The organism is Candidatus Poriferisodalis sp. (assembly GCF_965208895.1).
In the GTDB taxonomy this organism is placed as follows: domain Bacteria; phylum Actinomycetota; class Acidimicrobiia; order Acidimicrobiales; family Poriferisodalaceae; genus Poriferisodalis.
This window is the reverse complement of sequence record NZ_OZ242363.1, coordinates 1,600,827-1,831,512: the sequence shown is the minus strand read 5'-3', so window position 1 is coordinate 1,831,512 and position 230,686 is coordinate 1,600,827. Positions and strand designations below refer to the sequence as shown.

The following is a 230,686-nucleotide window of genomic DNA, read 5'->3' as shown; positions in this document are numbered from 1 at the left end:
GGTGCTGGACGCAGTCGGCGCCGGTGCCGATGCGAACCGCACGGTGATGCACGCTGTGCAGAACCTCGCCCTCGACGGGGCCGAGCTGCTTGATGCGACGCAGCTGGCGTCGCTGGTCCAGATGGAGGCAGCGGGGCAGCTCACGGCGACACAGGCCAAGACCGTGCTCGGCGTCATGTGCGAGCGAGCACACGACGGCAATGCCGACCCCGGCGCCATCGCCGCCGAGCTCGGTTTCGAGGCCATGGATTCCAGCGAGCTGGAGACGCTGGTGGACCAGGCCATCGCCGACAACCCTGAGGCGTGGCGGAAGTTCTGCGCCGGTGAAGCCAAGGTGTCGGGTGTGTTCGTGGGAGCAGTGATGAAGGCCACCCGCGGCCAAGCCGACGGCAAGGCCGTCAACCAGCTGCTCGCCCAACGCCGCGACGGAAGAGTCCGATGAATCCGACCGATCTCAGCGAGGTGCTCGGCGGCGGTGAGAACTCTTTCGTTGAGTTCAAGCGCGATGGCATCCACCCGGCCCAGCTGGCTGCTGAGATTGCCGCGCTGCTGAACCACGAAGGCGGTCGCGTCCTGCTCGGCGTCGAAGACGACGGCACCGTCTCGGGATTGACGCGCGAGCCTCGCAGAGTAGAGGAGTGGGTGATGCAAGCCGCCCGCGACCTGCTTGAGCCTGCTGTGATCCCGTCGTGGCAGACGGTGCGGGCACCAGAGGGTGTCGTCGGCATTGTCAGCCTTCCGGCGAATGCCCCGGACAAGCCGTATCGGGCACGGCAGGGATCGCATTGGGTCACCAAGATTCGGGTGGGCTCGACGACTCGCGATGCAACACGGGAAGAAGAGGAGCGACTGTTTCAGCAGTCGGGAAGCCTTCTCTACGGTCTCAAACCGGTGCTGGGAACAGGTGCGGAGCATCTTGACCAACGGAGGCTGCTGGACTACTTCACGCGCATCTGCGGTGACGACGAATTGCCTCCGCGAGACTCCAATGAGTTCTCGGTACTGCTGCGCAATGTGGAGTTCATCGTCGAAGTCTCCGGCCAGAGCTACGCCACGGTGGACGGCATGCTGCTGTTCGGAACCGACGTCGGGCGATACGTGCCGCAATCGGGCATTCGCGCCATCTGTTACCCCGGAACCGAACCGGACTATGCAGCGCGGGCCGACGAGACCATCCGCGGCCCACTGGTGCCGTGGGCTGGCGCAGACGGAACGGTTTACGAGGGCGGACTGGTGGATCGGGCTGTCGATTTCGTCCGCCGACTCACCTCGGTGACTGCCCGACTGGAAGGCGCCCGCCGCGTGGACAGGTGGGACTATCCTGAATCGGCAGTTCGCGAACTCCTTGTGAACTCACTCGTCCATCGCGATTACAGCATCGCGGGCACTGACATCATGCTGGCGATCTTCGAGGATCGCTTGGAGGTGACGAGTCCCGGTCGCCTGCCCAACTCGGTGTCTGTCGAGTCGATGAAGTCAGGAGCTCGCTATGCGCGCAATCAGATGCTCGTGAATGTGATGCGCGACTACGGATACGTCGACGCGCGCGGCATGGGCATCCACCGCAAGGTCCTTCCCGCGATGCGTGCTCATAATGGCACCGAGCCTGAATTCGTCGAAGAGGAGTACCGTCTGATCGCCCGCCTGTGGAAGTAGCCTCGCCGTGGACGCGTGCACGGTATCGCTTTGCTCCAGTGGGTCGTCCCGCGAATCCGCAGCCGATGCATTTTCGGGCAAGATGCGTGAAGCCCGAGATGGCAGGCGGCAGGCGCCAAACACGGCAGTCGTGAACCTCACTCGTGCCCGGCGCGAGGTCTCGCGTATGGCAAGAAGCGACGGTCGTAGTAGACGCACGCCATCTCGTCAAGGACGCGCGCTCTGATGACGGCGGTCTTGCCGGAATCGCCCGCAGTGTTCGATTCAGCGAAGTCGATGGCACTGAGGTTGCCGAGGCGCGCCTCCCAGATCCATACGACGCTGCCTCGCTGGCCGCGGACATACTCCCCTCGGCGGCCGCCGAGCACGTAGCGGAAAATGAGGTGCTGGCCCGGCTTTGGCAGATGACCCTTGGGCATGTTTGTTTCAAGCGCGACCTTGATCTCCAGGTCTGACCCTCGATCTGACTCGGATACGAGATCGGGATACTTGTGCGGATCATTGCTTCGGTATCCCCCCTCCGACGCATCCGCGAGGGCTGAGCGCAGGAGATTGCCGATCATGGCGGAGAGGCTTGCGAGCTCGATGATCTCTGCGAGCGGTTGGGTGCCGGCGTTGATCAACTGCTCGTCGATCAGATCCAACCTTCGGTAGGTGTTCGTGATCGCCCCCACAATCCATGCCTCGTCGAGTCCGGACGCAGTGCTGACACTGTCGGCATTGCGCGTTGCATCCGGCGGGGGCGTTCGTGCTGGAAGGCGAACGGGCAGGTCTCCACCGGCCGCGTTCGTTTCGGCCATGTTGACGAGTTCAGTCAGTGACAATCCCAGCGCCCTGGCGAGCCGATACGCCGACTCGACACTCACATGGCGCTCACCGCGCTCGACGAGACCGAGGTGGGTGCGGTGCTTTCCAGCCTCGTCTGCAAGTTCGGCCAGCGACCAGCCTCGCTGATCGCGCAGGCTGCTCACCACGGTGCCGACTGCGCGCGCAACGGCGCGGGCAGTCTCGGCCTCCTCGTCGTCAGCACTGGGTGTCACAATGGTCGAGCCTAAGTCCACCCACACCGGATTCGGCGAGACTATAGTCTCGCCGACCCGCGACGACTCGGTGGCAAGGTAGGCGCAATGGCCCCGCTCAAGATCATGGATCTGTTCTCTGGCACCGGAGGTTTCTCGAAGGGCTTCGAGGACACGGGAGCCTTCGAGGTCGTGTATGGCATTGACGTGCTCCCCGAGGCCATCGAAACCTTCCGCTTGAATCATCCTCGAGCCGTGACGTTCATTGACGACATCCGGCAGGTGCGACTCGGTGTCGTTGCTGAGCGGACTGGCCTAGCGCGAGGTGAGGTTGATGTCATCGTCGGAGGCCCACCGTGCCAAGGCTTCTCGTCGATCAGGCCATTTCGCTCGATGACCGAGGACGACCCTCGCAACAGCTTGTTTGAAGAGTTCGCAGCGTATGTCAACTATTTTCGACCGGCTGTATTTGTCATGGAGAATGTTGTAGGCCTCGCTACCTATAAGAATGGTACGACCATAGAGCAGATTGAGAAATGCTTCTCCGATCTTGGCTACGATGTGGACTGGAGAGTGCTTAACGCAGCACATTTCGGAGTACCTCAGAAGCGCGAACGTCTCATCTTAATTGGGGCTCAGGAAGGCGTGACTCTCAAATTCCCGCAGCCCACTCACGCAGGCATTTTTCGGACCATTGGATTACGCGAACGGCATCGAATACTGGCGCCTGCCGAGAACGGCGGCATAGTGTCGCTCTTCGAAGATCACATCGCAGATCTTCCGCGGGCCGTGACGGTGATGGAGGCAATTGGTGACCTTCCTCGCTTGTCAGCGGGCGAGCAAGTCGATACGTATTCTTGCCAGCCTCTAACTATGTATCAGGAGCAGCGACGATTGCGCTCTACACAGCTCGAATGGCATGTGGCTACTGCTCACTCCAGCCGGATGCTAGAGATCATCAAACATTCTGGCTCCAATATCAGTTCTGTGCCGGAATACCTGATCACTTCTGGATTCTCGTCATGTTATTCACGGCTCGAACCGCATGAGCCCGCTGTCACAATTACTGTGAATTTTGTTCATCCTGCATCAAATAAGTGCATTCATCCATATCAGGATCGTGCATTAACGATTCGTGAAGGCGCGAGGCTTCAGTCATTTGACGACGACTTCAAGTTCGCAGGCAACAGAACCAAGATCGCAAAACAGATCGGCAACGCGGTTCCGCCGCTGCTCGGGCGGGCAATTGCGGAGTCTGTGCAGCAGATGTTCGGCGTAGACGCCGGATACGCCGCGGGTCGTGAAGATGCGGCTTGACGGAGTCGCAAGGGACTATTGTTTGAACTCTAGGTAGTCCGATACACGCGTGTTCAGCCCTCGCCCGTGCGGAGCCATGCGTCGCCTCGGAAGCGGATCCACTGCGGTGCGACGCGAAAACACATGAACGCGATGAGGGCCGCCCAGAGCCATCCGATTCCGAAGTCCAGCAGGCGCACCGTCCCGCCGACGATTGCGAAGCCCGTTGCAGCGCCGATCATCGCCCGTGCCAGAAAGCCCAGGTCGCCGGCGCCGATGAAGATGCCGTCGAAGGCGAACGCGGCGGCATTGACCGGTTGCATGGCAGCCACGAACAGCAGGATGAATCCGCCGAGGGAGACCACGTCGGGGTCAGTGCTGAAGATCGATGCCAGCGGCCCGCGCAGCACAACGAGCACCAGACCGAACACGACGCTGAGCTGAAGGCTCATGCCGATCATCCGGACGCTGGCTGCGCGAGCCACCTCGGGCCGGCCGGCGCCCAGTTCCTTGGCCACCATGGCCTGGCCCGCGATGGCGACCGCATCGAGCGCCAGGGCCAGCAGCGCCCAGATCTCGGCGCCGATCTGGTGCGATGCCACCTCGGTGGTCCCGATGCGCGAGGCAAACACGGCCGCCAGCACGAACGAGCCCCGCAGCGCACTGGTGCGAGCGAACATCTGCAGCCCGACACGGGCATAACGGCGGGCTGCAGCCGCAACGAGCCGCAACGAGGCGCCGACAGCCCGCGTGCGGCGGCGTACGGCGAAGGCGAAGGCGATTGCCGCTGCCCATTGGGCGATGACGGTCGACCATGCCGAGCCGGCGATGCCCATGTCGAGCTCGAACACCAGCACCAGCTCGATGAGGAGATTTGCGATAGCGGACGCCACCGCCACGATGAGGGGTGTGATCGTGTCCTGCGCGCCCCGCAGGTAGCCGGTAGCGGCCATTGCCGCCAACAGTGCAGTGAAGCCGATGAGGCTGATCCGTAAGTAGGTGAGCGCCAGATCGGCGACTTCGGGAGTCGGGTCGAACAGGCCCACGAGCCATCCCGAGCCGGCCCACATGCCCAGGCTGACGGCGATGCCCAAACCGACCGAAAGCCACATGCCGGCGATGCCTTGTTCGGCGGCTCTCTGCGGCGAGCCGGCGCCGACCAGCCGCCCCACCAAGCCCGTCGTGCCGTACGCCAGGAAGATCAACGCTGCGTGGGCGCTCAGCAGGATGGCCGACGCGATCGCAAGCCCCGCCAGTTCGGGCGTTCCCAGCCTGCCCACGATCGCCGTGTCGGTGACGACATACAGCGGCTCGGCTATCAGCGCGCCGAACGCCGGAACAGCCAGCAGCAGAATCTCCCGGTCATAGGCCGTGCGCCGGAACACTGCTACGAGGCCGAGCCTGCTGGCGAAGCTGTAGTCCAGCCGGCCGGTGAGCACGGCGAAGCCGAGTTGCGAGCACAGCGCGTCGAGCCGCCTGCATACACCGCTGCCTCGGCCGGCCAAGTGGACCATGAGCGGGAATCGCCGCGCGTCGACGCCAAACGAATCGCCGGTCGGCGCACCGGTGACGACCCTGCGGTGCTCAAGAATGCGAACGGCGCCGTGTTGGGCATCAGCCGGTCAGGCGCCACACGCCGGTTTCCATGTCGATGACATAGAGCTCCCCCTCAGCATCCGCCGCAAACCCGACGGGCCGTGGCGTGCTCACGCCCAGATGCCAGACGTCGTCGGGCTCGGTGCCAGGTGAAACTGCTGCCGCGTAGATGTCGCCCCCGCAGAGATCGGCGAATACGTACCGGCCCTCCAGCCATTCCAATTCGCTGCCCCGGTAGACGTGGCCTCCGATCACTGCGCACAGGCCCCGTCCGTGCCGGTACTCGAGATCGGGTGGCCGGTGGTCGGCGAGCTCGTCGCCGACGAATCTCCGGCTTCCCTCGTAGGAGTTCCAACCCAGGTTGGCGCCGCCCTCGTCGAGGGCGAGCGCATTGACCTCTTCGATGCACTGCTGTCCCACGTCGGAGACCCACAACGTGCCGGTCGGCTCGTCGAACGACATGCGAAACGGGTTGCGTGCGCCGTACACCCAGATGTGAGGGTCGCTGCGGGGTCCAAGGTCGGGGTTGCCCGGTGCTGGAGCGAGCCGCCAGTCGCCGGGATCGTCGCTGTCGGCGGTGTCGACGGCGAACCGCAGCACGGCGCCCAACGGCGTCGTGAGATCCTGGCCGTGACGGCGGGGATCGCCGAGGCCCCCGCCGTCGCCGAACGACACGTAGAGCAGCCCGCTCTCGTCGAACAGCAGATCGCCGCCGTTGTGCTGCGCATTGGTCTGGGACACCTCCAGCACATCGGCGTAGCCGCCTTCCAGCGCTGTGCGATCAGCGGTCGGTGTGAGCACCGTGAGAACGCTGGAACCGTGCCGGTCGGTGCGGTTGATCCACAGACGTCCGTTGGGTCCCAGCGTCATGCCCACCAGGCCCTGATCGTGCTCGGCGGCTGTGTTCGAGGAGAAGTCGGCAACCGGCTCGGTGCTGACGGCGGCACCGAAGCTGCTGCCCACTTGGTCAGCCGTGTTGGGCGCAAATCGCCAGATCCGACCCCTCCTGTCGCCCACGAAGCCGCCGCCTGGTGTGCCGTCGTCGTCCGGGTCGCCGGCGCCCGATTCGCCAGCATCTGGCCCGTCGGCGCTGGAATCGCTGCCGCCCACCGAAGCGATGTCGAAGACCATCACCGTCGCTTCGGCGAGATCGATGTAGGGCACGAGCGTGACGGCACGTCCGGGCGCCGCCTCGCTGAGCGGCACGGCACCGAGCTCAGGAAGACCGGCAGGGCAGGGAGTGTTCGACGCCACGTACTGCGGGGTCTGCGTGAGCGGGAGGGTCGTGGCAGGCGCCGAGGCCACTGGGCCGGTGCCATCGTCAGGGCTTCCGACTGCGGGAGCGGCGTCGTTGCCAGTCGCCATATCCGAGCACCCGGCCGCCATTGCGCCAGCGGCCATCGCCACCGTGCAGGCCGCAATGCTGAACCACCGTCCGCCCTGCACCCGGCCAATGTACGCCTGCTCGGCGGCATGGCCGTCCGCGCGGGACAACGCGCGGACAGATGGGCCTTGTCGTCGAGTCGCCTGCTGCCTCCCGCTGCTGTGCCCGCTTCGATTCACGACGGGCTCACAGGCCGTTCGGATCACGGCATCGCCCGTCGGCTCAGCTTCTCGTGCCGTGTGCGCGCTCATGTCGAGTTGTGGCTGCGGGGACGGCACGACAGAATGAACCGATGCGCGCGCCAGCAGACACGCTTGGCTGCCCGGCCGAGGCCGTGAGCGGCAACGAGGTTGTAGGGGTACTCACCTAGGCGAGCCCGTCTTGACGCGCTCGCCCTGCCTCCCGCTCGGGAGGCACAGTCATTTATGGGCACAGTCAATTCACGAACCGACCATTCCAAGTAGCAGGGCAGGAGAAACTTCATGGAGCTCACCGGCGCTCAGGCGTTGATGCGAAGCCTGGAGATGAGTGGCGTCGAGGTCATGTTCGGCCTGCCCGGCGGGGCGATTCTGCCCGTGTACGACCCGGTGCTGGACTCGTCGATCCGCCATGTCCTCGTTCGTCATGAACAGGGCGCCGGCCACATGGCGCAGGGATACGCGCATGTCACCGGCAAACCCGGGGTTGCCATGGTCACGAGCGGACCAGCAGCCACGAACATCGTGACGCCGCTCTGCGACGCCTTCATGGACTCGATCCCGATGGTCGTGGTGACCGGTCAGGTGGCCATGTCGGCGATCGGCTCGGATGCGTTCCAGGAGTGCGACACCACGGGCATCACCATGGCGGTCACCAAGCACAACTACCTGGTCACCGAGGCCGCTGACATCCCGCGCATCGTGGCCGAGGCGTTTCACATCGCAACAACTGGGCGACCTGGCCCCGTGCTGATCGACCTGCCCAAGGACGTCAGCAACGAGATGATGACCTGGTATTGGCCCGACGGCGTGGAGCTGCCCGGATACCGGCCCCGCAGCGGGGTCGATCCAGCCGCTATCGCCGAGGCGGCGGAACTGATCCGGGCAGCCCGGCGGCCGGTGATCTACGCGGGAGGCGGTCTGCTGAAGGCCCGTGCCGCGGAAGCGCTGCGGGAACTCGCAGAGATGTGCGACATCCATGTGGTCACCACGCTGATGGCCCGCGGCGTGTTCCCCGACCGTCACCGCCTGTGTCTCGGCATGCCCGGCATGCACGGCAACTACTCGGCGGTGACGGCCATGCAGCAGGCGGATCTGCTCATCAATCTCGGGGCGCGCTTTGACGACAGGGTCACTGGCAATCCGGCGCACTTCGCCCCCGAGGCCAAGGTCATCCATGTCGACATCGATCCCGCCGAGCACGGCAAGGTGCGTGTGCCCGAAGTGGCTATCGTCGGCGATGCCCGTTTGGCCGTCGAGGCGCTGATCGCTGCGCTGCGACCCGCGGACGGCGGCGATGCCACCGACGCAATGGCCGATCGATCGGCGTGGAAGTCGACGATCTCGGGCTGGCAGGAGCAGTACCCGCTGCAATACGACCAACCGTCGAGCGGCCATCCGCTGAAGCCGCAGTACGTGGTGGAGCAGCTGCGTGACCACACTCCCGACGACACGATCGTGGTGGCCGGCGTGGGGCAGCACCAGATGTGGGCGAGCCAGTTCTGGAAGTTCGACTACCCCTACACCTGGGTCAACTCAGGCGGCCTCGGCACGATGGGTTTCGCAGTGCCCGCCGCCATCGGCGCCAAGGTGGGCCAGCCCGACCGAACCGTGTGGGCCGTGGACGGCGACGGCTGTTTCCAGATGACGGCGCAGGAGCTCATCTCCGCAAGCGCCGAGAACATCCCGGTGAAGGTGGCCATCTTGAACAACGCCTACCTGGGCATGGTGCGCCAGTGGCAGGAGCTCTTCTACGCAGAGCGCTACAGCGAGGTGTACCTCAGCGCTGATCATCCCGACTACGTGGGCTGGGCCGAGGCCATGGGCTGTACGGGCATCCGGGTGGAGTCGGCCGAGGAAGTCGCGCCCGCGATCACGAAGGCGAACTCGATCAATGACCGGCCCGTGGTGATCGACTTCCGGGTCGACACCGAGGAGAAGGTGTACCCGATGGTGCCCGCCGGCGGATCGAACGACGACATCATCCTGGGCCCAGAGGGCGACGCCGACGCCGCATTGAAGGGTACGGCGCCGTCATGAGCAGCCCGCAGAGCAGCAGCGCCGGCGCGAGCGGCGCACAAGGCGACCGGCCCGTCGTGAGCGGCGCGCAGAGCAGCAGCGCGGGCGCGGGCCAACCGCGGGAACCCGATCTCCACATCTTCGCGGCCATCGTGGAGAACAAGTTCGGCGTGCTGGCGCGCATCGCCGGGCTGTTCAGCCGCCGAGGCTTCAACATCTTCTCACTCGCGGTCGCGCCCACCGACGACCCCGCCTACAGCCGCATCACCATTGTCGTCGACGTCCACAACACCGACGTCACCCAGATCGCGAAGCAGCTCGACAAGCTCATCAACGTGATCCACATCAGCGAGCTGCACCCGTCCGACTCGATGGAACGCGAGCTGATGCTCGCCCGCGTCGGGGCGGTCGATCTCGCTGCGGTTGTCGATGTCATCTCCGAGTACGGCGGTGAGGTGCTCGATCACACCGACGACGAGGCGATCGTCAGCGTCAGCGCCCATCCGGACCGGCTCGACCGGTGCGAGCGCCAGTTGCGCCCGTTCGGCCTGCATGTGCTCCAGCGCACCGGCCGCATAGCGCTTCGGGCACTCGATGCCGACGAGCCTGCTGTTGGCATCACGAGCTAGTGCCGTGCCAGGGAACCTTCGATGTGCGACGCTGCGCCGGAGTTCCCAGTGCGCTCGACCGAGCTGGTGGTGCAACCACGCAAACGTTTGCTGACACGGCACTAGTCACGAGCGCGACGCTCCGAGCGTCACGCCCAGAGTCAAGCCCATCAAGTTCCGGCAAACTCCGGCGATCTGAACAACTTTGAGGAGCGAAATCGATGCCCGCCACCATCTACTACGACCAAGACGCCGACATCGGCCAACTCGCCGACCGCACCGTGGCGGTGATGGGCTACGGCTCCCAGGGTCACGCCCATGCCCTGAACCTGCGAGACAGCGGCGTGGATGTCGTCGTTGGGCTGCGTGAGGGCTCATCGTCTCGCGCCAAGGCCGAGGCTGAGGGCTTGCGGGTCAACGACGTGGCAGGCGCGGCCGCCGAAGCCGACATCATCATGATGGCGCTGCCCGACACCGACCAGGCCGCCATTTACGACGCGTCGATTGCACCGAACCTGCAGCCCGGCAACGCCATTGCGTTCTCGCACGGCTTCAACATCCACTTCGGCCAGATCAGCCCACCCGCCGACGTGGACGTATGGATGATCGCCCCCAAGGGTCCCGGCCACAACGTCCGGCGAACCTACGTCGAGGGCGGCGGCGTGCCGGCGCTCGTGGCGATTCACCAGGACGCCAGCGGGAACGCGCTCGCGGACGCGCTGGCCTACGCGAAGGGCATCGGCGGCACTCGGGGCGGCGTGCTGACGACCACCTTCGCCGAGGAGACCGAGACCGACCTGTTCGGCGAGCAGGTGGTGCTCTGCGGCGGCTTGACCGAGTTGATCCGGGCCGGTTACGAGACCCTGGTGGAAGCCGGCTACCAACCCGAGTCGGCGTACTTCGAGACGCTGCATGAGGTGAAGCTGATCGTCGACTTCATCTACGAGGCCGGCATCTCGGGCATGCGCTACTCGATCTCGACCACCGCCGAGTACGGCGACATGACCCGCGGCTCTCGGATCATCACCGACGAGACCCGCGCTGAGATGAAGCGCATCCTGGCCGAGATCCAGGACGGCAGCTTCGCTCGCGAATGGATCGATGAGAACCGCAACGGGCTGCCGAACTACCGGCGCATGGTCGAAGAAGGCCGCCAGCACCCCATCGAGCAGGTTGGCGCGGAGCTGCGGGCGATGATGCCGTGGATCACCGCTGGCCGCCAGGACGTCACAGCGGCATCCGGCGGCGCCGTTTCCTGAGAGAACGGCGGGAACTGCCGCCACGTGCACGTTCCGTCGGTTGAAGCCGAACGATCCAGATGGAGCAGATCGCCGTTCGATCGCGGCTCCAGGGGTGCCCGAGTCGGCCCGACACGGTGGCAGAATCGGGGCGTGGTCGAAGTCGTCGTGACTCCGGTGCGGGTGCCTGCTGCGGGTGACCTGCTCGTGGCGACGCCGCGCCTCGTGGATCCGAATTTCGACCGCACGGTCGTCTTCGTGATCGAGCATCAGCAGGCAGGCACGTTGGGGGTCGTCATCAACCGCGATTCCGACATTCCGTGCACTTCGGCGGTGCCGCGCTGGGCGTCACGTTTCACGAACGAGTCTGCAGTCGGGCTCGGCGGGCCGGTTGAGCCGCAGGGCCTGCTGGCGCTCGGGGCGACCGCCGGCCGGTCGGCAGGCGCACGGCAGTCACCTGAAGGCTCCCGCGCCGAGTCGACCGAAGCTGGCGGCGTCTGGCGCACCGTGAACGGCGAGGTCGGGCTGGTCGATCTCACCGCCGATCCGTCCGAACTCGATGCCGCTGTCGTCGCCGTCAGGATCTATGGCGGCCACGCCGGATGGGGACCGGGCCAGTTGCGAGGCGAACTGCAAGCCGGATGCTGGTGGGTGTTCGACTCGACGCCCGGCGACCTGACTGGCGACGCCGACACGCTCTGGTACGACGTCCTGGAGCGCCAGTCTCCGCCGGCACGACTGCTTGCCCGCTACCCGGACGATCCCGCTCTGAACTAGCGCGTGGGGCCTGCGAGCCACGGGCATCATGGCCGTGGGCGGCCAACGCGTGCTCCAGTCTGTCGGTTTACCGCTGGGGTGCGCCGCTCGACATGGTCCAATCGGCGGCGCGCTAGGTTCGACGACGGAACGGTTGGACACGATCACAGCGGAGGCCTCCCATGAGCGAAAGCGGTGAGCCCGCGTCATACGACGGAAGCAGGCGGACCGGCTGGGCCGAACTGGGGTCCGGCGAGACAGTCGAGCTGGCCCGGCCGATTCGCCGTCTCGGCGCTCGAATACTCGACAGCCTCATCGAGGTGGTTCTCTACGTGGTGCTGTTCATCGCGTTGGCGGGTGGCGATGTGGGCGACGGTTCGGGTATCGGCACCCTCGGATTTACTCTCATTGGGTTGGTCGTCGGCATCAGCTACGAGGTCCCCCAGATTGCCGTGTGGGGCCAGACCATCGGCAAGCGCATGACGGGCATCAAGGTGATCAATGCCGTGCACGGCGGGACGCCGGGTGGGGGCAAGGCAATCGGCCGCTGGGCGATCCCCGGTGTGGTCGGCGTCATCCCGATTGTCGGCTGGCTCCTGTCGCTGCTGTGCTACGTGAGCTTGACGTGGGACCGCGTGTATCAAGGCTGGCACGACAAGGTCGCGGGCACGCTGGTCATCAAGACCTGAACCGAGCCTGAGCTCATGGCAGCGAAACCTCTCGGGGTCAGCCGGTGAGCGATGTCCACGGGCCGTCGGGGCTGAGCGAGCAACCCCAAACCGGCTGGGCACTGCTCGCCTCGGGCCAAACCGTTCAGTTAGCTCAGCCAGTGGAGCGCCTCGGCGCTCGCATTCTCGATTTCTTGATTGTCGCGATCCCGCCGACTGCCATCTGGGCCATTGTCCGAGGTCGTGATGCCTTTGTCCCCAATGGAGGCGAGACCCTCACGAATCTCGGAGGGATCTTGTTGACCGAGTTCGGAGCACTGCTGTCGGGGGTGCTCATGGCCTTCATCTACGAAGTCGCGCCGACAGCGAGATGGGGTCAGACATTGGGCAAACGAATCGTGGGGATCAAGGTGGTGAATGCCTCGACCGGCACAGCGCCCGGTTTGAGCAAGTCGCTCGGCCGTTGGGCCGTGCTGACGCTGCCGGTCTCTATTCCCTATGTCCAGATCCCCGGCGTGGTTTTCTACCTGCTGTGCGTTCTGACGATCGGTCATGAACCGTGCTACCGGGGCTGGCACGACAAGGCCGCGCGGACCTTGGTCGTCGCGTCATATCGCGACAACAGGCGCAGCGGGCGGCCTCGACCCGCTCCCGCTCCACCGAGGTACGGGCTGCGGCGTTAGTGCCGCGCGCCTGGGCTGCTGGCAGCGGCTTCAGAGCCGCTCGACGATGTAGTCGATGCAGGCGGTGAGGGCCTCGGCGTCGGCCGGGTCGATCGCCGGGAATGCGGCGATGCGCAGCTGGTTGCGGCCCAGCTTGCGGTAGCCCTCGGTGTCGACGATGTCGTTGGCCCGCAGTGCCGCCGCAATGTCGTCGGCGCTGACGCCCTCGAAGTCGACGGTGCACACGACGGGGGAGCGCATCGCGGCATCGGTCACGAAGGGCGAGGCGAACTCTCGCGCCGCCGCCCAGCCGTACACGATGCCGCTGGAAGCTGCCGACCGGGATGCGGCCCAGCCGAGCCCGCCGCCGTCGAGCATCCATTCGGCGGTCTCGAGGGTCAGCAGGATCGTCGCGAGTGCCGGGGTGTTGTAGGTCTGATCCTGGCGGGAATTGCGGGCTGCGATCGCCAAGTCGAGCGTGGCCGGCTTGTACCGGCCCCCCGCATCGATGCGTTCGATGCGCTCAATGGTGGCCGGGGAGCACGCAGCGATGAACAGTCCGCCGTCGGCGGCGAAAGCCTTTTGGGGTGCGAAGTAGTAACAGTCGACATCGGCGGGATCCCACGGCATCGCTCCGGCGGCCGACGTGGCGTCGACCATGACGAGGCTCGGGGCGTCGCCCTGCCGGGACGGGCTCAGCTGCGGCTGCACCAGCGGCATGCACACGCCGGTCGACGTCTCGTTGTGCGTCAGCGCGTACACGTCGATGTCGGCTGGATCGGCGGGCTCAGGCACGGGGTGCGTGCCATACGGCGCCGTGATCACCATCGGGTCGCGCAAGTGCGGTGCGGCAGCGGTCACGGCGGAGAACTTCTCCGAAAACTCGCCGAATGTCAGGTGCTGGGCGCGGCGCTCGACGAGCGAGAAGGCCGCAGCATCCCAGAAGCCGGTGCTGCCGCCATTGCCCAGCACCACCTCCCAGCCGTCGCCGAGTCCGAACAGCTCGGCCATCGCCGCCCGCAGCCGGCCCACCACTGAGCGCACGCCGGTGCGGCGATGCGACGTGCCCAGGTAGTCGACCGCACGAGCTTGGAGCGCCTTGACGGCCTCGGGTCGAACCTTGGACGGACCTGAGCCGAAGCGCCCGTCGGCGGGTCGCAGTTCAGCGGGAATCGAAATCGATGCGGGAGTGCTAGCCATTGGCTGCCACTATTGCGCCCGGCTCCGCCGCCGACAACCACATTTTGAGCATTCGCACTCATTATGAAAGTGCATTCCCGACGGGTGCAGGTCTGACTCGAGTCTTCGCACTCACGCCGCGCTACACACCGCCAGCGGCTGCAGCAACCAGCCGGCGTTCACTGCAATACGTGAAGCGATGCCTGATGCCTCGGCGAAGGCCGAGCCGCCCTGGATCGGCCCGCGCCGGCTGAGCGAGTCTCGGCGGCTGCCCTTGGCCGGCATCCTGGACTCCAGCACCGTGCCCACCGGCTTTTGAGACTGCCGCCTAGTCTGGGGTGATGGCCGTTCGCGGCGACACGCTCGTTGTCCCGACGATTGGGCAGGCGCGTGCTGCTGCTGATGCGCTCGCCGAAGAGGGCGTTTCGGCAGTGCTGCTGTACGGGTCGGTGGCTGCGGGCACAGCACGCGAGGGCAGCGACATCGATGTAGTGGCTGTGTTCGACGACATCGACTACGCCGAGCGGTATCCGCGCCGGTGGAGGCTCGAAGCCAAGTGCGCTGCTGCTGCGGGGGTGCCGGTGGATGTGCATGTCACCGACTGGCCCGAGTGGCGTCGCCGCACTGCCGAGGTGAGTTCGTCGTTCGAGGCGAGCGTCGCTGCGCGCCAGCAGCTGCTTTTCGAACGCGAGCCGCGGCCCGACGCGGTGCGATGGGGCAAGGAGATCGGCATGCCCGACAGCAACCTGGGCGAAGCCGTCGAACGGCTCGCCGACATGTGCCAGTCGCTCGCGGAGATGACTGCGGCGTGCCGTCTGCGCGACGGCGAGACGCCGACTCACGAAGGCGATGAACAGGTCGTCGCGTTGGCTCGGGCGATGCGATTGCGCAGTCTGTGCGCCGCTGCGTCGATGACGATAGAGAACGCGCTCAAGGCATGGTGGGCGGCCAGCGGTATCGCTTCGGAGCGGACTCACAGCGTCGCGAGGCTGGTCGAGCGGGCAGGGGCACTGCCGGGTGCTCTCGTGGACGCGCTCGCTCCGCTGGAGGCGAACACGATGCGGCCGAGCCGGGAAGCGTACGACGATGTGTCGAGCTGGCGCATAGGCGGCGCCTACCCGTCGGCTTTGCCGCAGGCCACATCCGACAAGACCGAGCATCTCGTCAGGCTGCTTGCCCCCGCCGCAGTCACTGCCGCTGATGTCACGCTGCGGCGTCTGCTCGACGAAGGCGCCGACACTGCCGACGAACGGGTCGCCGTGTGCGCCGCGCAGGTGCGCATCGCACGGGCGGCGCTCGCTGCCCGCGACCCGGTGACCGGGCGCCCGCTGGACGGCGTCTCGCCGTCGCCTGCGGTGGGGAGACGCAGTACGGCCCACTGAGGCCGGCTGTCACCGGCGGTGTATGGGCGGACTATTGATGCGTGGTCGGTGAGGCCGGCCACGAAGCACAGCCATTGCCGCCTCGCTGCGCGAAATCGGCTTGGCCGCAGCGCAGCAAAGCGCCTACCTTCCCATGCACGGTCATCTGGCACCGTGCCCGTCGGCGGGCAGGCCAATTGAGGGGGGTTATACGGGATAGTGCCAAACCGCTGGGCTAGCCGTCATCAGGCCATGTCCCATCAGGCGGCGGTTTGTAGCTGAGAATGCGCCCCACGGCTTCGTCGAGGTCATAGTCGTGCACACCTTCAAGCCGGACCGGTTCCTCTAACGCAGCTTGAGTCGGCTCATAGGAGCCATCCCAGATACGCGGATCGGCGCCCATCATGTTCCTCGCAGTGTCTTGTTCAGCGCTGTGCGCCACGCGTCGAAGTCATACCAGCCGCAGCCATCACAGCCTGACGGGTCGTCTTGCACCGCAGGTGCCCACTTGCCGTTACCGGCATAGAAGAACCGGATGCCGAACGGCTCGCCACGGTTGCCGGTCTTGTAGCAACGCTCACAGGCCCGCGATTTGAGCAGGTTGTGGCTGACGCTGCCGTTCGATTTCTTGAGCAGTTGGAATCGGTCGCGGATGTCTTGGTCGCTCATGTTGGCGAAGTCGGTCTGTGCCTGCTGCTCCGCGGTGTTCCACCGCATCATGGGCAGCTTGTGATCGACAGTGAGCTGGCCTGTGGGCCGGTCGGTGAGTTCCACGATGTCGCGGGAACCCAGCAGCGTGACAGCGCGGCGAACGAAACTGGCAGGCATCGACGCGCTTGGGATCGCAGGCGTGAAGTTGCCCTGCCAGCGGTCCTGACGGGTGGTTTGTCCACAGTTCGTGCACAGGTGGTCGCCGCTCTCGATATCCAAGCCGGGTCGTGAGCCGGTGCCGCGTTGCAAGCCCTGAATGCCAGCACCGCCCGCTAGTTGCGTGCTGGCGACGTGCCCGTACTCGCATTGGCGACAGTGCCACCGATGGTCACGCAGCACACAGAACACCATCCACACTTTCGTGGACGTGTCGAATGTCGCCTCGTACTCGGCAAGGGTGGTCACAGAAGCGACATCTTGCCAAGCTCGGCGTCGACACGCTCAGCGGCGAGCGCGAACAGCATCGGGTCGAGTTCGTAGCCGATGCCGCGACGGCCGTGCTGACGTGCAGCGATGACGGTTGTGGCTGATCCGGCGAACGGGTCGAACACCAGACCGTTCGGCTCGCTGAACAGGTCCACGAACTCGGCTACCAGCGGGAGCGGTTTCTGTGTGGGGTGGATGCGCTGCTGCGGTGACGGCGACTTGTGAACGAACACGTTGTGCACCATCTCGCCGTTGAACGGCGTGCTGGGCCGCTTGCCGACCACGACAGCCTCCCACGCGTTGACGGGCTTGTACTTGTGGTTGAACGGCACCGGGTTGGTCTTCTGCCACACCATCGGCCCGACCGCTACCAGTCCGTGCTCGGTGAAGATGTCGCAGTAGGTGCCGATCTGTGCTTGCGCGCAGAACGTGACCGCCCATCCTGCGACCTTGGGCAGCACTACCGATGTCCACGCGTGGGGGTCGATTGCTTCGTCCCAGTCACCGAAGTGGCCCTTGGGCATGATGAAGTCAGAGCCGTCATTGCGGAGACGACGCGGTACCTGGGTTTCGCAGGTGTACCGCTTCGAGATGCCATAGGGCGGGTCAGTGAGCAGCAGGTCAATGCTGCGGTCCGGCATGGCTGCGGCTGCCTCGATGCCGTCACCGCAGTGGAACGCGTACCAGTCGCCGATTACAGCATCTCGGGGCGTCTCAGGCGTGGCATGGTCGGGCAGACGTGCGAGCACGTTGGCGGGCACGGGCGCTTCGATGATCGACGCGTCATGGGCTACCAGCAGTGAGCCGAGATGCACCGCAGGCACGCCGTTGCGCTTCGTGGTGAGCTTCACCGACCACGCGTCAGCCTGCGGTTCGTACACGGGTGCGTCGTGGCTGAGCAGCATTCGGTGTTCCGGGAAGCTGCCGCCGATCCATTCATTCACCGCGGCTCGCAGTGCGAGCTTGCGTTCTGTCGTGGCGTTCATGGTGCGCTCCGCATGAGATCGAGTGCGTGCGCCATAGGCGCAACGGTAGTGGACATAGCTACAGAACTCCGAGATCGGCGGGATTATGTCGGCCCTACCACGGCTCGGAACGGTCAGCCTCGGCAACGGCGCCAACCACATCGGCGGTCAGATCGGCGTAGGTCAGCCGCTTCCCGTCCATGCCTGCGGCGACGGTCGCCATCTGCTGTTCGGTGCCGGTCTTGACGCTGAATCGCTTGCGGCAATCCTTCCCGCGGCAGCGGTACGGCATCGTCTTGTGCGCCGCTCCCGTCTGCACGTCATCGTGCCCACAACGCGGGCAGGTGATGTCGCCACCCCACCGCTTCGCGGCGAACCATGCCTCAGCGGTCTTGTCGTCAGGGAACATCTCGAACAGCGCGGTGAGAGTGAGTCCCTTGCGGTAGTGCTTGCCGGGAGCGTTCTTCGCCATGTCCCCATGATGGCAAGAGGGTGTGACACCGAAATCGGCTTGGCCGCAGCGCAGCGAAGCGCCTACCTTCCCGTGCACGGTCATCTGGCACCGTGCCCGTCGGCGGGCAGGCCAATCGAGGGAGGCGCCTTGACTACCATCGCAACCATGACCGGCGACACCGACGACGCTGCCGAGCCGGACGCCGACGAGACCGCAGCACCCGCTGCGCGCCCGGGCCGAACGCAGACCGCGCCAGCGCACGCCGACGCTGCGTCTGGGGCGCAGCAGCGCTCCGCCTTGGCGCCCGTGCTCGCAACCGTCATCGGAGCGCTCATCATCGGCGTGTTCAGCATCGCCGCTGTCGGTTTCAACGTCCTGCGCAGCGACATCGCGAACGTCCGCACCGATCTCGACCGAAAGATCACCGACGAAATCGCCGGTGTGCGCACCGACGTCGACCTGCTTCGCGACCAGATGGAAGCAGGTTTCGCCCAAGTCGACGAGCGCTTCGCCCAAGTCGACGAGCGCTTCGCCCAAGTCGACGAGCGATTCGCCCAAGTCGACGAGCGATTCGATCAGATCGACGAGCGCTTCGCCCAGGTCGACCAGCGCTTCGCTCAGATCGACGAGCGGCTCGCTCAGGTCGACGAGCGTTTCGCTCAGATCGACGGACGAATCGTCCAGGTCGACGAGCGCTTGGTGCGGATCGACACCGTTTTGCTTGACCACACCGACCGGCTCGCCCGCATCGAAGCAGTCCACAACGACCACGCTCACACGCACCCTCAGCTCTGATCCGATAGGCAAAGCCGTGGCCCGAGCCTGGGCTGTGAGCGACAGCGAACAAGGGCTTGGGAACGACAGGTGCGACAACGGAAGGGCTCACCCGTCGGCGCTGCGACGAGCGAGGCGAGGTCTTCCCGGTCGCGATCCTGTTCGGCGGTGTGCTGCTGACGGTGCTGATGGCGCCGCACATGACGCTGTTCTCGATGGCGCGCGCCGCGACCAGCGCAGCGGCCCACCTCGGGCTGATCACAGCTCAGGGCGAGCTGCCGGGGCCTCCAGCCAGGGGGTTACGGTCCGGTCCTGCGCTCGGCGATGACTCCACCTTTTATTGGGCGGTTGCGCGGCGCGGTGATGCGTCTGCCCGTGCGGGGCCTCAAAGCCTACGGGTGCGTGTGGTTTGCGTAGATCGCCTCGATGCGAGCCAGCCGGTCGGTGTGGTCAAGCAGCACCAAGCCGACCTCCGCGAACCGGGCATCCATCTGGGCGCCCAAGGCATTGATCTTGGTGTCGAACTTGGTGTCCAGAGCATTGATCTTGGTGTCGATCTTGGTGTCCAGGGCATTGATCTTGGTGTCGATCTTGGTGTCCAGGGCATCCATCTGGGCGCCCAAGGCATTGATCTCGGTGTCGATCTTGGTGTCCAGGGCATCGATCTTGGTGTCCAGGGCATTGATCTTGGTGTCGATCTTGGTGTCGAGAGACTTGATGTCGTTGCGCAATGTGGCAAAGCCCAGCGCTGCGAACACGAACACCCCCGCAACCAGCGCCCCCACCACCGTGGACAGCACCGGCACCAACAGCGAACGCTGCCGCAACCCGACACCGCGACCTGCCGACCCGAAACGGGCATCCGCCCCGCCAGACCCGACGGGTCCCTGCGACACCTCCGCGTCGGCGTCACCTGACACAGTGCCGATGGTAGCCACAGCGCCTCCTGATGCTGGACCGCACCCACGTCCGGCCCGCCATCCGGCAACATAGGCACACCCCGACGCACCCTCCAAACCAATTTCGCCGCCTTGCGTGGCGCCGGCCCGGACGAGGCGTCCTCAGGCCAAACCGTCCGCCGTCACCGCCGAACAGGCCGTCTGCGCCGCGGATCGGCCCGGCGTCACCATGGCGCCTGGCTCGGTTCGCTCACGGGCTGCCCACTGGGCGGCGGGTGACGACTTGGGCGCCGTGAACCATGACGCCGACCGGCTCGCTGGTGGTGTAACCGGCGGCGCGCCCCGAAGGTTCTGTGGCAGCGGTCGCGGACGTTTTGCCGACCGGATCATAAGGGTGGCATGTGTATCGGAAGTCCCTCAAGGTCAGACAGTTTCGTCCCCAAGGGTCCGGAGGGGTGCTCTCGGTGGCGTCAAGCAGTCCCTTGAAATCACTCCTGAGCCCCGCCGCTGGAGCGAGAACTGTCTCACGTATGAGTTGTATCTGGTCACGTATGAATTTCTTCTGCTCGTCTGTCATGCCGGGGGCTATATCGGGTGGTTTATAGTCGAGCATCCATTCCAAGTTTTTAATCAAGCAGTCTCGATCTCGGCTACGTTCCAGCTCACTGCTAGGACTGCACATATCGTCCAGATCTAGTCCGTCCGTGTCCTTATCCGAACCATCGTAGGCAAGGAGTCTGTCCAATGACGCTCGCTCGTCTGGTTCGAGCAATCGCAACCGTTCCCCGCCGTTCGGATTCTTAACGAATTGTTCGAATTCATGGATACGGAGCCGCCAGACGCCTGCGGCCTGCACTGAGTAAAATCCGGATCGTCTCGGCGTCCAGCGGCATCTCAGGGCACTCGAAGCTTGGGATCTTGGCACAGTGCCCTCGCACGGTATCTCTTCGATCCGTACCCAATTGCGTCGACTGCGTTCTGCAGTTACCTCAGCTTCGCTGGACGCATCCATGTCAATGTAGACATAGCCCCGTGCTTCGGAAGCCCTTCGCCTGTCGGGCTCTAGCATATTTGCCCACCACGCAAGGGAATCTCCGCCGAAGAGTCGCTCGATCTCGGCAGCATCGATGTCTGGCCAGAGTTCAGTGATGAGAAGACCGAACTCGGGTATGTCGCCATCGTCGTACCACGAAACATTCTCGACATTCCTGCGTTTGTCGCCGGCGCGTTGACCGTTAGTCGGATCACGCAAGCTGCACTCGACTCGGTTGCTGTAGGCGTCATTGATGCTATGAGATGGTTCGCTGATGTCAGACACCTCGCGGGTGAACAACAACGGCTCGCTGCCGGTGACGGGATCGTATCGGACTAAGAACTTGCGCTTTTCAGGTTTCAATGTGGAAAATTCGCCGCTTCCGTGATTGTCAATTTTATTGCCTCCCGGTATGTTCCGGTCGACAAATCTGATTGTCTGCGTTCTCAGCGGGATATCGTCGATAGTCATGATGAGCGGCGTGCCGATGACGGCCAAACCAGACATGTGTTCCGATCTCCAGTCGACGCGACCTACCGTAGGGCTGCTGCAGAGAAGCTGCTTGCATTCGTCGTGCAGGGTGTGATATCTGAACGTGGGATCGGTTGGATCATTGCTCGGGTACTTGGAATAGTCAGGTCGGCGCCCATTCTTCATGTCTTTTTCCATCTGTTTGCGCCAATGATTGCATAGGCTGTGGTCGGTGTAGCTCATCCGGGCAAATCTCGCAAATATCGCCGAATCATCCACGAAGTAATACCTGCGGTTGGCTTCCGCTCCGCGATTCTTTGGGTCGAGGTCCCAAGCGAAGAGTTGGAAGTCGACGGCTTCGACTCTGACATCGCCGGCTGTCGCTTTGCCGATCGCGCTCGGTACCGGTGTCGGTGCGAGACCGTGCGGGTTGCAGACCGGCGCGTCGCTGAACGGCAGGAAGACGCAGGGTCTGCAATCGTTCTCCCGCAGCCGTCGCAAGGTCCGCTCGACGGCGAGTTGGTCGAGCGGCGACTGTCCGCGAGCGGTCTCGTAGGCGGCCTGCAAGTCGCTGCAGATCATCCGGTGGGCCACGCCGTCGCAGCCGCCGATGTCGCTCGAACGCATGATGCACACTGCTGTGCGCTGCGGGTCGCAGTCGGGATCTGACGGATTGCTGCGTTCGCACTTGAGGTGCACGTGCATGACCCCATAGGTACACCAGTGAGCGTTCGCCGCCGCGAAGAAGGTGTCGAGCGGCGGCTCGGCGGTGGGGTGCGCCATGTGGTGGCGTTGGTCGAACTCCTCGCACGCGGTCGCGGCCGGGTTTGCCACGAAATCCGCGCCGACGTAATCCTCGCAGTCGATGACGGCCACCGGCGAATTCTGGTCGCAGGCCGGGTGGCCTGACGACGTGTTGACTGTCGATCTGCCACCGCACCGGTTGAATTGGTTCAACGCGACCGGATGCGTCGTCGGGCAGTCCCATGTGCGGCGCATGTAGCCCCGGCACGCATCGCGGCTGACTCTGTACAGCCCCGGCCCCTGCCACCGGGACTGATCACGGGGGGACTCTGTCCTGCAGTCCGGCGGAAACAGGAGCGTGCAGGTCGGCTCCCCGTCTATCACCTCGTAGTGGTTCACGAACCCCGAAATGCCTGTATCGCTGGGGTTCTTCACGAAGCGTTCGGTGGGGTTGCCGTCCTGAGCCGGACTGCCGTCGTTGTTGACCGGTTTGGCGTCGTCGTCGACCCGATAGCCGTCTGCATTTACCCGAAGGCACGCCGTGACCCAGTCAGGTGCGTTGTTGTTTGTGGCCCCCGCATTGCATAGGTCCCTTCCGTCCTCGAGCAGTTCCATGAAACCATCGCCCACGGGGTTCCACGGACACGGCGGGTGGGTCTTCACCCAGCACAGCGGCGACTGCTTATTGAGCTCATCGGGCGTCAGACCGCCGTACATTCCCTTGTCGTACAGCGTCCACTTCGGTCTGTACTGCCCCGGCCCCGGCCCCGGCCGCTGGTCGTCCTGCGAGATCTCGCAGGGCTGCGCATTGCCGTCGACGACTGCCGGGCCGGGCTGCTGTGCCTGCGCAGGCGCCGCGCCGAGACGATGCAGCGGCTCGGGCAGCAGACCGGACTCCCAAGGCGACAGCACCAGCGTCACTGCGATCAGCGCACCGATCAGCCTTCTGGCCATGGCGCTCCCCCTCGTTCGCTGCTGGGCGGCGTGTTCGCGTCTCACAGCCGACGCTACCTCGCAGTCTGCGGGGCACGCCGCGGTGTCGGTACCGGTTGCAGCCCTCGCTGCGCGCGCCGCCTCATGGAGCGCCCCAGTCCGCAGGGCATTCGCCGACGTCAGGCTCGTCTCGGGCACCGCACAGCTGCTCGAGCGTGACCGCTGTGCTCATGGGCTGCCACACCTGGCCCTCCGCGAGCCACTCGTGGACCTGCCGGTCCCACTCGGCCGCCCATGCTGCCATGCTCGAGCAGTCGGCAGCGGGCCGCTCGCTGGTGCGGGCCACCCGGTAGGAAATGTCGATCACGGCATCCTCGATGCCCCGAGCCGGCACGAGCTCATAGGCCCGCAGCACAGCGGGCAGCGCACCGGACGGCTCAGGGTCGCCGGGATCTGCCTCGGTCGTCGCCGGGTCACCGCTGGGGGGCTGAGCCGGGATGCACGCCGCAGCCAGCCCCGCCGAGGGTCCGAGGGCGATCACCAGAACCGTCGTGGGGATGCTCGTGACGCAGTCGACACTCGCAGCGGCCGATGCGCCTGTGCCACGGCCCTCCCGGCGATCCTCAGGCGCACATGGCGCCTCGAGCAAGTCGAGCACGACCGGCAGGTCTGCGCCGCTGGTGTCTGCGCCGGGGGCGGGCGCACGGTCGATCAGCGGCGCGATGTCGGCGAGTGCCTCACGGCGGGCGGGGTCGACTGAGGCGACCGCGACGCACAGCTGCGCCAGGGCACTGGGCGCGGCCATGGCGCGCGACAGCAGGTGCTCATATCGCATGACTGCCAGCGCAGCCATGGCGGCGGGGTCTCCGTAGGCGCCGATGTCGATGTCGTGTGCCGGCTCGGCGATGGCGTCGAGCTCCCACGAGCTGCCGCACACCGCTGGCGGGAACGCGCCGTCGAGATCCGGCGTCCAGCGCGGCAGGTGGCGTGCCCGCGCTGCGCCTTGGGGTGTGCGCGGATCGGCGGCGGCGTCGAGCCAGGCAGCGCCTGAGGCCCGTGGCGCCTCCACGACCAGCGGCCGTTGGGCCTCCTGCGTGCCGGCCGCCGCGAGCGAATCGCCTGGCACCTGTGCGGCGGCGCCGTTGTGCGAACCGTCAAGGCCCGCAGCGGTGCTGGTGCAGGCAGCCGTCAAGCACAGCATCACCGCGCCCGCCGCGAGCGCAGTCACCCGGCGCCTCGCAGTCATCACGGCCCGCCTGCGCTCACCAGCGGGCACTCGGGCAGATGCCGCAGCGCTGTGGGCTGCCCGTCGGGGCCGGTAAGCACCGCCTCGGCCGCGCCACGCGCGGTGATGGGCTGCCGCTCGCGGAACACTCCCAGCGGCGAGCGGTTCGAATACCAAGTCGAGACGGCCACCTCCACCCGATTGCCGACGCAGTGCAGGTTGCCGAGGCGACTGATGGTCGCGCCGTACGGCGACAGCCTGCTGCTGAGCACGAAGTCGGCCACATCTCGGCTGTCGCTGAGCGTGCCTCCGGCCGCAATGGTGGCCGCAGCCGCACGCGCTGCCTCGTTGGCGGCGTGGACGGCGTGCTGGCGCGCCGTCATCAGCCGCGGGGCGTCATAGGCGATGCTGCCGAACAGCAGCAGCGCCGCCGCGATCACCGCGATGAAGATCGCGAAGTCGCCGCGCTCGTCGCCGCCCCTCATGGCGCACTTGAGGGTGTGCAGGCGCCGACCGGCGTTGGCCTTAGGTGCAGTGCGTCGGCGCCGGGCGCTTGCAGTGCTCATTGGACCGGGATGAGCCGGGAGCGGTACGGATCGACGATGGCTTGGCCGACGGCGTGCCGCTGCACGCCTGCGGGGCCGGCGAACATGCGGCCCCAAGCGCCCGCCGACAGCGTGCACGTCACATGCACCTGCACGGTGCCCGCCGGCGGCACACGAAGCCGTTCGACCTTGGGTTCGCCTTTGTCGGAAGCGTCTTTCGGGATGGGAGTTGGCAGCATCCGGCTGCCGCTGACATCGAAGAAGTCGATCTCGGACTCTTCGGCGGCGTCGTTGACGCACTGCAAGAAGTCGGCAGACAGGCTGCGCCGGGCTGTGTCCCGGGCGTCGTCGACCAGCTCGCAGCACAGCGATGCGGAGCGCGCTGCCCGGTCGGCGGCTGCTTGGAGGGAATGCTCGGTGCGGCTGGCGGAGATGACGGCGTTCAATGCCACAATCACCACGATCAGCATCGGGTAGATCACCGCCACGCCGATGGCGGTGCCAGAGCCCGTCTGGTCCATGCGGCGACGCCGGGTGCCTGCGGCGGCCAGCCGGCTCAGCATCGCGCCGCCGAGGGGCCGCCGTGGAGCGTCTGGTCGAGCGGGCCGCAGGCAACTCCGCGGACTTCCATGAAGCCGAACACCGGGGAGCGGACCGCTCCATAGGTGACCACCCGCACCACGCCGAGGTCTTCGTTCACAAACACGTCGGGCTGGCGTGCATGGGACACCATGGCGTCGTTGGCCGCCATGGCCTCCCATGCGGCGAGTATGCCTGCGCACTCCCGGAAGTTCCCCGGCGCCACCCGATCGCCCGACACCGGGTCGGTCCACGGCGCACAGTCCGACGGAGGGTCGGCGAGATCGGGCCAAACGCCCGGCTGGGTGCCCTGCGCGGCGGCCAGGCCCAGTTCGGCCGCTGAGCTGGCCGCAGTGCGGGCCAGCGAGAACAGCGTCATGTGCAGCGCGAGCAGCACGGTCAGCAGCACGCCGCCGAACAGGATCGCCACCGGGAACACCTCGCCCCGCTCGTCGCAGCGCCGAGCCACCCTGCTCGGTGGGGCCAGCGGGCCGCCGTAGCGGAGGGACACCTCGCCCGGTTCGTCACAACGCGCAGCCACCCTGCCTTCGCGCCGACGCAGCGGCTGTGTGGCGGGCATCGCTGGCCGCATCCGAGGGCGGCTCACGGTCGCCGTGTGACGGCGTAGCTGGGGCCCCGACGGGCTAGGCGCGCTGGTCTCCAAAGCGGACCACCGCCTCCATCGAGCCGAACCGGCGCAACGCCTCAGACTCGACAGCGCGCTCCGCCGGATCGCCCATCAGCACCACGTCAGGGTTCACCCGCAACATCCGCGCGACATCCGCCGGCTCTTGCATGCCCGATGAGTGCTGCGCGAGGTACCTGCGTGCGCCGTTGTCGAGGTCGACAACGGAACGGCAGGACTCGGCTTCGCGCTCGGAGCGGTCCGACTTGCGATTCTGCACGGAAAGCATCTTGGGTGCCACTGTAGTGCTCACGGACTCTGTGGACGGTCGGGATTCTGCCGAAGCGCCCAGGCGAGCAGCATCGCCCGCTGCGTCATCGGAAGCAGACGATCCGGTCACAGTCTGTGAGCCCCAGTTCCAGCCGCGCAGCCAATCCGTGGCCGCTGCGGCGACAGCGAACAGCACCGCGACCTCTGCCCCCAGCGCGAGAGCGATTATCCACTCACGGCGTCCCAATTCCTTGCGTTCGGCCTCGCGTGCCTCGAGTTCGGCTTCTCGCAGTTCGACGAGGCGGTCGACGTGGCCGTCCACGCGCGCCGCGTCGGCCTGGGCGGCCAGATCTGCTGCGGGCACAGCGCTCAGGCGCGACATCACGTATTCCGCGACCGGCGCGTTAGCCTGCTCACGTATCCAATCATAAGCACGGACTCGAACAGCCTCAGACACCGCTGCTCCCACTTCGGCTCGCACGCCGAGATCGCCACTCCTTGAATCGCAGCCGCCACTTTCCCTTGCGGGCATTCGCGAGTCGCTCCATGGCGAAATACTCCATACCAGGCGTGCGCAGCCGAGCGGGCAGCGCCTCTTCGATGAGATCGAGAAGCTCTGATTCGTCTCGGATACGCAATTTTCGGATGAGCTCTTCGCAGTCGTTCTCGTCCGACGGGCGACCTGCGGTGAGCTTTGCGGCGAGGAGGTAGCGCGGGCCTGCGGCGTATACACTGAGACTGCGGCCCTCGAAGATGAGACGTTCGTCCATTGTAACGTTAACTCTCACGACTTTCGCGTCGTCGTTGAGCCAGCGGCTGCCCAGCCCCTCATGTCGTTGGCTGACCTGCTCGGCGGCAGCTCGCACTTCGGCAGTCATGCCTTCGGACATGACATCGACATCGTTGGTGAAGCGCTGCTTGTACATGGTCGACATGGCGGCGCCACCACCGATGTAGAGGCGCACCGGTTCTGCGAGATCTTGCTGCCCGAGCAGGTCGTCCAATTCATCCAAGTAGCCGAGCATCTGTTCGACTCCGAAGAGATGCTCCTCGTCAGGGTCAGCGGAATCCATGCACCCGGTGGTCGTCGAGGTCGACTGGAGCAAACCACACGTTGTGGACAGCGCACGCAGCAGGCGCAATCTCGCGAATGTGCGCGTCCCACCTCGAGTCGGTCAGCTTGCGATCATTCAGGCACACCGCTCGACTGGCGCGATGCGCCCCGACCCACGTCGGGACCGGGACCTCGTCGCGGTCGCATAGTGCTCGCACCACAGCGGCGATTCGCGCAAGATCGAACCGGCGGCGGGTCAGCCGATGAAACCAACGATGCGGCCGCGGCTCAACAGAGATCATCGCTGCCCGCTGATCAGTGGCCGCTATCGCCCAGTTCTTGGCGAGCTGGCGCAGGCCAACAATGCGGCCGCGACCGTCGTCAGCGGCCATCAGCCTTGGCAGATCACAGGCGCGAATCAACCCCGCCGAGCACGACGCACCCGTTGGCATCTCCGCCTCTGTTATCGGCAAGGTGATGGCGGTCACATATTCCATCGTAACTGGGAGCTACCTGGATGATGGTCGCCACAGCACGACCTGCAATCCGGCAAACGCGATGCCGTGACGAATCGGAGCATCTCCGAATCGATGCAGTACCACAGACGGCCTGCGGACATGACCTCGTATTGCCATTGCTCAAGATCCACTCCGCGGATCTGTCTTGTCGCGAGTTCCTTCCTGAGCCGCGCCTGCCTATGGCTGTGGTGTCTGGGTTCGCTCGTGATTCGGTTCCAAGCTTCCCTCGTGTTCGCGGGCGCGGCACGGCAGAGATCCTCCCAACCGTCTCCAGCTTCGGAAACCGCGACCTTGAGATCCCAATCGCCGGCACCCGGTGGCGGCGCGACCCGCTCGCCTCGCTTGGCCACCGAGGATCAGGCCAAAGGCGCCGAAACGGATTCCCCGAGCGGATCGCCGATGGGTTCGCTGAGCTTGAGGCGAAGATCGGGATCAGCAAACACGAACGCACTCGCCTGCCAATCCCACATCACAAAGGCCAAACGCTCTCGCCGCTCTGAGCCGTTGCATTGTCTGAGTACTTCGGCCAAGTCGTCGAACATCAGGTCGAGTTCGTCATCTCGAAGAACGGCGAGCCAATGGAATCCGTCCATCGTGTCGACAAATCTCTTCATCTGGGCATGCAAAGGAGGCACATGCACGTCGAGATCGGAGTCGTGCACTGTTCGCCCTCCTCAAATCGTTGACGCCGCTTCGCGTCGCTGTACTCGCCTGAGAGAATAGCCCGAGCGTGCGCCGAACGGAGGCAGAAGCTCGACGACACCGGACCGTGCTCTCGAGCCTGGGCTCACCACAAGCACACGTGTCTTGTGCCGGGCGGCGAGTTGGGCAAGCCGGTGGGACCTTCCGCGCGGATGCTGGCGGACTGGCTGCCGGCGTCCGCGTGCGCTATGAGCCTGCCGCCCCGCGGCGTCGTACATCTCCTCGAATCGGCTGGCAAGCTCGGCAGTGGGATCTGCAGGCAATCCGATCTCCTTGTCCCAGTCGATCCCGGCGTGGTGTCCGGCGTCGCCGCGTGCCACCGACCCGAACAGCAGCACCCGGCCCGCGCCGGCGCGCACCAGCTCGTCAGCCGCACGACGCGCGGCAGCAAGGTCCGGAGCGGCCATGAGCCGAGAATACCTGCGCCCCGAGAGGCTGGACAATGTGCGCCGGTGGCCAGTCAAGAACGGGTCGCGGGAGCATCGAGCCGCCAGCGCAAGAACGATCTGTCCCACGAACACAAATATGCCGAGTGTCACTGTTGGTGTCGCCGGGGCTCCCAGCCAGGGGGTTACGGTCCGGTCCTGCGCTCGGCGCAGCCTCAGCCTCAGGTGTCGTGCTCGGTCTCGGGGCTGCCTGAGCGGCCCGCGGGGCGGATCTCGGCGATCAGATCGCCGGGTTCGAGCAAGGCGCCAGGCGCTGCTGCGATCGCGACGACGGTGCCGGTCACCGGCGCCGAGATCGAAGACTCCATCTTCATGGCCTCGATCACCGCGATCACCTCGCCGGTGCTCACCAGATCGCCCTCGGCTACAGACACATTGACCGAGCCCCGGAACGGCGCTGCGACGTGGCCGGGAACGCTCGAGTCGGCTCGAGCATGAGTTGGGCTGTCGGCGGCCACCGTGCGATCCAGCGTGTCGATATCCCGGGGTTGACCGTTCACACGGAAGCTGACCATGCGAATGCCCTCGTCGTTGGGTTCGCTGATGGACCGCAGCCCGAGCAGCAGCCGCACACCTGGGCCGAGCGCGACCGCAGTGTCGTCGGCGTGAGGATCCAGCCCGTACCAGAACAGCAGCGACGGCAGCACCGAGAGGTCGCCGTAGCGTTCGGAGTTCTCAGCCTGCGCTGCCGACGGCGTGGGGAAGAGCAACCGGTTCAGCGTGCCCGCACGATCGCCGGCCAATCCGGCGATGTCGTCGTCGCTGAGATCGGAGGTCTTCGGTTCCCAGTCACGGCCTTCGGTGGCTCTGGAGCGGAACGGCTCGACCCAGCCGCCGGGCGGTGTGCCGAGCTCGCCGTGCAGGAACCCGATGACGCTGTCGGGCAGGTCGGCCGCGGCGGGATCGGCCGCCAACTCGTCGGGGGTGACGCCCGAGGCCACCATGTGCAGTGCCAGATCGCCGACAACCTTCGATGACGGCGTGACCTTGATCGGACGTCCCAGCAGTTCGTTGCACGCTGCGTAGAGCCGTTCCACTTCCTCGAACCGGTGACCGATGCCGAGCGCCTTTGCCTGCGCTCGCAGGTTGGACAGCTGCCCGCCGGGAATCTCGTGGCGGTACACGGTGCCCGTCGGCGATGGCAGGCCGGCTTCGAACGGCGCGTACACCCGGCGAACTGCTTCCCAGTAGGGCTCCATGTCGCCGATGGCATCGAGGCTGAGGCCGGTCGCACGCTCAGTGTTGTCGGTCATCGCCACGATCGACGCAATCGACGGCTGGGAGGTCATGCCCGACAGCGGCGGCGCAGCGCCGTCGATGGCATCGACCCCGGATTCGATTGCTGCGAGGTACGTCGCGAGCTGACCGCCTCCCGTGTCGTGCGTGTGCAGGTGCACCGGCTGGGGAAATCGGTCGCGCAGCGCGCTCACCAGCGTCGTCGCAGCCGGCGGGCGCAGCAGCCCCGCCATGTCCTTGATGCACAGGATGTGCGCCCCCGCACCGTCGAGCTGTTCGGCCACCTCCAAGTAGTAGTCGAGCGTGTACAGGTCCTCCTCCGGGCTTGTCAGATTGCCCGAATAGCAGATCGTGCCTTCGGCGACCGCTCCCGCGTCGATCACGGCTTCGATCGCGGGTTGCATCTGGTCGATGGAGTTGAACGCATCGAACACCCGGAAAATGTCCATGCCGCACGCAGCTGCTTCAGCCACGAACTCATGGGCCACCGTGTCGGGGTACGGCGAGTAGCCCACCGTGTTGCGACCTCGCAGCAGCATCTGTGTGCAGATGTTGGGCACCGCGGCGCGGATCCGCCTCAGCCGCTCCCACGGGTCCTCATGCAGGAACCGCAGTGCCACGTCGAACGTGGCGCCGCCCCAGCACTCGATGCTGAGCAGCTGGGCCATGTCGTGGGCCATCTGGCGGGCGCCGGCGACCAGGTCGATGGTGCGCAGGCGGGTGGCCAGGATGGACTGGTGGGCATCGCGCAGCGTGGTGTCGGTAACTGCCACGGCGTCGGCCGCTCGCAGATCGGCTGCAAAGCCCGCCGGTCCGAGTTCGTCGAGGCGCTGGCGGGACCCCGCCGGCGGTGTGCGCGGCGTGACCCCCAGCTTGGTGGCGGGATCGACGTCGGTAGGTGCGGGACCGTGAGGCTGGTGGACGGTCACGTCGGCCAGGTAGCGCAGCAGCCGGGTGGCGCGGTCGGCACCGACCGAGGCCGCGGTCAACTCCGGTCGATCGTCGATGAATGTGGTCGTCACCGGGCCGGCCCGGAATTGCGAGTCGGCCAGGATCGCTTGGAGGTACGGCTGGTTCGTCGAGACGCCTCGCACCCGGTATTCGGCCAGCGTGCGCTGCATGCGACGGACCACGGTGTCGAAATCGGGGCCCCGGCAGGTGATCTTCTCGATCATCGAGTCGAAGTGCGGCGTGATCTCGACGCCCTGGTACACGCATCCGTCGAGGCGCACCCCGGCGCCGCTGGCGGGACGGTAGGCGACGATGCGGCCGGTGTCCGGCCGGAAATCGTTGGCCGGGTTCTCGGCGGTGACGCGGCACTGCATGGCGACGCCGCGCAGGCTGATGCGCTCTTGGCTGAGGCCGAGATCGGCGAGGGTGGCGCCCGAGGCGATGCGCAATTGCGACTCCACGAGATCGATGTCGGTGACCTCCTCGGTCACCGTGTGCTCGACCTGGATGCGCGGGTTCATCTCGATGAAGACGTGACGGCGCGCGACCTCGGCCCTGCTGTCTTCGCGTGATGCCCGTTCGCTGTGTCGAGTGCCGACTGTTGTGCCATGCGCTGCGGTTTCCACCAAGAACTCCACCGTGCCTGCGTTCTCGTAGCCGATCCCTTGTGCGAAGCGCACTGCATCGGCCAGCAGGCGCTGCCGCGTGACCGGGTCCAGATCACGCGCAGGCGCCATCTCGACCACCTTCTGAAAGCGCCGCTGCACCGAGCAGTCCCGCTCGAAGAGATGCACCACATGGCCGCCGGCATCGGCGAGGACCTGTGCTTCGATGTGGCGCACATCAGACATGGCTTCTTCCAAGAACACCGTGCCGTCGCCGAAGGCGCTGTGGGCCTCTCGGCGCGCGGCTTCGACCGCTTCGGACAGGTCATCGGGGCGCTCCACTCGACGCATGCCCCGGCCGCCGCCGCCCGACGCCGCCTTCACGAACAGCGGAAAGCCGATCTCGGCTGCGGCAGCCACGATGTCGGCCTGCGCAGCGCCATCGTCTACGGGTGCCGACTGCGTCAGCACCGGCAAGCCAGCCTCTTCGGCTGCCCGGCGTGCCCGCATCTTGTTGCCGGTCAGTCGCAAGACCTCTGCGCTCGGCCCTACGAAGGTGACGCCCGCCGCGGCGCACGCATCGGCAAGAGCGGGGCTCTCGGACAGGAATCCGTAGCCGGGATAGATCGCGTCGGCACCGACCTCGACCGCTGTGGCCACGATGGCCTCGTGGTCCAGGTAGGCCCGAACCGGCCGACCTTCTTCGCCGATGACGTATGCCTCGTCGGCCTTGATTCGGTGCAAGGCCCCGCTGCGTTCCTCCTCGACAGGCAGAATCGCAACGGTCCGGATGCCGAGCTGGGTCGCCGCCCGGAACGCGCGAATCGCGATCTCGCCCCGGTTGGCCACCAAGAGCTTCTTCATGACAACCTCCCGCGTTCAGACATCATGTTCGCGCCTGATTCCAGTCCCCATTCACGTAGATGCAGCAGCAGCAGCGCATGAGTCCGACTCGCCTGATTCAGAACGATCTGCGGCGCTCATAAGAGGAAGCGCCAATAGATGAATCTTTCGGTTGTCGCACCTGTTGTTTCCCGCTCTTGTTCGCTGTCGCTCACGGGCCGCTCGGGCCACGGCTTCGCCTATCGGCTCAGCCTCCAAGGGATTCGGTCATGAGCGCCGCAGATCGCCAAGAACTCGTCGGCACCGCAGCCGATAGCAGCTAGTTCGGCATCGCGCTTGTGCCTGTGCGGTGATGTCACGCCTGGAGAGGTCGGTCGCCCTCGCCTTGTTCGGAGAAGCTCGTGATGGACACGTCGCCGTCGGGGAACTCGGCGACGATGCGCAGCCGGCCGCCGACGGCCTCGATGTAGGAACGGAGACTCGAGACGTAGATGTCGGCGCGACGCTCCAGCTTCGCCACAGCAGGCTGCTGGACATCCAGTACCTCGGCCACGTCCTGCTGCGTCAGCGAACGGGCCCGACGAAGCTCGTGCAAGGGCATCTCGGCGGCCAGCTCTCGGCTGAGCTTCTCGATGCGGTCGCGCCGTTCGCGCGAGAAGTGCTCGGTGAGCTCCCGGAATGGTCTGTGCCCCGTCATTCGATCAGCCCTTCCTGGCGTAGCTCGTGCAGGTGTGCGTCGTAGAGACGATCCGCCAACGGCACCAAGGTCTCGTAGAACCGGCCGTCGCCGGACTTGTCGCCTCCGAGCAGGAGGATCGACATGCGTCGCGGATCAAAGGCGTAGAAGATCCGTATCGGCCGACCAGCGCTCTGCACCCTGAGTTCGCGCATCGCCCCATGACGTGAGCTGCGCACATCCGACGAGTAGGGGAAGGGCAGCTGAGGGCCGTGGGCCTCGAGCAGTTTGACCCTGGCGGCAACCGCATCCTGAACAGTCTCTGCGAGCGTGTTCCACCAAGTTTCGAACTCATCCGTGAACTCGACCTCCCAAGGCACCGGAGCAACGTATGACTATCTTGGCATATAACGCAAATGGAATACAACAGCGTCGCGGTGCGATTGCCAACCTCGGAGTGCGCCATTGCGCGAGCGTGTTCGACAGGGCGCCTGACGGCACAGCACTGCCGGAGAGGCGACCGTTGAACACCACCACGACCGGATACACAAGAAATATGACAGTCCCATCGGTGGATTCAGGCTTAGCCGCACCGTCAAGGATCCCCGAGTTCCCAGCGCATCCGCACCCGCATCGAGGCCAACCCGACTCTGAGGGTCTCGTCGGTTCTCGAAGTGCCGCCGCTCAGGGACCGAGGGCGCTGATCGGTGCCACTTGCACGCCGTCGCTGCGACGGTAGGCGGCGCCTACAGAGGTCACGACCAACAGCGCGGCCAAGTCCTTTACGCGCCGCGGTGCCACTTTGTCTCGCAGACGCAGGAGAGAACGCGCTGCCGCATCGACAGCGCGCTGTGAGGCGCTGAGCTTGACTTCGACTGCGACCCAGGCACCATCGGGACGTTCGATTACTGCATCGGCTTCAAGGCCGACGTTGTCGCGGTAGTGGTACACCTCACAGCGCTGAGCCCCGCTGTAGACGCGTAGGTCGCGTACCACCAACGACTCGAACAGCAAGCCGAACGTCGCGGGATCGCCCAGCAGCCGCCGGGGACTGGCGCCCAGAGCCGACACTGCCAGGGACGGATCTACGAAGTGCAGTTTGGGAGCATTGCGCAGTGTGGCCCGGGAGCGCAATTCCACAGACCAAGCCGGCTGTGGCTCCACAACGAAGATGCGCTGCAGGGCGTCGAGATATGCCGAAGCAGTGCCGCGAGTCATGGGGGCCTCCCTGCCTGTGTCGGCGGCCAAGCGTGTGATCTTCGCTTCGCCGGCCACGCTGCGGGCGATCGAACGCATGAGGCGCATCAAGGCTTCGGGCTGATGGCGGACGCCGATCGCCTCGAATACCTCCACGCGGACTGCCTCGTTGATGTAGTCACCGAGCGTTCGAGCCGCGTCGTCGCCGGTCGCTCCGAGATTGGCAGGCCACCCTCCCATGCAGAGCCACGAAGCCACGGCGGTGAGGTCCGCATCGGCACGCGGCATCGCCGCTGCGGTCTCGCCGGCGAACAGCGCGCCTACAGAGACCTCGCCCGACGAGTGCCCCGCTTCGTACAGCGACATCGGACGCATGCGCACGCGACCGATTCGGCCCATGCCCGAGTGGCGCGTGATGTCGTCGGTCGGCAGCGCCGAGCCGGTGAGGATGAACTGGCCCGCCCCAACGCGGTCGTCGCATTCCCGCCGCACGCGGTTCCACAGCGCGGGCGCGTGCTGCCATTCGTCGAGCAACCGCGGCACCCGCCCCGCGAGCACCGCGTCGGGGGCATTCTCGGCGAGCAGCAGCGTGGCCGGATCATCCAAGCGGGCTTCGCTGCGGGCGAACCGGCGGGCAGTCCACGTCTTGCCGCACGCTCGGGCGCCATCGATCAGCACAGCGCCTACCCGACTCAAAGCACGGCCGACTTCGGCCTCCACCACGCGGGTCCGGTAACCCGGCATCGTGAGCCGGTCCGGCTCATCTCCAATCGCATCGGCAGCGCCACGGCCCGGGACGATGTCATCGGAACTGCCCATCTGGCCTGCCTCTGCGTGGGAACGAACGGCTTCTAGGAGACCTCAGCCGACGCTAACAAACAGTTTAGAGATATTTTGTAGCGCGTTCTAGAGGTATTCTATGCAGCAATTTGGAGACTATCTGTGACGCGATAGGGAAGACTCCCGAGATGGCGAGTTACAAGCGGGGTACGCCGTAGCAGCACCTCCGCAGATCGCCGCCCACGAAGCGCGGCGCATCAGTGCGAGTATCGATGTCAGGCAGCGGCGAAATTGCAAAACCTGAAGCCATATTGTTGCAATCTCCGAAATAATCTCATTGCGATTTCCGAAACCAGAGAGCGTGATGGCACTCGTGGAGTACATCGCGCGAGTCGGGGACGGCATGCTCGCAAGCAGGCTGGCGACTGCACCGACGGCGCGTCGCGGCTCAGGCTGGCCGGATCACACCGGTATGGCCGCAGTCATGCCCCCCGCGCCCGTAGCGTGCTGTCCCTGACTGCGAGGCTGCTGGCCCGCCGTCGGCGGGATCGACGATCAGGGAGAAGTGCTGTTCGTGACTGCGTGGCTGTTGGACCCCGACGTGCTGCATCTCAATCACGGCTCGTTCGGCGCAACTCCTGCTGTCGTGCTGGACGCTCAGCAACGCATCCGCGAGCGCATCGAGGCCAATCCGACTCGGTTCTTCCTCGAAGGCGAGTACCAGGAGCGCCTGGACTGCTCGCGACAGGCGGTGGCGCAGTTCGTCGGTGCTGATCCAGCGGGACTCGTGTTCGTCACGAACGCCACTACGGGCGTGAACTCGGTGCTCCGCTCCCTGGAGCCGAGCTTGATGCCCGGCGACGAGATTCTCGTGACCGATCACGAGTACAACGCATGTGCCAACGCTGCGGCCGTCACCGCTTCCCGGGCGGGTGCCGTGGTCACCACGGCGGCAGTGCCGTTCCCGCTCGAGAATCGCAGCGAGGTGGTCGATGCTGTGCTCGGCGCTGTCACCGACCGCACGCGCATTCTGCTGATCGACGCGGTCACCTCGGCGACGGGCCTCGTCATGCCAGTGGACGAGCTGGTGGCCCAGCTGGAACCCGACGTGCGGGTGCTCGTGGACGCAGCGCACGCACCCGGCATGGTCGATTTCGACGTGACGGAACTCGGCGCCTCCTACGTCACGGCCAACTGCCACAAGTGGATGTGTTCGGCCAAGGGCGCCGCGTTCTTGTGGGTGCGATCCGACCGGCGCGACGACATGCACCACGCAGTCGTCAGCCATGGTTACAACGGCGGCTGGCCGTCGCAAGGCGGTCACCTGCACGCGCAGTTCGACTGGACCGGCACCCACGACCCGACCGCCTGGTTGACCGTGGCCGATGCGCTCGCAGCAGTCGAGGCCATGCACCCTGACGGCTGGCCGGGAGTGAAGGCTGCGATCCGCGGGCTGTGTCTCGGGGGCCGCGACGTGCTCATCGAGGCGCTCGGCATCGACCCGCCGGCGCCGGCCGACATGATCGGCGCAATTGCGAGCGTGCCGCTGCCGCCTGCCGACCATTCGGGCTCGGCGATCTTCGACCCGCTGATGGCGGCGCTGCGGGAGCGGCACGGCATCGAGCTGCCGGTGTTCACCTGGCCTGCGCCGCCCGACCGAGTCCTGCGAATCTCGGCTCACCTCTACAACCGGCCCGAGGACTACGTCCGCCTCGTCGAAGCGGTCGCAGCCGAACTTCGTTGACAGCTTCTGCGGTCTCGCTCTAGGTTGCTGTTGAGCGCTCACGAGTGCGACGGCCCGCACGCCGCGTCTGAAGTGTTGAAGGATGCGGACCGTCGCACCGAGCGCCAACCTAGATTTGGGCAGCAATCCCGCCAAGCGGATTTTCGGCGGGAACAGGTTGCCCACGCACATAGGTCGTGGTCGCCAAGGAGGCATTCATGTCAGACGAAATCGCAGCGACACCCGGCGCCAAGATGATCTTTCTCATCAAGCGCCGAGCCGACGCCACCCGCGACGAGCTGGTGGCCAATTGGTACAAGAACCACATGCCCGCCGTGATCGCCGGACAGGCGCAGGCGGGCGCAGAGGGCAGAGTCCACGCGACGAAGTACATCGCGACGCTGTTCGACCAGCGGCCCGGCCGGGACGTGCCGTGGGACGGCATGGCGCAACTCTGGTTCGACCGGGCAATCCCGAATCCGCCCGAGCCCCACGGCACCGTGCCTGCCGACACGTTCCAGCAAAAGGCCGAGCCGTACGTGGGGTGGGCGACCACCGAATATGTGGTGATCGACGGCGAGCTGCCCCTCGCGCCGAACACGCTGAACGAACCGTTTCCGGCGACACGATCGGGATTCTTCAAGGTGTCGTTCCTGGTTCCCGGCCGCGACGGCGTGGATTATGACGCCGCATTCCGGCACTGGCTGGACGCACATGCGCCCAACGTGCGGAATGTCATGAATGAGATCGGCGGTCTGCGCTACGTAGTGAACCACAGTCAAGATCCCGCAAACGAGGCCTACATCGGCATGGCCGAGCTGTACTTCAGCGGTCCCGAGGGCTGGGACGACTACAGGGCCACGATCACCGAGGACGGCTTCAGCGAGTACGTCGACTTTTCCCGCCTGGTGAACATGTGGGCCACGACACAGATGGTCGGCATCGCGGGTTAGGAGGCTGAGCCGGCAGGCGAAGCCGTGGCCCGAGCGGCCCGTGAGCGGCAGCGAACAGGAGCGGGAAACAACAAGTGCGTCGACGGGAAGCCTCACCCATCCGCGCGTCCTCTTACACTTCTGCGGCCGCCTTCATCGCTGCGAGCGTGGCGCGGATGCCCGCCCGAGCGTTGCCGGCCCGGTAATCGAGTTCCTTCTGACCGAACTCGACCATGCGCGGCGACAGCTTGCGCAGCGTCCAGGTTTCCGTCAACGTGGTGCCGTCGCCGTTGGGCGCGAGCTGGTAGCGCCACAGGACGATGTTGTATTCCAGGCCGCCCGTCACGAAGGCGAAGTCTTCGTTCTCGACGCGTCGGATGATCTCGACCGGGGCCTTCCACTCCTCGCCGTCGAGCCGGTTGACGCCGACGAACATGTCGCCGACCTGCCCGGTGCCGGGCACGCCGTCAGGACCCTTGCGCCAGTACCCGCCGGTGTTCTCGTTGCTCCACTCGCCGTAGCGATCCAGCGCCGTCACCATCTCCCACACCTTGTGCGGTGGGGCGTCGATATCGACTGACTCGCTGTGGGACATCACCGGGTCGTCAACGTGCCCGGGCAGTTGCTCGCTCATGGGCCGCAGCCTTGCAGATGCCGTCACTTGTTGGCGGGGTACAGCTCTCGCCAGTCGATCTGGTCGTCTTTGGGCAGCACGACGTTGAGCGGGGCCATGTCGACCAGCAGCCGATCCGCCGCCTCGTCGCCGATCGCAGCCCAGTGCGCGCCGTCGAGCCGATCCGTCATCGCCTCGATCTCGGCTCGCCCGGCGAAGCCTGCATTGGTGGCCCGCCCCTCGGCATCGATCCAGCCCCGTTGCCGGAGCCGCTCGGATGCGGCCGCGGCTTCAGTTTCTGACCAGCCGGCTTCTTCGTGAATCCACTCGCGGGGCGCTTCGTCGACGGCGACCTGGGAGACCACCGATTCGCAGCCGTCCAGGCCAACCGCTGCCAGAGCGATCAAGTGGCATCCGCTGCGGTATTCCCGCAGCAGCGTGCAGCCATGCCACAGCGCCAGGTGAGGCTCGTCGGGCCAGTCCAGCGATGCCCAGCCGGCGAACAGCGTGCGGCCGACGGGGTCGGCGGCATCGCATGCAGCCCGCACGACCTCGGCGCAGCGGCGAATAGCGTCGCTGCCGCCGAAGTCGCCGAGTTCTCGCAGCAGTGCCCGGTCCATGCCCTGGTAGCGCGCTGCCAGCACTTTCTCCGGAGTCGAGTACGTCCAGGCATCCGGGATCGCCCGCCGAACCCGCGCAGGTGCGTAATAGAAGAACAGCGACTCCACGACGCGCGCTGGCACGGGTCCCAAGGGCGCTGACCGGGTTGCGAAGTAGTTCATCCAGAAGCCGCGCAGTCCCGCCGAGGTGCCCGTTTCGCGCACTTCGGGCGCCCAGTAGCAGAGCTGGTGGTAGCGCTCCACGCACTCCCACATCAGCCGCGCCCGCTGCTTGGTCGTGTCAGCCATCGCCCGACGTTCTACCCCGCAAGCACTCCCGCGGCACGCAACGACACCCAACCGCTACACGTGGTGTCCGCGCGAAGCGAGCGCAAGCCGCCAAGTCTGACGACGAGTCCCCTTGGGCGAGGCTTCGAATAATCGCTTCCAACGTACGAAACCAAGCCACTACCGTGGACCATGAGGATCTGAGGTAGCAGGAGGCGCGATGTCAGGTGGCAAATCACGTCCAACGAAGGCCGCACGAGACGGCAGGCGATCGCAAGTCGATCGGGGTTCCAAGAAGGTGCCGATGGCAAAGATGCCGGCGCCTTCAAAGAGGCCGCCGCCCCCGCCACCACGGTCCCGGCGCGGGTGAGAGTTGGCTGCCAGCGTTCTCGCCGTTGCACTCCTCGGTCTCATCGCATCGCCCGGACTTGTCTATCGCGAGGCTCGCCAGCGACGGTATCCAAGTAGTGAGCGTCGAGGTGGCGTCGAGAACTCCTTGACGCTGCTCGTTGGAGTTGCCGCGACCCTTGTATCGCTCTGGCTATTCGCAGCCATCCGGGGGCTGGCCCCGAATCACACACCGGATGTCGGCAGGCTGTTGCGCGAGCCGGCTGACTACATCAGGGATCAGTTCAGGAGCGCTGGTTGATGAGGTGGGTGGCGGCGTTGTCGAAGTGGGCGAACATGGCCTGAGCGATGTCGGGGTCGAGCGGTGATCCATCGGGCAGCGTTGCCGCCGCGAGCGAGGCGACCATGTGGCGCATCCAGGCATCGCGTTGTGCTGGGCCGATCGCGAACGGCATGTGCCGCATGCGCAGGCGCGGATGGCCGCGCTCGGCGCTGTAATCGGCGGGACCGCCCCAGTACTGGGCCAGGAAGCCGGCCAGACGCTGCCGGGAAGGCGTCAGGTCGCCGGGGTACATCGGTCGCAGCAGCGGGTCCGATTCGACTGCGTCATAGAACCGGTCCACCAGATCGTCAAAGAACCGCCGCCCTCCGACCGCGGCGTACACCGTCGGCGGCTGTTGCACCGCATCGGCGAGGTTGCCTCCCAGCGTCAGTCCTCCCGCACCCCACGCCGAGCCTTCGCTGCCCGGCGGGTTCTCGCTCGGCTCTCTCGTGTCGGCGCCTGTCACGACGCTCAGGCTAAGAGGCGAAACCGTGGCCCGAGCGGCCCGTGAGCGCAGCGAACAAGAGCGGGAAACAAGGGGTTCATCCCCGAGAGGCTCACCTACCCGAGCGGCTCGTCAGTGCGGCACCGGGCATCCAGCAGGGCCGGGCGCGTACAGTCTGTGGCGCCGGTCTGCGGACCGGACCGTGGCAGTCTGGCTGTTCCGAGCCCGGCTGCAGGCAAGGGAGACACGATGGCTGTGACAGAACGCTCCGGGCCGCAAACGAACGGTCGCCAGGGCAATGGGCGCAAGTCGGACGGGCGGCGGGCGCACCGGTCGTACTTGAGCTACATCGACAAGTCGCGCGAGTACTACGGGGCGCACGGCTACCCGCAGCCGTACCAGTGGGCGTACAACCACGAGGTGGCGTTCACCCCTCTGTCCAAGCCGCTGTCGGAATGCACAGTCGGTCTGGTCACGACGTCGTTCTTCCGCGCCGGCAGCGAGCCGGCTGGAGTGCCTGCCGCGCGTCCCAAGCGGCCCTATGCGGCCCGCTGTGACGACGCGCTCGAGGGCCTGTACAACAACGATCTCTTCTGGGACAAGGACAACACCCACACCGAAGACCTCGACACCTACCTGCCCATCAACCGGCTGCGTGAGTTTGCCGCTGAGGGCCGGATCGGTGCGGTGTCGGAACGCTTCTACGGCATTCCCACCGACTACAGCCACCGTCGCACTCAGCGCAACGACTCGCCGAGCATCGAAGAGTGGATGCGCGAAGACGGCGTCGACGTGGCGTTCCTGATTCCACTCTGACCTGTCTGCCACCAGACCGTGGGTCTGGTCGCGCGACACCTCGAGGAAGCCGGCATCCCGACCGTGGTCGCCGGCAGCGCCCGCGACATCGTGGAGGAATGCGGCGTGGCGCGCTTCGTGTTCACCGACTTCCCGCTCGGCAACCCCACCGGCAAGCCCGGCGATGCGGCGATGCAACGCGACATCGTGGGTACTGGGCTCGACCTGCTCGAGCGCGCCTGGCTGCCGCGCACGACGGTGCAGACGCCCTACGTGTGGGAAGCCGACAACAATGACGGCTGGCGCGATCACTTCATGCGCGTCGATGACTCGAACCGGGCGGCGCTGGCTGCCGCGGGCGAAGCCCGGCGCCGAGATCAGGCCGCAGCCAAGACCGACGGCCGCGCTCGGACCACCTAGCCAGCCTCGGCACCGGCGGCTGAGCCAGCCGGCGATGCTGCGCGTGGTGACTCAGCGAACGAAAGGCAGGCGATGAAACAGCAACCATCCGGTGGGCACGGTCGACCCCTGTTCGACCCGGCCGATGCCGACGCCCCCGACTTCGTGCCCTCTGAGCCGGCCGGCGCCGATGTGTACTCCCATCCGTCCGAGCACGGCGAGCGCATCACCGACACGCTCATCCCTGACCTGATGATCGAAGCGTCGGGGGGCGTCAAGGTCGCCGCCGATGTCTACGGCGACGACGGCCCGCTGGTCCTGCTGCAGCACGGCGGCGGCCAAACCCGTCACGCATGGAAGGGAGCGGGCCAGGCCCTCGCCGACGGCGGCTACCGGGCCGTGTGCCTTGACGCCCGGGGCCATGGCGACTCGGACTGGGCGCCCGACGGCGACTACACGACCGAGGCGTCGGTGGCCGACTTGGTGGCGATTGTGGAGCACTTCGGTGAACGGCCAGTGCTGGTCGGTGCCTCGATGGGCGGGGGAACCTCGCTGACTGCGGTCGGCGAGGGTGCCGTGGACGCACTCGCGCTCGTGCTTGTGGACACCGCGCCGCAGATCGAGGCGGCCGGTGTGCGCAAGATTCGCGATTTCATGGCCCAAGGCGCCGACGGGTTCGCATCGCTCGAAGAGGTTGCCGAGGCGATCGCGAACTACCAGCCGCACCGGCCCCGGCCGCGCAATCTCGACGGACTGGCAAAGAACGTTCGCCTCTGGCCCGACGGCCGCTACCGCTGGCACTGGGACCCTGCGTTCATGCACCGTCCGCGCAGCTTCGCCGAGCGCATCCCGCGCCAGCAGGCCGCCGCGGAGAACCTCACGCTGCCGACGCTGCTGGTTCGAGGCGGTCTGAGCGATGTGCTCTCGCAAGAGGGCGCCCAGTCATTTCTCGAGGCGGTACCCCATGCGCATTACGCCAATGTGGGCGGTGCCGCGCACATGGTGGCCGGCGATCGCAACGACATCTTCGTCGAGTCGACGCTCAAGTTCTTGGCCGAATTCGTGCCAGGCGCGCAGGCGCGGGTCTGAACGCGGCCTTCGCGCCGTACCCTTGCGGTCTTCGGTCGGACAAGCCGGTCTTTGAGAGGCATAACATGCGCGGAACAGTGAAGTTCTTCAACAACGAGAAGGGCTTCGGCTTTATCTCCCGTGAAGGCGCCGATGACGTCTTCGTCCACTTCTCCAACATCGTCGGTGAGAACTACCGGACGCTGGAAGCAGGGCAGGAGGTCGAGTTCGACATCGGACCCGGCCGCAAGGGCGACGAAGCGCAGAACGTCAAGCCCGTCTGAGCCCCGGCGGCGTCTCACGCCGTCTGCGTCTTCAACACATCTGGGGCTGATCGGCTGCAGAGTGCTCTGTGAGCATTGAGCAGCGCGCGCCGGTACCCTTCCCGGCGTCGGGCCGACATGTTCGGCCGACGGGTTCGCAGGCTGGTCTTGGTTCTTCCTGTCGACGTGGACCAAACCCTGTTACCTCCGACCTCTTCCTCCCCTGTTGAGGCGCAACCGAACCCTCAGAAGCCCGCGCGTCACGCGCGAGGAGACACATGCCCCCCACCTTTGCCCAGCTGGGCGCGCCCGACTTCATCGTCAGCGCGCTCGCTCAACGAGGCATCAGCCAGCCATTCGCCATCCAGGCGGCAACCGTGGCCGATGCCTTGGACGGACGCGACGTCTGCGGCCGCGCCCCCACCGGATCCGGCAAGACGCTGGCTTTCGGGATTCCGCTCGTGGCCGGCGTCGGCAATGCCGAGCCGCACAAGCCGCGGGTACTCGTGCTTGCGCCGACCCGCGAACTCGCCGATCAGATCAAGACAGAGCTGCGAACGTTTGCAGGCAAGCGCCGCGTCGGCGTCGCCTACGGCGGCGTGGGCTACGGCGCTCAGATCGGGTCGTTGCGCCGCGGGGTCGACATTCTCGTGGCGTGCCCTGGTCGCCTTGAGGATTTGATCTCCCAGGGTGAGGCCGACCTGTCCGCTGTCGACAAGGTCGTGATCGACGAAGCCGACCGCATGGCCGACATGGGATTCATCCCGGCCGTCAGGCGCCTGCTCGACCAGACCGCAGCCGAGCGCCAGACCATGCTGTTCTCCGCAACGCTCGACGGAGACGTGGCAACACTGACGCGCGATTATCAGCGCGATCCCGTGCGCCACGAGGTCGGCGACGAGACTCCCGATATCAGGGCTGCCGACCACGTGTTCTGGAGCGTGGCCAAGACTGATCGAACCGAAATCTGCGCCGAAGCGGTCGATGCTGCAGGTTCGACGGTCGTGTTCTGCCGGACCCGGCACGGCTGCGACCGCGTGGCCAAGCAGCTGAAGAGCCGGGGCATCGCAGCGGCAGCGCTTCACGGCGGGCGCAGCCAACCCCAGCGCACGAGAGCGCTGGCCGAGTTCGCCGCCGGCGAGGTGCAGGCGCTGGTCGCGACTGACGTTGCTGCGCGAGGCATTCATGTCGAAGGCGTCGGCGCCGTCGTCCACTACGACATCGCTGCCGACCATAAGACCTACCTTCACCGGTCAGGCCGCACTGCCCGTGCCGGCCAAGGCGGGGTGGTGGTCTCGCTTGTTCAGCCCGAGCAGGTCAAAGAGCTCAGGTCCATGCAACGCAAGATGGGATTGGAACAGCCCATCACCGACGCCGACGTCGCTGCGATCCGGCAGCCCTCACGCCCGCAGACGCGACGTCGCACGCTCGAGCGTCCGCCAGCGAAGCGCGCGGCCGACGAACGCCCTGCGGCAACGCCCCAGGCGGCCAAGCACCGATCGCGGCACCGTCGAAGCAACAACAATCGATCGAGGTCCAAGGGCCGCCAACGCTCGTCACATCGCTGAGCGCGATCAGTCGTCTGGGTCGTCCTGTGGCTGGTTCAGCGTTTCCAAGCTGGACGGAGCGAGGTTCGAGGCGAACTTGGACATGTTGTCGGTCAGTGCGCTGATGAGTTGTTCCACGAACTGCGGCGACATGTTGACCCGCTGCACGACGACGCCCCGACGCGGTGATTGCTTGCCGCTGAAGTCCAGCCTGATGAAGTCGAGCGTGAACTCATAGGGCGAGTGGCGCACCACGGCGAAGTTGGACCACACACCGGCTTCGAGCTCTGGCGGCAAGCGGATCTGCAGCTTCGTGCCGTCAGGCAGGGCTTCGTGGGCATGGCCGTCTGTCACCCGTCGAAACCTACTGGGCGTAGGCGCTCGCGGGCGCTTCGGCGAGCACAGGCCCGTGCCGTCAGCGCTCCTCGCGGCGGTACGGAAGTGTGAGCGCCGCAGGGGCGGGACTGGGTCGGTGCCGCGCCCGGAAGCTGATCGCGATGAGCACCACGACGGTCAGCAGGAACGGCAGGATGCCGAGCAGCGCCGGAGAGATCCTGTTGACCTCGAATCCGAAGATGGAGAGATCGAAGGTCTGCACCCTGGGCTGCAGAGCCAGCGTGAAGCCGAACAGCAATGAGCCGGCGGCCAGGCGTCCAGGCCGCCACGCCCCGAAGATGACCAGTGCTACGGCGATCCAGCCGCGGCCGGCGATGAGGCCTTCGGTCCAGCCAGCGGCCATATAGAGCGACAGGAATGCGCCGGCGGCTCCGGCGAGGGCGCCCCCGACCAGCACAGCCCCCGAGCGCAGGAGCGTCACCGAATGGCCCACTGAGTCCGTCGTGGAGGCAGATTCCCCTACTGCGCGCAGCGCGAGGCCGAGCCTGGTTCTGTTCAGCACAAACCAGGCCGCGATGCCCAGGAAGCCTGCGAGGTACACCACCGGCGGCTGGTTGAACAAGATCGGGCCGACCCAGCGGATGTCGGCAAGGCCTGCGATGCCGAGATCGGTGAACACGGCATCGGCACGCTCGCGCACCGCATCCTGCCCGATGAAGGCGGCGAATCCGAGGCCTCCGATGGTGATGGCGAGGCCGGACACCACTTGGCCGGCGCCCATCACCACGCTCACCACGGCATGGACGCCTGCGACCGCCATGCCAACCAGCGCAGCGAACGCGAAGCCGATCCAGGGCCGTCCGGTGGCGAGTGCCATCATGAACCCGCTGACGGCGCCCATCGCCATCATTCCCTCGACACCGAGGTTCAGCACACCGGAGCGTTCGGCAATGAGCTCGCCCAGCCCGGCGAGGTACACGAGCGTGGCGAACTGCACGGTCGCCACGAGCAACCCGACGATGGCTTCCTCAGACATCGGATGCTTCCGGCGCCGACGAGCCGCTCGAGGAAGGGGCTCTGCCCGGTGCCGGCACAGCAGGCGGTGAGGTCGGCTCGGATTCGTGGCCGACGGGCCGCACCCATCGGATGCGGTAGTTGAGCAGAACGGCGGCCACCAGTGCGCCGATGAGGATCATGGCTTGCAGGATGGTGGCGATGGAGCTGGTGACACCGAGCGTCTGGATGGCCTGGCCGCCTCGCAGCACCGCTCCGAACACGAACGCCACTACTGCAACGCCGGCCGGCCGCATCAGCGCGAGCGCCGCAACGATGATGCCGGCGAATCCGTAGCCGCTGGACAGTCCCGGTTCGAGACGGGTGGCCGTGCCGCTCAGCTCGATCGCCCCTGCCAGACCGGCCAGTGCGCCCGATATCAGCAGCGCGGCCAGGACCTTGCGCTGCAGCGAGATGCCGACGTAGCGCGCGGTGGCTGGTGATGAACCCGCCAGGCGCAGCTCGTAGCCCCATGCGGTGCGCCCGACTGCCATCCAGAATGCCGCGAGCAGTGCTGCGGCGAGCAGCACCCCGATGTGGACATGGCCGAAGAGGCCCGGCAGCGAGGCTTGGTCCGGCAACGGCGCGATCTGGGGGAAGCCGAGCGACTCGGGATCTTTCCAAGGTCCCACCTTGAGCCATTCCACGATCCGGATCGCAACTTCGACCAGCATCAGCGTGGTGATGATCTCGCTCACGCCGAGGTAAGCACGGGCCAGTGCGGGTCCGACGATCAGCACGACTCCGCCCACTGCACCCGCGATGAGCATCGCCACGATGAGCATCGGCCCAGCGAGGTCTCCCGCCACCATGGCGAGGCCTGCCGCTGCTGTGGCGCCGGCCATCATCTGGCCTTCGGCGCCGATGTTCCACAGCCCCATCGAGCCGGCCACCGCCACTGCCAGCCCGGCGATTGCCAGTGGGGTGGCGCGCAGCAACGTTCGCGAGATGGCGTCGAAGCCGCCGAGCGAGGAATCAGCCATGCGTCCATAGACAGCGAACGTGTCGTTGCCCGAGGCCCACAACAAGAGCGCCCCCGCAATCAGGGCCAGCGCGATGCCCACGACGAAGGCGATGGCCTGCGCGCCGGGGGCAACTCTGGTGCGCCGCTGCAGCACCGGACGCACGACTCCACGGTGCCAACGGGCCCTGCCGCGGGCCACGGTGTGCAGCGGGGCGTGGGTCGGATCGGTCATGTGCTGCCGCCTCCGGCCATCGCAGTGCCTACCTCGGCTCGGGTCGTGGTCCTCGGGTCGAGACGCGCCGCGATGCGCCCTCCGTACATCACGACCAACCGGTCAGACAGCGCGAGCAGCTCGTCAAGGTCCTCCGAGATGAGCAGCACGCTTACGCCAGCGCTGCGCTGCGCGACGATCTGTTCCTGGATGGCGGCGATGCCGGCCACGTCAAGACCGCGAGTGGGCTGGGCTGCCACGAGCACCTTCGGCTCGCCGGTCAGTTCACGACCTAGCAGCAGGCGCTGGAGGTTGCCGCCCGACAGAGCGCTCACGTCCTCGTGCAGGCGTCCCACCCGGACGCCGAATCGCTCGACGAGGTTCTCGCAGAACTCTTCGCAGCGCCGCAGGTCCAGCATGACCCCACGACGCAAGGCCGGGTAGGCACGCACCACGGAGTTGTCGACGACGGACATATGGGGCGCCAGGCCAACGCCGAGGCGATCCTCGGGCACGTAGGCCAGCCCCCCGCGCGAGCGGGTTCGCGGCGACTCGTCGGCAACGTCGGCGCCCAGCAGCCGTACCGCCCCCGAGGTGACGGGACGCAGCCCGGCGATGGTCTCGGCCAGCTCCTTCTGGCCGTTGCCCGAGACCCCCGCCACTCCCACGATCTCGCCTGCGTGCAGGTCGAGGTCGACCGAGTGCAACGCCGGCAGGCCCCGGTCGCTCAGCGCACAAACGCCTTCCAGGGCGAGCACGAGGTCACCGCGGGTCCGTGCTGCGGGTCGCTGCACGTGCACTGCCGCCTCGCCGACCATCATCTCGGCCAAATCCGATCGCTCGACGCCGGCGAGACTGGTCGGCTGTGCGACGGTGACGCCGCCGCGCAGCACGGTGGCCTCGTCGCAGACTGCCAGCACTTCGTCGAGCTTGTGGCTGATGTAGATGACAGAGCGCCCCTGCTCGGCCATCGCACGTAAGGCGAGTCCCAGGTCGGCTGCCTCGGCGGGTGTCAGCACAGCCGTGGGCTCGTCCAGCACCAGTACATCGGCGTCGCGCCACAGGGCCTTGAGAATCTCGACACGCTGGCGCTCGCCCACGGAGAGCTGCCACACAGGTCGGGTCGGGTCGGTGTCGAGGGAGAACGAGGCTGCCAGGTGGGCCACCCGCTCGACGATCTGGCCCATGTCGAGGTAGCGAGGCGCCGAGCCCAGCACCACGTTCTCCGCAACGGTGAGCGTCGGCACCAGTCGGAATTCTTGGTGCACCATGCCGATGCCTGCGGCGATGGCGTCGGCCGGGGAATGGAACTGGCGCTGTGAGCCGTGCACCCAGATCTCGCCGGCGTCAGGCAGGTAGGCGCCGCAGAGCACATTGACGAGCGACGTCTTGCCGGCGCCATTCTCGCCCAGCAGGGCATGAATGGTGCCTGCCCGGACGGTGAGATTCGCGCCGTCGCAGGCAACGACCCCGGGGAACTCCTTGCGGATGCCGCGCAGATCGACGACGACGCGACCGCCGTCGTCAACGGGGGACACCTCAGCGTCCCCCGTTGACGACGGCGGCTTCAGCGCTCTTCGATCAGTCCGATCAGGGGCTGGCGTCACCCACGACGCCTTCGACGAACCAGTCCATGCCCAGCATTGGCCCGTCCTCCATGGTCTCGCCGGCAGCGACACGCTCAGTGCCGTCCTGGTCATTGATCGGGCCGGTGAACACGTCCCAAGTGCCGGTGCGGATCAGATCGGCGAATTCGCCAATGCGGTCGGTGACATCGCCGGGCACATCCGCGGACAGCTCAGCGAGCTGGACGATGCCGTCTTCCATGCCGCCCCAGTACGCCCCCGGCGAATAGGTGCCCGATGCGACAGCCTCGATCGTCGCTGCGTAGCGCGGGCCCCAGTGCCAGATCGGGGCGGTGACGAAGGCCTCCGGCGCGAAGTCGCGCATGTCGGAGTTGTAGGCGACCCAGCGCGCCCCTGCGTCCTGCGCGGCGACTCCTGCCTGCGGCGAGTCCTGATGCATGGCGATGACATCGGCGCCGGCTTCGAGCAGCGCGCTGGCGGTGTCGCCCTCGATCGCCGGATCGAACCAGGTGAAGGTCCAGTTGACATGGACCTCAGCGCTGGGGTTGACCTCGCGCGCGCCCAAGGTGAACGCATTGATGCCGCGGATCACCTCGGGAATCGGGAACGCGGCGACGTAGCCGATCTGACCGGTCTCGGTCATGGCGCCTGCTGCCATGCCCGACAGGTAACGAGGCTGGTAGATACGGCCGAAGAAGTTGCCGAAGTTGGTGTCGTTCATCTTGTAGCCCGAGGCGTGCTCGAACACGACATCGGGATACTCGTCGGCCAGCTCCAGCATCGGGTCCATGTAGCCGAACGATGTGCCGAAGATGATGTCCGCGCCTTCGTTCTCGATGAAATCGACGGCGACTTCCTTGAAGGCTTCAGAGTTCTCGGGCACGCTCTCCACGAACAGCGTCCTCGCCCCCGTCTGCGCCTCGGCAAAGATTCGGCCTTGGTCGTGGGCCCAGTTCCAGCCGGCATCGCCGACGGGTCCGACGAGCACGAATGCAGCCGTGATGTCCGCGGTGGACATCACGTCCATCTCGTCGTCCTCGACGGCAGGCTCGGGCTCGGCCGCCTCAGTGGTTGCCGCGGGCACCTCCGTCGTCGCAGCGGCATCGGTGTCGTCGTCACCGCCGCAGGCAGCAGCGAGCAGTGCCACGCCGAGGAGCGCTGCTGTGATTCGTGTCAGAGTTCTTGAGCGCATGTTCTCCCTCTCCGCTCACGCCCGCGACACATGCTTGCGAGCGGACGAGCTGAGCCTAATCCTGCTCGTCTGAGGCCGCAGCCACCGCCTGCCGATGCCAGAGCTTGTGACATCTGGGGTTTAGGGTCGCGGCATCGACGTGAGTCCGAGTTGGTCAATCCAGCAAAGGCTGTCAGCGTTTGGGCAGGAGACGTTCAAGAATGAACCGAGCAGCGCGAACGCGGGAGGTGACAGTCAACGATCGGCTTGCGACCGCGCTCGACCGAATGCATCCAAAGTGGACAGCCGAGGCTGAATCGACGAGAGTGCTCGCCGATGCCGCAGCTGCCGCACCCGACATTGTGGTGCGGATGTCAGGCGGCATGCCCGTCATTGTCGAGACCGAGTACGCGCCCGCGCGTGAGGTAGAGCTGGACGCCTCCCAGCGTCTCGGAATGGAATTGGCCGCGACCGGCGATCCCATCGAACAGGCCGTCGCCGTTCGTCTGCCGCCGAGTCTCGCGAGCGTGCCGCAGGCCGAACTCAGTGAGGCACTCGATGCTGCACCGCTGGAGTACTGCATTCTCTCGCTGACCGAAGGCGGAGACCCGAGCCGCTTTCCCGGAAATGGCTGGATCAGCGGGGATATCGGGGCGCTCGCGCGGTTGATCGAGTGCATTGCCGTCTCCGAGCGCCAAATGGCTCTCGCGCTGCGTGCGTTCGAGGCTGGCGTGTCCCATGCGGCGGGCTTGGTTCAGTCGGAGATCACTGGCGAACGCTCGGCTGCGCTGAGGGCCGTCTGCAGCGCCCTGCATCAGGAGAACACAGAGCAAACCCTTCGCATGGCGATGACGATTGTCACCAATGCTCTGACCTTTCATAATGCCATCGCACCGATGCACGAGGGAGTTCCGAGCATCGAACAATTGCGTAACGGCGGAGCGCTCCTGCCCGCCGACCTTCACGCCGCGTGGCGGGCGATCTTGAAGATCAACTATTGGCCGATATTTGAGATCGCCAACCGGGTATTGCTGCCGCTTCCGGCGGATGTGGGCCGTCGCGTGCTCGAGCGGCTCGCAGGCGTCGCCGACGAACTGGTCGGTCTTGGCATCGCCACCACGCAGGACATGACAGGACAGATATTCGGGCGCCTGATCGCCGACCGCAAGTTCTTGGCCACGTTCTACACGCGGCCGTCGTCTGCCTCACTTCTCGCAGAATTGGCCGTCAGTCGACTCGCGTGTGATTTCGGCGACCAGGAAGAGGTCCGGGCACTGCGGATCGCCGATCTGGCGTGCGGCACCGGGGCATTGCTTTCTGCGGCTTATGGCCACGTCGCCTCGCGCTGCAGACAAGCAGGCATCAATGATGCCATATTGCACCCGGCTTGCATGGAACGTGTGTTTGTTGGGGCCGACATCATGCCTGCTGCTGTGCACGTGACAGCGTCGATGCTGTCCGCAGTGCATCCTTCTGTGCCGTTCGGGGACACGAACATCCACCTCATGCCCTACGGCTTGACGACAGCCGCCGGACCAGAGGCGAACAACCTGACGGTGACCTCGATTGGCTCATTGGAGTTGATTGACGACGTCGAAGCCACCTCGCTGTTCGGCACCGGCCGCTCGGTTGCTGCTGGCACCGGGGAGCGGCCAACAGACGACAGCGAGCATCGTTTTGTTCTCGCCCATGGCGCCGCCGACATCGTCATCATGAATCCGCCCTACGTGCGCACCGTCGGTCAGGAAGGCGAACGAGTCGGCGTTCCGCGGCCGGCGTTTGCCGGCTTCGGCAATTCCGAGGCTGAGCAGACGGCGATGAGCGAGCGGCTCACGAATATCGCCTTGTACCGAGGCCGGGGCAAGTCTGCAGGTCACGGCCACGCCGGCCTTGCCAGCTACTTTCTCGATCTCGCCCACGTCAAGGTCAGGCCGGGCGGGACGATTGCGTTCGTCTTGCCGGCGACATTCTGCACCACGAGCGCATGGCGGAAGGCGCGGGCGCTCCTGAGGGACAGCTACGAGAGCATTCTGGTGGTCTCGCTGGCGGCGCATGGATCGACTGACAGGGCATTCTCCGACGACACGGCGATGGCCGAGGTCTTGGTGATTGCTACACGCCGATTGCTCCCTCGCCTGAGCCCGTCCGAGACCCGGTCCAATGGCGAACAGGACGAAGCGCCGGCACGAGTTGATTCGGTGTGCTGGGTGGCACTGCTGGACAGGCCGGACAATCACGCTCAGGCAGTGGAATTGGCTCGGAACATCGAAGCCGCCCGCCAGGCCGATGCCGCTTACGGAGACCTGCACATCGGGGATGATCGCATCGGAGTTTGGTTCCGAGGCGAGATGTCCGACGGCGGATACGGTCAAGTCAGCGCCTTTGACGTCGCTCTGAGTGCGGCAGCGTTGGCCCAGGGTGCTCTGCGGCTGGCTCGCGTCCCCGAGCGGCAGATTCCGATTGTGCGTCTTGGCGCGCTCGGGCAGGTCGGCCCGGGCAACGCGGCGATTGGGGTCCGGCCCCGTTCAGTGGCGGCCTTGGAGCGAGGCACGGGCGCATATGGAGCACCATTTCGTATACGCATGGCTCAATTCCAAGGCGACTCTTGGAGAGGGGCTTCGTATCCGGTGCTGTGGGCTCACTCGACGGCTTCCGGCAGGGAGAGCCGATTGGAAGTGCTGCCAGACAGCCTCGGTGAACTGGCACCTGATGCGAGCGACGAAGACGCGCGGCGCGTTTGGGACCAAGCGGCATCGCGCTTGCATATGAACCTGGAGTTTCAGCTCAACAGCCAGCGGCTGGGTGCATGCTGGTCTCCGCGGTGCATCGGTGGCCGTGCATGGCCGAGCTTCCATGCCGAGTCCTCGATCTGGAATGTGCCCTTGCTTCTCTGGTGCAACACCACGTTGGGGTTGCTCGCACGGTGGTGGGTTTCTTCTCGCCAACAGAACGGGCGTGCCAACCTGTCGATCGGTCGCGTGGGTGAGATACCTGTCCTCGATGTGCGCCAGCTCGATGCATCTCAGATGGCTGAATGCGAGGAGATATTCAGCCGCTTCCGCCTGAGGGAGTTTCTTCCGGCGAACGAGGCTTACCGTGACGTCGTCCGTGGGGATCTGGACCGCGCTGTGCTCTTCGAAGTCTTGGGCGTACCGGACTCCTACCTTGAGCCATTCGACACGCTTCGTTACCAATGGTGCTGTGAGCCAACGGTGCACGGGGGCCAGGACACCCGACCAGTCGTCTGATCAGCTGTGTCAAGCGGCCGATGCCTGGGGACTGTTGATGTGATGCTTGGGCACGCGGGGCGGAAGGGCTCTTGCCGCTGCGCGTGCGGATCAGAACGGGTTGAGTTCCAGGCCGAGAAGGTGGCGGCCGAGTTGGTGGGTCACCCGGTCTTGGTGCACGTTGATGTGCACCGGCATCGCCCGGAAGTCTCGGTAACGCCGGTCGAAGGCGCCGCCTTCTCGCAGCGCAGTGCCGCCTTGGGTGCGATGCAGCAGCGACATGGCCTCGTCGAGCTGCTCGACTGCCATCGTTGTCACCGCCATCTGCCGGAGGTAGTCGGCTTCGTCGGGCACGATCCCGGCGGCGATACGACGGTCCACCTCGCTGCACGCAGCTTCGGTGGCGGCGGCCGCAGCGGCCAGCAGCGATGCCGCCCGGCCGAAGTTGACCTGCACCGTGGGCCGTTCGACCATCTTGCCGCCGATGATCACGCGCCGGCCGCCGGCGGCGTCAGCCGCCTCGGCGAGCGCCCGGCGGACGAGGCCCACCGCCATGAACGAGAGCCACAAGTCTGAAATGCCCACCCAGTCCTCGCGGTAGCGGTGATCCACCACCGGCACGGTGCGCAGCGACTCAGCACGGTTGGCCCCGAACCACGCCACGCAGTTGCTGAGCTTGACGGGCACGTCGGTGTAGTGGACGTCGTCGGTGGCCGATGCCCGCAGCCCGGCGCCGTCCCACGACGGGTCGATCTTCACGCCCTCGGTCGTGGTCGGCAGGATGGTGAAGCGGATGTCCAAGCTTGATTTCGCCGCTCCATGCGGCGCAGGACGGCGGACCGGCTTGCCGTCGTCGCCGGTGATGGCGAAGGCAACCCCGCAGTAGTCGGCGTAGCGGGCACCGGTGCCCCATCGGCCAGTGCCGTTCAGGATTGCCTGATCGCCTTCGATGCGGCCGTACACCGAGCTGCGAGCACCGCCGGGGAACGACACCCATTGGCCGTTGGTCACGATGTGGGTCAGGAAATCCTGCTGGTCGGGGCCCACCGATCCGACGAACAGGTGGAAGACGCACAGGTGGTTCCACAGGCACCACGCCAGGCTGGGGCAGCGGGCCGCGACGGCTTCGAGCTCGCGGCCCATGTGGAGCATCGTCTCCTCGACGCCTCCGATGTTGCGGGTCGCTGACATGCGCATGAAGTCGGTGCCACGGATGGCCTCGATGACCTCGGATGAGACCGACCGGGTCCGGTCTGCCGTGGGGGCCTGTGCCTCGATCGCGTCCAGGAAGGGCGCAATCCGCAAGCCCTCGGTTGGCGCCGGGGAAAAGTGCTCGACCAATGCAGCGCCGGATGGGCCGGCGTCATGAGATACAGCGCCGGACGCAGCGGTATCGCCAGACGTCAGGCTCGGCTCGCCGGCTTCGGGTGCTCCTGCCATCGGGCCACAGTAGGCCGCGGCGGGCCCGGTCGCCGAGAGACTTAGGCGCAGTGTCCGTTCGATGACGGCGGCACATCCAGCATGGGGTTGCGGTCGAAGAAGCCGTCGGGCACCAGTCCGAAGCTGACGTACTCGGTGGGCATCACCGGGAAGTCCTCGGGGCGTGCATCGTGGGTGATTCCGAACGTGTGCCACACCGTGATGTCGGTGCCGACCACTGGCCGGTCGCCCGCCGTATAGCGCTCCAGCCCGTCGCCGGCGTTGCGTTGCGTCGGGAACCGTCCGGCGCCGTAGCGCTCGTCGGGTCGTGTGGGCGACACCCACAGGTTGTGACGGGCGAACGTGGCGCGCTCGGAGTGCGGGCTGTCGTGGGCAGCGAACATGGTCGCGGTGGGCGGCGGCAGCAGCCGGAATGCCGTCGGCCGCCCCAGCCGGTTGATGTGGTTCGCGCTCTCGATCCGCCAGTACCGGCTTGACGCAGAATTGGTGTTTCGGCGCGCAGCCGATTCGCTCTCGAGCACCGTCTCGCGGGCGGCGAACGCGGTGCCATGCGGGTTGTCGGGGCCTGGCGGCAGCGCTTCGGTGTTCACCTCGACCACGGAATTGGCGCTTCCGTCGACGGCCATGTCCAGCCGCACGCAGAAGATGTGCTGGTGGATCGGGGCCGACACGTGGGGTGCCACCTGGCGGGCGAACGTCATGTCGTCGCCTTCGCGGTGCGATCGCGTGGTGAGGATGCCGGTGAGCTTCACCTCGTAGCGGATTGTGCCGTCGAGGTAGAAGTACCAGAAGAATCCGTATTCGTAGTTCCCGACGGTGTGAATGGCGCTCACCACCAGACGGCGAGAGCGGCGCACCTCGGTGGTGTCGGCGTTCCAGTCGAAGTGCTTCCAGCCGATGCCGAAGTCCTCCTCGTGGATGCAGATGGCGTTCGGCGTGGTGACCACGGAGCCGTCGTCGAACACCTGGGTCGAGTCGAGGTAGACGATCTCGCCGAGACAGTCGCAGCCGAGCTGCAGCGAGTTGTTCATCAGGCCCAGGCCGAACTCACCTGAGTCGAGCGCGTGCTTGAACGTCTGCGACGGCCGGGTGTCGCCGTAGGGCACCACCATCTCGGCCAGCGACGCCCGGTCGATGATCGGCCGCACCCGCCCGCCGTCGTCATAGGCGATCCGGTGCAGCACCAAACCTTCGGTGTCGTCCATGACGACCCGCATCGACCATTTCTGCCAGCGCAGCTCGTTGTCGTCGAGCGTGAAGCTGGTGCCTTCGGGCTGGGTGATCTCGATGGGAGCCAAGTCGGTTCGCATCGGGCCGAAATCCTCGGTGACGGAGTCGACGTCGTAGTTGCCTCGCTCCGACGCCAGCGGCCACTGTTCGAAGTCCTCGATGTGCAGCACTTCGAGCGTGTCGACATCGATGTGCACCATGAGCCCGTCGAGCGGGTAGGCGTAGCCGTTGTCGGTGGGGTTCGGACGCCAGAAGGCGATGCAGCGCTGCACGCGCCGGCCGGCCTCGAATTCGAAGCCGTAATCGCCGGTCGGCCAGGGGTCGATCTGCACCTGTGACGGATCGGAAATCCCCCGATTGGCAACGGCCTCAGCGAACCCCGGGTCCTTGCGGCAGGCATCCATCACCGCGAACAACTCGACTTGGCCCACCCTCGGCACTGCGTCGGGGTGATGCACCCATGAGTCCACCTCGCCGCGGGTGACTGACACCACCGCGGTATGCACCTCGCCGTGCTCGCGTACGACGATCTCGAAGCGACGGTCGGTGTCGGCGCCGGGCAGCCATGCAGCGACCTCGTCCTTGGGCGGCTCCCAGATGCAGAATCCGTGGAAGCGCGCTTCGTCGCCAATGCGCCCGCTGCGGCGCAGGACCTCGATGGCGGCATGGGCTTCCGCCTCGGTCATCATCGACAGCGGATGACGCGACGGCATGGCAGCCCCGTCGCTGGGCCGTTCGAGCAGGGTCTCGGTCATGGGTTCACGCTAGGGGGAGACTGCGAACGTCCGGGTCCTTCAGGGCGTTCGCCGCTGGGCTGCCGCCGGGCGCGGCATTTCTGGGCGTGGCATGAGGCCGGTGCGATATCTGCGTGGTTTCGCCGCTGGGAGCGGCATTTCTGCACACAGAATGAGGCCATACCCAATCCGGTGCAGACTTGCCGGTGGGAACAGCATTTCTGCGCACACAATGGGGCCTGAAGCTGACGCACCGACGACAGGAGTCCGCGCGCTGTGACAGATGGGGAGTTGCGTCGGCGAGTCGAGGGGCATCTCGAGTTCGTATATCCCGCGGTGGCCGTCGAGCCACTGGCGGACGAGGTGCTGGCGGAAATCGGACTCGGGCCAGACGATGAAGCGCCCCCGCCAGCGTCGCATTGGGATCAGCACGACGTTGCGGTGATCACCTACGCAGACTCGATTACCGAGGCCGGGAAGGTGCCGCTGCACACGTTGCATGAGTTGCTCGACGATCTGACCGGCGACGTCGTGACCGTTGTGCACGTCCTGCCGTTTTATCCGGCGAGCTCAGACGGTGGCTTTGCCGTCACCGATCACCGGGCGGTCGATCCGCGGCTTGGCACCTGGGATGACATCGCCGACCTCGCCGAGAGCTACACGGTGATGGCCGATCTCGTCGTGAACCATGTCAGTGCCGACCATCCGTGGATGGAGCAGTTCTGCAGCGGCGAGATGCTCGGCAGCCGCTTCCTGCTCAGCGCGGAGCCCTCCGACGACCTGTCGAGCGTGGCGCGGCCGCGCACGACCCCGCTGCTGCGCGAGGTCGAGACACCCGATGGCCCGCGGTTGCTGTGGTGCACCTTCAGCCACGACCAGATCGACCTGAACTTCGGCGAGCCCGACGTCCTGCTGGACCTGCTGCGCACGGTCAGGTGCCTCGTCGATGCCGGCGTGCGCTGGTTCCGTCTCGATGCGATCGCTTATCTCTGGAAGGAACTCGGCACGTCGTGCCTGAACCTGCCCCAGACCCACGAGATCGTCAAGCTGCTGCGGACGCTGCTGGATGCACGTTGCCCCGGCTCGGTCATCATCACCGAGACCAACGTTCCCCACGACCAGAACGTGGCCTACTGGGGCGACGGCGACGAAGCCCACCTCGTCTACAACTTCAGCCTGCCGCCGCTCGTCGCCCACACGATGATCTCGGGCTCGGCGGTTGCGATGCAGCAGTGGCTCGCCGGGCTGGACCCGCCACCGACGGGAACGTCCTACTTCAACTTCGTCGCCAGCCATGACGGCATCGGACTCCGTCCGGTGGAAGGCCTGCTGAGCAGTGCCGAGCTCTTCCGGCTCATCGCAGCAGGACACAGCGCGGGCGGCACGCATTCGGAGTTCGACACGCCTGAAGGGCCCAAGGCGTACGAGCTGAATGTCTCGCTGTGGGATCTGTTCGCTGGCGACTCCGACACACTCGGCGTCGCCCAGTTCCTCGCCGCGCACACGATCATGCTGAGCCTCGCCGGCATCCCTGCGTTCTATGTCCATGCGCTGCTGGGCACGCCCAGCTACTGGGCGCCCATCAGCGAGCCCCCGCGCATCGTCACCGAGCACGGGCTGCCGCCGGTCGAGCGGAACAGGCGCACGATCAACCGGCGCAAGCTGACACTCGACGAGGCAGTCGATCTGCTCGGCGCCCAGGAGGGCATCCGCCGCAGGGTGCTGGTGGAGTTGGTGCGCAGGATGCTGGTGCGGCGCGGCCAGCCGGCGTTTCATCCCGACAGCGCGCAGACGTCGCTGGACTTGGGGTCGCGGGCGTTCGGCGTGATCCGCGGCGGACCCGACTGGGACCAGACGATCGCGTCAATCACCAACGTCACCCACGGCCAGCTCACCATCGACATCGAGGTGCTGTCGGAGCTGTGCCCGCCGGGCAGCGCTGGGGCTCGCTTCGCCGCCGAAGGCTGCGTTGATTTGCTTGACGACCGAGTCCACGGCCCCGGTGCGCGCCCATCGCTGGCTGCGGGTCAAACGATGTGGCTGTGCCTGGAGTCCGAGCGCCGGGAACCAGCGCTGGCCTCAAGGCGCCCGAGGCGCAGTCCGCAGAGATAAGCGAACAGCCAGATCATCAGCCCGGCGAAAAAGAGCACCGGCACCAAGAGCAATTCCGTCGGCAGCCACTCGGCGATGTGGCCCGTCAACACGATGGTCGCTGCGACCCTCCCGTGCCCTGCCGGGCTGAGGGCGTTCGCGCTTTCATCTGAGCGGGCGCGGCGCCAGCGGCGCTCCCACCAGATCACGACCGGGGTGAGCGCCGCACAGAGCGCCAAGTCGAGCCACAACGGCTCGGCAAACGCTGTTGCCGTCAAGAACGCGAGCGCCAACGCCCACCATGCGAAGCCCGTGCGCTCGTTCCAAGCGAAACGCTTGGACGCGGTGTCGGGTGCTTCGTCTGACTTGGTCTCTGGTTGCTCTGGCGAACGGCGGCCGAAGCGCTTGCCGCTCTCGTAGGCAATGCCGGCGGCGGCGATGCCGCCAATGGCAACTGCTGCCTGCAGCCATCCCCACAGTGGCCAAGTGAGCCAATCGACAATCCGAACCCACACGAACGCGAACGCACCCAGTGCCAAGATCTCGCCAATGCGCTGCTTCCACGAGGTGCGCGCCATCACTATTCCTAACTATAGGACGGTTCCGTCACGATAAATCACTGCGTCGCGCAGGGCGTTGTCGAGTTCGACTGCGTCGTGAAGCAGGTCGAGCACATTGGGCACCGCGCTCTGCACCCTGGACCAATTCGGGAGGACTTGTGCGCAGAAAAGGAACAGTACGCAAAAGCAAACTAACCCGCATGTTCACACTGCATCAGTTACTCTTTCGTTGGTCATTGGCCGTGTTCGTCGCGGAACGTGTGGCCGGTCCGTTGGCGGTCAATACGCGCGTAGGAGGGTTGCTTGGCTCATGGCTCGACCGTTGAACCCGTTCTCGCCGTCATTTGGGGTCAGCCCCCCGCTGCTCGCTGGGCGCCGTGCAGCGCTGAGCGGCTTTGAGACAGTGTTCGGGAACGTGCGCAGCCCCAACTATGCGACGCTCGTATGGGGCCTGCGAGGCACCGGCAAGACAGTGCTGCTCAATGCATTCGAAGACCGTGCCGCGGCCCAAGGATGGCTGACTGTCTCGAGCGCTGGAGCGATGCCGTCTGGCCTCATCGAAGACATCGCTCGCAAGACGACCAGACTTCTCCACAACTTCGAGACAGAGCACGGTCGTCGACCGGGACGCGTCGTGAGCGGTTTCTCGTTCGGTGCCCTGAGTGTGCAGACCGAGGCGGCGTCCGAGGCTGATGGCCCTGGCGCAGCGCTGCGTGACTTCGAATCGGTGTTGGCTGGCCTGGGCGACCTCCTCGCTGAGCGAGGTACGGGGCTGCTCATCACCATCGACGAGCTCCACGCAGCCGAGGTGTCCGAAATCCGGCAATTCGGCGGCATCTTCCAACTTGTCTCCCGCCGTCCCGAGCGTCCGATTGCATTCGCGGGTGCCGCGCTGCCCGAACTGGAGGACCGGTTGATGACCGGTGCAGCCGCCACTTTCCTCCAGCGCTGCAATCGGCACGAGATCGGCAATCTCGCCATTTCCGATGCTGAAGTCGCATTGCGTTCACCAATCGAGACGGCTGGTGCACAGATCGGGGACGAAGCGCTTCAGCTTGCGGCCGAGGTTTCCGGCGGCCAGCCATACTTGATTCAGCTCATCGGCGCAGATATGTGGGATGAGTGCGCAGACCCGGTCGCGGGCATTGCGGCCGATGACGTCGAGCGCGCCTTGGCCGGTTCTGTCCGCAAGTTCGGTGACCATGTCTATGCGCCCCTGTGGCGTCGCCTTTCCGACCTTGACAAGCGATTTCTCATCGCAATGCTCGAAGATCCCGGCTCCGCTTCGATCGCCGACATCGGAAGGCGGTGGCGGCACGACAACCGCAGCTTGAGCCGGTACCGCCAGCGCCTGCTCTCTGCTGGGCTGGTCACCTCAGTCGGTCGCGGCCGCATTGCCTTCGTCCATGCGGCGGTTCGCAGTTATGTCGCCCGGCAAGCGATTGCCGAAGGGTGGATCGAGACTGAGGAATCGGGCTGAGACGGTCGAGGGGGTGCTAGGCGTTATCCAGCTCGACTGCGTCGTAGAGCTGCTCGAGCACATCGGGCACCGCACTCTGCATCAGTTTGGGGGTACAGCCGCAGGACCGCCTCTACCGCGGTAGGCGACACCGATTCTGACTGCACCGTCGAAAGTGCTTGCGGTCGCTGTTCGCTGGTAACTGAGCGGAAGCACTTGCGAACGCTTGTGTATGGAGGTATATTACTGGTAATGGCATTTACCAGAAGCTATATTGGCGCTTGAGAATCTAGGTAAGTGGCATGTCGACGAGTGAGTTGACGCTTGGTGCGTTTGTGATCGGAAAGGGTCCGCAGACCGGATCGCTTTCGGCCGTCGGCGTGGCGGCTGCGGAGCATGCATTGAGCCGTGAGACGCGTCGGGCATATGGACGGGCGCTGCGCCAAGTCACTGAGCGACTTGCTGGGCGGCCGTTGGACGACCACGGCCTGAGTGCAGTGTTGGCCGAGCTAGCGGCGGATGGCGCTGGGCGCGCCAAGCTGAGCCAGATCGCCGCCGCAGTGCGCTTTGGCGCCCGCCTGGCAGGGCGATCTGATCCGGTTGGACCATCGTGTGACCTTGTGCTGCGAGCGCACCGGCGCTCCACACCACCAGCGCGTCAAGTGGCAGCCGTGGATTGGGAACACGCAGACGCTGCAGCCAGCCAAGCAGCATCCGCAGGCGATGCGACCGGGTTACGCAATGCTGCGATTGTTGCCGTGATGAGCGACGCCCTGTTGCGTGTCAGCGAGGCAGCGTCGCTTCAAGTCGGCGATGTTGAGCGTCGGCACGACGGTGCTGCAACGCTCGCTGTGCTCCGCAGCAAGTCGGATCAGGATGGTGACGGGGCCAGCCTGTATCTCGGCGCGCCGACGATCCGCCGCATCGATGACTGGTTGCAGGCCGCTGATGCGCAAGGGATCACTATTGTCAGCGGCCCGCTGTTCCGACGAGTCCTGCGTGGGCAACATGTCTCGGAAGAGTCGTTGTCGCCTCGCAGTATTCGCGAGATCGTTCGCGGAGCGGCTGCTGCGGTCGGTATCGAAGGCGCGTCAGGACACAGTCTTCGCATCGGCAGCGCGATTTCGCTCGTGCGCGCCGGCGCGTCATTAGTCGAAACGCAACAGGCAGGACGCTGGACCAGTCCCTTGATGCCAGCGCAGTACGCGCGAAACGAGATCGTGGCTCGCGGTGCTGTCTCGCGACTGCGCTACGCCACTGCTTGAAACGGGGTTCCCACGACAAATTCGTCGCCTGCGGGGCGCGCGTGGCGAAGCCCCGACGTTCCAGTCAGGTGCCGGGGTTTCGTCCGTCCGCTGGGGCCAGGCAGCGATCTGCTGGCAGAGGCTTGCTGCTTCGGCCGAGGCGACGATGACTTTGACGCGGGCTTCGAGCGCGAGATCGTGATATGCGTGATGCTCCGCCAGAGCTACCGCGCCAGCATCGCCCGCGTCGAGCGTGGCTTCGTGTTTGGCGGCCTCAGCGAGCGCACTACCCCACACATCCTTGGCAAGGACTGCCAGACTTCGTACCCGGCGAGCGTGCCAAGGTAGGCCGCCTCCCATAACCGCACCAGGTACGCCGCCGAAGGGAATATCGGCTGGCTCGGTTCCGAGGCGTGGTTCGCCCACCTGTGCGCAGTTGCGCCCATACCCGCATCCTGCGGGCGCACCGAACGTCACCGGCTCAACTTTGCGGGCAACCGGGTGCTGTACATGATCATCCCCGTCCGGCTCAGCTACTGCGAACGAACCCGCAGCTACCTGGATCGCCGCGTCGCCAAAGACAAGACCAATGAGGAGAAGCCATCCGCTGCCTCAAGCGCTCCGTTGCCCGAGAAATTCCACCGCAACCTCAGAGCCGACCTCGCCACCTCTACAAACCGCACTTGACATCTATTGGAATGTTCCGGTGAGGTTCAGTATCGCGGTCTGTTGCAGGTAACACGAATAGCCCGCCCGGCGGCACGCTGCGCCGGGCGGGCTATTCTGCTAGCAGTGTCCGAGTCGCCATGTCGCCGCAATGAAGCAGCTTCCGAGCCCGATTCCGAGAAGCCGGCTGGTTTCGTTCCGATCGGGGCCGGTGCCGTTGTTCTATGGGCAGTCTGGCGCGGTGTGCGGGCTTGCTTCAGAAAGCGCAATCGCCGAACTGCATAGCGACCAACAAGCCATCTAGCAAGCTACATCCTGCGAAATGGTGGTAGGGGCTCCCTCGATATTGGACGTGCGGCAGTATTGCCTCTCAAACCAGTTCAGGGTTCGCTGCACCCAATTCGGGGATGCTGGCGGTGGCGGCGAGTCAGGATGTTGGACCGTGGTACAGGAACTGACCATCTGCTTTCGCAGCTCGTAGACAGGAACTTGCCGCGTGCTTTCAATGTATCGCGGAAAGCCAAGCGGCCCGACAACAGTACGAATGTATGACTCGGTACGGGTGCCAACTTGCACCGGGACGTACTCGGGCTGCGTGGTGCAACTCAATTCATGGTGTGCTGCGGCTGGCGAAGATGTCACGGCTAATGCGCCGAGTGTCATCGCCAGACAGCACACAAGCGCTGTCAGCTTACGTTTCATGGTGGTCCCCTCCTTGCGGGTGACGGGTTGCCGTTGCTGGCATCGCCGTGGCTCAGCCGCGGAAGGACGCGCCAAGCACTGTCTGTGCCGTCGGCGGTCTCACTCGGATAGCTGCCGGTAGATGCCATTAGCGGCCGATGGCACATGCGTCGCAGGTGCTGTTCGCCGAATGCGCTCAGTTGGCGCGATTGCGTCGCGCCGACGTAGCTCTCTCAGCCGGTGCGCGTGCTACTGGTGCGTTGGCAAAATGCTCAGGGCTGACAAGAACCTGTTTCCGCAGGTCAGCAGTTCGCTACCTGCCCGAACAAGACCGCGACACACCACTGGCGGGTGGAATCCGAGCTCGCGAATCTTGTGTCAGGTCTCGACTGCGTCGCGCTAGGCGTTGTCGAGCTCAACTGCGTCGTGGAGCTGGTCGAGCACATCGGGCACCGCGCTTTGCACTCGGGACCAGTTCGGGATGAACGGCGTGCCCATGGGGTCGTTGAGGAACTCGTCGCCAGCTTCCATGATCGCCGAGGCGAACAGCTCTACAGCGGTCTCCTCTGCGTGCAGGTCGAAGCCGAACCCGTTGAATACGGCGTCGTTGCGGTAGTGGCTGACGAGGTCGAGTGCGTTGCGGTAGTAGACGGCCTTCACGGTGCGGAACGTCTCCGAGCCCAGCACGGTGCCGTCGATGGCCAGCTTGCGGTAGATCGCCTTGGCGATGTCGCGGGCCATCTTGTGCAGGCCCCCGTCGGGGTCACCGAGCGATAGGTCTTGGTGCTTGTGGTCGTAGCGCCCGCACAGGTCCACTTGGCAGATCCGCCGCCCCTGGTAGATGCGGTAGACCTCCGACAGCACGCCGATCTCGAGCCCCCAGTCGCTGGGGATGCGGATGCTGCGCGTCATGTCGAGCTTCATCGCGAACTCGCCTGCCAGCGGGTAGCGAAACGAGCCCAAGTAGCGCAGGTACTCGTGCTCGCCGATGGTGGCCCGCAGGGCCCGCAGCAGCGGCGTCACCAGCAGGCGCACGACCCGCCCGTTCAGTCGCCCCGATGGACCCTCGCCGGCCCGGAAGTAGTAGCCCTTCGAGAACGAGTAGCCGAAGGTGGGGTGCAGGATCGGGTAGAGCAACCGGGCGAGCAGGCCCCGGTCGTAGGTCACGATGTCGGCGTCGTGCAGGGCCACGTTCTCACAGCGTCCTGAGGCCAGGAAGTAGCCGAGGCAGTACCAGACGTTGCGTCCCTTGCCCGGCTCGGTGGGTGCCAGCACCCGCTCAGCAAGCACCTCGTCGACCTTGCGCAGGCGCGGGCCGTCGTTCCACAGCAGGCGGGTGCGCTGGGGCAAGCGGGAGAAGAACTGCCTGGCATCAGCGAACTGGGATTCGTCGGCGCGGTCGATGCCCACGATGATCTCGTCGATGTAGGCGACCTTGGCGATCTCGTCGACGATGTTGCCGAGCGCGGGGCCCGCCAGCTCGCTGTACAGCGCCGGGATGATCAGCGCAATCGGCCGGCGGCGTGAGTAGTCGTACAGCTCGCCTTCGAGGCTCTCGACGGATCGGTCGGCAAGGCGATGAAGCGTCGCGATCGATTCGTGCTGCTGGAAATCGGCCACGTCGACCCGCTCCGCCTGCTCGCCCTGTGTGCTGGCTGTGCGTGAACCTACTGCGATCGGGTTCGCTGGCACTCTTGGGGGCGCGCCGATCGGCGAGCATTCGCGTTGGCGCACCAGCTGTTTCCCGCTCTTGCTCGCTGTCGCTCACGGGCCGCTCGGGCCACAGCTCTGCCTATCGACTCAGCCTCTTTGGGGGCGCGCGGTAGGGTGCGCCATGGCCCAGTCACCGCCCCCCGCAAAGGGCCGATTTCCCTCTCCGGACAGCAAGTTCACGACGGACGGGTTGACTTTCGACGACGTGCTGCTGGTGCCCGACGCGTCCGACGTGCTGCCCGATGCGGTCAACACCTCGACGCGGTTCACGCGGGGCATCACCCTCGCCGTTCCCTTGGTGAGTGCAGCCATGGACACGGTCACCGAAGCGCGGCTCGCCATCGCGATGGCTCGCCACGGCGGCATCGGCGTGATCCACCGCAACCTGTCGGTTGCCGATCAGGCCGCTGAGGTCGACAGGGTGAAGCGCTCCGAGTCGGGGATGATCAACGAGCCCTTCACGCTGGGCCCCGACAACCTGGCCTCAGAAGCTGAAGATCTCATGGCTCGCTTCAAGATCAGCGGTGTGCCCATCACCGATCCCGCAGGTCGGCTAGTCGGGATCCTCACCAACCGCGACCTGCGCTTCGAGACCGACTGGAGCCGGCCCATCCACGAGGTGATGACCTCGGAGAGGCTGGTCACCGCGCAGGCGCCGATCACGCTCGACGAGGCGCAGGTCATCTTGGCGCGACACCGCATCGAGAAGCTGCCGATCACCGATGACGAATTCCGGCTGGTGGGCCTCATCACGGTGAAAGACATCCAGAAGCGCATCCAGTTCCCGAACGCCTCCAAGGACACCCAGGGTCGGTTGCTGGTCGCCGCTGCCGTCGGCACCGGACCCGACACCATCGAGCGTGCCGCCGCACTGGTGGAGCGCGACGTAGATGCCCTCGTCGTCGACACCGCACACGGTCACAGCCGCGACGTCATCGAGACCGTCGCAAAGATCAAGGCCAATCATTCCGCCGAGGTGGTGGCAGGCAACGTGGCCACCGCGGATGCGGCTCGTGTACTCATCGAGGCTGGCGCCGATGCGATCAAGGTCGGGATCGGCCCCGGCTCGATCTGCACGACCCGCGTGGTGGCCGGCGTCGGGGTGCCGCAGATCTCGGCGGTGTTCGACTGCGCGGCCGAGGCTGCCGCGGCTGGCGTGCCGGTGATCGCAGACGGCGGCATGCAGTTCTCCGGCGATTTGGCCAAGGCGATCGCAGCCGGGGCGCACAGCGCCATGGTGGGCAGCCTGCTGGCGGGCACCGACGAGTCGCCCGGCGAGGTGGTGCTGTATCAGGGCGAGCGCTTCAAGGAATACCGGGGCATGGGCTCAGTGGGTGCCATGAAGGGCCGCAGCTACTCCAAGGACCGCTACTTCCAAGACGGGCGCGAGGTCGAAGAGTTGGTGCCCGAAGGGATTGAGGGACGCGTGGCCTACAAGGGCCCGCTGGCCGGAGTGCTGCATCAGCTGGTCGGCGGGCTGCGCCAGGCGATGGGCTACTGCGGCGCTTCGAGCATTGACGACATGCGGCTGCGCACCAGATTCGTACGTGTAACCGCGGCGGCCCTGCGCGAGAGCCACCCCCACGACATCATGATCACCAAGGAGGCGCCCAATTATCGGGCGCCGACCTGATGAGCACAGTGGCGCCTAACTATCGGGCGCCCAACTATCGGGCGCCGACCTAACTCGCTGCTAACTGCTCGAGCCGTTCCCATTCGTCGATGAGGCTGCTGTCTGTGTCGCGCACGAGCTCGCCGAGCCAGCGGGTCAGTTCCACGATGTCGTCGGTGCGCCGGTGCTCGGGCACGTTGCGAGCGAGTGCTTTGTAGGCATCGCTGAGGTAGCGCAGCAGCACACCCTCGGAGCCCTTGATGCCGTAGTGGTTGACGTACTCGCGGAACGTCATCGCCCGCTCATGCAGGTCACGCGCCACCGATTTTGGGCGGACATTCTCGTTGCGCAGCCAGGGGTGGTGCGTCGACCAGGCGTTGAAGCTGTCATACAGCCAGTCGCGCAGCGGCTTGGGCCATTCGACTTCTTCGAGGCGCTCCATGCGCTCGTCGTATTCGACACCCTCGGCCTTCATCTCGGCCAGCAGGTCGGTGCGCAGCAGGTCCCGCTGGCGCTCCAGCACCACGGTGGGATTCTCCAGCGTGGCTTCCAGCACGCTCAGCACGTCGAGTGGGTACGTGGGCTCCTCAGCGTCGAGAAACTCGATGGCGTCGAGCGCGAACGGCGACAGCGGCCGGGTCAGATCGAACTCGAGTTGCAGGTCGACGTTGACCCGCACGAGCCGGTCGAGCTCATCGGGCTCGTCGAGTCGTTCCACGACCTGGGTCTCGGCCAGCGAGCGGTAGATGGATATGGCCCGCCGGATGTGGGTGCGGTTGGCCGCACGGGTCTCGTGATTGTCCGTCAGCAGTCTGCGCAGGGCGGAGCAGCCGTCGCCGGGGCGGTCAAGCACGTTCATCAGCATTGAGTGCGAAACGTCGAACTGAGAGCGAAGCGGTTCTGGCTGGCCGGCCGCGAGCCGCTCGAAGGTGTCGGCGTTCCAGGGCGCGTAGCCGCGCTTGGGCGGCGAGGGCCGGCGCACCTTGCGCAGCTTCGCGGCGTCGTCGCCGAACTTCTCCCGGGCCTTCTCCAACGCCATCGCATATTCGATTTCGTGCTCGGGGGCCTGGCACCACACGAAGCCGTCGCTGTCGAAGCCGCGGCGTCCCGCCCGGCCGGCGATCTGCTGGAAGTCGCGTACCGACAGCACTCGAGTGTCGCGGCCGTCGTACTTGCAGAGCTGGGTGAACACCACCGTGCGGATGGGTACGTTCACTCCGACGCCGAGCGTGTCGGTGCCGCAGATCAGCTTGAGCAGGCCTGCTCCTGCCAGCCGTTCGACGAGCATCCGGTACTTGGGCAGCATCCCGGCGTGGTGCACGCCGATGCCGGCCTTCACGAACCGTTGGATGTCACGGCCAAACGGCGAGTCGAACCGGAAGTCGACGACTTCGGCTGCTACTTGCGCCTTCTCCTCTTTGGAGAGGACGTTCAGGCTGGTGAACGCCTGCGCACGCTCGGTTGCGGCCTTCTGGGTGAAGTGGACGATGTAGGCGGGCACCCGCCGCAGCTCCAAGAGTTCTTCGAGCGACTGGTGCAGGGTGGTCTCGCGGTAGGTGAAGGTGAGCGGCACGGGTCGTTCGGCGCCGCTCACCGTTGCGACCTCACGGCCGGAGCGGCGGCGCAGGTCCTCGGCGAAGCGCTGAGTGGGTCCGAGGGTTGCACTCATCAGGACTATCTGGGTGCGAGTCAGCTCCAGCAGCGGCACCTGCCAGGCCCAGCCCCGGTCACGGTCGGCATAGAAGTGGAACTCGTCGACGACGACGCTGTCGACTGGGGCGTCGGCACCGTTGCGCAGCGCCAGGTTTGCCAGGATCTCCTGCGTGCAGCAGACGATCGGAGCTTCGGGGTTGACGGCACCGTCGCCGGTGACCATGCCGACGTTGGCCGCGCCCAGCTCTTCGCAGAGCGCAAAGAACTTCTCCGATACGAGCGCCTTGACCGGTGCCGTGTAGTAGCTGCGCTGGCCACGGGCCACCGCCTCGAAATGCGCAGCGAGGCCGACGAGCGACTTCCCCGAGCCAGTGGGCGTGGTGATGATGACATGGCTGCCCCCGAAGATTTCGAGGACGGCGTCTTCCTGGGCCTCATACAGCTCAAGACCGATCTCGGCGGTGTAGGCCAGGAACCCGTCGAGCAGCGAGTCGGCGTCGGGCTCGCGGGGCAGGAACGGCGCCAACCGTCCCGCCGCCGATGCCTCGCCTGCCATCGCTACCGGAGGCTATGTGCGGGGTCGAGACATCGGCGTTCTCGAGCAATGCAAACCGATGTCAGGCGCTGCGGCCTGGCCAGGCTTCGGGGTTGAGCATGTTGGGCGGCTGACTGCCGTTGAGCGCAGTCATGACCTCGGCCACGGCGTGGGTGAAGATGCGGGTGCGGCCGGCGACTGTGGCTGAGGCCACGTGGGGAGTGACGACGACGTCGGGGCGGCCCAGCAGCGGATGATCTGCTGGCAGCGGCTCGGGTTCGGTCACGTCCAGTGCGGCGCCGCGTACTTTGTCTGCGTCGAGCGCCGCCACCAGTGCGTCCTGATCGACGAGGCCGCCGCGCGAGGTGTTGACCAGATAAACGCCGTCGCGCATCGCGGTGAGCAGTTCGGCGTTCACGAGATGGTGCGTGGCGTCGCTGAGCGGCGCGTGCACCGACACGACATGCGCGCCGGCCACCGCGTCGCTGGGCGTCGCCGCTCGCCGTGCACCCAGTTCGGCAAAGCGCTCGTCGTCGGCGTACGGGTCATAGGCCACGAGGTCCATGCCGACCGCCGACATCACCCGGGCCACGTAGCTGCCGATGCGTCCGAGCCCCACCAATGCGAGCGTCGAGCCGTCCAATTCCAAATGCCCGTGGCGTGCCCAGTAGTCGCCTTCGCCGGCTTCGAGACGGCGGGCCGATTCCTTCAATCCCTTGGTGATGGCGAAGATCAGCGCGACTGCGTGCTCGGCGGTGGAGATCGTCGGGCCGTCGGGCGTGTTGCACGCGGCGATGCCGTAGGCAGTGGCGTCGTCGAGATCCAGATTGTCGAATCCGATCCCCGCCCGTGCGATCACGCGGAGGTTTGGGGCCTGCTCGTAGACGGTGCGGTCATAGCGGATCGCAGCGCCGACGATCGCGCCCTCGGCTCGATCGATGCCCTCCAGCGGATCCTCACCGCGCACGTCGAGGATCTGCGCTCGACCTTCGAGCAGCTCGCGCTGCAGCCGCCCGGCAGGCCGGTCGAACCACACGACCGGCAGACCGCCTGAGCCGTCGGCAGCGCTGGAACCTGATCTCGTGCTCTCCGTCATGCAGTCAGTATTGCGCCGCGATCACGCGAGATCGGTGCCTCCGGGGCCAGTCGCGCAGACTGGCGTCGTCACGTCTCGGCCTCAGTGAGCCCGGCGACAACGGCGAGTCGTCGGGAAAACCAGCAGAATCAGTGCCGTTTTGCCGATCAGACGAATTGGCGATCAGTCTTCCTGGCTGCCAGCACCTCGCCGATCTGCTCCTCGGCTACTGCGAGTTCGAATTGTGTTTGCAGATTCATCCAGAACTGGGGCTCCACGCCGAACCAGCGTCCGAACCGAAGCGCAGTGTCGCCGGTGATCTTCCGTTTGCCGGCGATGATCTGGGACACCCGATTCGGCGGCACGTCGATCTGTCGCGCGAACTCCGTCGGCGTGATCTCCAGTTCCTCCAGTTCGCCCGCCAGCACTTCCCCTGGATGCACAACCCGTCGCAACATATCTGGCCTCCTTAGCTTTAGTGATAGTCCACAGCTTTAGTGATAGTCCACGATTTCGACATCGGTCGGCCCCTGTCCGTCCACCCAGACAAAGCAGACCCGCCACTGATGATTGATCCGGATCGAGTGCTGGCCCGCTCTGTCACCCCTCAGGGTCTCAAGGTGGTTGCTCGGCAGCGCGCTCAGCGTGTTCATTGACTCGGCCGCGTTCAGGATCGACAGCCTCTTCGCGGCCTGCTTCTCGAATCCTTGAAACGCTGGAACAAACATGCCGTTGGCAAACCTCTCAGTCCTCTTGCCCTTGTAGCCGCTGATTGCCCTTGTAGCCGCTGATTGCCCTTGTAGCCGCTGATTGCCCTTGTAGCCGCTGATCACCTTGCCCCACCGTACCGGCATTGACGCTGTACGTCAAGCATACATACTGTGACGCGCCAAGTCAGCTCCCGACGATCGTGCAGCGGGCGGCGTCCTCGTCGCAGAGGCGCAACTCGGAGTGGGCAAAGCGCATCGCAGCCCACGTCTTGCCGCACCAGCGCACGCCCTCGATCAGCACCGCTCCGCGTCGGCTCAGCGCGTCCTCGATCTCGGACCCTCAGACCATGCCATTTGCACAAGATTCCCGAGTGTCACCACTGCGGGCGCAACGCTCATCGTGAAAGCTGCGACCCGCGTCAGGCCCGGCGGCCCCTGTCGGTAGGCCACTACCGTTGATGCCGGACATCACGGTGACTGGCGGGAAGAGGCACGGGTTCATGCAGGTCGACGAGGCGGTGATTCACGACACGGAGCGGTACGCCGCCGAGGGCTACCCGTGGGCCGAGTGGGATCTGCTGCGCGACGAGGCACCGGTGTACTGGTACGTGCGCGACAACATCGTCCCGTTCTGGGCGATCACCCGTTATGAGGACGTGAAGTGGGTGTCGGGCCAGAACAAGACGTTCATCAACGGAGGCGGCCGCCTGCGCTTGGCCGCCGCCGACCGCGACCTGCGTTTCTGGACGAAGTACCGCCAGCGGGCCATCGAGATCGGCTGGGACCCCGACGAGCCGCCGGATTTCATCTTCAAGGACCGTCCCGATCACTGGGACCTGCGCCGGCTGGTGGTGCCGGAGTTCACGCCGAAGGCGATGCGCTCTCGGTCCGAGTCCTTGGAACTGCATGCCCAGCGCTTCGCGGACGAGTTCATCGCGAAGGTCACCGAGACTGGCACGGCCGACGTCGTGGAGGACCTGGCGGTGAAGCTGCCGCTCGCGGCGATCTGCGAGATGGTGGGGGTCTCAGCGGACGACTGGTCCCAGGTACACGCCTGGACGTCGGTGTTGTTCGACGACCCGGATCTGGAGAGGTTCTGCCGTCCTGGGGAACCGCGCGACGAGATGCGGGCGCGCATGATCCGCGAGTTCGACACGTGGATCGGCGAGCTGATCGCGCGACGTCGGCGTGACGGAACCGACGGCCGAGATCTCGTGAGCATCCTGCTGCGGTCGGAGATCGAATCGGGGCCGCTGACGCCCCAGCAGCTCGTCGGCTACCTGAGGCTGATGATCGCCGCCGGCAATGAGACCACTCGCAATGCCGCGAGCGGTGGGGTGATCGCGCTGCTGGAGCACGGGGACCAGCTCAACCTGCTGAACGAACGCATCGACGACCCGGACACCGTCGAGACCGCCGTCGAGGAGATCCTGCGCTGGACCTCGCCGGTGATCCAATTCGCCCGCACTTGCACCAAAGACACCGAGCTTCAGGGCCACACCATCAAGGCTGGCGAACACGTGGGGGTGTGGTACCCGTCGGCCAACCGGGACGAACGCCAATTCCCCGAGCCCTATCGCTTCGACGTTCAACGCGAGCCCAACGACCACCTCGCCTTCGGCCACGGCGCCCACTTCTGCCTGGGCGTTCATCTGGCCCGGTGGGAGCTGCGGGCGTTCTTCCGCGTGGTTGCGCCCCTGCTGGACGGCCTGCAGCTCGACGGTGCCCAGTCGCGCATCGGTCACCTGCACGTCGGCCCCATCAAGCACCAGATGGTCGTCCCTCGCCAGCCCGCACCGGCCGCTCGGGCTGCCTTGGACCGCATGGTCGAGATTGCGCAAGAGGCCGGCATGTACGAACGGACGGCAACGCCTATCGACTCAGCCTCTGGCTTCCAAGAGTTATGACATCTGCGTTCTGAAACATCGCATGCATAACTGCTGATAGTTGTAACATAAAGCACCAGAAAGTTCTCACATCCGCTAGTCTGGTGCGATGCCTGCCGCGGCAGACGGGCTCGTCCCGACCGAGTATCGACCCCGAGTCGTCGACGCGCAGGTGTCGGCCGCACTCGAGGCGGCCCCGATCGTCGTCATCGAGGGAGTCAAGGGGTGCGGCAAGACATGGACCGGCCTGCGGCATGCGCGCAGCCGGGTGATGCTCACCGAGGACACCGCTGCACGACAGGGCGCGGAGATCATTCCGCGGCGCGCACTCGAAGGCGACCGCCCCAGGCTCATCGATGAGTGGCAGACGGTGCCCACGCTGTGGAACACCGCTCGCCATGTCGTCGATGAAGGACGCGACGTCGGCTGTTTCATCCTGACGGGCTCCGCGCAGCCGCCCGACGACGTCACCCGGCACTCCGGGGCTGGCAGGGTTCGTCGAGTTCGAATGCGGCCCATGTCACTGGTCGAAAGCGGCGAGTCGAGTGGGGGCGTGTCTCTCGGAGCGCTGCTCGACGGCGAGGCGCCCAGCGCCGCCGCATCTCCGCTGTCGGTCAGTGATCTGGTCGAGACCCTGTGCCGCGGCGGTTGGCCTCGTCATCTGGATCGTTCGGTGATTGCGGCGCAGGAACTGCTCGAGAGTTACATCGACGAGATGGCGCGTGTCGATCTGCCGACGACGGCAGGCGTCCGCCACGATCCCACCCGCGTCCATCGCCTGCTCGCGTCACTGGGCCGTCACACAGCATCGACTGCTTCGCTGGCAACGCTTTCGCGTGATGTCGCCGGGGAACCGCCGCTCAGCTGGCAGGCGACTGCCAACTACATCGATGCACTCGGGCGTGTCTTCATGGTCGAAGACCTGCCGGTGTGGCCGACGCGCCTGCGCACGCGGGCGAAGCTGCAGCAGGCGCCGAAGCGTCACTTCGTGGATCCCTCGCTGGCCGCAGCGGTGCTGGGTGCGACACCCCACAGGCTGCTTGATGATCCTGAGACGCTGGGCCTGCTCTTCGAATCGCTGGTGATTCGCGACCTGCGTGTCTACGCGGCCGCCAATCGGGCCGAGGTATTCCACTGGCGCACCAGCTACGGGGACGAGTTCGATGCAGTGGTGGAGCGTCGCGACGGCGCGTGGATCCCAGTGGAGATCAAGCTGAGCGCCGCGCGCGTCGACGAAGCGGCCGAATCGCTGACGAGAGCCTGCGAGTCCATCGACGCCGGCTCTCGAGGTGCGCCGGTCAACAAGCTGGTGATCACGGCAACCGGTTACAGCTATCGGCGCCCTGACGGAGTCTGTGTGGTCCCTGTCACCGCGCTGGCCCCGTGAACTGGCTGTGCCTCACATATTGCCGATGACACTCGTTGGTCAGCGAGCACGTTCATGTGCTGCCGAACGAGCCGATTGTCATCATTCTCGACGAATTCCAGTATCTGGCTGTCGGCGAGGACGGTCTGCGCCAGACACAGCAGTACCGACGCGACCCGATTAGATCGAGTGACCGGCCCCAAAGATGCGATGCCGAGACCGCGCAGTAGCGTCGGCGGCCATGACGACGACTGATGTGGTGGTGACCGGGCTGCGATTCGGGGAAGGCCCTCGCTGGCGCGGCGACCGGCTGTGGTACTCCGACTTCTACCGGCATGGCATCTTCACGGTCACGCCAGACGGCCACGAAGAGCTGATCCACACAGTGCCTACACAGCCGTCGGGCTTGGGCTGGCTGCCGAACGGCGACTTGCTGTTCGTCTCGATGCTGGACCGGCAGCTGCGACGCCTCGATGCTGACGGCAACGAGTCGCTGCACGCCGATCTGTCCCACATTGCGGGCGGCCCGTGCAATGACATGGTCGTGGCTGCTGACGGCACCGCGTACGTCGGCAACTTCGGCTTCGACGACCAGGCGGGGGAGACCTTCGCCCAGGCGACGCTGGCCATAGTGTCGCCCGATGGGCAGGCGCGGCCGGGGCCAGATGGCTTCGACTTCCCGAACGGCACGGTCATCGATCCCAGCGGGCGCCACATGGTCATCGCGGAGAGCTACGGCCGCCGGATGACTGCCTTCGACATCGACTCCGACGGCTCGCTGAGCGGTCGGCGGACTTTCGCAGAGCTGGGCGAGCGAGTGCCCGACGGCATCTGCTTGGACGAAGCCGGCGGAATCTGGGTGGCAGACCCGCTCAACGCGAGCTGCTTCCGTGTCGTCGATGGCGGCGAGGTCACCGACGTCATCAATCTGGAGATGAACTGCTTCGCCTGCATGCTGGGCGACGCCGATCGCCGAACGCTCTACATGGTCACCGCCCCGACATCGCGCCCGCCCGCTAACGCTCCCGCCCGCGGCCGCATCGAGACCGTTCGAGTCGGGATTCCCGGTGCCGGACTTCCCTAGGCGGGTGGTCGCAAAGTCACATTTGCAGGGCGTTCCGGGTGCAAACTCGCAGGTCAGGTGTTTGTTGCGAGTGTTTTGTCCGCGCGTTGCTGTTCGGTCTCCGTAGTGGACGTTGGTACGCTTGCGGAGACGAGTCATGTGGACGCATTCTGCGCCCTAGCCGGCATGGAGGTAGCTGTGTCGTTCCGGAGTCTCTTTACCCCCCCCCCCACGCACACAAATGAGCGCCGCATCCCGATGGTCGCAGCGGGCGCATCGCAGGCGGGCGCGTGACAAGCGGCGGCTGCGCCGAATCGCGGCGCGGCCCCTGTTGGGGGTCGTCGCCGCGCTGCTGACAGCGGCGTCGACGGCAGTCGCTGTTCAGCCGGTTGCGGCGCAGACGACTCGCACGGTCACGCTGTCCTTCGACGGCGCCGGCCCCCCGGCCGGCTACACCTACCCCACCATTGCCGAAGGCGCAGGCCCGTCCGGCGCACGGTTCTTTCGCCTCACCCTGGACAGCGCGGCGCCGGCCGGCGGCATCGACGTCGGGTCCCCGGGCACTGCCCAGAACGGGAACTCGCAGGTTGAAAGCACGCTGATAGGCGAGGGTCAAACCAGTATCGCGTTTGGAGTATTTCCGAACAACGACAACGTGGACAGACCCAACTACGCCTACGTGCAGACCTATCCCAACAGCCCCAATACCCCGGGCGTCACGTTTACCGTCGTCCCCGCAGACCGCACGGCCCTGCTGACCGTGGTCGATAACGACCCGACGATGGTCACCCTGACGCGCGTTGACACCGGCGAGGACACGCTGTACGAAGGCGACAGCGATACGGCGCAGTTCGAGGTGAGCCTGAGCCGCCCGCTGGTGGGCGCCGGGGACCACGGGCCCGCCGAGACCATCGCCGTGCCGCTGCGAATTCTCCAAGCCGGGGCCGCCGTCACCACGTCGGATTGGTCCATCACGCTGGACGAAGACTCGCCCAATACCGGGGTATCCCTGGGTTCGAGGGTGGCCGATAGTGGGGGGGAATTCGCGCACCAGGTCGTCACCTTCAGCGACGCGGGCGCGCAGACTGCCGTCCTGAAGGTGGTCGCCGAAGATGACTCCAGTCAGGAACAAGACGAGGCGATCACCATTAGTCTGGCGTCAAACGCCGAGTTCGATGGGTCGGCGCACGGGTCCGCCACCAACGTGGGCGGCGGCGCCGACCCGCGTGAGACCGGCTCACCCTCACAGACTGACCGTTTCAGTTTGACGATTCGCGACGGCAGCCGCCCACGCCCGATGCTCTTTCGCACCTGCCCCGACGGAGAAACCTGCTCGCCCAGCAGCGACGCCGGCTGGGTGGAGTCGGACCGCCCGATAGTCGAGTTGACGGAGGGCGGCAGCCAGGTCACGTACCAGTACAAGCTGACCGGACACGGGCGCCGGTATGTGGACGCGAGCGTGGATGTGTGGGTGAACGGGTCGGCGCCGGCGGGGTATTACGCGGGCAGCATCCGTTCGGGTCTCGATGATCATGATCGGCTGCGTTGTCATCCCACGGCGGATCATCGGACGCGGCACACGGTGGGCGCCCGCGGTTTCTGGATGGAGGGCTACCAGACGCCGACGGGAAGCGAGTACCCCAACGGCAATGGTGTGCTGGAGTGGCGTGCGGCGCCGTGGTATGACCTGATGGGCGGCTGCGGGTATTACCGCAATGCGGTGTCGTGGGCGGAGCGTGACGACTGGCATACGGTGGAGTTCTCCGCTGGTCATGACAGTGATGCGTTCGACGAGTCGTTCCGGCTGTCCCATGTGGTGACCGCGAACGCCGATCCGGTGATCCGGGGCCAGGGGCCGCTGAAGAGCCTGTCGGCCGCTCAGTTGCGGGCGTTGGCTTTTGTGCCGTACGAGACGGGCCATGTGCAGGTGCATATCGTCGATGACGACGTGTGGGAGCAGGAGCTGGAGTTCTCCGGCGACGGCGGCGCGACGTGGGTGGCGGGCCGCGACGGCGGTCTGGAGCAGGCGCTGCCGGCGACGTTGGGGGCGGGGAGCTCTCACGAAGTGCAGATCCGTCTGCGCTATCCCGGCGCCGCGCGCGGCACTGCCTCGGATTATGTGAATGTGCGGGTGGTGGGCTGCGACATGTCCCAGAGCGAGCGGACCGGGGAGACGGTGGTGATCGGCGGGGTGATTCGTCACATCACTGAGTTCGTGCCCCAGAAGGTGACGATCACCCCGAATTTCCGGGGTGCGGACCGGGAGGGGTGCCGCACGACGTTCGACTGGGGGACCGGCCTGTTGGCGTCGGCGCCGCCTTCGGGGACGGTGACGTTGACGGTGCACGCCGCGGCCGACGCTGCGGGGACCGTGTCGGCGTTGCAGCTGTACAACTATCTGTTCTACGACCGCACCGACACAGATCTGCCTGACGCGGGGGCGACCCGCGACATCGTCAGCCAGATCTATGACCAGACCCGCCGGTTCCGGATCGTCCCGGCGGGCCCCGTCGACGACGACGCGCCGGTCAGCGACTCCGACGACGCGCCGGTCAGCGACTCCGACGATGCGCCGGTCGGTGATTCGAATGACGCTCGGCTTGACGAGGCGGCCCTGATCGCGGAGGTGAATGCGCATATTGCGGATTTCAAGAGCCGGAATCATGCGAACGGTGTTCGTGATTGGAATCTGATCTTGGATCGGCTCGAGGGCCGGACGGGAATGAGCGACGCGGATATTGCTGTGTGGCTGGAGAGGTCGCGTCAGCATGGCTGGCAGGACGGCGTGACGACGTTGCCGAAGGTGCAGGCGATGTTGGCGGCGCCGCAGCCGGTCGTTGTGCCGGAGGTGAATATCACCGGTTCTGTCGGCGGTACGGAGGGTTCTGACGTGTCGTTCACGGTGAGCGCGGTTCCGCCGCCGGCTGCCGATCTGGCGGTGAGTGTGACAGTGTCGGCTTTGGGCGACTTCGGCGTGCCGACGGGTTCCCATACGGTGACGATCCCGGCGGGGCAGTCGTCCAAGACGCTGACGCTGTCGTCGTCTGGCGACTCGGTTGATGAGCCTGACGGTTCGGTGACGCTGACGCTGAACAGCGACAGCGGCGGGGGTTACACGGTGGGTTCGTTGTCGTCGCAGTCGGTGCAGGTGCTCGACGATGACGATCCGCAGCTGGTGGCCGCGCCGGTGGTGAGCGTGAGCGCCGGGGCCGGTGTCACGGAGGGCGGTGCTGCGTTGTTCACGGTGAGCGCTGATGTGGCGCCGGCTGCGGATCTTCCTGTGAGCGTGACGGTTGGGGCGTCGGGTGATTACGGGGTGGTGACGGGTTCGCGGACGGTGACGATCGCGGCGGGTACGACCAGCAAGACCCTGTCGGTGGCCACATCCGACGACTCGGTCGATGAGGCTGACGGTTCGGTGTCGGTGACGGTGGCCGACGGCGCCGATTACGACGTGGGCACTGCCACCGCGACGGTCAGCGTTGCGGACGATGACGATCCGCCGACGCCGGTGGTGAGCGTGAGCGCTGGGGCCGGTGTCAGCGAGGGCGGTGCTGCTTCGTTCACGTTGACGGCGAGCCCGGTGCCGGCGAGTCCGGTCTCGGTGAGCGTGTCGGTGTCGGCAAGCGGTGATTTCGGGGCGGTGACGGGTTCGCGGACGGTGAGCATCCCCACCGGCGGTTCAGTGTCGTTCGACGTCGCGACGTCCGATGATTCGGTCGATGAGGCTGACGGTTCGGTGTCGGTGACGGTGGCCGACGGCACGGATTACGACGTGGGCACTGCCACGGCGACGGTCGCCGTTGCGGACGACGACGATCCGCCGCCGGTGCAGGACGTGCCCGACACCGACGGCATAGCGGACACCGATCAGGCGCCCGACACCGATCAGGCGCCGGCGTGTGTGGGCAAGCCGACGGTGTCCGTGGCCGACGTGACCGCTCAGCGGGGCGACGACCTCGAGTTCGTCATCAGCATCGACTGCGCCCACACCGGCGATGTCGAGGTGACCTACAGCATTGCGCATGGCTTCGTCTACGCCGACGGAGGCTCAGTGACGATCAGCAGCGGCGACACCACCGCGACGGTGCGGGTCCCGACTGTTGGCGCCAGCGATGTGGGCCTGTACTTGGTCTGGGTCACCGAGGTCACGAACCCATATGGAATCTGGGCGTACGGCACCATCACCGACTGACCACCAAGGGCGCCTGTATAGGGGCTCGACCAAAGAAGTTGAGAAGCTGCTCGCGCAGTCACGGCTAGGCCGACGGCGTCGGCACGCTGCCCAAAGTGCAGGCAGCCCTCGCCGCCCAGGCAGCCTCATAAGCCCACCAGCCCGCCGGCGGCCGGACTCAGGCTCCTAGTGCTTCGACTCGGTGGCGCCGAGGCGGCGGAGGTGGCCTGCTCGGATCTCGGCGGTCTGCCCTTGTACCAGCAGGAACAGCGCCTCACGGGCGAGGCGTTGCGCGTGATGGGCGACGGTGATGGCCCGCCCGCCGACCGCCGAGACCAGCGCACTGGTTGCCCGGATCCCGACGTAGCCGACCTGTGCGCGGCACTCAGCCATTTCATCCACGTCGGCGGCATGCAAGGCCTCGCGTGCTGCGTCGACTTCCGCGTCGAGGGGGGATGGGCCGAGCAGGGTGAGCGCTCGCGAGGCCACACCCAGCATCAGCGCGCCGTTCGTGCGCAGTCCAAGGCGATAGAGAGCGAGCCACTCGCCGTAGCCGATTACCTCGACGACATGGTCATCGCCGACGGCATGACTGTCGAAGTGCATCTCGACGGTGACCGATGAATCCACAGCGGCGAGTCGCAGCCGGCGTGAGGTCAGGGTTCGCGCTTCATTCGCGGGAATCAGCATCCACACCAGCCGGTCGGCGTCGTGGGCGGCAACCAGCACTGCGTCAATGTGGCCCCACCCAGTGACAAACGGCGCTACTCCCCGCAGCAGCCATCCGTCACCGGCACGCTCTGCGAACAGGCACGGTTCGGGACGCAGCACATGCGCGAATGCCACACCGCTGCGCCGCTCGCCGGTTGCCAGTGCTCGGGCCCAGCGTTCGTGCAGCACCGATCCGGGGGGAGTCCGGGCGGCATTCGCCGAGCCTCCGCCGTGCTGTGCCCAGGTGAACGCGGTCGTGAGACAGCCCCCGGCAAGAGCTTCGAGGATCGGAAGGCGTTCAAGCTCGTCGAGTCCGCAGCCACCGACATCATGAGGCGTCCACAGTCCGTAGAAGCCGGCATCTCGCAACAGGTCCAGGTTGTGCTCGGGGACGCTGCCCGCAGCGTCGACATCGAGCGCGCGCTCGAACAGCACGCCGTCGGCGAGCACTCGAGCTGCCGCCAGCAAGTCCTCGGCCCCACGCCTAATCACTGCACCCACGCGGCGATCCCATTCGGTCGCCGCCAATCTTGAGTGGAATAGCTGTGATGTCCTCACCGTCTTCGAAGATGGCAAAGACGCCGAGCCGGGCACCGAGCCCTGAGACGTAGGTGCGGAGGGTTGACAGCCGCGGGTCGTCGCTGTGTTCCAGTTGGGAGACGGCGGGCTGGCTGATGCCCAATTCGGCCGCGATGTCGGCCTGTGAGCGCTCCAGTTTGCGCCGCAGCGCATCGAGGCCGATTTCAGCCAGCGTGTCGTCGCGCAGTGCATGCAGGCGGTCAGCGGCACCAGGCCGTGCCAGCACGCGATCGTGCAGTTGTCGATAGTTCTTGGTGCTCGGCATCGGACGAGATCCTTTCTGTGGTGACCTGTCAGGCACCTTCGTCGAGCAGTCCTTCTTCGCGCAGCTCTGTCATATGAGTGTCGTACAGATCGTCTGCTTCGGGAACCGCCGTCGCGTACCACCGGGACCAGTGCCCGGACTTGTCGCCACCGAGGAGCAGAATCGCGTGACGTCGCGGATCGAAGGCGAACAACACGCGCAATGCGCCCCCGCGTGAGACGCGGAGTTCTTTCATGTTGGGATGTCTCGAAGTCGAGACGGCACCGACGACGGGACGCATGAGGGCAGGACCGCGGTCAGCGAGCAGCATGACCCGCTCGTCCAAGGCTTCTTGCTGGTGTTGGGAGAGCTGATGCCACCACTTCTCGAACTGGTCGGTGAACTCGACGTCCCACATCGGGCTGCAACATAAGTATTATCTTATGATAACGCAAGAGATTTTCGAGCCGCCAGCTCGCTCGTCATCGTGCAGCCTGAGTTCCGATCCGCTCGGGGGAGAGGGGTTTGGCTCGTGCTGGGCGTGTGCTCCCGCCGGCCTACGAGGAAGGTCGAATGGCGGGCTGGCACCACATGAGCGCGTTGCGGCGCATGATGGCCACGAGCGTGTCGTCCTGGTTGTAGGCGCGGTGCTCGAACAGCACGATGCCCTGGTCGGGCTTGCTCTTCGATGGCCGGGACGACACCACCTCGCTCTCGACCCGCAGCGTGTCGCCGTGAAAGACGGGTGCGGGGAAGTCCATGCGCTCGAAGCCCAAGTTGGCGACCGTGGTGCCGTGGGTTGTCTCGTGGACCGAGATGCCCACGACGACGGCCGCGGTGAACATCGAGTTCACGAGTGGCTTGCCGAACTGCGTCTCGGTGCGGGCGTACTCGAAGTCGAGATGCAGCGCCGCGGGGTTCATCGTCATGGTGGTGAACATGACGTTGTCGGCCTCGGTGATGGTGCGGCGCAACCGATGGTGAATCACCAGGCCCGGCGTCAGCTCCTCGAACCACAGTCCGCCGTGCGGGCGGGGCGCTTCGCTCATCAGGCAGGTCATCCTGCGACTGTCGGAGTGTCAGTTCCGGCACCGCCGAGTGCGTCGGTGGCCCAAGGCACCTCGCAGACTTGGTCGAGATCGATCTCGGCGTGGACCACCGGGTTCTGGTGGGGGCCGGCACACCACGACGGCATCACCATCGTGTAGAGGCCCTTGCCACCCGCTTGGAACACCACGATCCGGCTCGGGTCTTTAAGAATCGGCACCACCTCGTCGGGCGACGAGTCGTTCGCGATATGGAACGCGGAACCCATGCGGGCGAGCGTGGCTGTCGAATTGACGGCTCGAGCTGCAAGTTCGGCTTGGATGTCCTCACGGCTCAACCCGGCCCGAGCCAGCACGGTGGTGTGGTCCGGATTCATGATCACCACGAGCGAGCCGTGGCGCAGGTGAGCGTTGTTGCTGCCTGGGTTTGCCATCACCGCCGCGATCACGTTCAGCAGTCGGTTGGCCGATTCGGGATCGTCCGCGTCGCCGGTGAAGATCGTCGAGTGCGGAGCCTCGGCGCCCGTCACGATCACCGCGCTCCGCTCGGGCTCGTAGCCGAACGAGGTGTGCAGCGGCGGGAACGGGCTGTTCTCGGTGTCTTCGGCGATGCAGTAGGTGAATTTGCCCGGGTGTCCGTGCAGTGCCATGTCGGACACGCCTGGTCGGGCGCCGCCGATGTTCATCATCGCCAGGCGCAACGCTCGTCCGATCGAGGCATTTGCCCGGTGGCCGGGGCCTAGCGCTCCGAATCCTGAGGCAACCTCGCCGCACTGGTGCCGAGCGGGCCCGCACACCACGACGAGCGGCGCGGTGCAGTGGGTGGTGCTCTGCATCTCGGTCAGGTCGAACTCGGGCTGGCAGACGGCCCGGACGGCGGCGAGCACCACGGGAAGGTGATCGGGCAGGCAGCCGGCCATCACCGCAGCGGTTGCCACCTTCTCGACGCTGGCCACACCGTGCGCGGGTCCCATCACGCCGAGCTCGACATCACCGTCGAACCCGCTCGCGAGCACCATCATGGCGACCCGCTCAGGGGTTGGGATGACAACGGGCAAGCCGTCGGTGAGCCCGAGCGCGTGCAGTTGCTCGAGCGCGTCGGCCTCGCTGCGGGCCTCCAGGAGTGTCACGAGCAGATCAGTTGGTGCTGGCGCCGCTCAGGATCGCCACGATCTGCGGCGCGATGTCGGCGGCTACGCGAGCCATGTTGTCCTCGCCGCTGCCGGCCACGGGGTGGGGCAGCTTGATGCGGGGAACAGTGGGCATGCCGGTGGCGGCGGCCACGAAGTCGCCCTGGGGCCAGAACGCATCGGTGACGAGTGCAATGGACGGAATGCCCTGACGGGCGGTGGTGATGCTGTCACGCACGGTGCCAGATGTGCAGCTGCCTCAATGGCCGTACGCGGCGATGACCGCTCCGCACTCGGATCGAATGTCGTCAAGCATCCCTTCGCCGACGACTGAGGAGGCATCTCCCTTGTCGTAGCGGTTGAACGACGCCGATGGCAGTCGCTCAGCCAGGGCCTTCTCGACGTGGTCGAGGAAGCGGACGCTGTCGGGGAAGCCATTGGCGACCAGGCCGATCGTGATCGGCTGATCCAACCGTGTGCTCAGGCCATACGGCTCAGGTGCAGTCTTGGCCTCGCCTCGCGGATCGTGGAAGGTGAGGGTGCTCATGGGTCCAGTCTGACACCCGCGCCGCCGGCGCGCGTGCTCAGTCTCAGTGATCGTGACCGGCTGGGCGGGCGGCGTACTGCTCGGCCCGGGTTGTGAGGGTCTGCGGAGCCAGCAGACCGCCCTCGGTGACGGCTTGCTCCAGTGCGGTGAGCCAGCATCGGTAGTAGTCCCGTGGCTCGGTTGCGGCACTGCGTTCAGCGGTTGTCTCGGCCGCGGCGATCGCCTCGATGAGGTGCTCGCGGAACCCGTCCCAAGTGAAGTGGCCCCCGTCGACGAGGTCGGCGGCCAGTCCGAACGCACGTGCCTGCCACGGCTCGCAGAAGACCAGTTCGCCGTTGTCGCGAGGCGGAGCAGCCTTGGTGCTTTCCAGCAGGTCGAGACTCATCAGCGGAGCCTCACTGTCCCCCAGGATCAGCAGCCCGAGCCACGCCGATCATCGAATCCCGAGTGACGAGCTCTGCCAGCCGTTCGGCCGTCCAGCCCTCGGTGCCCGCGGGCCGCTCGGGCATCACCAGGAACCGCGTTTCCGAACTCGAATCCCAGATGCGCACCTCGGTGTCTGGCTCGAGTTCCAAGCCCATCTCGGCCAGAACGGTCCGGGGCTCGCGCACCACGCGGGCCCGATACTCGGGGCTCTTGTACCAATTCGGCGGCAGCCCCAGAAGTGCCCACGGGTAGCACGAGCACAGGGTGCAGACGACCACATTGTGGATGCTCGGCGTGTTGGCCTTGACTTCGATGTGCTCGATCTCGGCACCTCGGATGTCCATGTCGGCAACGACGGCGTCGGCATCGTCCAGCAGTCGCTGCCGCAGATCCGAGTCGGCCCACGCCTGGGCCACCAGCCGTGCACCGATCATCGGGCCGATGTCGTGGGAGAACCGCCGGATCGTCGCATCGATCCGTTCGGGATCGGCGAGACCTTTTTCAATCAGCAGGTCTTCGAGGGCTTCGACACGGACGTCCGGCGATGTCGGATCGTGATGGCTGTGGTGATGATCGGAATCGTGTCCGTGGGAGTGGTCGTCGTGCATAGCAAACCGTGCAGATAGTGGCACCTTCCGGTGGCGAACCTATTGCTTCCCGCTCGTGTTCGCTGCGCTCACGGGCCGCTCGGGCCACGGCTTCGCCGGCCGGCTCAGCCTCTGCGTTCCTCCGTCGGCGGGGCCTCAGCTGTCAGCTTCCGCTGCAGTCAGGTAGCACTCGTACAGGTCGACGTGGACCGTCGCATTCGCCTCGGCGTCGTCGCCCCACAGCGTTTGGGCGTCGTAGCCGACGCAATACACGTGTTGTGGACGCTCGCCCCTGTTGTGTGCGGTGCTGTCGGGCAGCACCTCGGCTGGATGCAGCTTCACCACGGTGCCCGGCTTGCCCATGACGTATCCCGGCAGCCGTGTGTGGCCGGGTTGGGTTGGTGCCGGGGCAACCACGCGGTCGCCGACGTCGAACCGAGGCGGCTCAGCGATGTCGCGCCGGACCGTTCGGCGTTGGGGAGCCGGCGCGGGGCGATCGGGGGGCAGCAGGGCCGGCACGCGATCGGCGACGGGGGAGACCCGCCGTGACGGTGTCTCTTTTGAGACGGGCGTAGGGACAAGGTCGGTCCGCCCGGCTGCCAGCAGAGCCGCGTCCCGGCGCTGGGCCACGCGGAGGGCCAAGGCGCTGCGACTGACGACGTCGTACTCGTCGAGCAGCACTTCGAACCCAGCCAGCCAACGTCCGAAGTAGCCGTTCTTGAAGTAGTCGTCCGGGTGCAGGCGCTCGAGCGCATACCTGAACTCGCCCGGCCGCCGTGCAGTGGCTGACGTGACTGCGCCGAGCAGGCCGAAGACGCGACGTTCCCAGTCGGCGTGGAACGGCGGCTCTTCCGGTTCGTGCGGCACCGGCCCGTAACCAGGGGCACCGCCGAGGTCGTGTACGCCGCGCTCGTGAGGACTGGGCTGCATCGAGCCCAGCATTGCATCTGCGGCCGTACCTGCCACCGTGACGATGAGCAACGTGAGTCGCCGGAGCCTGCAGGCGAAGCCGTGGCCCGAGCGGCCCGTGAGCGGAGCGAACAAGTGCCGGGAACATGTAGCTCGACAACGGGCCGGTGCGCCGGTTGTCGTGGCCCCGTAGCTTGCGGGAGTGCCCGAGTTCGTACTGGCTGTGGACCTTGACGGGGTGTGCGCGCAGCACACCGAGGCATTCCGCCGGGTGGTGGCGCGCGAGCGGAACGTGAGTGAGGACACTCTGCCCCTCGTGCGCAGCTGGAGTTTCGCCGAGTGGGGCCTCGACGATGGCGACTTCGAGGAGTTGCACCGCATTGCGGTGCTGGACTACCGCATGTTCCGCGACATCGATCCGATGCCGGGTTGCTCGGAGGCGCTGTGGCGACTGTCCGATGCCGGTGTGTGGATCCGGCTGGTGACGCACCGGCTCTACACGAGCTGGGGCCACCGGGTGACGGTCAGCGACACCGTGGAGTGGCTCGACCGCTATCGCATTCCCTACCGGGACATCTGCTTTCTGGCCGACAAGTCGGTGGTGAACGCTGACGCGCACATTGAGGATGCGCCGCACAACATCACGGCCATTCGAGCGGCCGGCGGTCACGTGATCGTGTACGACCAGCCCTACAACAATCACCTCGCTGCTCCCCGCGCTCACGACTGGGCCGAGGTGGAGGAGATGATCGTGCAGATGATGGCCGAATCAGGCAGCGCGGTGCCGCGCCCACTGCCGGGCATCGACGCGGGTTCGGACCGGCTGGAGCGGCGCACCCGGGACAGCGCATGAGCGGCCAGGAGGCTGCGCCGAATGGCTCAGCCGTGGCCCGAGCGGCCCGTGAGCGCAGCGAACAAGAGCGGGAAGCAATGGGTGCCGCAGCGGAAAGGTCCGCCGATTCGCGCGACCAAGACGGGCCGCCTGCGCCGATTGACGCGGCGACGGTCGTCGTGCTGCGCGACGCCGAGCCGGCAACAGTGCCCGGGCACGGCTTCGACCCCGCCGAGAGCGACTCCGGGGCGCATATCGAGGTGCTCATGCTGCGCCGCAACTCGCGGGGGTTCTTCGGCGGCATGTGGGTGTTTCCCGGCGGCCGGGTGGATCCTCCTGACCGTAACGTGCCCGGCGACCTGGTCGGTCCGTGCGACCCCAGGACGGCGGCCGGTTCTTCCGGTCCGCACACCAGCGACGCTCGCGGGTACCGCACGGCGGCTGTGCGCGAGGCCGAAGAGGAAGCCGGCATCGACCTATCCGGTGCTGAGTTGGCCCACTTCGCGCATTGGCTGCCGCCGCCGATCCGCCCGAAGCGCTTCTCGACGCATTTCTTCGTCTGCGAGGCACCCGCTGATCTCGATGCCGTGCGCGTCGACGGCAGCGAGATTCTCGACCACGCCTGGGTGTCGCCCGCCTCGGCGCTGGAACGGCGGGCAGCCGGAGAGATCGAATTCGTCACGCCCACATTTGTGACGCTGACCTGGCTGTCGGGCTTTGGCCGTACTGCCGATGTGCTCGCCTCGGTGAACGGGCACACCTGCTTCCACACCGAGATCATCCCGTCGCCGGAGACCGATCCCGGCCACATCGCCGTCTACGTCGGCGACGCAGCCTTCCCTGACGGCGATCTGGACGCACCCGGTCCGCGCCGTCGTTGCGTCATGGTTCGCTCTGGCTGGCGCTGGGAAGAGCACGATGGCACCGATGCCGCGACAGGCTGAAGGCGAGGTCAGTCGTATGGGATCAGGCGACGGGCCCGCCCGATGAGTCGTTCGATCTGCTGTTGCTGAGACGGGCCGTCGGGCCCGCCGCCGGGTCGAGCGGCGCGGAAGTCAACTGGCGCCTGTGTCGGGTCTGCGCCGAGGGAGATCATGGTCAGGATGCCGACCACGGCTGTTCGCGCCATACCTGCACCGCAGTGCACGAGGACGTTGGAACCCTTGTAGAGCGCATCATTGACGTAGGCGACGGTGCCCATGAGCGCGCCGTCGAAGATGGTGCCCCCGTCGGGCGTGGGGAGCCACAGGGCGCGTGCGTCGAAGTCGCTGTTGAATCGCACCTCGTCGAGATCGAACTGGCCGAATTCTTCGGCATGCGAGGAGAGCGTTGCGCGCAAGTCGTCCTGGTTGAGCTGTGATTCCAGCCACGGAGGCATGTGGGTGAGCAACCACGGGATGTACTCGGGATAGCGCAACCTGATCTCGTGCGGCGTGAGCAGGCACACCAGCGACGTCGCCTCCACACGGTCGAGTGCGGCTTGGGGGTCGGGCCCTACCGCGGAGAAGTTCGTGACGAACAGGCGGCCTCGTGCCGGCGGGGCAGGCAGCGGGATCTCGTCGATGCGATGCATCACGACTGATCCGTATCGTCCTTGCGGAACCGCGCGAAGCGGCGCTTCGGCTCCTCGGGTGGTTCCGGCAGCGGCGGCCAGCCCTGCGGCAGCTCCTGCTGCCCGCTGCGACGCACCTCGTCGAGCTCGTCGCGGTTGTAGGGCTCCGAGCGGGGATCGAGCGCCCGGTAGCGCGCTTCGGCACTCGCGAAGTTCTCAGCGGTGATCAGGTCGTCGATCAGGGTGCACGGTTCCCAGTCGGCGCGAGGCCCGAGATACACGTAGCCGTCGGCCACGTCGCGCAGTCGCAGAGCGGTGTCGACACCGTCGAGGGAGCCATGCACCGCCGTCATCGCAACACTGCCGAGCGTCGAGGCCACCACATCCAGACCGAATCGGATGTCGGTGCTGCCACGTCCCTCCGGCGAGCGTGAGATCAGCTCCTCGACGCGTTCTGTGGCCGCGGTGTCGGCCACCGCGCCGTGAATCACGACCCGTCGGCAGCCGTCGCTCATCCAGCGCCACAGCAGGTTGCCCGCAGAGGTCGTCGGCGAGCCGTCGACCCACTCGACAAGATCTGTCGTGGTGGCGGCGACGTTCATGTACACGAGCGCCCGCTGTCCCCGGCGCAGTACTTGCGCAGTAAGCACGCTCGCTGCGTGAAACGCGGACATGTCCCGGTAGTGCCCGCCGAGCGACCAGTTCCGCAGCCCGAGTTCGGCGGCTGAGCGACCGTCGAGCAGGTCGGGATCCTCCACGTAGGTGGGCAGGCCGAGTGCGATCACGCGGATGGGCCGGCGGTCGTCGTCCCGGCGGCGTTCAGCGTCGTTGTGCTTCCAGACTGCGTGCAGCACATCGGCATATTCCTGGTAGCCGAATCCGATCCCGAGCAGATCGACGAACAGATCGGCGCACGCCCGGCTGTCCCAGTCGGGCGCTTCGACCAGCGCATCGAGCTCGGCTTGCCGGCGCGAGTTGGTGAACTCCCAGGCGAGGTTCTCCACGCCGTTGTCGGCGAGCTCGGAGAGGCTGCCTGCCAAGAAGCGCAGATGCTGGCGCACCCCGACCTGATCGCCCAGCAACACGATCTGGTGACGACCGCAGATGTCGCCGAGGTATTCCTCAGGCGAGTGAAGCGCGGATGGGGACCGCTCGTCGTCGGTGGTTTCGGGCGGCACCGCCTATGAGTCTGCCCGCTGGCGACGTCGAATCTGACGTCAAGACGACCGACAGTCGACTCAGAGCACTTGTGTCCAGGCCAGTTCTGCCGCTGCAGCCGACTCAGAGACCGCCGCCGCGAAGTCGCTAGGGGTGGACTTGCGATCCCGCAGATCCGGATCGAGGGCATACCGCCGAGCGTGCTCCACGTGGACCGCGGGCACTGGTTCGGGCAGCGGGGTCGGCGCTCGGCGTCGGTAGTCCGGTTCGAGGTAGATCCATCCGCTGGCGAGATTGCCGAGCGGCCGACGGTCCAGGCTCGTCTTGCATCCAAGTCGCGCCGCCGGGCCCCTGTCCACATCGAAGGCAAGCGGCACCGCCAAGTCGGGGTGCATCGCAAACGTCGCATCGAGCGCGCCGTCGGCCACGAGCGCGTAGTCGCACATCTCGCCGTCGGCGGGCAGCGGCTCGTGGATCAGCACGGTGACGGCTCGGTCGGCCACCACTTCGTACACGCGGTTCGCTGCGCCGACCACGTAGCCGCCGACGACCTCGGCGTCGATGGCATCCCACACCCGGTGCGGCACCCGCCGCGCTCGGGTCATCGCGTGCGCTGTGCGGGTCAGCACGAGCGCTCGGTGTCCTGGCTCGACGACCTCCGCGAGCAGCACGTTGCACATGTGGGCCGACACCGGGCCGCGGCTTCGCAGATGCGGCCACGCATACGACGTCCGCAGGTCTGCGGTGTCGGTGACGGCATCGAGATCCAAGTCGTAGTCGAGCCCCAGCACGCGCATGGGCGGCCCGCCGCCGGCGAAGCGGCGGTTTACCTCCCAGACCGCGCTCAGCACATCGAGGTACTCGCGGTAGGCGAAGTTGTGGCGGATGCCCCAGCGGAGCAATGACTCGCGTGCAAGCTGCTCGTCGAAGGTCGTGCCGGTGACCACCGCATCGAGCCGTGCCTGGTCATCGACGCACGCGTACTCCATCGCGACGATGCCCACGCCGGACCGGTACGCCGCCGCGACGAGATCCTGCAGGAACAGCCCCGCGCGACGTGTGGGTGTGTGGTGGCCGACGAAGACGACTTGGTGACGCTCAAACAGCTCGCAGACGTAGGTCAGCGGGTCGGTGCCGTGTGTTGCGAGCCATTCGGCAAGCTCATCGATGAGCGCCGGCTGGATCGGCGGAAGCTCGCGACGATGCCGGTACAGAGCAATCCGCTCGAGCAGCGCACGATCGTCTCGACGCCCCTCCACCTGCTTCGACAGTACCGTGTCGGGCCGTGGGAATGCGCATCTACGACACAGCGCAGAAAGCGGTCATCGAGCTCGAGCTCGGCGACCACGTCGGCATGTACGTGTGCGGCATCACGCCCTATGACGCCACCCACCTCGGCCATGCCGCCACCTACCTGGCCTATGACCTGATGATCCGCCGTCTCGAAGACATGGGCCACTCCGTCACGCTGGTGCGCAACTACACCGACGTGGACGACAGCATCCTGCCCAAGGCGGCCGAGCTCGGCGAGCACTATCTGGCCCTGGCCGAGCGGGAGATCGAGCGCTTCGAAGCGGACATGATCGCCCTGCAGGCACGGCCGGCGGCGCACGAGCCGCGGGCCACCGGGTCCATCGACGCCATGATCGCCATGATCGCCAAGCTGCTTGACGCCGGCCACGCGTACGTCTCGGCTGATCGGGTGTTCTTCGATGTCGCCACCTTCCCGCAATTCGGGAAGCTGTCGGGCTACAGCGCCGACCGTATGACCGAGCTCGCGGCTGAGCGCGGCGGCACTCCCGACGACCCCCGCCAGCGCAACCCGCTCGATTTCGTGCTGTGGCAGGCCAGCGCAGACGGCGAGCCCTCATGGCCGTCGCCGTTCGGCCCGGGGCGTCCTGGCTGGCACATCGAGTGCTCAGCGATGGGTTACGCAGCGCTGGGCCCCACGATCGATATCCACGGTGGCGGCGGCGACCTGGTGTTTCCCCACCACGAGTGCGAGATTGCCCAGAGCGAGGCAATTCATGGCGCTCCGCTGGCCCGCTACTGGGTACACGCGGGGCTCGTGTCTTACCAAGGGCACAAGATGTCGAAATCGCTCGGCAACCTCGTCTTCATCTCGGATCTGCGTGCCCGCGTCGACCCCCGAGCCATCAGGCTCGCGCTGATGGCGCACCACTACCGCACCGAGTGGGAATGGTTCGACTCGGAGGGCCTCACGGCCCAGCGCGACCTCGACACGTTGGTGGGAGCTGTGGCGGGTGCCCCGCCAGCCGCCGGATCGAGCGGAGGGTCATCGGGCTTGCTCGCTGAGGTGCAGGCTGTGCTGGATGACGACCTCAACGCCCCGATGGCCCGCGCCGCACTGCTCGACGCCGCCGCGGCCGTCGATCGCGGGGCCGCAGGCATCGCTTTGCGAGGCGAGTTGGCAGCCGGGGCGGCCCTGTGCGGCATCGACCTGTCCCGGCCGCCAGCGACCGCAGCGCCGTGACGCGGTGCGCCCGGAGACCGGTGCAGAGGCTGAGCCGGCAGGCGAAGCCGTGGCCCGAGCGGCCCGTGAGCCCACATTCGATGAGGGTTGGGAACAAGAGCGGGAAGCAATCCGCTCAACCGTCCGAGAATGCGCCAGTTGGCGCTCGTTCGTAGGGCAGTAGCCGTGGCGACGCTGGCTGTGGTCAACCAGAAGGGCGGCGTCGGCAAGACGACGGTCGCACTTGGCATCGCCGAAGCTGCGTGCGCCGCAGGGCTGAGCGTCCTCGTCGTGGACCTGGATCCCCAGTCGAATGCATCCGCCGGTCTCGGCGTGTGGAATGGCTCGCCGAACGTCGACGACGCGCTCGCCGACCCGACGCCCGGTGCAGTGCTCGCGACGGTCACCGACGCCCGCTGGCCCCCCGACGGGCCGTGCCCGCAGTTGGCGCCTGGCAGCTATGCGCTGGCCAGCCGGGAGCCTCAGATGGCCGCCGACTTGGTGGGCGCGCAGGATCGCCTGCGTATCGCCCTCGCGGGTGTGAACCACGATCTTGTGCTGATCGACTGCCCCCCGTCGCTGGGACTGCTGTGCATCAACGGGCTGTTCGCCGCAGACCGCGCGCTCGTGGTGACCGAGCCGGCCGCCTGGGCAGCCGACGGAGTCGACCTCATGCGGGCCACCATCAAGCGAGTCTCGCAGCGCCAGGGCACTCCCACGATTGCCGGCATCGTGCCGAACCGCGTGGCGCGCACACGCGACAACGCCTATTGGGCCCAGCAGCTCGCTGAGCGCTTCGGCGCCGACATGCTGGCGCCCATCCCGCAGCGGGCCGCCATCGCTGAGGCTTCCGGGCAGTCTTTGCCGCTGCGGGCTCTCGGCCGCCGGGCTGGCGCATCAGAAGCGGCGCAGGCCTTCGACGAGCTCTGGACCGACCTCGAGCGCCGCCTGGGCTGAGAGGCTGAGCCGGCAGGCGAAGCCGTGGCCCGAGCGGCCCGTGAGCGCAGCGAACAAGAGCGGAAGGCAATCGGCCGTACGAGGACAGCCTGTCGGCCTTCAATGCTGAAGGTGGCGGTACGCTCGAATTGCTCGCCGCTGCGGGGTTTCACCATGGCCAACTACGACCCGAACCGACCACGGCCGAGCGTCGAACCGACGGTCGCGCTCCCGGGTGACCTGCGGTCGGCCGAGGCTGCGGACGTACCGCCTGTCGCACCCGCCGACACCGATGCCGACCCGGCGCCTGCGCCCGCGTCGCACCTCCTGCCGCGCCATGCCGAACCGGTCGACCGCCGCCTGCTTGCCGCATTCGGAGGCGCTGTCGCCGCCGGATGGCTGGTTGCGGCAGTCGTGGCGTGGTGGCTGTGGCGGCGCTGGCGCCGTTGCCGCTAAACCATCCACGCTTGCGATGTTGCGATGGGCCACGATGTGAATGTGGAACCCCGCGCCGGCAGCGTCATTGCCGACGATGCTCCAGTGGTGGAGGCTCCGAGGAGCTTGAGTCCTTCGGGGGCGTCGACCTTCCGGCAGTGCGCGAGGCGCTGGAAGTTCCGCTACGTCGACAAGCGGCCAGATCCCCCGGGAGAGCCCGCGTTGCGCGGCACGTTTGTGCATCACGTGCTGGAGGAGCTGCTCGCGGTCGCACCCTCGCAGCGAACGCTCGAGCGCGCGCGCGCAATCTGCCGAGACCTGTGGCCGCAGCTCGCTGCAAATTCCGATTTCGCGGCGCTGGAATTGCCCGAAGACCAAGAACGGGCCTTTCGTTGGAATGCGTGGACGGACATCGAGGGCTACTTCGCGTTGGTGGATCCCGTCGAGGTCGACGTGGTGGATCGTGAGCGCGATGTCCATACCTCGCTGGAAGGAGTGCCGTTCCGGGGCATCGTGGATCTTGTCGACCGGGTGCCCGACGGCCTGCGCGTCACCGACTACAAGACGGGCCGCCCGCCCCCGCAGCGCTTCGTCGACAGCCGCCTGTCGCAGGTCTGGTTATATGCAGCTGCGCTTGAGTCTGTGGGAGATGACGTCAGCGAGGTGCGGCTGTTGTACCTAGGCGAGACGGGTGCCGGCCGCGGGGAGCGCCGGCCCACCGAGATCGCCCGCCCGTTCGACCCCGAAGCGGTCTCGGCGGCGGTCGACCAGCACAGCAGCACATGGGATCGCATCACCGAGGCCACAGCGACGGGCCGATTCGAACCCACCCCGGGCCCGCTGTGCAGCTGGTGCCCCTATCGCGACGACTGTCCCGAAGGCCAGCTCGAGCACCAGCGGAGGAACGGCATCGCTGCGTGAGCGATGCCGCATCAGATTCCGCATCGCTGCGTGAGCGGTGCCGCGTCGAACATGGCATCGCTGCGTGAGCGAAGCGATGCGTGCACCGGCCATGCTGTAGGCCGATCTGGCGAACCGGGGAGCATCGAGATGGACTACGAGCAGATCACTGTCAGCGACCACGACGACGTGCGGGTGCTGACGCTGAACCGGCCCGAGAAGCTGAACGCGTGGACGCCGCGCATGCAATCGGAGCTGACTCACGCTGTGAAAGGCGGCAACGACGATCCGTCGGTCGGCGCATTCGTCATCACCGGTGCGGGTCGCGGCTTCTGCGCCGGCGCAGACATCGCGGAGGTCTTTGCGGCCCGGATCGATGCCGCCGACGAAGCGGGCGGCAGCGTGGGCGAGGCGGCCGCTGGTGATGATGCCGCCGCAGACGACTGGGTCGAGCTCGTGCGCAGCTCCAAGCCCATGGTGGCGGCCATCAACGGTGCCTCGATCGGCGTCGGCCTCACGATGATCTTGTCCATGGACTTCCTGGTAGCCCACAGCGAAGCGAAGCTGTCGTGCCGCTTCGTCAAGATGGGCGTGACGCCGGAGCTGGCGTCGTCGCACATCCTCATTCAGCGATGCGGCTGGGGAGCGGCCTCAGACCTTGCACTGTCCGGCCGCATCGTCCTCGGGGCTGAGGCAGCCGAGATGGGCCTCGTCGATGAAGTCACCGACGGGGACGTATTCGAAGCAGCACTGGCACGTGCGCGCAGCTATGCGGAGAATCCGCCGACCATGTTGCAGTTGACCAAGCAGCTCCTGTCCGACAATGGATCCGACACCGACCTGCGGGCCGTGCAGCGTCGTGAGATGGAAGCGCTGAATGTGGCTCGCGCATCGGACGATCACCGTGAGGCGGTCGCTGCGTTCTTGGAAAAGCGCCCGCCGCAGTTCCGGTAAGAGGCTGAGCCGCTAGGCGAAGCCGTGGCCCGAGCGGCCCGTGAGCGACAGCGATGCCTGAGCTTCCCGAAGTCGAAGTCGTCCGGCGACAGTTGGAACCGCCGTTGGTCGGGCGGCGGATCACCGATGCCTGGGCTCATCCGTCGCGCAAGTTCGCATCTGGCGTCGATGCGGTGGGCAGCGAAGTCGAGGCGTTGCGGCGGCGCGGCAAGTACCTGATAGCCGAGCTGGACTGCGGCCGCGACCTGATCACCCATCTCGGCATGACCGGGCGGCTGTGCTTTGCCGACACGCCCACTGCAGCACGCGATGATCTGCCGTCGCCTCGCCCCGCCGATGGATCGGCGGCAGCGGTTATGGCCCCGAGAGCAGTCAGCGCTGCCGACCCGTACGTGCGTGCTTGGTGGCAACTTGACGACGACGAAGTGCTCTGCCTGCATGACGTGCGCCGGTTCGGCCGGATTGCGGTCTGCGACCGGGGCGACTACCGCGACCTGCCCACGCTGGCGGCGATCGGTCCTGAGCCGTTGGACGAGGGCTTCGATGCAGCAGCGTTCTGGCGAGCGAGCCAGCGGTCGAGCCAGCGCATCAAGACGCAGCTGCTGAACCAGCGCCTCGTCGCCGGCATCGGGAACATCTACGCCGACGAAGCGTTATTCCTGGCGTGCATCAACCCGTCAGCTCGCGCGATCTCGAAGCCGCGAGCGGAGCTGCTGTTGGCAGCGCTGCGCGATGTGCTGGTCGCAAGCATCGAACGCGGCGGCAGCACGCTGCGCGACTACTACAGCCTCACCGGCGCCGGCGACAATCAGAAGTACTTCGTCTGCTACGGCCGGGCGGGCGAACCGTGCGTGCGCTGCGGCACCGAATTGCGCCGCCGGGTGCTGGATCAACGCTCCAGCACGTGGTGCCCTGCCTGTCAAAGGCGTTAGCGCGGCAGCGGCCTCGCCGCGGCGGGGCATACTTGCAGCACATCCAACGATGCACGCGGGGGTTCGGGTGGACAACGAACTGTGGCGATGGGTCTGGGTTGCGGTGGCGATGGTCATGGGCATCGGTGAGATCTTCACCGCCGGTTTCTTCCTGCTGCCGTTCGCCTTGGGTGCGGCTCTGGCTGCAGCCGCGGCGTGGCTGGATCTCCATGGTGCGGTCCAATGGCTGCTCTTCTTCGGCGGCACCGCTGTTTCCATGCTGATTTTGCGCCGCTTCATGGGCCGCCAGGACCGGCCAGACGATCTTCCGGTCGGAGCGAACCGCTACGTCGGCATGGATGGTCGGGTCATCGAAGACATCGACCTCGTCGAGAACACGGGACGCGTCCGGGTCGAGTCGGACGAGTGGCGCGCCGTTGCCGATTCCGGACCGATCGAAGAGGGATCCCTGGTACGGGTCACCGCATTGCGTGGCACCAAGCTGCTCGTCGAACTTGCCGAGCCGCCGCCCCCGGACTACGTGCGTCATAGTGACCCAGTGGCCGCACCCGCAGCGGAAACAAGCTTGGAAGACACCGCAGAAGCTGCCACGAGCGAATCTGGCTCTGACAGCGGCGACCAGAACGAACACTCAGACACTCCAAGGAGCGATTGATGGACAGCATCGACCCGGGAGTAATCCTCCTGGCAATTGTCGCACTGGCGATCTTCGTGGTCGCTGCGAAGGGCTTGCGCATCGTTCGGCCTTTCGAACAGGGCCTCGTCGAGAACTTGGGCAAGTACCGGATGACCGTCGAGCCCGGTCTGCGATTTGTGATCCCGTTCATCCAGCGGATCCTCAAGGTGGACATGCGCGAGCAGGTGGTGGATGTGCCGCCTCAAGAGGTCATCACCAAGGACAACGTGGCGGTCACCGTCGACGCCGTCATCTACTACGAGCCCACCGACCCGGTGAAGCTGAAGTATGCGGTGGGCAACTTCATCATCGCCGTGACGAAGCTCGCCCAGACCAACCTCCGCAACGTGATCGGTGATTTGCAGCTCGACGATGCGCTGGTGTCGCGCGAGGTCATCAACTCCAAGCTGAGGCAGATCCTCGACGATGCCACCGACAAGTGGGGTACCCGCGTGGTGCGCGTGGAAATCCAGCGCATCGAGCCGCCCGCCGATGTGACCACCGCGATGCACCGTCAGATGAAGGCAGAGCGCGACCGGCGTGCGGCGGTCACCGAGGCCGAGGGCGAGAAGCGCGCAGCGATCCTGCAGTCGGAGGGTGTGAAGCAGTCCCAGATCCTGCGGGCCGAGGGCGAGGCTGAGGCGATCAAGCGAGTGGCCGATGCCGACAAGTACCAGAAGCTCACGGTCGCCGAAGGCGAGGGTCAGGCCATCGAGCGGGTCTTCATGGCGATCCACAACGGCGATCCCACCGATGACCTGATCGCCATCAAGTACCTCGAAGCGCTGCAAGGAATCGCGGACGGTCAGGCCACCAAGATCTTCCTGCCGCTCGACACCAGCGGTGTGCTCGGTGCCGTCGCAGCCATGGGCGAGATGTTCCGCGAGACAAACAGCCCGGCCGCCAGTTCCAGCGGCGCCCAATCCGGCGAGTAGCGCTCGCCGCGGGTTCTCGGACAGCTCAGCGGGTCAGTCGGAGCGGAGCGCTTCGGTGGGCGACACCTTGGCCGCCCGGATTGCCGGGTACAAGCCTGCGATTGCTCCGATCAGCACAGCAGCAGCGATCCCGCCGATCAGCGCAATGGGCGGGATGATCACACGCCAACCCTGCGCCGTCGCGTAGACGTACGTCACGGCCACGCCCAGCAGGACGCCGACGGTGCCACCCAGCGAAGCGAGCGTCAGGGCCTCGATGAGGAACTGCCGACGGATGTGTGCCCGGGTCGCTCCGATGGCGCGACGCAGTCCGATCTCACTGCGCCGTTCGATGACACCGATCACCATGACGTTGGCCACGCCGATCCCGCCGACGAGCAACGCCACTGCCCCCAAGCCCAGGAACAACCCGGTGAATGAACTCTCCGCGGCCGATCTGGCCTCCAGCAGGTCCGACGGCCGGCTGATCTCCGCCTCCTCCGGGTTCTCGGGATCAACGGTCGCGGCGAGCACGTCACGGGTCTCGTCGATGTAGCTCTCGTCGACGCGTACATACACGGTGGACGGGACAAGTTCGATGCCGTAGTAGCCCTCGGCTGCTCGGTCTCCGATCAACACTGCTCGGTCCAGATCCGCGGCCAAGGCGAACGGCTCCAAGAGTCCGAGGACTTCGACCCATTGCCCGCCGATGTAGAGCTCGACGGGGTTGTCGAGATTGCGAATACCCAGGCGCTCCGCAGCAACCGAGCCGACCACTGCGGCCGGATACGACCTGGTTGCCTCGGTGATGAATGAGCCGTCGGAGACGGTGCCGTTGAGAGTCTCGAGCAATCCCGGGTCGGTTGCGAACACGCTGATGCCGCCGGTTTGGTCCACAGGTACGAATTCATTGCGGTAAACGCCGACGTCAACGGCATAGGTTGCTGCCGTCGCCTCGACCGTGGCGACGCGGCCGATGGTCGCAACGGCGGTTTCGGGCAGGGCAGAGTCACCGGCGCCAAATCCTGTGCCGGCCTCAATCGTCAGCAGATTGGTGCCGAGCGCCCCGATCTGGTCGAGCAGCGCAGACTTGGACGAGTCTGAGAGGCCCAGAACGCTCACCAGCGAGGCGATCCCGATGGCGATGCCGAGTGCCGACAGGATCGAACGGAGCTTGCGAGAGGCCAGCGAACCGAGGCCGACCCGGGCGACTTCGGAGAGCCGGAGCCGGCTGGGTGCCAACAAGTCAGTCACGATGCTGCCTTCACGCAGCACCTGTCCGAACATCCTGCTCGAGCCGCCCATCCAGAATCTGCAGCTGACGGGGCAGGGCAGCAGCGATCTGTTCGTTGTGAGTGACGACCACGATGGTTCGGCCCTCGGCGTGGAGCGACCCGAAGAGGTCCATGATCCCCGCAGACGAAGCGGAGTCGAGATTGCCGGTGGGCTCGTCGGCCAGGATGAACGCAGGCTCGTGCACGAGAGCTCGTGCGATGGCAACTCGCTGGGTTTCGCCGCCCGACAATGCGTTGGGCCGGTGTTGCATGCGGGCGCCGAGCCCGACTCGTTCCAGCACCGACTGGGCTGCCTCGCGTCGTTGCGGGCGAGAGGCGCCGGTGTACAGCAAGCCGTTGGCGACGTTGTCAAGGATCGGCACTCCGGCGAGAAGGAAGAAGCGCTGGAAAATGAACCCGACACGCCGCCCGCGGATCGCCGCGAGGTGATCGTCACCGAGGGAGGAGGTGTCGATTCCCTCGATCAGCACTGAGCCGCTCGTGGGTTGGTCGAGCGTGCCCATGACATGGAGCATCGTGGACTTGCCGCTGCCCGACTGTCCGACCACCGCCACCATCTCGCCTCGGTCGATCCGCACCGATACCCGATCCAATGCAGTCACCGGCGGTGAGCCCGGATAACGCTTGGAGACGTTGCGCAGTTCGATCGCAGGCGCGGCTGGGTCGGGCGAAGCGACCGGCAACTGCCGCCGGCGGCGGAGCGAGGATCGACTTGCGCGCGGCGCAAATCGCGAGCTGCCGGTGCCGGCTCTGCTTGAGTCTCGTTGGGTCACCTCGGCACCACGACACGCATGCCGGCCGCCAGCTCCGCACTGATGACCTCGACATCGCCGTCGACGAAGAGACCGGTTTCGACCGCCACCAGACGTGTGGACCCGTCGGCGTCGAGGATTTCCACGGCGCTGCCCCCTTCGACAAGAGCCAGCAGCGCAGTGGCGGGAACGACCAGGGCGTCCTTGATCAGCGTCTCGGTGATCTCGACGGTCACGGTTGCGCCGATCCAGGTCGGCGAGGCCGGCTCGGAAAGCAGGATCGTCACTTCGACGACGTTCTCGCCTGTGGCTTCGTCGAGCACGGGCGACGGGTTGATGGCGGCGACGGTGCCCGCAACATCTGTGTCATCGGGCAGCTCCACGTTGACCGCGATGCCAACGGAGATCAGGTCGCGATCGCCGAGCGGCAGGTCGGCTGAGACTCGCTGCGTCGTGGACAGCTCGCCATTCACGGGTGTCTCCACCACGGTGAGCGAGGCCAGCGACCTGCCGACCTCGAGTTCCTGGCCTGTTTCGACGCCTTGCTCCCACGGGCCCATCTGCGACGGTCCCGCGATAAAGAGCACGTCAGCGGTGCTCACCACGCCGTCGACGTGCTGCCCGGTTTCGTCTTGCCAGCGTCGCACGGCTGCGGCGGTGTGGCCGTCGAAGACGCCGTCGACCTCGAACCCCTCGGAGTCTCCGAACCCCAAGTCGGCCAAGTTCTCTTCAAGTTGGCGTATGTCGTCCCCATCGGAGCCCATCGTCATGTTGCGATAGGCGGGGGAGTCGCCGTACATGGCGTACAGCGGTCGAGAGACTTCGCCATGGGCGACCATGTCGGCTTGGGCGCTGACGAGTGCTGCTTCGGCGCTGGCCAAGGACGCTTCGAGCGCGGCGAGTTCCTCGGTTGACGGCGCAGCGAGCAGGTCGGCGAGGGCTTGCTCGGCTGCAAGTACGGCTGCGTGAGCGGAATCAGTCTCAGCTTGCGTGGGCCCGGCGCGCAGGTCGGCAAGATCTTCCGTAGCGGTATGGAGGCCGGCACGCGCCTGCGAGTACTGAACCTCAGTCGGATTCTCGAGCAGATCCAGCCGTTCTCGCGCGGCAAGTACCTTCGCTTCAGCGTCGTCGATCTCGGCCTGGGTCGGGCCTGCCAGCAGGTCGGCTTGTGCCTCCTCGGCAGTTCGCACCTTGGCTTCGGCGTCGTCGATCTCGGCCTGGGTCGGGCCTGCCAGCAGGTCGGCGAGGTGTTCTTCGGCAGTGTGCAGCTCCGCGCGTGCCAACTCAATCTCGACGCTGTTGTCCGACTTCTGGAGCTCGTCTCTGAGACTCGCCCAGGCGGCTAGCCGCGTTGCCTCCGCTGTCTCGATTTCGGCGTCGGTTGCGCCCGCCTTCAGATCGGTCAGCGCTTGGGTGGCCGTTTGTCTTGCCGCCTCAGCGGATTCGATTTCGGCGTCGGTTGCGCCCGCCTTGAGATCGGCCAGTCCGGCTTCAGCGGTGGCAATGTCGGCACGGGCTGCCGCGAGGTCACCGGCCGTGGGGTTGTCCAGTGCATCCAGTGCTTCCGACGCAGCCGCCACTTCGGCCTGCGCGCTGCTGATCTCGGCTGTGCTCGGTGGCTCGATCAGCCGATCTCGTGCTTCGATGGCCTCGGCCACGGCGGCACGCGCTGAAGCAACGTCGGCCTCGCTGGGTCCCGACATCGCGTCGTTCAGTTTGTCGGTGGCGACGGCCAGCGCATCGCGAGCCGAGGCGACGTCAGCGAGGACTCGTGCTGTATCTGCCTCCGAAGGCTCATGAAGGACGAGATAGAGCCGTTCACCCTGATGCACAACAGTCCCTTCACCAGCAAGATGCATGAGGACCCCGCTGTTATGGGCTGCGAGCGTGACCGTTCCCTCGTAATCAAGGGTTCCGGAGATCTCCAGATACTCGGTGAGGTCGCGCTGGGTGACGAGCGCTGAGCTGACGCTGGATTGGCCGTCGGCATCGGCGCCGCCGTCGGTGTCGTTGCCGATCACCATCATCGCAGCGACGCCAGCCGCGACCACCAGAACGGCCAATGCCGCGGCGATAAGAAGTCGGCGCCTGCGCTGCACGGTCACTGTCCACCGCCACGGCCCGGACGAACGGGCAGTTGCTCGCCGCAGATCTCGAGCGCGGCGCTCACGTCCGAATCGTCAAAGTCAAGCCCACCGAATGGCCTGCCGCCACCCCCTCCTGGAGTGAACGCATTCGGGTCTGGGTCCCCGACATCGACGCCGTTGTCGCGCATGCACTGGGCGAACTCGAGCAAGCGGTCCATGAGCTCGACCCTGGCCTCGTCGAAGTTCCGCCCGCCCGGACCCAGCGCGAGACCCTCGATGAGGTCGCTGCAAGCGGCCCGAGCTGCCGGTAGGTCCGGATCACGTCCGATGGCCTCAACACCCTGGCCGTCTTGCCCGCCGCCGGCGCCTCCAGGACGGCGGCCGAACACGATCGTGCCGTCGGCCTCCACGACCGGGTCGGGGAAGTCGACGCCGTTGTCGCGCATGCACTGGGCGAACTCGAGCAGACGTTCTTCGTCGCTGAGGCCGGCATTCGAACTTGTGTCTGAACTCGCGCCGGCGCTCGAGCCTCTGATCGCCGCATCGGTGGCGCTGGTCGTCTCGGTAGCCGCCATTGCCCTCGCAGGCCCGTCGGCGCCCGCAGCGGTCAGAGAGTCGTGGGAGGTCGTGGTCGTCACGGACTCGAGCGTGGCGAGTCCGCTGGATTCATCCCCGGCGCAAGAAGCAGCAGCCAGAGCGATGATTGTCGCGACCGCGAGCGGGGCGGTCCAAGAAAGCTTGCGCATGCGGAAGATCCTCCAGGTCGGGCGCACTGCAACGTAGAGATTGGAAATGAGAGCCGGGTGAAGAGCGGAACGGCGGCGCGAGACGCCAGCGCGTAGGGTGCGCGGCCATGGCGTTGGGGCTGCCGTCGGTGCAGGTGGGTTCGTGGACCGATGACATCGCCGAGACCGGTGTGACCGTCGTGCTCCCACCCCCAGGCACCTTGGGGGCCATCGCGGTGCGCGGCGGGGCCCCGGGAACCCGCGAGGCGGCCGCGCTCAGCTCGACGGGCGCAGGAGTCGAATGTCATGGCGTGGTGCTGTGCGGCAACAGCGTGTTCGGTCTCGCGGCGGCCGATGGTGTCGTTCGCTGGTGTGCCGAGCAGGGCCGTGGTCTCAACATCCGCGACAACGTCGTGCCGGTCGTCGGCGCGGCCGTCGTGTACGACATCGCGTCCCCGCACAGCGAACGTCCGACCGCGGCGGCCGGCTGGGCTGCCTGTGATGCTGCCGGTACCGACGAGCCCGCCACCGGGCGAACCGGCGTCGGGCGCGGCTGCACGATCGGCAAGGTCGCCGGCCGAGATTTCTCGGTGCCCGGCGGGCTGGGCGCGGCAGTCGAGCGTTCGGGCGAGGTCGTCGTCGGTGCTGTGGTAGCAGTCAACGCCCTGGGCGATGTCATCGACACTGACGGCACCGTGCTGGCCGGGTGCACGGCGCCATCTGGATCGCAGCGGTACCCCTATGACGCGATCGATGCGATACCCGGATTCACCGGGCGGGGCACCGAGGAGCCGGAGTCACCCGAGCGTGGCAATACCACCATCGGCTGTTTGGTCACCAATGCTCGTCTGACCAAGCCGGAGGCCTGCCGGGCGGCCGACCTCGCGCACACGGGCATCGCCCGGGCAATCGAGCCGCCGCACACGAATTTTGACGGCGATGCCCTGTTCCTGCTTGCCACCGGCGAAGTCGACACCCAAGCCGACCTGGTCGCAACGCTTGGCGCCCGGGCCGTGGCGGCGGCGATCCGCTCCGCCGTGAGGCGCTGACCAGCTCCGGTCATTCGTCTGGTCAAAATTATGGTCATAAGCGGCTAGCTTGAGTCGGTGGCTGCCGAACCGCTCTCAACTCGAACTGTGTCGGCTGCTGAGTTCAAGACACACTGCCTGCGGTTGATGGACGAGGTGCGGGATACCGGCATCCAGATCGTTGTCACCAAGCACGGTCGGCCTGTGTCGCGTCTCGTGCCCGTGGAACGCCCTCAGACAGGTGTCCTCGGCGCGTTTCCGGAATTCTCAGGCTTCTGGGACGACCCGGCTGAGACGGTCATCGACCCAGCAGCCGTGGCAGCGCTCACCGGTGCGGATGATCTCGATTTCGACTAGTGGACTGACTGAATGCTGCTGCTGGACACCCATGTCGTGGTGTGGCTGATCGCGGGGGAGTTACATCGCCTGCCGCGGCCTGCCGCTGAAGGACTCCTGTCAGCGCTGAACCAAGGACGTGTGGCCGTCTCGGCTGCCAGCTTCTGGGAATTGGCGCTCAAGCTCCGTAAGCGGCCGGAGAGGCTGCCCTCGCTGCCGCGAGTCGGCGCGGTGCGGACAACGCTGCTCGATCAGGGGATAGCGGAGGTGCCGGTGACCGGTTCGCTGTGGATCGACGCGGTGACCTTGGCGGAGCACGGCTTTCACGACGATCCCGCTGATCAGCTCATCGTCGCATCGGCCATCGCGACGGACCGCGAACTCGTCACGAGCGACCAGGCGATCGTGACATGGGCTCGCACCACAGAGATGCTCAGCGTGTACGCGGGCTTTGACGGCATGCACTGAGGCACAGCCGTGTCGGCTGCGGTCCGGCGATCGCTGTGCGAGCTGGCACCGCGGCGGTCGTACGAGCGATCCGATCGGAAGTCGTCACCTGACTTGGCCGCGAATGTGGCAATCTGGTTGCACCAGAGAAAGGGGGTGGTCCACACAATGCCGAAACGCAAGAGGACTCTGGAGGTGGCCGGGCGCTGAGGCGACCCGCTTCCGAGAAGGGGACGTCTCCATCAGGTGGCGACTCCAACCCGGACCACCGAACCCCACAGGATCCGCGTGCTGGTCCTCACGCGGCCGCAGCCCCGCCGAACAGCGGCGGCGCGAACATGATCTTCGGGTAAGCGCAGGCCCCGGCCAACCGGCCGGGGCCTGTTCGCGTCTGCCCGGCGGCATTGCCGTAGTCGAAGCGAGCCAAACGAGCGCTGGTGATCGACGGCCTCCAGACTTTTGCTCATACCACGAGTCTGAACGTCAATAGCGAGCGACTCATCAGCCGTAACCTCTTGCGTTGCGGCAAGAGCGTGCTCAGATGGTCCGACCGACAGTAGTATGGCGGTTGGTATGGCAACTCAGAAGATCACCGTCACGCTGGGCACGGAGCAGGTCGCATCGGTCAAGGCGCTCGTGGAGGCTGGGGACGCACCGAGTGTCTCGGCCTTCGTGCAAGGTGCAGTCGGTGCCGCACTCGATGACGCTGACGCTTGGGGAAGGGTTCTTGCCGAGGCACTGGAGCAGTCGGGTGGACCATTGACTCCTGCGGAGCGGGAATGGGCCGATGAAGTGCTGGGCGCTCATGGTTCTCATGCTGAGAACGTCGCATAGTGCCGGGGGCGGTGTTCGACGCTGGCGGCCTGATCGCTTTGGAGAAAGGCGACCGTGGCGTTGTCGCGCTGTTGGCCCGCGCTCATGAAACTGACGCCAGCATCACGATTCCTTCGACTGCCTTGGCGCAGACCATCCGACGACCACAGCGCCAGGTAAGGCTGACGAGGCTGTTGCGAGCGCCGAACACGACGGTCGTCTCGCTGGACAGGTCTGACGCCACGAGCGTCGGTCGTCTGCTTGCCGCCAGCGGTACGACTGACATTGCCGATGCTCATGTTGTGCTGTGCGCCCGTCGGGCACACCAGCGAGTCGTGACCTCCGACCCTGACGACCTTCGACGGCTCGACCCGGAACTCGAGATCGTCCGAGTCTGAGACAATCCAAGCAGGCGTCGTGCAGCGGGACGACGTTGCTGTCCGAGGCGTTGCGTCGCCGGGTCGCAGCCCCGCCAAATGGTGGAGGCGCGTACACGTTCTTCGGGCAGGTGCGGATCTCAGCTAACCGGCCGGGGCTGGTTGCGTTCACGCTCTCGTGCCGTGCCTGCATGGGCTAGCTTGCCTCCCTGCGACCACAACCGATCAGCACCCGCGGGTGCGCTGACCGCCATGGGCGGGAGCCCCATGGTTCCCTCCAGCGGTCAGCGCGGTTGTGGTCGCACACCACCTAGCTCTCGCTCGGAGGGAACCGCCATGCCCGATCAGGTGCCGCGTCCAGCTGCGTCGCCCCACGCCCAGCAGCCGAGTATTGCACGGCGCTTAGTTACGTTTGATCGCCCGTTTGTTACCGGGTTCTGGTTCACGCTCGGCGCGATGCTCGCGGCGTTCGTGGTTGCAGTCGCGGCATGGATCGTGGTCGCGTTGCTATTCGCTGGACTGCTGGCAGGACTCAGCAGTGGGTTCTGAGCCGCAGAAGTGCGTGGCATGACCTGGATTTCCCCGACGAAGCGCAACGAACCCGCCCGAGGCTGATGGCTGCCGATAGGCCCTCCAGCAGGCAAGACCGGCCGCCGCCACGCCGCCCCACCGACCCCCGCGGCCCCGGGCCGTCGAGGGCGAAGGCCGCCCGGCGGATTCCCATCGCTGCGGCAGGGTCGCGCCCGCCGACAGGCTGGCTGGCCGGCGCCGCCGCGACACTCGGCTTCACCGCTGTGTGCTTCTGGATCGGGAGCGCGACAGTGTTCGCGATCGGCAGTACCGGGCGCGAGATCGACTTCAATGCGCTCGGGTACTTCGCGGGCTGCTTTGTGAGCATCTTGATGCTCTACCGCTTTCTGGTCGCTGACAACGAAGCCCGCAACACCGATCGCTACTCGGACTGGCAGGTCTTCGGCGCCCGGCGAGTCATCGGCTGGATGACCTTTGCTGGGTGGGTGCTCGGAGCATCGCACCTGTGGTTCTGGGTGCTGGACCTGACCCGGCCATGAACGTGCGGCTGCGGCGGTTCGGGTGGCTTCGGGCCGCGCTCGCGTCGGTGCTGCTGTGGGGACTTCTCGCTGCTGTGCCCCCCGCCACGCCGGCAGCAGCGCAGGCCGACGCTGCTGGCGCGTACACGCCGTGCGCGTCGGACCAGGACATCGACGTGCTGGTGATGATGGACGCTTCGGGGTCGTTGAACGCCCCCGCCACCGGTCTGGACAAAGACGGGCGGCAGCGCACAGAAGCGCTCGAGCGGTTCCGGGCGGAGCTGGCATCCCTGCTGGCGGAGTTGCCAGCATCGTCGCCTGTCTCGGTCAACTTGGCGCTGTGGCGCTTCGAGAGCGACGTACGGCAGATCGCCGATTTCGCACCTGCCTCGGCGGGTCATCCCTCCGACGGCCAGATCAGGCAATCGCTCGGCGAGCTGCGCGGCGGCCAGCTCTCCTACCGCACGAACCACACCGACTATCTGCGGGCGCTGCGCGCGGCAGGGCAGGCATTCCGCGAACGAGGGCGTCCAGGCGCCTGTCGCCTGCTGTTGTTCTTCAGCGACGGCCTGCACGACCCCACCGGGCGATTGACGCCCGCGCAGATCGAGGAGCTGCGAGCGCAGGTGTGCGGCCAGATCAAGCCCAGCTTCGAGAGCGCCGGCATCGACACGTACGCGATCCTGCTGGGCTTCGGCTCCGCCGTCGACGACAAGCCGCTCGAGCCTGAGATGCGGACCGCCACCATGCAGGCGCTGCGGGCGCTGACCGGCGACTCGGGATCGAGGCTCGTGCGCGGCCTGCCCTACGCCGATGGCATCGACTGCGAACGCTGGAGCGACGAGCCGAGTGATCGCGACGGATCGGTGGTGGAGATCGCAGGCTTGGACAACTTGGCGCTGCAGCTGCTCGAGGTGGTCGATGTCGCGGCGAGCGGGCTCGTGGAATGGACCAACTGCGGCATCGACGCAGGCACCGGCACGCGGTCTGCGCCGATGCCGGCCGGCCGCTACATCGACCAGATCGTGGCCTACCCGCGCGACGGCCAAGTGACCGGCTACGACATCGAGACAGCAGACGGACGCGTGTTGACTCATAGCTCGGACGGCAGCGGGCCGCTGCGGCTCGGCGCCGACGACTTCGGCGGGCTCGAGGCGGGCTGGACGATCGAGTTCGCCACGACGGGCGACGACGGCCTGGGGGTGGCCTGCTTCGTCAAGCGCGTCGCCCCAGACGACCTCCAGTCCACCGGCTCGGTCACGACCGGCCTCGGCGACGCGGTGTCGTCGGTGGAGCGCAGCGCACAGGGCGCGGACTCCGCGCCGCTCCGGCTGACCGTGGCCGGCGCTGCCCCCGCAGGCCTCTGCGCGGATGCGTCGTCGGTCGAGTGGAACGATCCGCGGCTGCGCGACTGGTACTGCCGCGACGGCCAAGTGGTGTTCGAATTGAACCCGCTCGACTGCCAGGAATCCGTCGACCTGGCGCCGCTGGTGGGCTCGTTCAGGCCCTCCCACGCCGAGGCCGTGTACGGCGCCGATGCCTTCGAGGTCGAGGCACGAGTGGTCATCGACGGTCCCGCTGCCGTGCTGCATGACTGCTTCGGAGGACCGGCACTGGAGTGCGCATCGGAGTCGGACGGTGTTGTCGTCGCCGTCGTCACACCCGATACCGACGAACTGCCCCGCGAGCGTCTGCGAGCCGACGCGGACTGTCTTTTGCACCCGCCCGAGCGTGGCCATGTCGATCTGGTGGCGTCGTGGCAGCCCGACAGCGGGCGCGCCGATCTGGCAGGCGAACTGTCATGGCTGTTCGATGACGAGAACCACACCGGAGGCGCCAGCGGCGAGGTGCTCGGCGACGGCACCACGCTGCGCTTGGACGCCGACGATGCCATCGGCGCAGTGCCGCTGCGCTTCGCGACGGCCGACGAGCTGCGCAACGGCGACTGGCGGATCGCCGGGCACATCGGCTTGACGCCCCAGTGGGAACCCGAAGACCCCGACGGACGCATTGCCGCAGAGGCAGCGCAGTGGACTCGCCAGATGGCTCGCAGTGTGGAACTGGACCGCAGCTACAGCGCGCGGAGCGACTCCGCGGCGGCACGATGGCTGACGTTGCTGCTTGTTGCGGCGAGCCTCCTGCTGAGCTACCTGCTGCTGTGCCTGGCGCTCGCCTGCTCCATGACGTTGCCTGACGCGACTCGATTCTGGATCCACCGTGCCGATCTCGATGTCGTCGCAGACGGCCGAGGTCGCCTGCGATTTGCCGACGGGTCTGCGGGGCATCTCGCAGCAGCGCGAGCAGCGTCGGTGCGCGGCACGAAGTCTCGCGGGGGCCGAGGAAAGCGCACGCTTCGATGGCAGACCGACGACCTCGGGGTCCGCCTGAAGCGCCCGTTCTGGCTGTGGCTGCCCGGGCTGATCCGCGGTCCGTGGAGCGAAGTGCAGTCCAGCTCCACCGGCATGCTTGCTGCCCGGCCGCGTCCCCGGCGGACACGTCGCGCCAAGTCGTCGATGGCGGGCAAGCTGCACCTCGCCGATGCCCGGTTCCGGTCTCTCGAGGCGGTGTCGGCGCCGATCGGCGAATCGGAGGGCCGCCACAGCGCCACGGTCTGGGTCGCCCGGCCCAAGACTGGCCGGGATGCGCCGCTGGAGCAGACCGAGATGCGGGACCTCGGCGCGCTGCTCAACCAGGCTGCCGCACAGGCCCGCGAGGGCGGCACGCGCTCGCCGGGCCGAGAAAACGGAGGCGACGGCTCGGCTTCGGCACGCGACGCCGACGCCAGCCCGCAGCCGCCGCCCGAGAACCGCGGCGACCCCCTTGGCGGCGTCGGCAGCGACCATGGCCGTCCACCGCCGCGAGGCCGCGGCGACCGGCCGCCGCCCCGCGGACGGTGACCGCTCGCAGCGCGGAGGCGGCACACGGCCCGGCGGCGGCACAGGCACGGGCGCAACCGGTCGAAGGGCCGGCACGACTCAGGAGCAGTTGACAGGTGTACAGCAAGTTTCTCTTTGTGGGGCTCGGCGGCTCCGGCGGCAAGACGCTGCGGTTTCTCAAGCGGGAGATCAAGCACTGGATGCGATCGCGCGGCATCGACGGCCGCGTGCCTGCGGCGTGGCAGTTCCTGCACATCGACACGCCGGTCAACCCCGACGGCGACGAGATCAACCACATGGTCGGCCGTCTCGAAGCCGATGAGTATCTGGGCCTGATCGCGCCCGGCACCGAGCTGGGCGACGTGCAGAACGTCCTCGACGCTGACGGCGCCTTGCATTCGGAGATGCGCACCTGGCGAGTTGAGCCGGCGGCGGCCGATGTGCCCGTGCAGCAGGGCGCCGGGCAGATGCGCGCCATCGGCCAGACGGTGGCCATGGCATACGCCAAGCGGATTCGCGACCAGCTCGACCACCGTGTCAGCCGGATGAAGGCCGGCACCAGCGCAGCGGAGCTCGGAGAGATGTACGCGAAGGTGACCGGTCGGCGTCCCGGCTCGAGCTCGAGTTCCTATGTCGTCGTCGTCAGTTCGCTCGCGGGCGGGACAGGGGCGGGCCTGCTCAACCTCGTCTGCGACATCCTGCGTGCGCTGGACACTCCCGCAGGCGACAACGTCTTCGCCGTGCTGTACACGCCGGAGGTCTTCCGCAGCATCGGGAGCGCAGCCACCGCGGGCGTTCACCCGAACAGCTTGGCGGCCGTGAGCGAGCTGCTGAACGGCTACTGGTGGCAAGCCAGCGAGGACAACGCCATAGGCGTCGCCTCGCCGCGCGAGAGCGCTGTGCTCCGCCGCGCGGGCCTGCCGAATCCGCAGGCACGCAACGGGCCCAAGTACCCGTTCCTCGTCGGCCGGGTCGGGGCCGGAGGCGTCGATCACGGCTCGCCAGACCGGCTGTTCGAAATGGCCGCACGCGCATTGGCGTCCTGGGTGATCCCGGCTGACGAGGACGCCGGATTTCTTGCGTACACCGTCGGGAACTGGCCGACGCTCGCGAAAGACGGCCGTCGCCAGGCGGGAGTCTTGGTCGACGAGGGCGAGCCGCAGGAACAAGGCCTGCCGCCGATGTCCGCACTGGGATTCGCCCGGCTGTCAGTCGGCACGCAGCATCTCAAGGAGTACGCACGTCAGCGGATCGTCAAGGACGTGCTGCGCCATGTCGCCCGCTATCACATCGATTCAGACGAAGCGCGCAGCGCCAGGCAGGAACGAGAGACCGACGATCCCGACGCGATCGCACGATTCGTCGCCGAGCATCACAAGCGGGCATTCCTGCACACGACCTGCCTTGCACAGGCCGGCCCTGACGACAACCAGATCCTCGACGACCTGAGGCCCGATACGCATGACGCCCTCGTTGAGGAGTTCGAGTCCGCAGCGCGCCTGCTGGCCGGAATCGACGACGAACAGCAGCGCAGCGTCGGCGACTGGCGGAGATCGATCATCGAGGGGATCCAGCGTGCGCAGCAGGAATTCGAGAGCGCGTACCGGGAGAGGCTCGAAGCGTCGGTCCAGTCGTGGATTGCCGAGGTGGGCAGGCGGATCGTAGACGCCTCAGCGGAATCGGTGGCTGAACGAGGTCTGTGGGTGACCGCAGAGATCTTGGCTCAGGCCGAGACATATCTGCGCCATGAGGTGTTCGAAGATCTGATGAGCCACAACGTCCCGCGGTGGCGTGAGTGGTCCACCGACATCGACTACGCCGTCGACGATCAGCTCGGCGCATCCGGCGGCAGGATCCGCAGCGATGATCGCCGCCTGGAGGACGCCGTGTCCGAAGGCGTCAACTATGGGCAGTACGCCGGCGACGCCCTGGTAGCTGAGCGGGCGGCGCGACTGTGCAGCGAGGTCGCCGGCGGCATCATGAGCCCGCTGCGCTCGGCACTGCTGGCAGCTCAGCGGCTCGCTGAAGCCGAGCTGTCCAAGACCGAGTCCTGGGTCGAGTGGAGCGACGAACCGCCTCCGGCATCGGTCCGCCCGCCGGCGGGCGACTTCCCGCTGATCGACCCCGATCGCTACCCGCAGGTCTTCGCGAAGCTCGTGGCCCGCGATGTGGGAGCGAGACGCCGCGAGCTCGAGCAGCGGGAGGAACTGCGGCGCCAGATCGTGACCGGGAGGTACGGCGCCGCCGCATCGGGCGGCGAGCAGGCGTGCATCGGCATCCTGCGGGAATGGTGGCCGTCGGGGGAGACGTCCGCCGGGGGCTCGCACACGCCGGCGGACCTGCGCGTCGAGGTAGCGACCGGCCTCGACGAGCTGAGCCGCCGCACCCTCGGATGGCTGGAGCGACCAGGATCAGCTTGGGACAAGCACCTCAGCCTGACCATCCGCGGCTTCGTCGGCAGCGGCGATCCGCACGACCCCGACGCTCCCGACCCCGCAGAGCTGCTTGCCAACCAAGCCCGCCTCGATGCCCAGCTCGCAGCGGCAATCGCGGCCGCGGCGCCGTTCATCAGTCTCGATGGGCCGCTCATGGGCACCGTGCACGACAGCACAGCCGACGAGAGCCCGACGCTGATGATCAGCCCGATTCCGCTCGAATCGCACGCGACCGAGGATCGGGTGCGGTCGCGGCTCAGCGAGATGGGACTCCCCGACGACCGCATTTCGCAGATCCTCAATAACGACGCGTCGATAGCCGAGGTGGACATCACCGGCCTGCTCGCTGCACCGGTGTCCCCCTTGGTCGTCGAGTCGCTGATGCGCCCAATCTCGGAGCGCTGGAATGCTGCGAGCACCCCGGCCCTGCGGCGCAAGTTCTGGGAATGGCGCCGCGCCCAGCCGCTCGATGCCTTCGTGCCGGTCCCCCAGGCCCTGCTACGCGCCATGGTGCGCGGCTGGTACACCGCGCAGATGCTGGGCCGTGTGGATCGCACCGACGGCAGTTTCGCGATCGTCTGCACCCACAAGAAGGCCGTCGTTTCGTTCCCGGACCCGCTGCTCTCGACGCCTCGGGCCGACGGTCCCCGCGATCACCTCGCGCAGGTGCTTGAAGCCCTGCCGCTGGCCTACGTCGAGGTCAGCCGCGTCGGGGCCCTGGACCCGCTGGATGCGTACATCGAGCTGCGAGAGTTGGGCCGCTCGGCCCTTGGCGGCGACCTGTTCACCTACGAATCGGTCAATCCGGCGCTTTCGGGCTGGATCGAGCAACGCTCCGATGCCGCCGGGACCTCCCCGCAGCGGCGTCCGCTGCTCGACGAGTACACCTCGGGGCATGACTGCTCCACGCCGATCGGCCGCGCGGCGCACGTCGCCGAATTCTGCCGGGAGACGATGGGCCGCTACCAGCGGGAGTTCGAGGAACACAATGCGGAGTGTGGGCGCTATCCCGAACTGCTGACGCGGTGCCCGCTGTGGACAGGGCTCTGGGAGCGCCATATGCGCCCGGCGCTGCATGAGATCGGCGAGGCCGCGCTGCAGCTGTCGCGCCCGGGCACCGACGAGGGGGCAATGATGTGAGCCCGGCCGGTGTCGCGCACGGTTCCGCTCACGGCGGCAAACGCCATCTCGTCTTCGTGCACCACGCCGATGATGCAGGCATCTGCGCCGCACTCGAGCATTGGGAGCGTCTGAACGACGCTGTTCAGCTGGCCAATGTGATCAGCGTCGCCTGCCGGTCGCCGCGCGGCGACGCCGAGGGGGACGAGCACCACGACATGCCCGCTGCTGCACCGTTCCCGCAGTCTCTGCGCCATGCCCGCTTCCTCGACGCAGGCACATGGACCGACGTGGCGCTGATGTACACGCTTCACGGGGCCGACGAGATCTCTCGCATCGACATTCTCAGCGCCTGCACGCCGGCGCTCGCGAGCAGCCGCCAACGAGAACTCGCCGAAGCCGACCGGCAGCTGCGTCTCGACCTGCAGCGGATCGCCGCTCCCCATACCAGCGTCGCGCTGCACCGGGTCTGGCTTCCCGGCTTCAGCGAGGCGTATGAGGGCCTCGCTCCGTGCGCCGAGTACGCACAAGGGGAAGCCGACCACCTGTTCGTAGTGATGCCGGAGAACCGCCAGCACGAGCGTGCTGTCGCGTTGCTCATGAGAGCCCACGATTCTGGAGATGCGTATTCGTGGCATGTCGCCGTCGAGCTGGCTTCGCTCGGGGGTCTGTGGTCGACGATGAGGGGCGCGCCGGTGGAGCTGACGGCGCGGGTGCACAGCGGAATGACCGCTCCCGTGGTCCGCCTCGTGCGCTCGACATGCCGCGCTGCCCGCATACACACGCCCTCGCCGGAGCACACCTTTGAGGGAGGCGCGATGCTGCCGCTCACCAGCGGCTACCTTCCGGCGGCTGACCAGATGCGTGTCGTCGCCGATGCCGCCCAGCGCATGTTCCCTGCCGAGTTCCGTTGCCTGCGTGAGCCGGCGCCGGCTGGGCCCGATGCGGCCGAGGCGGATGGCTCGAGCGATGACGCCGATGACCTCCACGGCGCCAGCGAGGGCGGCCGGGCCGGCGATCTGTACCGGCTGCTGATGCCCCTGTCCAAGCCGGTCGGCCGGCGTCGGCACGAGGATCTGCCGTTGCGCCGGGTCATGCCGCATTCGCAGAGCGCGTCCGGGCGGATCGGAGACGTGCAGCGATTCGTAGACGACACAGCCGCGGCCGCGCCGTGGACAGCGTCCCTGATGGCTGGGGACGGCAGCGATGCGGACTGGTCGGACGCCGCGATCCGTACGGCCCGCCGCCAGCTCGACAGGGAACGGGTGCCGGTCTCGCTGGAATCGGTGCCGAGCACTGCGTGGGACATCATCATCACGAACGCCTTCGGCCTCGCCGACGGCGCCGAGCCCTCGGCGCCGCTGCGTGCAGCGACTATGGGCGGACGCTTTCTCATTACCGATCCCGCAGCGATGGCACCAGCGCCCGGCGACCTGAGCCAGACCGTCGCCCGACTCGACGCTGCTGCCGCGCGGCGAGCTCCGACCCTCGGGCGCCGCAACGCCGAGGCGGGCCCGGACGCGCATCGAGACCGTGCCGGAGGCGGCGATGCAGCGGATCGCTCCGCAAGCCCCGCCCCGGAGGCCCGGGACGCGGACGATGCTGTGTCTGGGACCGATCCCGCAGTCGGAGGGCGCGACGCTGGCACGGCACGGGAGGTCGGCGCGTCGCGAAGCGGCCGCCGCGGCGCCGTCCGGCAGTCGGCCGATCGGTTCTCCGAGGGTTCTGTCGGCATGACGGACTCGACCGGCAGGCGCGACGAGCATGCGCTGTTCCGATTCTGGTTCCCGCGTCGGCTGATTCGCCGCCGCCGTCCGGCGGATCAGTCGGACGGCGGAATCGAGTCCGACGCAGCTGGCAGTGCCGAAGCCGAGTCGAGCGCCAGCGCCGAAGCCGACTTTGTCGCTGGCGTCGAGCTCGACGCGGTCAGTGGTTCAGAGGCCGACTCAGCCGGAGACCGACTGCACGGCGCGATGGGGGACAGCCACCGCGACGCAGTCCAGCGAGACGATCCCTGCGAGCAGATGCCTGCACCCAACTCCGGCGAGCCGATTCCGCCTTGCGAGCCGCCGCCGTTGCAGCCGCCGGACATGCATCGTCCGACACTGCTCGGTTCCGTCACTCGCGAGTTCGACCAAGAGATCAGGCTCGCTGGTCATGTCGTCGACGCCGAACTGGCCGAGCTGCGCGAGCGCTTGTCCTACGAGCAGCGGCCGGAGCCCGGTGTCACGTCGTTCGTGGCCCACGCCTTGCTCGTCTCGGGGCTGATCTTGCTCGGCGCGCTGTTGACGCTCACCCCGCTGCGGGAGGCGGCGACGGTGGACAGGCTGACATCAGACCAGAGGATCATGGCCTTCGGGGTGCTCTGCCTGCTGGTGGTGACGCCGCCGATCCTGCGGCTGATGCCGCGCAGCAGCCGCGCAGCGCAGGTGCATCTGATTCTCACCGCTGCCGGTCTGTCGGCTGCCGTCTCCACCGTGGTGGTGCTGGCCCCGCAGATCGCGACCAGCCCGCTCGATCGGCCCGGGCAGTGGGGCCCGGCAATCATCATCTGCGCGGCAGTGATGACCTTGGCGCTCACCGCACGCGCACGCGGGTTTCGCGGCGATCGTGAACTGCTGGGGCCCTTCGCCCCGCTGGTGTCGGACTTTGTCGCCACGGCAGTGCCGATCGTGTTCGCATTCGTCCTGATCGTCGCTGCCGCGAACAGGAATGCGACGGCATCGGCCGATGCGCAGCCGCCCGCATGGCGGCTGCTGGCGGTGGTGCTGTCGAGCACTGTCGCGATGGCCCTGGTCGCGGCGGGCCTGATCTGGATTATCCGCCGCCGCGACCGTCGTGTGATGCGCGAGTGGATGGACCGGGTGGATGAGGCGATCGATGGTTGCGAGGTGGCGTCGGCACGCGCAGACATGGTCGTGCTGCTGAAATCGCATTGGCTTGCCACCGCCGCTGTCCTCGCGCGACTTACCCATCGTCCCTTCGGGCGCGGCACGCTCGCTGGCGCCTCACGCGACCCGGTCTGCTCGGTGCGCAAGCTGCGGATGTTCGATCTGGAGCTGTCGCGAGAGACGCGTGACGCATTCCTCGGCGAGATCATCCCCGAGCTTGCCGGCCGCGGCTGGCTGGGCGATCAGTACCGCCTCATGTCGGCACGCTTCGCGGCTTCGGAGCGCCGGCGGCTGGGCATCCTCTCCGATGAAGCGTTCCCGCCGCCGGAGCACTGCACCTATCCCGAACCGCCCGCCGACAAGGACGTGCCGGTACGCCACGGGTTCAGGTGGCGTTTCGCCGAGCAGGTGTTCAGCGGCGGGTTCGACGGACTGCTGCGCGAGCGGACCGACGAAGCGATGAGACGGGCGATGCAGGCGACGTTCATGAACGAGGACGTCAGCGTGGCAGCGGGCAGTGAGGGACTCGACGCGCAGCCGCTCCCTGTCTTGCTGGGCGAGCTGCTGCCGACGGACGCGAAGAATTTTCCCGCCGGGATGCTCCCGCCGAGCACCGAGGCGGCGCCCGTGTACGAGGCCTATGTGTGGTGGCCGACCGACATGGCGGTGCCCGACGGAAAACCGACCCCGACTCTGACGTGCTCCTACGTGCCCGACGGTTCGACAGTGCTGTTCCACGCGGTCCGCGTCGACATCTCCGAGCCGGTGAACATGGAGAGGCTGCTGCCGCTCAGACCGCCGGGTGCTGCCGCCCCGCCCGATGCCGCCGCGCCCGATGCCGTCTCGCCGCTCATGTAGCTCTCGGCACAGCCCGGTCTCAGCCGTGCGGCTCGGGCGGCGACTCGATCACCCGGCTGTTTACGCGGCAATCGCAGTCGCCGCGCCGAGCGCACATGGGCCGACACGGTGCTTGGCATCGCCGAGCACCCCGCCGAGATTGCCGGGTGCTGCCTGCGCGTAGCCTGCCTCCATGGATTTCGACTGGCCGGAAGATGATGATCCTCGCCGTGTCGCGGTGCGCGACTGGCTCGATGACCACGACGGAAATCCGAGCCAGGAGGCGCTGGCACACGCTGGCTACGTGGCGCCGCACTGGCCGAAGCCCTACGGCCTCGGGGCCGACCCCATCACCCAGCTGCTGATCGATGAGGAGCTGGTCAAAGCCGGTGTGAGGCGTCTGGCGGGCGGCATCGGGCTGGGCTGGGCCGGTCCGACGATCCTGTATGGCGGCACCGATGCGCAGCAGAAGCGTTACCTGTGGCCGATCCTCACCGGCGAGGAAGTGTGGTGCCAGCTGTTCTCCGAGCCTGACAGCGGCTCCGACTTGGCGAATCTGGCAACCCGGGCCGTGCGCGACGGCGATCGCTACATCGTCAACGGCTCGAAGATCTGGTCTTCAGGAGCGCATCGCAGCAAGCTCGGCATCCTCATTGCGCGCACCGATCCCGATGTGCCCAAGCACCGGGGCGTGTCGTACTTCATCTGCCCGATGGACAGCCCCGGCCTGGAGCTGCGCCCGATCGTCGACATGACCACGGCCCACTCGTTCAACCAGACGTTCTTCAACGACATGGAATTGCCCGTCGAGAATCGGATCGGGGACGAGAACGACGGCTGGCGTCTGGCGAAGATCACGCTCGGCAACGAGCGAGTGTCGCTGTCGGGAGAAGGGGCGCTGTGGGGCAGCGGCCCCAGCGCTGCCGATCTGCTCGACGTGGTCCGATCAGCCGGCGGGCTGAGTGACCCGGTCATGCGTGATCGGGCAGCACGGCTGCACATCGAGGGCGAGGTGCTGCGTCTCATCCGTCTGCGGACGCTGAGTGCGCGCCTGGCAGGCCGCCAGCCGGGGCCCGAAGCCAGCGTGCGCAAAGCGCTCGCTGACGATCACGGCCAGCATGTGATGACACTGGCAAAGGACCTCTCCGGGGCCCACGGGCTGCTGGCAGACACCGGTCCGCTCGGCACGTCGCCCGAGTTCCCCAAGACACAAGCCGTCGTCGAGGGCTGGAACGGCTGGCACGGCGGTTACCTGTTCAGCCCTGCGCTCACGATCGGCGGCGGCACCTCAGAGGTGCAGCGCAACATCATCGCCGAGCGGGTGCTGGGCCTGCCCCACGACGTCGACGTGGAATCCGGCAAGACCTGGGCCGAGTCCCGATCGTCGCTCGCCTGAGTGACACTGAAGCTCGCGAGCGGCATGCCCGGTCTGGTTGGGCTAAGGCGGCCCGCATGGCACGCGGGCGAGACGCCGCAGTGACTGGGTCGTGGCCGTCGCCCCGGACTCCATCCCCGAAGCAGCTGCCTCAGACCACCCCACGTACACAGAGGAAATGACACTCCCGCCAGGGCGCTATCTGGCTGGATCCGAGGGGGGCGGATTCCACCGGTGGTTGCGAGTGATCGGTCATGACGACCGGTTGTTCAACACAGCCACGATATTGCGGGACTCAACAGAACGGGTCGATTGATACCAGGTGAGCGCGATCACACCGCGACCGCCAACCCGACAAGCGTGGCAGTCTGCCGCACGAAGTCGAACCCGTCGCCTCGACTTAGATCCTCATAGATGACCTCCTGATCGAAGACAGCATCTCCTGCGTTGTCATGGTCATACACGACCGCGATATGTCCGGATTGTTCAGCGACAGTGAGCAGTACTCGCATTGGAGCGTCGGCGTGTGCAGCCGCGATTTCCGCTTGCCTGGAATTCCAGATGAATCCTGACGTGGAATGTCCATCGACCTGCATCTGCGCTCTGGTGCGAGCCCAATCGCGTGTGCATGGATAGTGCGCCGATGAGCAAGAAACCAGATTCTCTCGATCTAGCCCGTATTGGGGAAGTTGCACGTCTCTGATGTCGAAGAGCAGATGATCGACTTGAGGTGCGACTGCCCGCAAGGTCAAGCCTTCAAGGTCGGATCGCTCCACCAAGTTCTCATCGCCCCAAGTGTCATGGAGCGCGGTTTCGAGCAGTGCACTCACGTGGTTCTGTGCAATATATGTGTGCGGAATGACATTGCTGTCGCCATCGAAGAGCGGACTGAACCTGCTGTCACCGCGTCCGGATCTGTTGAATATGCCGGGATGCCGAGACACGTTGTACCACACAGCTCGCGTGAGCACCGCAGTCGATACGGGTCCCTGAGGGAGAGATTGATCAACGGTGCAAGTATCCGGATCAGGGCAGATCATGAAGTGGCTTGAATCATCCGCCGATGCGCAGCCTCATATACGTGCTCAGTGTCCGTCTCGATCACGTCTGCAGCGATCTTCCCCGACAGCCCGGCGTTGGGTCGAGCGATCCATCTCCAGATCGCCCAATCATTCAGCCTTGCCTCTCGGAGCTCGGTTATGACTGGTCGCCAGACTGTCCGAACATCGAAGGCATCATCGAGCAGAACAGCAGGAACTCGAATCTCGCCTGAGACGGTTACGACAACGAGTTCGTTTCGTTTGCACGATCTCTGAATTTGCCGTTGCACGGTGTTCAGGGAGCAATTGCGACCTCTCGCGAGGTCTCTGGTGCTCAGCGAGCCTGTGTCAAGAAGCCCCTGTCTCGACTCGTGCACTCTGTGGGCGTTGAGAATGCGCGACTCCATATCTGGGCACCGATAGCGACCTTCGTCGGCTATCAGTGTCTCTGTGTCAGCATCACCGAGGCCATCGGTGTTCGGCTTCATCGGCACGAACCCCCAGCCACGAAGCCACGGGGCGAGGTCAGCAAGGCTCCGCGCCATGTGCCGACCAGCCATCTCGGCCTCTCCCTGATCCAGTGTTGCCGACATGCGAGCCCTATCTGTCCGCTATGTGCATGCTAGCACGTTGGCGGACACAGGCGACAAGCAGCGGATGTGCATCGTCCGCGACCGCCATCGCACGATCTGAGCGTTGCCTGAGATGCGCTCGACGCTGATGCTCAGGCATGTTCCGATGTTCTCAGGCGCCACGCCTCGAAGGAGTCTTGCCGCGGCATTGCTGGGAAGGCGAAGTCTGCCAAAGAGGACTTTGTTGCAGTATTGAAGTGGGATTTATTGCTGTATATCTGCGGTATATTTTGCGGTATGGACCCGAAGGCGCTGGCACCCGAGGGTTACTTGCCGCGGGTCGTGGACCGCCAGATGCAGCGATTGCCGAGAACAGCGCCCGCCGTCCCGTGTGGCTGAGTTGATCTGCCGTGGCGGCTTCCCGAGGCTTGTCACGCTGCATCATCGCGACGCCCGTCAGCGCCTGAGGGACTACTTGGGCGATCTTGCCCGAATCGACCTGATGACTGGCGAGGCGGCAGGTCATGATGCGCACAAGATGCTGGCGCTGATCGCATCGCTTGCGCGCAATGAGGCCACGTCGGCGTCGTTGCGGACGCTCGTCGAGGACACCGCGGGCTTCGGCGGTCCTTCCGACAGCGGCACGGTCCGTCGCTATCTGGACCGGCTTGCGGAGGCGTTCGTGATCGAGCCGCTCCCTGCGTGGTCGACGCATCTTCGCAGCACCGCGACACTGCGCTCAAAGCCGAAGCGGTACTTCGTCGACCCGTCCCTCGCAGCAGCCATCCTGCGGGCGTCCCCTGACGGGCTGGTGGCTGATCTGGAAGCGCTCGGCCTGCTGTTCGAATCGCTGGTGATCCGCGACCTGCGGATCTACGCCCAAGAAGCCGACGCAGAGGTCATGTACTACCGCGACAGCAAGGATCTCGAGGCCGACGCGATCATCACCCGTGGGGCGGGAGACTGGACCGCGGTCGAGGTCAAGCTCGGCGGCGGCGCAGCCATCGAAGCAGCCATCAGATCATTGCGCCGCGTACGGGCGAAGGTCGACACCCAGCGTGCCGGCGAGCCCTGCCGGTTGATCGTTGTCACCGCTGCCGGGAGAGCCTTCGAGACCAACGACGACATCGCCGTCGTCCCGCTCACCCACCTACGGCCCTAACCCATCACTTCGCATTCGGGGTCCGCCGCTGTCTCGCTCGCCCCTCGGCGGTGGCAGCAGTGGATACGATGTAATTACGCAAGTAGCTGCCGGTGATATGGCTGAACGAGCGAGGAGGCCCCCGTGGACGCGAGAATCGTGCCGATCGGCAATTCGCGCGGTGTTCGGCTGCCGAAACCGCTCATCGAGGAAGCCGGCTTGGGCGAACGGGTATCGCTTCGCGTTGTGGATGGCGGGGTGCTCATCGAGCCTCGCCCGGAGGCGAGGACAGGGTGGGCCAAAGCTGCCCGGCTGGCTCGCGAGCGAGGTGACGAGGTCGTTGTCGAGCCGTGGCCGTTGACCGGCTTCGACATCGACGCGTGGGAATGGGAATCGACGGATGAGGATGCTCGGTGACGCCTGGCCGTGGTGAGGTGTACTTGTGCAACCTGGATCCCACGATCGGCATTGAGATTCGCAAGACCCGCCCTGCCGTGGTGATCTCGCCCGATGAGCTCAATGAGCATTGGCCGAGCTGTCTGGTTGCACCCATGACGACCGGCAGCCGCCAGTACCCGTTCAGGGTTGCGTGCCGATTCGACGGTGTGAACGGTCACGTCGTGTTGGACCAGATACGGGCGGTGGACACGGCACGCCTTGTACGCAGGCTTGGCCGTCTCTCAGGGCCGACGACGGCGAAAGTCCTTGCTGTCGCTCGCGAGATGTTCGCTGACTGACCCATTGAGCGGCTCTAGCGGCCGGTGAAGGTGGGGGGACGCTTCTCCAGGAACGCCTTGACGGCTTCCTTGGTGTCCTCGGTGGTGAAGTTGAGCGATTGCGCCATGCCTTCGGCCTCGAGCGCGGTGTTGAAGTCGGCCGAGGCGTTGAGCGTGAGCAGGCGCTTCGTCATTGCGACAGCAATCGGCGGCCCGGCGGCGAGGCGATCCGCCCAGTCGTCGACGAATGCGTCGAGGTCTCCGTGGGGCACCACCTTGTTGACGATGCCGAAGTCCTCTGCTTGCTTGGCATCAATGACGTCGGCGAAGAACGCCAACTCCTTCGCCCGGTGCAGACCGATCAGCCGCGGCAGTATCCACGTGCCGCCGAAGTCGACACTGAGCCCGCGGCGAGCGAAGATCTCGCTGAATCGGGCCTGGTCCGAAGCCACAATCAAATCGCAGGCCAGCGCCATGTTCATGCCAGCGCCCGCAGCGACGCCGTTCACCTTGGCGATGACCGGCACCATGATCGAGTAGAGCGCTGACACCGTCTGCTGAATCACATTCAGGTCTTGCAGCGCATGTCGCTTCGGCCTGTCGTCGTCGCCGCCGGCGAGATCGGCGCCGCTGCAGAACGCGTCGCCTGCGCCAGTCATCACCACGCAGCGAACGGTGGGGTCTCCACCGATTGCGTTCCACGTTTCGCGCAGCTCGGTGAACATCTGGGTGCTCGCCGCATTGAGGCGGTGGGGCCTGTTCATGGTGATGGTGACGACGCCGTTGTCCGACGCGTCGATGATCAGAGTTTCGAGTTCTGCCGATTCCATGGGCAGCGACGCTAGTGGTGGGGAGCGCGCTGCGCCCATTGGCTCGAGAGGCTGAGCCGAATGGCACAGCCGTGGCCCGAGCGGCCCGTGAGCGGAGTGAACAAGAGCGGGAGACAATGGGCGCTGCAACGGGATCGTGCGCCAAACCGCGCGACCCCTAACGCCGCTGATCGGACCACCCAGCCAAGCGTTCGACCGTCTGATTCATGTCGTCGTTGCTGCCGGCGAAGGAGAAGCGGATGTAACGGTGCCCCTCGGCGGGGTCGAAGTCGATGCCGGGTGTGGTGGCGATGCCCAGCTCTGCAAGCCACTTGGCTGCGAGCTCGGCGCTGTCGTCGGTGAGATGGTCGACATTGGCGTAGATGTAGAACGCACCGTCGGGCGGGGCGATGCGATCAATGCCCGCCGAGGGCAAGCCGTCGAGCAGGATTCGGCGGTTGACGGTGTAGCGCGCCACGTTCGCCTCGAGCTCGCCGATGCTGTCGAAGGCGCCCAAGGCGGCGTACTGAGAGACCGTGGCCGCGGCGATGGTGGCGTTCTGGGCGAGGCGCTCGACTGGCGAAACGAGGTCGGGTGGCAGCAGCAGCCATCCCAGTCGCCAACCGGTCATCGAGAAGTACTTGGAGAAGCTGTTCACGACGACGGCACTCGGGCTGTGCGCCGCCGCCGTGGCCGCCTGCGTTCCATAGGTGATGCCGTGGTAGATCTCGTCGGACACGAGCCGCACGCCGGAGTCGTGACACCAGCGAGCAAGCCGGCCCAGCTCGTCGGCCATGAGCATGGTGCCGGTGGGGTTGGCGGGGCTGGCGACGACCAGCCCGTCGAGCGGGCCGGCGCTCTCGACCCCCTCGGCGGTCAGCCGGAACCCGGTCTCGGGTGTGACCGCAATCTCGATGACCTCGATGCCGAGCGCTTCGAGAGTGTTGCGATAGCAGGGATAGCCCGGCGACGTCACCGCCACCCGGTCGCCTGCCTCGAAACACGCCAGGAAAGCGAGTGTGAACGCCCCGCTGGCACCTTGGGTGACGACGATGCGGCCGGCGTCGGTGTCGTGCCCATACCAGTCGGCGTAGTGCTGAGCGAGGCGCTGCCGCAGTGGCTCGATGCCCACAGCCGACGTGTAGCCCAGCACGTCACCGTCGATGGCAGCCTTCGCAGCGGAGCGCGCTCCCGCGGGGGCGGGCGTGGATGGCTGGCCGACCTCCATGTGCACGACATCGCCGCCAGCGGCCTCCCGCTGTGCAGCAGCGCGCATCATCTCCATCACGAAGAACGGCGCGATGTCCGCCCGCTCCGAGATCTTGAGGCCGCTCACGCCCGGGCTCGTTCGCGCATGGCCTCAGAGGTTAAGAGCCCGTCTCGGGCGCCGGGGCAATCTGGGGTGTTTGTACGCTGCCGCGGTGCCCGGCCACGCCACAGATGCACTGGCGCCTGGCCTGATGGTGTGCGGGACCGCATCCAACGCCGGCAAGAGCACGCTCGTGGCAGGTCTGTGCCGCCTGCTGGCACGGCGTGGCGTGCGAGCGGCTCCGTTCAAGGCCCAGAACATGGCGTTGAACTCCGCGGTCACGGCCTCGGGTCACGAGATCGGCAGGGCCCAGTTCGCGCAGGCGCAGGCTGCGGGCGTCGAGGCCACCGTTGCCATGAACCCGGTCTTGCTGAAGCCGACGAGCGATGTCGCTGCCCAGGTCATCGTGGAGGGCAGGCCGTTGGGTTCGATGAGTGCGGCGGAGTATCACCGCTACAAGCCGGAACTGTTCGAGCTTGTCCTGGAGTCACTGCTCCAACTGCGCTGCGAATTCGACACTGTCGTGCTGGAAGGAGCGGGAAGCCCCGCCGAGATCAACCTCGCCGACAGCGACATCGTCAATCTGCGCATCGCCGAGCGGGCGGGCGTACCAGCGATTGTCGTCGGCGACATCGACATGGGCGGGGTCTTCGCCTCGCTCGCGGGCACTGTCGCGCTGCTCCCTGCCGCACAGCGGGACCTTGTGCGCGGCTTCGTGATCAACAAGTTCCGCGGCGACCCGACCCTGCTCGGCAACGGGCTCGTCGATCTGGAGCGACACAGCGGGGTGCCCACGCTCGGCGTGATCCCGATGCTCGACGAGTTGCACATCGACGCCGAAGACTCCGTTGCGTTGGCACAGATGCCGCCGCCGCGGGCCGATGCTCATCTCGACGTAGCCGTGATCGCATTTCCGTACCTGTCGAACTTCACCGACCTCGATCCGCTCTTGGGCGAATCCGACATCGCCGTGCGTTTCGTTCGCTCGGCGCGCGAGCTGGGCCGTCCTGACCTGATCGTGCTGGGAGGATCCAAGGCCACAGTGGAGGACTTGGCATGGATGCGCTCACGGGGCATCGCCGATGCTGCGCTGGAGGCCGTCAATGAACACGGCGCAGTCGTGCTCGGTGTTTGCGGCGGCTACCAGATGCTCGGAACGAGCATCCATGACGACATCGAATCGCGACAGGGGATGGTGCAGGGTCTGGGTTTGCTCAGCGTCGAGACCATGTTCGAGGCGGACAAGGTGCTCGCCCAGCGCCGAGGCAAATCCTGCGGAGCTGACGTATGGGGCTACCAGATCCATCACGGCCGGGTCCAGCCCGCTTCCCACAGCGGCGAGGAGCCTTGGTTGTGGCTCGACGGCGAGCCTGAGGGTCGGTGCAACGGTCGGGTGATGGGCACATCGCTCCACGGCGTCTTCGAGAGTGACGAGTTCCGGCACGCGTTCTTGGCCGAGGTGGCTGCCGACCGCGGCTGCCCCTACACGCCGGAGCCCGGCTCGTTCGCCGACCGCCGCGAGGCACAGTTCGACAGGGTCGCCGACGCCATCGAGACCCATGTCGACGTGAGGGCGCTCTTCGAGATCATGGGCGTCGAAGCGTGACCGAGCCTCAACCGCAACCGTCGCCGGTCGTGGAGAGCCTCAGTAGTCGATGCCCTTCTTGGCTCGGATGCCTGCGTCGTAGGCGTGCTTGGTCTTGGTCATCTCGGTGACGGTGTCGGCAAGCTCGATCATCCATTCCGGGGCATCGCGGCCGGTCAGCACCAGCGACACCCGCTCGGGTCGGTCACGGAACGTGGCCTCCACTTCCGTTGCGTCGATCCAGCCCCAATTCAGGGGATAGGTGATCTCGTCAAAGATGACGAGGCGGTGATTGCCCGATTCCACCAGCGCCTTGCCATGCCGCCAAGCTTCGAGGGCCTCGGCTTCGTCCCGGGTCAAGTCGTCGCTGTCCCAGGTGAACCCTTCGCCAAGCGACCAGAAGTCGATGCCGAGGGGTTCGGCCATCATCTGTTCGCCGGTCACCCAGTTGTCCGACTTGAGGAACTGCACCACCGCGACAGGCCATTCACGAGCGCGTGCTCGCATCGCCATGCCGAACGCCGCTGAGGACTTGCCCTTGCCGTCGCCGGTGTTGACCACCACGAGGCTGCGCGCCGTGCGCAGCCCGTCAGGCCGCGGGTCCTCGGTCGGTGGGGTATCGAGCTCTGGCGCGTCTGCTTCGTTCTCGGTCATTCCTGGCCTCCATCGGGGTGCCGATATTGCGATGCTGCCTCATCAGCAGCGGGGGTTGTGTTGTGCGCGGTCGTCGTCGGCACGATCACGGGGCCCTCAGGGTCGTTGATCACCCGGACTTGGGCGTCGAAGTGCTCCGCGATGTTCGCAGCAGTGAGCACCTGCGCTGGCGTGCCGCGCTGCGCGATGGCGCCGCCGGCCAAGATGGCCACTTGATCGCCGTAGCGGGCGGCCAGGGTCAGATCGTGGAGCGTTGCGATGACGGTCAGGCCTCGTTCGCGACGCAGTGCGTCAACCAGTTCGAGCACGTCTTGCTGGTGTCCGAGGTCGAGTGCCGTCGTCGGTTCGTCGAGCAACAGGACATCTGCTTGCTGCGTGAGTGCTCTCGCGAGCACCGTGCGCTGGCGTTCACCGCCAGACAGCGACTGCACGGTGCGATCGTCGAATCCGCGCAGGTCGAGGCGGTCGAGCACCTGAGCCGCGATGTCACGGTCGCCAGTTGTCTCGCCGGCGAAGATGCTGCGGTGCGGCGTGCGCCCGAGCAGCACGTAGTCGGCGACGAGCATGCCCCGCGGGATGACCGGCGTTTGGGGTACGTAAGCGACCTTGCGGGCTCGCTCCGCCCGGCGCAATTTCGTGAGCCCGGAAACGCTGATGTGGCCGTCGTAGGCCACGAGACCCAGCACAGCCCGCAGCAGCGTTGTCTTGCCGGCCCCGTTGGGGCCGATGATGTTGATCCACTCGCCGTGCGAGACAGCCAGATCGAGGCCTCGCAATACGTGGGTGCCGTCGAGCCGGACATCGAGGGAACTCACGCGCACGGCATCTGTAAGCGCGCAGTCGGAGTGTCTGGCAGTCCATTCGCGGCGATCCGCCGTCGCCGTCGCCGTCACCGACGCTGCGCTCCTCACCAGATCTCCCGGCGGCTGGTGCGCAGGACGAACACGAAGAATGGCGCTCCCAAGAACGCCGTGACGACACCGATCGGCAGCTCAGCAGGGGCCAGGGCGGTCCGGGCCGTGAGGTCTGCCAGCACCATGAATGCGCCCCCGAACAGCACGGACAGCGGCAGCACCGCTCGGTTGGACGTACCGAACACCAGCCGAACGGCGTGAGGCACGATGATGCCGACGAAGCCGATGAGACCGCTGACCGACACCGCCGCCGCAGCGCCGAGCGACGCCGCTCCCACCACGATCATGCGCACACGACGCGGTTCCAGCCCCAGCGCCGCCGCTTCCTCGTCACCGACGGCCAGTACGTCGAGTGCTCTGCGGTAGCGGAGCACCACCACCGCAGTCAGCGCGAAGTACGGCAGTAACAGCAGCGGCTCCGACCATCCCGACGTGGCGATGCGGCCGAGAATCCACGCAAAGATCTTGCGAAACGCGTCGCTGTTGGCCTGCAGCGCGTAGGTCTGGCAGGCAGTCAGGAAGCTCGCTACAGCGATGCCCGCCAGGATCAGCGACGCCGTGGAGCGGCCGCTGAGATGACCGGCCGCGTACGACACCACGACCGCTACCAGTGCGCCAGCGAACGCCGCCAAGGGCACCAGGTCGAATGCGCCGGCGCCGTCACCGAGGTTGTTGGTGATGGCGAGCGTCGCGCCCAGCCCGGCACCAGCGGCGATACCCAGCAGGTACGGGTCGGCCAGCGGGTTGCGAAAGGCAGCTTGGTAGGTCGCACCGCTCAGGGCCAGCGTGGCGCCCACGAGCAGGCCGAGAGCGACGCGAGGCAGCCGGATCTGGGTCACGATCGCCGCGTGGGCGTCGCTCAGCCCTGAATCGAACGCCAGCCCGGGTGCCAAGTTCGCTAGTTCGGCCACCACCCGGTGCGCGGCGATGCCGACCGGTCCGATCGTCAGACCGCAGACGACAGCGACCGCTACGGCGCCCACGCCTGCGACGAGCGCGCGTGGGCGCAGATCCGACGCTCGCAGCGCAACTCCGGAGGAATCGTCTTGCCCCTCGGCGGGCACCGGACTCCCGGCAGTCATCGACGGCCTCGCATCACTGTTCGCTCATCCGCCGTCGCCGATTGACACCAGAACCTCAGAAATGGCCTCGATGAAATCCACGAGTCGGGGACCCCACCTGGACACGATGTCGTCGTTGAGTTCGACGACGCGACCGGTCTGCACCGCAGCGAGCTGGTCCCAGCCCGGGCGCGCCGCGACGGTCTCCGCGTTCTGCCCGCAGCACAGCGTGTCGGCCAGGAAGATCACGTCGGGGTTGGCATCCACCAAGTACTCGTCGCTGAGCTGCGGGTAGCCGTAGGCGGAGCCGTCGGAGTCGGCAGGGTCGGCCACATTTTCGAGCCCGAACAGCCCATACACGTGACCGATGAAGGTCGCACTGGTGACCGTGTAGAGCGTGTTGTCGAGCTCGTGGTAGTAGCTGAGCTCCGATGCATCAGGCGCAGTAGCGATCAGCTCGCCGATGCGCTCTTGCATGTCTGAAACCAGCAGGTCGGCTTGGTCGACCAGATCGAGCGTCTCGCCGAACTGGGCGATCTGGGCATACACGTCGTCGAAGGTGATGGGCGGGTCGTGGACGAGCACATCGATGCCGGTGGATTCCAGGCTTGCGATCACGTCGCCGTCGGTTCCCATGATGACGAGATCGGGGTCGTACGACACGATGGCCTCGATGTTCGGATTCCATCCGCTCAGATCGGTGACCGGCGTCCCCTCGGGGTAGTACGAGTACTCGTCGACAGCCACAAACCGGTCGCCTGCGCCGATTGCGTACGCAATCTCGGTGCCGGTGGGGGAGATGGAGACGATCCGCTGGTACCGATATTCGGGCTCGTCGGGGGCAGGTTCTGCCTCGCTGGCCTCCTCGGCCGCCGCGGCCGTGTCGGCGGGCCCCTCAGCAGCGGCTTCGGTTGTCGTCGTTGGCGCCTGCGTCGCTGCCGGCGCTTCGGAGATGGCGTCCGTGGCCGGTGCAGGTGTTGGGCTGCTCGTCGCGTCGTCGCTGCCGCAAGCTGACGCCAGCAGCAGCACTGTCGCGAAGATCCATGCCAGCCGTTGTGGCAGTGAGGCCCGTCTGGGCGCGGTGCGGTTCATGGTGTTCTCCCTTCTGCTCGAGTTCAGGGCCGAGCAGCGGGAGCACCCACCGCACGAGCCGCTCCTTACCTCGAGGAATCGGTTCGTGGATGGCAGACGGGAGGCGACCGGACTTGTCCCCCGAAGGGGCATCACCGTTGCGGGACAGTGCCGGGATCTCACCGGCTTCGCTCACGACAACCGGGTGCGAGTCTACGGCTTGGCTCGCGACGCCGAGTCACTGCGACGCGGACGCCTGTATCAGGCAAGCGTCTCATCCGGGCGATCGGCGGTGGGTGATGGCAATACGACGTTCGTAGGCGAGATGGACGCATATGCACATACCTAGGTATGCTTATATGTATGAGAACGACCATCAATCTGCCTGACGGACTGGCCGAGGAAGCGAAGCAGAAAGCCAGAGAGTCTGGTCGAACGTTCACCAGCCTGGTGATCGAGGGATTGCGTCAAGTACTGAGCGAGTCGGACATGCCGGTCAGGTTCGAGCGACTGCCAGTTCACGGCAGCTCCTCTGATCGGCCGCTCGTCGATGTGTCTGATCGTGATGCGCTCGCAGCAGCGCTCGATGCCGACGGTCTTCGATGATCCTTCCCGATGTCAATGTCATCGTCTACGCGTACAAGCGCGAAGAAGGACTTCATGGCCAGTACGCAGATTGGCTCAACAATGCAGCGGTCGGCGCCGAGGCTCTCGCCCTTGTCGACGTTGTGCTGACCGGCTTTCTTCGCATTGTCACCAACCCTCGGATCTACGTCGAACCGGCCCCATTGAGCGAGGCGCTCTCGTTCGTGACCGCATTGCGAGCTGCCGGACCGGCACGAGTTGTTCATGCCACCGCAGCGGCGTGGGAGCATTTCGCGGCCTTCGCCGAGGCAGATCGGCTGTTGCGAGGCAATCTGGTGCCCGACGCATGGCTTGCTGCAATCGCGGTCGCCACCGGAGCGCGGATTGCCACCGCCGATGCCGGCTTCTCTCGATTCAAGGGGCTGGAGTGGTTCGATCCGGTGAGTTGAGCCGAGTTCGGCAAGGAAGCGGCGGTCGAGTGCCGCGCTGACGCATGCGCCAGTAGCTCACCGCGATCGGGACCGTCAAGGTGACGAGCATCGTGAAGTTGACTCTGCCGGTGATGCCCGGCGGGTAGATCGGTTCCACCAGGTAGTGCGAGATGAAGCCGGTCTCGTAGGGCTCTCGCCCGCCCTTGCGCAGGAGCCAAGTCTCCCACACGGTCAGCGGGCAGTCCGAACCGGTGAGGTTCACCACGCCGGCGGCGCCGATGGCCCCGAGGTGCCACTTCATCAGCTGCGGCCAGCGCCTCGCCATGAACCCGCCCACCAGCAGGAACACGATGTAGCTCAGGTGCGACGCCGCCACAAGTCGCGCCAGCCCGACAGCAACCATCGCTTCGCTCCTATGTCAACCCGCCGCTGCGACGCTATCGAGCGAGTGCGCTGCGGACTGCGCCGCCGTGACGGTCGCCGCGGCGGCCGTTGCTCATCAGATTGCGTCGATGCGAGTCCGATTGGAGTAGAAACGAATGCAGGTGCGAACGTCCACTGCGCCGGTCGAGTTCACAGCGGAGCCGAGAAATGCCCACGAACACATCCCGTGAGCGCGATGAGACCGGCGGCGATCTGGCCGACATCGAGCGGACGCTGTGGGCCGCAGCCGACAAGATGCGCGGGAGCATGGACGCTGCCGAATACAAGCATGTGGTGCTCGGTCTGATCTTCCTGAAGTACGTCTCGGATGCGTTCAGCGAGGTGCGGGCACAGCTGGAAGACGAGATGGACGAGGGCGCCGATCCCGACGACATCGACGAGTACCGCTGGCGCAATGTCGCCTGGGTGCCACCGCCTGCTCAGTGGGACACGCTTGTCGCTCAGGCTCGGCAGCCGACGATCGGCTCGATCGTGGACATGGCCATGGACGAGTTGGAGGCGCTGAACCCGGCGCTGCGCGGTGTGCTGCCCAAGGACTACGCGCGTCCGGCGCTCGACCAGGAACGACTCGGGCAGCTCATCGACATGCTGGGCAACGTCACGGTGGGCGATGCGGCAGCCCGCTCCCGCGATGTGCTCGGGCGGGTGTACGAGTACTTCTTGTCGATGTTCGCTGATGCTGAGGGCAAGCGCGGCGGCGAGTTCTACACGCCTCGCTGCGTGGTGAGGCTGCTCGTCGAGATGATCGAGCCGTATCAAGGCCGTGTGTACGACCCGTGCTGCGGTTCTGCGGGCATGTTCGTCCAGTCGGTGGACTTCATCGAGGCTCACGCCGACGGAAACGGGAATGGCGCAGCGCCGCCTCGCGGGGCACGCACCGACATCTCCGTCTACGGCCAGGAGTCCAACTACACGACGTGGCGCCTGGCTCGCATGAATCTGGCGATCCGCGGCATCGGGGGCCAGATCGAACACGGCGACTCGTTCCACGACGACCGTCATGGGGACCTGCGGGCAGACTTCATCTTGGCGAACCCGCCGTTCAACGTGTCCGACTGGGGCGGAGACCGGCTGAGCGACGATCAGCGCTGGCGTTACGGCGTGCCGCCCAAGGGCAACGCCAACTACGCCTGGGTGCAGCACATGGTGCATCATCTCGCTCCGCGGGGCGTCGCGGGTTTCGTGCTGGCGAACGGCTCGATGTCGTCTCAGCAGTCAGGCGAGGGCGAGATCCGCAAGAACCTGATCGAAGCCGACCTCGTCGACTGCATGGTCGCCCTGCCGGGCCAGCTGTTCTTCACGACCGCGATCCCGGCGTGCCTGTGGTTCTTGGCCAAGGACCGCACCGGCGAAGGTGCGTTGCGCGACCGGCGGGGCGAGATCCTGTTCATCGACGCTCGAACACTCGGACGCATGGTCGACCGCACCCATCGCGAGTTCACCGACGACGACATCGCCCAAGTTGCGAGTACCTACCACGCGTGGCGGTCGGCAGACAGCGCCGCCCCGTACGCCGATGAGCTCGGGTATTGCAAGTCGGTCTCGGTCGACGACGTGCTGGCTCACGACTGCGTGCTCACGCCGGGCCGCTACGTGGGCGTGGCACCCCAGCCCGACGACGGCGAGCCGTTCGCCGACAAGATGACCCGCCTGGCAGCCCAGTGGCGCGCCCAGCAAGCCGAAGCAGCGAAATTGGATTCCCAGATCGAAGCGAACCTGCAATCCTTGGGCTTCTGAGGACTGCTTGGTGCCGTCGGCCCCGGCAGACAGTTAGTAGTCATGCCGCAGGACGGAGGCCGGCACAATGGGAGACAGCAAACCGGACACCGGATCAGGGCCTGACAGCGCGCTGACTGTCAAGGGGCTCATCGATCTGCTGGCGACGTTCCCCGCGGATGCACGAGTCGTGGTGGACGGCTATGAGGACGGCTTCGACAACGTCTCGTCAGACAGCCTCAGCGCCATCAGCATCAGACACAAGCCCGATCATGCAGACTGGGAGGGCGAGAACGAAAACGCCAGATGGGATCCCGGCGACAACGACATCACCGCAGTCCGTATTGCGCGCAGGTATGGATTTTGAGATGACTGACGGTGATGCGCGGATCGATTACAGCAAGTTCACCAGTTCTCTCCAGCGTTTAGAAGAGCAGCACCAGCACTTACTGCATGACCTCGACGGGTACCCATCATGGATCGTCGATGGCATGCGAGAGTCCGTCATACAGCGTTTCGAAGTGTGCATAGACACCTGCTGGAAGACACTGAGGCGTCACCTCGGCGAAGTACTCGAGCTCAACGACGTGCCGACCAGCCCGGTCGAAGTCCTCAAACTCGGCGCAACCAATTCGCTGCTGGGCGAAGAACTTCCCGACTGGTTGAGATATTGGAGCATCAGAAATGACACGTCACACGATTACAGCGAGGAAAAGGCCGATGCCTGCCTTGCCATCGTTGGTCCGTATATCCGAGACGCAGTCGCACTGCACGACAGACTCATCGGCAAACCGTGGCGGAGCATGACGTGATAGATGATGCCATCGACCTCGACCCGGCTGATCGTGCAACAGTTCTGGAACTGCTGCACCGTCATGTCCCGGAGTGTGAGGTGCGCGCCTACGGATCTCGTGTTACATGGAGAGCGCGACCATACTCAGATCTCGATCTGGCAGTCATCGGCAGCGATGTACTCGGCCCGCTAGCTCTTATGGAACTTCGCGAAGCCTTAGCGAATGCGCCGCTTCCTTTCCTCGTCGATGTCCTGGAGTGGGAGGCCCTCCCTGATAGTTTCTGCCGAGAAATCGAAAGAATGTATGTGGTCCTACAAGAAGCGCGAGTAGTCGACGGTTGGCGCGATGTCGCAGTCGGAGATATCGCCCACATTGTGGGAGGTGGCACCCCCTCAACGAAGCGTCCGGAGTACTTTGGTGGCGATGTGCCATGGTTGACGCCCAAGGATCTTTCCGTGCCGCACGGTCGCTATGTAACACGAGGAAACCGCAGCCTCACTGAACAAGGACTGCACCAATCTTCGGCGACACTGGTGCCGAAGAGAACAGTGCTGCTCACCACGCGGGCCCCTGTCGGGTACGTTGCACTCGCGGCTCAGCCCGTTTCAACCAACCAAGGCTTCCGCAACCTAGTGGTCCGAGATGAGCATTGGCCGGAATTTGTGTACTACTGGCTTCTTGCCAATACGGCCGAACTCGAGCGACATGCTTCGGGATCTACATTCCGTGAGCTATCCGGATCGGTGCTAAAGCTCATCAGAATGAGAGTGCCTTACAAGGACGAACAACGGCGAATAGCCGATGTCTTGGGTGCGCTGGACGACAGGATCGAGTTGAATCGGCGGATGTGTGCGACGTTGGAGGAGATGGCGTCGGCGTTGTTCAAGGCTTGGTTCGTTGACTTTGAACCTGTGCGGGCCAAGATGGAAGACCGCTGGCGAGAAGGCGAATCGCTTCCGGGCCTCCCAGCCCACCTCTACGACCTCTTCCCCGACGAATTCACCGACTCCGAACTCGGCCCAATCCCCGCCGGTTGGCAACTAGATAATCTTGGCAGTGTTTTGCAATTGTTGTATGGCAAGGCATTGCCGGCTTCGAAGCGATTAACGGGATCTGTCCCGGTATTCGGGTCGAATGGGCGAGTGGGGTGGCACAATGAGAAATATGTTGATGGGCCCGGGATCATTGTTGGCCGGAAAGGTAATCCCGGAATGGTCGTGCGAGTCCATGAGGATTTCTATCCTATCGACACTACGTATTACGTGGAGGTGTCAGATGAGCGTCTAACCCTGGAATTCTTATACTATGCACTCGGCTTACAAGCACTTGCATCCATCGGGGCAGACTCAGCTGTTCCTGGCCTCAATCGCAATATGGCTTATATGAGCAGGCAGTTGATTCCCACCAAGGCTCTCGTTGACGCATTCTCGAGCCATGTATCGAGCCTCTGGAGGCTGGACCACACGCTAGATCAGAGCAGCAGGTGCTTGATCCAAGTGCGAGATGCGCTGCTGCCGAAATTGATTTCGGGCGAGATTCGGGTACGGGAATCTGAGGATGCGGCCTCGTGTTGACGCGGTTGGTGATGCGGAACTTCAAGCGGTTTGGCGAGGCCGAGGTCGAGTTGGCCAACCCGGTGGTACTGATCGGTCCGAACAATTCCGGGAAGACAACTGCGCTGCAAGCTTTGGCGCTGTGGCATGCTGGGCTACAGCTGTGGAGCGAGAAACGCGCGGGCACGTCGGCACCGGAGAAGCGTCCCGGTGTCGCGGTCAACCGTCGAGACTTGGTTTCATTGCCGGTCCCGGCAGCGAACCTGCTCTGGCATGAGTTGCGCACAAGGAACACGCACCGCGTCGATGGCAGGCAACGTACGGAGAATATCCGCGTCGAGATCGTTGTCGAAGGCGTCGGGCCGCGTGGCTCTTGGCAGTGCGGCCTGGAATTCGACTACGCGAACGAAGAATCCCTCTATTGCCGTCCGCTGCGGGCAGAGCCGGCGTCGAGTGCCGAGCGAATGCCCATTCCCGACGAGGCGCATGAGGTAGAGGTCGCGTTCTTGCCGCCGATGTCCGGTCTGACCGGAAGTGAAGTCCGCCTTGACCGAGGTGCGATCGATGTGCGCATCGGCGAAGGCCGCACGGCTGAGGTGCTGCGGAACCTCTGCTATCGCGTGCATGAAGAGGCCCCCGAGCGATGGATCGATCTCAGCAGGCGAGTCGACGAACTGTTCGGCGCGGAGATCGAAGCACCGCGTTACGTCACCGCCCGCGGCGAGATCACCATGCGATATCGGGAGCTCGGCACATGGCTCGACCTGTCCTCCAGCGGCCGCGGCTTCCAGCAGACGTTGCTCCTGTTGGCCTACATGTACGCCAATGAAGGTGCGGTGCTGCTGCTCGATGAGCCCGATGCTCACCTCGAGATCCTGCGGCAGCGTCAGACGTACCGGGTCATCAACGATGTCGCTGCGGAGACCGGCAGCCAGATCGTCGCCGCCAGCCACTCCGAGGTGCTGCTCAATGAGGCGGCCGGCAGCCACGCCGTGGTCGCATTCGTCGGTCGTCCCCACCGCATCGACGACCGCGGCAGCCAACTGCTCAAGTCGCTGCGCGACATCGGTTTCGAGCAGTACGCCCTCGCAGAAGCGATGGGCTGGGTTCTGTATCTCGAAGGTTCGACCGATCTGGCGATCCTGCAAGCATTTGCCGACCGGCTGGGCCACGACGATGCCAAACGGGCCCTCGCGCAGCCCTTTGTCCACTACGTCGGCAATCAATTGCCCAGTGCCCAACGCCATTTCTTCGGCCTGCGGGAGGCATTGCCGCAGCTACGCGGTGTCGTGTTGCTGGACGAACATCCCGGCGAGGGCGGCGGGGACGATTTGGAATGCCTTGCGTGGCACTGCCGGGAGATCGAGAACTATCTGTGTTCCCCTGCAACGCTTGAGGCGTTCGCGGAGGACACGGCACGCGGTGCAGTCATCGGCCAATTGTGGGAAGCCGGTGAAGTTGAGAGGCGTCAAGTGGCGATGAGCGACGCCGCAGCCGAAGTCGAGTCGGCCCTGCGGACGCTGCGGCAGATATCTCCGTGGGACCCAGACACCAAGGTCAGTGACGACTTCCTGACCCCGTTGTTCGCCTCCTACTTCGAGAAGCTCAACTTGCCGAACCTCATGCTCAAGCGCAGCTTCTACGAACTGGCCGACCACGTCCCGCTCGAAGACATCGACCCCGAAGTCACCGAGAAGCTGGACGCGATAGCCCAAGTTGCTTCAGTTTCGGGTGCTTCGCAGTAGTCTCGGCTCATGGCCGCTCCCACTGTGACGGCGGCGCACCGAGCTGCTCAGGAGATTGTCGATGCTGGTGCGGGCACGGTGCTTCTGTTCGGCTCGTTGGCGCGCGACGAAGCAAGCGCCGTCAGCGACATCGACTTGGTGGCGATCTTTGACGACTTGGCCGATTACGGCGATCGCAGCGAGCGGCGCAGCGACCTTGAGGCACGCGCGCGGTCGGCAACGGGCTGCAGCGTCGACGTGCTGGTCACCGACGCGCCCGAATGGGCAGTGCGCACCACGCGGGTACCGTGCTCGCTGGAAGCGCGCATCGCCCGTGACGCTGTTTGTCTGGCCGACAGCGTCGAGCATGGACCCATCGACTGGGACAAGGAGATCGGATTGCCCGCCACTCCGACCGCGGAAATCGAACAGCGCTTCGGGAACTTCTCAGCTGCGGTATCGACCTTGACCCAACGGCTGCGGCCCTCCGAGGAGGAGATCGAGGCAGCCGACGCAGGCGACACCAGCGAACTCGCCGACCAGGAAGACCTGCGCTTCGCTCAGGGCTGTGCTGCGGCGCACATGATCTTCGAGGCTGCAGCGAAGATCGCCCAGATCGTCGCCACCGGCACTGCCCCCGAACGCGAGCACCGCATTCCGGTGTTGCTCACCCACCAGCCTGACTGGGTCGCAGAGGCGTTCCGGAGTGCGGCGGTCGGCATCAGTCTTGACCGGCTCCACGAATGGCACCAAGGTGCAAGCTATGCCGATGCTCGGCCTGTCGAGCGTTTCGACGAGGCCTATCTGCGTCGCCATGCGACAGCGGCCATCCGAGTCGCCGAATTCGTGGGCGACCAGTGCCGCGATCGAGGTCTCGAAGCTGACCTGTTACGCCGGTTCGATCTGCGGCTCGGCCGCTGCGCGGCGGGCCTCGCGGGCGTGCTGCGAGTTTCCGACTGAACGCCGAGCGCCAGCAGATCTTGGTCTCGGGTCAGGTCAGCGCTCCAAGCAGGCGCTGTTGAGAAGATTCCAGTCGCTGTACGTAGACAAACAGAGATGAGGCAGTGGGTGTGAGCGGGGTAGACGAGGCCGGCGTTGAGGATGCCGCACTCGCTTGGCTGGCGGACCTTGGCTGGTCGGTAGCGACGGGACCGGACCTGCTTGCTGACGGCGGCAGTGGAGAGCGGGCCGATCATGGCGCCGTTGTGCTGGAGCAGCGGCTGCGGATGGCATTGGATCAGCTCAATCCTGGGATGCCCGCGCCTGCGCGCAACGCCGCATTCAGACGTCTGGCGAATCCTCAGGGATCGACGCTGGAAGCACGCAACCGCTCCTTCCATCGGATGCTTGTTGATGGAGTCGCTGTCGAGTTCAAGGTCGACGGCGGCGATACCCGTGGTGCTCGAGCACATGCCGTCGATTTCGACCGCCCAGAGGTAAACGACTGGCTGGCCGTCAGGCAGCTGACCGTGACCGATGGCGAGCACCGCCGGCGTATCGACATAGCGCTCTATGTCAACGGGCTGCCGCTCGGCATCATCGAGCTCAAGAGCCCGACCGATTCTGATGCGACGCTGTGGTCGGCATGGCAGCAACTCCAGACATACAAGGCTGAGCTTCCGACCCTCTTCGCGATGAATGAGACGCTCATCGTCTCCGACGGCATCGATGCGCGTCTCGGCACGCTCACCGCCGGCCGCGAATGGTTCAAGGCTTGGCGCACCATCGACGGAGACGACGTCGCCGAAGTCACCGCGCCGCAACTTGAGGTACTTCTGCGCGGCGCCTGTGCGCCCTCCCGCTTTCTCCCGCTGATTCGCGACTTCATCGTGTTTGATGACGACGGCAGCGGCCGGCTCGGCAAGAAGATGGCGGGATACCACCAATTCCACGCCGTCAACGTCGCTGTCGGCGAGACGCTGCGCGCTGCCGGGTTGGGACCCGGCCGTAGCCGGCCCGAACTTGCCGAGGCGCTCCGCAGCGAACAGTCGAGCGTCGACGATCACCGCATCGGCGTGGTGTGGCACACCCAAGGCTCGGGCAAGTCGCTCACTATGGCGTTCTATGCCGGCCGAATCATCCGCGAGCCCGCCATGGCGAATCCCACCCTCGTCGTGCTGACTGACCGGAATGACCTCGACGATCAGCTGTTTTCAACGTTCTCGCGATGCTCAGACCTTCTCCGTCAGCCGCCGGTTCAGGCCGCGAGCCGAGCGGACTTGCGGGGCAAGCTGGCGGTTGCGTCCGGCGGCGTGGTGTTCACGACGATTCAGAAGTTCTTCCCTGAGGAGCAGGGCGACCGGCATCCCGTGCTCTCCGAACGCTCCAACATCGTCGTGATCGCCGACGAGGCACATCGAAGCCAGTACGACTTCATCGACGGATTTGCAAGGCACATGCGTGATGCGCTGCCGCAGGCATCATTCATCGGCTTCACAGGCACCCCGATCGAGCAGAAGGACGCCAACACCCGAGCCGTCTTCGGCGACTACATCAGCGTCTACGACATCCAGCGCGCCGTCGAAGACCAAGCCACGGTTCCCATCTACTACGAGAGCCGCTTGGCAGAACTCCGCCTCGACCCAGAAGCAGAACGGGTTGTCGACGCCGACTTCGAAGAAGCAACCGAGGGCGAAGAGCTGGCGCAGACCGAGAAGCTGAAGACCAAGTGGGCCGCGCTTGAAGCGGTAGTCGGCACGCCCAATCGGGTCGCGCTCGTTGCTGCCGACATCGTCGAGCACTTCGAGAACCGCCTCGATGTGATGGACGGCAAGGCCATGGCGGTGTGCATGAGCCGGCGCATCTGCGTCGATCTCTACGACGAGCTGGTGCGGCTGAGGCCGTCGTGGCACAGCGATGACGACTCCGGTGGCGCGATCAAGGTCGTGATGACCGGCTCAGCCGAGGACCCGACTGCTTGGCAGCAGCACATTCGCCCCAAGTCGGGCCGCGAGATGCTCGCCAACCGCTTTCGTGATCCCGACGATCCACTGCGTGTCGTTCTCGTGCGTGACATGTGGCTCACAGGCTTCGACGCGCCCAGCCTGCACACGATGTACGTCGACAAGCCGATGAGAGGCCACGGGCTGATGCAGGCAATCGCACGTGTCAACCGGGTCTTCCGAGACAAGCCCGGCGGCCTCGTTGTCGACTACCTGGGGCTCGCGCACGAGTTGCGGCAGGCGCTGCGGACCTACACGCAGAGCGGCGGCAGAGGCGACGCGGTCCTCAATCGTGCCGACGCGGTTGCGGTGATGCTCGAGAAGCACGACGTGTGCTCGGGACTCATGCACGGGTTCGACTGGTCGAAATGGGTGGACGGGGCTCCGGCTGAACGGCTCGCGCTCTTGCCCGCTGCTCAAGAACACGTCCTCGCACAGGAGAACGGCAAGGACCGCTTCGTGCAGGTCGTCCGGGAACTGTCCCAGGCGTTCGCACTCGCCGTGCCCGCTGAGGCGGCGATCAGAATCCGGGACGATGTGGGCTTCTTTCAAGCCGTGCGCAACCGGCTGGTGCAGCGCTCGCCTGAGGAGGAACGAACCCAAGACGACCTCGACCATGCTGTCCGCCAGATCATCTCTCGTGCCGTGTCGTCCGGTGAGGTGACCGACATCTTCGAGGCCGCCGGTCTCGACAAGCCCGACATCTCGATCCTGTCCGAGGAGTTTCTGGCAGAAGTCCGCAACATGCCCCATCGAAACCTGGCCGTCGAATTGCTGCAGAAGCTCCTGAACTCCGAAGTACGCCAGCGTCAGCGTCGCAATGTGACGCAAGGCCGGTCGTTCGCGGCCATGCTCGCGGAGACCATCCGCCGCTACCAGAACCGAGGCATCGAAGCCGCCCAGATCATCGAAGAGCTGATCGAGCTGGCCCGCGAACTCCGAGAGGCCGACGAGCGAGGCGAGCAGCTCGGGCTCACCGAAGACGAGGTGGCGTTTTACGACGCCTTGGAAACGAACGACAGCGCTGTCGCCGTTCTCGGTGACGAGACGCTTCAGGCCATCGCCCGCGAACTCGTCGAGTCAGTTCGCAACAGCGTGACCATCGACTGGACCCTGCGAGAGAACGTCCGCGCAGGCATCCGCGTCAAGGTCAGGCGAATCCTGAAGCGTCACGGCTACCCGCCCGACAAGCAGGAACAAGCAACCCAGACCGTCCTCGAACAAGCCGAAGCCCTCTCAGCCGACTGGGCCGTGGCCTGACACCCTCACCCCACGCCAAAGCGTCAAGAGCCGCATTTCGCCAAGAGGGCGGATCGACTTCGAATATGCGACGCTTCGCGCACATGATGGTGGTTGTGCCCCCGACGGGTGCGGTTGTGACTCGTCCGATTGTCAGCGGCGAGATTGGCAGAGATTATGTCTCTTGAAAGTAATATTCATAATCTAATGTAATCTCTGTTGAGATGTTGCCGCGTGCGGATGGCCGCGAGATCGATCAGCGGCGTGGGAAGAGCTGAGGGGCCGGTGGAGCGATGGATCGTCTGTTGAATCCGTATCGACCGGGTGCCGGCACGACGCCGATAGCGCTCGTCGGCCGTGACGAGTTGATCGATGAGTTCGGCGTGACCTTGCGGAGGGCGCTCGCGGGCCAGCCGGGGAAGAGCTGCATGCCGCTCGGGCTGCGCGGCGTCGGCAAGACGGTGCTGCTCAACCGCTTCTTGCAGATCGCCTCCGATGAAGGCGTTCGCACGGCGTTCATCGAGGCGACCGACTCGGGCAGCTTCGCCGGCCAGCTCGCGATACGGCTTCGTCGCGTGCTGCTTGAGTTGGCGACATCGCCTGTTCGACGTGCCGTTACGCGTGCGCTCGGCGCATTGCGAGGCTTCGCGCTGCATCTGCCAGACGGCACCAACATCTCCGTCGGCGTGGACGCGACGCCGGGCGTTGCCGACTCGGGTCTGCTGGACGAAGACCTCGCCGACCTGCTCGTGGCGACAGGCGAGGCGGCGGCAGCTTGCGGGACCGGGGTCGTGCTCGGCATCGACGAAGCCCAGTACCTCAGCATGCAGGAGATGGGCGCCGTGATCGGCGCAATCCACCGAACCTCGCAGCTCGATCTCCCGGTGCTCGTGGTGGCGGCCGGTCTGCCGCAGCTGCGCGGCCTCGCGGGACGGGCGCGGACCTACACCGAGCGGCTCTTCACGTTTCCCGAGATCGACGTGCTCGCCATCGACGATGCTCACGCAGCCCTGACGATTCCGTCTGCCGAACAAGAGGTGGAGTTCGCCAGCGAGGCCGCAGCGGCGATCGTGGGGTCCTCAGGCGGATACCCCTATTTCGTCCAGGAGTGGGGATTCCATGCGTGGAACGCAGCACCGGCAAGCCCGATCACGCTCGACGACGTGCGTGCAACCACGCCGACCGTGATCGAGACACTCGACAGGGACTTCTTCCGCGTGCGCTTCGACCGCCTCACACCGAAGGAACGGCAGTACCTTCGCGCCATGGCAGACCTCGGACCCGGCCCGCACCGCTCCGGCGACATCGCCGCAGCGCTGGGTGTCCTGGTCACCTCGGTGGCGCCCCGCAGATCCGGGCTCATCGAAAAGGGCATGCTGTACAGCCCCGCTCACGGCGACACCGCATTCACAGTCCCGCTCTTCGACGAATTCCTCAAGCGAACCATGCCCGACCCCGCACGGGCGTGACCCGTCGACGACATCGCCGCAACCGCAGGTACCGAAGCGAGCTGCCACGGCTGCCGTGTGCAGGTCGCGCCGTAGCAAATCCGTGGCGGCGGCCTTGCGCGATTGCGGGCAGACTTTCGGTATGGGCACCGCGATGATGACCGATCTGTATGAGCTGACCATGCTCGATGCGGCCCTGCAGTCGGGGGTTGCGTCGCGGCGCTCGTGCTTTGAGGTGTTCGCCCGGCGGCTGCCGCCCGGCCGTGGCTACGGCGTGGTGGCTGGCCCGGGGCGCCTGGCCAAGCTGCTGGCCGACTACCGCTTCGAGGACGACGATCTCGAGTATCTCGCGGGCCTGGGCCGCTTCAGCGACGCGCTGCTGGAGCATCTCGCCACGTTCCGGTTCGACGGCGATGCCTGGAGCTACCGAGAGGGCGATATCTACGTGCCCGGCAGCCCGGTGCTGCGGGTGGACGCCTCGTTCGGCGCGGCGTTGCTGGTGGAGACTCTCGTCCTGTCGGTGCTCAATCACGACTGCGCTGTCGCCTCAGCCGCGGCACGGATGCACGACGCCGCGGTCGGACGTCATCTCATCGAAATGGGTGGTCGCCGCACCCACGAACTCGCCGCCGTGGCCGCAGCGCGAGCGGCCTGGCTGGTCGGCTTCGATGCCACCTCCAATCTGGCTGCCGGCACGCGGTTCGACATCCCGACGGCTGGTACGGCAGCACACGCCTTCACGCTGGCGCATCACGACGAGGAAGCAGCGTTCGAGGCGCAGATGCGCGCGCACGGCCTCGAGACCACGCTGCTCATCGACACCTATGACCTGCGCACCGGGCTCGAGCGCGGGCTGGCCGCTGCGAAGCGGCTCGGCGGCGTTCCGGGCGCTGTGCGCATCGACTCGGGCGATCTGACCGTCGAGGTGCCGCGCGTGCGTGGATGGCTCGACAATGCCGGCGCCGAGTCGACTCGCATCGTGGTGTCGGGCGACCTCGACGAGTACCGCATCGCCGACTTGGCGGAACTGCCGGTCGATGGCTACGGCGTGGGCACCCAGCTCGTAGTGGGCTCGGGACACGCCACCGCCGGCATGGTGTACAAGGCAGTGGCCATTGCCCGATACTCAGGCACGTTCGAGCCCGTCATCCCGGTGCAGAAGACATCGGAGGGCAAGGCCACGCGTGGCGGCGTGGTGCGGCCGTACCGGGTAGTGCGCAACGGCGAAGCCGTGTCCGAGACGCTGGTGGAGCAGGACCGCCCAGGCCCTACGAACAGCCGGCCGCTGCACGTGCCGCTGCTGCGTTCTGGTCAGGCCGCGTACCCCTACGCCCTCGCGCAGGATCGCGTCTTTCATCAGCGAGTTCGCAGCGAAATGCCCGCCACGATGCGCAGACTCGACGGCGCTCCGGCGTTCGAAGCCGAAATCGCCGCCGAATCCCGCTTGAACTAGCTGCCCGGCTGCGGCACCAGGCGCAGGTACGGCAGCGGCGATTCCCAGCCGTCGGGGTACTTCTCGGCCGCAGCCTCGTTCGAGACCGCAGGCACGATGATGACGTTCTCGCCCTGGCGCCAGTTGGCCGGCGTGGCGACCTGCTCGGCAGCGGTGAGCTGGCACGAGTCGAGCAGGCGCAAGATCTCCGCGAAGTTGCGGCCGGTCGTCATCGGGTAGGTGAGCGACGCCTTGATCTTCTTGTCAGGGCCGATGATGAACACCGTGCGAGCCGTGGCATTGTCGGCTGCGGTGCGGCCTTCGGAAGTGTCGCCGGTGTCTGCGGGAAGCATGTCGTAGAGCTTGACGACGTTCAGTTCAGGATCGCCGATGAGCGGGTAGTTGACTTCGTGGCCGGTCGCGGAGGCAATGTCGGCTTTCCAGTTCGTGTGGTCGCTCACCCCGTCGACGCTGATACCGATGATCTTGCAATCGCGGGCGGCAAAGTCGTCTTTCAGCCCGGCGACGGCTCCGAGCTCGGTGGTGCACACCGGGGTGAAGTCTTTCGGATGAGAAAAGAGCAGTGCCCATCCGTCGCCGATCCAGTCGTGGAAGTTGATCTCGCCTTCGGTGGTGTTGGCGGTGAAGTCGGGAGCGGTGTCGTTGAGGCGCAGTGCCATGTTGGTCCTCCATCGTGGGCAGTGCCGGCCGCGGCACGGAACGTGTCGGGCAGGATAGCGCCATATTACGATAAACCCGACCTGATTAGTCGGGAATTACCCGGCCGCCTGGACGCGACCGTCTGACGCTCTCGACCGGATGCCATCGCTCAGCAGCAATCGCGAATCGGTGTGCCGTCGGCGTGGTGGTAGTGGACCTTCGACGCTTCGTTGAGTGCACGGTCGCCCGTCCGTGCCTGAGAGGTCTCGAACACCCCGGCTGCGGCTCCGAGCTCCAACGCCCGTTCCACATTCACCACCCGCGGCCCGCAGCGCTGCACTACAGCAGTCGCCGCTTCGTCAGCGCCGATCGTGCGCTCCCGGTCGCCGTCAAGCGACAGCACCGTCGGGCCTCGAAGCTCCACGGCTTCACCCAACTCGATACGGCGGTGATCGAGCACGGGCACCGTCCGGTACAGCCCGGGTGCCAGCGCGACGCGCATCGGCCGACCGCCCGGTCCGCACTCCACCAGCACGCCGGCGTCCTCGTCGAAGGGGCAAGGCCGCAGCAGCCCCGCCAGTGAGCTCAACCCGATGCTTGCGGGATGGGCGCGCGACACCAGGACCTGCCGCAGCAGCGCCCCGTCCGCTGGCATCCGATTGCCGACGAAGTCGTCGGCCAGCGTCACTGCGTCGACCAGCGCGATCTCGGTCCAACCGTCCGGCGGCACCCCGGTGTGCCATCCGACCGTGATCAGCTTCGAACGGGGGGCGCACGCCGCGGGGTCGACCACGCCGCTCGCCAGGAGCCCGGCGGCGGCACCGGCCACCGTGGGCTCGGTCAGGCTGGGAAACACGTTGTTCGTACCGGTGGACATCGGCACCACGGTGGCCTCGGGCCACACCCCGCAGACGGTGCGGTTGGTCCCGTCACCGCCCAGCGTGACCAGCACGCTGACATTGCGTGCCCGCATGGCCTCGACAGCGCGCACCGTGTCGGTGGGCGAGACGGTCGCACCGACGTCGACGATCTCGATCTCGGCATCTATGCGCAGGTCGGTGAGCGCCCCGGTGGCGATGCCGAACGGTTCTGCCATGGCCACGATTCGCGTCGCCCCGGCGGTGACGGCGCCGATGACTGCTCGGGCGATGCGATTGCGCTTGTCCTCGGTGGTGGACACAGCGCCTCGCGCCGCAACCCGGCGAACATCGCGCCCCGAGACCGGGTTCGCAATGATCCCGACAGTGCCGACAGGAGCACCGCCGCCAGCGCGTTGCTCGCTCAGATTCGGTGCAGATCCGGCCATCGCCCGACGACGCTAACCACCCGTGCCGCCGCCCAGAGCGTGGAGGCCGGCCTTTCGCCGTGCCAACTGCTGCTGCCCGCTCTTGTTTCCGATTCTGATGCCATGGTGCTTGCGGGCTGTTCGGGCTGCGGCTTCGCCGATCCGCTCTGCCGCTTGAGCACTGCGCGGCCCAACCGCTTGATGACTGCGGTTCGGTGCTCCGAAATGTTGTACTTGGGCCATGTTCGGCGGCGCCCGGAGCGAGCATCTCAGCAGACCCGAACAGAACACCTGGTCGCCCGCAGCGTTGACCATCGCGGGGGCAGATTCCTCCGGTGGGGCCGGGCTCGCAGCGGACCTGCGCGCGTTCGCCGCATCCGGCGTGCACGGCGCCTTTGCGCTGACGCTGGTGTCGGCACAGAACACCGCCGAGTTCCGAGCTGCGCAACCCGTCGATGCCGAGTTGGTGGCGGCACAGATTCACGCGGTGCTCGACGACATGCCAATTGCGGCTGCCAAGACGGGCCTGCTGCTCACTGCTGAGACCGTCGCTGCCGTCGCATCGGTGGCTGCCCGGCGGCTCCCCCAATTGGTTGTGGATCCGGTGCTGGTCGACGGTGCCGGCGAACCCATGCTCAGCCCCGAAGCCGAGCGATCCGTCGCGACACGCCTGCTGCCGAGCGCCCGGGTCGTGACTCCCAACCATCTCGAAGCGGGCCGACTGCTGGGCAGCGATCTGAGTGACGAGGTCGAGGCGTGGATCGACGCGGCCCACGAGCTCGCAGCCGCGGGTCCCGAGGCCGTGATCGTCACCGGCGGCCGACTCCGGACTGGCGAGACGATCACTGACGTCGTCGTCTGCAGCGGCAAGGTGCGTCTGCTGTCGGCGCCGCGCATCGACACCCGCAACGTTCGTGGGTCGGGCGACGTCTTCTCGGCGGCCATCTGTGCAGAACTGGCCAAGGGCACCGGTCTGGATGCTGCGATTGACCGTGCCCACGATCTGACAACACGCGCAATCTCGGCGGGGGCAACTCGCCGCCTCGGCAGCGGCCGCGGACCCGTCGACCCGTTCGCCGCCTGAACCCGGTCCCGTTCGGACCGGCCTGCCCACACTGCCCTGCCTACACTGCGAACGCTGTACGTGGCGTCGAGTTTGGGTTCGCCTCGAGGTCGACGGAGCCGCACACCCCAGGAGGCAACCGGTGACACGCGAGCGCTGGCAAGCAGAGTTCGAGGCCACCTCGGTGCGCGACGCCGATTTCGAAACGATGAGCGGCCTCGACTTGGAACCGCTGTACGCGCCTGCCGAGGCCGAGCCCGACCCCGACGTCAGCTGGCCCGGCCAATACCCCTACACGCGCGGTGTGCACGCCAGCGGCTACCGCGGCCGGCTGTGGACGATGCGGATGTTCGCCGGTTTCGGAACACCGCAAGACACCAACAAGCGCTTCCACGAGATCCTCGAAGCGGGCGGCGGCGGCCTGTCGACAGCATTCGACATGCCCACCCTCATGGGCCTCGATTCCGACGACGTCATGTCGCTGGGCGAAGTGGGCCGTTGCGGCGTCGCCGTCGACTCGATCGAGGACATGGCAACGCTGTACGACGGCATCGACCTTGAGGCGACGACCACGTCTATGACGATCAACGCGCCCGCCGCCACGATCTGGGCGATGTTCGTGGCCAACGCCGAAGAACATGGCGCGCATCGCAGCAAGCTCGGCGGCACGCTGCAAAACGACATCCTCAAGGAGTACCAAGCCCAAAAGGAATGGGTGTACCCGCCGCGGCCCTCGATGCGCCTCGTCGCCGACACCATCGAGTTCGCCACCAACGAGATGCCCCGGTGGAACTCGGTGTCGATCAGCGGCTACCACATTCGCGAAGCGGGCTCGACGGCGGCCCAAGAGCTTGCATTCACCTTGGCCAATGGGTTCGCCTACGTCGAGGCCGCCGCCGAGCGGGGGCTGTCGACCGACGAATTCGCACCGCGCCTGAGCTTCTTCTTCAACGCTCACATCGACTTCTTCGAAGAGATCGCCAAGTACCGAGCGGCACGCCGCATCTGGGCTCGATGGATGCGCGACCGTTACGGCGCGCAAAGCGAGCGGTCGATGATGCTGCGGTTCCACACCCAGACGGCGGGCGTGTCCCTCACTGCGCAGCAGCCGGAGATCAACATCGCCCGCACGGCGATCGAGGCGCTCGCCGGGGTGCTGGGAGGCACCCAGAGCCTGCACACCAACTCGATGGACGAGGCGCTGGCGCTGCCGACCGACAAGGCAGCCCGGATTGCCCTGCGGACCCAACAGATCATCGCCCACGAGACCGGGGCCGCGAACGTGATCGACCCGCTCGGGGGCAGTTGGTTCATCGAGGAATTGACCGACAAGCTCGAGGCCGAGGCGGAAGAGATGTTCTCCCACATCGACGACTTCGGTGACGGCTCGATGCTCGAGGGCGCATTCCGCCTGATCGACGAGGGCTGGTACCAGTCCGGGATCGCCGACGCGGCCTACGACTTCGAGAAGAAGGTGAATGCAGGTCGCCGGGTCGTGGTGGGGGCCAGCGCCTTCACCGAGGGCAGCGAGGACGACGACATCGACCTCCTGAAGATCACCAGCGACGATGAGCAGCGTCAGGTCAAGCGGTTGCAGCAGGTTCGAGCCGACCGGAATCAGGCCGCTGTCTCCGAGGCACTGGTGTCGCTTCGCCGGGCGGCTGAAACCGACGCCAACCTCATGCCGCACCTGATCGACTGTGTCCGGACGCGGGCCACGGTGGGAGAGGTGACCAACGCCTTGGCCGACGTCTTCGGTCGGTACACCGAGCGGCCGTTCATCTGATCGGAAGCCAGTCTCGGGTGCGACGCGACGTGTCGCAGACGGCACGAATGAACTTCGGTTTCGCTGTTTGGGCGAATTGCAGGCTCCCCGGCGGGGTTGGGCTAGTGTCCCGTCATTCCTACCCGGAGGCCGTCATCTTGACCAGACTGCCCGCGCTGGAGTCAACCCGCGCGCGGTCGTGGTCGGCAGGTTCGCGCCGTATCGGTCGATCCGGGCGGGTCGTCTCGTTGGCGTTGCTGGCGGCATGGGTGCTCGCAGCCTGCGGAGGCGGGACCGAGCAGACCCAAGTTGAGCGCGAAGTTCAGGACTACCTGCAGAGCGTGGTGGCGCCCGCCGCGATTGCCGACATCGACTGTCCCGAAGACGCCCCGATCAGGCCGGGTTCTACGTTCCTGTGCGACGGCCTCGTCGAGGGCGCGTTCTATGAGGCACAGGTGACGATCATCGACGAGCAGGGCCGCCGGGAAATTCGGCCTCGCCAAGCAGTGATGCAGGTGAATGCCACCGAGACGGCGCTGGGTGCTGAGGCTGCGACGGCGCTGGGATTCAATGTCCAGGCCAATTGCGGCGATGACCAGTACCTGGTGGTCTCCGTCGGCCATACGTTCCTGTGCACGCTCGAGCGATCCGATACGGCGGCCACGCAAGACATCGAGGTCAAGGTCCAGAACGAGATCGGCGCCATCGAGTGGAAGCTGAAGGGCTAGGCGCAAGTGGGGTGCGAGGATCAATATGACGCGGCATCGATATGACGCAGCGGGCAACTTGCGCCCGCTCCGCCAGCGCAGCCCTGGCCTGTGGTGGACCGCAGTCCTCGTGGTGGCCGCGATGCTGCTGACGGGCTTCGCGGCGATCGCCTCAGTGCTCTGACAGGGTGCTGAAATAGTCGATTCTCGGGTGGTTGCCAAACGCAAACCTGCAGGTCAGCAATGTGCGCGTCCGTCCAAACCTGCATGTTTCAGCATCCTGCTCATCGCTCGCGCTCGCGGGCAGATGCCGCCTCACGCGCGCACATCAACAGATGCGGCGTCAGGCGCGCACGTCCACGACAGTTCGCCCTTGCGCCTCGCCGGCCAGGATCTTCGGGCCCAGGTCGGCGAGTTTGCCCAGACCCACCGTCGTCGCCATCGACGCCAGCAGATCCCGGTCGACGAGTTCGTCCAGCCGCTGCCATGCCGCGGCGCGCGGCTCATAGGGGCACATGACCGAATCGATGCCGAGCAGGTTCACACCGCGCAACAGGAAGGGGATGACCGTGGTATCCAGCCCGTTGCCCCCTGCGAGGCCGCACGCTGCCACGCTCGACCCGTACGACATCTGGGTCAGCGCATTCGCCAGTGTGGTGCCGCCGACGGCGTCCACGCATCCGCCGAATCGTTCACTGCCGAGCGGCCGCTGGGGCGGTTCAGACAGCTCCGACCGATCGATGATCTCGGAGGCGCCGAGGTTGCGCAGGTAGTCCGCGGTCTGCGGCCGACCCGTCGAAGCAGCAACGGCATGGCCGGCCGCCGACAACAGGTGCACTGCGACGCTGCCGACCCCGCCCGCAGCGCCCGTGACGAGTACCGGACCCGATCCAACGCCGTGGGTCTCCAGCGCTTGGGCGGCCAGCATCGAGGTGAACCCCGCCGTGCCGATCGTCATCGCTTCGAAGGTCGTCAGTCCATCGGGCAGCCGGACCAGCCAGTCGCCGCTGACTCGTGCTCGCTCTGCGTACCCGCCCCAGTGCGTCTCGCCGACCCGCCAGCCGGTGAGCACCACGCGATCGCCCGCGGCGAAGCGGCTGTCGTCGGAGGACTCGACGACACCGGCGAAGTCGATGCCTCCCACATGCGGGTACGTGCGAACAAGCCGTCCGATCCCTCCCAGGATCATCCCGTCCTTGTAGTTCAGGGTGCTGTACTCGACAGCGACCGTCACGTCGCCGTCGGGCAGCTGGCTGTCATCGATGTCGGCCAGCTCGGCCGTGACGGCCCGATCCTGCTCGTGCAGCATCAATGCGCGGAATGCCATATCGCTCTCCTTGCCGGATTGGTCGACGCGGCGCTCTCGTTGGGAGGGCCGGCGAACCCGCCGGACATTACCGCCGCCGGGCCCACGGGCGGTCGGCGACCGGCGCTCGCTGTGCGGATGCCCACGGCGAGGCGAGGGCTCTTCCCAAGGCGCCGAAGGGCGCCCTCAGTAGGCTGCGGGCATGGCCTTGAGCGACCAGATGGCACCCGCTGACGCCTTGCGTGAATCGATGATGGAGGCGCGGCGCGAGACATTCGACGTCACGCCGACCGCTCTTGACAAGGTGATCGAGCTGCGCGACAGCGAGGTCGACGGCGATCAGCTGGCACTGCGCATCGAGGTGACCGGCGCTCAAGGCGTCGACTACACCTACGATCTCGCCTTCGAGCTGCTGGCCGAGGCCGACCCGGCCGACGTGCCGTTCGGTGTGGGGGGTGGCCTGACGGTGCTCATTCCCGATCGCGATGTGCCGAAGCTCGACGGTGCCTCATTGGACCTGCCGTCGAATCCCAACCAGCCCGGTTTGGTGCTGCGCAACCCCAACCGGCCCGACCTCGGGCCAAACGCTCAGCTTGATCTTGACGGGACTGTGGAGGACAACGTCCGCGAGGTGCTGACCAAGCGCATCAACCCTTCGATTGCCGCTCACGGCGGGTTCGCGGAGTTGGTGTCGGTCGAAGGCGACACGGTGGTCGTCAAGCTGGGCGGCGGCTGCCAGGGCTGCGGCATGGCGAATGCCACCGTCACCGCAGGAATCGAGCGGACGCTGCGTGAGCTGATCCCCGAGGTCGAGCGGGTCGTCGACCTCACCGACCACGCCTCGGGCGAGAACCCCTACTTCACCTGATCTCGTGTCAGCAGACGTTTGCGCAGTTGCAGCCGCTGCCTTGCCCCTCGGTGTCGGCATTCCCGGCAGTCTCGAGCTCTCCGCGCACTGCTCGACACGGCACTAGCGATCAGAATTGCTCGACAGATGGCAGAGGCTGAGGTAGCGCACCGATGGTCGCCGATCTCCGACCTCGCCGAGACAGATCTCGACCTTGACCGGGCCGAGCTGCTGTCGCTTTCAGGAGTCTGGGACGACGTCAAGATCGAGCTACCCACCGATCAGGTCGACGACTTCAACGAACGGCTCAAGCGGGAATGGGCAATCGAGACCGGCCTCATCGAACGCGTCTACACCTTCGACGCGGGTATCACCCAGCTGCTGATCGAGCAAGGCATCGACGCATCGCTGATTCCTCACGACGCAACAGACAAGGCGCCGCAGGTCGTGGCCGGCATCATCGCTGATCAGGCCCAGGCGGTCGACTTCCTGTTCGACTTTGTCGCCCAGCAGCGGCGCCTCTCGTCGTCGTACATCAAAGAACTCCACGCCTTGATGACGCGCAAGCAAGCCACGGCTTCGGGCATCGACCAGTTCGGCCGGCCAGTCGAAGTGCCGCTGACCCACGGCGAGTACAAGCTGCACCCGAACAATCCGACGCAGCCTGACGGCCGAGTGTTCGAGTACTGCCCGCCCGAACAGGTTGCATCCGAAATGGACCAGCTCGTTGAAATGCACCTCGAACATGTCGACGACGGAATTGCAGCTGAGCTAGAGGCTGCTTGGCTGCACCATCGATTTACGCAGATACACCCCTTCCAAGACGGCAACGGGCGCGTCGCCCGTGCTCTTGCGTCGCTGGTCCTGATTCGGGAGGGCTGGTTTCCGCTCGTAGTCGCCAGTTCGGACCGGGTGAAGTATCTCGACAACTTGAAGGCTGCCGACTCGGGCGATCTGCAGCCGCTCGCATCGCAGATCGCGGCAGTCCAGCGCACCTGGTTCCGCAAGGCGATCGGCATCGGCGAGCAGGTGCGGCAGGCCGCAGAGCGGACAGACCAGCTCATCGCTGCCATCGGCGATCAGTTCCGCGAACGACGGGTGCAGACACGCGTCGATATGGAGCAGGCCAAGGAAACCTCGGCCACGTTGGCCCACATGGCGACAGCGCGGTTCCGCGGACTGCAGGACGACCTCTCTCGCGCCATCGGCGCCGATGGCCAAGCCCGCCGAGTATTCGTCGATTACGGCCTCGATGAGGACGCTGAACGTCGCTCGTGGCATCGCTACCAAGTCATCACCACTGCCCGGCACGCGGCCCTCGACTACTGGGCCAATCCGCGAGAGTTGCACTCGTGGGTGCGGCTCGGGCTGGTCACCGAGAGCGGCCGATCAGAGATCCTCTTCTCGCTGCATGGCATCAATCGGGAGTTCCGGGGTCTCGTCGGCGCCTCGATGTGCCTGTATCGCAGGCAGAAGGGCGACGACATCGAGCACCAGATCATGGAGCTCGAACCGGTGTGCGGCGAGCTCTTCCAGTTCAATTACAAGGAGGCCGCGGCGTCTGTCGAGCGTCGTTTCGATGGCTGGCTCGAAGACTCGCTGCTGCGCGGTCTCGATCAGTGGCGACGAGGCGAGTAGCTGCCATGGGCATGATCCTGACCGGCGAAGGCGAGATCGAAGCGCCCGCGAGGGCGCTCATCGTCGTAGCGCATCCCGACGACATCGATTTCGGTATGGCCGGCACCGTGGCCGCGCTGACCTCGGCCGGATGCCATGTGGCGTACTGCTTGGCGACCAGTGGCGAAGCCGGGGACGACGACATGTCCCACACATCTGCCGAGTTGGCGGCCATGCGCCAAGCAGAGCAGACGGCCGCCGCCAAGCGTGTGGGAGTATCCGAGTTGCACTGGCTCGGCCATCCAGACGGCATGGTGGTGGCCGATCTGGGCTTGCGCCGCGACATTGCGCGGGTGATCCGCATGTCACGACCGGACGTGGTGCTGTGCCAGACCACGATCCCCGACTGGGATCGCATCTACATCTCCCATCCGGACCACCTGGCCACGGCAACAGCCACCTTGGCAGCTGTGTATCCCGATTCCCGAAACCCGCGAACCTTCCCCGGACTCCTTGACGAGGGCCACAAGCCGCACACCGTCGACGAGTTGTGGTTGATCGGGACCGAGCCGAATCGTTACATCGACATCACCGATTCGTTCGACGCCAAGGTGGCGGCGCTGCGCGAGCACCGCAGCCAAACAGCGGACATGGAGAATCTCGACGGTCGGTTGCGCGAGTGGTGCACGGATACTGCCCGCGCCGGTGGTCTTGCTGAGGGCCGCCTGGCCGAGGCCTTCCGGGTCGTCCCAGCCGTGTAGCAAGGCGCTCTGCACACTGAGGTCCTCCACGCGAGGTTCGGTGCAGTCGTCTGTCGAATGGGCAAGCACAGCCCGCATTTCATTCGTGACGTGAGTTCATGTCACACGCTGTAGCTACGTTCTGAGCCGTGGACACTGCCGCTGACGATCCACCGACGCGCTGGCGACTTGAGCGCGCCGGGATCATCAACGTCTACCAGTACGGCGACGAGGTGCTCGATTTTGCGGGCGGTCGGCTGTTGCTGCGAGGCGTGAACGGCTCGGGCAAGTCGACGGCGATGAACATGTTGCTGCCGTTCCTGCTGACGGCTCGCCAGCGCAACATCGACGCTGCCCGCGATCAGAGCGGCCTGTTGGCGTCATGGATGCTCGGCGGACGCGACGACTCCCAGCCTGTGGGCTACCTGTGGATCGAGTTTCGGTGCGGCGACGCGTTCTTCGTCTGCGGTTGCGGCATCAAGGCGAACCGGGCGGCCAACAGCGTCGTGACGTGGTGGTTCGCAACCTCGAAGCGCCCGGGCATCGACATCGAGTTCGTCGTCGACGGTGTTCCGATGTCAGCCGAGACGCTGCGCGGCCATCTTGGGGGCGACCCGGTGTTTGCCGAGCGCGATCGGAGGGAATACCGGCGCCACATTGAACAGCACCTCTTCGGCGGCGCCAGCTTGGACCAGCACATCCGGCTCATCGACAAGGTTCGCAATCCGCGAGTCGGCGACCGGATCGATGTCGATCTGCCGCTCGATCTTGCCGATGCGCTGCCGCAGCTCTCCGAGCAGGCGCTCATCGATGCAGCCGCACCGCTCGACGACCTCGAAGATCACCGCCGCAACCTCGCCGAGCTTGAACGTACGGTGGCCGCGGTCGGCGGACTGCTCGATCGGTACCGCGCCTACTGTGCGAGCGATCTGCGTCAGCGAGCAGCACAGGGGCGGCGTCAGCTTGCGGAGGTCCAGCGCTGTCGTCGCGAGGAAGCATCGGCGCACAAGGCCGTCGCCTCCGCTGATGCGAAGGTGCAGCAACTCGATGCCCAAGTCACGGACGAGCAGCGAGGCACCGAGCGGTTGCGCAGCGAGATCTCGGCGATCGAGGAGTCGCCCGCCTACCAGGACGGGCGCCAGCTAGACGGCGTGCGCGATCTCGTCACCAGTCTCAGCCGGCAGTACGACGAGGCGCAGCGCGGGCTCCAGAGTGCCGAAGAACGGGTGCGGCGCGCGGTTGAGCATCTGATGGGCGCAGTCGGCCGCAGCGACAGCGATCTCGCCAAGCTGAACGGCGAACTCGCCCAAACCGAGCAGATCTCGGCCCGATGCGGCGTTTCCGAACGCCCGCCCACAGCGCTCGATCTTGGCCGCCTTCGGCTTGAGGACTTCGACTTGACTGTCCCTGAGCCCTTCGATGCCACCGTTGCCAGGCGTCGTCTTGATGCATCCGCTGCTTCAGGACAGCAGCGACGGCGCGACATCAAACAGGTAGCTAATGCGCGAACACGGTGCGATCAAGCCGAAGGGCAACTCGCCCGCGCAACGGACGCGCTCCAGATCGCGGCGAGCGCCAAGCAACGGGCCACCGAACAGCATGCGGGTTGGCTGGCGGCACTGACGGCGGCCAATCGTGACTGGGCAGCCCAGGTCGGGGAGTGGGCCTCGACGGCAGTGACGCTGTGCGCGTCCGTCGGCACGCCGTCCGATGTCGCCGCTGGGGTCTCACGACGTGCTGGGTCGCCTCGAGGCGACCAGACCCCGTCACCGGCTGTGCTCCGGGTGGACTTGCTCGCCGAGTTCGATGCTGCCGTTGCGGCCCAAGCGGGCTCAGTTGCGCAGACTCGTCAAGCTTTGGATCACAGCCGCGACGCGGTTCGCGACCAGCAGATTGTGCTCGACAAGCTCATGGGTCGAGCCGAGCCGGAACCTCCCAGGCTCGATTGGCAGATCCCTGCCGAACACTGTTTCGCGGACCTGATCGATTTCGCGCCCGAGCTTGGCGCTGGTGAGCGGGCCGGCGTCGAGGCTGCTCTCGAGGCGTCGGGCCTGCTCTCCGCACGGCTGGCAGCCGATGATGTGCTGGAACTTGCCAGCGGAGAACTCGTCGCCGTCGCAGCGTCGCCGGTCGCGCATCCCCTCAGCCGCCTGCTACATCCCACGATTCCCGTGACGCTCGCCGGGTCGGTCGACGAAAGTGCTGTTGCCCGCCTGCTCGACTCGATCAGCTGCGAGGTCAATGGCGAGGGCTTCACCGTCGCTGCCGCCGACGGGTCATTCCGATCAGGCTTGCTGTTTGGGCGGCACTCCAAGGAGCGCGCAGAACTCATCGGCGCAGCCGCGCGGAGAGATGCCTTGGAGCGTGAGCGTGCCGCAGCGCGGCGTGAACTGACAACGCTGCGGGCCGAGATGCAGCAAGTGGCGGACGTGCTTGAGCGCCGGCTGGAAGCGCTCGAAGTCCTGCGTCGCCATCGCACAGCGCTGCCGGCCACAAGCGAAATTGAGCGTGCGGCTGGTGCCGTGGACACAGCGGCCAGCGAATTGGCGGTTACTGAGTCCCGGCACGGTGAAGCGGCCCGCAATGCGACGCAAGTCGAACGTGCCGTCAACGACTCAGACGCCGAGCTGCGTCGAATTGCCACAACGCTGTCGCTGCCGCGAGACAGTTCTGAGCTGGACAGCGTCACTGTCGAACTGGCCGAGTTCGACCGGTTGGTGTCCTCGAGCGTTGCCGGACTCACGACGTTGCAACGTTCCGTTCAGGAATGCGATCGCATTGCCGCACAGAGCCGCAACGACCTCGCTCAGCGTGATGAGGCGCGCGTTGGAGTTGCGCGGGCCGCTTTGGAACGGGACCGCGAGCAAGCGCGCCTCGAGATGCTCGAACGAACTGTCGGCGCGGACTACGAACGGACTCGCCAACAGCGTGACCGGCTCGCTGGCGACCTCGACGCACTCGAGCGCCGCCTTCCCACGACACGCGGGCGCAAAGAGAGCGCTGTGGAACTCAGGGCACAGGCTCGGGCCGTCGCTGAGAGTGCGCAGCGAGCGGCATCGGGAAGCGAGCGTTCGTGTGAGGCCTGCCGGGTCGAGCTCGAGGATGCCCTCAGGGTGCCGGGCTACTTCGACGCACTTGTGAGCGATGAGGCGGCAGCGCCGCCCGCAGCGGGGAGTGGCGGCTCGGCTGGGCTCTCGGCGTTGCTCGATGACGTCAGCCGATCCATGGCCGATGTGCATCGTGGGGACGGCACCGACTCGGAGGTGAGTGCCCACAGTGTCTACCTGTCGCTGCAACAGCGTCGCGACTCGCTCGGTGCGGGTTGGGATGCCGCCCCGCTCCAGCCCGATCCCGGCAGACCGCTGTCGGTCGAGGTCACTGGACCGTCGGGCACTGCAACGCTGCCTGCCGCACTGCGTGTTGCGAGTGCCCAGCATCGCCAACTCGCCGGCCTGCTCGACCACAAGCAGCAAGATGCACTGCGCGAACTGCTGCAAGGCCTGATCGCCAAGGAAATCGCAGAGAAGATGCACGGCGCAGGGCATCTGATCGATCTGACTAACGAACGGCTCCGTTCGGTTGCCACCGCGCACCGAGTGGGCGTGCGGCTGCGTTGGCGACGCTCGCCCGAGCTCGACACCGCGACGAAGCGCATGGTGGAGTTGCTCGCCAAGCCGCCCGATCTGCGTACGCCCGACGAGACTGCCGAAGTTCGCGAGGCGCTGTCGCAACGGCTCGACGCAGCCCGTGCCGAGGAGCCTGACGTGCCTTACCGCCAGCTCATCGCAGAGACGCTCGACTACAAGACGTGGCACGAACTTGCCGTGATGGTGACGCGCCCCGAAGCTCCCGAGGGACGGCTCAGCCGCCGGACGCCGCTGTCGGAAGGCGAGAAGAAGCTCGTGACGTACTTGCCGCTGTTCGTCGCGGTGGCCGCGTCCTACGACGCGCTGGCTGAATCACGCGCTCAGGCGGGTGCTGGCGAAGCGGGAATCGCACGCTTCGTGCTGCTCGACGATGCCTTCGCCAAGGTCTCTGCAGACAATCACGCCGGTCTGTTCGGACTGCTCGTGTCGTTGGATCTCGATTTCATCGCCACCAGCGAACGATTGTGGGGCGACCATCGCACGGTGCCCGAGCTGTCCATCGTCGAGATCGTGCGCGACGCCGGCCTGAAGTCGATTCTGCTCGATCGCTATAGCTGGCAGGGCGACACGCTCGAACGCGTCGTCACGTCATGAGCGAGGACGCCGCGGTGTCGAGCGAGGTGGCGTCGGCGGCCGGGAGCGAGCCTGACGCGCAGCGCGTCCGTCATCTGTTCCGATACCTCGGCGGCGAGGAATGGGCTGAGTACCGCGCCATTCTGGCTGTCTTCGCGGACACCTTCTTCACCGAGTTCAGTCCCGAAGAGGTACAAGCCCGCCTGGAGGGCGTGCGTCTGAGCGCCGAGGTGGTGCGGGACCGTCTCGACAGCCTGCGGCGCTGGGGCAATTTGACGGTGTCCACCGATGCAGGCAATCCGACCAGCTTGGAGGACTACAACCGCAGGCGCCATCGTTACCTCATCACCCCTGCAGGCCAGCAGGTCTTCGATCTCACCGAACGCATGCTCGCGACCATCGACGAGGTCGCTGATCCCCAGGCAGGCCGGCTCAGCGACCTGAGGGGCCACCTGCAGCTGCTCGCAGATCACGCCAAGGACGGGTACCGCGACTTGGGCATCGAGGGCACCACCGCTGCAGTGCGCGCTGTGTTCGACATCCACGAGCGATTCGCCGAGGAGCTGACCGGGTTCTTCAGGCAGCTCGCCCAATGGCAGAGCCGCTACGACCTCGACGCCGACGAGGTGCAATTGCTCGCCGGTGTCATCGTCGGCTACGTCAGCGAGCAGCTCGCCCAGATCGAGCGACTGCAGCAACCGATCTCGCGCTGCTTGGAGCAGATCATGCCGCACCTGGACGCACTGCTCCCGTCGATAGACGCGGGCCTTGCGGAGCGCGTCGACGAAGCCGGCCTCGCCGACATGTTCTCGGCACGTCGCCTTCGCGGTTCGGAACGAGACGACTGGCATTTGCTGAGCCGCTGGTTCTTCAATGCGCCGGCGCGTCCATCCCGTCTGAGCCAGCTCACCGATCAAGCCCTGGCGGCAGTACGAACACTGACCTCCAACCTCAGCCGGCTTTCGCGCCTGGGCACAGCGACGACGTCGCGACGCGCTGACTTCCTGCGGCTAGCGATGTTCTTCGAAGCAGCAACGACACCGCAAGAGGCACACGAAGTCGCTTCCGCGGCGCTTGGGCTCGGGTCATGCCGTCACGCGGGAACGCTCGCTGTCGACGCCGACGATCCCGCGCCCACCACCACACCGTGGGCGAGCGCACCACGGGCGCAGGTGCCGATCTCGTTGCGCGAGCGCGGGGGGCGGCCACCGCCGGGAATAACAACGCCCTTGCGCGATCGCAGCAGCGAGCACCGGATCATCCGGGAGCGACTCGACGCCGAGCGCGTCGAGCGGCAAGCGACGGCGCGTGAATTGCTCTCGGGGGCCGATGCCGCGGGCCGGATCGACGGGACGAGGCTGTCGGCTGCTGCATTCGGCTTGCTGCGGGAACTCATCGGCCTGTGCGGGCACCAAGCGCCCGACAGCACGGGCATTCGAGTGGCGGAGTCCGCGGGCGTGTGCTGCGAACTGCGACGCGAAGAGGATGCGTGCACGACGGTCAGTTGCCCCGAAGGACGGCTTCGACTGCACGGCCTGACGATCTCTGTAGCGGAGGCCTCCGGTGGGCGTCGAGTCTCGGAGTCCGCGCTGGCAACGGCGCCGGCGATCACATCTGCCGAGCCAACCGAGACGGCCGCATGAGGCCCTCCTCCGATGCCGACGAGCTCGCAGCGGACCTCCGCGAGGCAGCGCGGCACCTCGTTGTGCGTCCGCTGATTGCGGCCGAACGGTTCCCCGATGAGTTCGTTCTGATACGGCGTCACCGCCAGCAACTCGACCAATGGTTCACTCAGCGCTTCGGCTACCGGCTGCAGGTGACCGCCGACACCGCCCGGCTGTCCAAGACGACGGTGGTTGTACGACATCGACCACTGCGCACAGCAACTGCGCAACGGCGCCCGTTCGGCATCTCGGAGTACCTGATGCTGGCGCTTGTTCTGGCTGCTGTGGTGTCAGGTCCCAGCGTGATCAGCCTGCGCGATCTGGTGCAAGAGCTTCAGGGCGCTGCCGCTGAGGCGGGTGTGACTATCGGGAGCGAGCTGTCGGACCGGCGGGCACTCGTGACGGCGTTGCGCTGGATGATCGCCCACGGTCTCGCAACCGAGCTTCATGAACGCATTGACGAGTACGCACATGACGCCGAAGCCGACGCGGTGCTGGCGATTCGACCCGACCGGGTGGCGATGCTGCCGCTGCCGGTCTTGGCTCGCGCCCAAGCTGTCGAGCAGTTGTTCGAGCGTTCGGACAGCCGCAATACGGCCCGAGCCTGGATGCGTGCCCGGATTCTTGAAGAACCCGTCGTGTACCGCGGAGACTTCGACGCCGACGAGTGGACGGAGCTGCGGCGGCGCCTCGGCGAGGAGTCCGGCTACTTCGACGAGATGTTCGGGCTGCACATCGAGGCTCGTGCCGAGGGTGTCATGGCCGTCGATCCCGTCGGCGAGCTCACCGATGTGCGGTTCCCGCAGACCGGCACCGTCGGCCACGCGGCATTGCTGCTCGCCGACCGGCTGTCTCAGCAAGGGGATGCGCCGGTGGACCGTGATGTCGTGGTCGGAATCGTCGCAGATCTGGCTGCCGAGCATCGCTCGTACTGGTCGCAGCTTGCCGACAGTCCTGAACGCTTGGCTGACGAAGCTCTCGAATTGCTCGCCGACCACCGGCTGGTCGATCTGGTCGACGACGAGGTCGTCGTGTTGCCGGCTGCGGCGCGTTACATCCTGGACATCTCCCATGAAGCGGTGTCGATGCTGTGAGCGAGCAGCCGACACCCGAAGCTGGGGGTGCCGACGGCATCACGTCTGCGGTCGCGGCTCTTGATGCTGCGAGCGAGCAGGTCATCGCGGAGTCCGATGATCTTGGCGGTCTGCAGGCGGCAGATGCTGGCGTCGAATCAGTCGCTCAGCGGACGGTTCCGGCATCTTTGGCGGATCGGGGTCTGACTGCGCTGTGGGACGCGGTTCGACAGCGGCTTGACCGCGGTGACGGCGTCATGCCGGTCACGATCCAGATGCCGGTCATCGAGCCGCGCTGCGAGCCGGCAGTGGCAGCGCTCATCGGCCGCTCGCCGACATCGCGGCTCAATGTCGCGGAACTCGAAGCAGGCCTGGTCCGACTGGGAATCGGCCACGGTCTCGACTCGGCTTTGACGCTTCTTGGCAGCCCGGCCGATCCTGCCAAGCGCAAGAAGCGAGAGTCCAGGGAACGAGCGCGGCAGGCTCGGCGAGCGTTGGAACGGGCAGTGGAGTCGTGGCCCGAAGCGTGGGCCGCCGACTGCGGCCAGGACATGCTCAGTTCTGGGCTGCTCAGCGGCCTCGATGCCGACGAGGTCACGGCTCTGGCGGGGAATGTGCGCAGGCTCCTCGACGCTCGAGCGGATCTGGGGACGCAGGCCGTCTCGCGCACCGAATTGGCGGCACAGCTGTTCGGCTCGGCTCACTCGCTCGACAGGCACACGAAGCTCGCCGCGGCTGTCGAGCGAGCACTCAGGTATACGGTTGGGCTCGGCGACAGCACCGCCGAGAGCCGGGCAGTGTGGTCGGCGGCGGGAATCGCCGCTGACTCGGTCTCCGCTCCAGCGCTCACCTGGGGCTTGCGCCCGTTCGGTGCGTCGCCGCTGGCAGCGATGCTTGGTGCCGCTGCCGGCCTGCCCATTCACGTGAGCTTGCGAGCATTGCGAGAGCACCGAGTCGAGGTTGTGCCGGGCACGCCGATCCTGGTCGTGGAGAACCCCAGCGTCATCGAGCGCGCCGCAGACGTGTCAGCGGCCTTCGGCCTCGTGTGCACCAACGGAAATCCGACGTCCGCGGTGACCGAACTAATCGACCAGCTCGCCGCAAGCGGTGCCGATCTGCGATACCACGGCGATTTCGACGCTGCGGGAATCGCCATCTGCCGACGCATGCGTGACCGCGGCTGCACGCCGTGGATGATGGCGGCCGCTGACTACCGCAAAGCCGTGCGGCGCGCCGCGGCGCAGGGTGTCCCGTTGCCGAGCGACAGCGCAACCGCAGGGCCGACCCCGTGGGACCCTGCGCTCGAGGCCGAGTTCGACCGTCGCCGCAACATCGTGCACGAGGAGTTCGTGGCCGCCGAGTTCCTGCATGCATTCAGTTCGCACGCCGCAGCACAGCTTCGCCGCTGAACAATCGAAATTCGCTGGTGGGCCGTGCCCGGCGTCGTGAACAAGGACTGCTGCGACTTGCAGCAATCCAAGTCTGCGATCAAGCAGAGCTTGAGATCTACTGAGCGAACTTGATTCCGTCTCAAGCGCAAATGTATCACTAGAGGGCTGGCAGAATCTATATTAGATATAGGGCAAAATCGCCATTAGCCCTGATTATTCACGAGTCGGGTTGACTGGCTTGTAGGGGTCCGCGGAAAAGCCCCTCTGACCTGCGACGATGCATGCGTTCAAAGTACGCATCGGCGAGTTCAGGGGGGCATCTCCGAGGTGAAAGCTACCAGTGTCACAAACGCGCGGTTGACAGGCGGCGGGGACCGGGTCGTGTGGGGCGCGGGCCTGTTCGCTCTGGGGCGGTTCGCGGACCGTGTCGGGCTGACCGAAGCGTTGTCGGCGGCGGTGCCTGCCCGCGGGGAGCGCGCCCCGGTTCATGACCGTGGCGCGGTGTTGGTCCATGCGTTGTTGGTGCTGGCCGGCGGCGGTGAGGCGTGCACCGACATCGAGTATCTGCGTGCTCAGCGTGAGCTGTTCGGCGAGGTGGCGTCGGACTCGACGCTGTATCGCACGCTCACCGGTCTGGGCCCCGGCGGCGCCGCGGCGCTGATGGGCGCGGCAGCGGCGGTGCGGCCCCAGTTGTGGGCCGACCGTGATCGCGGTCGCCCGCTGATCCTCGACGTCGACTCGACGCTGGTGGAGATCCACTCGGAAAACAAGGAGGGCGCAGCGCCGCATTTCAAGGGCGGCTACGGGTTCCACCCGATGATCTGCTCGGTCGCGGACGGGGAGCCGCTGTGGGTCAAGCTGCGTCCCGGCAACGCCGCAGCGAACGACATCGCCGATCATCTCGAAGTGATCGACGCCGCTGTGGGGACGCTGCCCGAGCCCGACGCGGCCGGGCACCGCGACGGCGACGACAAGAGCCTTGCGGATCGTCGGTTGGTGGTGCGCATCGACGCTGCGGGATGCTCGGCGACCCTCGCCGCGAAGCTGCGTGACCGCAACATCGGCTTCGCTGTGTCAGCACGGTCGAATCGGGGCATCGCAGCAGCCATCCGCGGCGCTTTGGGCGACCCGGATCGCTGGCACAACGTCCCCAAGCGGGCACGCCGGCACCTGCGGCGCGGCTCTCAGGTCGCGGACCTCACCGACCTCGTCGACCTGACGGGCTGGCCCGAGGGGACCCGGCTGACAGTGCGCCGCGAGCCATTGCATCCAGGCGCGCAGCGCAGCCTGTTCCCCAGCGACAACTTCCGATACTGGGGATTCCTCACCGACCAGACCGGCGACGCCGCCCATCTCGACAAGCTGATGCGCTCACACGCCGACGTCGAGAACGCCGTGTGTCGCCTCAACCACAGCGGCCTCGCGCGCATGCCGTTCACCGACTGGCACGCGAACAGCGCATGGGCCGCCCTGGCCATGACCGGCCTCGCGCTCGTGGGCTGGTTCCAGACCTGCTGCCTCACCGCAGCGCTGCGACGAGCAGCCCCCAAACGGCTCCGCTGGCAACTGTGGCACCTCCCAGCGCTCGTGTGCCACACCGCCCGACGCGTCCTATTGCGGCTGCCCCAACAGCACCCCGGCGCCAAAGCGCTGCTCGCCATCGCACACCCCCGCTGGCCCCCCCGCCGGCCCCCACAGCGCAGCGCCCGCACCCCGCGGGCCGGCCCCGCCGCGTCCGCACCCACGCCCCGCAGCATCCCGCGCCCAAACCGAGGCCAAAAGCTGCCCCGCAGAACCCGAGTTCGCACCCCAACAACCCCGAAACGACAAAACAGGCCAACCCTCACGCCCAAAAGACGACTCGCGGCATTCTCATGAATAATCAGGGTTAGAGGTACGGCGCGTCCATCGCTCACGGCGTCGGTGGCGCGCCGTTGTGGTCAGCGCTGCGGTACCGACGGATTGGGAGGGGATTGCTCGTGGACGACTCAGGCATCGTCAGTCGGCGAATCGAGCCGGTGCTGCGCTCGTACTTGCGGACGTTCCGCATCACTGCATTGCTGGGGCCGCGTCAGTCGGGCAAGATGACGCTGGCCAAGCAGCTCGCCAACGGGGGAGTGTTCCTGAGTCTCGACAATCCCGACATGGCCCAAGCGGCCCTCGATGACCCCATGGGATTCGTTCGAGACCGTCGGCGGCCCACGGTGATCGACGAGGTGCAGCGCGGCGGTGATGACTTGGTGCGTGCCATCAAGCTCGTCGTCGACGATGAACGGACTCCTGGCTCGTTCTTGTTGACGGGCTCGACCAATCTTCTCACCGTTCCCGACCTCAGCGAGTCCCTGGCAGGGCGCATGGGCATCGTCGAGTTGGCTCCGTTCTCCGAGGCTGAAGCGATGGGTGCTGACTCGCCCGGTTTGATGGCTTGGCTCATCGATCGCGAGTCGAAGGGGTTCATGGCGACTCGATTCGAGGAATTGATGGCGCAGCAACACTCGCCGGTCTCGCGTCGGGAGCACACCGAGCGCATATGTTCAGGCGGCTACCCGGAGGCTCAGCTGCTCGGCGCAGTCGAGCGTGGGGTGTTCCTGCGCTCGCTGCTCACCACGATCGTGTCGCGTGACGTTCGGGAGTTCTCAGGCGCACGCCGGATGGTGGAGTTACCCAGGATCGCAGAGGCGCTTGCGGCGCGCACCGCAGGCGAACTCGTCATCGAAGATGTGCATCGGGACACAGCGTTCGGCAGCTCGCAGACCACGGCCGACTACATCGGCTACTTGGAGATGGTGTATCTGACGGTGTTGCTTCCGGCGTGGTCGACGAGCGCAGCCACCCGTGTCAAGCGGCGTTCGAAACTGCACATGGCTGACTCCGGGTTGGCCGCGACGTTGTTATGTGTGACTCCCGACTCGCTGTCCGACCCCGCAGAGGCGCTGCGCGGACCGCTGTACGAGACGTTCGTCGCCAACGAGATTCGTAAGCAGTTGTCGTTCGGGGGCTCGGGAGCGACGCTGCATCACTTCCGCGATCGTCGCCAGCGAGAAGTGGACCTGATTGTTCGACTGGCCAACGGGAATCTCATCTGCATCGAGGTCACCGCTGCGATGCGCGCCCACGGACGCAAGGCAGAAACGCTCGGATGGCTTCGCGATACCGTCGGCGACCGGTTCGAACTCGGCATCGTGCTCTACACCGGCGAGCAACCTCTGCGTCTCGGGCCCCGCATCGTGGCTGTGCCGATCTCGTACCTGTGGCAGATGTGATCCGGCGCTCCGACGGGGGGCGCTCGAGCCGGTTCAGATAGCGAAGCGGCGTCGCAACCAGTCGGCGAGTAGCGGGTCGACGAGGTCGAGTCGCCCGTGGCGGCGGTGCAGGATGCCATTGCCGACGAGCTTGTTGGCAGCGTCGCGGGCGGTGCCGGCGGGCAGGTCGAGAAGCGATGCTGCGGTGCCGTAGATCGACCCTTCGGCGGCTATGGCCCGCAGCGCTTTCTGCTGGCCGGCGGGCAGCAGGCTGAAGCTACGCTCGGAGCCAGCGTCGACGTTGGCGCGTACGTCCGCGAGTGCTGCTTCCCATGCCGGCAGGCTGGCGGTGTCGCCTTGTTCGACATGCCTCCACAGCGCATCGGCGAGTTGCATCGCCCGCTGCGGGTGCCCATCGGCGAACTGAACAATGCGGCTTGCGAGGCCGCCGGTTCCACGCTGCGTGGCCGCGAAGCCCTCTTCGACGATACGACCTACGGCGTCGTCGGCGAGCGGCCCGATGTCGACGAGGTCTGCTTGGGCGAAGAACGGCTGGGTGTGCTCGCTGAACAGCGCCTGCATGGTGGATGGCTCCGAGCCGGCGAACACGATGCCGAGTTCTTGGAAGTGATGCTGCAGTTCTGTGCGGAGCACCGCGGCACCGCCTTCGACGTTAGCGATGCCGGAGAATTCGTCGAACACCACGAACAGGCTCTGCCGTTGCGCGGCCGTCGTGAGGACGTCGAGCAGGGTTCGCAGCGTCAGCACCGGGTCGGGCCGTTGCTTGGGGCTGCGGGACAGTTGGACGCCGAGCACACCCAAGTTCACCGAGAAGGTGCCGGCAATGTCGTCGAGCGTCCGGCGAGTCGGCCCAACCGTGCCGGCGAGACCGCGGTCGACGGCTGCGGCCACGTCGGCAATCGATGTCCGCTCGTAGAGGTCGATCCACACGGGCTGGTGTCCGACCGCTTCGAGGTCAGCAGCGACGCGCTTGAGCAAACTCGTCTTCCCGTAGCGCCGGGGTCCGAGCAGAGCAGTCAGACGCCGATCGGCGATCCGCTGAGCAAGATCGATGGCCAGATCCTCACGGCCGGTCACCTGTTCAGGCCGCAGCGGACCGTGGTGAGGAAAGGGCGATCTCTCCATGCGCACATCATACTCGTAAGTGTAAAGTGTTTTTAATCGTCTATGCCGAGTAAAAACACACGGGTCGACCAAAATCTCGCTTCCGCCGCCCGGACCCGACGCCGACGGGGCAATCGGCGTGCACCGGCTGGAACGGATGATCCTTGTCGGGGACGAGCGCTCGCTCACTTCAGGGCTCCACTGCGAACTGCACACGGCTGCCGATTGGTCAGACGACGTGGATCTCGAATGCGAGTGATCGAGTGAGCGAGTTCGGCCAGCCCCGGTCAGTTGTCAGCAATACGTCGGCGCCGTGGACGATCGCGGTCGCGATGACGAAGGCGTCGGGCAGCTTTACTGAACGATGGTTGGCGCGCAGACCGGCGGCGCAACGCGCCGTCGCCACATCAGCGTCGAGAATTCCGATGGGGATGGCCCCGAGTGCCGCTTCGAAGCGGCTGGCTGCGTCGTCGCCCGCCTGAGCGGGGTAGACGAGACACTCGGCGAATGCAGTCAGCGGCAGCATCAGGCGCTCCGCTGTCAAGGCTGCTTCTGAGAGCGCTCGGGTTGCCGCGTGGTGGTGGGGGTTGGCCCGATCGAGGTGGCCGATGACCACGCCCGCATCGACGATGACCAGGCCCGTCGGGTCAGTCCCACTCATTGCGGAGTTCGTCGACGGCATGGTCGGGGTAGATGCCGTCGAAGATGCCCGCCGTCTCGGCCAGATGATCGCCGACGCGTTCGAACAGCACCCGGCCCGGCCCCAGCACGCGGCTCTGCAACGAGTCCCCTGCCGCCAACCCGGCGGTGCGGAAGGCGTCAAGGGGAATGGTCACTTGGTGCTTGGACGTGATGGTCGTCCGACCCCTCAACCGTTTCCTTACTTCACCAGCCATGAGTAATACTCTAGTAGCTGGCTGAGGTCAGGTGACGAAGCGACGCATGTACTCGACCCGATCCAGTGTTTCATCGGGCGTCAGCACGCTGCAATCGTCGAGATCATCGCAACTTTGCGTACCGATCATCGCGATTCTTCGGGGCTGCTCCCAGGGCCGTGGTCGACAGCGCGGCGCCTGCCGGGATCGATAGCGACTCAGATGCCGACGGGCCAGTGCTGCACGTCCAGTTCCGACATAGGAAAGTCCGAGACATTCGCGGTGGCGACCGCGGCACCTATGCCGACTGCCGCCGCTGCGATGAGGCAATCAGCCTGATGCAGCGTGATGCCTTGGGATGCGGCTTCGCGGCGCCAAAGGCCGGCGCGTTGACCTTCTGACGCGCCCAGCGGCGCGAGCCGCAACGCACCGAGGAGCCGGCGGGCGTGGTGTTCCTCGTCAGCTCTGAGACCGCGCCAGATCTCCTCGACTGACACAGCGCACACCCACGGCTCCGTTCCCACGCGCCGCAGGCCTCTCAGCCGCTCTGCCGCCGGACGCCCGCGCAGCGCGTCGATCAGCACTGTGGAGTCCAACAGGAGTCTCGACACGCTCAGCCAGCCCTGCGGGCGTCAACCTGGCGTTGCGCGCGGACCCACTCGGCGGGATCTTCGTCCCATGCGTGACCACCGTCGCCAATGGTGCCCAGCGACGCCTCAATCTCATCCCAGCGACGTTCGTCGTCGAGTCCGCGTCGGATGAGTGCCGTGATGTATGCACTGCGCCGCCGCGGGCCGGCCCGCCGGTCGACGTCTGCGACTAGGTCGTCGTCCAAGTGAATGTGCAATCGCATGTGTAAAATATTGCACACAATCGATGCGCCCCATCCCGATGACAGGGCGACGACAGGCCCGGCGCTAGGGCAAGCCGCAGGCGTAGGCTCCTGCGCTGGTCGCCGTGTGCCGAGGCCACGGTGCCTGAACTGCTTGAGGCGCGGTGTCGAGGTCGATACGGACGTCGATCGGGACGAGGGGAGACGAGACGATGGGACGAGGGGTCATTGCGTACGGGGCGTATGTGCCGTACTGGAGACTGGACCGCTCCAAGATCACTGCGGTGATGGGCTCCGGCGGTGGCCGCGGGCACCGTGCGGTGGCCAGCTACGACGAGGACACCACGACGATGGGTGTCGAGGCAGCGCGCAATGCTCTGCGCGGCACCGACATCGTTCCCGATTCGGTGCTGTTCTCGACCGCCAATCCTGCCTATATGGACAAGACGAACGCCTCTGCGATTCATGCGGCGCTGGATCTGCCCCGGTCCGCATGGGCCGTCGACGCAGGTGGGGCGCCACGCTCGTCAGAAGCCGTCTGGGCGCTTGCCGCTGCGAATCGCGGCACCAACCTGGCGATCGCTTCTGATCTGCGTACCGGTCGCCCTACCAGCAGCGACGAGGCCGGCGGAGGCGACGGCGCTGCCGCATTCGTCTTCGGTGACGACTCGGTCTCGCCGGTGCTGTGCGAGTGGCTCGGCGGCGCTGTCGCCACGGCTGAATTCACTGATCGCTACCGGCAGCCGGGCGATGCGTTCTCACGGATCTGGGAGGAACGATTTGGCGAGCAGGTATACCTGCCGCTCGCCAACGACGCCATCGAGCGAGCGCTCGCCGACGCGAGCGTCGGGCTTGACGGGATCGACAAGATCGCGATCGTCGGCATGCACGCACGCGCCGTGCGCGGACTGTCCCGAGTCGCCGGCGACAAGCTCGTTGCTGACCTCACCGGCGAGATCGGCAATACCGGCTCGGCGCACCCGGCCGTCGTGTTGGCGGCGATTCTCGACGAGGCGGCACCGGGCGAGACGATCCTGCTGGTCCATCTCGCCGACGGCGCCACGGTCGATGTGCTGCGCACGACCGACGCCATCGCCGACCACACGCCGTTTGCGTCGGTTCGGTCCCAGATCGACCGAGGCAACGACGCGCTCGATTACAACAAGTACCTGACTTGGCGCGGCTTCTTGGACCGGGAACCGCCCCGTCGCCCAGACCCTGAACGCCCCGGTGCGCCGCCGGCGTTCCGTTCCGAGGACTGGAAGTACGCCTTCGTCGGATCCCGAGATCGCAGCTCAGGCGCCATTCACCTTCCGCCGATGCGAGTGTCGATGGAAGGCGGCGCCGTCGACGACATGGAACGCGTCCGCATGGCGGACATTCCCGCCACGATTGCGACGTTCACCGTCGATCGCCTGGCTTTCTCGCTGTCGCCGCCCATGGTTGCCGTGGTCATCGACTATGACGGCGGCGGTCGCTTCCAGGCCGAGATGACCGATGTCGATCCAGATGAGGTGAGGATCGGCGACCGCGTCGAGATGACGTTCCGGCGCCTGTACAGCGCGGAGGGAATCCATAACTACTTCTGGAAGGCGCGACCGGCTGCAGGGTGACGCAGCATGAACCAGTCTCCAGCGGCCATAATGTCGCTGGGAGATCAGGTGCTTCCGCGCTCAACGCTGCGCCGGCCGAGCACCCACCAGTCCATCACCCAAGACAAAACCCACCACAAGGCAGGCACACATGAGTTCACATGGCATTCGCGACAAGGTCGCGATCGTCGGAATGGGTTGCACCCAGTTCGGCGAGCACTGGGACCGCAGCGTCGATGACATGCTCACCGACGCGGCGCACGAGGCGTACGCGTCTGCGGGCGTCGAACAAGACGACATCGACGCCTTCTGGCTCGGCACGATGGGTTCGGGTGTCTCCGGCCTGACGCTGTCCAAGCCGCTGCAGCTCGACTACAAGCCGGTCACCCGGCTCGAGAACATGTGCGCCACCGGATCCGAAGCGTTCCGCAACGCTGCCTATGCAGTCGCATCGGGCGCCTACGACATGGTGATGGCCATCGGCGTCGAGAAGCTGAAGGACTCGGGCTACTCGGGTCTGACGGGCGCCCGCCCGCCGAGCGACGGCACCGACTCGTCGATCACCGCTCCGGCCACGTTCAGCCTGCTGGCACCGGCCTACGCCCACAAGTACGGGCTCGATCCCGACACCATGAAGGAAGTCCTCACCCGCATCGCCTGGAAGAACCACCGCAACGGCGCACTGAACCCCCGGGCTCAGTTCCGCAAGGAGGTCGCCAAGGAGACCATCGCCGGCTCACCGCTGATCGCTGGTCCACTGGGCATCTTCGACTGCTCAGGCGTGAGCGACGGTTCGGCCGCTGCGGTCCTGGTACGGGCCGAAGACGCCCACAAGTACTGCGACAACCCGCTGTACATCAAGGCGCTCAGCTTCGCTTCCGGTCCGGCGACCGGAGCGCTGGACAGCACCTACGACTACACCACCTTCCGTGAGGTCCAGGCATCGGCAACCGAGGCCTACAAGCAGGCCGGCATCACCGACCCCCGCTCGCAGATCGCGATGGCTGAGGTGCACGACTGCTTCACGCCGACCGAACTGGTCCTGATGGAGGATCTTGGCTTCGCCGAGCGCGGCCTGGGCTGGAAGGAAGCCATGGCCGGCACGTTCGACCTCGATGGCGACCTCCCGGTCAACCCAGACGGCGGTCTGAAGAGCTTCGGCCACCCGATCGGTGCATCCGGCCTGCGGATGCTCTTCGAGTGCTGGCTGCAGCTGCGTGGTCAGGCCCCGCCTGAGCGGCAGATCCCCTCGGTGACCGAGCAGGGCAAGACGCTGGGACTCACCCACAACCTCGGCGGACAGCCTGGGGCGGCAGTGAGCTTCGTCTCGGTTGTCGGTTCCGAGCTGGGCTAGTCGCACCTGACGCCCGCAGCATCGCTGCGGCGCCGAACAACTCAACGCTTGACGGCCCGGGGCACGCGCTCCGGGCCGTTTCGCGCTCCCGGCCTTCAGGCCGTGATGCGGGCGAGGGTCTTGGTGACTGCGGCCGCTATGCCTTTGGCGTCGAGTCCGAGTTCGGCGTGCAATTCTGGGGCAGTGCCGTGGGGGAGGTAGGCGTCGGGAGTCCCCAGTTGTGCGATGCGCGGAACGGTCGGAGCATCGAGCTGGTGAAGTGCGTCACTGACCAGGCTGCCGAAGCCGCCTACTCGGACGCCGTCCTCGACCGTGACGACGAGGGGGTGGGCGGCGGCGTCGAGGACCATGGCGCGGTCGAGCGGTTTCAGGATTCTTGGGTCCCACAGCGAGACTGCTATGCCCTCGGCACTCAAGAGTTCAGCCGCTTCGACGGCTGCGTTGAACGTCTGACCGGCGGCCAGGATGCAGGCGTCGGGGCCCGAACGGTGTTGGCGCGCTTGTAAGCGCGTTGCGCCCGCCACGACGTCTGGTTGGCGGCCAGTTGCATCCACTGGGCCTTTGCCTCGGGGCCAGCGAATTGCTGCGGGGCCATCGGTGATCTCGAGAGCTTGTGCGAATGCAATGGGCAGTTCGTCAGGTGACGACGGGGCGAACACGGTCATGCCCGGGACTCGGCTGAACATGGCTATGTCGTAGAGACCGTGGTGGGAGGCGCCGTCCGGGCCGGTGACGCCAGCCCGGTCAACACAGAGGATGACCGGCAGACGGTGCAGGCCGATGTCGTACAGCGCTTGGTCGAAAGCTCGCGCCAGGAAGGTCGAGTACACCGCAACTACCGGCCGGAGGCCGGCGCGCGCCATGCCAGCGGCTGAGGTCAGCGCGTGCTGCTCGGCGATGCCGACGTCGTAGAAGCGATCGGGGAATTCACGCTGGAATGGCAGCAGTCCGGTGGAGCCGGGCATGGCTGCGGTGATCGCGACGATGTCACGGTCGCGTCGCGCCGCTGCGATGAGTGTCTCGGTGAAGACAGCGGTGTAGTCGCGCACGACGGGCTCAGCAGGCTCGGCTGCCTCTGAATCGGCATCGGGGTCTGCTGGTGCAACTGCGTGGTTGGCAGGTGGCCCGACGTCTGTGCTGAGCGGCGGGGCACCACCGGTGGCGGGATCGAACAAGCCGATGTCGTGAAGGTGCTTCTCGGTGTCGTGCTCGGCAGGTGCGTAGCCGCGTCCCTTCTGCGTCACCACGTGGACGACGATCGGGCCGTTCACATAGGAGGCAGCGTCCCGGAAGGCCGATTCCATCGCCGGAATGTCGTGCCCGTCGACTGGGCCGACATAACGCACGCCCAGCGTCTCGAAGAACGCCGGGGGTTCCCACATTTCGCGCATTGCGGCAGCGGCGCTGTCCAGGCTCCGGCGCACACCGTCTCCCAGCGGCACCCGCTCGAGCAGGTGATCGACTGCCCGACGGCCCTGTACGTAGTGGGGCGACTGGCGCAGCCGGGACATCACGGTGGAGAGCCGGCTGACGGTCGGTGCATAGGAGCGGCCGTTGTCGTTGAGCACGATCAGTGCTCGCTGGGCGTAGTGGCCGAGGTTGTTGAGTGCCTCGAACGCCATCCCGCCGGTCATGGAGCCGTCGCCGATGACTGCGACGACGCGCCGGTGCTCGTGGCCTGTGAGCTGGAAGCCCGTAGCGAGGCCGGAAGCCCAGCTCAGCGACGTCGACGCGTGGCTGTTCTCGACAATGTCGTGATCGGACTCCTGCGCGCTGGGGTATCCCGACAGACCGTGCCGCTGGCGCAATCGCTCGAAGCCGTCCTTTCGGCCGGTAATGAGCTTGTGCACATACGCTTGGTGACCGGTGTCCCAGATGATGACGTCGCGCGGCGATTCGAAGACCCGGTGAAGCGCCACGCTGAGTTCGACCGCCCCAAGATTCGAACCAAGATGGCCGCCGGTCCGCGAGACGGCCTGCACCACGAAGTGCCTGATCTCCGCGCAGAGCTCGTCGAGTTGTGCTGGGCCGAGCGCCCGCAGGTCAGCCGGACTGGTGAGCTTGGCGAGGTGCATTCGCGGCCCAAGGGTACTCAGCGCCACGCAGTCACCTCGGCGGGAACCTTGCTGCGCTCTCGGCGGCCACCGAGCGCGAGGGCCGGTGCGCCGGAAAGGCTGACGAGCAACGTCAGGGCGTAGAGCAGCAAGCCCAGCAGCACGGCCTGGCCTTCATTGACGCCGTGTGCGTCGAGGAACAGCACGAGGGCCGCTTCGCGTACCCCGAGCCCGCCGACGGCGACCGGCAGATTCTGCACGATCAGCACCATTGGAGCGAATGCGAACCATGCGAGCAAACCGGGACTCGCACCGATGGCCGCGCCTGCGAGAGCGGTAGCGACTACGAGCATGAACTGGTAGGCGAACCCGATGCCGACGAGGCGCCCGGCTGCGTTGCGGTGCCGGCGAAACACGCTCAGGCCGGTATGCACCGCGCCGAGCCAGTCGCGGATGTGGCTGCCTCCCGCCAGCCGGCCGAGACCGCGGGGATGTTCCGCGAACCAGACGATGAGGGCGAGTATCAGGAGCGTCCCGAGTGCCAGTCCGCCGGCGATCTGGCCGCCTGAGTGACGCAGAAGGCTCGGCTGCGCCATCAGTGCCGCGAGGGTGAAGATGGGCAGCACAATCCAGCCGGTGAGCCGTTCGATGATCACGGTCGCGAACGCGTTCGCGCGGCTGCCGCATATGCGTCCAAGCCGGTTGATGCGCAGCACGTCGCCGCCGATGGTCGTGGGCAAGAAGTTGCCGATGAATTGCGCCGCCAAGTAGATCGACATCATGGAGCGGCCTGACGCTGTGACATCGAGAGTGTCGGCGACTTGCCACCAGCGCGCAGAGGCCATGACGAATGCGATCGCTATGGCCAGAGCCGCTGCGACCATCCACGCAGCAGCAGCGCTCTTGGAGTCCAGATCGAGTGAGGAGATCTCCTCCCAACTCACCCAGACCAACCACGCGAGCAAGCCACCGCTGACGCCGAAGCGCAACACGGTTCGTACCAGCGGCAGGGCCAGAAAGTGCAGCACTGCGCGCACCAACGGCGAAGCAGCGAGCCGTCTCGCCGCGCTCACGCTGAAGCGCAGCAGCCGTCGATGCAGACGCGGGGATGGTGCCTTGGGGTCGCGCACGGCAGTCAGGTTGCCAAGACGCGGCAGCGCCCTAGCTGTATTCCATAGCAGCGGCTTGGCGCGTCGTCCCAATGGGCGCGTCGACCCACTTCGGTTCGGAAGCGTTTCACGTAGCTTCGCACAATAGTGTTGCCGACGCGCAGTTCACGGGTAGCCGTGGGCTGCGCCGATGGCGGCGGTCGATCATTCCGGCACTACGCCCATGCTGCACCCCGACGTTGGCGGAGAACATGACACGCACATCTGACACGACAGCGACGGGGAAGCCGCTCGTCGATCTCGACGTCGTCGATGCGACGCTGCGCGCGGCGTTGGACGCCGGCGGCGAGTGGGCCGAACTGTTCGCCGAGGATCGGGAATCGACCAGCGTGGTCTTCGACGAAGGCCGCGTCGAGGAGATGAACTCGGGTCGCGACCGCGGTGTGGGCATTCGGGTGACGGCGGGCGACATCACCGGTTATGCGCATACGTCTGACCTCAGCGCCAAGGGGCTCTCAGATGCGGCACGCACGGCCGCGGCCGTGGCTGCACGGCAGCCTCACGGCGGCACGGTCGACATGATGCGGCTCGGGGAAGCCAGCCTCGCCCAGCCACAGGTCGCCGTATTGCCGGCATCGGTCGGCGCGGAGCGCAAAGTGGCCTTGCTGCGTGCCGCAGACGACGCTGCGCGCTCGACCTACGAGGCAATCACCCAGGTAACTGCCCGCTACGGCGAGAGTCGCCGCCGGATCATGGTGGCAAACACCAGCGGCGTGTGCGCGGCCGATGACCAGGTGCGGACGCTCTTTTCGGTCGGGTGTGTCGCGAGCGGCGACGGCGGTTTGCAGACCGGGCGCGAGACCGTCGGCTACACGGTCGGGTGGGAGCTGTTCGACGACTACCACCCCGCCGAGCTCGCCGAGCGTGCAGCGCAGCGCGCCGTCACGAAGCTCGCAGCTCGCCCCGCACCGAGCGGCGAGGTGCCCGTGGTCATCGCTTGCGGCGGGGGCGGCGTGCTCTTTCACGAGGCCTGCGGTCATGGACTCGAAGCCGATCTGGTTCGCAAAGGGGCATCGGTGTTCGCCGGCCGAGTGGGTTCCCAGGTGGCAGCCGGCGGCGTGACGCTGGTCGACGACGGCACGATGGGACCTGAGTGGGGAGCGTTGGTCATCGACGACGAAGGCCATCCCACCCAGCGCAACGAGCTGATCAGCGACGGTGTCCTGACCGACTACATGTGGGATTGGCTGCGCAGCCGCGACGAGGGCCGTGCGCCGTCGGGCAACGGCCGCCGCCAGAGTTACACGCACCTGCCGATGGTCCGGATGACGAATACGTTCGTCACCAACGGCGACACCGACCCCGCAGACATCATCGCTGATACACAGTCGGGCGTCTATGTGGCGCACCTCGGCGGCGGCCAGGTCAACACCGCCACTGGCGATTTCGTCTTCGGCATGACCGAGGCGTACCTCATCGAGAACGGTGTCATCACCGAACCGCTGCGCGAGGGCAACCTCATCGGCAACGGTCCCCAGGTGCTGGCCGACATCGACGCCATTGGCAACGACTTCGCCATGGGGAGCCCCGGTACGTGCGGCAAAGACGGCCAGGGCGTGCCTGTCGGCGACGGCCAGCCCACGCTGCGCGTCCGGGCACTCACGGTGGGGGGCACCGCCGCGTGAGCGGCGGGGTGTGGCAGTGGGTGAGCGGCGGGGTGTGGCAGTGGGTGAGCGGCAGGTATCACGACGCGTGAGCGGCGCCATGAACACAGCCCAGAAAGCTCCAGAGGTGTGACAGCGCGTGAGCGAACGACGGCAATTCGACACTGACGAGCTGGCCCAGCTAGCCCAGCGGGTGTGCGAGCAGGTCCAGGGCGACGAGCAGATCGAGGTTTGCGTGTCGACAGGGCGCTCCACCACAGTGCGCGCCTACAACGGCGACGTCGAGTCGTTGCGTTCGGGCCGCACTGCAGCAATCGGTGTGCGCGTCATCGAATATGGTCGCCAAGGTTTCGCCTCGGCTGGCTCGCTGGACGCCGACGTGGTGTCCGACACGCTCGCTGCTGCCCGTCGCAACGTGACGTTCGGCGAACCCGATCCCCACCAGGGGCTCGCTGAACCCGATGGTGTGGCGTCACCTGGCCTCGATCTCAGCGATACTGCGGTTCTGCGCATCAGCGACGCCGACAAGATTGCAGCAGCTATCGATCTTGAGCGCCGCTGCTTGTCGGCGGATCCGCGCATCTCCGGCGTGCGTGTCGCAGCCTGGAGCGACGGATGGTCGCAGTCGGCTCTGGCGTCAAGCACCGGCATCAGCGTGCAGTCTGAACGCGGAAACTGCTCGGTCGGCGCTCAGCCGCTCGCCACCGACGGTGACGAGACGCAGATCGGCTACGCCGGCGATGCTGCGTGGCGGCCTGACGAGCTCGACATCGATCGCGTCGTGACGGAATCGACGGCACTGGCCACCGGGCAGCTCGGCGCGACAAAGCCGCCGAGCGAGCACTTGACAGTCGTGCTTGCCCCGCCCGTTGTTGCGGCGTTCATCGGCGTGGTTGCCAGCGTGCTTGCTGCGGACAGCGTGCTCAAGGGCCGTTCGCCGTTCGCTGATCGTGTCGGCGAACAGATTGCCGACGAGCGGCTGCATCTCATCGACGACCCCACCGACCCGACGACGCTCGGCGCAGCGAACTTCGACGGCGAAGGGCTCGCGGCGCGCCGCAACCCGCTCATCTCCGCGGGCGTTCTGCGCGGGTTCCTCCACAACGCCTACACCGCGCGCCGGTCGCACACCACGTCGACAGGCTCGGCAGTGCGCGGAACGCGATCTCTCCCGGGCGTGGGCACCCATGCTCCCGTGGTAGCCACGGGCGACATCGCCGCTGACATGCTGCACGCGTCGGTCGGCAACGGCGTGCTCGTACGTGGCGTCAGCGGCCTGCACAGCGGGGTCAATCCCACCAGCGGTGATTTCTCCGTCGGCGCGTGGGGACACCGGATTGCGGGCGGCGAGATCGCTGAGCCATTTCGCGAGGCCACCATCGCCTCCACCTTGCAGCGGATGCTGCTGGCGATCTGCGGCATCGGTGCCACCGCTGAGCCCCTTGCAGGCGGGATGTCGATGCCGCCGCTGATCATCGCTGACGTCGCGCTCTCGGGGGTCTGAGCGATGCCACGCGCGCCAGCTTCAGCGGCCGTCGAGCGGCATCCGCACTTGGCAGACAACTGCCCGGCGGGCTGGGTGCGCGTCGACTTCCACACGCACACGATGTGGTCGGGCGACTCGACGACGACGCCCGACGAGTTCGCCCAATGCCTGTCTGAGAGCGGCATCGACGTGGTGTGCATCACCGACCACAACGCGGTGCGTGGCGCCCAGCAGCTGCAGGGCGAGCTGGATGCCCGCGTCGTAGTCGGCGAGGAGATGAAGACCCACGCGGGGGAGATCATCGGGCTGTTCCTGACCGAACGCGTGCCGCAGGGCTTGGCACCGGTCGCGGCCGCACGAGCCGTGAAATCCCAGGGCGGGCTCGTCTACATCCCGCACCCGTTCGACCAGCTCCGCAACAACCTGCGCCACGACGTCCTCGATGAGCTCGTCGCCGAGGGCCTCGTCGACGGCATCGAGGTCCTGAACGCGAAGACGAGCCTCAACAGCCTCAACTCGCGTGCTGCGCGCTACGCGGGCGAGCATCGCTTGGCGCCGGGGGCAGGCAGTGATGCGCACGTCGCCGAAGCGCTCGGGGGCGCATACCTCGAGATGCCCGACTTCGACGACGACGATCCCGCCGGCTTTCTGGCATCGATGCGCCGAGGCTGGGCAGTCGGCCATCACTACGACCCACCCCGTCGCTGGAGGCCGCGCATCGTCCCATCGGTGGGGAGCGACGACTAGGGGCAGTCTCCGTGCCGGACTTCGCCGTGGCGTTCCTGCTCGGTCTGCTGCAAGGACTGACGGAGTTCTTCCCCGTCTCGTCGAGCGCCCACCTCGAAGTCGTGCCGTGGCTGGCCGGCTGGGACCTCTTCGACGGCGACACCGAGCTCGAGAACGCCTTCGATATCGCACTTCACGTTGGCACGCTTGGGGGAGCGGCGGTGTACTTGCGCGCCGACATTGCCCGTTACGCCGCAGCACTGTGGTGCGGCATCCGAGGCCGCGCCGAGCGAGACACTGCGATCGCGGTGAGCTTGGCGTTGTCGGCGATTCCCGCCGCAGCGGTAGGGATTGCCCTCGAAGATCGCCTGCTCGATCTCGCAGAGGAACCCTTGCTGATTGCGACGCTGTTGGCGGGCTTCGGCTGGCTGCTGTGGCGGTCTGACATCGCCGCGGGCGAACGCGGTGCGCAGCGACCGCAAGACTCCTACCGGCTGCGCGACGCCGTCGGCATGGGTCTCGCACAGGCAGCGGCGTTGCTGCCCGGCGTGAGCCGCTCGGGAGTGACCATCACCGTAGGCCGGCGGCTCGGCTTCGATCGGACAGCGGCTGCGCGGCTGGCCTTCCTCATGAGCTTGCCGCTCATCGCAGGGGCGGGTGTCTATCGCGCCATCACGCTGGCGGACGCTGCGCCGACGAGCGAACATCTGCGGCTGTTCCTCGTCGGAGGTGTTGGGGCCGCCGTGTCGTCATGGGCAGGGGTTGCCGCCATGGTGTGCCTGCTCGGCCGCGTCGACAGGCGCTCGCAGCGATCCCCGTTCGCGCTGTTCGCCGGCTACCGCCTGGCCTTGGCAGCCACAGTGGCGATCGTGGCTATCAGCGGTTTGCGCTGAGCACAATCGGTACCACGACTCCCGTCGCGCTGGCGCGGGCCACCTCGTCGATGTGAACGGGCTCGATCTCGACGAGCCAGCGATCCCGCGATGCGGCGAGGACATAGGCAGGCACGCGAGCTGCGCTCACGTCTACGTCGCTGGGATCAAACGGATCGATGTCGGCAAACAGCATCAGCTCCACCTCGGTGCCGGGCTTCACGTCTGGAGCGTGGGACACCACGCTGATCCCGATGCCCCTGCGCCCCGGGCTCACGCCTGACGCGGGGTCGAAGTCCAACTCAGTCAGCAAGCCGCCACGCGGGACTGCCCGGGTCAGCTCGCCAAGGCCGATTGCGCTGGTGAGTGCTCCTGCGGGGACGAGGTGAGCGGGCACCTCGACGAGATCGACGTGGTCTTCGGGCGAACTGCCCACCGCCAGCGGAATTTGCGCGGCCAGCACGCGCACTGAGGTTCCCCATGCAGCAGCGGCCGAGCGCGCCCGGCCGGCCATTCCCGCGACGAGCATGAGCGCCACGAGTGCGACGACGCCCACTGCGGACCAGTGCACCAGATTGGGTCGGCGTCGCCAGAGATCGCCGAGTTGTGAGATGAGCGCCATGAGAGCCTCCGTCGCGAAGCCATCGCAGCGGCTGGGCCGCTGCGGGCTTGTCTCGATGCTGGAGGCGTCAGCCTGACGCCGAGGCGGCCCCCACGGTTGAGCTCGACGAGTCGTTCGTCGAGCCGCTGTCCGAAGAGGCCGATTTCTTGCTTGCTGAGTCGCTACTTGATTCGCTGCCGGTGCTTGATGCGGAGGTGCCCGATCCCGAGGTTTCTGAAGGCGAAGTGTCTGAAGCCGAGCTGTCGGAGGACGCAGACTTGGCACGACTCTGCGAACGGCTGTCGTTGCGGTAGAAGCCGCTGCCCTTGAAGCTGATGCCGACGTTGGAGAAGATCTTGCGGACCTCGCCGCCGCACGTCGACGCAGACCCGTTGTCAGTGCCGTTGACCACCTCGCTGTCACGAGGCAATGGGCACACCGTGATGGGATCGTCGGAGAAGCTCTGATAGCGCTCAAAGGACTGACCGCAGTCGGTGCAGCGGTACTGGTAGGTCGGCATGCGGCCTCCGTTCTGTCTCGAGCCAGCCGTCGCGCCAAGAGTCTGAGCTTGAGCCGCCGAACAGTGTAGCCCCAGGCCGGGCGCCAGCGCCCAGAATATTCGCGAGCGCTCAGCGGCCCTGCAGCCGGCTACTGATCTTCGGTCGGCGAGAGCAGCGCTTCTCGGTGCCAGCGTCCGCATTCGTCGGTCTCGAAGTACTGGCCTTCGGCCAACTCCACCCGGCGACCGAACGCGTCGCCGAAGTAGGTCGTGACCACCGACCGCAATGACTCGCTCAGGTCCGTGGTGACGGCGTAGTAGCAGGCTGCGGCAGTGCTGCGAGTCACGTAACGACCCGGAGCGAGGTCGTCGCCCACCAAGTACATGCCGTCGACCGATGCGAACGTCGGCGGACCGATCAGGTCCCACGACGGGAGATCCGACGCTGAGCTGTGCTGCGCAGCTGTCGCTGTGACGGTCTCATTCGGCTGGTTCCTGAATCGCTGCGCCCACACCGCCGTCGCAGAGATTCCGAGCAGCACACCGAGCCCGACCAACAACAGCCTTCGCGCCACACAGCTGCGGACACGCACAGCATTCAAGGCTACGGTGCCTCACTGCGACGACCATGCCGACTCGGGTGAGAGCCGCAGCCTTGCCAAACGCCCCGACCGTTGTTCGCCTCGCCGCCGCCACGCTGGCCGCGCTGCTGGCGATCTCGGCCGCTCCGGATGCCGCCAGCGGGCAGCCGGTGCGTGACGCTCCGGTTGATCCCATCGAATCGGTGCGCGAGGCCTTTGCTCAGTCGGCGCACGACATCGGTATCGCCTACTTCTCGACCCACAGCAGAGTCGAGCCGAATCTCAATGGCATCTCGGTATCGGCAGTGCCCGACAAGCCGCCCAACGATCACCCCTTGGTGTCGCAGCTCGTGGCTCACGCGAGCCGCCGGGAACTCTCGACGATCGATGCATTCGAGAGTCACGCCTCCGCCATGGCGAACGAAAACGTGCCATGCACCGGCAGTGGCGCCATTCCCCGAGCGCAGACTTGCACGGCGGCAGGCCTGCACCGACTGCCCTCGCTCGAGCCGGCGCCTCACGGCGCTCTCGAACTCGTCGCGGCCGCACGGACCGAGGCAACGCCCGTCACCGCATTCGACCTGCTGACCGCTGCGTTCGAGATCGCCGCATGGCGGCCCGCGGGCATCCACCCCCAGACCGCAGAGGCCGCTCGCCGGGCTGCTGCGCAGATGCGTCTGCGCACACGCAACACGGATCAGCCATGTCACATCAGTGCTCTGTGGGTCGCCGCGGCTGTCGCCGCCGAAGCTCCGGACATCCGGCTGGCGATCGCCGGGTTCTGGCTCGACGGCGACAAAGTGGCGCCATTGGTGTCACAGGCCCGGTATGCCGCTCGAAACGGCTGCCAAGCTGCGATGTCCGCACTTGGCCACGCCCAGAACCCACCGCCAGCGCGGCTTGCGTTCTGGGATCCGCAGACCGTGCTCGCGATCAGTGCACGCACTGATGCCAAGATCGCTCGCACGCTCGTCGAAATGACGAGCGGCAACCTCCGCCCCCGCTCCGCGCTGGTGGTGCCCGGCCGCGACGCAGTCGCCTCACACTCGGCGGCTGAGCCCTTCCGCGCCTGTGACGCCATCACCGAGGTAGCCGCGTCGAGAGACACTGCGAGCGTCCGCGGCATCAGGGTTCATGTGTGCCTCGCAGACTCGCTGCGTGCGCTGCTGGCCGATGCGCGACGCGGCGGAATCGTCATGAGCGGATGGGGCTGGCGCTCCACCGCAGCGCAAATCGGCCTGCGTCAGGCGCATTGCCCGCTGCCGTCCCGAGACGCTGCCGACTACTGGCTGCAGCTGTCGCTGTTGCCATCGTTCTCATGCGATCCTCCCGTCGCGCGGCCGACGACCTCGCAGCACGAGTACGGATTGGCCGTCGACTTCACTTGCGGCACATCAGGCGCTCCCATAGACCGAGCAAGCCGCTGTTATGAATGGCTCGCGGAGAACGCGCATCGTTACGGGTTCTACAACCTGCTGCTTGAGCCGTGGCACTGGTCCACCACCGGCCGCTGATCGCTCCTTGGGGCACGGTCGGCTGTAACGGCCACGGCTCGGCCGCCTCGAGCCGGCAGCGCCGACGCGCTCTCGATCTGCGACATCGGGAGGCCGCTGGATTCGAGGTGGCGAACCATGAGCCGTGACAGGCCCATGGAGATGATGGCGGTGCCGGTGCTGGTTGAGCAGCGATGCTCATGAACGGCAACCCCAAGCTCTGCCCGATACCTCCGATCCCATTACTTGCTAAGCATGTAGCCCATGAGCAGCGCGCCGATCCGCCGTCGCCATGGTGCGAGCGCATCTGGCGTGCTGAGCCATCCCGAACGGGGGACGCCGGAGTACTGGGCCGAATCGAGGCCCGATGCCGTAGCAGTGATCCTCGACGACGAGGCCCTGACCTATGCCCAGTGGAACGATGCGGCCGACCGGGTCGCCGAGTCACTGGCGGAGCTAGGGCTGGCGCGTGGTGACCGAATCGGCATGCGCTTCCGGCTTGGGTTCGAGTGGTTCGTCTTGCAGCGCGCGCTGCAGAAGCTGGGAGTGACCCAGGTTGCAGTGAACTGGAAGCTCACGCCCGACGAAGCGGCCTACATCGTGTCGGACAGCGGCGCGAAGGGCTTGTTCTGCGACGACCCAGACCCATCGGGATGGGATGCGCACGACGTCGGCTTGCTGGTGACGGTCGGGCAGGCGCCGGGGGGACTCGGGGTCGGCTACGCCGACCTCGCTGCATCTGCCGCGGCCACGAAACGCTTCGGTCTGCTGCGCCCCGACATGGTGCTCTACACCTCCGGGACAACCGGTGCGCCCCGCGGTGTGGCGCCGCGTGATCGCTCCAGGCTCGACGTCGAGCGACTGTTTCGCTACGCCAGATCTGTCGGATCAGTGCCGCCGTATCCCCACGATGCCGTCGTGCTGCTGTCGCTGCCGGTGCATCACGGTGCCGGACCGGCGATCGCCACGGCGGCCTGCGCCAAGGGCGGGACTTCGGTCTTGTTGGATCCCTACGATCCCATCGAGGCACTACGGCTCATCGAGCGCCACCGCATCGAGGTCTGGACGGCCGTGCCCACGATGCTGCTGCGCATTCAGGCGCTTCCCGACGACGTGATCGACCGATACGACGTGTCATCGCTCACTGCATTGGCGGCAGGCGCGGCAGCAGTGCCGCAGTCGCTCAAGGAGTGGATCGTGCGTCGATGGGGTCCCGACCTGCTGTGGGAGTCATACGGGTGCAGCGAAGCCGGCATGCTGACATACACCGCTCCCGAGCACCAGCTGGCGAAGCCGGGCAGCAGCGGCCTTCCCTTCGACGGCGTAGAGGTCGCCATCGTCGACGACGAATGGAACCACTGCGGCCCAGGCAAGACCGGCGAGATCGCAGTCAACACCCCAGTGGTGCTCACCAGCTACCTCGACGGCGACCCGTTAGGACCCGACACGATCAAGGACGGTTTTTACCGCACCGGCGATGTCGGGCACCTCGATGAGGACGGATTCCTGTTCATCACCGACCGAGTCAAGGACATGATCGTCGCCGGGGGCGTCAACATCTACCCAGCCGAGATCGAGCATGCGATCGTGGCTCACCCTGGCGTTGAGATGTGCGCGGTCATCGGCATTCCCCACGATGACTTCGGCGAGCAGCCCCTGGCCCTCATCGTCAGAGCCTCGGGTCACGATCTCACCGAGGCAGACGTGCGCTCGCACCTCGACGGTCGGCTCGCCTCGTTCAAGCGGCCCCGCCGGATCGAGTTCGTCGATGAGCTCCCGGTGAGCCCGATGGGCAAGATTCTCAAGACCGAGCTGCGCGCTCCGTACTGGGAAGGAAGAGAGCGCCATGTGTGAGCAGCGCACCGGCGTGCTCGATCTCACTGGCCGAACCCATGTCGTGAGCGGAGGCCACGGTGCCGGCCTCTGAGGTTCCGGGCGCCGACCCGACCGGTTCCGAGGCAATCCACACGGAACAGCTCGGCGACCACCTGCTGCTCATCCGCGTTGATCGACCTCACCGGCGCAATGCATTCGACGGAGCCACGGCCCGGGCAATGGAAGCGGCGATCGACGCCTATGAAGACGATGACACCCTGCGGTGCGCAATCTTGGCGGGAACGGCCCAAGCATTCTCCTCGGGGCAAGACCTCATCGCGGCGGCACACGGCGACATGGGCGTAGCGCCGAATCGAGGCGGCTTCGGAATCATGGCGAAACCGCCGACGAAGCCGATCATCGCCGCTGTCGAAGGCCACGCATTGGCCGGCGGCCTCGAACTGTGCCTGGCCTGTGATCTCGTGGTGTCGTCCCGCAGCGCGACGATGGGCATACCCGAGGCCACACGCTCGCTGGTCGCCGTGGGCGGAGGCCTGTTTCGGCTTCCCAAGCGGATCCCCTACCACCTTGCGATGGAACTGGCGCTGACCGGCAAAGCGTGGTCGGCGGAGCGGATGGCCGAGCTCGGGTTGGTCAACAGGCTGACCGAGCCAGGTGCAGCGCTGCAGGGCGCGATTGAACTCGCCCATGAGATCCTGCGTGCCGGCCCTCTCGCAGTACGAGCCAGCAAGCAGATCGTGCAGCACGCCTACGACTGGAATGACGCCGACAGCTGGCAGAACCAGATGCCCTTCGCCCGGCCGGTACTGGCTTCGGAGGATCTGCAGGAGGGCTTGCGCGCATTCGCCGACAAGCGCGATCCCATCTGGACAGGGCGTTGATGTGCTGATCGAGCCTGCGCTGCGCTCCGATCTCTTGCGGGGACGCACGGCTGTGGTCACCGGCGGTTCTCGCGGCATCGGCGGGGCGACCGCAGCGATGCTTGCGGCCAACGGCGCCAACGTCGTCATCGCCGAGGTCGACGCAGCTCAGGCGTATGCGGCTGTCGCCGACCTCGACGAGGCGTGCGGGGCAGGCACCGCCAGCGCCTTCGTGGCCGATCTCGTGGTGCCCGATGCCTGCGACCGCCTTGTTGCACATGCGCTCGAGACCTTCGGTGCGCTCGACATCGTGGTCAACAACGCGGGCTACGCATGGGACGGCGGCATCCACTCGATGACAGACGAGCAGTTTCAGGCAATGCTCGACATCCATCTCGTCGTGCCGTTCCGTCTTGCCCGAGCCTGTGCGCCGGTGTTCCGTGCTGCGGCCAAGGCCGACGACGAAGCGGGACAGCCCCGGCATCGCAAGACGGTCATGGTGTCGTCCATGGCTGGAGAGTGGGGCCTGCCTGGTGCCGGGAATTACGCCGCCGCGAAGGCCGGCGTGCTCGGCTTGATGCGTACGCTCGCCCAAGAGTGGGGCCGCTATCGGGTGAACGTGAACGCGGTCGCGTTCGGGATCATTCAGACCCGGTTCGGCTTGCCGCAATCCCCCCATGAGGTCATCGAGACCGGCGGGCGCACCATTCATGTCGGCATGCCGCCCAGACAAGCCGAACGCCTCGGCGTCGCCGCCGAATCCGAGCACCCGCCGACTGACGAAGAGGTCTACGCGGCCAAGCCGATGTCTCATCAGCGGGTTGCGCTCGGGCGCTCCGGCACCATCAGCGACGCCGCCAACTCCATCTTCTGGCTGTGCTCGCCACTGAGCGATTACATGACCGGCCAAGTGCTCGCTGTCAACGGCGGCGCCCGTGGCGGCATGAGTTGAGCTGCTGGTGCACATTGGCTGGGGGAGTCTTGCCCCGCACGCTCAGTCGTCGTCTGCGGCCACCAACCCCGTGGAACTCATCATCTAGCTTCAGGTGTCGTGCAAGCCTCTGACCTCGTTGCGCGTTACGGCATTGACCGGGCCGCAGCCGACACGCTTGGGTCCTACGGGTTCGACGCCGAACGGTTCGACGACTTGCGCGGCCGACTCGCTCGCCCGCAGCGCGCTGACAGTGACGGCGGGGAAGCGAATTGGGTGCTCGGCACCGTCGAGCCGCCTGCTGCCGACGACCTCACCAGGCTGCCGCCGCCGGGTACTGCTGAGCGCGAGCGGCTGGCGGAAGCCGGCCGTGAGGCGATCGCGGGCAGCCAGGTGGGTGTTCTGCTGCTGGCCGGAGGCATGGCCACTCGCTTCGGCGGCGGCGTGAAGGCGATGGCGGAGGTGCTGGCGGGGCTGACGTTTGCCGACGCCAAACTGGCCGACCTGCGGCGTCTCGTCGGCGAGTTCGACTGCGCCATTCCGCTGTGGCTGATGACCAGCTTCCGGTCCGATGCCGCGCTGCGTGACTGGGCAGCGGCGTCGGCTTCCAGCACGGTGCCTATCGACGTCGCTCCTCAGTGCATCTCGATGCGCCTCACACTCACCGGCGACCTGTTCCGTGGCTCCGATGGCGCTGTGTCGCTGTACGCACCGGGCCACGGCGACGCGCCGTGGGCCATGCACAAGCGCGGCCTGCTGGGAGAGTTTGCCCGACGAGGCGGACGGCACCTGTTCGTCACGAACGTCGATAACGCTGCAGCCACGCTGGATCCCGCCGTGATCGGGGCGCACTTGGCGGGTTCGCGGCCGCTCACTTGCGAAGTCGTGGCAGGACACGCGTCAGGAGGGTCTCCATGGCGGGTGGACGGGCATATGCAGATCGTGGAGGCGTTTCGCTTGCCGCCGGGTGTCGACCCTTCGTCGTCCGGCGCGGCGAACACCAATTCGCTGGTGGCTGACATCGAGGTATTCGAGGCGGGTTGGCCGCTGACGTGGTTCGAGGTGCGCAAGCAGGTTGGCGGGGTTGAGGTGGTGCAGTTCGAGCGTCTCATCGGCGAGCTGTCGGCGTTCGTCGACACCACGATGCTGGTCGTCGAGCGCGACGGACCAGACGGCCGTTTCCAGCCGGTGAAAGATCCAGCGGAGCTAGAGGCACGCCGCCCCGAGATCGCCCGGATCCTCTCGGGCAGGGGCATCGTGACCCGCCGCTGAGCTGCGCCGCTTTGGCATCTGGGTCTGTTGGTGCAGGCCCTCTGCCGTCGCCGCTACATTGCTGCCGGTGTTGCCGCTGGAGACCGCTCGTGAGTTCGTCTTGGACCGATGTGCAGCGCGCAAGCCCGAGCGTGTCGCAGTCGCCGATGCATTGGGCCTGGTGACTGCCAGCGAGATCACCTGTTCAGAAGACATCCCGCAGTTTGCGAACACGGCCATGGACGGATTCGCTGTTCGATCTGCCGATGTGGCCGACGCCCCATGCGAATTGCGGGTCGTCGAAACGATTGCGGCGGGGCATGCGCCGCAGGTGACGGTCGGACCGGGCGAGGCCAGCCGCATCATGACGGGCGCGACCATTCCCCCGGGCGCCGATGCAGTGGTGATGGTGGAGCGGACCAGCATGGCGAAGCCGGCTGGCACAGCGGCGGGCGGGGCCGACAACCCCGAGACAGTGCGCGTGGAGGTGAGCGTCCCGCCGGGCAATCACGTGCGGCATGCGGGCGACGACCTGCAAGCCGGTGCCCACGTGTTCGGCGTCGGCACCGAGCTCACCGCTGGACATCTCGGGGTGCTGTGCAGCCTCGGGATGACCGAGGTGGAAGTGTTCGGGCGGCCGCGGGTCGGCGTGTTGTCCACAGGCGATGAGCTCGTTGACGACGGCAGTCCGTTGCAGCCCGGTCAGATCCGGGATTCGAACCGCCGCACGCTGCTGGCGTTGGCACATCGGGCCGATGTCACCTGCGTCGATTTGGGACTCGTCCGAGACGATCCCGATGCAATAGAGGCCGCCATCCTCACCGGCGTCGACTCGTGCGATGCCATCGTCACCTCCGGCGGCGTCAGCATGGGCGACTTCGACTACGTGAAGGCCGTGCTCGACCGCATCGGCGATATGCGCTGGATGCAAGTGGCGATCAAGCCCGCCAAGCCGCTGGCGTTCGGCACCGTGGGCGATGTGCCGGTTTTTGGCCTGCCGGGCAATCCGGTCTCGTCGATGGTGTCCTTCGAGCTTTTCGCCCGGCCGGGTCTGCGCTCGATGATGGGCCATCCGGATCCGATCCGGCCGACGGTCGGGGCCACTGCCGCGGAAGACCTTCCGCGACGCGTCGACGGCAAGACGCACTTCATGCGGGTGCTTGCGACACCCAAGAACGGTGGCATCGAGGTTCGCTCCGCCGGGGGGCAGGGCTCGCACATGCTGTGGGCGATGGCGAACGCCAATGCGTTGGCGGTCGTGCCCGACAGCGACGGTGTGCGTGCCGGCGAATCGGTCGACGTGCTCCTGCTGGACTGAACAACGCCCCGCCTCTCAGAGAGATCGATCAGTGGTCGGTACGCTCTGGTCAATGAATGGTGCAGCAGGTGTCGTTGCCCCGGCCCGGGCGAAAGACCTCGTCGACCCATTCGGCCGACTTGTCGGCGACTTGCGCATCTCGGTCACCGATCGCTGCAACTTCCGCTGCCAGTACTGCATGCCCGCCGAAGGCATGACGTGGCTGCCGCGTTCAGAGATCCTGAGCTTCGAGGAGATCGAGCGCTTCGCCCAGGTGTGCGTGGAACGCTTCGGATTCGAGAGCATCCGGCTGACAGGCGGAGAGCCCCTGGTGCGAGCGCACCTGCCGCGCCTCGTGGAACGACTGGCCGGCCTCGGCGTCGATGTTGCACTGACCACCAACGGCGCCACGCTGCGCCTGCACGCCAAGCCGCTGGCCTCCGCTGGGCTGTCGCGCATCAACATCAGCCTCGATTCGCTGCAGCGCGACAGATTCTTGGAGCTGACCCGCCGCGACGAGCTCGACCGGGTCCTCGACGGCATCGACGCAGCCATCGACGCCGGGCTCGCCCCGGTGAAGATCAACACGGTCATGATGCGCGGGATCAACGACGACGAAGTGGTGGACTTCGCGCGCTACGGCCGCGAGCGAGGCGTCGAGGTCCGCTTCATCGAATTCATGCCGCTCGAAGCAGGCGACGTGTGGAACGCAGATGTGGTCGTGCCGGCCGACGAGATCCTGGCGGCCATCTCCGCTGAGTATCCGACTGAGGCCGTCGTGCGTGCCAACGAGCCTGCCGAGCGCTACCGGTACTTGGACGGGGGCGGTCACGTCGGCGTTATTGCCAGCGTCACCAAGCCGTTCTGCGGCAATTGCGACCGGGTGCGGCTGACCGCCGAAGGCCAGTTCCGCACGTGTCTGTTCGCGCTCGACGAGTTCGACATGCGATCGATCCTGCGCAGCGGTGCGACGGGTGCCGAACTCGATGATCGGCTGGCAACCGCCGTCCGCGATGCAGTGGGCACCAAGTGGGCCGGCCACTCGATCGGCCAAGTCAACTTCATCAAGCCCAAACGAACAATGAGTCAGATCGGCGGCTGAGGCCGCCGATCCATCAGACGCAGAGGCGGCTGAAGCCGCCGATCCATCCGACACAGAGGTGGTTGAAGCATGACCGAGTCACCGTTCACCCACTTGGATCCGCTCGGCCGGGCGCGCATGGTCGACGTCACTCCGAAAGAGGCGTCCCACCGGCGGGCGATCGCTCGCTGCCGGGTGCACATGGCGATCGAGACAGCGTCGCTCGTTGCTCGCGGTGCGATCGCCAAGGGGGACGTCATCGCGGTCGCCCGCGTTGCTGGCATCCAGGCTGCCAAGCGCACCCCCGATCTCATCCCGCTCTGCCACCCTCTGCTGGTCGGCGCTGTCTACGTGAACTTCGAGATCGCCGACACGTGGATCGAGATCGAGGCCCAGGTGGAAACGGTGGATCGCACCGGTGTCGAGATGGAGGCGATGACGGCATGTTCGATCGCCGCGCTCACGATTTACGACATGTGCAAGTCAGCCGACCGCTCGATGGTCATCGGCGACCTCACCCTGTGGGAGAAGACGGGCGGCAAATCGGGCACGTACCGCCGCGACGACGCCTGATGGACGGACCGCGGCCTCGCCCAGCGCTGCCCGCCCCAGTTCGCCGAGGTCATGCAATTGCGCTCAAGCGTCGCTGAGGCCCGGGCCCCAGCTCTCAAGCGACTGGCGTGCGCAGCGGCGGGTCAGTACTCTTCGACTCAATCCCACATCGGTAATGTGCCGCGTCTGCGCTGCGAGATGGCACCCTGTGTGGGCAGGCCCGCCGATGAGGCAGGTGATGCGTGACACAACTGGTCTTGGTGTTGTTGGCCGTCATTTGGCTCGTGGTTCTGGCTCCCGATGTCGCGCGCCTGATCCGGCCGGGCCGAAGAGCGACATCATCGGTCGACCGGTTCCGCCAGCAGCTCGATTCGCTCGGCCGCTCGGCGCCCGCCGCTGTGCAGATCTCCCAAGCGCAGAAGCGGAGACGCTCAGGCGGTCCGCAGTCACGATGGACGCGCCCCTCCACGTCGATGCCGACCACCCCGCAGCAAGCGGCTGTTCGTCGGCGTGACATCGGGACACTGCTGGTGCTGTGCACCTTGGTGACGCTGGCGGGCGCACTCACCTCAGGATCGATCTGGGCGCTCGCCGCCGCTGTCGTGCTGGTCGTGATGTCGTCGGCGTTCGCCATCGGTGTCGTGCGCCGACACCGCACGGCGCCTACTGCCGAGGTGCACTACCTGCCGCTGCGAGATGCCGACACTGCTTCGATGGTCAAGATGATTCGCCGCACGGCAAACGAGTAGACACCGCCGCGCAGGTATATTCGACCGCTGCCCGCTTCGGGGGTGTAGCTCAGTTGGTAGAGCGCTTCGGTCGCATCGAAGAGGCCAGGGGTTCGATTCCCCTCACCTCCACTTGACAGGGAGCTGGCTGAAATGCAGGCGGCGCCGACTCCCGCGCGCTGCCCGAGTCCAAGCTCGCCGGCATCACGGCGCGCGGATTCCTACGCGGGGTACCGATCGCGGCGGCGGCTTCTGCGCCGCCGGGCACCCACTATGGTCGGGAGTGATCGACAATCAAGCGGTTACCACGGTGCTGGGTCGGCTGATGTGGTTCCGAGGCGGAGGGGGAATCCATGTCTGCGGACACCGGTGCGAGCGAAGCGTTGGCCGGGGATTACCCGGCCCGCTTGGATGTCGAGTATCCGGAGCAAGGGCTGAATCGGGCCACGACGTTCTTTCGGATACTGCTGGTGATACCGATTGCGATCGTGGCCGGTTTGGTCGGCGGCAACTTTGCCACCATTGGCATGCCGGAGGGATCGGATTGGCGCGGACTCGTGTCGGGCGGGGCACTGTTCTTGCCTGCGCTGCTGATGATCCTGTTCCGGCGCAAGTACCCCCGCTGGTGGTTCGACTGGAATCTCGAAGTGACCAGGTTCGTTGCGCGCGTGTACGCCTATATGGCACTGATGCGTGACGAATACCCCTCGACCGACGAGCAGCAGGCCGTCCGACTGGAACTCGACTATCCCGACGCCGCTCGCGACCTGAACCGCTGGCTCCCGCTGGTCAAGTGGCTGCTGGCGATACCGCACTACATCGTGCTGGCAGTGCTGAGCGTGGCCGAGGTCGTCTGCGTGCTGATCGCTTGGTTCGCGATCCTCTTCACTGGCCGTTACCCGCGCGGGCTGTTCAACTTCGTGCTGGGCGTGAACCGCTGGTGGCTGCGAGTCGCGGCGTACATGTGGCTGCTCACCACCGATCGCTACCCGCCGTTCTCGCTGCGATAGGCCTGCCAGGCGCGGGCGCGGTCATTGAAGACCTCGCCGTCTGCGAGCCACTCCCCGATGCCGATGCGTCCTGCATCGGTGAGCCATGCCACTGCGTCATTGAGCTTGTCGAGCAACTCTGCGTCGTCCACGCCGACGGCAAAGCCGCCAAATTCCACCCGGTCGTCCAGTGCAGTCACGGCAAACTGCCCGCCTGAGTCGAGAGCGGCTCGTGTGTTGCCGATGGTTCCTCTGGCGACGGCGTCGACTCGGCCGTCGCGCAGCGCTTTGAGCAAGGCCGCTTCGCCGGAGTCGTCGCCGAGGTAGACGACCGTGGGTTGCGTCGGATCCGCAGGTATCAAGCGGATGCGATGCTGCAGCTCAGGCGATGCCCCGGCGGCACTGATGCTCAAGGTGTCATCCGATTCGACGATCACCACGCCTGTGGGAGTGTGCACGCGTGTGCCTGCGGCCAGCAGACCTCGAGCGTCGGCCGTGCCGAGCAGTTGCAGCAGCCTGGCTTCGCCCGTCGTCGCGGCCAGCACTCCCACCGCATGGGTGTTCCCCAAGGCGTCGTGATTCGGGAGGCGATCGGCGTCCTCGGAGCGAACAAGCAGCGATTGGCGGAACTCGACATGTGGTCGCGTGAACGTGATCACAGCGTCGCCGCTGGCGTCGAGCCTGCGGGAATCCAAGATGGTGATGCCGCCGCCGACCATGTCGAAGTCGTCGCGTGTCGGCAGGAGCCAGATTCGGGGCCACTCTTCGATCGGCGTGCGGTCGAATCTCAGGCCGAGGCCGTCCATCAGTTCCATTGCGGAGAGCAAATCGGCTTCGTAGCCGACATGCTCGCGAAATCTCCCTGCACCGGGGTCGGGGTCAGCCGCGGCGCTGATCGGTTCAAAGAACGCATAAAAGCCGACACGCACGGTGCGCTCGGAGGCGTCGGGGCCGGTGCAGCCAACAGCGACGCCGAGCAATGCCAATATCAGCCACGTGGCGATCGCAACAGAGCGACAGCTGGTCATCGGAACATTCAAGTGTGTTGCACGCAGACTCGAACCGTTCGGGCTGCGGCGAGCCTGCATCCTGCATGAACGCCATCATGGCCGGTTACACGAACTCTCCGAGTGTCACGAGTCTGGGTCCAAGTAGCATGCGAGCCGATGATCGGCGCCAGAGGTGACCTGCGTCGATGTGGTTTCCCCGGCGCCACGAACCGGCGAATCGCAGTGCTGTTCGCGGCTCTGGCTCTGGTGCTTGTGGCATGCGGCGGCGGCGGCGGTGATGACACCGGTTCCGACGACATCGGCGCTCCCCACGATTGGTCGCCCGATTCGCAGTACGAAGGCTTGGCCGTGCCCCTGGAGGACCTGCGGCAGGTGCCCGAGATGATGCTGACCGACACATCCGGCAACGACTTCCACCTGGCAGCCGACACCCAAGGACATGTCCGGCTGATCTACCAGATGTTCACCAACTGTCCCGACATCTGTGGCGTGCAACTCGCCCAGCTCGCCAGCGTGCTGAACCGTCCCGGCGCGCCGACGAACGTGACGGTGCTGGCGGTGACGGTTGATCCCGAACGTGACTCGCCCGACGTCCTGCGGGCCTACCTCGACCAATTCAGCGACGACTTTGTCGGACTCATTCCCGACAGCGAGCAGCAGTTGACCGACCTGCAGAATACGCTGGGAGCTCTGGCGTCCATCAGGATCTCCGACACCGCCACCACCACGACCCATCAGATGCCTTCGGGGGACGGCGACACGGGTGACGCGGGTGACACAGACATGGCGGCAATGGATCACGGCGAGGTTGACTATGACATCGCTCACGACGCCCGCGTGTTCGCCTATGCCCCGAACGGCTACGGCTACGCGCAGTACCCGCATCCCACCCGGCAGACCCAGTTCGACAACGACCTGCCGATCCTCGCCCGCATCGAGCCGAACTCCCCAGCCGGCGCAGGCGTGTAGCGATGCGATTCTGGTGCTCGGCGCTCGAAGAGCCGTGGAGCTGGGCGTGGCGCGCCTATCCGGGCGTCTGGGCCGCAACAGCGGCCATCGCAGCCCCGTACCTGGTGGCCCGGCGCCGCGCTCGCAACATGCGCCCTCGGCCGCTGGAACCTGCAGATGCCGCAATCGAGCGCCGGCAGATGTGGCTGTTCCTGGCCGGAGTGCTGGCATTCTGGGTCGCGTCGGATTGGCCGCTCGGCGTCCTCGGTGCCGGCTACCTGGCCTCGGCCCACATGGCGCAGTTCATGCTGTACACGCTGGTGGCCGCACCGCTGCTGGTCCTCGGCACGCCCGAGCCGATGGCTCGCAGGATCTTGGCCAAGCTGCGCCTCTACCGCGTGATGACCCGCCTCACTCAGCCGGTGTTCGCCGGGTTGGTGTTCAACGGCTGTCTGGTGGTGACACACTCGCCATGGGCGGTGGACGCGCTGCGGGCCAGCCAGTTCGGGTCGTTTGTGATGGACGCCGTGTGGCTTGTATCGGGTGTGCTCGTGTGGCTGCCGATCTGCTCACCGCTCACCGAGCACCGGCTGCGCGCCTACCCCGGCAAGATGGTGTACCTGTTCCTGGCGCTCGGGGTTGTGCCGGCGGTGCCGGCAGGGTTCCTGACCTTTGCCAGCTTCCCTCTCTACGCCACCTACGAGCTGGCGCCCCGGTTCTACGGTCTCAATGCGGCCACAGACCAGCAGACGGCCGGGCTCATCATGAAGCTGGGCGGCATACCGATCGTGTGGGGAACCATCGTCGCCATGATGATGCGGTGGGCCGACGAGTCCCGCGAATCCGTCCCGAAATTGCCGCCGACGGGGGGCGAGCATCGGGAGGCTTCAGCCCGATCCGTCGATGCGGAAACCGCAACAGAGTGAGCACCGGCGCAGTCAGTCGACGATGACCAGCGCCCAGTAGACCACCACGGCAATCATCGCCCCGGCGGCAGCAAGCGCGCGCAACGACAGCCACAGTTCATCACCGTGTCGCATCGGGCGCCGGGGCGGGCGGCCGAACATCAGCGACTTTGAGCTGGCGCTGTGACGCGGCCGGCGCTCATGAGTCGGGCGACTGGGCCGCTTGACCGATGAGAGCGCCCTCACGCTCCCCGAGTCGAACGTTGACCCACATCTTCTCGATGTGCTGGGCGATGGTGAGCGCGCCTTGGGGCACTTCGTGTTCGGCGAAGAATGCCTCGACCTCGGCGGCGAGTTCGCGGGTACGCAGCCCTCGGATCCCGCCGACCATGCGGGAAATGGAGTTCTGGGGGAAACGATCGGTCAGCTCGTCCCATCGATCCCGGATGAAGGCCCACGCCAGCGGGCCGTGGTCGAGGTGGGTCATGGCGGCGCCGAGCAGGTACGGGGCATTCTGGGTGCGGACTTCGGATGCGAACAATTCGAGCGTCCGCTCGAACAGCTCGCGGTCTTCGAACAGCAGCAGCGACTGCAGGTATCGCAGTTCACTCTGCGGCGTGTCAGCCGACCGGTACAGCTCCAGCATCTGTTCGTAGTCGGTCTCGTCGCCGGCAGCTGCGGTGACCTGTACGACCGCTGCGGCCAGATTCGGCTCGACAGCGGCGCTGTTGCCCACGGCCTCCTCGAAGAGCTCGCGAGCGCGGGCCCGGACCAGCTCGTCACGTCCACGGCCCCCGGCCGCCTCGAAGAGCACGCCGCGCAGCTCGCGCTCCAGATCGGGCTCACCGGGCTGGGGCTCGAAGCCGAGCACGCCCAGCGCCGTCGTCGCCAGGTCCCGGATGAGCACAGCGAGTGCTTCGCGCCCGGCCGGTTCGGCGATCGCGTGCAGTCCCTTGAGCCCCCAGATCATCCGCTGCCACACGTGCAGGTCTGTCTCGGAGCCCAGGTCGGTCACCAGCGCGATGAAGTCGGCGGCGCTGGCATCGCCAGCCACGACGGCGGCGTAGGTGTCGTCCACGAGCCCGTATCGCTCGATGGGTTCGAGCACCTCCAACGCCTGCCTTGCCACGGCTGTGAGCAGCTCTGCGCTGTAGCGCACCCGGTAGTAGCCGTGCCCGCCCGAGTTGACGATGGCCCACTCGACGGGGCCGCCGAGGTCGATGTATGCCGACGCATCGGACAAGAGCAGCCGTTCCGTGACGGTGCGACCGTCGGTGAGGCGGGCGCGCACCATCACGGGCACGCTCCAGATGCCGCCCGTGCTTTCGGCCGTCGGTCCGGCAACCTTCGCGCTGCCGGACGCGTCGCCGCTGGGCTTGCTTTTGGGCCCTGCGCTGCCGTACACGAAGCGGTGCTGCGACAGCGTGAGCCCAGCCCCATACGGCTCGACCGACACGATCGGGTAGCCGCGCGTGAAGATCCAGCCGTCCATGACCGACCGCACCGGCTCGCCGCTGGAGGTCTCGAGGGCATCCCACAGATCGGTCGTGGTGGTGTTGGCGTAGCTGTGCCGCTCCAAGTAGTGCTGCACGCCCGCCGCGAAACGGTCGGGGCCGAGGTACTGCTCGAGCATCCGCACGACCGCCGCGCCCTTCTCGTAGGTCAGCACGTCGTACATGCCCTCGGCATCGGCCGGGGAGACCACCTCGTACTCGACGGGCCGGGTGGTGCTCAGCGCGTCCACGTCGAACGCCGCCCCTCGCTCGATCGAGAACTCGTCCCAGCGCTTCCATTCCGGCCGGAAGGCATCGGTGGTAGCCACCTGCATGAAGGTCGCGAAAGCTTCCTTCAGCCAGATGCCATTCCACCAGTCCATCGTCACGAGATTGCCGAACCACATGTGGGCGAGTTCGTGCGCCACGACATCGACAATGCGCAGCAGCTCAGCGGTGGTGGCCTTGTCGGGGTCGGCCAGCAGCAGCGTCTCGCGGAAGGTGATGGCGCCCATGTTCTCCATGGCACCGAATGCAAAGTCCGGCACGGCGATGAGGTCCACCTTGGTGCCGGGGTAGGGAATGCCGTAATAGTCGACCAGCCACGCGAGCGCGAAGGCCCCGGCTTCCAGACCGAACCCGGTCAGTGCCGAGCGGCCTCGCACGTGAACGATCCGCAGCGGCACGCCGCCGACATCGACGGGCACGGTGGCTTCGAGATCACCGACGATGAACGCCATCAGGTAGGTCGACATCTCCATGGTGTCGGCGAACGTGTCGCGACGCCGGCCGTCGGCCAAGATTTCCGACGACACCACCTCGGAGCAGCTGACCGCCATGAGGTCGGCAGGCACGGTCATCGTGACGCCGAAGACGGCCTTGAAGTCGGGCTCGTCGAAGCATGGGAACGCTCGCCGGGCGTTGGTGGACTCGAACTGGGTTGTGGCGATCGTGTGCACTTCGCCGTCCTCGTCGACGAACGTGGACCGGTAGAAGCCGCGGAGCTGATCGTTCAGCTCGCCCGCGAAGGTGCAGCTGATCTGGAGTTCGCCGGGTTCGAGCCGGCGGCCGTCGGCGGGACGCAGCGCCATCCGCTCGGTTTCGGCGTCGAAGGTCACTTCGGCGTCAACCGAGGACCCGTTCTGGCGCAGCGTCGCCCTGGGGCACTCTAGGTCGGCAGCATTGAGCATGATGCTGTCGACGGGTGCTTGCACCGTTGCCGAGATCACAACCCCTCCGACGAAGCGGGCCTCGGCGATGTCGGGCTCGATGACGATGTCATAGCGACTCGGCAGTACATCTCGTGGCAGCCGGTACGGGTTGGCATCGGGCGAGCCATCAGTGAAAAGTGTCACGGCGCGCACACTACCGACGCCTTCCGATCCCACACAGATCGTGCGAACGGTTCAGCCGAGGTGCTAAGCCCACGGACGTGAAACCGGAGGAGCAGCTAGATGTCGTCGGCATCGGCAATGCCATGGTGGATGTGCTGCTGCGCGCCGATGACGCCGTCGTCGATGGCCTGGGCATCGTCAAGGGGGCCATGACGCTCGTGGACACCCAGCGAGCGACCGAGCTTGCCGCGATGGTGGAATTGCTCGGCGGCGCCGATGAGATGACCCCCGGCGGCTCGGTCGCCAACACCATGCTCGGCATCGCCGCGCTCGGCGGGCGCGCCGGATACATGGGGCGAGTCTGCGCGGACGGGCTCGGCGACCTGTTCGTCGCCGACATGGCTGCTCACGGCGTTTTCCAGTCCACCGCGAGAGCGCCGCGTGATGACCCGACCGGGCGCTGCACGGTGGTCATCACACCCGACAGCGAGCGAACGATGAGCACGTACTTGGGTGCTTCTGCCGGGTTTGCTCCAGCCGATGTGGACTGGGACATGGTGGGCCGTGCCCGCACCGTGTTGCTGGAGGGCTATCTCTGGGATCCGACGGCCGCCCGAGCGGCACTGCGCGAGGTGGCAGAGCACTGCGCCGTACCTGGCAACGACTGCCAGGTCGCGCTCAGCTTGTCGGATTCGTTCTGCGTCGAGCGCCACCGGCGCGAGTTCATCGACTTGGTCGACCGTTGCACCAACGTCCTGTTCGCGAACGCAGCTGAGCTCCAGGCGCTGTACGACACCGATGATCTCGACGAAGCGCTCGGCGAAGTGCAGGGCCGTGTGGACATCGCATCGGTGACGCTCTCGGCCGCAGGCGCCGTGCTCGTCACTCCCGACGAGATCGTGAACGTTCCGGTCGAGCCGGTCGATGAGGTGGTCGACCGCACCGGTGCGGGCGATCTGTATGCGGCCGGTGTGCTGTACGGCCTCGCGAACGGTTATGACTTGGAGCTATGCGGCCGACTGGGCTCGGTGGCAGCCGCCGAGGTCATCTCCCACGTGGGCACCCGGCCGCTGGTGCCGCTCGACGAGCTGGCTGCCGATCTGGTCTAGCGCCAGTCCGCCGGGCTCGGGCAGCGGCCACCGCACATGCTGTGCGCAATCCTGCCGTTTGAGACAGCACTTCTGCACAATGAACTGATCTCGGCGAGCGGACTGATGTCTCCGACAGCCCGAGTGGCCCGACGAGCGCCGCTGGGTGGGCGCTGTCGTCTGCTGGTCATTCGAGAGAGAAGAGCGAAGCCATGATCTCGCTGGCGACGGCGTCCAGCAGTGCGGTCAGGCGGAGTCGTTCGGCCCGTCCGTCGCCGTGGATCGGGCAGGCGGCTTCGAGGTAGATCTTCGCCTTGGGCTCGGTGCCGCTCGGCCGGATGCAGATGCGTACCTGCGCCTCGCCGTTGTGGCCTAGGCCGTCCGTCGTGGCGGGCGCCAGTTCCAATTCGACGAGGTCAGCGCGGAGCGGCGCACTCAGATCGAGCCAGTCCACGAACTTGGCAACGGAGCGGTCAGCGATCGTGCGAGGCGGATCGGTTCGCAATCTGGCCATGGACACGGCGATCGCTTCGGGGTGAGCACGCACCGACGCAGAGCGCGTGACGTAGAGCCCGACTTCGGCAGCCAACTCGTCGAGGCGTTCCAGCGGCCCGATGCCACGGGCAGCCAGCGCCCCAGCCAACCGTGCAAATTCGACGGCCGCCGAGATGCCGTCCTTGTCCAGCACGGCGTCGCTGACCGAGTAGCCGAGCGCTTCCTCGTAGCCGAACACCCAACGGGCTTCCGGGTGAGCCAGCCGTGGCGCCATGACCCACTTGAAGCCGGTCAGGGTGCGGTGATGGGCCACACCCCGTGCCGCGCACAGCGCCTCGACCATCCGACCCGACACGACCGATGATGCCGAGAGCAGTGGCGCATCGGGCTCGACGCCCTCGCCGCCGGTATGCAGCTCGATCAGCCAGTCGCACAGCAGCACGCCGAGCTCGTCGCCGCTGAGCCGGTGCCATGCGCGGTGCCGATCGCGAACGGCCACAGCCAGCCGGTCGGCGTCGGGGTCATTGGCCACAACGACGTCGATGTCGGTGTCGGACGCCAACGCGATCGCGTCGTCGAGGGTGCCCGGTTCCTCGGGATTCGGGAACGGCAATCCGGGAAACGACCCGTCGGGATGTCGCTGGTGCTCGACATAGATCGGCGGCGGCAGGCCTGCCGCGGCGAAGGCATGGCCCAGGGTCTGCGAGCCGACGCCGCAGAGCGCGGTGTACACGAGTCTCGGCGATGCCGCCGCCGGCTGGAGATCGGTGGTCGCGTCCGACATGGCTGCTCGCGCCGGAGACGGCTGCGGGGGGGTGAGCGGGCCCGAAACCGGCTTAGTGCTCGGGGGCCGCACTGCAGCGCCGACGTATTCGGCAATCACCGACCGCACATCGAGGCTCTCCACCTCGTGCCGGGCGGCCAGATCGCTGTCGCCGGGAAGCGACGTCAGGTCCATGCGAGCTTCGATGCGGCGATCGATCGGTGGCCGGATCTGCGTGCCGTCAGACCAGTACACCTTCAGGCCGTTGTCGGAGCGGGGGTTGTGGCTGGCGGTGATCATCAGTCCCGCACCTGCGGATCGGGCGAGCAGCTGCCGTGCGAGCAGCGGCGTCGGGGCGGGCCCGTCGATGATTGCCGTCGGGATACCCATGGCGGCGAGCAGACGCGCTGCGTCGAACGCCATGTCCGCGGAGCCCAGCCGGGCATCGAAGCCGACGACGGCGCCTCGCTGGCCCAAGTCGCACCCAATCAGTTCGCTGCCGATCGCTCGGGCGGCGACTCGGGCCATGACGCGGTTCATGCCGGCCGGCCCCGGACCCCATGGAGCTCTCATCCCGGCCGTGCCGAAGCGCAGCCGGCTGCCGAAGTGTGCGTCCACCCATTCGACGTTCGAACGGTTGGCCTCGATGTCGCGGCGTATCGCTGCGTCGGGTTCGGCAGCCAGCCAGGCGTCTGCAAGTGCTTCGGGGGTGGTCATAGGGAAATGCCTCCGCTCACGGCTGTCCGTACTTGGAGGCTGAGCCGGCAGGCGAAGCCGTGGCCCGAGCGGCCCGTGAGCGACAGCGAACAGGAGCGGGAAGCAATCGGTGCGACAACGGGAAGTTTCACCTGCCTGTCCGTACTCGGAGCGAGGGCGCAAGTATGTTCGGCTTGCCATGTTGTTCCCGACGTTCGTCTTCGGAGCTTTCTTCGTCGTCGTCTTCGTCGTCAACTGGCTGACCCGGCCGCACCCGGCCCTGTGGAAGCCGCTGATGCTCGCTGCCAGCATCGTGTTCTACGGCTGGTGGAGCTGGCGCTTCGTCTTCCTGCTGCTCACCACCATCGTCATCAACTGGGTCGCGGGGCACTTCGCGGTCAACAGCACTGCGGAAGGGAGACGCTGGTGGGTCGGACTCGGCGTCACCGCCAACCTCGTCATCCTCGGTGTCTTCAAATACTGGGACTTCTTCGCTGTCGAGATGTCCAACCTGCTCGAGCGATTCGGCATCACGGGCGCGCTGCCAGTGCTGGAGTACACGCTGCCGGTCGGCATCTCCTTCTACACGTTCCAGGCGATGAGCTACATCATCGATATCGGTCGGGGGAACGTTCGCGAGATGACGCCGCTGGACTTCGCGGTGTACCTGTCGTTCTTCCCCCAGCTCGTGGCCGGCCCGATCGTGCGGGCGTCGGAAATGGCGCCGCAGCTCGCTGCCCGGCCCGACCCCCGCTTCGTGCCTGCCGCCGAGGCCTTCGGGCTGATCCTGAACGGGCTGTTCAAGAAGGTCGTGATCTCCAGCTTCCTGGCGAGTGAGATCGTGGACGGCGTCTTCGCCGATCCGGGCGCGCACAGCGGCCCCGAAGTCATGCTCGGGGTCTACGCCTACGCAGTCCAGATCTACGCGGATTTCTCCGGCTACACCGACATCGCCATCGGGGTGGCGCTGCTGCTGGGCTTCCGGTTCCCGCAGAACTTCGACAATCCCTACCGGGCGCTCACGCTGCAGGATTTCTGGCGGCGCTGGCACATGACCCTGTCCCGCTGGCTGCGCGACTACCTCTACGTGCCGCTGGGCGGCAACAGGAAAGGCCGCACTACCACCTATCGCAATCTCATGGTCGTCATGTTGCTCGGCGGCCTGTGGCACGGCAGCACCTGGAACTTCGTCATCTGGGGCGGCATCCATGGTGTCGTTCTGGCAGCGGAGCGGCTCGTGCGTGAGCAGCGAGAGCGCAGCGGAGCCGGTCCTGTGCTCTCTCCGGCAACCGGCGAGGTGGTGCGCTGGCTCGTCACTTTCCACGTGGTGTGCCTGGCGTGGGTGTTCTTCCGGTCCGAATCGCTGTCCGCTGCTGTGGAGATGCTCGGCGCGGTGGCCAGCTTCGACAACTACGCCGGCACTGCGACGCCTCTGGTGATCGCCGTGACGTTCGGCGCGCTGGCATTCCAGTTCATGCCCACCGACTGGTTCGAACAGCTGCGCGACGGCTTCGCCAGTCTCGGCTGGGTGGCCCAAGGCGCTGTGGTGGGCATCTCATTGGTGGCAATTGACGTACTCGGCCCCACGGGCGTCGCCCCGTTCATCTACTTCCAGTTCTGAGCAATGCCGGCCTCGCACGTTCCGCCTGATCCCTCGACCGCTCCAGCGGAATCGGGGCCGCGCCTCGACGCGACAGACCGCCGCAACGGCGTGGCGGCCGGCAGAGTTCTGCTGGCCGGCGCGCTTGGGCTCGTGCTGGCGATGGTGGGCAACTCCCAGCAGCTGTTGCGTGAGGCGCAGCAGAAGCCGTTCGGCTGGGAGCGCGACGCTTCGGTAGCGGTCTGGGAGCCCATCGAGGGCGCTTCCAGCGCTGTCGGGCTGCACCTGCCGCGCTTGTGGGTTGACGAGGCCTTCGGTCGATCGGTGGTCGATCCCGGAGCAACATCCGATGAATTCGCCGTTGCGGCCGAGCCCGATTCGACTGCAGGAGCCACGCCGACGGAGCAGACCTCATCCGAACTGGTCGTAGCGACCCCTGGCATCGAAGCCGACACGCAGCCCGGGGGCACAGCGCCGCTGGTGGCCCCGGGGGCCCAGCCGGCGCCGGACGACGGCGCGTCGTCGGAGGCCGGAACTGCCACGGGCGACGAGCAGCCCGTCGCCGGGGCCAGCGACGGTGCCGACAACACCGGGGAGACCCCCATCAGCGCACCGCCCACCACCGTGGCGTGGTTTCCCACACCGGACGATCCGCTGCGCCTGCACATCATGGGCGATTCGATGGTGCAGTTCTTCGGCCACGTCATGGTTGGGCTGGCCGATGACACCGGCGTCATCGAGGCCTCCTCTGAGCATCAGCTCTCCAGCGGCCTGAGCCGTCCCGACTTCTACGACTGGCCCGCTCGAATCGTCGAGGTGATTCCCGACACTGATCCCGACGCGGTGGTGATGATGTACGGCGGCAACGACGCGCAGGCGCTCGTGGTCGACGGTCAGATCGCCCGCCCCTTCTCCGAGGATTGGGTGCAGGAGTACTCGGCGCGGGTCGGCCACGTCATGGACCTGGTGACCACCGACCCCGATCGGGTCTTGATCTGGGTGGGCCAGCCGATCATGGAGAGCCCCGATTACGACGAGCGCATGCAGCAGGTCAACAAGGTGTTCGCCGCCGAGGCCGCCAAGCGGGATCGGGTGATCTATGTCGACACGCGTGACTTGTTCCGGGGACCGAACGGCGGATTCAGTCGCTACGTCGCTGACGCAGACGGGCAGCTCGCTGACGTGCGTCTCTCCGATGGCGTGCACCTCAGCACCGTCGGCGGGCGCTGGCTGTCACAGGTGCTGCTGGATGAACTCGGCGGCTTGGTCGATCTGATGTCGGGCGCGCCTTCGTGAACCTGCGGGTTGCATACCGCCCTCGGCGAACGCTGGGGGCCGCCGCCGCAATTGCCGTGTGCGTCCTGGCGTCGGGACTGCCGTCGGGTTCGGTGGGCGCGCAGTCCGACGACGATGCCGTCGAGGACGCTGTGGAAGACAACGTCTCCGATGACGGCGGCGCCGGTGTGCCGGCGGCACTGTCGGCGCGGGTCCCCGAACCTCCTCCGAGATACACCGATGACCCTTGGTCTGATCCGGTGCTGCGCTGGCCCGACCCGCTGGCGGAGTCCCAGCTGGGCGTCGAGCCGACCTACTACTGGTTTGCTCGCGAAGACCGGCGATCGCGCTTGGCGGCGGTGACGCCGGATCGACCACTACGCGTATGGGCCGGTGGCGACTCGATCTCGGGCGGTCCGGTCTACGGCTTCCGTCAGCTCATTGCAGACGACGAGCGGTTCGTCTTCACCGAGGACATCCAGATCTCGACCGGCGTGGTGACCGACTGGTATTTCGACTGGATCGCCTACGTGACCGATGAGATCGCCGAAGGCCCCTATGACGTGGTCGTGCTGGCGATGGGCGCCAACGACAAGCAGCGTTTCCGCGATCACCCCGAGCGACCCGGCGAACCGGCCTGGGTCCAGCGCTACCAAGCCAGGGTGGCCGAACTCGTCTCCGCAGCGGTGAGACCGGGTCGTCTCGTGATCTGGGTGGGGCTTCCCCCCATGGGAACGAGATACCTGACTGACTTGCCCGGCATTGTCAACCCCTTGTCCGAGGCTGCGGTGAGCGAGATCGACGGAGCCATATTCGTGGACGCGTACGAGACGTTGGCCAGAGATGGGGGCTATACGGCGTGGCTCGACGCCGATCAAGGGCGCCGCCGCATTCGCACGCCGGACGGTGTCCACTACACGCTGTATGGCGGCCTGGTGCTGACCGAGCCCATCCTGGCCGAGATTCACCGACGCAGCGGCTGAGGCCCGCGAGGCACCTCACCGGCACAGCGGCTTGAATTCCAGTCCGCTGCCGCTGAGCCGCTCGAGCGCCATGTCGAGCCCGCGAACTGTCGGCCGGCGAGCGCCGCCGCCATCGTGCAGCAGGATCACCGCGCCGGGAGCGGTTCGCGCCACGATGCCATCGGCAATCTCCTGCGCTGTGGGCTGCAACCAGTCCTGCGGGCTGTATGTCCAAGACGCCAGCCTCAGGCCGAGGTCGGCAGACCACTCGCGGGTGGAGACGCCCAGATCCCAGTACGGCGGCCTGAGGCACGAAGTGGCAAGCGGCCCCAGGAGCTCCTGGGTGCGCCCGACCGATTGCTCGAACGCCGCCCGTGAGAGACGTGCAAGAGAGTGGTGATCCCATGAGTGGTTGGCGAGCGTGTGGCCCTCATAGGCGATCCGTTGCACAAGCAGCGGGTAACGCTCTGCAAGCGAGCCCACGACGAAGAACGTCGCCTTGGCGCCATGACGCGCCAACACGTCAAGCACCTGCGAGGTATAGGCGGGATGGGGCCCGTCGTCGAAGGTCAGGTAGGCCACCGGGCCTTCGTCTGGCAGAACCGGCGGGGATGTGCGAGTGCTGGACCAGAAACCGGTGAGGTCACGAGTTGCGATGGCGCCGCTGCGCGAGGCCCCGAATACCTCCACCGCGAGCCGGTAGTCCGCCGGCTCCAGCAGCGACGACGCGACGGTGATCGTCCACTCGCCGTCCGATGGTGCTCGGATCGCGAATCTCTGGATTCGCTCGCTGATGGGCACCAGCAACGTTCCCTCGCCGAGACGGAGTTCAAGCCAGACGCCCGCCGGCGCGACGAGCGTCGCAACTACCACTTCGTTCTCCCCGACATGCACGGCATACCCATGTCGCTCGCGCAGCTCGATCCGATCCGACATGGCCGTGCCCACGCCATCGAGCTCCAACGCCACCGGGGTCGCTGGACGGCTGATCTGCAGCGCCGGCGTGTAGTCGATGGGTTCGACGCTGGTGGGGGTCACGACCGGGGGGCCTGGTTCGGTGTCTGCTGTGTCCGGGCTGCCGACAGCGACGGACAGCGTGGTACGCCGTGTGATCATCGTCAGCGGCTCGCCAGGCGAGCGGTCGAAGAGGGACACCTCAATGGTGCCGTTGCGTATGTCGATCGAGTCGATGATGATGCGACGCCCGAGGTCCACTGGCGGCCGAACATCGAATGTCCCGCCGGTGTTGATGACGGGCACGAGCAGTTGCGTCTGGGGCGAATCGGCGGACCGTGCCTCGACATGAAGAGCGGCGTCATTGTCGCCGTCGCCGTCGAGGTCGCCTCGGGCCCCCTCGGGGTGCAGGACGAACGTGAGATCCGGGTACCAAGCGCGGAACGCGGATTCCAGAGCTGCCGGCAGCCAGATCCGATCGGCTCCTTCCGCGATCACCAGGTTCGGATCGCTCTCCTGCTTGGGCTCGTCCAATGGCCCATTCGCGGCCGACTGCACAGGACCGTCATCGTCAGGCGGCTGGTTTGGTGGCGGCGAAGCAGGGGGCTGTGTCGCGGTTGGTATCAGGGCCGGCGAAGGCAGCGTCGCTGTCGTCGACGCGCCATCGGCGTCATCAGCCTCCGCAGCCTCATCAGCCGGCTTCGACACGCCAATGTCGGCTCCTGTTGGCGCAGCGTCCCTGCCTTGTCGAATGTGGCACGCGTTGGCGACTACCGCCGTGAGGATCAGCACACCCACCAATGCCGAGGTGCAGAGCTTGCGCACCCCTTGATACTGGCCGGTCTATCGGCGTATGCAGCGGCAGCCGAGCTGGCTCACGAAGGCCGCTGCCGCGAGCGACGCCAACGGGCTAACCGCGGCCGCAGTTGGGGCGCTTGCCGTGGTTGGCCTTGCTGCGGCGCGCCCGGAGCTTCCGCTTCTTGGTGCGCTTCGACATAGACGTTGCAGGCTACCGAGGCCGCCCCTGAATCAGTTCTACGGCACTGGTTCGGGCTGGTGGCCTGTCTGGGGAGGATCGGCTCAGCCGACTGCACCGACCTCGTGGAGCTTTTCGATGTCGTCGGCGTCGAAGCCCCAGTCGGCGAGCACCTCATCGGTGTTCTCGCCCGGTGACGCCGGCGGTCGGGCGACCTCGCCTGGGGTGCGACTGAAGCGGGGTGCAGGCGCTGGCTGCATCACACCCTCCACCTCCACGAAGCTGCCGCGGGCCACGTTGTGGGGGTGGTGTGGCGCCTCGGAGAGATCGAGCACTGGCGCGTAGCAGACATCTGAGCCCGCCATGATCTCGTCCCACTCGTCGCGGGTCTTGGTCTTGATGACCTCAGCGAGACGCGCCCGCTTGTCTGCCCACGCATCGCGGTCGTTGCGGTCCACGGTCGCAGCGTCGGCCAGGCCGGTCTTCTCGAGCAGCTCATCGTGGAACTTGCCCTCGATCGACCCGACCGACACGAACTTGCCGTCGGAGGTCTCATACACGCCGTAGTAGTAGGCGCCGCCGTCGAGGAAGTTGGACTCCCGCTCGTCGGCCCAGCCGCCCGAGCCGTAGATGCCGTAGATGGCTGCCATCAGCGACGCCGCGCCCTCGGTCATGGCGGCGTCCACGACCTGGCCCTGCCCCGAGTCGCGTGACTCGAGCAGCGCTGCGCACACGCCGAATGCCAGGTACATGCCGCCGCCGCCGAAGTCGCCCACCAGGTTGAGCGGCGGGCTCGGCGCCTCGGCCGGTCCGATGGCATGCAGCGCACCGGTCAGGGCGATGTAGTTGATGTCGTGCCCGGCGGCATGCGCCATCGGGCCTTCTTGGCCCCATCCGGTCATGCGCCCGTACACCAGCTTCGGGTTGCGGGCCATGCACTCGTCGGGTCCGAGGCCGAGCCGCTCGGTTACACCTGGGCGGAATCCCTCGATCAGCGCATCGGCCTGTTCCACCAGCTTCAGCACCGTCTCGACGCCGTCAGGCGACTTGAGGTCGACCGCCACCGAGCGACGGCCGCGGTTGAGCACGTTGAACTTGCGTCCACGGTCGATGCCCAGGTCTTCGGGCGTCATGCGATCGACGCGGATGACGTCCGCGCCCAGGTCGGCGAGCAGCATTGCGCAGAACGGCCCGGGGCCGATGCCCGCCAGCTCGATCACCTTCAGTCCCTGCAGCGGTCCCATGGGTTCCTCCCCTTCAGTGGATGCCTCGGGCGCGACACTAACCTCGCCCGGCGATGGAACGCTTTGGGTTCGTCGGCCTGCCCAATGCGGGAAAGTCGTCGCTGTTCAACTCCCTCGCCGGCGGCGGGGCATTGGCGGCGCCGTACGCCTTTGCCACCACCGATCCCAATATCGGTGTGGCCCGTGTACCCGATGCCCGGCTCGATGCGTTGGCCGCGATGAGCGCCAGCCGCAAGGTGGTGCCGACCACCACCGAGTTCATCGACATCGGCGGGCTGGTGGAAGGTGCCAGCAAGGGCGAAGGCCTCGGCAACCGCTTCCTGGGAGGCATTCGCGAGGTCGATGCAATCGTCTTCGTGCTGCGCGCGTTCGACGACGCCGATGTGCCCGGCCCCGCCGACCCGCTCGAACACCTGCGCATCGTCGAAACCGAGTTGACGCTGGCCGATCTGGAGTCGGTGGAGTCGCGCATCAACCGCAGGCGAAAGGCATCGCGCAGCCAGCCGTCCGACACCGCACTGGCCGAGGAGGTCGCAGCGCTCGACGCAGCACTCGAACACCTGGCGGCCGGCACGCCGCTGTACCGGGCCTGGCCGCTCAGCGGCGACTGCAACGGCACCGCGCAGCAGCCGCCGCAGTACCCACATCGGGCTGCGCTGCGCAGCCACTTCCTGCTCACCGACAAGCCGGTGATGGCGGTGCTGAACATCGGCGAGAACCAGCTGGACGCAGCCGCCGAGCTCGCAGCGCCGATCGAAGCGGAGCTTCCCGGCGCCACCGTGCTGCCGCTGAGCGTGCAGCTCGAGGCGGAGGCCGCGCAGCTCACCGGCGACGAACGAACCGAGCTGCTCGAAGGACTCGGCCTGGGGGAAGGCGCGCTGGAGCGATTTGTGGCGGCTGCCCATGAACTGCTGGGCTTGCGGACCTTCCTGACCACGGGTGAGAAGGAATCGCGGGCGTGGACGTTCCGAGCCGGTTGGCGGGCACCTCAGTGCGCCGGGCGGATCCACACCGACTTCGAACGCGGTTTCATCCGGGCCGAAGTGATCGACTGGGCCGAATTGCTGGATTTAGGCTCGTGGTCTGCAGCGCGTGACGCAGGCCGTCTGCGCGTCGAAGGGAAGGACTATCCGATGCGCGACGGCGACGTCGTGGAGTTCCGCTTCAACGTGTAGCCATGCCGTGGCTTGCGTGCGGGGATCGAGTGGTGGCGAGCCTCGAGATCGCTCGTACCCGTCCTGAGCGCCGGCGTGGCTTGCTTGGGCGCGACGACCTGACCGGGGCGCTGCTGATCGAGCGGTGCCGCTGCGTGCACACCATCGGAATGAGCTTCGCTATCGATGTGATGTTCTTGGATGCGCGGCGGCGGGTCGTAGACATGGTGCGGATGCAACCGGGCCGTATCGGTCGGCCGAGGCTCCGTGCACGATCAGTCGTCGAGGCCAAGGCGGGCGCGTGCGAGCGCTGGGGCCTCACCGTGGGCGACACCCTCGAGATCCGACTCGACGCATGAAAGGGCGCGGGGTCCGATGATCCCTGTCTCGCACCGCCTGTTGTCCCCCGCTCTTGTTCGCTGCGCTCACGGGCCGCTCGGGCCACGGCTTCGCCTATCGGCTCAGCCTCTGAGCGTGGCGGCGCTGGCACAGCCTGATTGCCTAGGTGCATGACCGATCAGGCGGGCGCTGCCGCAGCAGGGCAAGCTCGGCTGTGGCTGGTGGCCACGCCTATCGGCAATCTCGCGGACATCGCCCCGCGGGCGGTCGAAGTACTGGCGGCGGTGTCGTTCGTGGCCTGCGAGGACACCCGGCGTACCGGCCTGCTGCTGCAGCGGCTGGGCATCGGCGGGCAGCCGCTGGTGGCGATGCACGAACACAACGAGGCCGCCGTCGCCGCGCAGATAGTGCAGCGCCTGACTGCGGGGGAGACCGCTGCGTACATCACCGACGCGGGCATGCCGACGATCTCCGATCCGGGGCAGCGCCTGGTGGGGGCGGTCGCGGCGGCAGGTCTGCCCGTCAGCGTGGTGCCCGGTCCTTCTGCACCGGTCGCCGCCCTCGCTGTCTCAGGCCTGCCGGCGCAGCGCTGGACCATGGAGGGCTTTCTGCCCCGCAGCGGGAACGCCCGCTCGACGCGGCTTGCCGAGATCGCCGGTTCACCTCGCACGGTCGTGCTGTTCGAATCCCCGAAGCGCCTGAGCGCGACGCTCGCCGACCTGGTCGAGACCTGCGGCGCGCAGCGGCCCGCGGCAGTGGCGCGGGAGCTCACCAAGATGCACGAAGAGGTGGTGCGCGACACGCTTGGCGAGCTGGCCGCCAGGTTCGCTGAGCCGCCCAAGGGCGAGATCGTCGTGGTGGTGGGCCCGGCGATCTCCCAACCCCCGTCCGATGAGCAGATTCGAGCGGCTCTGCACCGCGAGCTGGCAGCCGGCAGCAGCGCCCGCGACGCTGTAGCAGCCGTCGCACAGCGACTGGGTGTGGGCCGCAACCGCACCTACGACATCTCCACCGAACTGGCCCGCGCACTCGATAACCAGATGCAATAGCGGCGAGGGCGGCGGCGGATTCTGCGACGTTGCGACCTGCCGGATCGCTGAAGCAGAAGCCGCCGCCCTCGCCGCGGGCGCAACGGGGAAGCGCAGGCCGACAGAATTCTGAGGGCGGCTGCGTCGCCCCTCACTACCCTGCAGGCGTGGCTTCCTACTACGTCACGACGCCGATCTATTACGTGAACGACGCCCCCCACATTGGGCACGCGTACACGACGATCACCGCGGATGCGATTGCCCGCTGGAATCGTCTGCGCGGCGACGACGTCATGTTCCTGACCGGCACCGACGAGCACGGTCTCAAGGTCCAGCGGGCGGCACAGGAAAACGGCTGCACGCCCATCGAGTGGGCAGACCGCACGGTGGTGCGCTTCCAGGAGGCATGGCGCCAGCTCGACATCTCCAACGACGATTTCATCCGCACGAGCGAGCCCCGCCATCACCACTCGGTGCAGCAGCTCTTGCAGGATTGTTACGACAACGGCGATATCACCCTGCAGACCTATGAGGGCCTGTACTGCGTGAGCTGCGAGGCCTACTACACCGACGACGATCTCGACGACGGCAACTGCCGCATCCACCGCCGGCCTGCTGAGCACGTCACTGAGGAGAATTACTTCTTTGCGCTCAGCCGCTACGAGAAGCCCCTGCTGGACTGGTACGAAGCGCATCCCGACTTCGTCGTGCCGGCGACCAAGCGCAACGAGGCGCTGGGGTTCATCCGCGGCGGCCTGCAGGACTTCTCGATCAGCCGCACATCGCTGGACTGGGGCATACGCGTTCCTTGGGATCCGCAGCATGTCACCTACGTCTGGTTCGACGCGCTGACCAACTACATCACCGCCGCGGGCTACGCCAGCGACGACGACCAGTTCGCGCATCGCTGGCCAGGAGTGCACCTGATCGGCAAGGACATCCTCCGGTTCCATTGCGTGTACTGGCCGGCGATGCTGATGAGCGGCGGCGTGCTGCCGCCCCGGCGGGTGCACGTGCACGGCTTCCTGCTGGTGGGCGGCGAGAAGATGGCGAAGTCTGCGCTCAACCAGATCGCGCCGGGAGACCTCGTCGACGACTTCGGCAGCGACGGCGTACGGCACCACTTCTTGCACGATCAGCCTTTCGGCCCCGACGGCGACTTCTCCTATGAGGGGATGGTTGCCCGCTACAACGCGGACCTGGCCAACAACCTGGGCAACCTCATGAGCCGGGTTGCCACCGTGGTCAGTCGCAAGTGCGACGGCGTCGGCCCGGCGCCTCGCCCCGACAGCCCGTTGGCCAGTGCTGTGGCCGAGTGCTTCGCCGACACCGCAGAAGCCTGGGAGCGGCTGGCGCCTTCAGAGGCCCTCGACGCCACTTGGCGCATCATCCGCGAGACCAACGCCATGCTCGAAGCGGCCCAGCCGTGGAAGCAAGATCCCGGACCCGAGGTAGATGCCGTGCTGGGCGATGCGCTCGAAGCGCTGCGCATCGTGGCGGTGCTCGCATCGGTGGCGACACCGCGGGGCTGCGAGGAGGTGTGGCGGCGCATCGGCATGGAGGGCTCGGTGGCCGATCAGCGCCTGCCTGAGGCCGCGACGTGGGGGGGCTACCCCGGCGGCGTGGCGGTGGTGACCGGTGAGCCGCTGTTCCCGCGCCTGAAGTGATTTCCAGGCGATGAACCCCGCACGATGAACCCATCACCGCAAGCCGAGGTCTGGGTCGACAGTCACTGCCACCTGTGGGACGGCGGCGCCGAGTTGGTCGCGGAGGCCCATCAGGACGGCGTCGCGTGGCTGGTGGACATCGGCACTGATGTCCCCCGCAGTGTCGCTGCACTGGAGCGGGCCCGAACGCTGACGGGTGTCGCCGCCACGATCGGGCTGCACCCCCACGATGCCGATGAAGGCCCTGCGGCTCTCGATGAGCTGGAGCAGCTGATAGCGGCCGGTCACTCGCCGGTGGCGATCGGCGAATGCGGGCTCGACTACTACTACGAGCACTCCGACCGGGCCAGCCAGCGTGAGGCGTTCGCTGCGCAGATCGCCATGGCGCACCGCTATGGGCTGGCGCTGGTCATCCACAGCCGCGACGCCTGGGAAGACACGTTCGACGTGCTCGACGCCGAGGGCGTGCCCGAGGGCACCGTGTTCCACTGTTTCACCGGCGGGCCCGACGAAGCCAGCGGGGCGCTGGAGCGAGGCGCGTCGGTGTCGTTCAGCGGCATCGTGTCGTTTCGCAACGCCGGCGAGATCCGCGACGCCGCTGCACTCGTTCCCGCCGACAGCTATCTCATCGAGACCGATGCGCCGTACTTGGCGCCCGTGCCGATGCGGGGCAAGCAGAACCGTCCGAGCTGGGTGCGTTTCGTGGGCGAGGCGGTCGCTGCCGCGCGCGGCATCCCGGCGAGCCAGGTTGCCGCAGAGACCACCGCCAATGCGGTGCGCATCTTCGGTCTGGGCGAATCTGATGGTCCAACCGACGCCCGAGAGGCTGAGCCCCCGGCCCGAGCGGCCCGCGAGCGCAGCGAGCCAGAGCGGGAAACACAGGGCGAAGCCGCGGCCCAAGCGGCCCGCGAGCGCAGCGAGCCAGAGCGGGAAACATCGGTTCCACCGACGCGAGGGTCCGTCAATTCGCGCATGTCTTCATGACAGGCAAGTTGCTGACCCTGCCCGCGGTCAAGGAGCTGCTGGGCAGGGCCGACGCGGCGCCGCGCCGCAGCCTGGGTCAGAACTTCGTCGTCGATCCCAACACGGTGCGCCGCATTGCCCGACTGGCAGGAGTGGGGCCCGGTGATCGCGTCGTCGAGATCGGCGCGGGCCTGGGCTCGCTCACGCTGGCTTTGGCCGAGACCGGCGCTGAGGTCGTGGCGGTAGAAACCGACGGACGGCTCGTGCCGTTGCTGCAGGAAGTGACGGGCCATTTGGCTGGCACAACGGCAACCGAAGTGGCCGATGGGAAGGCCGGTGACCCGATTGGCCTCCTCTCAGTGGTGCACGCCGACGCTCGCCGCATGGACTGGGGCGCGCTGCTGCCTGGGGCCGGTTGGCATCTCGTCGCGAACTTGCCTTACAACATCGCCACCTCGCTGGTGCTGACGGTGCTCGAAGACGTGCCGGCGGTGACCCAGATGCTGGTGATGTGCCAAAAAGAGGCCGCTCAGCGACTTGCGGCAGCCCCGGGGGGCGGCACGTACGGCGCGGTGTCGGTGCGAGTGGCGACCTACGCCGATGCCGAGTTGGCCGGCGCGGTACCCGCCACGGTCTTCTACCCCCGCCCCGACGTGGAGTCCGCGCTGGTGCGCATCACCCGTCGTCCCCCGTCCATGACGCCGGGCTTGCGTGCCGAGGTCAACCGGCTCGTGACGGCGGCGTTCGCGCACCGCCGCCAGATGCTGCGCCGAACCCTGCGGCGCGCCCTTGACGACGCTGACGAGACGCTCCGTGCCGCAAGGGTGGAACCGACCGACCGCCCGGAACAGCTCGGGCTCGCACAGTGGACTCGCCTCGCCGAGGCATCACTCGCAACCCGGATCCGGGGTTGACGCTGGCGTGGCTGAGTGTCCGTCCCCCAGCACTGCGCCGATTCGGCCCAGGCACCCGACTCTCGAAGCCTGCGCGACCTTGCAAAGTGGCTAGCCGACTGTGCATTTTCAAGGTGTGCGTTCGGCACCGCTGCCTCGTGTCATCTCGCCGTTCCTCAAGGACGCGTTGCGGCGGAACCCGGTCGTGGTGCTCATGGGCGCGCGTGCCTCAGTGGTCTCGTCATGAACAGACGCCTGGTCCTCGAGCCATTATCTGGAGCGCCTCCACCGCTCGATCTACCAACGCTGGGTCGTTAGGGTCACCGAGGTCGGCTTCAACGAATTCAATCGCCAAGTCTCGCCAAGCCTTGGACGCGGACTCGACGATGTCGCAAGCGCGCTCAACTCGTTCTGCCCAGATGCTGAGATCGTACGGCCCACGCAAACCTGTCTGGTTCAACCAGTTCTCGACAAATGTGGCGCTCATGGGAAACAAGTGTAAGCAGCCTCGATTACTGTGTGCGAGCGTCCAAAGAGTCCATATGGCAGCACCTCTCTGATCAAGACCATCATACAATGGTGACTGGCTATACGGATCTCCGCCGTCCTCTGCGATGAATATTTCAGCTAGCATCTCCGCTGAAGGAGCCTCCCAAATCGGTGCCGCACAGGCACGATTGACACGCTCAGTCCAAGCTGTACTATCTTGATCGCTCTTGAGGCCTGTATTTGCTAACCATATGAACGCCGCTTCCGACCCGTCAACCCGAACTGTTGAATCTAGCGCGATATTGGACTTTGCCTCAACGTCTCCCATGTCAGCGTCAGCTGCAAATTCTGGCTGGTCACGGTTGCTCTCATCGACAGCGATTGCGGTGCCAGCACTCAGTGCAGTTCCTTCGGAATCGATCACACCTGTTACAATTTTGGAAGGCTCCGTATTCGATTCATCGATCACATTATTGCCAGAGCACGATGAGCCCAACAATATAGATATGAGCACCAATGGTGCCCAAGAGAATCTGCAATTCCGATTCATTGAATCTGCGTCAACTTAGGGTCCGCCCTGACTCAAGTCGAGGGGTTCGCGCACGGGAATCCCACGTAGCACTTGGCAATCGACGGAATCGTTCGCGCGACTTGACCCGCGGCGGATCCTTAGCCAGGAATAGCAGCTGGAAAATGCTCCCAGCTGACATGCTGCCACCAGTACTGGTCCCAAGCGGCATGGCGTGAGCAGGCTGCTATCCTTGAACTACCGTGTTTCTTAGACCAATAGGCTACGTTAGCATAACCCGACCAGCTACTCCAGTTCTTATCCGTCGGGCCGAAACCAACCGGTCCGGCGACGCAATGGCCATTCAGAAAACCGAATTCCCAGGCGCTCACATCGACCCAGCGACACGCATGGTCTTTCGAAAGGTTTGATGTTCGTCTCGAACTAGCCGAAAAATATTGCGTGGATGTATTTCGGTAGTTTCGCATCGTCATGCACTTATCGCCCAACAGATTGTAGGTTATGTCGCCGTGCGAAGCCGAACCTTGCTGACCCGAAAGGAGCGCATCACCGCTGAGAAAATCAAAGGATTGATGAGAAAAGGCGCTGCTTGCGTCTCCGACCACTGCTCCAGCCGGGACTTCAACCATTAGCGCTGCTGCCTCGCCGCGATGCGGCGTTATCGCGTCCGCTTGATAACTGACTGATTGGGAGCCAGAACTCCACTTGGACTCTTTCATCAGCTGCTGGCCGTGCACAGAAGTGGTCCATTTCTCAGTCGCTTTCGGTGTATCGGAGATTGCGAAGTGCAAGGTGTTGGCTACTACTGCGTACTTGGGAATAGCTCCAGCGTTACTCACAATCTTGATGAGTTGATTGCCATGCCCATCGTATGCCACTTCTTCATACGCTCCAGATCCATCCAAGGAGGTTGTTTGAACTCGATAGCGACCGTCAGGTGAGATCCAAGCCTCAACACGACGCGTTAGCGTCATGCCGTCTTTAGTCAAAGTTTGGCTTCCCTTCACAAAATCCCAAGCTGCGGTGCCGCTGGTTTGCTCAAAGAACACTGGTTGATCATTGGGAAAGGCGTGTTGCATTGCAGGTAATTTCGGTGCAACTGTTGCGTCCGCGCTGCGTGCTGGCGTCGATATGATGCCAATACGGAGGTCGCTGCCAGCAATGCCAAGACTATTGGCCGTTGCCAATGATGTACGTTCTTATCGTTCATGTGATTTCGTCCCGAAGTTCTTCCTATTTTCGCTAGTCACTGTCCCTGACCCTCGGTCATTGCCACTTGTATGGCTAGACACTATCAGACCCTTTGCACTCATGAAAGTGGTTGTGTCCTCGACGGGCGCGGGTCGGGCTCCGCGCTTCGCTGGTTTCGTGCCTTCAAAACGATCTGTCGGCCTGTTTCGCGCCGGGGGCGCGCACCAGCCGGCCGGAGGAATGTGACTTAACCCTGATTATTCGAGCCTTCGCGAATTTGTGGGATTTGGGCTGCTGGGCTCGGTGTGGGGGTCAGGTTAGTAGCAGGCCGCGGGCTTCGAAGTTGGTGTAGTTGGTGAACCCGTGGGCTTTGCGGCGCGGGGCCTGGAGGTGAATCACACCGGGTTCGTCCTCGCGCCTGTCGGTGCCAGCGAAGCCCTGCCGGCGTTCCGTGGCGCACACGGAATACCGGCGCACACCATCGGCCAGGCACCCGACGCTCGAAGCCTGCGCGACCTTGCAAAGTGGCTAGCCGACTGTGTATTTTCAAGGTATGCGTTCGGCGCCGCTGCCTCGTGCCATCTCGCCGCTCCTCGAGGACGCGCTGCGGCGGAACCCGGTCGTGGCGCTCGTCGGCGCTCGGCAGTGCGGCAAGACGACGCTTGCTCGTCAGTTCGTTGCGGCCGATTCGCCGAACTACTTCGACCTCGAGGACCCTCTGAGTCTTGCGCGGCTCGACGAACCCATGACGGCGCTCGTGCCGCTGACCGGTTTGGTGGTCATCGATGAGGTGCAGCGACGCCCTGACCTGTTCCCGATCCTGCGGGTTCTCGCCGATCGTGATGAAAATCCGGCGAGGTACCTGGTGCTGGGCAGCGCCGGCCCCGACCTGCTGCGCCAGAGCGCCGAGTCGCTGGCCGGGCGCATCGAGTACCTCGAACTCACCGGGCTGCAGGCAGCCGAGCTCGGCGGGGACCACTTGGGGACGCTGTGGCTGCGCGGCGGGTTTCCCCGGTCTCTGCTCGCCGGCAGCGACGAGGACAGCCGGAGCTGGCGCAAGTCCTACGTGCAGACGTTCGTCGAGCGCGACCTGCCGCAGTTCGGCGCCGGACTCGCCGCGCCAGTGACCCATCGCCTGGTGCTGATGCTGGCGCACTACCACGCCCAGATGGTCAACGTCCGCGCACTCGCGACCGCATTGGGCATCAGCGAGACCACAGTACGGCGCTATCTCGACCTGCTCGAACAGCTCTTTCTGATCCGACAGCTGCGTCCTTGGCACGAGAATCTCAGCAAGCGGCAGGTCAAGCGTCCGAAGCTCTACTTCCGTGACTCGGGATTGTTCCATCACCTCATCGGAACAAGCACGATGGACGAACTGCTCACCGACCCCAGGCTCGGCGCGTCATGGGAAGGCTTTGTCCTGGAGAAGACGATCGCCGAAGCGCACCCGGATCAAGCCCATTTCTGGGGAACGCACGGCGGTGCAGAACTGGACCTGCTGATGTTCGTGAAGGGCCGCAGAATCGGCGTGGAGATCAAGAGAGCGGATGCGCCGCGCCGCACGCCTTCCATGACAGCAGCGCTTCGCGACCTGTCGCTCGACGCGCTCTGCGTCGTCTATCCCGGCAACCTCCGCTACAAGATCTCAGACCGAATGACCGCAGTCCCCGCAGCGGAGTATTTCTCCGCCGATGATTTCACGCACACAGATGCCCGCTAGCGCTGCGGTCAACAACACGCGACACGCGTTGCTGCGCTCTCACACTGATCACGGACTCCGGCGGCCCAGATCCGGCGGTCCAGTACAGCTCGGGCTCGCACAGTGGACGCGCCTCGCAGAGGTGTCTCTCGCAGCCCAGACCCAGGGTTGAGGCTGCCGTGGCGGAGCGCTCGGCCTCCCACGTTGAACCGACTCGGTTGCTGGCGCCGGCCAAGCTGACGCTGCGGCTGCGCATCACCGGCACCCGGGCCGACGGCTATCACCTCATCGATGCCGAGATGGTGACGCTGGACCTGTGCGACGAGGTCATCGTGCACCCCAGCTCGGAGTCCTCCGTCGAGGTCGTGCGGCTGCCCGGCGACGGAGGTGTCGGCGCAGATCGACCCGATTGGGACATTCCTGCCGACCGCTCCAACCTCGTCATCGGGGCGCTCGAGCTGGCAGGCCGCACTGCCCATGTCGAGATCCGCAAGCGCATCCCGCCCGGTGCCGGGCTGGGCGGGGGATCGGCTGACGCTGCGGCAGTGCTGCGCTGGGCCAATCGCCTCACGGCCAGCGAGCATCCGCGTCCAAGCGCCATATCTGAAGCGTCCGACAGCCCGTCATCTGTGCAACCGAACGAGTCTGCGGACCCGTCGACTGACGCTGGCGAGCCCGCGCTCGTCACCCCGCAACAGGCGGCAACGTTGGGCGCGGACATCGCCTTCTGCCTCGTTGGCGGCCGTGCCCACGTCACAGGCATCGGCGAGATCATCGAACCGCTCCCGTTCCGCGATGAGTCCTTCGTGCTGTGGACGCCACCGATCAGTGTCGACACCGCCACGGTGTACCGCACATGGGATGAACTGGGCGGCCCGCCGGGCCAGAACTCGAACGACCTCGAACCAGCGGCGCTGGCCGCCTACCCCGAGCTCACCGCCTGGCGTGACGAACTCGCCGCCGCCAACGGGCGCTCACCGCAACTCGCCGGCAGCGGCAGCACCTGGTTCGTTCCAGCCCCCTACGATCGCTCATCGCTAGCGGAACTGGTACTACGCGGCGGAATTGGGCCAACGCGCGTCCGCGCCGTGGGGCGTCTGTAGGCACCTGTTTTGACGAGAGGCGCATGAATGTCCATCGATCTGGTGGCGGCCCAAGCCGAGCGACCGAGCGAGTGCCTTGCCTTCGTCGGCACCCGGAACGAAGTGGGCATCGGCGGACTTCGCAATTGGCCGTCGTCGCCGATCAGATGCTCTCGATGATCGGGACCTCGCGTCCTCGATGGAGTCGAGGTCAGTTCCCTCGAAGGTCAAGACTCAGTCGGTGCTTACGACTGACTGGTCATCAGGACGCCGTGGCGACGGCCACCGGTGGTGTTCTCCGCCGCTTGTCTGGTCTCGTCTTGATTGCCACGTTGCTCAGCCTGGCCTGCGCTGCTGGTCCATCCAAAACTCGCCAACCGAGTCATCCGACGAATGTGGCGCGACGAACAGACCCCAAAGCAGCCCCACGCACTCGCCGCTTGACAAGGGAGCGTCGGACATCCTGTTTTGGCGCCTTGGCAGTCCACATCGCTTTGGCGAGCGCTGCATGTTGACTCTTGATTGCTCTGGCGCTCGTTGGACAGTGATCGTCGCCCAGTCAACGGGCGACTGGCCAAGTGACCTGTTGGGCGATCTTCGGATCGCTGTGGACCGCCTGTGGCCGACGCTGCAAGTGGACTGGGAGGGCCTCGGGCCTCGCTCAGGCGGACGGCCCAGTGAACGGCCCGCTGATACCGATGTGGTTGATGAGGGCCGTGTCGTTGGAGGCCGCATCTTCGGTGGTCAAGTCGTCGGCCGAGTCGCGGTCGGGGCATTGTGAGCGTCGCGCAGATCCGTGGCGGCTGCGGGTCTCGGCTCTTCGCATATCAGCCCATGTACGAGTTGATATCGGACGCGCGAAGTGTGCTTGAGCTCACGGCCCCGTCAAGAGGCTTGGGCAAAGCTCTTCCACGGTGACGCCGGCTTGCTGCAAGGCGTGCTGATGATTGCGGTAGTCCGAATCGACCGCATTCAGGATTCGATTCGGCGTCGGACCGGCAACCGCGACGGCAACGAACACGCGGTCATCCCAGTCGAACGGCGCGAGCCTCGGGTCGTCAGGGAATTCTGTGAAGCGTCGGTTAGGATGCACCGTGAGTTCGACTGCGGTGAGACTCGCCGCATTCTGGTGCGCCCAGCGAAAGAACTGGTCTCCTACGCCTGGTTGTCCCGAGTAGTTGCACTTTTTCTTGTACTCATCGAGGATCTCGTCGCCTCGGTCAAGCATGAGCGTGTGCCGCTCGGTGACTTCGACAAGCGAGTCGATCGCCGAGAGTCGGCAGGCTGCTCCTGGCTCGGCATTGGCCTTGTCGTTTGCGCCATTTGCCACCAAGAGCACATTGGTGTCGACGACAGACGCGGTCATGCCTCCGTCTCGGCGCGGTGTCGCAAGCCCGCCGACACAATCGCTGCGGTCTCGCCCATCGCGTCGCCGAAGAAGTCCTTTGGCCAGTTGCCGATGGAGCCGCACTCGTCGAGCTGAAGCTGCGAGAGGCTTGACTCGACGCCGTTGTTCTCGCAGAAGTAGAGCGCCACATGCCCGTGCGGAATCTCTTGTTCAGCAGTGCGTCGCTGCATTCGCATCAGCAGGTGTTCGCTGTGACTCTCAAGAATGATCTGCAACTTGCGCGTCTTGGTGAGGTCAATGAGCACGTCGGCGAGCTTGGATTGGATCCGCGGATGCAAGTGCATCTCGGGCTGTTCGAGCAGCAGCGTGGAACCTTCGGGCACATACGCGAGCAGGACCAGCAGCGGCAGCAATTGCGAAACGCCAAATCCCACATCCGTCAGGTCGACTGGCACGGAATCTCGCGACAGTTGGACCTTCACGCGGTAGAGTTCAGAACCCTCCGAGGCGCGTTCGACGCTGAATTCCGAGACCAACCCGACATCGCGCAGCATCCGCGCTACCTGCTCTTCGACCGAAATCAACTCCTCGGGCTTGCCATCCGATGCTAGTAAGGCGACGTTATTTCGACCGCGGTAGCGCGAAGCCAGCAGCGCATCGACGGTGCGCTCTCCACTCGGACCGACATCGGCCGGTCTCCCGCCTTGCCATGCGTATCGGCGCTGACCCCGATCTCGATGCGGGCCGAGGTAGAAGAGACGCTTCTCGAACTGTTGTTCCAATTCCAAGTGCAGGTCGCGCAGGAAGTCCGCGTTCTCGAAACGTCCAACGAGCTCATTTGGAAAGCCATAGCAATGGATCGGCGCTGGCAAGCCCGGCTTCGCTCCCTCCAAGCGCCGCAAGAAGTTCTCTTTATCGTTCCGGGTTGCTTCGAGAGAGACTCGTACCTGGTCGCCGAGGGCGTGCCTTCGTATCCACTTCACGTCGAATTGATCAGACTCGTAGTTGAGGCGACTCAGAAACGCGCTGTCCGGCCACACCCGCAACTCAGTATTGAATGCGAGTGTCGGCAGCATAACTAGGAAATCGTCGACTTCAGGAATGTCGACGGCACTGATTCGGCTCGGTACCCAACGAAAACCAAATTCGACAGATTGGTAGCTGGAGCGCCCGAAGACGAGGTTTCGCCACCCGCCCACTGACACCAACGCGTTCGAGTCGCCTCCGAGGTCGAGGATCTTGCTCGCGTCTGGAGATTGAACTGTCTGCTTCAACAAGAGAAAGAGCTGCAGCAGGCTCGACTTGCCCGAGCTGTTGGCCCCGAAGAATCCCGTCACCGGCGCAAGGTCGATGTCGCCGGTTGCGCGCCACGCCTTGTAGTTGGACGCTCTGACGCTGGTGAACATAGGACAGATCTTCCGCTGCGAGGGCGCTACGGCGCTCGTCGCATGGTACCGGTGATGGCGGGAGGGTCCGAAATCAGCGGTTACGGCGCTGGTAGCGCGTGCGCCGCAGCATCTTGCGGTGCTTCTTCTTGCGCATCCGCTTGCGGCGCTTCTTGACCAGCGATCCCATGAGGCACCGCACGCTAGCGCCTGAGGGGCGGCATCCCACGAGAACCCGTCGCTCGGGGCTGCGCCACACGGTCCTGTGTGACCTGCTCGAGCCGGCGCCGGATACACGGAGGCGTGAACCGGCTGCAGCAGAAATTCCTGACCGTGGCCTTCGGGCAGGTCGCTACCCTCGAACCACAGACAAGCCGCCTGCGGTGACAGGCGCTATCGGGGATCGTTCAATTGGTAGGACATCGGGTTTTGGTCCCGGCAATGGAGGTTCGAGTCCTCCTCCCCGAACCCCGCCATACCCACGTCGAAGCGGCACGATGGCGCCAGACCTGATGACGCCAGGTTCGGTGAAGCCGGCCTGCGCAGCGATCGTGCTGGCAGCCGGTGCCGGCACTCGCATGGACTCGGACCTGCCCAAGCCGTTGCACCCGGTCGCCGGCCGCGCCATGGTGCTGCGTGTGCTCGACGCCCTGGCAGGCATCGACGCGGGCCCGATCGTCGTGGTCGTCGGACATGGGGCAGATCAGGTGCGAGCCGAGGTGGGCGCGCGCGCCCCCCAGCCCGACCAAGTCGTATTCACCACCCAACACGAACAGCTCGGCACCGGCGATGCGGTCCGCGTCGGGCTGTCCGCTCTCGGCGAGCGCCCCGCAGCCGCCGATGTCGTGGTCTTGCCAGGCGACACGCCCCTGCTGCGGACCGCCACGTTGGCCCAGCTCGCTTCAGTGCGGCGGCAACAAGGCGCAGCCGCGAGCCTGTTGACGGCACACCTCGACGACCCGACCGGCTATGGACGCATCGTGCGCGCCGGCGGCATGGTCGACATCGTGGAGCAACGTGATGCGTCGCCTGCGCAAGTAGCGATCAATGAGATCAACGCCGGCATGTATTGCTTCGACGTCGCAAAGCTGCGTCAGGTGCTCCCTCGGCTCCGTCTGGCAAACGCGGCTGGGGAGTACTACCTCACCGATGCGATCGGCCTGCTCGCACGCAGTGGGCAGTCGGTCGCGACCGTGACGATGTCCGACCCGACCGAAGCGCTCGGCGTGAACGACACCGATCAACTGGCGGCCTGCGAGGCGGTGCTCACGTCCCAAAGGCGAAGCCGTGGCCCCAGCGGCCCGTGAGCGCCAGGAAACCCCGGGGTTCTGCCAAGGCAGTCGGGTAGTCTCGGACTGTCGCCGGACTGCTGAACATGCCGCCAAAACCCATTGCCGAGCGTTCCGCCCAGCCCTCAGCTAGTGCTGCTTCGAGCGCGTCTGCGTCGAGCACGGCGCCCCCCGCACCGCTGAGGAAGGAACATGCAATGGAGCTGGTCACCAAGAAGCGTTTGCACCTTTTCAGCGGCAGAGCAAATCCTGAGTTGGCTACCGAGATTGCCTCCCAGCTCGGCGTGGAGCTCGGCGACCCCGGGCTCATCGACTTCGCCAATGGCGAGATCAAGTGCAAGTTCGCGGAGTCGATTCGCGGCGGCGACGTATTCATCATCCAGAGTCACGCCGCCTGCGAGACCATGAGTCTCAATGACGCGATCATGGAGCAGCTCGTCATGGTGGATGCCGCCCGGCGTGCATCAGCCAAGCGCATCACTGCGGTCGCGCCGCTGTATGGCTACGCCCGCCAGGACCGCAAGGCCGCGGGCCGCGAACCGATCACTGCGCGACTGCTCGCCGACATGTTCACCGTCGCGGGCGCAGAGCGCCTGGTGTCGATCGACCTGCACAGCGGCCAAATCCAGGGTTTCTTCGACGGTCCGGTGGATCATCTGACGGCGGCGCCGGTACTCATCGACTACCTGTCCGACGTCATGGGGCCCGACTCGGTGATCGTGTCGCCCGACACCGGCCGCGTGAAGGTGGCCGAGCGCTACGCGACCCGACTCGGCTGCGACGTGGCATCCATCTACAAGCGCCGCGCAACCGACAACGTCAACGAGTCCGAGGCGCTCGGCATCATGGGCGAGGTAGCGGGCCGCACCTGCGTGATCATCGACGACATGATCGACACGGCCGGAACCATCTGCTCGGCCACCGAGACGCTGGTTGCCAACGGTGCGTCCGACGTGATGTGTGCGAGCACGCACGGACTGTTCTCCGAACCCGCCGTGGACCGCTTGAAGAACTCCTCGCTGAGCCAGGTCATCGTCACGAACACGGTGCCGATTCCCAGCTCCAAGCAGTTCGACAAGCTCGTCGTGCTGAGCGTTGCCGGCGTATTCGCCGATGCCTTGGAGTCGGTGTTCGAAGACGCGTCTGTGTCGGAGATCTTCGACGGCCAGAACCTCTTCTGAGACCCGTAGGCTTCCTCGTCGCTGATCGACTCGACGCCCGTCACCCGAGAGCTCGTGAGCTGACGGGGCCCAACTGCCGAAAGTGCCAGCATGGAACAGCTGAAGCTCATCGCCGAGCCCCGTCACGCGACCGGCACGGGCCCCTCGAGGCGCCTGCGCGCGGCCGACAAGATCCCCGCGGTGATGTACGGCCACGGCAGCGATCCCGTGTCGATCACGCTCGACCGCCTGCGGTTCCGGGCTGCGCTGAACGCTGCGGGTCCGAACGCGATCATCACCCTCGAGGTCGACGGCAAGGACCATCTCACCATGGTCAAGGACATGCAGCGCGATTCGATCGCCAACCGCGTCACTCATGTCGACTTCCTGCTGATCTCCCTCGACGAGCGGCTGGTGGTGGACGTGCCGATTCGCCTCGTCGGCGAGGCGGCGGTAGCGGGCCGCGAAGGTGCGGTGGTGCAGCAGCAGCTGATGTCGCTGCACGTCGAGTCGCCTGCGGGTGTGATCCCGCCGGCCTTCGACGTCGACGTGGAGACGCTCTCGCTGGACAACCCGGTCCGCGTCAGTGATCTCCCCCTGCCTGAGGGCATGGTGAGCCTGCTCGACAGCGACACGCTCGTGGCTATTGCGCAGCGGACACGTGCTGCCGTTGCCGCCGAACAGATCGACGAAGAAGGCGAGCTCATCGACGCTGAGGAAGCCGCCGCCGACGCCGCCGCCGACGAGGACTGACCGACCCGGTGTCTGTGTTCCGTCGGGCGGCCGCGCGGCGGGGAACAGCCGCAGACTGGCTGGTGGTGGGTCTCGGTAATCCTCCGGAGCGCTATGGGGGAAGCCGTCACAATGTCGGGGCCGAGGCCACCGAACGGTGGGCATCGGCGCTTCAGTGCGACTTGGCGGTGCAGCGGCGCGAGCACGCTCGCGTCGGGGAGGAGACGGTGGGCGAGCGCCGCGTCACGCTTGCCTGCCCGACCACGTTCATGAACGAGAGCGGCCGCAGTGTGGGCGTGCTGGTGAAGCGTCATGGCATCGTCGAGCCGTCGCAGCTCGTCGTCGTCCATGACGAGCTCGACCTCGAGCCCGGGCAGGTGCGGCTCAAAGCGGGCGGGGGGATCGCCGGCCACAACGGCTTGGCATCGATCGCCAACCAGCTCGGGACCCGTGACTTCGTGCGGCTGCGCATCGGCATCGGCAAGCCGCCACGGCCCGAAGCCGGCCGCAAGTGGGTGTTGCAGCGGCCGGCGCGCTCCGAGGCGCTGCTGATCGACGAGGCGCTGGACCGTGCCGTAGCGGGGCTGGAGGTGCTGGTGCGCGACGGCATCGAGGCGGCCATGAACGTCGCGAACGCCCGGCGGCGGGGACCCGATCCCCACCCGCAGTGAGCTCGGCAGGCCCGGCGGGCGCAGCGCCGCTGCGGGTGCTGACCGAGCGACTTGCCAACGACAGCGGTTTCGTGTCGATGCTGGGCCGGGCGTCGGGTTCGATTGCCGTCGCCGAGGGAGCCCGGCCGTTCGTCGCCGCCGGCTTGGCGACACTGGGATCAAGGTTGCCGGTCTTGGTGGTGACGGCGACGGCCCATGAATCCGAGCGCTACGCCGAAGACCTCCGCACCTGGCTCGGGGAGCAACACGTAGCACTGTTCGGAGCGTGGGAAACGTTGCCGTTCGAACGAGTGAGCCCGGCGACCGAGACGATGGGCCGCCGACTGGCAGCGCTGGAGAGGCTGAGATCCCCCACCCGCGCCAGCGAGAGCGACCTCAAGGTGATCGTCGCTCCGATTCGAGCGCTGCTGCAGCGGCTCAGCCCCGACGCAGTTGCCCCAGCAGCGTCGGTGATGCGCGTGACACGAGGCGATCGGTGCGACCTCGGCGAACTCGTGTCGCAGCTGGTGGCCTGGGGATATCGCCGTGAGCATCAGGTCGAGCATCGCGGCGAGATCGCAGTGCGCGGCGGGATTGTGGACGTCTTCTGCCCGACGGCCGAGATGCCGGTGCGCATCGACCTGTGGGGCGACGAGGTCGACCGCCTCACGGAGTTCTCGATCGCCGATCAGCGTTCGGTCGCAGAGCTTGCAGAGACGCAGATGTACCCGGCGCGCGAGATGCGTCCCGATGCTGCCATGCGGGAACGTGCCGCAGCGCTGGCAATCGGCGAACCGTGGTGCCGCGAGCACATGGAGCGCCTCAGCAGGGGTGAGCTGTTCGACGGGATGGAGTCGTGGCTGCCATGGCTCGCTCCCGATGAGATCGTGCTGCCGGACCTGCTCGGCCCCGATGCGCTGGTGTTGCTGTGCGAGCCGCGGCGGCTCGCAGACCGAGCTGCCGACATCACCGCAGAAACCGACGATCTGACCCGTTCGCTGGCGGTGACGTGGGGCCTGCGGAGTCCTGGCGACTCGGGCGATCACCACGAGAATGGCCCCGACGCTGCTGGCGCGGCATTCCCCCGGCTGCACGTTGCGTTCGACCGGTTGCTGGCTCGCTGCGAAGCCGCGGTGTGGTCGGTGGACTCCACCGCAGCGCCCACAGCGCAGGGCGATCCTGGGCCGCAGATCGCCACCGAGCCATGGGTGCCCGCCGCCGGCGATCCCGGCCGCCTGGTGTCCCAGCTCCGCCGGCTGGTGACCGGAGCGAAAGGACAAGTCGGAGACAGCGCGGCGCGATCCGTTGTCGTCGTGGCTGCCGAAGGCGACGGCTCGGCTGCTCGGCTCGCTGACGCGCTGGGTGCGGAAGAAGTCCCATTGCACCTGCATTCGGGGCCCTCAAGCTTCGCCCCGCTGCCAGGCGGTCACGTGGTGGTCGCACCGCTCGAACAGGGTTTCATCGCGCCCGCAGCCGGGGTTGCGGTGCTGCCCGAAGCAGAGTTCACCGGTCGCCGCCGCGTTCATCGTGCAGCTCGACGTCGCACCCGCGTCACGTCGTCGTTCGAAGATCTCAGCGTCGGCGACTTCGTCGTTCATCACCATCACGGCATTGCCCGCTATGCCGGGCTCGTCCGGCGGGCCTTCGGCGGTGATGAGCGCGACTACCTCGAGCTGGAGTTCCGGGGCACCGATCGGCTCTACCTGCCCACCGAGCAGATCGACTTCATCCGCCCCTACATCGGCGGGGAGACGCCCCGGCTCAGCCGCATGGGCGGCAGCGACTTCCAGCGCCAGAAGGCCAAGGTGCGCGCATCGGTAGCCGAGATCGCCCAAGAGCTGGTGGTGCTGTACCAGCGACGGATCACCACGTCGGGCAACGCATTCGATCCCGAAGGCCTGGGCATGGCCGAGCTGGCCGACAGCTTCGCGTATATGCCGACGCCCGACCAGCGCCGCACGATCGACGAGGTGCTGGCGGACATGTCCGAGCCCACACCGATGGATCGCCTGGTGTGCGGTGATGTCGGCTTCGGCAAGACGGAGGTGGCGGTACGGGCGGCATTTTGTGCGATAAGTGCGGGCAAGCAGGCAGCCGTGCTGGTGCCGACGACGCTGCTGGCCCAGCAGCATCACCAGACGTTCGCGGAGCGTTACGCCGACCATCCTGTGCGCGTCGAGGTGCTCAGCCGATTCCTCACGCCCGCCGAGCAGCGAGCGGTGGTCGCCGGTGTCGCCGACGGCACGGTGGACTTGGTGATCGGCACGCATCGGCTGCTGTCAGGCGACGTGAAGTTCAAGAATCTGGGCCTGCTGGTGGTGGACGAGGAGCAGCGCTTCGGCGTGAGCCACAAAGAGGCGATCAAGCACCTGCGCGCCGAGGTCGATGTGCTGACGCTGACGGCCACGCCCATTCCGCGCACGCTGGAGATGACGCTGACGGGCATTCGGGACCTGTCGCTGCTGCAGACTCCTCCGGCCGAACGCCAGCCGATCCTCACCCACGTCGGCCCCTACGACGAGCGTGCCGTCAGCGAGGCCATCCGGCGGGAGCTGCTGCGCGAAGGCCAGGTGTTCTTCGTGCACAACCGCGTCGCCGACATCGGCGTGGTGGCGGCGGGCTTGGCAGAACTGGTGCCCGAGGCGCGCATCGCCGTGGCACACGGCCAGATGGACGAGGGAACGCTGGAGCAGGTAGTCATCGACTTCTGGGAAGGTGCCTACGACGTGCTGGTGTGCACGACCATCATCGAGTCGGGCATCGATATGCCGAGCGTCAACACGCTGGTTGTGGATCGCGCCGATCTGCTGGGCCTCGGGCAGCTGCACCAGATCCGAGGGCGTGTGGGCCGTTCGGGGCAGCGTGCCTACGCATACCTGTTTCACCCTGAAGGCCGTTCGCTCTCCGAGGAGGCCTACGAGCGCCTTCGCACGATCGGCGAATCCACCGAGCTGGGCTCGGGATACCGCATTGCGATGCGCGACCTGCAGCTGCGCGGCGCCGGGAACCTGCTCAGCGGCGTGCAGTCGGGACACGTCGCCGCCGTCGGCTACGACCTCTACTGCGAACTCGTCAGCGAGGCAGTTGCCTCCCTGAGCGGCGAGACGCCCGAACAGCCGGCCGAAATCGTCATCGACCTGCCGCTCGTCGCACACCTTCCCGACGACTACGTGGCCGACGCGACAGGCCGCCTCGAGGCGTACCGCCGACTCGGTGCTGTCACCGAGCTCGTCGAGGTAGCTGACATCGAAGCTGAATGGACCGACCGCTACGGACCGATCCCAGATGCCGCGCGGACGTTGTTGCACATTGCGCTGCTGCGCGCCGAATGTCACCGGCTCGGCATGCGGACTGTGGCGTTCGCTCCCGGCCACGACGGCGGGCGGGTGCGCTTGGGGCCGCTCACGCTGACAGCGAGCGAGGAACTGCGCATGCGGCGCATCTGCGCAGGCACGCCCTTCAGCGCGGCGCGTTACAAGGCGGACGCAGGTGCAGGCGGCAGCGAGGTGCAGCTGTCGGTTCGCGCGTTGAACCCGGCCACGGTCGGGCACCTGTTCTCGTTCTGCCAGCAGTTGCGGCCCCCGGCGAGAGGCTGAGCCCCCGGCCCGAGCGGCCAGCGAGCGAAGCGAGTCCGAGTGGCAAGCACAGGGCGAACCCGTGGCCGAAGCGGCTACCACCTAGCCTGCCCGCAGTGCGCGCCGGGGGGAATTCCATGATTCGACGAGCTGTGTTGCTCGCAGCGCTGGTACTCGCGTCGTTCGCGTGCAGCGACGACGGGAACGTCGTCACCATCGAAACGGGGCTCGACCCCGAGATCGTCGAGGCAGCCGACACCGATGACGACGGTGTGGTGTCGCGGGATGCGGTCGAGGCTGCTGAACGCGAAGCTCAGCTCGAAGCTGAGCGGGCCTCCGAGGAAGCTCAGCTCGAGGCCGAGCGGGCCGAGCGCGATGCCGCGCGAGCGGTCCAAGAAGCCGCGTACCGAGCGCTGCTCTCCGACAGTGCCGCCGTCGCGGCGAGTTTCCCGGGCGGGCAGGTGCTGGTCGGCGATGTCCTTGCGAACCTCGTGGACTCCCCGGTCACGCTCATGGACGACCCGGAGAACCCGACCCAGGAGGAATACGCATCCCGGCTGACATCCATGATTCAGTTGCGCCTGGCGGGCGCGGCACTGGATGCACTGGGCTTCGGGGTCGACATCACCCTGTCGGACGCGGAGATCAACGGGCAGGTCCAAGCGCACCTCGAGGGTCCGTTCGAAGAATTTGCGCAGCAACGCGCCGTCGAGGAGGACCCCAGCATCGAGCGCCTGGCGACGCCCCACTGTGTGAGTGCGCTCACCTTGACGACTGAGATCGACGCCTTTGCAGCTTCCGAGCGCGTGCAGGCCGGTGAACCCTTTGGTGACGTTGCGGCTGCGGTCAACCTGCCCGACCTGACCGAGGCCGATGGTGTCATCGCCTGCGCTCGGCCCTTCGATCTGGGCATAGGCCAGGAGTTGACGCTGGCCCTCTTGGCGCTGGCGCCGGGGGAGCTGTCCGAGCCGCTGCTGCTGCCGTCCGCAGCGAGCCCGACCGGCGAAATCTGGGTGGTGCTGCATCTGGATGAGCTTCGAACCGATGCGACCGATCTCTCTTCGATTGGGCCGTTCGCGGGTCACGTGCTGACCGAGATCATGTCGTCTTATGAAGTGGAGGTCGCTCCCGAACTCGGCAACTGGAACGTCGGCAACCTGCGGGTGGCGATGCCGTTGCTGCCGTGAGGTGCCGGTGCGGGGGTCGCGATGGCCGCTGAGCATTCCGCCGACCCCCGACCGGAACTCGGGCCGAGGCTCGTTTCACTCCACGAGGTGATAACCCGGCTGCGTCAGGAATGCCCGTGGGACCGGGCCCAGACGCATGCGACGCTCGCGCCGTACGCGCTCGATGAGGCCTCGGAGCTGGCTGAGGTACTGCAGACTGCCGCCGACGCCCTTGGCGGCGACGCAGCCAAGTTGGCCACCGCGATCGAGGACCTGGTCGAAGAACTCGGCGACGTGCTGCTGCAGGTCATGATGAATGCCGCGATCGGCGAGCAGGCGGGAACGTTCACCCTGGCTGAGGTGCTCGAGACCGTCGAGGCCAAGATGCGGCGCCGCCATCCCCATGTCTTCCTGCGCGACCCGGATGCTCCTGAGCCCAGTGATGACGAGCTCTCGGTGCAGTGGGAGGCGATCAAGGCCGCTGAGCGCGAGGCCCGAGCAGACCGCATAAGGGCTCGCACGGCGCGCACCGCCTAGGCATCGGTGCGCAGCGCTGGTCGCGCCCGCCGCGCGCTTCGGTACTGTGGCATGGCGTGACAGCGCGCGCGTCTACACAGATCGCTCAAGTGACCGGCCGGGAAGTTCTGGATTCCCGAGGCAATCCCACGACCGAGGCCGAGGTACGCACCGCGGGCGGCGCTGTAGGGAGGGCCATCGTGCCCTCTGGCGCCTCGACGGGCCAGTTCGAGGCCGTCGAGCTGCGCGACGGGGGGCAGCGGTACGGCGGCAAGGGCGTCGCCGTTGCCGTGGGGCATGTGAACGGCGAGATCGCCCGGGCGCTCGCCGGTCTCGATGCTGTCGATCAGCGAGGGGTGGATCACACGCTGATCGAGCTCGACGCCACCATGAACAAGGCTCGCTTGGGGGCGAACGCAGTACTGGCAGCCTCGCTGGCAACGGCACACGCCGCGGCGGCGGCGTTGGGTCTGCCGCTCTATCGCCACGTCGGCGGGGCCAATGCGCATGTGCTGCCGACGCCGATGATGAACGTCATCAATGGCGGCGAGCACGCCGACAACAACGTGGACCTGCAGGAGTTCATGATCGTCCCCGTCGGCGCGGCATCATTTTGCGAGGCGCTGCGGTGGGGCACCGAGACGTACCATGTCCTTCGTCGCGTTCTGCGCTCGCGAGGGCTGTCGACGGCGGTCGGCGACGAAGGTGGATTCGCCCCGGACCTGTCCTCGAACGAGGCCGCGCTGGCACTGCTGACCGAAGCCATCTCCGAGGCCGGATTCGAGCCCGGCGTCGACATGGCGCTTGCGCTCGACGTGGCGTCCACTGAGTTCTACGCCGACGGCCTGTACACCCTGGCCGGCGAGGACCGACAACTCGACGCTGCCTCTTTTGCGGGCTACCTCGCTGACCTGTGCGACCGTTACCCGATCTGCTCGGTCGAGGACGGCATGGCCGAGGATGACTGGGAGGGCTGGTCCGGGCTCGGCGATCTCCTGGGCGACCGGGTACAGCTCGTCGGCGACGACCTCTTCGTCACGAACATCGAGCGACTCGGGCGCGGCATTGATGCCGGCGTCGCGAACAGCATCCTGGTGAAGGTCAATCAGATCGGCACGCTGACCGAGACGCTCGACGCTGTCGAGATGGCGGGAAGGTCGGCTTACACCGCGGTCATGTCGCACCGTTCAGGCGAGTCTGAAGACACCACCATCGCCGATCTGTCGGTTGCCACCAATTGCGGGCAGATCAAGACTGGCGCGCCGGCCCGCTCCGATCGTGTCGCCAAGTACAACCAGCTGCTGCGCATCGAGGACGAGCTCGGCGACGATGCTGCCTATCGCGGAGGCAGCTCGCTCGCCCGAGGCTCATGAGCCCAAGCCCGTGAACCCAGAGTTCATGAACCCAAGCCCGTGAGCCCAGCGTCCGTGAACGAGGCGCCCGCCAGCGCGCCGACGCGCTCCCGCCGCCG

At 66.3% G+C, this 230,686-nt stretch carries 205 protein-coding genes, 2 tRNA genes and 1 riboswitch (2 of these 208 only partly in view); of the genes, 121 read left to right on the top strand and 86 right to left on the bottom strand.

Annotation, left to right across the window (positions count from 1 at the left end; genetic code table 11):
- Positions 1 to 442, top strand: the final stretch of a protein-coding gene (gene gatB, locus ACOGJB_RS08230) for an Asp-tRNA(Asn)/Glu-tRNA(Gln) amidotransferase subunit GatB (RefSeq protein WP_419840329.1). Its footprint begins 1,022 nt before the window's first position; the window shows 442 of its 1,464 coding nt (coding positions 1,023–1,464); its start codon lies off the left edge, out of view; it ends in the stop codon at positions 440 to 442.
- Complete coding sequence (locus tag ACOGJB_RS08225) at positions 439 to 1,656, top strand: ATP-binding protein (protein WP_419840328.1); 1,218 nt, start codon at positions 439 to 441, stop codon at positions 1,654 to 1,656. Before gatB ends, ACOGJB_RS08225 begins: the two co-directional genes overlap by 4 nt.
- Positions 1,657 to 1,793: 137 nt before the next feature.
- Here the strand turns inward: ACOGJB_RS08225 and ACOGJB_RS08220 are convergent, their stop codons facing one another.
- Positions 1,794 to 2,696 (bottom strand): helix-turn-helix domain-containing protein, encoded by a 903-nt coding sequence (locus ACOGJB_RS08220; RefSeq protein WP_419840327.1) that lies wholly within the window; start codon positions 2,694 to 2,696, stop codon positions 1,794 to 1,796.
- Positions 2,697 to 2,783: 87 nt separating this feature from the next.
- Between ACOGJB_RS08220 and ACOGJB_RS08215 the strand changes: the two genes are divergently transcribed.
- Entirely contained in the window at positions 2,784 to 3,992 is a 1,209-nt protein-coding gene (locus tag ACOGJB_RS08215) for a DNA cytosine methyltransferase (protein ID WP_419840326.1), read from the top strand.
- A 53-nt stretch (positions 3,993 to 4,045) separates the two neighbouring features.
- On the opposite strand, the gene ACOGJB_RS08210 is transcribed toward ACOGJB_RS08215, so the two are convergent.
- A complete protein-coding gene (locus ACOGJB_RS08210) occupies positions 4,046 to 5,485 on the bottom strand; it encodes an MATE family efflux transporter (protein WP_419840325.1) in 1,440 nt (479 codons plus the stop codon).
- A gap of 100 nt (positions 5,486 to 5,585) precedes the next feature.
- Positions 5,586 to 7,013, bottom strand: coding sequence for a PQQ-dependent sugar dehydrogenase (locus ACOGJB_RS08205; protein WP_419840324.1), 1,428 nt, complete (start codon positions 7,011 to 7,013; stop codon positions 5,586 to 5,588).
- A 420-nt stretch (positions 7,014 to 7,433) separates the two neighbouring features.
- Between ACOGJB_RS08205 and ACOGJB_RS08200 the strand changes: the two genes are divergently transcribed.
- From ACOGJB_RS08200 to ACOGJB_RS08175, 6 genes are all read left to right on the top strand, one after another.
- Positions 7,434 to 9,188, top strand: coding sequence for an acetolactate synthase large subunit (locus tag ACOGJB_RS08200; RefSeq protein WP_419840323.1), 1,755 nt, complete (start codon positions 7,434 to 7,436; stop codon positions 9,186 to 9,188).
- Entirely contained in the window at positions 9,185 to 9,796 is a 612-nt protein-coding gene (ilvN, locus tag ACOGJB_RS08195) for an acetolactate synthase small subunit (protein WP_419840322.1), read from the top strand. Before ACOGJB_RS08200 ends, ilvN begins: the two co-directional genes overlap by 4 nt.
- 200 nt (positions 9,797 to 9,996) lie before the next feature.
- Positions 9,997 to 11,034 carry a ketol-acid reductoisomerase gene (gene ilvC / locus ACOGJB_RS08190; protein WP_419840321.1) on the top strand — a complete coding sequence of 346 codons (1,038 nt, stop codon included), beginning with the start codon at positions 9,997 to 9,999 and terminating at the stop codon, positions 11,032 to 11,034.
- A gap of 132 nt (positions 11,035 to 11,166) precedes the next feature.
- Positions 11,167 to 11,790 carry a YqgE/AlgH family protein gene (locus ACOGJB_RS08185; RefSeq protein ID WP_419840320.1) on the top strand — a complete coding sequence of 208 codons (624 nt, stop codon included), beginning with the start codon at positions 11,167 to 11,169 and terminating at the stop codon, positions 11,788 to 11,790.
- 161 nt (positions 11,791 to 11,951) lie between these two features.
- Positions 11,952 to 12,458, top strand: coding sequence for an RDD family protein (locus ACOGJB_RS08180; RefSeq protein ID WP_419840319.1), 507 nt, complete (start codon positions 11,952 to 11,954; stop codon positions 12,456 to 12,458).
- Positions 12,459 to 12,502: 44 nt separating this feature from the next.
- Positions 12,503 to 13,120, top strand: coding sequence for an RDD family protein (locus ACOGJB_RS08175; RefSeq protein WP_419840318.1), 618 nt, complete (start codon positions 12,503 to 12,505; stop codon positions 13,118 to 13,120).
- Between the two features lie 30 nt (positions 13,121 to 13,150).
- Here the strand turns inward: ACOGJB_RS08175 and serC are convergent, their stop codons facing one another.
- The gene (gene serC, locus ACOGJB_RS08170; RefSeq protein WP_419840317.1) at positions 13,151 to 14,299 is read right to left on the bottom strand and encodes a phosphoserine transaminase; all 1,149 of its coding nucleotides are present in this window, start codon (positions 14,297 to 14,299) and stop codon (positions 13,151 to 13,153) included.
- Positions 14,300 to 14,619: 320 nt separating this feature from the next.
- Between serC and ACOGJB_RS08165 the strand changes: the two genes are divergently transcribed.
- A complete protein-coding gene (locus tag ACOGJB_RS08165; protein WP_419840316.1) occupies positions 14,620 to 15,660 on the top strand; it encodes a nucleotidyltransferase domain-containing protein in 1,041 nt (346 codons plus the stop codon).
- Between the two features lie 214 nt (positions 15,661 to 15,874).
- On the opposite strand, the gene ACOGJB_RS08160 is transcribed toward ACOGJB_RS08165, so the two are convergent.
- The 4 genes from ACOGJB_RS08160 to ACOGJB_RS08145 all read right to left on the bottom strand — a co-directional run bounded on the left by ACOGJB_RS08160 (position 15,875) and on the right by ACOGJB_RS08145 (position 18,213).
- Positions 15,875 to 16,045, bottom strand: coding sequence for a hypothetical protein (locus ACOGJB_RS08160; RefSeq protein WP_419840315.1), 171 nt, complete (start codon positions 16,043 to 16,045; stop codon positions 15,875 to 15,877).
- Positions 16,042 to 16,755, bottom strand: a complete 714-nt coding sequence (locus ACOGJB_RS08155; protein WP_419840314.1) for a restriction endonuclease — start codon at positions 16,753 to 16,755, stop codon at positions 16,042 to 16,044. The genes ACOGJB_RS08160 and ACOGJB_RS08155 overlap by 4 nt, the downstream gene beginning before the upstream one ends.
- Positions 16,752 to 17,762: a DNA-methyltransferase gene (locus ACOGJB_RS08150; RefSeq protein WP_419840313.1), complete on the bottom strand. Its 1,011-nt coding sequence runs from the start codon at positions 17,760 to 17,762 to the stop codon at positions 16,752 to 16,754. Before ACOGJB_RS08150 ends, ACOGJB_RS08155 begins: the two co-directional genes overlap by 4 nt.
- Positions 17,763 to 17,856: 94 nt before the next feature.
- Positions 17,857 to 18,213: a transposase gene (locus ACOGJB_RS08145; RefSeq protein WP_419840312.1), complete on the bottom strand. Its 357-nt coding sequence runs from the start codon at positions 18,211 to 18,213 to the stop codon at positions 17,857 to 17,859.
- 129 nt (positions 18,214 to 18,342) lie between these two features.
- Here ACOGJB_RS08145 and ACOGJB_RS08140 point away from each other — a divergent pair, with 129 nt between their 5' ends.
- On the top strand, positions 18,343 to 18,990 hold the full coding sequence (locus ACOGJB_RS08140) for a hypothetical protein (protein ID WP_419840311.1): 648 nt from the start codon (positions 18,343 to 18,345) through the stop codon (positions 18,988 to 18,990).
- Positions 18,991 to 19,361: 371 nt separating this feature from the next.
- On the opposite strand, the gene ACOGJB_RS08135 is transcribed toward ACOGJB_RS08140, so the two are convergent.
- The 15 genes from ACOGJB_RS08135 to ACOGJB_RS08065 all read right to left on the bottom strand — a co-directional run bounded on the left by ACOGJB_RS08135 (position 19,362) and on the right by ACOGJB_RS08065 (position 35,340).
- Positions 19,362 to 19,889, bottom strand: coding sequence for a hypothetical protein (locus ACOGJB_RS08135; RefSeq protein ID WP_419840310.1), 528 nt, complete (start codon positions 19,887 to 19,889; stop codon positions 19,362 to 19,364).
- A 229-nt stretch (positions 19,890 to 20,118) separates the two neighbouring features.
- The gene (locus ACOGJB_RS08130) at positions 20,119 to 23,070 is read right to left on the bottom strand and encodes a hypothetical protein (RefSeq protein WP_419840309.1); all 2,952 of its coding nucleotides are present in this window, start codon (positions 23,068 to 23,070) and stop codon (positions 20,119 to 20,121) included.
- A 121-nt stretch (positions 23,071 to 23,191) separates the two neighbouring features.
- Positions 23,192 to 24,295, bottom strand: a complete 1,104-nt coding sequence (locus ACOGJB_RS08125) for a hypothetical protein (protein ID WP_419840308.1) — start codon at positions 24,293 to 24,295, stop codon at positions 23,192 to 23,194.
- A complete protein-coding gene (locus tag ACOGJB_RS08120) occupies positions 24,295 to 24,759 on the bottom strand; it encodes a pilus assembly protein TadG-related protein (RefSeq protein WP_419840307.1) in 465 nt (154 codons plus the stop codon). Before ACOGJB_RS08120 ends, ACOGJB_RS08125 begins: the two co-directional genes overlap by 1 nt.
- A gap of 77 nt (positions 24,760 to 24,836) precedes the next feature.
- A complete protein-coding gene (locus ACOGJB_RS08115; RefSeq protein WP_419840306.1) occupies positions 24,837 to 25,340 on the bottom strand; it encodes a pilus assembly protein TadG-related protein in 504 nt (167 codons plus the stop codon).
- A 35-nt stretch (positions 25,341 to 25,375) separates the two neighbouring features.
- Positions 25,376 to 25,939, bottom strand: a complete 564-nt coding sequence (locus ACOGJB_RS08110; RefSeq protein WP_419840305.1) for a hypothetical protein — start codon at positions 25,937 to 25,939, stop codon at positions 25,376 to 25,378.
- A gap of 103 nt (positions 25,940 to 26,042) precedes the next feature.
- Positions 26,043 to 26,750, bottom strand: a complete 708-nt coding sequence (locus ACOGJB_RS08105; protein ID WP_419840304.1) for a hypothetical protein — start codon at positions 26,748 to 26,750, stop codon at positions 26,043 to 26,045.
- A complete protein-coding gene (locus tag ACOGJB_RS08100) occupies positions 26,743 to 27,366 on the bottom strand; it encodes a DUF6036 family nucleotidyltransferase (protein WP_419840303.1) in 624 nt (207 codons plus the stop codon). Before ACOGJB_RS08100 ends, ACOGJB_RS08105 begins: the two co-directional genes overlap by 8 nt.
- Entirely contained in the window at positions 27,353 to 27,835 is a 483-nt protein-coding gene (locus tag ACOGJB_RS08095) for a hypothetical protein (RefSeq protein WP_419840302.1), read from the bottom strand. Before ACOGJB_RS08095 ends, ACOGJB_RS08100 begins: the two co-directional genes overlap by 14 nt.
- Before the next feature lie 386 nt (positions 27,836 to 28,221).
- Complete coding sequence (locus ACOGJB_RS08090) at positions 28,222 to 28,479, bottom strand: hypothetical protein (RefSeq protein ID WP_419840301.1); 258 nt, start codon at positions 28,477 to 28,479, stop codon at positions 28,222 to 28,224.
- Between the two features lie 60 nt (positions 28,480 to 28,539).
- Complete coding sequence (locus ACOGJB_RS08085) at positions 28,540 to 28,974, bottom strand: hypothetical protein (RefSeq protein WP_419840300.1); 435 nt, start codon at positions 28,972 to 28,974, stop codon at positions 28,540 to 28,542.
- Between the two features lie 200 nt (positions 28,975 to 29,174).
- Positions 29,175 to 32,669, bottom strand: a complete 3,495-nt coding sequence (locus ACOGJB_RS08080; RefSeq protein ID WP_419840299.1) for a pyruvate carboxylase — start codon at positions 32,667 to 32,669, stop codon at positions 29,175 to 29,177.
- A gap of 334 nt (positions 32,670 to 33,003) precedes the next feature.
- Positions 33,004 to 33,345, bottom strand: coding sequence for an XRE family transcriptional regulator (locus tag ACOGJB_RS08075; RefSeq protein ID WP_419840298.1), 342 nt, complete (start codon positions 33,343 to 33,345; stop codon positions 33,004 to 33,006).
- Positions 33,342 to 33,704: a type II toxin-antitoxin system RelE/ParE family toxin gene (locus ACOGJB_RS08070; protein ID WP_419840297.1), complete on the bottom strand. Its 363-nt coding sequence runs from the start codon at positions 33,702 to 33,704 to the stop codon at positions 33,342 to 33,344. Before ACOGJB_RS08070 ends, ACOGJB_RS08075 begins: the two co-directional genes overlap by 4 nt.
- Positions 33,705 to 34,008: 304 nt before the next feature.
- Positions 34,009 to 35,340, bottom strand: coding sequence for an ATP-binding protein (locus ACOGJB_RS08065; protein ID WP_419840296.1), 1,332 nt, complete (start codon positions 35,338 to 35,340; stop codon positions 34,009 to 34,011).
- A gap of 535 nt (positions 35,341 to 35,875) precedes the next feature.
- Here ACOGJB_RS08065 and ACOGJB_RS08060 point away from each other — a divergent pair.
- Both ACOGJB_RS08060 and ACOGJB_RS08055 read left to right on the top strand, forming a co-directional pair.
- Positions 35,876 to 37,045, top strand: coding sequence for an aminotransferase class V-fold PLP-dependent enzyme (locus ACOGJB_RS08060; protein WP_419840295.1), 1,170 nt, complete (start codon positions 35,876 to 35,878; stop codon positions 37,043 to 37,045).
- 197 nt (positions 37,046 to 37,242) lie between these two features.
- Positions 37,243 to 37,977, top strand: coding sequence for an EthD domain-containing protein (locus tag ACOGJB_RS08055; RefSeq protein ID WP_419840294.1), 735 nt, complete (start codon positions 37,243 to 37,245; stop codon positions 37,975 to 37,977).
- A 112-nt stretch (positions 37,978 to 38,089) separates the two neighbouring features.
- Here the strand turns inward: ACOGJB_RS08055 and ACOGJB_RS08050 are convergent, their stop codons facing one another.
- Both ACOGJB_RS08050 and ACOGJB_RS08045 read right to left on the bottom strand, forming a co-directional pair.
- Positions 38,090 to 38,590, bottom strand: coding sequence for an SRPBCC family protein (locus ACOGJB_RS08050; RefSeq protein WP_419840293.1), 501 nt, complete (start codon positions 38,588 to 38,590; stop codon positions 38,090 to 38,092).
- Positions 38,591 to 38,613: 23 nt separating this feature from the next.
- Positions 38,614 to 39,477 carry an SCO6745 family protein gene (locus ACOGJB_RS08045; RefSeq protein WP_419840292.1) on the bottom strand — a complete coding sequence of 288 codons (864 nt, stop codon included), beginning with the start codon at positions 39,475 to 39,477 and terminating at the stop codon, positions 38,614 to 38,616.
- Positions 39,478 to 39,829: 352 nt separating this feature from the next.
- Between ACOGJB_RS08045 and ACOGJB_RS08040 the strand changes: the two genes are divergently transcribed.
- A complete protein-coding gene (locus ACOGJB_RS08040) occupies positions 39,830 to 40,105 on the top strand; it encodes a DUF6338 family protein (protein WP_419840291.1) in 276 nt (91 codons plus the stop codon).
- Here the strand turns inward: ACOGJB_RS08040 and ACOGJB_RS08035 are convergent.
- Positions 40,089 to 40,517, bottom strand: coding sequence for a globin (locus ACOGJB_RS08035; RefSeq protein WP_419840699.1), 429 nt, complete (start codon positions 40,515 to 40,517; stop codon positions 40,089 to 40,091). The two genes, ACOGJB_RS08040 and ACOGJB_RS08035, sit on opposite strands and share 17 nt — an antisense overlap.
- Positions 40,518 to 40,820: 303 nt before the next feature.
- Between ACOGJB_RS08035 and ACOGJB_RS08030 the strand changes: the two genes are divergently transcribed.
- From ACOGJB_RS08030 to ACOGJB_RS08010, 5 genes are all read left to right on the top strand, one after another.
- The gene (locus tag ACOGJB_RS08030) at positions 40,821 to 41,387 is read left to right on the top strand and encodes a hypothetical protein (protein WP_419840290.1); all 567 of its coding nucleotides are present in this window, start codon (positions 40,821 to 40,823) and stop codon (positions 41,385 to 41,387) included.
- An 18-nt stretch (positions 41,388 to 41,405) separates the two neighbouring features.
- Entirely contained in the window at positions 41,406 to 41,786 is a 381-nt protein-coding gene (locus ACOGJB_RS08025) for a hypothetical protein (protein ID WP_419840289.1), read from the top strand.
- 72 nt (positions 41,787 to 41,858) lie between these two features.
- Positions 41,859 to 42,854: an alpha/beta fold hydrolase gene (locus tag ACOGJB_RS08020; RefSeq protein ID WP_419840288.1), complete on the top strand. Its 996-nt coding sequence runs from the start codon at positions 41,859 to 41,861 to the stop codon at positions 42,852 to 42,854.
- 65 nt (positions 42,855 to 42,919) lie between these two features.
- A complete protein-coding gene (locus ACOGJB_RS08015; RefSeq protein WP_323671260.1) occupies positions 42,920 to 43,117 on the top strand; it encodes a cold-shock protein in 198 nt (65 codons plus the stop codon).
- Between the two features lie 257 nt (positions 43,118 to 43,374).
- Positions 43,375 to 44,664: a DEAD/DEAH box helicase gene (locus ACOGJB_RS08010; RefSeq protein WP_419840287.1), complete on the top strand. Its 1,290-nt coding sequence runs from the start codon at positions 43,375 to 43,377 to the stop codon at positions 44,662 to 44,664.
- 6 nt (positions 44,665 to 44,670) lie between these two features.
- Here ACOGJB_RS08010 and ACOGJB_RS08005 read toward each other — a convergent pair whose 3' ends face one another.
- The 5 genes from ACOGJB_RS08005 to ACOGJB_RS07985 all read right to left on the bottom strand — a co-directional run bounded on the left by ACOGJB_RS08005 (position 44,671) and on the right by ACOGJB_RS07985 (position 49,985).
- Positions 44,671 to 44,997, bottom strand: a complete 327-nt coding sequence (locus ACOGJB_RS08005) for a DUF3467 domain-containing protein (RefSeq protein ID WP_419840286.1) — start codon at positions 44,995 to 44,997, stop codon at positions 44,671 to 44,673.
- A gap of 61 nt (positions 44,998 to 45,058) precedes the next feature.
- Positions 45,059 to 46,015: an ABC transporter permease gene (locus tag ACOGJB_RS08000; RefSeq protein ID WP_419840285.1), complete on the bottom strand. Its 957-nt coding sequence runs from the start codon at positions 46,013 to 46,015 to the stop codon at positions 45,059 to 45,061.
- A complete protein-coding gene (locus ACOGJB_RS07995; protein ID WP_419840284.1) occupies positions 46,008 to 47,228 on the bottom strand; it encodes an ABC transporter permease in 1,221 nt (406 codons plus the stop codon). Before ACOGJB_RS07995 ends, ACOGJB_RS08000 begins: the two co-directional genes overlap by 8 nt.
- On the bottom strand, positions 47,225 to 48,745 hold the full coding sequence (locus ACOGJB_RS07990; RefSeq protein ID WP_419840283.1) for an ABC transporter ATP-binding protein: 1,521 nt from the start codon (positions 48,743 to 48,745) through the stop codon (positions 47,225 to 47,227). The genes ACOGJB_RS07995 and ACOGJB_RS07990 overlap by 4 nt, the downstream gene beginning before the upstream one ends.
- A gap of 52 nt (positions 48,746 to 48,797) precedes the next feature.
- Positions 48,798 to 49,985: a BMP family ABC transporter substrate-binding protein gene (locus tag ACOGJB_RS07985; RefSeq protein ID WP_419840282.1), complete on the bottom strand. Its 1,188-nt coding sequence runs from the start codon at positions 49,983 to 49,985 to the stop codon at positions 48,798 to 48,800.
- A 227-nt stretch (positions 49,986 to 50,212) separates the two neighbouring features.
- On the opposite strand from ACOGJB_RS07985, the gene ACOGJB_RS07980 reads away from it, so the two are divergent.
- Positions 50,213 to 53,212: a hypothetical protein gene (locus ACOGJB_RS07980; protein WP_419840281.1), complete on the top strand. Its 3,000-nt coding sequence runs from the start codon at positions 50,213 to 50,215 to the stop codon at positions 53,210 to 53,212.
- Between the two features lie 90 nt (positions 53,213 to 53,302).
- Here ACOGJB_RS07980 and ACOGJB_RS07975 read toward each other — a convergent pair whose 3' ends face one another.
- Positions 53,303 to 54,631 (bottom strand): acyl-CoA dehydrogenase family protein, encoded by a 1,329-nt coding sequence (locus ACOGJB_RS07975; RefSeq protein WP_419840280.1) that lies wholly within the window; start codon positions 54,629 to 54,631, stop codon positions 53,303 to 53,305.
- 41 nt (positions 54,632 to 54,672) lie between these two features.
- The gene (locus ACOGJB_RS07970) at positions 54,673 to 56,616 is read right to left on the bottom strand and encodes a primary-amine oxidase (protein ID WP_419840279.1); all 1,944 of its coding nucleotides are present in this window, start codon (positions 56,614 to 56,616) and stop codon (positions 54,673 to 54,675) included.
- A 255-nt stretch (positions 56,617 to 56,871) separates the two neighbouring features.
- Between ACOGJB_RS07970 and ACOGJB_RS07965 the strand changes: the two genes are divergently transcribed.
- Positions 56,872 to 58,707 (top strand): alpha-amylase family glycosyl hydrolase, encoded by a 1,836-nt coding sequence (locus tag ACOGJB_RS07965; protein WP_419840278.1) that lies wholly within the window; start codon positions 56,872 to 56,874, stop codon positions 58,705 to 58,707.
- On the opposite strand, the gene ACOGJB_RS07960 is transcribed toward ACOGJB_RS07965, so the two are convergent.
- Complete coding sequence (locus ACOGJB_RS07960) at positions 58,623 to 59,267, bottom strand: hypothetical protein (RefSeq protein WP_419840277.1); 645 nt, start codon at positions 59,265 to 59,267, stop codon at positions 58,623 to 58,625. The two genes, ACOGJB_RS07965 and ACOGJB_RS07960, sit on opposite strands and share 85 nt — an antisense overlap.
- A gap of 289 nt (positions 59,268 to 59,556) precedes the next feature.
- Between ACOGJB_RS07960 and ACOGJB_RS07955 the strand changes: the two genes are divergently transcribed.
- The 3 genes from ACOGJB_RS07955 to ACOGJB_RS07945 all read left to right on the top strand — a co-directional run bounded on the left by ACOGJB_RS07955 (position 59,557) and on the right by ACOGJB_RS07945 (position 62,636).
- Positions 59,557 to 60,726, top strand: a complete 1,170-nt coding sequence (locus ACOGJB_RS07955) for an ATP-binding protein (protein WP_419840276.1) — start codon at positions 59,557 to 59,559, stop codon at positions 60,724 to 60,726.
- A 281-nt stretch (positions 60,727 to 61,007) separates the two neighbouring features.
- Complete coding sequence (locus ACOGJB_RS07950) at positions 61,008 to 61,970, top strand: tyrosine-type recombinase/integrase (protein ID WP_419840275.1); 963 nt, start codon at positions 61,008 to 61,010, stop codon at positions 61,968 to 61,970.
- A gap of 489 nt (positions 61,971 to 62,459) precedes the next feature.
- Positions 62,460 to 62,636: a hypothetical protein gene (locus tag ACOGJB_RS07945; protein WP_419840274.1), complete on the top strand. Its 177-nt coding sequence runs from the start codon at positions 62,460 to 62,462 to the stop codon at positions 62,634 to 62,636.
- A gap of 1,059 nt (positions 62,637 to 63,695) precedes the next feature.
- Here the strand turns inward: ACOGJB_RS07945 and ACOGJB_RS07940 are convergent.
- On the bottom strand, positions 63,696 to 64,916 hold the full coding sequence (locus ACOGJB_RS07940; protein WP_419840273.1) for a glycosyl transferase: 1,221 nt from the start codon (positions 64,914 to 64,916) through the stop codon (positions 63,696 to 63,698).
- A gap of 214 nt (positions 64,917 to 65,130) precedes the next feature.
- Here ACOGJB_RS07940 and guaB point away from each other — a divergent pair, with 214 nt between their 5' ends.
- Complete coding sequence (guaB, locus tag ACOGJB_RS07935; RefSeq protein ID WP_419840272.1) at positions 65,131 to 66,642, top strand: IMP dehydrogenase; 1,512 nt, start codon at positions 65,131 to 65,133, stop codon at positions 66,640 to 66,642.
- A gap of 49 nt (positions 66,643 to 66,691) precedes the next feature.
- Here the strand turns inward: guaB and ACOGJB_RS07930 are convergent, their stop codons facing one another.
- The 4 genes from ACOGJB_RS07930 to ACOGJB_RS07915 all read right to left on the bottom strand — a co-directional run bounded on the left by ACOGJB_RS07930 (position 66,692) and on the right by ACOGJB_RS07915 (position 70,717).
- Positions 66,692 to 68,830: a DEAD/DEAH box helicase gene (locus tag ACOGJB_RS07930; protein ID WP_419840271.1), complete on the bottom strand. Its 2,139-nt coding sequence runs from the start codon at positions 68,828 to 68,830 to the stop codon at positions 66,692 to 66,694.
- Between the two features lie 61 nt (positions 68,831 to 68,891).
- Entirely contained in the window at positions 68,892 to 69,905 is a 1,014-nt protein-coding gene (locus ACOGJB_RS07925; protein WP_419840270.1) for an NAD(P)-dependent oxidoreductase, read from the bottom strand.
- Positions 69,906 to 70,051: 146 nt separating this feature from the next.
- Positions 70,052 to 70,342, bottom strand: a complete 291-nt coding sequence (locus ACOGJB_RS07920; RefSeq protein WP_419840269.1) for a HigA family addiction module antitoxin — start codon at positions 70,340 to 70,342, stop codon at positions 70,052 to 70,054.
- A 36-nt stretch (positions 70,343 to 70,378) separates the two neighbouring features.
- On the bottom strand, positions 70,379 to 70,717 hold the full coding sequence (locus tag ACOGJB_RS07915; protein WP_419840268.1) for a type II toxin-antitoxin system RelE/ParE family toxin: 339 nt from the start codon (positions 70,715 to 70,717) through the stop codon (positions 70,379 to 70,381).
- A gap of 335 nt (positions 70,718 to 71,052) precedes the next feature.
- Between ACOGJB_RS07915 and ACOGJB_RS07910 the strand changes: the two genes are divergently transcribed.
- The 5 genes from ACOGJB_RS07910 (at position 71,053) to ACOGJB_RS07890 (ending at position 79,104) form a co-directional block, all read left to right on the top strand.
- A complete protein-coding gene (locus tag ACOGJB_RS07910) occupies positions 71,053 to 72,501 on the top strand; it encodes a cytochrome P450 (RefSeq protein WP_419840267.1) in 1,449 nt (482 codons plus the stop codon).
- Between the two features lie 88 nt (positions 72,502 to 72,589).
- A complete protein-coding gene (locus ACOGJB_RS07905) occupies positions 72,590 to 73,867 on the top strand; it encodes an ATP-binding protein (RefSeq protein WP_419840266.1) in 1,278 nt (425 codons plus the stop codon).
- Positions 73,868 to 73,923: 56 nt separating this feature from the next.
- Entirely contained in the window at positions 73,924 to 74,076 is a 153-nt protein-coding gene (locus tag ACOGJB_RS07900; protein WP_419840265.1) for a hypothetical protein, read from the top strand.
- Between the two features lie 11 nt (positions 74,077 to 74,087).
- Complete coding sequence (locus tag ACOGJB_RS07895; protein ID WP_419840264.1) at positions 74,088 to 74,930, top strand: SMP-30/gluconolactonase/LRE family protein; 843 nt, start codon at positions 74,088 to 74,090, stop codon at positions 74,928 to 74,930.
- Positions 74,931 to 75,150: 220 nt separating this feature from the next.
- On the top strand, positions 75,151 to 79,104 hold the full coding sequence (locus ACOGJB_RS07890; protein WP_419840263.1) for a hypothetical protein: 3,954 nt from the start codon (positions 75,151 to 75,153) through the stop codon (positions 79,102 to 79,104).
- 165 nt (positions 79,105 to 79,269) lie between these two features.
- Here the strand turns inward: ACOGJB_RS07890 and ACOGJB_RS07885 are convergent, their stop codons facing one another.
- The 9 genes from ACOGJB_RS07885 to nthB form a co-directional block, all read right to left on the bottom strand.
- Complete coding sequence (locus ACOGJB_RS07885) at positions 79,270 to 80,295, bottom strand: acyl-CoA dehydrogenase family protein (protein ID WP_419840262.1); 1,026 nt, start codon at positions 80,293 to 80,295, stop codon at positions 79,270 to 79,272.
- Positions 80,279 to 80,638 carry a helix-turn-helix domain-containing protein gene (locus tag ACOGJB_RS07880; protein WP_419840261.1) on the bottom strand — a complete coding sequence of 120 codons (360 nt, stop codon included), beginning with the start codon at positions 80,636 to 80,638 and terminating at the stop codon, positions 80,279 to 80,281. The genes ACOGJB_RS07885 and ACOGJB_RS07880 overlap by 17 nt, the downstream gene beginning before the upstream one ends.
- Before the next feature lie 28 nt (positions 80,639 to 80,666).
- Positions 80,667 to 81,035, bottom strand: a complete 369-nt coding sequence (locus ACOGJB_RS07875; protein WP_419840260.1) for a type II toxin-antitoxin system RelE/ParE family toxin — start codon at positions 81,033 to 81,035, stop codon at positions 80,667 to 80,669.
- Between the two features lie 139 nt (positions 81,036 to 81,174).
- Complete coding sequence (locus ACOGJB_RS07870) at positions 81,175 to 81,666, bottom strand: MaoC family dehydratase (protein WP_419840259.1); 492 nt, start codon at positions 81,664 to 81,666, stop codon at positions 81,175 to 81,177.
- Between the two features lie 8 nt (positions 81,667 to 81,674).
- Positions 81,675 to 82,793 carry a hypothetical protein gene (locus ACOGJB_RS07865; RefSeq protein WP_419840258.1) on the bottom strand — a complete coding sequence of 373 codons (1,119 nt, stop codon included), beginning with the start codon at positions 82,791 to 82,793 and terminating at the stop codon, positions 81,675 to 81,677.
- 7 nt (positions 82,794 to 82,800) lie between these two features.
- Positions 82,801 to 83,340, bottom strand: a complete 540-nt coding sequence (locus ACOGJB_RS07860) for a UGSC family (seleno)protein (protein WP_419840257.1) — start codon at positions 83,338 to 83,340, stop codon at positions 82,801 to 82,803.
- Positions 83,341 to 83,383: 43 nt separating this feature from the next.
- Positions 83,384 to 83,725 (bottom strand): nitrile hydratase accessory protein, encoded by a 342-nt coding sequence (locus tag ACOGJB_RS07855; protein WP_419840256.1) that lies wholly within the window; start codon positions 83,723 to 83,725, stop codon positions 83,384 to 83,386.
- A 10-nt stretch (positions 83,726 to 83,735) separates the two neighbouring features.
- Positions 83,736 to 84,374, bottom strand: coding sequence for a nitrile hydratase subunit alpha (gene nthA, locus ACOGJB_RS07850; RefSeq protein WP_419840255.1), 639 nt, complete (start codon positions 84,372 to 84,374; stop codon positions 83,736 to 83,738).
- A gap of 135 nt (positions 84,375 to 84,509) precedes the next feature.
- Positions 84,510 to 85,397, bottom strand: coding sequence for a nitrile hydratase subunit beta (gene nthB, locus ACOGJB_RS07845; protein WP_419840254.1), 888 nt, complete (start codon positions 85,395 to 85,397; stop codon positions 84,510 to 84,512).
- A 67-nt stretch (positions 85,398 to 85,464) separates the two neighbouring features.
- Here nthB and ACOGJB_RS07840 point away from each other — a divergent pair, with 67 nt between their 5' ends.
- Both ACOGJB_RS07840 and ACOGJB_RS07835 read left to right on the top strand, forming a co-directional pair.
- Positions 85,465 to 86,115, top strand: a complete 651-nt coding sequence (locus tag ACOGJB_RS07840) for a 5' nucleotidase, NT5C type (protein WP_419840253.1) — start codon at positions 85,465 to 85,467, stop codon at positions 86,113 to 86,115.
- Positions 86,112 to 87,038: an NUDIX hydrolase gene (locus ACOGJB_RS07835; protein ID WP_419840252.1), complete on the top strand. Its 927-nt coding sequence runs from the start codon at positions 86,112 to 86,114 to the stop codon at positions 87,036 to 87,038. Before ACOGJB_RS07840 ends, ACOGJB_RS07835 begins: the two co-directional genes overlap by 4 nt.
- An 8-nt stretch (positions 87,039 to 87,046) precedes the next feature.
- On the opposite strand, the gene ACOGJB_RS07830 is transcribed toward ACOGJB_RS07835, so the two are convergent.
- The 3 genes from ACOGJB_RS07830 to ACOGJB_RS07820 are packed head-to-tail and all read right to left on the bottom strand — an operon-like array spanning position 87,047 to position 90,063.
- Entirely contained in the window at positions 87,047 to 87,670 is a 624-nt protein-coding gene (locus ACOGJB_RS07830; protein WP_419840251.1) for a protein-tyrosine phosphatase family protein, read from the bottom strand.
- Complete coding sequence (locus tag ACOGJB_RS07825) at positions 87,667 to 88,824, bottom strand: hypothetical protein (RefSeq protein ID WP_419840250.1); 1,158 nt, start codon at positions 88,822 to 88,824, stop codon at positions 87,667 to 87,669. The genes ACOGJB_RS07830 and ACOGJB_RS07825 overlap by 4 nt, the downstream gene beginning before the upstream one ends.
- A 60-nt stretch (positions 88,825 to 88,884) precedes the next feature.
- Positions 88,885 to 90,063, bottom strand: coding sequence for a hypothetical protein (locus ACOGJB_RS07820; RefSeq protein ID WP_419840249.1), 1,179 nt, complete (start codon positions 90,061 to 90,063; stop codon positions 88,885 to 88,887).
- A 32-nt stretch (positions 90,064 to 90,095) separates the two neighbouring features.
- On the opposite strand from ACOGJB_RS07820, the gene cysS reads away from it, so the two are divergent.
- From cysS to ACOGJB_RS07780, 8 genes are all read left to right on the top strand, one after another.
- Complete coding sequence (gene cysS, locus ACOGJB_RS07815) at positions 90,096 to 91,298, top strand: cysteine--tRNA ligase (protein ID WP_419840698.1); 1,203 nt, start codon at positions 90,096 to 90,098, stop codon at positions 91,296 to 91,298.
- 165 nt (positions 91,299 to 91,463) lie between these two features.
- Positions 91,464 to 92,234, top strand: a complete 771-nt coding sequence (locus ACOGJB_RS07810; protein WP_419840248.1) for a ParA family protein — start codon at positions 91,464 to 91,466, stop codon at positions 92,232 to 92,234.
- A 153-nt stretch (positions 92,235 to 92,387) separates the two neighbouring features.
- Complete coding sequence (locus ACOGJB_RS07805) at positions 92,388 to 92,669, top strand: hypothetical protein (RefSeq protein ID WP_419840247.1); 282 nt, start codon at positions 92,388 to 92,390, stop codon at positions 92,667 to 92,669.
- A 42-nt stretch (positions 92,670 to 92,711) separates the two neighbouring features.
- On the top strand, positions 92,712 to 93,569 hold the full coding sequence (locus ACOGJB_RS07800; protein WP_419840246.1) for a RecB family exonuclease: 858 nt from the start codon (positions 92,712 to 92,714) through the stop codon (positions 93,567 to 93,569).
- Between the two features lie 30 nt (positions 93,570 to 93,599).
- Positions 93,600 to 94,502, top strand: a complete 903-nt coding sequence (locus ACOGJB_RS07795; RefSeq protein WP_419840245.1) for an enoyl-CoA hydratase/isomerase family protein — start codon at positions 93,600 to 93,602, stop codon at positions 94,500 to 94,502.
- A gap of 53 nt (positions 94,503 to 94,555) precedes the next feature.
- Positions 94,556 to 95,434 (top strand): bifunctional DNA-formamidopyrimidine glycosylase/DNA-(apurinic or apyrimidinic site) lyase, encoded by an 879-nt coding sequence (gene mutM / locus ACOGJB_RS07790; protein WP_419840244.1) that lies wholly within the window; start codon positions 94,556 to 94,558, stop codon positions 95,432 to 95,434.
- Between the two features lie 67 nt (positions 95,435 to 95,501).
- Complete coding sequence (locus ACOGJB_RS07785; protein ID WP_419840243.1) at positions 95,502 to 96,089, top strand: NfeD family protein; 588 nt, start codon at positions 95,502 to 95,504, stop codon at positions 96,087 to 96,089.
- Positions 96,089 to 97,045 (top strand): SPFH domain-containing protein, encoded by a 957-nt coding sequence (locus ACOGJB_RS07780; protein ID WP_419840242.1) that lies wholly within the window; start codon positions 96,089 to 96,091, stop codon positions 97,043 to 97,045. Before ACOGJB_RS07785 ends, ACOGJB_RS07780 begins: the two co-directional genes overlap by 1 nt.
- Positions 97,046 to 97,078: 33 nt before the next feature.
- Here the strand turns inward: ACOGJB_RS07780 and ACOGJB_RS07775 are convergent, their stop codons facing one another.
- The 4 genes from ACOGJB_RS07775 to ACOGJB_RS07760 all read right to left on the bottom strand — a co-directional run bounded on the left by ACOGJB_RS07775 (position 97,079) and on the right by ACOGJB_RS07760 (position 101,796).
- Positions 97,079 to 98,278 (bottom strand): ABC transporter permease, encoded by a 1,200-nt coding sequence (locus tag ACOGJB_RS07775; protein ID WP_419840241.1) that lies wholly within the window; start codon positions 98,276 to 98,278, stop codon positions 97,079 to 97,081.
- 10 nt (positions 98,279 to 98,288) lie between these two features.
- Positions 98,289 to 98,921, bottom strand: a complete 633-nt coding sequence (locus tag ACOGJB_RS07770; RefSeq protein ID WP_419840240.1) for an ABC transporter ATP-binding protein — start codon at positions 98,919 to 98,921, stop codon at positions 98,289 to 98,291.
- A 167-nt stretch (positions 98,922 to 99,088) separates the two neighbouring features.
- Entirely contained in the window at positions 99,089 to 101,176 is a 2,088-nt protein-coding gene (locus tag ACOGJB_RS07765) for a peptidoglycan-binding protein (protein WP_419840239.1), read from the bottom strand.
- The gene (locus ACOGJB_RS07760) at positions 101,173 to 101,796 is read right to left on the bottom strand and encodes a hypothetical protein (protein WP_419840238.1); all 624 of its coding nucleotides are present in this window, start codon (positions 101,794 to 101,796) and stop codon (positions 101,173 to 101,175) included. The genes ACOGJB_RS07765 and ACOGJB_RS07760 overlap by 4 nt, the downstream gene beginning before the upstream one ends.
- Before the next feature lie 215 nt (positions 101,797 to 102,011).
- Between ACOGJB_RS07760 and ACOGJB_RS07755 the strand changes: the two genes are divergently transcribed.
- The 11 genes from ACOGJB_RS07755 (at position 102,012) to ACOGJB_RS07705 (ending at position 117,487) form a co-directional block, all read left to right on the top strand.
- A complete protein-coding gene (locus tag ACOGJB_RS07755) occupies positions 102,012 to 102,932 on the top strand; it encodes a P1 family peptidase (RefSeq protein ID WP_419840237.1) in 921 nt (306 codons plus the stop codon).
- A gap of 57 nt (positions 102,933 to 102,989) precedes the next feature.
- The gene (locus ACOGJB_RS07750; RefSeq protein ID WP_419840236.1) at positions 102,990 to 103,268 is read left to right on the top strand and encodes a type II toxin-antitoxin system Phd/YefM family antitoxin; all 279 of its coding nucleotides are present in this window, start codon (positions 102,990 to 102,992) and stop codon (positions 103,266 to 103,268) included.
- A 12-nt stretch (positions 103,269 to 103,280) separates the two neighbouring features.
- On the top strand, positions 103,281 to 103,715 hold the full coding sequence (locus ACOGJB_RS07745) for a type II toxin-antitoxin system VapC family toxin (protein ID WP_419840235.1): 435 nt from the start codon (positions 103,281 to 103,283) through the stop codon (positions 103,713 to 103,715).
- A gap of 552 nt (positions 103,716 to 104,267) precedes the next feature.
- Complete coding sequence (locus ACOGJB_RS07740) at positions 104,268 to 104,528, top strand: hypothetical protein (protein ID WP_419840234.1); 261 nt, start codon at positions 104,268 to 104,270, stop codon at positions 104,526 to 104,528.
- Complete coding sequence (locus ACOGJB_RS07735) at positions 104,528 to 104,905, top strand: PIN domain-containing protein (RefSeq protein WP_419840233.1); 378 nt, start codon at positions 104,528 to 104,530, stop codon at positions 104,903 to 104,905. The genes ACOGJB_RS07740 and ACOGJB_RS07735 overlap by 1 nt, the downstream gene beginning before the upstream one ends.
- 315 nt (positions 104,906 to 105,220) lie before the next feature.
- Positions 105,221 to 105,433 carry a hypothetical protein gene (locus ACOGJB_RS07730; RefSeq protein ID WP_419840232.1) on the top strand — a complete coding sequence of 71 codons (213 nt, stop codon included), beginning with the start codon at positions 105,221 to 105,223 and terminating at the stop codon, positions 105,431 to 105,433.
- Between the two features lie 65 nt (positions 105,434 to 105,498).
- A complete protein-coding gene (locus ACOGJB_RS07725) occupies positions 105,499 to 105,954 on the top strand; it encodes a hypothetical protein (protein ID WP_419840231.1) in 456 nt (151 codons plus the stop codon).
- On the top strand, positions 105,921 to 108,830 hold the full coding sequence (locus ACOGJB_RS07720; protein WP_419840230.1) for a vWA domain-containing protein: 2,910 nt from the start codon (positions 105,921 to 105,923) through the stop codon (positions 108,828 to 108,830). Before ACOGJB_RS07725 ends, ACOGJB_RS07720 begins: the two co-directional genes overlap by 34 nt.
- A gap of 95 nt (positions 108,831 to 108,925) precedes the next feature.
- Positions 108,926 to 112,384 carry a tubulin-like doman-containing protein gene (locus tag ACOGJB_RS07715; RefSeq protein WP_419840229.1) on the top strand — a complete coding sequence of 1,153 codons (3,459 nt, stop codon included), beginning with the start codon at positions 108,926 to 108,928 and terminating at the stop codon, positions 112,382 to 112,384.
- Entirely contained in the window at positions 112,381 to 116,112 is a 3,732-nt protein-coding gene (locus tag ACOGJB_RS07710) for a hypothetical protein (RefSeq protein WP_419840228.1), read from the top strand. The genes ACOGJB_RS07715 and ACOGJB_RS07710 overlap by 4 nt, the downstream gene beginning before the upstream one ends.
- 172 nt (positions 116,113 to 116,284) lie before the next feature.
- Positions 116,285 to 117,487, top strand: coding sequence for an acyl-CoA dehydrogenase family protein (locus tag ACOGJB_RS07705; RefSeq protein ID WP_419840227.1), 1,203 nt, complete (start codon positions 116,285 to 116,287; stop codon positions 117,485 to 117,487).
- Between the two features lie 311 nt (positions 117,488 to 117,798).
- Here ACOGJB_RS07705 and ACOGJB_RS07700 read toward each other — a convergent pair whose 3' ends face one another.
- Positions 117,799 to 118,506 carry an RES domain-containing protein gene (locus ACOGJB_RS07700; protein WP_419840226.1) on the bottom strand — a complete coding sequence of 236 codons (708 nt, stop codon included), beginning with the start codon at positions 118,504 to 118,506 and terminating at the stop codon, positions 117,799 to 117,801.
- A gap of 963 nt (positions 118,507 to 119,469) precedes the next feature.
- Between ACOGJB_RS07700 and ACOGJB_RS07695 the strand changes: the two genes are divergently transcribed.
- From ACOGJB_RS07695 to ACOGJB_RS07685, 3 genes are all read left to right on the top strand, one after another.
- Positions 119,470 to 120,240 carry an ATP-binding protein gene (locus ACOGJB_RS07695; protein WP_419840225.1) on the top strand — a complete coding sequence of 257 codons (771 nt, stop codon included), beginning with the start codon at positions 119,470 to 119,472 and terminating at the stop codon, positions 120,238 to 120,240.
- A 123-nt stretch (positions 120,241 to 120,363) separates the two neighbouring features.
- Positions 120,364 to 120,636, top strand: coding sequence for an AbrB/MazE/SpoVT family DNA-binding domain-containing protein (locus tag ACOGJB_RS07690; protein WP_419840224.1), 273 nt, complete (start codon positions 120,364 to 120,366; stop codon positions 120,634 to 120,636).
- Positions 120,633 to 120,956, top strand: coding sequence for a type II toxin-antitoxin system PemK/MazF family toxin (locus ACOGJB_RS07685; protein WP_419840223.1), 324 nt, complete (start codon positions 120,633 to 120,635; stop codon positions 120,954 to 120,956). The genes ACOGJB_RS07690 and ACOGJB_RS07685 overlap by 4 nt, the downstream gene beginning before the upstream one ends.
- Positions 120,957 to 120,970: 14 nt before the next feature.
- Here ACOGJB_RS07685 and ACOGJB_RS07680 read toward each other — a convergent pair whose 3' ends face one another.
- Entirely contained in the window at positions 120,971 to 121,765 is a 795-nt protein-coding gene (locus ACOGJB_RS07680) for an enoyl-CoA hydratase/isomerase family protein (RefSeq protein WP_419840222.1), read from the bottom strand.
- A gap of 157 nt (positions 121,766 to 121,922) precedes the next feature.
- On the bottom strand, positions 121,923 to 123,080 hold the full coding sequence (locus ACOGJB_RS07675) for a pyridoxal phosphate-dependent aminotransferase (protein ID WP_419840221.1): 1,158 nt from the start codon (positions 123,078 to 123,080) through the stop codon (positions 121,923 to 121,925).
- An 85-nt stretch (positions 123,081 to 123,165) separates the two neighbouring features.
- Between ACOGJB_RS07675 and ACOGJB_RS07670 the strand changes: the two genes are divergently transcribed.
- A complete protein-coding gene (locus ACOGJB_RS07670) occupies positions 123,166 to 124,659 on the top strand; it encodes a cobyric acid synthase (RefSeq protein WP_419840220.1) in 1,494 nt (497 codons plus the stop codon).
- Positions 124,660 to 124,698: 39 nt separating this feature from the next.
- On the opposite strand, the gene cobO is transcribed toward ACOGJB_RS07670, so the two are convergent.
- The 4 genes from cobO to ACOGJB_RS07650 form a co-directional block, all read right to left on the bottom strand.
- Complete coding sequence (gene cobO / locus ACOGJB_RS07665; protein ID WP_419840219.1) at positions 124,699 to 125,292, bottom strand: cob(I)yrinic acid a,c-diamide adenosyltransferase; 594 nt, start codon at positions 125,290 to 125,292, stop codon at positions 124,699 to 124,701.
- Positions 125,289 to 126,113, bottom strand: coding sequence for an ABC transporter ATP-binding protein (locus ACOGJB_RS07660; protein WP_419840697.1), 825 nt, complete (start codon positions 126,111 to 126,113; stop codon positions 125,289 to 125,291). Before ACOGJB_RS07660 ends, cobO begins: the two co-directional genes overlap by 4 nt.
- Before the next feature lie 86 nt (positions 126,114 to 126,199).
- Entirely contained in the window at positions 126,200 to 127,288 is a 1,089-nt protein-coding gene (locus tag ACOGJB_RS07655) for a FecCD family ABC transporter permease (RefSeq protein ID WP_419840218.1), read from the bottom strand.
- A gap of 24 nt (positions 127,289 to 127,312) precedes the next feature.
- Positions 127,313 to 128,359: an ABC transporter substrate-binding protein gene (locus ACOGJB_RS07650; RefSeq protein WP_419840217.1), complete on the bottom strand. Its 1,047-nt coding sequence runs from the start codon at positions 128,357 to 128,359 to the stop codon at positions 127,313 to 127,315.
- A 52-nt stretch (positions 128,360 to 128,411) separates the two neighbouring features.
- Positions 128,412 to 128,555, bottom strand: a riboswitch (adenosylcobalamin (AdoCbl) riboswitch).
- A 146-nt stretch (positions 128,556 to 128,701) separates the two neighbouring features.
- On the opposite strand from ACOGJB_RS07650, the gene ACOGJB_RS07645 reads away from it, so the two are divergent.
- Positions 128,702 to 128,944: a hypothetical protein gene (locus tag ACOGJB_RS07645; protein ID WP_419840216.1), complete on the top strand. Its 243-nt coding sequence runs from the start codon at positions 128,702 to 128,704 to the stop codon at positions 128,942 to 128,944.
- Complete coding sequence (locus tag ACOGJB_RS07640; protein WP_419840215.1) at positions 128,941 to 129,372, top strand: TA system VapC family ribonuclease toxin; 432 nt, start codon at positions 128,941 to 128,943, stop codon at positions 129,370 to 129,372. Before ACOGJB_RS07645 ends, ACOGJB_RS07640 begins: the two co-directional genes overlap by 4 nt.
- On the opposite strand, the gene ACOGJB_RS07635 is transcribed toward ACOGJB_RS07640, so the two are convergent.
- A complete protein-coding gene (locus tag ACOGJB_RS07635) occupies positions 129,338 to 129,757 on the bottom strand; it encodes a DUF2784 domain-containing protein (RefSeq protein WP_419840214.1) in 420 nt (139 codons plus the stop codon). The genes ACOGJB_RS07640 and ACOGJB_RS07635 overlap by 35 nt on opposite strands.
- 188 nt (positions 129,758 to 129,945) lie before the next feature.
- On the opposite strand from ACOGJB_RS07635, the gene ACOGJB_RS07630 reads away from it, so the two are divergent.
- The 9 genes from ACOGJB_RS07630 (at position 129,946) to pncB (ending at position 142,667) form a co-directional block, all read left to right on the top strand.
- Positions 129,946 to 131,535 (top strand): type I restriction-modification system subunit M, encoded by a 1,590-nt coding sequence (locus tag ACOGJB_RS07630; RefSeq protein WP_419840213.1) that lies wholly within the window; start codon positions 129,946 to 129,948, stop codon positions 131,533 to 131,535.
- Positions 131,536 to 131,602: 67 nt separating this feature from the next.
- The gene (locus tag ACOGJB_RS07625) at positions 131,603 to 131,881 is read left to right on the top strand and encodes a hypothetical protein (protein WP_419840212.1); all 279 of its coding nucleotides are present in this window, start codon (positions 131,603 to 131,605) and stop codon (positions 131,879 to 131,881) included.
- A gap of 1 nt (position 131,882) precedes the next feature.
- Positions 131,883 to 132,326, top strand: coding sequence for a nucleotidyltransferase substrate binding protein (locus ACOGJB_RS07620; RefSeq protein WP_419840211.1), 444 nt, complete (start codon positions 131,883 to 131,885; stop codon positions 132,324 to 132,326).
- Positions 132,308 to 133,882, top strand: coding sequence for a restriction endonuclease subunit S (locus ACOGJB_RS07615; RefSeq protein WP_419840210.1), 1,575 nt, complete (start codon positions 132,308 to 132,310; stop codon positions 133,880 to 133,882). Before ACOGJB_RS07620 ends, ACOGJB_RS07615 begins: the two co-directional genes overlap by 19 nt.
- Positions 133,876 to 135,606, top strand: coding sequence for an ATP-dependent nuclease (locus ACOGJB_RS07610; RefSeq protein WP_419840209.1), 1,731 nt, complete (start codon positions 133,876 to 133,878; stop codon positions 135,604 to 135,606). Before ACOGJB_RS07615 ends, ACOGJB_RS07610 begins: the two co-directional genes overlap by 7 nt.
- A 9-nt stretch (positions 135,607 to 135,615) precedes the next feature.
- Positions 135,616 to 136,545 (top strand): nucleotidyltransferase family protein, encoded by a 930-nt coding sequence (locus ACOGJB_RS07605; protein WP_419840208.1) that lies wholly within the window; start codon positions 135,616 to 135,618, stop codon positions 136,543 to 136,545.
- 110 nt (positions 136,546 to 136,655) lie between these two features.
- On the top strand, positions 136,656 to 139,787 hold the full coding sequence (locus ACOGJB_RS07600; RefSeq protein ID WP_419840207.1) for a type I restriction endonuclease subunit R: 3,132 nt from the start codon (positions 136,656 to 136,658) through the stop codon (positions 139,785 to 139,787).
- 272 nt (positions 139,788 to 140,059) lie between these two features.
- On the top strand, positions 140,060 to 141,235 hold the full coding sequence (locus tag ACOGJB_RS07595; RefSeq protein WP_419840206.1) for an ATP-binding protein: 1,176 nt from the start codon (positions 140,060 to 140,062) through the stop codon (positions 141,233 to 141,235).
- A 121-nt stretch (positions 141,236 to 141,356) separates the two neighbouring features.
- Complete coding sequence (gene pncB / locus ACOGJB_RS07590; RefSeq protein ID WP_419840205.1) at positions 141,357 to 142,667, top strand: nicotinate phosphoribosyltransferase; 1,311 nt, start codon at positions 141,357 to 141,359, stop codon at positions 142,665 to 142,667.
- Here the strand turns inward: pncB and ACOGJB_RS07585 are convergent.
- Positions 142,664 to 143,326, bottom strand: a complete 663-nt coding sequence (locus ACOGJB_RS07585) for a peroxiredoxin (protein ID WP_419840204.1) — start codon at positions 143,324 to 143,326, stop codon at positions 142,664 to 142,666. The genes pncB and ACOGJB_RS07585 overlap by 4 nt on opposite strands.
- 149 nt (positions 143,327 to 143,475) lie before the next feature.
- Positions 143,476 to 144,612 (bottom strand): NAD(+)/NADH kinase, encoded by a 1,137-nt coding sequence (locus tag ACOGJB_RS07580; protein WP_419840203.1) that lies wholly within the window; start codon positions 144,610 to 144,612, stop codon positions 143,476 to 143,478.
- A gap of 220 nt (positions 144,613 to 144,832) precedes the next feature.
- Between ACOGJB_RS07580 and thiD the strand changes: the two genes are divergently transcribed.
- The 4 genes from thiD to ACOGJB_RS07560 all read left to right on the top strand — a co-directional run bounded on the left by thiD (position 144,833) and on the right by ACOGJB_RS07560 (position 148,310).
- The gene (gene thiD / locus ACOGJB_RS07575; protein WP_419840202.1) at positions 144,833 to 145,675 is read left to right on the top strand and encodes a bifunctional hydroxymethylpyrimidine kinase/phosphomethylpyrimidine kinase; all 843 of its coding nucleotides are present in this window, start codon (positions 144,833 to 144,835) and stop codon (positions 145,673 to 145,675) included.
- 121 nt (positions 145,676 to 145,796) lie between these two features.
- Positions 145,797 to 147,440, top strand: coding sequence for an acyl-CoA mutase large subunit family protein (locus ACOGJB_RS07570; protein WP_419840201.1), 1,644 nt, complete (start codon positions 145,797 to 145,799; stop codon positions 147,438 to 147,440).
- A 227-nt stretch (positions 147,441 to 147,667) separates the two neighbouring features.
- Entirely contained in the window at positions 147,668 to 148,147 is a 480-nt protein-coding gene (locus tag ACOGJB_RS07565; RefSeq protein ID WP_419840200.1) for a DUF4333 domain-containing protein, read from the top strand.
- Positions 148,148 to 148,172: 25 nt separating this feature from the next.
- Positions 148,173 to 148,310, top strand: a complete 138-nt coding sequence (locus tag ACOGJB_RS07560) for a hypothetical protein (protein WP_419840199.1) — start codon at positions 148,173 to 148,175, stop codon at positions 148,308 to 148,310.
- Positions 148,311 to 148,469: 159 nt separating this feature from the next.
- Here ACOGJB_RS07560 and ACOGJB_RS07555 read toward each other — a convergent pair whose 3' ends face one another.
- A complete protein-coding gene (locus ACOGJB_RS07555) occupies positions 148,470 to 149,453 on the bottom strand; it encodes an MDR family oxidoreductase (RefSeq protein WP_419840198.1) in 984 nt (327 codons plus the stop codon).
- 181 nt (positions 149,454 to 149,634) lie between these two features.
- On the opposite strand from ACOGJB_RS07555, the gene ACOGJB_RS07550 reads away from it, so the two are divergent.
- The 9 genes from ACOGJB_RS07550 to ACOGJB_RS07510 all read left to right on the top strand — a co-directional run bounded on the left by ACOGJB_RS07550 (position 149,635) and on the right by ACOGJB_RS07510 (position 164,247).
- The gene (locus ACOGJB_RS07550) at positions 149,635 to 150,300 is read left to right on the top strand and encodes a NifU family protein (protein ID WP_419840197.1); all 666 of its coding nucleotides are present in this window, start codon (positions 149,635 to 149,637) and stop codon (positions 150,298 to 150,300) included.
- Positions 150,301 to 150,426: 126 nt separating this feature from the next.
- On the top strand, positions 150,427 to 151,917 hold the full coding sequence (locus ACOGJB_RS07545) for a Fic family protein (RefSeq protein WP_419840196.1): 1,491 nt from the start codon (positions 150,427 to 150,429) through the stop codon (positions 151,915 to 151,917).
- 5 nt (positions 151,918 to 151,922) lie between these two features.
- The gene (locus ACOGJB_RS07540) at positions 151,923 to 152,657 is read left to right on the top strand and encodes a PIG-L deacetylase family protein (protein WP_419840195.1); all 735 of its coding nucleotides are present in this window, start codon (positions 151,923 to 151,925) and stop codon (positions 152,655 to 152,657) included.
- 128 nt (positions 152,658 to 152,785) lie between these two features.
- Positions 152,786 to 156,877, top strand: a complete 4,092-nt coding sequence (locus tag ACOGJB_RS07535) for a TIGR02680 family protein (protein ID WP_419840194.1) — start codon at positions 152,786 to 152,788, stop codon at positions 156,875 to 156,877.
- Entirely contained in the window at positions 156,874 to 158,499 is a 1,626-nt protein-coding gene (locus tag ACOGJB_RS07530; RefSeq protein WP_419840193.1) for a TIGR02677 family protein, read from the top strand. The genes ACOGJB_RS07535 and ACOGJB_RS07530 overlap by 4 nt, the downstream gene beginning before the upstream one ends.
- Positions 158,496 to 159,614: a TIGR02678 family protein gene (locus ACOGJB_RS07525; protein WP_419840192.1), complete on the top strand. Its 1,119-nt coding sequence runs from the start codon at positions 158,496 to 158,498 to the stop codon at positions 159,612 to 159,614. The genes ACOGJB_RS07530 and ACOGJB_RS07525 overlap by 4 nt, the downstream gene beginning before the upstream one ends.
- Positions 159,611 to 161,002, top strand: coding sequence for a TIGR02679 family protein (locus ACOGJB_RS07520; RefSeq protein ID WP_419840191.1), 1,392 nt, complete (start codon positions 159,611 to 159,613; stop codon positions 161,000 to 161,002). The genes ACOGJB_RS07525 and ACOGJB_RS07520 overlap by 4 nt, the downstream gene beginning before the upstream one ends.
- Positions 161,003 to 161,341: 339 nt before the next feature.
- Positions 161,342 to 162,862 (top strand): IS1380 family transposase, encoded by a 1,521-nt coding sequence (locus tag ACOGJB_RS07515; protein ID WP_419840190.1) that lies wholly within the window; start codon positions 161,342 to 161,344, stop codon positions 162,860 to 162,862.
- A 101-nt stretch (positions 162,863 to 162,963) separates the two neighbouring features.
- On the top strand, positions 162,964 to 164,247 hold the full coding sequence (locus ACOGJB_RS07510; protein ID WP_419840189.1) for an ATP-binding protein: 1,284 nt from the start codon (positions 162,964 to 162,966) through the stop codon (positions 164,245 to 164,247).
- Positions 164,248 to 164,280: 33 nt separating this feature from the next.
- On the opposite strand, the gene ACOGJB_RS07505 is transcribed toward ACOGJB_RS07510, so the two are convergent.
- The 5 genes from ACOGJB_RS07505 to ACOGJB_RS07485 form a co-directional block, all read right to left on the bottom strand.
- The gene (locus ACOGJB_RS07505) at positions 164,281 to 165,540 is read right to left on the bottom strand and encodes an AAA family ATPase (RefSeq protein ID WP_419840188.1); all 1,260 of its coding nucleotides are present in this window, start codon (positions 165,538 to 165,540) and stop codon (positions 164,281 to 164,283) included.
- A 40-nt stretch (positions 165,541 to 165,580) separates the two neighbouring features.
- Positions 165,581 to 166,012, bottom strand: coding sequence for a type II toxin-antitoxin system VapC family toxin (locus ACOGJB_RS07500; RefSeq protein ID WP_419840187.1), 432 nt, complete (start codon positions 166,010 to 166,012; stop codon positions 165,581 to 165,583).
- Entirely contained in the window at positions 165,999 to 166,247 is a 249-nt protein-coding gene (locus tag ACOGJB_RS07495) for an AbrB/MazE/SpoVT family DNA-binding domain-containing protein (RefSeq protein ID WP_419840186.1), read from the bottom strand. The genes ACOGJB_RS07500 and ACOGJB_RS07495 overlap by 14 nt, the downstream gene beginning before the upstream one ends.
- A 197-nt stretch (positions 166,248 to 166,444) precedes the next feature.
- Complete coding sequence (locus ACOGJB_RS07490; RefSeq protein WP_419840185.1) at positions 166,445 to 166,837, bottom strand: PIN domain-containing protein; 393 nt, start codon at positions 166,835 to 166,837, stop codon at positions 166,445 to 166,447.
- Positions 166,838 to 166,839: 2 nt separating this feature from the next.
- Positions 166,840 to 167,079: a hypothetical protein gene (locus tag ACOGJB_RS07485; RefSeq protein ID WP_419840184.1), complete on the bottom strand. Its 240-nt coding sequence runs from the start codon at positions 167,077 to 167,079 to the stop codon at positions 166,840 to 166,842.
- 191 nt (positions 167,080 to 167,270) lie between these two features.
- Between ACOGJB_RS07485 and ACOGJB_RS07480 the strand changes: the two genes are divergently transcribed.
- Together ACOGJB_RS07480 and ACOGJB_RS07475 are read left to right on the top strand one after the other, a co-directional pair.
- Positions 167,271 to 168,671 carry an OB-fold domain-containing protein gene (locus ACOGJB_RS07480; RefSeq protein WP_419840183.1) on the top strand — a complete coding sequence of 467 codons (1,401 nt, stop codon included), beginning with the start codon at positions 167,271 to 167,273 and terminating at the stop codon, positions 168,669 to 168,671.
- 130 nt (positions 168,672 to 168,801) lie between these two features.
- Positions 168,802 to 170,004 (top strand): acetyl-CoA acetyltransferase, encoded by a 1,203-nt coding sequence (locus ACOGJB_RS07475; protein WP_419840182.1) that lies wholly within the window; start codon positions 168,802 to 168,804, stop codon positions 170,002 to 170,004.
- 95 nt (positions 170,005 to 170,099) lie between these two features.
- Here ACOGJB_RS07475 and ACOGJB_RS07470 read toward each other — a convergent pair whose 3' ends face one another.
- Both ACOGJB_RS07470 and ACOGJB_RS07465 read right to left on the bottom strand, forming a co-directional pair.
- Positions 170,100 to 172,079: a 1-deoxy-D-xylulose-5-phosphate synthase gene (locus ACOGJB_RS07470; protein WP_419840696.1), complete on the bottom strand. Its 1,980-nt coding sequence runs from the start codon at positions 172,077 to 172,079 to the stop codon at positions 170,100 to 170,102.
- 17 nt (positions 172,080 to 172,096) lie between these two features.
- Positions 172,097 to 173,188: a lysylphosphatidylglycerol synthase transmembrane domain-containing protein gene (locus tag ACOGJB_RS07465; protein ID WP_419840181.1), complete on the bottom strand. Its 1,092-nt coding sequence runs from the start codon at positions 173,186 to 173,188 to the stop codon at positions 172,097 to 172,099.
- Positions 173,189 to 173,418: 230 nt separating this feature from the next.
- On the opposite strand from ACOGJB_RS07465, the gene ACOGJB_RS07460 reads away from it, so the two are divergent.
- From ACOGJB_RS07460 to ACOGJB_RS07445, 4 genes are all read left to right on the top strand, one after another.
- Positions 173,419 to 174,852, top strand: coding sequence for a TldD/PmbA family protein (locus ACOGJB_RS07460; RefSeq protein WP_419840180.1), 1,434 nt, complete (start codon positions 173,419 to 173,421; stop codon positions 174,850 to 174,852).
- 118 nt (positions 174,853 to 174,970) lie between these two features.
- The gene (locus ACOGJB_RS07455; protein WP_419840179.1) at positions 174,971 to 176,335 is read left to right on the top strand and encodes a TldD/PmbA family protein; all 1,365 of its coding nucleotides are present in this window, start codon (positions 174,971 to 174,973) and stop codon (positions 176,333 to 176,335) included.
- Positions 176,336 to 176,338: 3 nt separating this feature from the next.
- A complete protein-coding gene (locus tag ACOGJB_RS07450) occupies positions 176,339 to 177,064 on the top strand; it encodes a PHP-associated domain-containing protein (RefSeq protein ID WP_419840178.1) in 726 nt (241 codons plus the stop codon).
- Between the two features lie 11 nt (positions 177,065 to 177,075).
- The gene (locus ACOGJB_RS07445) at positions 177,076 to 177,936 is read left to right on the top strand and encodes an undecaprenyl-diphosphate phosphatase (RefSeq protein WP_419840177.1); all 861 of its coding nucleotides are present in this window, start codon (positions 177,076 to 177,078) and stop codon (positions 177,934 to 177,936) included.
- Here ACOGJB_RS07445 and ACOGJB_RS07440 read toward each other — a convergent pair.
- The 3 genes from ACOGJB_RS07440 to ACOGJB_RS07430 form a co-directional block, all read right to left on the bottom strand.
- Positions 177,920 to 178,537 carry a hypothetical protein gene (locus ACOGJB_RS07440; protein WP_419840176.1) on the bottom strand — a complete coding sequence of 206 codons (618 nt, stop codon included), beginning with the start codon at positions 178,535 to 178,537 and terminating at the stop codon, positions 177,920 to 177,922. The two genes, ACOGJB_RS07445 and ACOGJB_RS07440, sit on opposite strands and share 17 nt — an antisense overlap.
- A gap of 67 nt (positions 178,538 to 178,604) precedes the next feature.
- Entirely contained in the window at positions 178,605 to 179,036 is a 432-nt protein-coding gene (locus ACOGJB_RS07435; RefSeq protein WP_419840175.1) for an FmdB family zinc ribbon protein, read from the bottom strand.
- Between the two features lie 128 nt (positions 179,037 to 179,164).
- On the bottom strand, positions 179,165 to 179,608 hold the full coding sequence (locus tag ACOGJB_RS07430; RefSeq protein WP_419840174.1) for a hypothetical protein: 444 nt from the start codon (positions 179,606 to 179,608) through the stop codon (positions 179,165 to 179,167).
- Positions 179,609 to 179,655: 47 nt separating this feature from the next.
- On the opposite strand from ACOGJB_RS07430, the gene ACOGJB_RS07425 reads away from it, so the two are divergent.
- The 11 genes from ACOGJB_RS07425 to ACOGJB_RS07375 all read left to right on the top strand — a co-directional run bounded on the left by ACOGJB_RS07425 (position 179,656) and on the right by ACOGJB_RS07375 (position 190,635).
- Positions 179,656 to 181,110 (top strand): D-alanyl-D-alanine carboxypeptidase family protein, encoded by a 1,455-nt coding sequence (locus ACOGJB_RS07425; protein ID WP_419840173.1) that lies wholly within the window; start codon positions 179,656 to 179,658, stop codon positions 181,108 to 181,110.
- Between the two features lie 243 nt (positions 181,111 to 181,353).
- A complete protein-coding gene (locus ACOGJB_RS07420) occupies positions 181,354 to 182,943 on the top strand; it encodes a class I adenylate-forming enzyme family protein (protein ID WP_419840172.1) in 1,590 nt (529 codons plus the stop codon).
- A 59-nt stretch (positions 182,944 to 183,002) separates the two neighbouring features.
- On the top strand, positions 183,003 to 183,806 hold the full coding sequence (locus ACOGJB_RS07415) for a crotonase/enoyl-CoA hydratase family protein (RefSeq protein ID WP_419840171.1): 804 nt from the start codon (positions 183,003 to 183,005) through the stop codon (positions 183,804 to 183,806).
- A 1-nt stretch (position 183,807) separates the two neighbouring features.
- Positions 183,808 to 184,737, top strand: coding sequence for an SDR family NAD(P)-dependent oxidoreductase (locus ACOGJB_RS07410; RefSeq protein WP_419840170.1), 930 nt, complete (start codon positions 183,808 to 183,810; stop codon positions 184,735 to 184,737).
- A gap of 99 nt (positions 184,738 to 184,836) precedes the next feature.
- A complete protein-coding gene (locus ACOGJB_RS07405; RefSeq protein WP_419840169.1) occupies positions 184,837 to 185,988 on the top strand; it encodes a UTP--glucose-1-phosphate uridylyltransferase in 1,152 nt (383 codons plus the stop codon).
- A 67-nt stretch (positions 185,989 to 186,055) separates the two neighbouring features.
- Positions 186,056 to 187,285, top strand: coding sequence for a gephyrin-like molybdotransferase Glp (gene glp, locus ACOGJB_RS07400; protein WP_419840168.1), 1,230 nt, complete (start codon positions 186,056 to 186,058; stop codon positions 187,283 to 187,285).
- 52 nt (positions 187,286 to 187,337) lie between these two features.
- Positions 187,338 to 188,366, top strand: a complete 1,029-nt coding sequence (gene moaA, locus ACOGJB_RS07395; RefSeq protein ID WP_419840167.1) for a GTP 3',8-cyclase MoaA — start codon at positions 187,338 to 187,340, stop codon at positions 188,364 to 188,366.
- A 69-nt stretch (positions 188,367 to 188,435) separates the two neighbouring features.
- A complete protein-coding gene (gene moaC, locus ACOGJB_RS07390) occupies positions 188,436 to 188,918 on the top strand; it encodes a cyclic pyranopterin monophosphate synthase MoaC (protein ID WP_419840166.1) in 483 nt (160 codons plus the stop codon).
- Between the two features lie 221 nt (positions 188,919 to 189,139).
- The gene (locus ACOGJB_RS07385) at positions 189,140 to 189,646 is read left to right on the top strand and encodes a hypothetical protein (protein WP_419840165.1); all 507 of its coding nucleotides are present in this window, start codon (positions 189,140 to 189,142) and stop codon (positions 189,644 to 189,646) included.
- Positions 189,647 to 189,684: 38 nt separating this feature from the next.
- Positions 189,685 to 189,757, top strand: a tRNA-Ala gene (locus ACOGJB_RS07380).
- 221 nt (positions 189,758 to 189,978) lie between these two features.
- Positions 189,979 to 190,635, top strand: coding sequence for a DUF4389 domain-containing protein (locus ACOGJB_RS07375; RefSeq protein ID WP_419840164.1), 657 nt, complete (start codon positions 189,979 to 189,981; stop codon positions 190,633 to 190,635).
- On the opposite strand, the gene ACOGJB_RS07370 is transcribed toward ACOGJB_RS07375, so the two are convergent.
- Positions 190,611 to 191,642, bottom strand: a complete 1,032-nt coding sequence (locus ACOGJB_RS07370; protein ID WP_419840163.1) for a transporter substrate-binding domain-containing protein — start codon at positions 191,640 to 191,642, stop codon at positions 190,611 to 190,613. The genes ACOGJB_RS07375 and ACOGJB_RS07370 overlap by 25 nt on opposite strands.
- A gap of 138 nt (positions 191,643 to 191,780) precedes the next feature.
- On the opposite strand from ACOGJB_RS07370, the gene ACOGJB_RS07365 reads away from it, so the two are divergent.
- A complete protein-coding gene (locus tag ACOGJB_RS07365) occupies positions 191,781 to 192,593 on the top strand; it encodes an SCO family protein (protein WP_419840162.1) in 813 nt (270 codons plus the stop codon).
- A gap of 2 nt (positions 192,594 to 192,595) precedes the next feature.
- Positions 192,596 to 193,498, top strand: coding sequence for a cytochrome c oxidase assembly protein (locus ACOGJB_RS07360; protein ID WP_419840161.1), 903 nt, complete (start codon positions 192,596 to 192,598; stop codon positions 193,496 to 193,498).
- 178 nt (positions 193,499 to 193,676) lie between these two features.
- On the opposite strand, the gene ACOGJB_RS07355 is transcribed toward ACOGJB_RS07360, so the two are convergent.
- Positions 193,677 to 196,325, bottom strand: coding sequence for a M1 family metallopeptidase (locus ACOGJB_RS07355; protein WP_419840160.1), 2,649 nt, complete (start codon positions 196,323 to 196,325; stop codon positions 193,677 to 193,679).
- A 77-nt stretch (positions 196,326 to 196,402) separates the two neighbouring features.
- On the opposite strand from ACOGJB_RS07355, the gene ACOGJB_RS07350 reads away from it, so the two are divergent.
- Positions 196,403 to 197,413, top strand: a complete 1,011-nt coding sequence (locus tag ACOGJB_RS07350) for an adenosine kinase (protein WP_419840159.1) — start codon at positions 196,403 to 196,405, stop codon at positions 197,411 to 197,413.
- Positions 197,414 to 197,579: 166 nt separating this feature from the next.
- Here ACOGJB_RS07350 and ACOGJB_RS07345 read toward each other — a convergent pair whose 3' ends face one another.
- A complete protein-coding gene (locus ACOGJB_RS07345) occupies positions 197,580 to 199,367 on the bottom strand; it encodes a phospho-sugar mutase (RefSeq protein WP_419840158.1) in 1,788 nt (595 codons plus the stop codon).
- Positions 199,368 to 199,545: 178 nt separating this feature from the next.
- Between ACOGJB_RS07345 and ACOGJB_RS07340 the strand changes: the two genes are divergently transcribed.
- Genes ACOGJB_RS07340 through ACOGJB_RS07330 form a run of 3 tightly spaced genes read left to right on the top strand, consistent with a single transcriptional unit; the run spans position 199,546 to position 203,204 of the window.
- A complete protein-coding gene (locus tag ACOGJB_RS07340; RefSeq protein WP_419840157.1) occupies positions 199,546 to 200,967 on the top strand; it encodes an MBOAT family O-acyltransferase in 1,422 nt (473 codons plus the stop codon).
- A 3-nt stretch (positions 200,968 to 200,970) separates the two neighbouring features.
- Positions 200,971 to 202,242 carry a DUF459 domain-containing protein gene (locus ACOGJB_RS07335; protein ID WP_419840156.1) on the top strand — a complete coding sequence of 424 codons (1,272 nt, stop codon included), beginning with the start codon at positions 200,971 to 200,973 and terminating at the stop codon, positions 202,240 to 202,242.
- On the top strand, positions 202,239 to 203,204 hold the full coding sequence (locus tag ACOGJB_RS07330; RefSeq protein WP_419840155.1) for a hypothetical protein: 966 nt from the start codon (positions 202,239 to 202,241) through the stop codon (positions 203,202 to 203,204). Before ACOGJB_RS07335 ends, ACOGJB_RS07330 begins: the two co-directional genes overlap by 4 nt.
- 15 nt (positions 203,205 to 203,219) lie before the next feature.
- Here the strand turns inward: ACOGJB_RS07330 and ACOGJB_RS07325 are convergent, their stop codons facing one another.
- The 3 genes from ACOGJB_RS07325 to ACOGJB_RS07315 form a co-directional block, all read right to left on the bottom strand.
- Positions 203,220 to 204,962, bottom strand: coding sequence for a polysaccharide deacetylase family protein (locus ACOGJB_RS07325; protein WP_419840154.1), 1,743 nt, complete (start codon positions 204,960 to 204,962; stop codon positions 203,220 to 203,222).
- An 85-nt stretch (positions 204,963 to 205,047) separates the two neighbouring features.
- Positions 205,048 to 205,134 carry a 50S ribosomal protein bL37 gene (locus ACOGJB_RS07320; RefSeq protein WP_419554825.1) on the bottom strand — a complete coding sequence of 29 codons (87 nt, stop codon included), beginning with the start codon at positions 205,132 to 205,134 and terminating at the stop codon, positions 205,048 to 205,050.
- 83 nt (positions 205,135 to 205,217) lie between these two features.
- On the bottom strand, positions 205,218 to 206,357 hold the full coding sequence (locus tag ACOGJB_RS07315) for a CaiB/BaiF CoA transferase family protein (protein WP_419840153.1): 1,140 nt from the start codon (positions 206,355 to 206,357) through the stop codon (positions 205,218 to 205,220).
- Between the two features lie 53 nt (positions 206,358 to 206,410).
- On the opposite strand from ACOGJB_RS07315, the gene ychF reads away from it, so the two are divergent.
- The 6 genes from ychF to rsmA all read left to right on the top strand — a co-directional run bounded on the left by ychF (position 206,411) and on the right by rsmA (position 212,422).
- A complete protein-coding gene (gene ychF, locus ACOGJB_RS07310; protein ID WP_419840152.1) occupies positions 206,411 to 207,532 on the top strand; it encodes a redox-regulated ATPase YchF in 1,122 nt (373 codons plus the stop codon).
- 2 nt (positions 207,533 to 207,534) lie between these two features.
- The gene (locus ACOGJB_RS07305; protein ID WP_419840151.1) at positions 207,535 to 207,870 is read left to right on the top strand and encodes a DUF192 domain-containing protein; all 336 of its coding nucleotides are present in this window, start codon (positions 207,535 to 207,537) and stop codon (positions 207,868 to 207,870) included.
- A 150-nt stretch (positions 207,871 to 208,020) separates the two neighbouring features.
- The gene (rsmI, locus tag ACOGJB_RS07300) at positions 208,021 to 208,899 is read left to right on the top strand and encodes a 16S rRNA (cytidine(1402)-2'-O)-methyltransferase (RefSeq protein WP_419840150.1); all 879 of its coding nucleotides are present in this window, start codon (positions 208,021 to 208,023) and stop codon (positions 208,897 to 208,899) included.
- Positions 208,900 to 209,045: 146 nt separating this feature from the next.
- Entirely contained in the window at positions 209,046 to 210,545 is a 1,500-nt protein-coding gene (locus tag ACOGJB_RS07295; RefSeq protein WP_419840149.1) for a class I tRNA ligase family protein, read from the top strand.
- A 24-nt stretch (positions 210,546 to 210,569) separates the two neighbouring features.
- Positions 210,570 to 211,529: a TatD family hydrolase gene (locus ACOGJB_RS07290; RefSeq protein WP_419840148.1), complete on the top strand. Its 960-nt coding sequence runs from the start codon at positions 210,570 to 210,572 to the stop codon at positions 211,527 to 211,529.
- On the top strand, positions 211,526 to 212,422 hold the full coding sequence (gene rsmA / locus ACOGJB_RS07285) for a 16S rRNA (adenine(1518)-N(6)/adenine(1519)-N(6))-dimethyltransferase RsmA (protein WP_419840147.1): 897 nt from the start codon (positions 211,526 to 211,528) through the stop codon (positions 212,420 to 212,422). Before ACOGJB_RS07290 ends, rsmA begins: the two co-directional genes overlap by 4 nt.
- A 1,137-nt stretch (positions 212,423 to 213,559) precedes the next feature.
- Here the strand turns inward: rsmA and ACOGJB_RS07280 are convergent.
- Positions 213,560 to 214,606, bottom strand: a complete 1,047-nt coding sequence (locus ACOGJB_RS07280; RefSeq protein WP_419840146.1) for a hypothetical protein — start codon at positions 214,604 to 214,606, stop codon at positions 213,560 to 213,562.
- A gap of 557 nt (positions 214,607 to 215,163) precedes the next feature.
- On the opposite strand from ACOGJB_RS07280, the gene ACOGJB_RS07275 reads away from it, so the two are divergent.
- The 3 genes from ACOGJB_RS07275 to ACOGJB_RS07265 all read left to right on the top strand — a co-directional run bounded on the left by ACOGJB_RS07275 (position 215,164) and on the right by ACOGJB_RS07265 (position 218,175).
- Positions 215,164 to 216,333, top strand: a complete 1,170-nt coding sequence (locus ACOGJB_RS07275) for an ATP-binding protein (protein ID WP_419840145.1) — start codon at positions 215,164 to 215,166, stop codon at positions 216,331 to 216,333.
- A 158-nt stretch (positions 216,334 to 216,491) separates the two neighbouring features.
- The gene (locus ACOGJB_RS07270; protein ID WP_419840144.1) at positions 216,492 to 217,415 is read left to right on the top strand and encodes a 4-(cytidine 5'-diphospho)-2-C-methyl-D-erythritol kinase; all 924 of its coding nucleotides are present in this window, start codon (positions 216,492 to 216,494) and stop codon (positions 217,413 to 217,415) included.
- A gap of 487 nt (positions 217,416 to 217,902) precedes the next feature.
- On the top strand, positions 217,903 to 218,175 hold the full coding sequence (locus ACOGJB_RS07265; RefSeq protein WP_419840143.1) for a hypothetical protein: 273 nt from the start codon (positions 217,903 to 217,905) through the stop codon (positions 218,173 to 218,175).
- A 93-nt stretch (positions 218,176 to 218,268) separates the two neighbouring features.
- On the opposite strand, the gene ACOGJB_RS07260 is transcribed toward ACOGJB_RS07265, so the two are convergent.
- The 3 genes from ACOGJB_RS07260 to ACOGJB_RS07250 form a co-directional block, all read right to left on the bottom strand.
- A complete protein-coding gene (locus ACOGJB_RS07260) occupies positions 218,269 to 218,760 on the bottom strand; it encodes a hypothetical protein (RefSeq protein ID WP_419840142.1) in 492 nt (163 codons plus the stop codon).
- Entirely contained in the window at positions 218,757 to 220,079 is a 1,323-nt protein-coding gene (locus ACOGJB_RS07255; protein ID WP_419840141.1) for an AAA family ATPase, read from the bottom strand. Before ACOGJB_RS07255 ends, ACOGJB_RS07260 begins: the two co-directional genes overlap by 4 nt.
- A gap of 142 nt (positions 220,080 to 220,221) precedes the next feature.
- A complete protein-coding gene (locus ACOGJB_RS07250; RefSeq protein ID WP_323671112.1) occupies positions 220,222 to 220,317 on the bottom strand; it encodes a 30S ribosomal protein bS22 in 96 nt (31 codons plus the stop codon).
- Between the two features lie 206 nt (positions 220,318 to 220,523).
- On the opposite strand from ACOGJB_RS07250, the gene ACOGJB_RS07245 reads away from it, so the two are divergent.
- The 10 genes from ACOGJB_RS07245 to ACOGJB_RS07200 all read left to right on the top strand — a co-directional run.
- Positions 220,524 to 220,595, top strand: a tRNA-Gln gene (locus ACOGJB_RS07245).
- 29 nt (positions 220,596 to 220,624) lie between these two features.
- On the top strand, positions 220,625 to 221,434 hold the full coding sequence (locus ACOGJB_RS07240) for an NTP transferase domain-containing protein (protein ID WP_419840140.1): 810 nt from the start codon (positions 220,625 to 220,627) through the stop codon (positions 221,432 to 221,434).
- A gap of 179 nt (positions 221,435 to 221,613) precedes the next feature.
- On the top strand, positions 221,614 to 222,597 hold the full coding sequence (locus ACOGJB_RS07235; protein WP_419840139.1) for a ribose-phosphate diphosphokinase: 984 nt from the start codon (positions 221,614 to 221,616) through the stop codon (positions 222,595 to 222,597).
- A 90-nt stretch (positions 222,598 to 222,687) separates the two neighbouring features.
- Positions 222,688 to 223,329: a 50S ribosomal protein L25 gene (locus ACOGJB_RS07230; protein WP_419840138.1), complete on the top strand. Its 642-nt coding sequence runs from the start codon at positions 222,688 to 222,690 to the stop codon at positions 223,327 to 223,329.
- Positions 223,330 to 223,337: 8 nt separating this feature from the next.
- Positions 223,338 to 223,979 carry an aminoacyl-tRNA hydrolase gene (pth, locus tag ACOGJB_RS07225; protein WP_419840137.1) on the top strand — a complete coding sequence of 214 codons (642 nt, stop codon included), beginning with the start codon at positions 223,338 to 223,340 and terminating at the stop codon, positions 223,977 to 223,979.
- Positions 223,976 to 227,554 carry a transcription-repair coupling factor gene (gene mfd / locus ACOGJB_RS07220; RefSeq protein WP_419840136.1) on the top strand — a complete coding sequence of 1,193 codons (3,579 nt, stop codon included), beginning with the start codon at positions 223,976 to 223,978 and terminating at the stop codon, positions 227,552 to 227,554. Before pth ends, mfd begins: the two co-directional genes overlap by 4 nt.
- A gap of 116 nt (positions 227,555 to 227,670) precedes the next feature.
- Entirely contained in the window at positions 227,671 to 228,720 is a 1,050-nt protein-coding gene (locus ACOGJB_RS07215) for a hypothetical protein (protein ID WP_419840135.1), read from the top strand.
- A gap of 21 nt (positions 228,721 to 228,741) precedes the next feature.
- Positions 228,742 to 229,236, top strand: a complete 495-nt coding sequence (locus tag ACOGJB_RS07210) for a MazG nucleotide pyrophosphohydrolase domain-containing protein (RefSeq protein WP_419840134.1) — start codon at positions 228,742 to 228,744, stop codon at positions 229,234 to 229,236.
- Positions 229,237 to 229,292: 56 nt separating this feature from the next.
- Positions 229,293 to 230,588, top strand: a complete 1,296-nt coding sequence (gene eno / locus ACOGJB_RS07205; protein WP_419840133.1) for a phosphopyruvate hydratase — start codon at positions 229,293 to 229,295, stop codon at positions 230,586 to 230,588.
- Between the two features lie 39 nt (positions 230,589 to 230,627).
- Positions 230,628 to 230,686, top strand: the 5' portion of a protein-coding gene (locus ACOGJB_RS07200; RefSeq protein ID WP_419840132.1) for an FtsB family cell division protein. 358 nt of this gene lie beyond the right edge of the window; the window shows 59 of its 417 coding nt (coding positions 1–59); the start codon lies at positions 230,628 to 230,630; its stop codon lies beyond the right edge, outside the window.

What these genes read in the sequence shown, in the direction of transcription:
- ACOGJB_RS07955 (WP_419840276.1), top strand. Translation starts at nt 59,557, where the DNA reads ATGGCTCGACCGTTGAACCCGTTCTCGCCGTCATTTGGGGTCAGCCCC.
- moaC (WP_419840166.1), top strand. Translation starts at nt 188,436, where the DNA reads ATGACCGAGTCACCGTTCACCCACTTGGATCCGCTCGGCCGGGCGCGC.
- ACOGJB_RS07420 (WP_419840172.1), top strand. Translation starts at nt 181,354, where the DNA reads ATGAGCAGCGCGCCGATCCGCCGTCGCCATGGTGCGAGCGCATCTGGC.
- ACOGJB_RS07950 (WP_419840275.1), top strand. Translation starts at nt 61,008, where the DNA reads ATGTCGACGAGTGAGTTGACGCTTGGTGCGTTTGTGATCGGAAAGGGT.
- ACOGJB_RS08020 (WP_419840288.1), top strand. Translation starts at nt 41,859, where the DNA reads ATGAAACAGCAACCATCCGGTGGGCACGGTCGACCCCTGTTCGACCCG.
- ACOGJB_RS07970 (WP_419840279.1), bottom strand. Translation starts at nt 56,616, where the DNA reads ATGACCGAGACCCTGCTCGAACGGCCCAGCGACGGGGCTGCCATGCCG.
- ACOGJB_RS07440 (WP_419840176.1), bottom strand. Translation starts at nt 178,537, where the DNA reads ATGGCGCTCATCTCACAACTCGGCGATCTCTGGCGACGCCGACCCAAT.
- ACOGJB_RS07345 (WP_419840158.1), bottom strand. Translation starts at nt 199,367, where the DNA reads ATGACCACCCCCGAAGCACTTGCAGACGCCTGGCTGGCTGCCGAACCC.
- ACOGJB_RS08100 (WP_419840303.1), bottom strand. Translation starts at nt 27,366, where the DNA reads ATGGATTCCGCTGACCCTGACGAGGAGCATCTCTTCGGAGTCGAACAG.
- ACOGJB_RS07265 (WP_419840143.1), top strand. Translation starts at nt 217,903, where the DNA reads ATGTTGACTCTTGATTGCTCTGGCGCTCGTTGGACAGTGATCGTCGCC.
- ACOGJB_RS07835 (WP_419840252.1), top strand. Translation starts at nt 86,112, where the DNA reads ATGAGCGGCCAGGAGGCTGCGCCGAATGGCTCAGCCGTGGCCCGAGCG.
- ACOGJB_RS07320 (WP_419554825.1), bottom strand. Translation starts at nt 205,134, where the DNA reads ATGTCGAAGCGCACCAAGAAGCGGAAGCTCCGGGCGCGCCGCAGCAAG.
- ACOGJB_RS07260 (WP_419840142.1), bottom strand. Translation starts at nt 218,760, where the DNA reads ATGACCGCGTCTGTCGTCGACACCAATGTGCTCTTGGTGGCAAATGGC.
- ACOGJB_RS07910 (WP_419840267.1), top strand. Translation starts at nt 71,053, where the DNA reads ATGCCGGACATCACGGTGACTGGCGGGAAGAGGCACGGGTTCATGCAG.
- ACOGJB_RS07805 (WP_419840247.1), top strand. Translation starts at nt 92,388, where the DNA reads ATGGCCAACTACGACCCGAACCGACCACGGCCGAGCGTCGAACCGACG.
- rsmA (WP_419840147.1), top strand. Translation starts at nt 211,526, where the DNA reads ATGACAGGCAAGTTGCTGACCCTGCCCGCGGTCAAGGAGCTGCTGGGC.
- ACOGJB_RS07895 (WP_419840264.1), top strand. Translation starts at nt 74,088, where the DNA reads ATGACGACGACTGATGTGGTGGTGACCGGGCTGCGATTCGGGGAAGGC.
- ACOGJB_RS07730 (WP_419840232.1), top strand. Translation starts at nt 105,221, where the DNA reads ATGCCCGATCAGGTGCCGCGTCCAGCTGCGTCGCCCCACGCCCAGCAG.
- ACOGJB_RS07640 (WP_419840215.1), top strand. Translation starts at nt 128,941, where the DNA reads ATGATCCTTCCCGATGTCAATGTCATCGTCTACGCGTACAAGCGCGAA.
- ACOGJB_RS07460 (WP_419840180.1), top strand. Translation starts at nt 173,419, where the DNA reads ATGACACGCACATCTGACACGACAGCGACGGGGAAGCCGCTCGTCGAT.
- ACOGJB_RS08055 (WP_419840294.1), top strand. Translation starts at nt 37,243, where the DNA reads ATGTCAGACGAAATCGCAGCGACACCCGGCGCCAAGATGATCTTTCTC.
- ACOGJB_RS07755 (WP_419840237.1), top strand. Translation starts at nt 102,012, where the DNA reads ATGGCGTTGGGGCTGCCGTCGGTGCAGGTGGGTTCGTGGACCGATGAC.
- ACOGJB_RS08065 (WP_419840296.1), bottom strand. Translation starts at nt 35,340, where the DNA reads ATGGGCAGTTCCGATGACATCGTCCCGGGCCGTGGCGCTGCCGATGCG.
- pncB (WP_419840205.1), top strand. Translation starts at nt 141,357, where the DNA reads ATGGGCACCGCGATGATGACCGATCTGTATGAGCTGACCATGCTCGAT.
- ACOGJB_RS07305 (WP_419840151.1), top strand. Translation starts at nt 207,535, where the DNA reads ATGCCGTGGCTTGCGTGCGGGGATCGAGTGGTGGCGAGCCTCGAGATC.
- ACOGJB_RS07550 (WP_419840197.1), top strand. Translation starts at nt 149,635, where the DNA reads ATGGCCTTGAGCGACCAGATGGCACCCGCTGACGCCTTGCGTGAATCG.
- ACOGJB_RS07870 (WP_419840259.1), bottom strand. Translation starts at nt 81,666, where the DNA reads ATGAGCGAAGCGCCCCGCCCGCACGGCGGACTGTGGTTCGAGGAGCTG.
- ACOGJB_RS08150 (WP_419840313.1), bottom strand. Translation starts at nt 17,762, where the DNA reads ATGAACGCCACGACAGAACGCAAGCTCGCACTGCGAGCCGCGGTGAAT.
- ilvN (WP_419840322.1), top strand. Translation starts at nt 9,185, where the DNA reads ATGAGCAGCCCGCAGAGCAGCAGCGCCGGCGCGAGCGGCGCACAAGGC.
- ACOGJB_RS08210 (WP_419840325.1), bottom strand. Translation starts at nt 5,485, where the DNA reads ATGGTCCACTTGGCCGGCCGAGGCAGCGGTGTATGCAGGCGGCTCGAC.
- ACOGJB_RS07905 (WP_419840266.1), top strand. Translation starts at nt 72,590, where the DNA reads ATGCCTGCCGCGGCAGACGGGCTCGTCCCGACCGAGTATCGACCCCGA.
- ACOGJB_RS07500 (WP_419840187.1), bottom strand. Translation starts at nt 166,012, where the DNA reads ATGAGTGGGACTGACCCGACGGGCCTGGTCATCGTCGATGCGGGCGTG.
- ACOGJB_RS07630 (WP_419840213.1), top strand. Translation starts at nt 129,946, where the DNA reads ATGCCCACGAACACATCCCGTGAGCGCGATGAGACCGGCGGCGATCTG.
- ACOGJB_RS08160 (WP_419840315.1), bottom strand. Translation starts at nt 16,045, where the DNA reads ATGATGGGCGCCGATCCGCGTATCTGGGATGGCTCCTATGAGCCGACT.
- ACOGJB_RS08050 (WP_419840293.1), bottom strand. Translation starts at nt 38,590, where the DNA reads ATGAGCGAGCAACTGCCCGGGCACGTTGACGACCCGGTGATGTCCCAC.
- ACOGJB_RS07370 (WP_419840163.1), bottom strand. Translation starts at nt 191,642, where the DNA reads ATGACCAGCTGTCGCTCTGTTGCGATCGCCACGTGGCTGATATTGGCA.
- ACOGJB_RS07655 (WP_419840218.1), bottom strand. Translation starts at nt 127,288, where the DNA reads ATGACTGCCGGGAGTCCGGTGCCCGCCGAGGGGCAAGACGATTCCTCC.
- ACOGJB_RS07560 (WP_419840199.1), top strand. Translation starts at nt 148,173, where the DNA reads ATGACGCGGCATCGATATGACGCAGCGGGCAACTTGCGCCCGCTCCGC.
- ACOGJB_RS07995 (WP_419840284.1), bottom strand. Translation starts at nt 47,228, where the DNA reads ATGACCGATCCGACCCACGCCCCGCTGCACACCGTGGCCCGCGGCAGG.
- ACOGJB_RS07650 (WP_419840217.1), bottom strand. Translation starts at nt 128,359, where the DNA reads ATGAACCGCACCGCGCCCAGACGGGCCTCACTGCCACAACGGCTGGCA.
- ACOGJB_RS08085 (WP_419840300.1), bottom strand. Translation starts at nt 28,974, where the DNA reads ATGGCCGCTCCGGACCTTGCTGCCGCGCGTCGTGCGGCTGACGAGCTG.
- ACOGJB_RS07340 (WP_419840157.1), top strand. Translation starts at nt 199,546, where the DNA reads ATGTTGTTCCCGACGTTCGTCTTCGGAGCTTTCTTCGTCGTCGTCTTC.
- ACOGJB_RS07725 (WP_419840231.1), top strand. Translation starts at nt 105,499, where the DNA reads ATGGCTGCCGATAGGCCCTCCAGCAGGCAAGACCGGCCGCCGCCACGC.
- ACOGJB_RS07745 (WP_419840235.1), top strand. Translation starts at nt 103,281, where the DNA reads ATGCTGCTGCTGGACACCCATGTCGTGGTGTGGCTGATCGCGGGGGAG.
- ACOGJB_RS07435 (WP_419840175.1), bottom strand. Translation starts at nt 179,036, where the DNA reads ATGCCGACCTACCAGTACCGCTGCACCGACTGCGGTCAGTCCTTTGAG.
- ACOGJB_RS08130 (WP_419840309.1), bottom strand. Translation starts at nt 23,070, where the DNA reads ATGGCCAGAAGGCTGATCGGTGCGCTGATCGCAGTGACGCTGGTGCTG.
- ACOGJB_RS08125 (WP_419840308.1), bottom strand. Translation starts at nt 24,295, where the DNA reads ATGACTGCGAGGCGCCGGGTGACTGCGCTCGCGGCGGGCGCGGTGATG.
- ACOGJB_RS07235 (WP_419840139.1), top strand. Translation starts at nt 221,614, where the DNA reads ATGGAGCTGGTCACCAAGAAGCGTTTGCACCTTTTCAGCGGCAGAGCA.
- guaB (WP_419840272.1), top strand. Translation starts at nt 65,131, where the DNA reads ATGGCCCAGTCACCGCCCCCCGCAAAGGGCCGATTTCCCTCTCCGGAC.
- ACOGJB_RS08225 (WP_419840328.1), top strand. Translation starts at nt 439, where the DNA reads ATGAATCCGACCGATCTCAGCGAGGTGCTCGGCGGCGGTGAGAACTCT.
- ACOGJB_RS07880 (WP_419840261.1), bottom strand. Translation starts at nt 80,638, where the DNA reads ATGCCGAGCACCAAGAACTATCGACAACTGCACGATCGCGTGCTGGCA.
- ACOGJB_RS07470 (WP_419840696.1), bottom strand. Translation starts at nt 172,079, where the DNA reads ATGCACCTCGCCAAGCTCACCAGTCCGGCTGACCTGCGGGCGCTCGGC.
- ACOGJB_RS07930 (WP_419840271.1), bottom strand. Translation starts at nt 68,830, where the DNA reads ATGGCAGGCGAGGCATCGGCGGCGGGACGGTTGGCGCCGTTCCTGCCC.
- ACOGJB_RS07635 (WP_419840214.1), bottom strand. Translation starts at nt 129,757, where the DNA reads ATGGTTGCTGTCGGGCTGGCGCGACTTGTGGCGGCGTCGCACCTGAGC.
- ychF (WP_419840152.1), top strand. Translation starts at nt 206,411, where the DNA reads ATGGAACGCTTTGGGTTCGTCGGCCTGCCCAATGCGGGAAAGTCGTCG.
- ACOGJB_RS08115 (WP_419840306.1), bottom strand. Translation starts at nt 25,340, where the DNA reads ATGGACCAGACGGGCTCTGGCACCGCCATCGGCGTGGCGGTGATCTAC.
- ACOGJB_RS07290 (WP_419840148.1), top strand. Translation starts at nt 210,570, where the DNA reads ATGAACCCATCACCGCAAGCCGAGGTCTGGGTCGACAGTCACTGCCAC.
- ACOGJB_RS08080 (WP_419840299.1), bottom strand. Translation starts at nt 32,669, where the DNA reads ATGAAGAAGCTCTTGGTGGCCAACCGGGGCGAGATCGCGATTCGCGCG.
- cysS (WP_419840698.1), top strand. Translation starts at nt 90,096, where the DNA reads ATGCGCATCTACGACACAGCGCAGAAAGCGGTCATCGAGCTCGAGCTC.
- ACOGJB_RS08215 (WP_419840326.1), top strand. Translation starts at nt 2,784, where the DNA reads ATGGCCCCGCTCAAGATCATGGATCTGTTCTCTGGCACCGGAGGTTTC.
- ACOGJB_RS07700 (WP_419840226.1), bottom strand. Translation starts at nt 118,506, where the DNA reads ATGATCTGCCCTGATCCGGATACTTGCACCGTTGATCAATCTCTCCCT.
- ACOGJB_RS07595 (WP_419840206.1), top strand. Translation starts at nt 140,060, where the DNA reads ATGGATCGTCTGTTGAATCCGTATCGACCGGGTGCCGGCACGACGCCG.
- ilvC (WP_419840321.1), top strand. Translation starts at nt 9,997, where the DNA reads ATGCCCGCCACCATCTACTACGACCAAGACGCCGACATCGGCCAACTC.
- serC (WP_419840317.1), bottom strand. Translation starts at nt 14,299, where the DNA reads ATGGCTAGCACTCCCGCATCGATTTCGATTCCCGCTGAACTGCGACCC.
- ACOGJB_RS07540 (WP_419840195.1), top strand. Translation starts at nt 151,923, where the DNA reads ATGGGCATGATCCTGACCGGCGAAGGCGAGATCGAAGCGCCCGCGAGG.
- ACOGJB_RS07525 (WP_419840192.1), top strand. Translation starts at nt 158,496, where the DNA reads ATGAGGCCCTCCTCCGATGCCGACGAGCTCGCAGCGGACCTCCGCGAG.
- ACOGJB_RS07975 (WP_419840280.1), bottom strand. Translation starts at nt 54,631, where the DNA reads ATGGCAGGAGCACCCGAAGCCGGCGAGCCGAGCCTGACGTCTGGCGAT.
- ACOGJB_RS07585 (WP_419840204.1), bottom strand. Translation starts at nt 143,326, where the DNA reads ATGGCACTGCGCCTCAACGACACCGCTCCCGACTTCACCGCCAACACC.
- ACOGJB_RS08090 (WP_419840301.1), bottom strand. Translation starts at nt 28,479, where the DNA reads ATGAAGAGATTTGTCGACACGATGGACGGATTCCATTGGCTCGCCGTT.
- ACOGJB_RS07480 (WP_419840183.1), top strand. Translation starts at nt 167,271, where the DNA reads ATGGGACGAGGGGTCATTGCGTACGGGGCGTATGTGCCGTACTGGAGA.
- ACOGJB_RS08180 (WP_419840319.1), top strand. Translation starts at nt 11,952, where the DNA reads ATGAGCGAAAGCGGTGAGCCCGCGTCATACGACGGAAGCAGGCGGACC.
- ACOGJB_RS07985 (WP_419840282.1), bottom strand. Translation starts at nt 49,985, where the DNA reads ATGCGCTCAAGAACTCTGACACGAATCACAGCAGCGCTCCTCGGCGTG.
- ACOGJB_RS07375 (WP_419840164.1), top strand. Translation starts at nt 189,979, where the DNA reads ATGTCTGCGGACACCGGTGCGAGCGAAGCGTTGGCCGGGGATTACCCG.
- ACOGJB_RS07360 (WP_419840161.1), top strand. Translation starts at nt 192,596, where the DNA reads ATGCGATTCTGGTGCTCGGCGCTCGAAGAGCCGTGGAGCTGGGCGTGG.
- ACOGJB_RS07230 (WP_419840138.1), top strand. Translation starts at nt 222,688, where the DNA reads ATGGAACAGCTGAAGCTCATCGCCGAGCCCCGTCACGCGACCGGCACG.
- ACOGJB_RS07530 (WP_419840193.1), top strand. Translation starts at nt 156,874, where the DNA reads ATGAGCGAGGACGCCGCGGTGTCGAGCGAGGTGGCGTCGGCGGCCGGG.
- ACOGJB_RS07740 (WP_419840234.1), top strand. Translation starts at nt 104,268, where the DNA reads ATGGCAACTCAGAAGATCACCGTCACGCTGGGCACGGAGCAGGTCGCA.
- ACOGJB_RS07890 (WP_419840263.1), top strand. Translation starts at nt 75,151, where the DNA reads ATGAGCGCCGCATCCCGATGGTCGCAGCGGGCGCATCGCAGGCGGGCG.
- rsmI (WP_419840150.1), top strand. Translation starts at nt 208,021, where the DNA reads ATGACCGATCAGGCGGGCGCTGCCGCAGCAGGGCAAGCTCGGCTGTGG.
- ACOGJB_RS07210 (WP_419840134.1), top strand. Translation starts at nt 228,742, where the DNA reads ATGGCCGCTGAGCATTCCGCCGACCCCCGACCGGAACTCGGGCCGAGG.
- ACOGJB_RS08030 (WP_419840290.1), top strand. Translation starts at nt 40,821, where the DNA reads ATGGCTGTGACAGAACGCTCCGGGCCGCAAACGAACGGTCGCCAGGGC.
- ACOGJB_RS07555 (WP_419840198.1), bottom strand. Translation starts at nt 149,453, where the DNA reads ATGGCATTCCGCGCATTGATGCTGCACGAGCAGGATCGGGCCGTCACG.
- moaA (WP_419840167.1), top strand. Translation starts at nt 187,338, where the DNA reads ATGAATGGTGCAGCAGGTGTCGTTGCCCCGGCCCGGGCGAAAGACCTC.
- ACOGJB_RS07545 (WP_419840196.1), top strand. Translation starts at nt 150,427, where the DNA reads ATGGCAGAGGCTGAGGTAGCGCACCGATGGTCGCCGATCTCCGACCTC.
- ACOGJB_RS07855 (WP_419840256.1), bottom strand. Translation starts at nt 83,725, where the DNA reads ATGAGTCTCGACCTGCTGGAAAGCACCAAGGCTGCTCCGCCTCGCGAC.
- ACOGJB_RS07620 (WP_419840211.1), top strand. Translation starts at nt 131,883, where the DNA reads ATGACTGACGGTGATGCGCGGATCGATTACAGCAAGTTCACCAGTTCT.
- ACOGJB_RS07250 (WP_323671112.1), bottom strand. Translation starts at nt 220,317, where the DNA reads ATGGGATCGCTGGTCAAGAAGCGCCGCAAGCGGATGCGCAAGAAGAAG.
- ACOGJB_RS07625 (WP_419840212.1), top strand. Translation starts at nt 131,603, where the DNA reads ATGGGAGACAGCAAACCGGACACCGGATCAGGGCCTGACAGCGCGCTG.
- ACOGJB_RS07485 (WP_419840184.1), bottom strand. Translation starts at nt 167,079, where the DNA reads ATGCGATTGCACATTCACTTGGACGACGACCTAGTCGCAGACGTCGAC.
- ACOGJB_RS07605 (WP_419840208.1), top strand. Translation starts at nt 135,616, where the DNA reads ATGGCCGCTCCCACTGTGACGGCGGCGCACCGAGCTGCTCAGGAGATT.
- ACOGJB_RS07680 (WP_419840222.1), bottom strand. Translation starts at nt 121,765, where the DNA reads ATGGAATCGGCAGAACTCGAAACTCTGATCATCGACGCGTCGGACAAC.
- thiD (WP_419840202.1), top strand. Translation starts at nt 144,833, where the DNA reads ATGTTCGGCGGCGCCCGGAGCGAGCATCTCAGCAGACCCGAACAGAAC.
- nthA (WP_419840255.1), bottom strand. Translation starts at nt 84,374, where the DNA reads ATGCACGACGACCACTCCCACGGACACGATTCCGATCATCACCACAGC.
- ACOGJB_RS08015 (WP_323671260.1), top strand. Translation starts at nt 42,920, where the DNA reads ATGCGCGGAACAGTGAAGTTCTTCAACAACGAGAAGGGCTTCGGCTTT.
- ACOGJB_RS07365 (WP_419840162.1), top strand. Translation starts at nt 191,781, where the DNA reads ATGATCGGCGCCAGAGGTGACCTGCGTCGATGTGGTTTCCCCGGCGCC.
- ACOGJB_RS08200 (WP_419840323.1), top strand. Translation starts at nt 7,434, where the DNA reads ATGGAGCTCACCGGCGCTCAGGCGTTGATGCGAAGCCTGGAGATGAGT.
- cobO (WP_419840219.1), bottom strand. Translation starts at nt 125,292, where the DNA reads ATGACCGAGAACGAAGCAGACGCGCCAGAGCTCGATACCCCACCGACC.
- ACOGJB_RS08120 (WP_419840307.1), bottom strand. Translation starts at nt 24,759, where the DNA reads ATGAGGGGCGGCGACGAGCGCGGCGACTTCGCGATCTTCATCGCGGTG.
- ACOGJB_RS08145 (WP_419840312.1), bottom strand. Translation starts at nt 18,213, where the DNA reads ATGGCGAAGAACGCTCCCGGCAAGCACTACCGCAAGGGACTCACTCTC.
- ACOGJB_RS08075 (WP_419840298.1), bottom strand. Translation starts at nt 33,345, where the DNA reads ATGACGGGGCACAGACCATTCCGGGAGCTCACCGAGCACTTCTCGCGC.
- ACOGJB_RS07920 (WP_419840269.1), bottom strand. Translation starts at nt 70,342, where the DNA reads ATGTTGCGACGGGTTGTGCATCCAGGGGAAGTGCTGGCGGGCGAACTG.
- ACOGJB_RS07475 (WP_419840182.1), top strand. Translation starts at nt 168,802, where the DNA reads ATGAGTTCACATGGCATTCGCGACAAGGTCGCGATCGTCGGAATGGGT.
- ACOGJB_RS08000 (WP_419840285.1), bottom strand. Translation starts at nt 46,015, where the DNA reads ATGTCTGAGGAAGCCATCGTCGGGTTGCTCGTGGCGACCGTGCAGTTC.
- ACOGJB_RS07945 (WP_419840274.1), top strand. Translation starts at nt 62,460, where the DNA reads ATGATCATCCCCGTCCGGCTCAGCTACTGCGAACGAACCCGCAGCTAC.
- ACOGJB_RS07495 (WP_419840186.1), bottom strand. Translation starts at nt 166,247, where the DNA reads ATGGCTGGTGAAGTAAGGAAACGGTTGAGGGGTCGGACGACCATCACG.
- ACOGJB_RS07875 (WP_419840260.1), bottom strand. Translation starts at nt 81,035, where the DNA reads ATGTGGGACGTCGAGTTCACCGACCAGTTCGAGAAGTGGTGGCATCAG.
- ACOGJB_RS07315 (WP_419840153.1), bottom strand. Translation starts at nt 206,357, where the DNA reads ATGGGACCGCTGCAGGGACTGAAGGTGATCGAGCTGGCGGGCATCGGC.
- ACOGJB_RS08045 (WP_419840292.1), bottom strand. Translation starts at nt 39,477, where the DNA reads ATGGCTGACACGACCAAGCAGCGGGCGCGGCTGATGTGGGAGTGCGTG.
- ACOGJB_RS07335 (WP_419840156.1), top strand. Translation starts at nt 200,971, where the DNA reads ATGCCGGCCTCGCACGTTCCGCCTGATCCCTCGACCGCTCCAGCGGAA.
- ACOGJB_RS07925 (WP_419840270.1), bottom strand. Translation starts at nt 69,905, where the DNA reads ATGACGGAGAGCACGAGATCAGGTTCCAGCGCTGCCGACGGCTCAGGC.
- ACOGJB_RS07240 (WP_419840140.1), top strand. Translation starts at nt 220,625, where the DNA reads ATGGCGCCAGACCTGATGACGCCAGGTTCGGTGAAGCCGGCCTGCGCA.
- mutM (WP_419840244.1), top strand. Translation starts at nt 94,556, where the DNA reads ATGCCTGAGCTTCCCGAAGTCGAAGTCGTCCGGCGACAGTTGGAACCG.
- ACOGJB_RS07645 (WP_419840216.1), top strand. Translation starts at nt 128,702, where the DNA reads ATGAGAACGACCATCAATCTGCCTGACGGACTGGCCGAGGAAGCGAAG.
- ACOGJB_RS07275 (WP_419840145.1), top strand. Translation starts at nt 215,164, where the DNA reads ATGCGTTCGGCGCCGCTGCCTCGTGCCATCTCGCCGCTCCTCGAGGAC.
- ACOGJB_RS08165 (WP_419840316.1), top strand. Translation starts at nt 14,620, where the DNA reads ATGGCCGTTCGCGGCGACACGCTCGTTGTCCCGACGATTGGGCAGGCG.
- ACOGJB_RS07580 (WP_419840203.1), bottom strand. Translation starts at nt 144,612, where the DNA reads ATGGCCGGATCTGCACCGAATCTGAGCGAGCAACGCGCTGGCGGCGGT.
- ACOGJB_RS07215 (WP_419840135.1), top strand. Translation starts at nt 227,671, where the DNA reads ATGATTCGACGAGCTGTGTTGCTCGCAGCGCTGGTACTCGCGTCGTTC.
- ACOGJB_RS07705 (WP_419840227.1), top strand. Translation starts at nt 116,285, where the DNA reads ATGGATTTCGACTGGCCGGAAGATGATGATCCTCGCCGTGTCGCGGTG.
- ACOGJB_RS07780 (WP_419840242.1), top strand. Translation starts at nt 96,089, where the DNA reads ATGGACAGCATCGACCCGGGAGTAATCCTCCTGGCAATTGTCGCACTG.
- ACOGJB_RS08010 (WP_419840287.1), top strand. Translation starts at nt 43,375, where the DNA reads ATGCCCCCCACCTTTGCCCAGCTGGGCGCGCCCGACTTCATCGTCAGC.
- ACOGJB_RS07450 (WP_419840178.1), top strand. Translation starts at nt 176,339, where the DNA reads ATGCCACGCGCGCCAGCTTCAGCGGCCGTCGAGCGGCATCCGCACTTG.